This is a genomic window from Streptomyces sp. NBC_01446 (genome assembly GCF_026340095.1).
GTDB classification, from domain to species: Bacteria; Actinomycetota; Actinomycetes; order Streptomycetales; family Streptomycetaceae; genus Streptomyces; species Streptomyces aureus.
The window spans coordinates 3632981-3856964 of record NZ_JAPEPO010000001.1 but is presented as its reverse complement, the minus strand read 5'-3'; the positions used below and the strand labels follow the sequence as shown (position 1 = coordinate 3856964).

Here is a 223984-nt window from a genome sequence, read left to right as displayed (position 1 = left end):
ACGGCGTCGTCCTGCACACCCCCACGTACGACGGGTTCCGCAAGGCGGTCACCGGCCTCGGCCGTGAGATGCGCACCGCCGGTGTCGACGACTGGGCGGGCCTGGAGCGGGAGCTGGCGCGGCCCGACAGCCGGGTCCTGATCCTGTGCTCGCCGCACAACCCGACGGGCAAGGTGTGGACGGACGCCGAGCTGACCCGGATCGCGGACCTCGCCCGGCGCCACGACGTCGCCGTCATCAGCGACGAGATCCACGCCGACCTCACGCACACCGGCCACGTCCACCGCCCGTGGACGCCGTACGGCGACGGCCTGCGCTGGGCGCTCGTCACCTCCGCCACCAAGGCCTTCAACTTCCCTGCCCTGAGCGGGAGTTACGGCTTCGTCGGCGATCCGGACGACCACGCCGAGTTCGTGCGGCGCATGAACACCGGGGAGGGCCTCGCCTCGCCGGCCGTGCTGTCACTGACCGCGCACATCGCCGCGTACCGCGAGGGCGGGGCGTGGCTGGACGGCGTGCGGGAGTACACGCGCGGGAACCTGGCAATGCTCGCGGAGCGGCTCGGCGCCGCGTTCCCCGAGCTCGGGTGGCGGCCGCCGCAGGCCGGCTATCTCGCCTGGATCGATCTGCGTCCCCTCGGCGTGGACGACGACGCGCTCCAGCGGGAACTCGTCGAGCGGGAGCGGGTGGCGATCATGCCGGGCGGAACCTACGGGGCGCCCGGATTCCTCCGCCTGAACGTCGGCTGCCCGCGCTCCAAGGCCGAGGCGGGCGCGGACGCGCTGGTACGGGCGCTGGGCAGGCTCGTGATCACCGGCATGGAACGCACCGCCGGTCATGGCGCAGACTGGAACCCATGAGCCTTCACGAGAACCTTCTCGGGGGACCGCCCCCGACCCAGCTGCCCGACGACCCGGAGCCGCGCGAGCTGCTCGCGAGCGGCACGGCGCCGGCCGATGTCGCCGCGAAGTACCCGACCTCCTCCCTCGCCTGGGCGCGCCTCGCCGACGAGGCGTACGAGCGCGGCAGCGTCGTCGAGTCGTACGCGTACGCCCGCACCGGCTACCACCGCGGCCTGGACTCCCTGCGCCGCGCGGGCTGGAAGGGCCACGGCCCGGTGCCGTGGGAGCACGAGCCGAACCGCGGCTTCCTGCGCGCCCTGCACGCCCTCGCGCGCGCCGCGCAGTCCATCGGCGAGCAGGAGGAGTACGAGCGCTGCGCGCAGTTCCTCAAGGACTCCTCGCCCGCCGCGGCCCAGACCCTCGGCTAGATTCCCGCACCTTCTCCAGGCCCGCCCGTGACGACGTGACCGGGCGGGCCTTGCCGTTTCGGGGGACGATTGCGGAGGATGCCCGTGGGGACCGGGGCCCCCGTGCCGGAATTCGGCAGGGGCGGACCGCTACCCGGAGTACGTTCAAGGAGACAGCGATGTCCCACGAGGCTCACGAGTCGAACGAGCCAGAGACGCCGTATCTCGACTTTGCGGGGACCACCCCTTACGAGGACTACATCCAGGCCGATGTCCTCACCCACCTCCAGCACACCCGCTCCGATGACCCCGGAGAGATGGTCTTCCTGGTCACGACCCAGGTGATGGAGCTGTGGTTCACGGTCATCGTCCACGAGTGGGAGACCGCGTCGCGGGCCCTGCGCGGCGACGACGTGCCGACCGCGGTGGCCGCTCTGAAGCGCTCCGTGCGCGAGCTGGACGCGCTGAACGCGTCGTGGCGCCCGCTCGGCCAGCTGACCCCCGCGCAGTTCAACTCCTACCGGGCCGCTCTCGGCGAGGGCTCCGGCTTCCAGTCGGCGATGTACCGGCGCATGGAGTTCCTGCTCGGCGAGAAGTCCTCCTCCATGCTCGTCCCGCACCGGGGCGCGCCGCGCGTGTACGCGGAGCTGGAGAAGGCGCTGGAGGAACCGAGCCTGTACGACGAGGTGCTGCGGCTGCTCGCCCGCCGGGGCCACGCCGTCCCCGAGGCCGTGCTCAAGCGGGACGTGGCGCAGAAGTACGTGCCGTCCCCCGAGGTCGAGGCCGTGTGGACCGCGTTGTACGCCGGTGACGAGGGCGATGAGCTCGCCCGTCTCGGCGAGGCCCTCACCGACGTCGCCGAGCTGGTGTGGCGATGGCGCAACGACCATCTGGTGGCGACCCGCAGGGCGATGGGCGCCAAGACGGGCACGGGCGGCTCCGCGGGTGTGGCCTGGCTGGAGAAGCGCGCGCAGAAGAACGTGTTCCCCGAGCTGTGGACAGCGAGGTCCCATGTCTGACGTGACCGCCTCCGACGTGACCGCCCTGGCCGGGAAGGCCCTGGAACTGGACACCGCCGACGAGCTGGGCAAGCTGCGCGAGCGGTTCGTCCTGGACGACGCCGGCGACACCGTGTACCTCGACGGCAACTCGCTCGGCGCGCTCCCCGCGCATGTGCCGGGGCGCGTCGAGGACGTCGTGCGCCGGCAGTGGGGCGAGCTGCGCATCCGTTCCTGGACCGAGTCGGGCTGGTGGACGGCACCCGAGCGGATCGGCGACCGGATCGCGCCCCTCGTCGGTGCGGCCGAGGGGCAGATCGTGGTCGGCGACTCGACCAGCGTCAATGTGTTCAAGGCGCTGGTGGGCGCGGTGCGGCTGGCCGGTGAGGGGCGCGACGAGATCCTCGTCGACGCGACGACGTTCCCCACCGACGGGTACATCGCCGAGTCCGCCGCCCGGATGACGGGCTGCACGCTGCGTCCGCTGACCCCCGCGGAGGTTCCGGGCGCGCTCGGCGACCGGACGGCCGCGGTGCTCCTCAACCACGTCGACTACCGCACGGGCCGCCTGCACGATCTGCCCGCGCTGACCGCCGCGGTGCGCCGCGCGGGCGCCGTGTCCGTCTGGGATCTGTGCCACAGCGCGGGCGCGCTGCCGGTCGGACTCGACGAGCACGGGGTCGACCTCGCGGTCGGCTGCACGTACAAGTACCTGAACGGCGGCCCCGGTTCACCCGCGTACCTGTATGTGCGCAGTGATCTCCAGAGCCGCTTCGACTCGCCGCTGCCGGGATGGAACTCGCACGCCGAGCCGTTCGGGATGCGGCCCTCGTACGAGGCCGGGGACGGGGCGGTGCGGGGCAGGGTCGGCACTCCCGACATCCTGTCCATGCTCGCTCTGGAGGCGGCGCTCGACGTCTGGGACGGGGTGCCGGTCGACGCGGTGCGTGCCAAGTCGCTCGCGCTGACGGACTTCTTCCTGGAGTGCGTCGAGGCGTATGTGCCCGCGGGTCGGGTCGAGTCGGTGACGCCGGCCGCGCACGCCGAGCGCGGCAGCCAGGTGGCGCTGCGGTGCTCCCCCGAGCTCTCAACTTCGTTCGAGCAGGGAGGTACCCCCATCGCGGGCGCGGTCATGGAGCGGCTGATCGCGGCGGGTGTCGTCGGTGACTACCGCGCCCCTGACGTGCTGCGGTTCGGCTTCACCCCGCTGTACCTCGGGTTCGCCGAGGTGGAGCGGGCCGCGCGGGTCCTCGCGGATCAGCTGGCGGCCGCGGCGGCGTAGAGACGCCTCAGGCGGTGTAGACGCCCGCTTCCGCCGCCGCGACGGCGGCGTCGGCGGCCTGGTCCGCGTCGGCTTCGGTCGGCGCGGACCCGGCCGTCAGGAGCTGGTAGTAGAGGGGCGCGGACACGGCGCGCACGACGGCGGCCGGGTCCGTGCCGGGGCTCAACTCGCCGCGCCGCACGGCCTGTTCCACGCACGGAGCCCACTCGGCGACTCGCACCTCGTAGAAGCGGCGCAGGGCCGCCGACGTCTTCTCGTCGCAGGTCGCGGCCGCGATGACGGCCCGGAACAGGGCGCCCTGGCGGGGGTCGGCCAGCGTGCGCCGCACCAGGCGGGCGTTGGCCCGCAGGTCGCCGCGCAGGGTGCCGGTGTCAATGCGCGGCAGCGACTGCTCGGCCATGTCGGCGAGGAGATCGGCGACGAGCCCCGTGACCGAGCCCCAGCGCCGGTACACCGTCGTCTTGCCGACCTCCGCGCGCCGCGAGACGTCCGCCAGGTCGAGGTGGGCGAAGCCCTGTTCGGCGAGCACGTCACCGGCGGCGTCGAGGACGGCGGCGCGGACCCGTGCCGTGCGCCCGCCGGGACGGACGGTGCCGGGCTCCGCCGGCACGGCGCCGGGGTCCGAAGGGGCGGCGCCGGGGTCCGAAGGGGCGGTCCCGGGCTCTGCTTGTTCGGGCATACGGCCAGAGTAACGGCACAGGGGAACCGTTTATCCGGTTACGGTGTGTGTCCGCCCACGTCACGGGCCTGGTAGCGTCCGCATACTTTCCAATTCCGCTGTGACGCTGAGAGGTTGGAGCATGCCGGACGACGCTGCCGCCCGCGACGAGGCCGAAGAGGCATCGGCCTTCTCGCACCCCGTGGTCCCGCCCGACGTCACCGCCGCGTACGGGGATCACCCGGACCAGGTCGTCGACTTCTACGCGCCCCGCGACGGTGCGGATTCCGCGCCCCTGGTGGTGGCCCTGCACGGCGGCGCGTGGCGCGCCCCCTACGACCGGCGGCACCTCACGCCGTTCGCCGACTTCCTGGCGCGGCGCGGCTTCGCGGTCGCCAACGTCGAGTATCGGCGCGGGAGTTCACTTCCCCAGCAAGGCGGCACGGGTCCGGTGGCGGGGCGCTGGCCGGAGACGTTCGACGACATCGCCGCCGCCCTCGACGCCCTCCCCCGCCTCGTACGGGACGTGCTGCCGCAGGGTGACCCGCGGCGCACCGTCGTCGTGGGGCACTCGGCCGGCGGGCAGCTCGCGCTGTGGGCCGCCGCGCGGCATCTGCTGCCCGAGGACGCGCCCTGGTACACCGCCGCCCCCGCACCGCTGCGCGGCGTCGTCGCGCTCGCCCCCATCGCCGACTTCGTGACGGCCCGCGACCTCGACGTCTGCTCCGGCGCACCCGCCCAGTTCCTGGGCGGCGAGGCCGTGTTCGAGGAGCGGCTGCCGTACGCCGACCCCGCCGCGCTGCTGCCGACGGGCATCGCGACGACGCTGGTGCAGGGACGGGCGGACACGACGGTGCCGTACGCGGTCGCCGAGGCCTACGCGGACGCGGCGGCGAAGGCGGGCGAGGTCGTGGGGCTCACGCTCCTGGAGGACGTCGGCCACTTCCCGCTGATCGACCCCGCCGCGGACGCGTGCGCCGTGGTGGCGGAGGAGATCGCCCAGCTGGCGTGGTGACGGCGCCCGGCCCCGGCGGGAGCGTGTAGTACCTGCGACGGAGGGCCCAGGACCCTCCTCCCGTGGGACGCCTTCGGGGCGGGCCGCCGCTTACGGTGCCGTACGTGACCGAGACACAGACCCAGACCCAGACCCAGACGATGCCGACGGGGGCCAAGAGCCGCAGCCCCGAGTACCGTCTCGCCGCCGGCGCGCTGAGCGGCCTGCGGCAGGACCTGTTCAAGGATCCCTTCGCCTACCGTCCGCTGCCGCCGTGGTCGCCGGAAGGCCCGCTGCTCGGGCGGCTGCCGGAGCGGGTGCGCCGCTACGCGGTGTGGACGCCGCACGCCGTGGTCCTGGGCGCCGCCCTGTTCACGCTGCTGATCGCATTCGCCGTCGGCGACTCGATGGGCGGCGGCGTGATCCACGCGCTGTCCGGATTCGTCCCGGCGCTCGCCGTGGCGATGACGCTGATCAGGCCCGTCGGGGCGTGGTGGATATCCCTCGTGTCGACGCCGTTCGTCGCGATCATGGGAGGGGACGGATTCGGCGCCCCGTGGGCGCCCGCCGGGTTCTTCGCGCACCTCGTCGTGATGACGGTGGTCGCGGCCAGGACCCGGCCGCGCACGGCGGCCTGGATGTGGGCGGGCACGGCCGCCTTCGGCTTCTTCGCGTCGGTCTTCTGGTACAGCATGGACCCGGACACCGCGCCCATGCTCGTCGTCTCCGCGCTCGCGCTCCTCGTCACCACGTCGGTGCACATCAGGCGCGAGGCGAAGGTGGAGATGACCGCGCAGCGCCAGGTCACGGCAGTGGAGCGGGACAAGCGCACGCTCCTGGAGGAGCGCACGAACATCGCCCGCGAGCTGCACGACGTGGTCGCGCACCACATGTCGGTCGTCGCGATCCAGGCGGAGGCCGCGCCCTACCGCGTGGAGAACCCGCCCCCGGAGCTGGAGCAGGCGTTCGTCACGATCCGCGAGAACGCGGTGGCGGCGCTCACCGAGCTGCGCCGGGTCCTCGGCGTCGTACGGGTCGAGTCCGCTGAGTTCACAGCGGCGCCCGACGCCCCGCAGCCGACGCTCGCCGACCTCGGCCGGCTCCTGGAGAACGTGCGGGAGGCCGGGCTCCGGGTCGGCCAGACGGTCACCGGCGCGGTCCGCGACCTGCCGCAGGGCGTCGAGCTGTCGGCGTACCGCATCGTGCAGGAGGCGCTGAGCAACGCGCTGCGGCACGCGCCCGGCGCCGAGGCATGCGTCGAGGTGTCGTACGTCCTCGGGGGGCTCGGCCTGCGCATCGTGAACGGCCCGCCGACGGGTCTGGTCAAGCCCTCGCCGGGCGCGGGCCACGGGATCACGGGCATGCGGGAGCGCATCGCGATGCTGAGCGGAGAGATGACGGCGGGCCCCACGGCGGACGGCGGCTACGAGGTGGCGGCGTTCGTGCCGGTGGCCGCGCCGGAGCCCAAGCCGGAGCCGGAAGCGGCGACGGCGACGACGGCGACAGAGCGGTCGGGAGACCCGGCATGACCATCCGCGTACTGGAACCGAGACCCGGCATGACCATCCGAGTACTGATCGCCGACGACCAGATGATGGTGCGCGAGGGCTTCTCGGTGCTGCTCAACGCGATGCCCGACATCGAGGTCGTCGGCGAGGCGGTCAACGGCCGCGAGGCGATCGCCCGGGTCCGTGAGCTCTCCCCGGACGTCGTCCTCATGGACATCCGCATGCCGGAGCTGAACGGCATCGAGGCCACCCGCGAGATCGCCGCGATGGACGGCAGCGCGAAGGTGCTCGTCCTGACCACCTTCGACCTCGACGAGTACGTCTACCAGGCCCTGCGCGCCGGCGCCTCCGGCTTCCTCCTCAAGGACGCCTCGGCCCGCCAACTGGCCGACGGCGTAAGGGTGGTGGCCCAGGGCGAGGCACTTCTCGCCCCCTCGGTCACCCGCCGCCTGATCACGGAGTTCTCCAAGCTGTCCGAGATCCCGAAGCTGCGGGCGGTGGCGAACCCGGGGGCGTTCGGTGAGCTGACGGAACGCGAGACGGAGGTGCTGGTCCTGATCGCCCAGGGCCTGTCGAACGCGGAGATCGCCGAACGGCTGGTCGTCGCCGAGTCGACCATCAAGACCCACGTCAGCCGGGTCCTCGTGAAGCTGGGCCTGCGCGACCGCACCCAGGCTGCGGTCTTCGCGTACGAGGCGCGGCTGGTCAGGCCCGCGTAGGGAACGTCAGGTCCGGGGGCCGAGGTCGAGCGTCTCGCGGTGCGCGTGCCACCGCGTCATCAGGCCCTTCAGCTCGCTGTCCAGGAACTGCATGAACGCCGCCGTCTCGGCGATCCGCAGGCCCGCGGGGCTGTCCGGGCCCAGTGATTCCACCCCGTCGCGCAGAACCTTTTCCCAGCGCGCGAGGAGCTGGTCGCGGCGGGTGAACGTCTCGAACCACAGGTCGTTGTGCAGTCGGTAGCGGTCGCGGCGCGAGCCGGGCTCCCGCTCGCGGCCGACCATGCCCGCCTGCGTCAGATAGCGCACCGCCCCGGACACCGCCGCCGGGCTGATCTGCAGTCGCTCGGAGAGCTCGGCGGAGGTCAGCGCGCTCTCGTCGGAGGCGAGCAGCGAGGCGAAGACGCGGGAGGCCATCCGCTGCATCCCGGCCTCGGTCATCTCCGCGGCGAACCGCTCCACGAAGCGTGACACCGCCGCCTCGTCGCCGTCCCGGCCCGCCCCGGTGTCGCTGTCGCCGTCCTTCGTCGCGCTCATGTCCCGATCATCTCCCCTGGGTGACGTGCGGCCTCAAGTTTATACGCTTCCTTAACTTCACAAGTTTGTGAAAGTAGCGTACGTTCTGAAACATGACGAAGGCAATGACCGTCTCCGAACTGCACAAGTCGTTCGGCAGGACGCGCGCTCTGGACGGCCTCGATCTGGACGTCGAGGCCGGCGAGGTGCACGGCTTCCTCGGCCCCAACGGCGCCGGGAAGTCCACCACCATCCGCGTCCTGCTCGGCCTGCTGCGCGCCGACTCCGGCGCGGTGCAGCTGCTCGGCGGCGACCCCTGGGCCGATGCCGTCGCCCTGCACCGCAAGGTCGCGTACGTGCCGGGCGACGTCACGCTGTGGCGCAACCTCAGCGGCGGCGAGGTCATCGACCTCTACGGGAGGCTGCGCGGAGGCCTCGACAAGGCGCGCCGGGCGGACCTGATCGAGCGGTTCGAGCTCGACCCGACCAAGAAGGGCCGCGCCTACTCCAAGGGCAACCGGCAGAAGGTCGCCCTGGTCGCCGCGTTCGCGTCCGACGTGGACGTCCTCATCCTCGACGAGCCGACCTCCGGCCTCGACCCGCTGATGGAGGAGGTCTTCCAGGAGTACGTCAAGGAGGCCGCCCGCGAGCGGGGCCGGACCGTGCTGCTGTCGTCGCACATCCTCAGCGAGGTCGAGTCGCTCTGCGACCGGATCAGCATCATCCGCAAGGGCCGTACCGTCGAGACCGGGTCGCTCAGCGAGCTGCGGCACCTGACCCGCACCAGCGTCACCGCCGAACTCGCCTCCGCGCCCAACGGACTCGCCCAGCTCCCCGGCGTGCACGACCTGGACATTCAGGGCCTGCGCGTCAAGCTCCAGGTCGACAGCGACAAGCTCGACGCGGTGCTCCGCTCGCTCACCGGCTCCGGCGTACGGTCGCTCGCCAGCACCCCGCCCACGCTGGAGGAGCTGTTCCTGCGGCACTACCAGGACGACGGTGCGGGCGGGACCGAGGGCGCCCGTGCCGCGGAAGGGGCGGTGTCGCGATGACCGCCGCCGTGGCCGACACGCGATTCGCCCCCCGCGCCGCCGGAGCTCGCCAACTCGCGGGCACGGGAGCCCTGGTGAGGCTCGCGCTGCGCCGCGACCGCGTCATGATCCCCGTATGGGTGGCCGTCATCCTCATGATGGTCCTGTCGATGCCGGGCTCGCTGAAGAGCGTGTACAGCACCGCCGCCGAGCGCGCCGACATCGCGCAGTCGATGGCCACGAACAGCTCGATGCGCGCGTTGTACGGACCGGTCTTCGCCGACTCGATCGGCGGACTCACCGCGTGGCGCATCGGGGTCTACGGCGGGCTGTTCGCCGCCGTCATGAGCCTGCTCATCGTCGTGCGGCACACCCGTGACGAGGAGGAGAGCGGGCGCCAGGAGCTGGTGTCGTCGGCGATGGTGGGGCGGCGCGCCCCGCTGACCGCCGCGCTGCTCGCGGCGCTCGTCGCCGACGCGGCCACCGCCCTGCTGGTCGCGGGCGGCCTCGCCTCCCAAGGCGGCGGCGGGGCACTGGCGTTGGGGCTCGCGATCGCGGCGACCGGCATGGTGTTCGCCACGATGGCGGCGATCGTCGCGCAGCTCACGGAGAGCGCGCGCCTCGCCAAGGGCCTGACGTCGGCGGTGCTCGGCCTGGCGTTCGTGCTGCGCGCGGCCGGGGACTCGGGGACTTCCGGCTCCGGGGGAGGTTCGTCGGTACTGACCTGGCTGTCGCCGCTCGGCTGGCTGGAGAACACACGGGCGTTCGCGGACGAACGCTGGTGGGTGCTGCTCCTGTTCGTGGCGGGCGTCGCCGCGCAGGGGGCGGCCGCGTACGGGCTCGCAGGGCGGCGCGACATCGGGATGAGCTTCCTGCCGAGCCGCCCCGGACCCGCCTCGGGCCGGCTCGGCACGGCGGGCGCGCTCGCCTGGCGGCTCCAGCGCGGCAGCGTGTTCGGGTGGAGCGCCGGGTTCCTCGTCGCCGGCATCGCGTTCGGCGGGATGACGCAGGGCGCGACGGATCTCGTCGGCGACAACCAGAAGACGCGCGACATCATCGAGCGGATGGGCGGCCAGTCCGGCGTCACGGACGCGTTCCTCGCCACGATGGTCGGCATGCTCGGCATGGTCGCCGCGCTCTACATCGTCTCGTCGGTGCTCCGCCTCAGCGGCGAGGAGACCTCGCAGCGTGCCGAGCCGGTCCTCGCGGCCGCGGTCGGCCGACTGCGGTGGGCGGCGGGCCATCTGGCCATCGCGTTCGGCGGGGCCGCGCTGATCATGGTCCTCGGCGGCCTGGGCCTCGGGATCGGCTACGGCGGGAACTTCGGCCCCGTCCTGGGCGCCTGCCTCACGCAGCTGGCCGCGATCTGGGTCATCGGAGGCCTCGCCGTGCTGCTGTTCGGGGTGTTCCCGAGGGCGGCGGTGGCGGCCTGGGCCGTCGCGGGCATCGCCCTCCTGATCGGCTGGATCGGCCCGGCGTTCGAGCTCCCGCAGCCGGTCATGAACCTCTCCCCGTTCGGCCACCTGCCGAAGCTGCCGGGCGGCGAGATGACGTGGACCCCCGTCCTGATCCTGCTGGCGATCGCGGCGGTCTTCGTCGCGGCGGGCCTGACGGGTCTGCGCCGCCGGGACCTGTCGAACTGACCGGCACGTCACTTCGGCAGTGTCAGCCCCCACGCGCCCGCCCGTACCGTCCACGTGCGGGTGCGGACGGGGCCGCCCACCACCTGGTCCGCGCGGTAGCGGAAGTCCGGACCCGACACCGTCACCGAGTGCGCGAGGACCCGCAGGGGCCCCGCCTCCGCGCCCACCGAGGACGGCCTCACCTCGACGCTGGCCCGGCCCGCCGCGTCCGGGGCCACGCTCACGCCCTCGACCGGCCGGTCCAGATCGACCAGCGTCACCCCGTCCGCCTCGACCCGCAGCCGCTGCGGCCCCGGCGCGGGCGCCGTCATGCGCGGCGGTCGCGCCGCGAGCGTGCGGACGAGGGACTGGCAGGTGCGCAGCCAGTGGTGCGCGGGATCGGAGCCCAGCGCCGCCGGATGCGCCACGGGCGGGATCCGCAGATCCCCGATCACCACCCCGTCGGAGTCGTCGACGAGCAGATCGAGCCGCCGCTCGACCCCCTCCAGGGCCGCCCGCGCCGCCGTCACCGCGTCGGTGGGCACGCCGAGGGAGCGCGCCAGCGAGAGACTCGCCCCCACCGGAACGAACGAGAGGACGGAACCCGCCAGCTCGCGCTCGCGGTGCAGCAGCCCCACCGCGCGCAGCAGCGCCCGGTCGTCCCCGATCACCACCGGTCGCCGGGAACCCCTTCTGACCAGCGCCTTCGCGAATTCCTCCGGCCCGTCCGGCAGGCACACCTTCACCGTCGCACCGGCGCCGAGCACGTCCTTCGCGATGCGTACCGACTCGCCGTCCGCACGCCGGGCGACCGGATCGACGACCACCAGAAGCTGGTCAAAAGCCGCCACCTCGGTCCTGCCTCGCTTCCTCGGGTAGCATCTTGGTGCAAGAGCCCCTTGCGCTATTGCGCCAGGGGCTTGGTCTATTCCGGGGCACACCAAGGCACACCCATACAGGCGGCTACGGCCCCTGACCTTGGTCTTGCCCCGCCCGGAAGGGGTGTACGCCTGTGCCCGCACTTGTGCTGCTCGGTGCTCAGTGGGGTGACGAAGGCAAGGGAAAGGCCACCGACCTGCTCGGTGGATCCGTGGACTATGTGGTGCGCTACCAGGGCGGCAACAACGCCGGTCACACGGTCGTCGTAGGCGACCAGAAGTATGCGCTCCACCTCCTCCCTTCCGGGATCCTCTCGCCGGAGTGCACGCCGGTCATCGGAAACGGTGTCGTCGTCGACCCGTCGGTCCTGCTCTCCGAGCTGAGTGGACTGAACGAGCGCGGCGTCGACACGTCGAAGCTGCTGCTCAGCGGCAACGCGCACATCATCACGCCGTACAACGTGACCGTCGACAAGGTGACGGAACGCTTCCTCGGCAAGCGCAAGATCGGCACCACCGGCCGCGGTATCGGCCCGACGTACGCGGACAAGATCAACCGCGTCGGCATCCGCGTCCAGGACCTCTACGACGAGTCGATCCTCACCCAGAAGGTCGAAGCGGCGCTCGAGGGCAAGAACCAGCTCCTCACCAAGGTCTTCAACCGGCGCGCCATCGAGGCGGAGCAGGTCGTCGAGGAGCTGCTCGGCTACGCGGAGCAGATCAAGGGCTACGTCGCCGACACCACCCTGATCCTGAACAAGGCCCTCGACGACGACAAGGTCGTCCTCTTCGAGGGTGGCCAGGGCACGCTGCTCGACATCGACCACGGCACGTATCCCTTCGTGACGTCGTCGAACCCGACCGCGGGCGGCGCCTGCACGGGTGCGGGCGTCGGCCCGACGAAGATCAGCCGCGTCATCGGCATCCTCAAGGCGTACACGACCCGGGTCGGCGCGGGCCCGTTCCCGACCGAGCTGTTCGACGAGGACGGCGAGGCGCTGCGCCGCATCGGCGGCGAGCGCGGTGTCACCACCGGCCGCGACCGCCGCTGCGGCTGGTTCGACGCGGTCATCGCCCGCTACGCGACCCGCGTGAACGGCCTGACGGACTTCTTCCTCACGAAGCTGGACGTGCTCACGGGCTGGGAGCAGATCCCGGTCTGCGTCGCCTACGAGATCGACGGCAAGCGTGTCGAGGAGCTCCCGTACTCGCAGACCGACTTCCACCACGCGAAGCCGGTGTACGAGTACCTGCCGGGCTGGTCCGAGGACATCACCAAGGCCAAGACCTTCTCCGACCTGCCGAAGAACGCGCAGGCGTACGTGAAGGCCCTGGAGGAGATGTCGGGCGCCCCGATCTCCGCGATCGGTGTCGGCCCCGGCCGCACCGAGACCATCGAGGTCAACTCGTTCCTCTAGGCCCCGCGCCCCGGAACAGCAGGCGCCCCCGCACGGCTCGACGGAGCCTGGCGGGGGCGCCTGCGTCTGTACACGGACCGGTGGCTCAGCCGCGGCAGGCCGCCGAGCCGTCGGGGGAGGTGCAGGACAGGTGCCCGGCGCGGGCGATGACTCGGTTGGCGGCGCCCTGGGTGAGGAAATCGAGGAAGCTGTCGGCCAGGGAGCCGTCCTCGGGGTTGCCGATCGTGTACGCGTACTCCACGGCGTGGAAGGGGTAGCCCTTCCTGATGTTCTCGCCGGAGGGGCCGAGGCCGTTCAGCTTCAGGATGTGGGAGCCCTTGCGCGGGGTGCCCTCGGGCGGGGCCGCGTAGCCGATCGTGCCGTCGACCCGCGCGACCCGGTCGAGGAGGTCGGGCGTGTTGTGCTCCTCGCAGCGCAGGACCTTCGAGGCGGGCAGCAGGTCCTTGGTGCGGCAGTCGCGCGACGACGTCGAGAAGGAGTCGGGGCGGCCGAGGACGCGGGCCTCGAAGGCGCCGCGCGTGCCGGAGCTGCCGGTCCTGCGGACGGTGCGCACGGGCAGGTCGGGCCCGCCCAGGTCCTTCCAGTCGGTGATGTCGCCGAGATAGAGCCGGCGGACCTGGGAGACGGTCAGGTTGGTGAGCGGCTTGCCGTCGACGACCACGGCGTCGTTGACGACCAGGGCGAACGCCATCGCGGCGACCTTCTCGTCGTGCAGCTTGCCCTCGGGGTCGCTCTCGGAGGTCGGGCCGTCGGAGAAGGCCATGACACTGGAGTGGTCGCCCGCCGTGTCCGAGGGGTCGGACTCCAGGAGCTGGCGGACGCCGGTGCCGCTCGAGCTGGTGGCCACGGTGATCTTCGCGTCGTCGCAGTCGCGCGTGTACGCGTCGCGCAGCGCCTCCATCGCGGGCCGGAACGCGGAGGACCCGGTGAGGGTGAGCGAACCCGAGGCGCAGCCGCGGGGCTGGGGGACCGGGTCCGGCAGCGTGGCGAGGACCAGCAGGATCGCCATGCCGGTGCCGAGGATTCCGACGGTCCAGCGGCCCAGCGCGCTGAACAGGGGCGGCTTGTCGTCGGGGTGGGCGCCCTGGTTGGGGTGGACGGTGCCGTCGTTGAGGCGGCCCTCGATGTCGACCTGGGTGCCCGCGCCGCCGCTGCGGAGCATCACGAGGAGCTTGTAGTAGTCGCCGCTGTTGAGGGCGACGGGCGGCAGAAGGAGGCTGTTCTCGCCGGGCGTGTAGACGGGCCGGGAGTCGAGCCGTATCTGCCGGGCGGTGTTCGAGGTGAGGGCGGGCTGCACCGGATACGCGTCGGTGATGCGGCGCCCGGCGAACGTCACGGTCAGGCCCTTGGGATCCGAGATGTAGTCGCCGTCGGTGATCGTGGCCGCGCCGTCGTTCTCGATCCGCAGGAGGACCAGTGTGGTGTCCTCGGTGATGTCGCGGCGCGGGATCAGGCCGTCCGGGCCCGGCAGGTCCTCCGAGATGGCGCGGCTGAGCGGGATGTCCATCTGGATGCGATGGCCGATCCGCTTGCTGTGCTGCTTGCGCCGCTCGACGTACCACAGGGCCAGTGACGCGGCGATGGACAGCACCGTCGTGGCGATGGCGACGAGGTTCTGTGCGTCCTTGAGCCAGCCCACGGTGTACTCCCCCCGGAACCTGATGGTGGAGTCACCGTAGGGGCTCGTGCGGCAGCACGGCGGACGGCGGCCGAGGTGTCGACCGCTGTTCGCCGCGCGTTCACCCCGTGCCTCGCCGGAGCGCTCAACCTGCCTGTCCGCAGGCCGATTTCAGGACCGGAGTGCGCCCGTCACCCCTTGCTGTACGTCAGCTCGTCGCCGTTGTTCATCGTGCGGCGCAGCTCGCCCGACGAGAGCACCTCGACCGTGCTCGGCTTGCCGGGACTGCACGAACCGGCGGGGCCGGAGACGACGTCGGTGGCGCCGATGCGCAGCGTCCCGCCGGAGGCCGACACCAGCGTGCCCTGGAACACGCAGTGGTACGTGCCGCCGCCCTGGAGCGGTCCGTCCGCCGTCATCGACAGGACCGTGTCCCCGGGGCTGCCCTGCTGGATGTCCAGACGGCGGGTGTTGTGGCCCGTGGCGTTGTCGATCGAGGCGGACCAGGTGCCGAGGAACTCGGGGGGCACGTCCCCGCCCGCGGGCGGTTCGGAGGACTCGGGGGGCTGCGAGGTCTCGGGATCCTGCGAACTGGGGCCGCCCGTCGAGGGTCCCTGGCTCGTGGGCGCGCCGGACGTCGGCTGCTTGGAGTCCTCGCTCTGGGAGGCCGGCTTGCCGTCGTCCTTCATCAGCGCGTACACCGATCCGCCCGCGCCGAGCGCCACGACCAGCGCCACCACGATCAGCGCCGCCGTGGAACGCCCGCTGCGCCGTGGCTCCGGCTGCGGTGCGCCGATGGGGACGACGCCAGGGCCGTACGGGGGTGTGGCGGCGGGGCCGTAGGGCGGCGTCCCGCCCCAGCCGCCCTGCTGCGGGTAGCCGTAGACGGGTGCCTGGGGGTGCGGATGCGGGTACCCGTACGCGGCGGAGGCGGGCGGGGCCGCCGGCGGGAGCGCGGGGGTCGACGGGCCGGAGGGGGAGACCATCGTCGGGAGGTGGTTGACGGGGGCGGCGCCGGGCTTGCCGGGCGGGGGAGGGGTTGGCTCGCCGTCGCCGGTCTCCGCGGGCGTGGCGGGTGCGGGCTTCTCCTTGGAGAGGCTGGGCGGCTTCCCGGAGGTCGCGCCGGTCGCGCCGGTCGCGCCTTCGGGGTCTTCCGTGTCCAGCAACTGCACGGCGTGCCGCCCCAGTTGGGCCACGAGGGCACCCGGCAGCCACGGGTCGCGCGTGCGTCCGCCGTCGCCGAGCGTGTCCTCGGCACCGGTCCGCTCCAGAAGCTGGTCCAGGGTCGGGCGGGCCGAGGGCTCCTTGTGCAGACAGTCCCGTACGAGTTCCTGGAGGCCCTCCGGGAGCCCTTCGAGGTCGGGTTCCTCCTGGGCGATACGGAACATCAGGGCGTGCACCCCACTGTTGGCCGTGCCGAACGGCAGCGCGCCCGACGCCGCGTAGGCGAGGACCGAGCCGAGGCAGAACACGTCGCAGGCCGGGGTGATCCGGTCGCCACGCACCTGCTCGGGGGCCATGAAGCCGGGCGAGCCCACGAGGGCGCCCGTTCTCGTGAGGCCGCCGTCCGTCACGGTCTCCAGGGCGCGGGCGATGCCGAAGTCGATGACGCGCGGCCCGTCGATCGTCACCAGGACGTTCGACGGCTTCAGGTCGCGGTGGATGAGGCCCGCGGTGTGGATGTCCTTGAGCGCGTGCGTGAGGCCCGCCGCGAGGATCCGCACGGAGCGCTCGGGCAGCGCGCCGTGGTCGTGCGAGACGACCGTCTGGAGCGAGGGCCCCGCCACGTAACCCGTGGCCACCCAGGGGATGTCCGCCTCGGTGTCCGCGTCGAGGACCGGCGCGGTCCACTCCCCGCCGACCTGCCGCGCGGCCCGCACCTCGAGCCGGAACCGGTTCCTGAACTCCTCCTGTTCGGCGAGCTCCTGGCGCACCAGCTTGACCGCGACCGTGCGCCCGCGGTCCGAGCGCGCCAGATAGACCTGGCCCATCCCGCCCGCCCCGAGCCGCGCCAGCAGCCGGTACGCACCGATGCGCTGCGGATCTCCCGCCCCCAGCTTCTCCATGTCGCGCCACCCTCCCCCATATGTGACCAACATCCCGAGAATAGTGGGAGGTTGTGACACTGGGGTCGCGGCGGCGTCTACGGTTCCGTAACAGGGTGGGTCGTGCGGGGACCCGTCGGGTGATCCCCGGGGTGATCCGTCACCTCGTCCAGGGCCGCCGACAACCGTTCGAGCGTCCGTACCGTCGCGGCGAGTTCGTCCTCGCCGAGCGCCGCCGCGAGCCGGTCCGCGAGGGCCGCGTGGCCGGGGCCGATCCGCGCGATCGCCGCGCGGCCCTCCTCGGTGGGGGCCAGGAGCTTGGCGCGCCGGTGGGCCGGGTTCGGCTCGTACGCGGCGAGGCCCTGGGTGACGAGCAGGTCGGCGACGCGCTGCACGCTCTGGCGGGTGATGCCCATGACGCGCGCGATGCCGGCGACGGGCAGCGGCGCGGTCAGGACCGCGCCGAGCACCTGCCACCGGGCGGCGGTGAGCCCCGCGGGCCGTGACAGCTCCTCGGAGACGGACAGGAACTGGCCGTTGAGCCGGAAGACGCCGAGCGCGGTCCGGCTCAGCAGGTCCTGGCGCGCCCTGCTCACTCCCGCGCTCCCTGGAGGGTCTCGTACGCCGTCACGTCCGAGTCGTGGAACAGGCGGTACCAGGCGTCGAGCAGCTCGCCCTCGAACACCCCTAGCCCGCCCAGGACTTCGCGCGCGAACGCGACCGGCTCGGTCGGCCCGGCGGTGATCAGGCCGCCGTCCGTCACGGCGTCCGCGTCGACGTAGCGCTCGCCGCCCTTGTAGCCGGTGGCGTCGAGGTACATGGGGGCGGCGCTGGTGTGCGCCCGGTCGTCGAGCAGGCCCTCGCGGGCGAGTCCGGCGGTGGCCCCGCAGATCGCGGCGACCGGCACGCCCGCGTCGAGGAAGGCGCGGGCCTTGCGGGCGAAGGGCGCGAGGTCGTCACCGGCGTCCCAGAGGTCGGCGCCGGTGAGGATCAGCAGCGAGCTGTCCTCGGGGCGCAGGTCGCCGAGGGCCAGGTCGGGCTGGATGCGCACACCGCCGATGGTGGTGACGGCCCGCCCGGCGTCGAGCCCGACGGTGCGGATCCCGTAACCGCCGCGGGCCAGGTGGGCGGTGGCGTGCCCCGACTCCCAGTCGGCGAGCGTGTCGTAGACGGCGAGGTGTACGGGCTTCTCGGTGCGGCCGGCGGTCATGGTGTCCTCCAGAACCTCGGGTACCTGTCACTGCCTCATAGTAATGACAGCATGCTGTCATTACGGCAGGGTGCTGTCCATCACTTTCTATACAGCCGGCCATTCCGTGGAATTTTGTTTCCGTCAATCGGAACGATCGTGCGATCCGGTACGTAGTACTTCACGACGAACCGCAACGAACCACGACGACCACGTCACGACGTACCCCTTCACGTCTACGACCTCCCCCGACCGAGGAGACCGTGTGCTGAACAGGACGCCAGTCGCCGTCCGCGCCCTCGCGCGCGCCGCGCTCGCCGCCCGTCCCGTCGGACTCGACGGGACCGACACCGAGGCCCCGCTGCTGCGCCACCACGGCCACAGCTATCTCGTCCCCGTCGAGCTCTTCCAGGACTTCGCCGCCCTGCTCACCGACCCCCGCAGGCCGGGCGGCCCCTACCGCGCCCTGTCCGTCGGCGGCCGCCGCTGGTTCGGATACTGCTCGACGCACTACGACACCCCCACCCTGCGCACGTTCCACGACCACGCGCAGGGACGCGCGCCCCGCTTCGGCATCAGGGAGCGGCTCTACGAGGACAGCGGGAAGCGGCAGTTGGAGCTCAAGGTGCGTTGCGCGGACGGCGGGACGGTCAAGCACCGCACCCTCCTGGGCGAGGGCGACCACCCCCTCGACGACACGCGGCGCGCCTTCGTCGCCGGACTCCTGCGCGGTACGTACGGCATCGGGGCGCCGCAGGAGCTGGCCGCCCGCGTCGTCACCGAGTACCGGCGCGCGACGTTCGTGGCCGACGGGCAGCGGCTCACCTGTGACGCGGGGCTCGTCGTGCGCGACGCGGGTCAGGGGCGCGCCGTGCGGGCGGACGGCGGGTCCGTGCTGGTGGAGACCAAGGCGGGCGCGCCGGGGCGGCCGACGGACGCGGACCGGCTCCTCGCGCGGTTCGGGGTGGCCCCCGTCGCGTTCGGCAAGTACTGCGGGGGACTCGCCGCGCTGCGGCCCGAGCTGGCGGCCGGGCCGTGGGAAGACGCGGTGCGGACGCTGTTTCCCGGGGCGGTGCCGCCGCGCGAGGGCGACAGTGTGTCGCGTTAGCGGCCGTCCCACAGACAGGACGCCGATGGTCCTTCCACCATGCGGACATTTACCCTCGGGCCCATGACCCCTCAGCCGAATCCCCAGGTCGGCGCCGCCGTCAAGGCCGCGGACCGTGCGCACGTGTTCCACTCCTGGTCCGCACAGGAGCTCATCGACCCGCTCGCCGTCGCCGGCGCCGAAGGCTCGTACTTCTGGGACTACGACGGCAACCGCTACCTCGACTTCACCTCCGGCCTCGTCTTCACGAACATCGGGTACCAGCACCCGAAGGTCGTCGCCGCGATCCAGGAGCAGGCCGCCTCCCTCACGACCTTCGCGCCCGCGTTCGCCGTCGAGGCCCGCTCGGAGGCCGCACGCCTCATAGCCGAGCGGACCCCCGGCGACCTGGACAAGATCTTCTTCACCAACGGCGGCGCCGAGGCGGTGGAGAACGCCACCCGCATGGCCCGGCTGCACACGGGCCGCCACAAGGTGCTCTCCGCCTACCGCTCGTACCACGGCGCCACCTCCACCGCGATCAACCTGACCGGCGACCCGCGCCGCTGGCCGAGTGACCAGGGCGCGGCGGGCGTCGTCCACTTCTGGGCGCCGTTCCTGTACCGCTCCCCGTTCTACTCGGAGACCGAGCAGCAGGAGTGCGAGCGCGCGCTCCAGCACCTCGAGGACACCATCGTCTTCGAGGGCCCGGCCACGATCGCCGCGATCATCCTGGAGACCGTGCCCGGCACCGCCGGCATCATGACGCCGCCGCCCGGCTACCTCCAGGGCGTGCGCGAGCTGTGTGACCGGCACGGCATCGTCTTCATCCTCGACGAGGTCATGGCGGGCTTCGGGCGCACCGGCAAGTGGTTCGCCGCGGACCACTACGACGTCGTGCCCGACCTGATGACCTTCGCCAAGGGCGTGAACTCGGGCTACGTCCCGCTCGGCGGCGTCGCCATCTCCGGCGCCATCGCCGACACGTTCGGCAAGCGTCCCTACCCGGGCGGCCTCACCTACTCCGGGCACCCGCTGGCCTGCGCCGCGGCCGTCGCCACCATCAACGTCATGGAGGAGGAGCGTGTCGTCGAGAACGCCGCCCACCTCGGCGAGACGCTGATCGGCCCGGCGCTGCGCGAGCTGGCCGAGCGCCACCCGTCGGTGGGCGAGGTCCGCGGACTCGGCATGTTCTGGGCCCTGGAGCTGGTGAAGGACAAGGCCACCCGCGAGCCGCTGACCCCGTACAACGCGGCGGGTGCGGCGAACGCGCCGATGGCCGCCTTCGGCGCCGCCGCCAAGAAGAACGGCCTGTGGCCCTTCATCAACATGAACCGCACCCACGTGGTCCCGCCGTGCAACGTCACGGAGGCCGAGGCCAAGGAGGGGCTCGCCGCTCTCGACGAGGCGCTGACCGTGGCGGACGGCTACACGGCGTAGGGAAACAGGTACTCCGTGTCGCTCCCCGTAGTGCGTAGGCTGACCAGCTGACCAGGAACAGCCTCACCAGCTGACGACGCACTACGGGGGAGGGACCACGTGCCCGGAACCGACGGCGGAGCTGCCGTCCAGCGCAGCACGCTGCGCCAGCAGATCGCCGACGCCCTGCGCGACGAGATCCTCGCGGGGCGGCTCGAACCGGGCCAGGAGTTCACGGTCAAGGAGATCGCCGAGCAGTACGGCGTCTCCGCGACCCCGGTCCGTGAGGCCCTGGTCGACCTGTCCGGGCAGGGGCTCCTGGACTCCGCCCAGCACCGCGGCTTCACGGTCCACGAGTACTCGCTCGCCGACTACCGCGGCATGATCGAGGCCCGCAGCCTCGTCACGGACGGCATCTTCCGCGGCCTCGCCGCGAACGCCGACGCGCACCACGCCACCCCCGCCGCCCTCGCCGGGGTCCGCCGCCGCGGCGAGGAGGCCGCCCGCGCGGCCGCGGCCGGCGACCTGAACGTGCTGATCGGCTACGACCTCCGGTTCTGGCGCGAGCTCAGCGCCCTGTTCGGGAACCCGTACCTCTCCGACTTCTTCCACCGCCTGCGCGTCCAGTCGTGGATGTGCGCGGTCCCGCACCTGCGCCGTGTGGACGACCTCAGGGGCCACCTCTGGTCCGGGCACTGCGGCCTCGTCGACGCGCTCGCGGCCCGGGACGCCCGCGCCGCGCAGGACATCGTCACCGCGTACAACGCGGACTCCCTCGCCCTCGTCGAGCGGCTGGCGAAGCGGTGAGCACGGAGCGGACCGACCGTCCCGTCGTCGCGCGCGCGGGCGTCGTGGACCTCACCGTCGTCGTCCCCGCGTACAACGAGGAGCGCCGGCTCGGTCCCACGCTGGACGCGGTCTCCGCGTACCTGAACGACGGGGACGGCGGGAACCGGTGGGGTGACTGGGAGATCGTCGTCGTCGACGACGGCTCCACCGACCGTACCCGCGAGATCGCGGAGCGGGCGGCCGCAGCCGCCCCCGAGGGCCCCGGCCGCACCCCCCGCATCCGGCTCGTCGAGAGCCCCCGCAACCGCGGCAAGGGCCACGCCCTGCGCCAGGGCGTCCTCGCCTCCCGGGGCCGCCGTGTCCTGGTCACCGACGCCGACCTCGCGGCGCCCATCGAGGAGCTGGAAGCCCTCGACAAGGCGCTCGGCGAGGGCCACGCGGCGGCGATCGGCTCCCGCGCGAGGCCCGGCGCGACGATCGCCCGCCACCAGCACCGGCTGCGCGAACTCCTCGGCCGCACCGGCAACTTCCTGATACGCGCGACGAGCGTCCCCGGCATCAGGGACACCCAGTGCGGCTTCAAGCTCTTCGACGGTGACCGGGCCCGCGCCGCGTTCGGCGCCGCACGCCTGGACGGCTGGGGCATCGACGTAGAGATCCTGATGTACTTCCGCCGCTCCGGCTGGCCGGTCGCCGAGGTGCCCGTGCGGTGGTCGCACCAGGCGGGATCGAAGGTCCGCCCCTTCGACTACATCCGGGTCCTGGCCGAGCTGGTGACGCTCAGGGCACGGGCGGTGCCGAAGGGCCACCTCCTCGTGGCGGCCCTCTTCCTCGTCCTGTCCGTCGCCCTGTACTCGGGCCGCTGGGCGGCGCCCGCGCACCGCTACCTCCCCGACTCCCTCCAGGACCAGAACCAGTGGGAGTGGTTCTTCGCGGTGACGGCGGACAGCGTCCGCCATCTCCACAACCCGTTGTTCACGACGCTCCAGGGCTTCCCGGACGGCGTGAACCTGATGGCCAACACCGCGATGCTGGGCCTGTCCGTCCCGCTCGCCCCCGTGACCTGGCTCTTCGGCCCCGCCGTCGCCCTGAACGTGGCGATGACGGGCGGCCTCGCCGCCACCGCCTTCGCCTGGTACCGGCTGATCCTGAAACGGCTCGTACGGACCCGGTGGGCCGCCGCGACCGGCGCGCTCCTCGCCGCGTTCGCGCCCCCGATGGTCAGCCACGCACACGCGCACCCGAACTTCGTCGTCCTCTTCATGATCCCGCTGATCATCGAGCGGGCGCTGCGGCTGTGCGAAGGCAGGCGCGTGGTGCGCGACGGCGTCGTCCTCGGCCTCTTCGCGACGTACCAGATCTTCCTCGGCGAGGAACCGCTCCTGCTCGCCGTCATGGGCATGGCGCTGTTCGCGCTCGCCCACGCCGTCGTGCGCAGGGACGTGGCGAAAGCGGCCTGGCGCCCGCTCCTGCGCGGGCTCGGGGTCGCCGCCGCGGTCGCGCTGCCGCTCGTCGCCTTCCCCCTGTACTGGCAGTTCCTCGGCCCGCAGAGCTACAAGAGCGTGCTGCACGGCGACAACGCGGGCAACAGCCCCCTCGCCCTCCTCTCCTTCGCCGAGCGCTCCCTCGCCGGCTCCCGCGAGCGCGCCGCCGCGCTCGCCCTCAACCCGACCGAGCAGAACGCCTTCTACGGCTGGCCGCTCGTCGCGCTCGCCTTCGCGATCGTCGTACGGCTGTGGCGCAGCGCCGCCGTGAAGGCACTCGCGTTCACCGCGGTCGCCGCGGCCCTGCTCTCGCTCGGCCCGAAGTTCCGCCTCCCGCTGACCGACCTCGTGCTGCCGGGCCCCTGGGCGCTGCTCGCCCACCGGCCCCTGTTCGAGTCGGTCATCGAGTCGCGGGTGGCGATGGTGTGCGCGCCTGCGCTCGGGATGCTGCTCGCCCTCGCGCTGGACCGGCTCGCCGCGGCGCGGGTCCCGTACCGGCTCGTCGGCTTCGCGGCGGTCGCCGCGGCGCTCGTGCCGATCGTCCCGGCGCCGCTCAGGGCGGTCGACCGGGCGGACGTCCCGGCGTTCGTCGCCGACGGCACCTGGAAGCGGTACGTCGGACCCGGCGAGAGCCTCGTGCCGGTGCCGCTGCCCGACCCGGGCAACGCGGAGGCCCTGCACTGGCAGACCGAGGCCGGCCTCGGCTTCCGTCTCCCGGGCGGCTACTTCAACGGCCCCTACGGCCCCGACCACGTCGGCATTTACGGCGCCTCGCCCCGCTGGACCTCCAACCTGCTGCGCGACATCCGCTACTCGGGCCGGGCCCCCGAGATCACCGAAGCGTGGCGCGCCCAGGCCCGCCGCGACTTCGCGTACTGGCACGCCGGCGTCCTCGTGCTCGCCCCGCAGCAGAACGACGGGGTGCTGCGGGCGACGGTCGACCAGCTGGTCGGCAGGGCCGGTACGTGGACCGGAGGCGTATGGATCTGGGATCTGAGCAATGTGCAGAGGGGGAGCTGAACCGGCTCCCCGCGCATTACGCTGCCTTTCCGCCGTTCATCACGGCCTTCACCACCGGAGGAGTCGCCTTGGCCTGTGACCTGTGGCTGGTCCCGCTCGTCGATGTGCTGTGCCACAGCCCCGACAACCCCTTCGCCGAGGAACTCGCGCTCTACGACAAGGCGTTGCACGAGGCAGGACTGCCGCCGGTGCCGGTCTACTCGTACATGCCGGGACTCTCCGGTGACGTGGCCCCCGTCGCCGGCTTCGACTACGACGCGCTGCACTTCCTGCGCCGCGCGTACCTCCTCCAGATGTGCGGCCTCGCCGTCACGCCGGTCGACGAACTGGGCGGCGACTACGAGCAGCTACTGGAGATGTTCGAGACGACGGCCCAGCAGTCGCACCTGGTCTGGCACTACGACCACGCGGGCGCGTACGTCCCTGTGGACTTCCCGAGCCCGCTGTCCAACGACGAACTCCTCGCCGGCGGTGGCCCCCTCTGCTCCTCCCACGCGCTCCTGCGGGAACTGGAGTACGTGGCCCGGTCGATCGGCATAGACCCGGCCAACCCGCCGGCGGCCCCGGTCCCGCCGGAGGGGCCCACGGCCCTGGAGGAACCGGCGGCGCCGGCCCCCCTCGACAACAGCCCCTTCGCCCGTGAACGCCATGTCTGGCTCGGCCTGCACGCGGCCGCGACCCGGAGCCTGGCACAAGGTTCCATGATCATCTTCAGCTGACCCGGAGCCCCGTGCCCGAGCCGCGCCCCGTCACAGGCCCGCGCGACCGCACCGCCCCAGGTAGGACGAGGAGCGGTCAGCGCGGCTCGGGCGGGCGCTGGCGGGGCATGTTCGGGCGGGCGCCCGGGGGGAGCGGGAAGCGGCCCGGCGGCGGCTCCGCGGGGCGGGTGCCCGGGGCGACGGAGGACTGCATCACCAGGGGCGCGGGACCCGAGCGGAACTCCACCATCCAGTCCGCCGTCTCCGACCGCACCAGTTCCGTCACGTCGTCCGTGAAGCGCCGCAGCACCGACAGGCACCGCTCGGCGGCCTCACTGGCCGTGCCCTCCGTCGGGCCGAGCACCTCCCGCACGCTCTCCGACGCCCAGTCGAACTGGAGCGCCTGAAGCCGCCGCTGTACCGCCTGGGCCGTGGCCACGTCCCTTATCCAGCCCGACGTGAGCCCGAAGTACCGGTCGCAGGCCACGCACGCCACCGCGAGCAGCAGCGCCAGATACCCCCAGGGCGCGACCCCGCCGAGCGCCCCGGTCAGATCGAGCAGCGGCAGCGCCGCCCCCGCCACGGCACCGGCGACCGCACCGCCCCGCAGCGCCCGCGCCCCGCGCCGCTTCCACACCCGGTCGGCGAGGTACCAGTACGCCGTGTCGAGCGCCCCGCGCTCCACCCACCGGTAGAGCTCGTCGAGCCGCTCGGCGGGCTCGCCCCAGTCACCGACGGGGAACGTCCGCCCGGTCAGGTCGCCCGGCCGCACCGCGTCACCCGTGCCGTCACTGCGCTCGCCCCGGGCGCCCCGCTCCTCCTGAGGCGGTCCCTCGGGCTGCATCTCCGGCTGGCTCACCCGGCACTCCCTACGACTGGTCCTGGTCACGGATGGGGCTCATGTGCAGAGCATCTTCCTACCGCCCAATGGGTGGCCAAGGGCCCGTTTTCGCGGTATTTCCGCCCGGAAGTGGGTCTTGATCAGGTATAGGCAGGGAGTGCGTGTCACTCGAAAGAGTGCAGCGAAAGGTGCCGGGGCGGGCGACACCCCGACCACGTAGGCTCGTTCCAGGGCGGAGAACCCGCCCGTGGTCGCAGGTCGAAACAGGACGCAACAGGAGCTGAATCGTGATTCCCGGTGGTGGCCAGCCCAATATGCAGCAGCTGCTCCAGCAGGCCCAGAAGATGCAGCAGGACCTCGCCAAGGCCCAGGAAGAGCTGGCCCGGACCGAGGTCGAGGGCCAGGCCGGCGGTGGTCTGGTCAAGGCGACGGTGACCGGCTCCGGCGAGCTGCGCGGCCTCGTCATCGACCCGAAGGCCGTCGACCCCGAGGACACCGAGACCCTCGCCGACCTGGTCGTCGCGGCGGTCCAGGCGGCGAACGAGAACGCGCAGACGCTCCAGCAGCAGAAGCTCGGCCCGCTGGCCCAGGGCCTGGGCGGCGGAGGCATCCCGGGGCTTCCCTTCTAAGGAAGCCCCACCACAACTAACGTACGTACTACTCAGCGGCTGGCATGCTCAGCGGCACAGCACCATCAAGCAGAAGTCGGAAGGCACTCCGTGTACGAAGGCGTGGTCCAGGACCTCATCGACGAGCTCGGCAGGCTGCCGGGCGTCGGTCCCAAGAGCGCGCAGCGGATCGCCTTCCACATCCTGCAGGCGGAGCCGACGGACGTACGGCGTCTCGCGCAGGCACTGATGGAGGTCAAGGCGAAGGTCCGCTTCTGCGCGACCTGCGGCAATGTGGCGCAGGAGGAGCTGTGCAACATCTGCCGCGACCCGCGCCGCGACCTGACGGTGATCTGCGTCGTCGAGGAGCCCAAGGACGTCGTCGCGGTCGAGCGGACCCGCGAGTTCCGGGGCAAGTACCACGTGCTCGGCGGGGCGATCAGTCCCATCGAGGGCGTCGGCCCGGACGACCTGCGGATAAGGGAACTCCTCGCCCGCCTCGCCGACGGCACGGTCACCGAGCTGATTCTGGCCACGGACCCGAACCTGGAGGGCGAGGCCACGGCGACGTACCTCGCCCGCATGATCAAGCCGATGGGCCTCAAGGTCACCCGCCTGGCCAGCGGGCTCCCGGTCGGGGGCGACCTGGAATACGCGGACGAGGTCACGCTCGGCCGCGCCTTCGAGGGGAGACGACTCCTAGATGTCTGACGCCACACTGAACGCCGTCAAGGACCATCCGGACGACTTCGCGGTCCAGATCTCGGACCAGATCGAGTCCTTCCTCGTCGCGGTCGCCGAGGTGGCGAAGGGCGACGAGCCGGACTCGGCCGTCCCCTTCCTGCTCCTCGAGGTCTCCCAGCTGCTCCTCGCGGGCGGGCGGCTCGGCGCGCACGAGGACATCGTCCCCGACGAGCGCTACGAGCCCGACCTCGGCCCCGAGCCGGACGTCGACGACCTGCGCCAGAAGCTCGCCACGCTCCTGGAGCCGATCGACGTCTACTCCGAGGTCTTCGACCCGTACGAGCCCCGCAAGGCGCCGGTCGCCTGCCGGATCTCGGACGATCTGGCCGACGTCATGGCCGACCTGCGCCACGGCATGGCCCACTACCGCTCGGGCCGCACCACCGAGGCCCTGTGGTGGTGGCAGTTCTCCTACTTCTCGAACTGGGGCTCCACGGCCTCCGGCGCCCTGCGCGCGCTCCAGTCCCTGGTCGCGCACGTCCGCCTCAACCAGCCGCTGGACGACCTGGACGGCCTCGACACCGACGAGGACCTCGCCGAGGACGCCCTCGCCGAGGCCGCGGGCAGGGTCATGGCGGAGGAGATCGCGGGTCCGCTGGGACTCCGTACGGTGAAATGACCCCCGCCCCGTGGGTGCTCGCCGGTGAAATGAACCGGCCGGTGAAGTGACCCACCCCACTTTTCCGGTTGCCGGGCCCGGGCGGGGGCATGCGCCTGTCCGAGCGGCCGGAGCGAGAAGCCCCCACCGGGTCCCTGTGCCTGGTGATCACCTTCTGAGCGGGACATCTCAGGATGTGGTATTCCCGGGGCTGATTTCGGCCGCTCGTTAGACTGAGCCGACCGAGACAAACTGAGCGAGGAGCGCACGTGGGCCTTGTCGTGCAGAAGTACGGAGGCTCCTCCGTAGCCGATGCCGAAGGCATCAAGCGGGTCGCCAAGCGAATCGTCGACGCCAAGAAGAACGGCAACCAGGTGGTTGTCGTGGTGTCCGCGATGGGCGACACGACGGATGAGTTGATCGATCTCGCCGGGCAGGTATCCCCGATCCCTGCCGGGCGCGAATTCGACATGCTGCTGACCGCCGGAGAGCGGATCTCCATGGCCCTGCTGGCCATGGCGATCAAAAACCTGGGCCACGAGGCCCAGTCGTTCACGGGCAGTCAGGCCGGCGTCATCACCGACTCGGTCCACAACAAAGCCCGGATCATCGATGTGACCCCGGGACGGATCAGGACGGCGCTCGACGAGGGCAACATCGCCATCGTCGCCGGGTTCCAGGGCGTCAGCCAGGACAAGAAGGACATCACCACGCTCGGCCGTGGCGGGTCCGACACGACGGCCGTCGCCCTCGCCGCGGCGCTCGACGCCGAGGTGTGCGAGATCTACACCGACGTCGACGGCGTGTTCACCGCCGACCCGCGCGTCGTGAAGAAGGCGCGGAAGATCGACTGGATCTCCTTCGAGGACATGCTGGAGCTCGCCAGCTCCGGGTCGAAGGTGCTGCTCCACCGCTGTGTGGAGTACGCGCGCCGCTACAACATCCCGATCCACGTACGCTCGTCCTTCTCGGGACTGCAGGGCACCTGGGTCAGCAACGAACCGCACTTTGATCAAGGGGACCAGAAGGTGGAGCAGGCCATCATCTCCGGTGTCGCTCATGACACCTCCGAGGCGAAGATCACCGTCGTCGGTGTCCCGGACAAGCCCGGGGAGGCCGCGAACATCTTCCGCGCCATCGCGGACTCCCAGGTCAACATCGACATGATCGTGCAGAACGTGTCCGCGGCCTCGACCGGCCTGACGGACATCTCCTTCACTCTCCCGAAGACCGAGGGCCGCAAGGCCATCGACGCCCTGGAGAAGACGAAGTCCGCGGTCGGCTTCGAGTCCCTGCGCTACGACGACCAGATCGCCAAGATCTCCCTCGTGGGCGCCGGTATGAAGACGAACCCGGGTGTCACGGCCGGGTTCTTCGAGGCGCTCAGCGACGCGGGCGTCAACATCGAGCTCATCTCGACCTCCGAGATCCGCATCTCGGTCGTCACGCGCGCGGACGATGTGAACGAGGCCGTGCGCGCCGTGCACACCGCCTTCGGCCTCGACTCGGACTCCGATGAGGCCGTGGTCTACGGAGGCACCGGCCGCTGATGGCTCGGACCGACAGGCCGACACTCGCGGTCGTGGGAGCGACCGGGGCCGTCGGCGCGGTCATGCTCCAGATCCTTTCGCAGCACGCGGACATCTGGGGCGAGATCCGTCTGATCGCCTCCCCCCGCTCGGCCGGCCGCAAGCTGGCCGTGCGCGGGGAGGAGGTCGAGGTCATGGCCCTGAGCGAGGAGGCCTTCGACGGCGTCGACGTCGCGATGTTCGACGTACCCGACGAGATCTCCGCGCAGTGGGCGCCCGTCGCCGCCTCCAAGGGGGCGGTCGTCGTCGACAACTCGGCCGCCTTCCGCATGGACCCGGACGTGCCGCTCGTCGTGCCCGAGGTCAATCCGCACGCCGCGCGCGTGCGGCCGCGCGGCATCGTCGCCAACCCCAACTGCACGACCCTGTCGATGATCGTCGCCGTCGGGGCGCTGCACGCCGAGTTCGGGCTGCGCGAGCTGGTCGTCTCCAGCTACCAGGCCGTCAGCGGGGCCGGCCGCGCCGGGATCGACACCCTGCGCCAGCAGATGTCGCTCGTGGCCGGTACGGAACTCGGGACGAACCCCGGCGACGTACGCCGCGCCGTCGGCGACAACACCGGCCCCTTCCTCGAGCCCGTGGCGCTCAACGTCGTGCCGTGGGCCGGGTCCCTGCGCGAGGACGGCTGGTCCTCCGAGGAGATGAAGGTGCGGGACGAGTCCCGCAAGATCCTCGGCCTGCCTCACCTCAAGGTCGCGGTGACGTGCGTACGCGTCCCCGTCGTCACCACGCACTCCCTGACCGTCCACGCCCGCTTCCAGAGCGAGGTCACGGTCGACAAGGCGCGCGAGATCCTCGCGACCGCGCCCGGGGTCGTGCTCTTCGACAACCCGGCGGCCGGTGAGTTCCCCACGCCCGCCGATGTGGTGGGCACCGACCCGACCTGGGTCGGCCGCGTCCGGCGCTCCCTCGACGACCCGGCCGGGCTCGAGTTCTTCGTGTGCGGGGACAACCTGCGCAAGGGCGCGGCCCTCAACACCGCGCAGATCGCCGAGCTGGTGGCCCAGGAGTTCCCGCCCGCCGCGTGAGTTCGGCCTCTTCACCGTCCGGAAACCGGACTTGGTCTTCTTTTATCCGGCGCGCTTTATAGGATCTGTGAAGGACCTGTGGGCGATCGGTGGTCTAACCACTTGAACGCGCCGGTCCGCACGCCCGAAGATTCGTCGAAGATCCCTCCCCGTTCCGTGCAACCGCGCACGGGACGGGGAGCGTCTTTGCGATCGCCTTTCGGGGGCGTAGGGCCTAGGGGCGCCAGGGGAAACTGGGGCATAGGGGAAGAGCGGGTACGCATGAGGGCACTTGACGCAGCGTCATGGATGATGCCTGCCGCAAACAGGACGCCTGTCGCGTACAACCCTGACGGGGGGAAGCGTGTCCAACAGGCGTGGCAGAGGTACTCGATTTCACAGCGGTTCAGGCGAGGGGTGCAGCCCTTCGCCCGCCCCGGCGTCCCCGGATGTCCGGTTCGTCCGGCGGCATGCCGGTGATCGCCCCCATGCCAGCAGCGCGGCCTGCCCGCATACCCGCTCAGCGCGAAGGCGCTGAGGAGACGATGGCAGCAGGCACCACAGTCGACCATCTGACCGAGACCTATCGCGCCCACTACCGGTCGCTCCTCGGTCTCGCGGCCCTGCTCCTGGACGACACGGCCTCCTGCGAGGACGTCGTGCAGGAGGCGTTCATCAGGGTCCACTCCGCGCGCAAGAGAGTGCGCGATCCCGAGAAGACGCTCGCGTATCTGCGGCAGACGGTCGTGAACCTCTCGCGCTCCGCCCTGCGCCGCCGCATCCTCGGCCTGAAGCTTCTGACGAAGCCGATGCCCGACATGGCGAGCGCGGAGGAGGGGGCGTACGACCTGCTCGAGCGCGACGCGCTGAAGCAGGCGCTGCGCGGGCTCCAGCGCCGCCAGCGCGAGGTCCTCGTCCTGCGCTACTTCGCGGACATGACCGAGGCACAGGTGGCGGAGGCCCTGGGCATCTCCCTCGGTTCCGTGAAGGCGTACGGATCCCGGGGCATAGCGGCGCTCCGCGTCGCCATGGAGGCCCCCGCATGAGCAGCGACAAGCACCGCAGTGATCGGGATGAGCAGAACAAGCGTGTGGGATCCGGGGATGGAACTGTGAATCACGGCCCCGGCCAGGACGACGGCCTTTTCGACGGGCCCGAGGATCCCTTCGGCCGCCCGGACTCCGAGGGCGGCCCGGACTCTCCTGACCCCCTGGACTCCCTCGGCGGTGACGAGCTGGCGCTGCGGCGCCTGTTGCACCAGGCCGTGGAGGAGATCGAGCCGAAGAACGGGACGCTCGACCATCTGCGCCGCGCCGTGCCGGCCCGGCGAGCCCGCAAGCGGCAGGCCGTCGTCGGTGTGGCGGCCGCGGCCCTGTTCATCGGCACGGCGATCCCCGCGCTCGTCCATGTGACGGGCCAGAGCGGGTCGAACGACCACCCGTCCATCGCCGGCAACAGCGAGGCGACGCGCGGCGGTACGGGCTCCGGGAAGGGGCCCGACGGCGGCGAGAGCGGCACGGGGAGCCCGTCGGGCAAGTCCAAGTCCAAGGACAAGGACGGCAAGAAGGGCAAGCTCGGCGACAAGGGCAAGGGTGCGGGCGGTGGTGCCACCGGCGGCCCCGATCCCGCGAGCACGGCGGCCGCGAGCTCCCCGGTCTGCGGGCCGGCCGACCTCGGCGGCGCCCCGGCGAGCCTCGGCGCCGCCGACGCGGGCGGCAAGGTCTACGGCTCCTTCCGCGTCACGAACGTCTCCCAGGCGAACTGCTCCGTGGACGCCCCCGGCACCGTCTCCGTCGTTGCCCAGGGCGCGGCCGACCCGACCAAGGTCAACGTCGTCGACCACACGGCGGGTGACGCCGCGACCGGGCTGCCCGACCCGTCGACGGAGCCCAGCCAGCTCATCCTCGAACCGGGCATGTCGTACGAGGTCCGCTTCGCGTGGGTGCCGTCCGCGAGCTGCCCGACCACGGGAGGCGGGGGCGACGCGTCGCCCAGCCCGACCCCGTCCGGCGGCACCACGGGCGACGCGACGGGCTCGAACCCGGACCAGAGCGGCCTGTCCACGCAGCTGGTGGCGGAGGGCCCCACTGCCGACGGAAGCGTCGCGGTCTCCCACACGGCGGAAGCGGGCACGCCCTCGTCCAGCACGACGATCCCCAACGCGTGCGCGGGAACGGTGTACCGCACGGGCGTCTTGCCGGCGTCTTAAGGGCGAGACCCGTTCATGCCGCTGCGGTGAGACGCGGTGGACGCGGGGAGGTGCTGGGCACCTCCCCCTCCCGCCTGGACGGTGATCGGCCGCTGCGGTGATCAGCCGCGGCGGCTCTTCCCGGCGGTTTGGGACTAGCCTCGGGCCGTCTCGGGGCTCGCGGGCTCCGGGGCGCCTGCCGCGTCCGCGGCCGTGCCGGTCGCATCGGATTCCGTGAGCCCCAGCGCAGCGTCCCGCTCGAACTCCGCCTCGCGGCGCAGCAGGCGGAACCACATGAAGATCACAAAGCCCGCGAAGACGAACCACTCCCCGGTGTAGCCCAGGTTCTGGAACGCCTTCAGGTCGAGGCCGCTGCCCTGCGGCGCCGTCGCCGGTACCGCCGTCATCCCGGAGTCCGCCTTGTCGAGCGTGACCCAGGCGTCATAGACGTCGTACGGGACGAGGTTCACCAGGGACGCCGCGCTGATCGCGCCGAGCTGTCCGGCCGGCAGGCCACCCGCGGCGGACGCCCCGCCCGAGCCCGGGCTCTCGGAGGCCTGGAGCGCACCGGTGACGGTGACCTCACCCCGGGGTGCCGCGGGAGCCTTCGCGGCGCTCGCCGCACCGGGCACCCACCCACGTACGACGGGCAGCGCCTTGCCGGCGCGCCCCTCCGTGCGCAGCAGCGTCACCACGTAGAAGCCGGTCCTGCCGTCGAGTTCACGGTCGGGGACCAGAAGCTGCTTGCCGTAGTGCCCGGTCGCGGTGGCCCGCTTGCCGGACGTCTTCTGGTCCACGGGCAGCAGGGAGCCGAGCGGCCGGGGCGCGGCCTTCTCGTTCGCCGTCGACTGCGCCGAGGCGTCCTTGTGGCCCTGCACCCGGTCCTCGAAGCGGCCGAGCTGCCAGGAGCCCATGAAGATGCAGAAGGGGATGGCGAGCACGACGAACACGTTGATCCCCCACCACCGGGGGGTCAGGAGGAACCGGTACACCCTCCCCACGGTACGGCTCCCGCACGAGGACCCGGGCCGCGGGGTGGGCCCGGTCCCGGGCGGGAGCGCCGCCGCGTCCGTCAGCTCAGATGCCGCGCCGCGAAGTCCAGCTCCAGCCGCACCTGCTTGATCCGCTCCTCCACGACGAGCGAACCGTGCCCCGCGTCGTACCGGTACACCTCATGCGTGGCGCCGCGCGCCACGAGCCGGTCCACATAGTTGTCGATCTGGCGGATCGGGCACCGCGGGTCGTTGACCCCCGCCGAGATGTAGACCGGGGCCTTCACCTCGTCCACGTACGTCAGCGGGGACGACGCGGTGAAGCGGTCGGGGACCTCTTCCGGGGTGCCGCCGAACAGCGTGCGGTCCAGCGCCTTGAGGGCCTCCATCTCGTCGTGGTACGCCGTGACGTAGTCCGCGACGGGCACGGCCGCGAGGCCCACCGCCCAGACGTCCGGCTGGGTGCCGACGCCGAGGAGCGTGAGGTACCCGCCCCACGAGCCGCCCGCGAGGACGAGCCGGTCCGGGTCGGCGAGCCCGGACGACACGGCCCACTCGCGGACCGCCGAGACGTCCTCCAGCTCGATGAGGCCGACGCGGTGCTTGAGCGCGTCCGTCCACTCGCGCCCGTATCCGGTCGAGCCCCGGTAGTTGACCCGGACCACCGCGTACCCGTGGTCCACCCAGGCCGCGGGTCCCGCCGCGAACGAGTCGCTGTCGTGCCAGGTCGGCCCCCCGTGCACCTCGAACACGGTGGGCAGGGGCCCCGTGGCCCCCGCCGGCTTCTGGACGAGGGCGTGGATGCGGCCGCCGGGTCCCTCGACCCACACGTCCTCCACCGGCACGGACACCGGCGCCTTGAGCCCGGGCGGATCGAGGACCACGCCGCCCGACGTGGACCGGACGACCGACGGCTCGGCGGCCGACGACCACAGGTACTCCACACTGCCGTCGGGCCGGGCCGTCGCCCCCGACACCGTGCCCGGCGGCGTCTCGACGCGGGTCGGCGCGCCCGAGCCGAACTCGTAGCGCCACAGGTCGCTGCGGGCCTCGAAGCTGTGCGCGACCAGGAGCGCGGAGCCGTCCGGATACCACTCGGCGGAGACGTCACCGGGCAGGCCGAGGGCGAGATCGGTCTCCTCGCCCGACGCCACGTCCCACACCATCGGCTCCCAGCGCCCGCGCCGCTGATGCCCGACGAGGAGACGGGTGTCCCCGTCCACCGGAGCGAAGCCGAGGACTTCCAGGCCCAGCTCCTGCGAGCCGCCCTTGGTGTCGTCGAGCTCGGCGACCGTCGTCCCGTCGGGCCGCACCACACGCAGCGCCGAGTGCATGGCGTCCCCGTGCTCCGTGTGCTCGATGGCGATGAGGGTGCCGTCGTGCGAGAGGTCGCCGACGCCGGCCGACTCGCGGTGCCGGTAGATCTCCTGGGGCGCGCCGCCGGCACGGACGACATGGATCGTCGTGCCGTCCTCGTCCGTGGAGCGGCCCACGACCGCCGTCGAGCCGTCCCTCCCGATGGCCAGGCCCGCCGGGTACGAGGCTTCGAGCCCGTCCACCGCGGGGACGTCTTCGCCCCCGGCGAAGGGCTGGCGCAGCCAGACCCCGAACTCGTCCCCGTCCTTGTCGCTGAACCACCAGATCCACTCGCCGTCGGGGGACAGCACGCCGTCCGTCGTCCCGTTTGGCCGGTCCGTCGCTCTGCGCTGCTCGCCCGTCGCCCGGTCCCACGCGTACAGCTCGTACGTCCCCGTCGCGTTCGACACGAACAGGGAGCGGTCCGGTGCGTCCTCCGCCCAGTCGGGCAGGGACACCCGCGGCGCACGGAAGCGCTTCTCCCAGTCCGGCATGGATCCGTCGCCCGCCCCCCGAGGGGCCCCGTTGCTCTCAGTCATGGCCCCATAGTGCCTCCACGGGCCGACAATCCGCTGGCGAGGTTCCCCAGCCTGTGGATAACTTCCCGGCCATGTACTCCCTCGGAGCGACGAAGGGGACGAAGGTCTGACCCCCTCACACGGGCGGCTCGGCAGGGGCCGGGCCGAGGGTCGTGGTGCCGGGCGCGGCGCGGTGTCCGAGACCCGTGCGGTACGTGTCGAGGGCGGCGTCGATACGGCCTGTGCGGCGGTAGAGGTCGCCGAGCAGGCGGCACAGGTCGGCCAGGTCGCCCGCCGCGCCCGCCCGTTCGAGCAGGCTCAGCGCGGTGACGTAGTGCTCCTCCGCGGCCTCGGCCGCCGCCGTCGCCGGGCCACTCCCCTCGGGGGCGCCCGCGGCCCCCGACTCCTCCGCGATGATGCCGAGCAGCCGGTGCGCGCCCGCCGCGTGGACGGCGCCACGCTCGGGGTTCAGATCGCCGAGCAGGGCCCGCAGCAGCGCGGCCGCCTCGTCGCTGCTGCCCCTGCGGCGCAGCACGTCGGCCAGCTCGACCTCGACCTGCGTCGTGTAGAGCACCGCCCGCTTGGCCGACAGCATGTCGCGCGCGGTCCTCAACTCCCGTTCCGCATCGGCGAGTCGGCCGTTCTGGGCGTGGACGTAACCGCGCATCCAGTGGCAGTGCGCGAGTTCGGTGCGGATCTGGAGCCGCTGGTACAGCTCGGCGGCCTTGCTCAGGGACGCGTCGGCCTCCGCGGCGCGGCCCTCGGCGAGGAGTGTGCGGGCCACCGAGCGGTGCATCTTGGCGACGAGCACGGGGTCCCCGGCCTGCGGGGCCAGCGAGAGCGCGAGCTCGGCGGCCTGCGCGGCGCGCGCGTGGGCGCCCATGTCCATGTACGGGGCGATGGTCGCCGTGTAGAGCAGCAACAGGGCGTCCGGATCGTGCAGGCCGCTGGTGTTCAGCTCGTCGAGGGCGGACTCCAGGAGGTAGCACGCGTACCGCAGCTCTCCGGAGAGGTAGTGCGCGACGGCACGCGCGCGTACGACGGGGGCGCGCTGAGGCAGTGGCGCGCCGGCCGCGACGAGCAGCGCCTCGGCGGTTTCGAAGTGGCGGTGTGCGTCGGGGAGTTCGCCGGTCTCCAGGGCGCACTCGCCGAGACCGAGTTCGGCGGCGGCCTGTTCGGCGGCGAGGCCGTGCCGCTCGGCCTCGGCGCGCAGCTCCTCGTACAGGACGGCTGCCTCCTCGGCGGCGCCCGTGGTGAGGCCGCGCTGGGCCTCGGTGAGGCGCAGGCGCAGCCGGGTGGCGAGGTGGGCGGGCTGCCCCGTCGTGAGCTCCTCGTACGTCACGCCGAGCCGCTCGGCGACGTGCCGCAGAGCGGCCTCGGAGGGGCGTACGCGGCCCGCTTCCAGGGTGGAGATGTAGGCGGGCGTGTAGGCGGGCTCGGCGACCTGACGCTGAGTCAAACCGCGATCCGTACGCAGACGGAGGACGCGGCGGCCTATGGGTTCGTCGGCGGGCCCGGCGGGCTCGGCGGGCTCGGCGGCCTCGGCGGGCTCGGCGGCCTCGGCGGCCTCGGCGGGCTCGGCGGGCTCGGCGGGCTCGGCGTCCGGTGCGAGGCCGGGTTCCTCGTCCGGTACGGGGCCGGGGCCACCCGCCTCCGGGGTGCTGTCATGCGTCATCGTGCGGCGCGCCGCCCTTCCTGTCCCGCTCCGTGGTCCCGCTCCCGCAACTTTCGCTCGCCGCAGGGCACTTGAGTCTCACCCCTTGTCAGCCGCCACGCCACCCCCTAGGTTGATCGATCGATTAAGTCTGATTAACCCAGCACTTATGTCTCCTACTTGAGTACCCGAGGTCCTCGTGCCGATACCCAAGTCCCCGCGCCGTCCCCTGCCCGCCGCGCTCCTCGCCGGTGTACTCGCGGCCGCCGCCCTCGGTGGCGCGGGCCTCGCCGGTCGCGCCGACGCCGCCGAAGCCGCGGGCGGCCCCGACACGGGGACCCGCACGGTCGAGTACTTCGCCGACTCCCACGGAGAGGGCCGTCACGTCCAGGTTCCGGCGGCCGTACCGGCGGAGATCCGCAAGGAGAAGCGCACGCCCGCGACGGCAGCCCCGGACGGCGAGGTCACCGCGCTTCAGAAGACGGGCCCCTCCGAGGGTCGCCTCGACCTCGTGATCATGGGCGACGGCTACACGGCGGACCAGCAGGAGGACTTCAGGCAGGACGCCGAGTCCAAGCTCGATTCGATCTTCGCGATCGAGCCGTACAAGAGCTACAAGGGCCTCTTCAACTTCTGGCTCGTCAACACGGTCTCGAACGAATCGGGTGTCTCCGGAGACCCCACCCAGGACGTCGTCAAGGACACCGCGCTCAGTAGTTACTTCTTCTGTGACGACGTCGAGCGGCTGCTGTGCATCGACGAGAAGAAGGTCGACTCGTACGCGCAGCAGGCCCCGGACTCCGACATCGTCTTCGTCGTCTCGAACGCCACGAAGTACGGCGGCGCCGGTTACGGCGGCCTCCAGTCGACCGCCGGGCACACCGGCATCGCCACGATGTCCTCCGACAACGACCGCTCGTACCTGATCGGCGCCCACGAACTGGGTCACTCCATAGGCCTGCTGGCCGACGAGTATCAGTACGCGGGTTACGGCAGGTACCCCGGCGCGGAGCCCGTCGAGCCCAACACCAGCATCCTGACGGCGGACGGCATGTCCGGCGCCAAGGCCAAGTGGTACCGCTGGCTCGGCGAGAGCGACCCGGCGGGAGGGACCGTGGGCGCGTACGAGGGCGGCGGCTACTACGAGTACGGGATCTACCGCCCGACCCAGAACTCGATCATGCGTTCCCTGGACACCGAGCAGTTCAACCTCGTCGGCCGCGAGGCGATGATCGCCGGCTTCTACCGCGACGCCGACGTGCTCACGGCCCGCACACCGACCACCCGCAGCCTGCGCCCCCAGGACCACATCCGCGTGGACCTCGCACCGCTCGCCAAGGGCCTGTCCGACGTGCGCGTGCACTGGTACGTCGACGGGGTCGAGGTGCGCCGCGCCGCCGCCGAGCGCACCGTCACCGGCAAGGAGCTCGGCGCGCGCAAGGGCACGCACACCATCACCGCGACCGCCGTCGACAACAGCGCGTCACTCCGGGACCCGGCCGCGATCCGGGCCGCGTCCAACAGCGTCAGCTGGACGGTGAAGACGGGCAAGTGACGCCCCCACGCGCGCGTGGGGGCCGGTTCAGCGGCCGGTCTCGCCCTGTGCGACCTCCACGCCCGCGTGCAGGTCGTGGGCCGCGTCGGCGACGGCGCCGGCCGAGAGCACCGCGCACACCAGGAGCGCGCCGGCCAGCGCGCGCCGCAGCGCCCTGCGCGGGCGGGCCGCCGCGGCACTCGTGGTCAGCAGGGCGGTGACGCGCCGCGGCACGGGACCCGCCGCGACGGCGAGCGCCGTACGGGGCCGTGACCCGGCCCCCGGGACGCGGGCCGCGGCGAGGGCGGCCCGGCCGATCGCCCGCGCGGTGAGCGCCCGGTCGCCCGTCGCGGTGGCGGCGGACTCGTCGGCCCAGCGCTCGAGCGCGTAGGCGAGCGGTTCGCGCAGTCCGCGCAGCATCGGGTGCAGGGTGACGGCCAGTTCGGCCGTCGCGAGGAACAGATGGTGGCGGCCCGCGAGGTGCGCGCGCTCGTGCGCGAAGAGCACCTCGCGCTCCCGTGCGTCGAGCGCCCGCAGCATCCCCGTCGTCACGACGATCCGGTCCGGGCGCCCCGGAAGGGCGTAGGCGTACGGGAGCTCGTCCGGCCGTACGGAGAGTTCGTCGGCGGCGGCGGAAGCGGCGCGGGCCGCCCGCATCTCGCGCCGCTGCCGCAGCCCCGTACGGACCAGCGCGAACGCGCCAGCCGTCAGCGCGAGCGCGGCGAGGACCGACGCGGGAACGAGCACCGGGGAGTCGTCGCCGAGGAGCGGTGGCGACAGATGCCCGAGGACGGCCACGGGAGGCAGTCGCAGCGCCCCGGCGGAGGCGAGGAGGCCGAGTGCGGCCGTGCTGGATCCGGCGAGGACTACGGAGAAGCCCGCCAGCGTCCAGGCCGCCGCGCGGGGCGGCAGCAACTCGGCGGCCCGGCGCGCGGCGGGCGCGGCGAGCAGCGGCATGAGCAGCGGGATCCAGACGGCGAAGATCATCGGCCGGTACCTCCGCGGTCGGCGCCCTCGGCGCCGCTGTCGGCTCCGCCGTCGAGCAGCGCGCGCAGCATCTGCTCGTCCTCGGTGCTGAGCTCGGAGACGAATCGGGCCAGGACCGTGCCGCGGTCCTCGTCCTTGTCGAGCTCGGCGTGCATGCGGCGGGCCGTGAGCCCATGCGCGTCCTGCGCGGGCCGGTACGCGTAGCCGCGGCCCGCGCGGTCACGGGTGACCGTCCCCTTGGCGTGGAGCCGGGTCAGGATCGTGGTCACGGTGGTGCGGGCCAGGTCGTCGGCGAGTGCCCGCTGCACCTCGCCGGGGGTGAGCGGTGTCTCGGCGGCCCAGAGCGCGGCGAGGACGCTCGCCTCGAGCTCGCCCGCGGGACGCCGTTCCTGCTCCTCGGCCATGGGAACGATCCTCCGCTCTTCGTCGTCTACAGTTGAGTAGACCGTCTACACGACTGTAGTCGTATGGTCGGCGCGCCGACTCTCGGTCGCCGTTCAGCCCATTATGAGACGACTGAGAGGAGCGGCCCCCATGGCCGTAGACCCCTTCGCCGCCGCCCAAGCGGTGAACGTGCTGGACGCGGGCTCCCTCCTGGCCGCCTTCGGCGCCCTCGGTGTGGCCGCCGTCCTGTTCGCGGAGACCGGGCTGCTCGTCGGGTTCTTCCTGCCGGGCGACTCGCTGCTCTTCACGGCCGGCCTGCTCTGCGCGGGCGGCTCGCACGGGCCTGTCCACCTCTCGCTGCCGCAGGTCCTGGCCGCCGCGGTCGTGGGCGCGCTGGCCGGGGCGCAGGCGGGGTACTGGATCGGGCGGCGCGGCGGCCCCGCGCTCCTCGCCCGCAGCAGAGCCAAGCGGCTGCACGAGGGGGCGGCCCGTGCAGAGGAGCTGCTCGATCGGTACGGCCACGCCAAGGCGATCGTCCTGGCCCGCTTCGTCCCCGTCGTCCGTACGGTGCTCAACCCGCTGGCCGGAGCACTCGGGGTGCCGGCGCGGGTCTTCACGGTGTGGCAGATCGTCGGCGGCCTCGTCTGGACGGTCGGCCTGGTCCTCGCGGGCTACGGACTCGGCTCGTCGGTGCCGAACGTCGACCGGTACCTCCTGCCGATCGTCGCCCTCGTGGTCATCGTCTCCCTGATCCCGCTCGCCCTGGAGGTGTGGCGCTCCCGCGCCAGGTCACGCGAGCGCCGCGCCGCGGAGGAGGGCACATCGTGACCGCACCTCTCGCCTTCGGCGGCGCGTCCGTGGACGGGGGTCTCTACACATGGGTGACCGACCTGGCGCACAGCACCCCGCACGCGGTGGACGCCGTCGTGTCCGGCTGGTCGGACTACGGGCTCGCGCTCTTCGCCGTACTGATGATCGCGGCGTGGTGGCGCGCGAGAGGCGAGGGCGGCGTCCGGATGGCCCGGGTCCTCGCGTCCCCGGTCATCGTCGTCGTCGCCTACGCGGCGAATTCCGTACTCAAGTCGGTCGTCGACGAACAGCGCCCGTGTCGCACGCTCCACACGGTCACCGTGGAGGCGTGCCCGGCACTCGGGGACTGGTCGTTCCCCAGCAACCACGCGGTGATCGCCGCCGCGGCAGCCGTCACGCTGTTGCTCGCGGACCGCCGCATCGGCCTGATCGCGGTCCCGGCGGCGGTCCTCATGGGCGCCTCCCGGGTGTGGATCGGCGTGCACTACCCGCACGACGTGGCGGTGGGCCTGGCCGTAGGCGCCACCCTGGCCCTCCTGCTCACCCCACTCGCGACCCGCGCCGCCCCACAGGTGGACCGCCTGAGATCGACCCGCCTACGGCCCCTGGTGTCGACACAGTGACAGGGAGGGGCACGACGAAACAGGGCGGCGCCCCATACCCGTAGACCTGCCCGTAGACCTGCCCGAGGACCGGAATCCCGAGGGCCCTGGATACGGCGGACGCCGCCCTGCTGATGTCGCGGCCGACGGAGTTACTACCGGCGACCTCGATCCGCCCGTTGTTCTCCGCGGCGGCCGCGGAGCCGGCCGCGGACGCAGGAGCAGGCACCTGCCCCTTGGCCGAAGCCCCCGAACTCGACGCCGACCCCGACCTCGACCCCGACGTGAGCCCCTTCAGGAGCGACGCCAGGTCGACCCCCCGTGGTGGAACTGAGGAGTTCGACGCCCTGCGCGACGTTGTCGGCGACCGTACGCGACAGCTGGCTCGCGCCGTCCGTCGAGATCACCGTCATCTTGTCCACGGCGCTCAGCGGCTCGGACGCCTTCGCGACGACGCTCGGCAGCACCTCGACGACCATCTGGAGCACCGCGGCGTCGCCGCAAGGAGCTGCGCGCCGACCTGGTCCACCACGCGGTGGGCCCCCTGCACGACGACGCGGCGATGCTTCTCCTGCGCCACCGCCACGAAGAGCTGTCCGCCACCGCGCCACCATTCGTGCCCTCCGCCCCGCAATAATTCGCGGCACGAATTACCGATGATTTTCGGCGCAGGCAGCCGTGCACAACAGAACTCGGCCGGCCTATTCCACTGGAATCCCCATAAATCGGGGTCCGTCGGATGGATTCCGTTAAGGCCGTTACCTGGGCGGGGCGAGTCCGTTGAACCCGGTATGCGGACGCGATCATGCGGCCGTATCCGTCCAGCAGAAGGAGAACGTGATGTCTCGCATCGCGAAGGCCGCCGCTGTCGCGCTCGGCACCGGCGCCGTGGTGATCAGCGGTGCCGGCCTGGCCATGGCCGACGCCGGCGCCCGGGGTGGCGCTGCCGACTCGCCCGGCGTCATCTCGGGCGACGCCGTCCAGGTCCCGGTCCACATCCCGGCCAACGTCTGCGGCAACACCGTGGACGTCATCGCTCTGCTGAACCCGACCTTTGGCAACCCCTGCGCCAACGTTGAGGCCCACGACAACGGCGGCGACAACGGCGGCGACGAAGGCGGCTACGGCGGCTGACACCCCGACAAAGGCCCCCGGCGCGGATGCGCGGGGGCCTTTTCTCATGAGCGACGCGGATTAGGCGTACCGATACAAATGCCCGTGCTCGATCATGGAACTCGGCTTCACTTTCCAGGGCGGCATCGGCTCGTCAAGAGTCACGACACGCCCCGCCGCCGTCCCTCCGGCCGGCAAATAGGGGGCCGAGTCGGGGTATTTCCGGTGCCAGCGTGACCAGAGCAGATCGACGAACGCGTGGTTGAACCAGAAGACCGGATCGTTCACCGAGCCCGCCCCGAGCATGTGCCCGCCGACCCACCGGTGCACCTGGTTGTGGTTACGGAACTTGCTGTTCCCCACCCCCGACGTCCAGCCCTCGAGCTTGTTGCGGAAGCCGTGCGATGACGTCGAGTTCCACGGCGCTGAGTCGTACAGCGAATCCCGCATCGCCCAGGCCAGTTCGTCCTTCGTGGGCAGCTCGATCGGATCGTGGGGGCGGCCGAAGTCCCGGGTCAGGAACTCGCCCTCCGTCACGCCCTCCTTGATGGGCCAGTGCCCGCTCCCGTAGGCGAAAGGACCCGTCATCACCCGCCGGTCGGAGCGTCGGCCGTTCCCGCCGAGGAACCCCTCGCCCCACAGCGACGACGTCGGGGAGCGGTCCACCGTCCAGTCCCAGTAAGGGACGGAGACTCCAGGATCCACTCGCTGCAGGGCGCCTTCGAACTCGAGGAGGAACTGCCGGTGCCAGGGCAGAAATGTCGGCGCCATGTGCGCGACCCGCTGTCCGCCGTCCCCGTCACCGACGTAGAACGCCACATGCATGCGCACGAATTCGTCGTACTGCCCCTTGCGTTTGACCGCGAGCAGCGCGGACACGAACCGCTTCTTCTGCGCCGCCGTGAGCGAGCTCTGGTTCTGCCGCGTGTACACCAATGCTGTCCCCCTTCTTCAACTTCGGTTGTGCCGTGGCGCTCAGAGCGCGTGCCGGCGCAGCATCTGGTCGCCGAGCTCGTCCACGGCACCCCTCGCCGCGGCCAGGGGGGTGGGATACGACTGGTAGTGGTCGACCATGCTCAGATAACTGCCGTCGGCGCGGCGCATCAGATGCAACGGCCGGCCGTCCACCGTGACGTCCCAGCGCCCGGACCGCTGCCCGATGTGTGCGCGCATCATCGAGCCCTGCCCTCGTGCCCCGCGGATGTGGCGGCCGCGGTAGGTCTCCTCGAAGTCCCCGCCGACCGCGTCCTTCAGGTCGTCCTGCGGGTGGCGGAAGGCCCGGCCGACGAGAGCGGCGGCCGGCACCACGGCGGCGGCGAGCGCGACCCCGATCAGCCGCCGCACCACGGTCCGGCGCGTCACAAGCCTCCGGCCGGCAGGACCGAGACCGACAGGCGGGTTACCGGCTTCCACTGGCGTCTCCTCTTCCGGACCTCAGCGTGCGGGTCACGCGATGTCGAGCGCCGCTCCCGGCGCCGTCGTCAGAAGCGGCGTGACGAGCCCGGCCTCGGGCAGTGCCACGCCCGGCAGCCCGAACCGGTCGCCGATCGGGCCGGTGAGCGGCGGGTTCACCGACGCCCCGGGGGTGGCCGTCCGCACGTCGGACCCCGCGGTGGTCAGGCCCAGGTGATCGATCTTGTGGTCTCCGGTCACCTGGGAAAGCGGTGCCTCGACCCGCGTGTCGGGCAGCTCGCTGCTGAGCGGAACCGCCGGCAGCAGGGGCTCGGGAAGCATCCGCCCGGCCACGAAGCGCGGGGCATCCGGCCCGCCCGGCACCGGGATCGGCACCCCGGTCGACAGCTCGGGCGCCTTCACGTGCAGCGCGTTCTCCACGCCGGTCAGCGGAACCGCTACGGGTACCTGCTCGCCCGCGGCAGCGGGAGCGGCGCCCGCGCCCGCGGCGGCGAGGCAGCCGGCCAGTACAGCGAGCGTCCCTCTGGCAGTTGACTTCATGTCGGACACGGATCCTTTCGGGCTTCGCGGTACTTGTCACCGCGAAAGGAGTAACGACCGGACGGGTGGTATCAGTGCAAACTTCGCCCGCCCGGTGCAATCGGCCGATGTATGTATCAGCTGGTCCAGAAGTCCCACCAGCGGGTCAGGATCAGCATCCCGATGATCCCGACGTGCAGCACCGGCACGACCCACGTGAACTCACCGAAGAACGAGCGCAGCCAGGACGGCGCGGGCAGGAACCCGTTGCGCACGTTGAACGACGTCACATACCAGAACATGACGATCGTGGCGACCCACGCCAGAGAGCACCACAGGCACAGCGAGTTGATCCGGTACAGCGACTGGAACTGCAGCCACGTGCAGAATCCGACCCCGAACAGCGTGCCCGCGTTGAACGTCAGCCAGTACCAGCGCGGGAACCTCGCCCGCCCCAGCAGGCTCATCCCGACACAGATCACGACGGCGTAGGCCGCGAGCCCCAGCATCGGGTTCGGGAACCCGAACACCGACGCCTGGTCGCTCTTCATGATGTTCCCGCAGGACACCACGGGGTTGAGGCTGCATCCCGGCGTGAAGTTCGGGTCCTCGAGCAGCTTGAACTTGTCGATCGTGATGACCCACGCCGCGAGCAGCCCCGCCGCACCGGTGATCACCAGAAGCAGCGCGAAACCCAGGGAACGGGACTCCGGGGCGGCGCGCGGCGACTCGACCGAGCTGTCACTGTGCCGAGTTGGGCCCGACTGCCGAGGCATCCGGGCCGGGCGTCCCTCGGTGTTCGTGGTTCCCATGGGCCACTTCCTTCTGGTCAGACGCGCAGCTTGCGTACGGGGAGCAGGCAGTGGGCCGCGCCGGTCAGCGTCGCCTCGTCGCCCGCGAACGAGGCGAGATCCTCCTCGGCGACCGGGGTGCCGGGCACCGCCGAGGTCCAGGGGCGCGTGGTGAACACGAAGTACGCGTAACCGCGTTCGGCCGCGGCGGCCAGCCATTCGGGCGGCGCGACGCACTGGGCGTTGAGATACGGCATGTTGACGACGGCCTGGCCGGCCTCGACGAGCAGCGAGACGGGGAAGCTGGGCTTGCCCGCGGCGTCCACGACCTTGCCGACCGGCAGACCGTTGTTCTCCAGCAGAGCCCGTACCGCTTCGGTGGATGCCTCCTGCCCGCCCGCACCGTCTCCCAGGGAGTAGGCCAGCAGGAAGGGCATGTCCCCTGCCTCGTCCGGGTGTTCGCCGCTCCACGCGATGACGGCGAGGGTGCCCAGATCGATGGCGCGGAAAGCGCGGTTCTCAGTCGGCGTTGAAGTCACCACGGCAGCGTAGCCACGCTCGACGGGCGCCCCGGCGACCTTTCACCCGCTTGGGGGAACGGCCCCCACTCGAACGAGAATGGGGCCGCGGCGGACATGCCGAGAGGCCGATCCGGGGCCGCTCGGCGCGGTGGGACCAGCCTCTCGTCGGCCTGTGTGCCGCTTCGCGCCAAGAGTGCGCGAAGGAGTGTGTCAGCCGTTGTGGCCGCTGTTGCCGAAGGCCGGGTTGAGACCGGCGATGCCGTTGACGGTGTTCCCTACGACGTTGTCCGGAACGTCGACGGGCACCTGGGCGACATTGCCCGAACCGACGCCGGGAGAGCCGGCCGCCGCACCCTCTGCGCCGGCGCCGCCGTGGGCGAAGGCGCTGCCCGAAGCGGCGCCCGCAGCGAGACCGGCGGCAGCGATGACCAGGGCGGCCTTCTTGGCGGTGTTCATCACTGAAACCTTCCCGACAGGGGGTTTTTGCAGCCCATGAAGCTGGTTGCGCGGCGGGTGACAGGAACGCACCCGCGCAGATCGCTACTTGCCGAGGGGAAGGCCGCCGAGAAGTCCGGCCGGGGCGCCGGCGTCGTTCACGTTGTCCGCCGTGTTCTGCACCGTGTTGAGGACCGAACCGCCCCGCTCCGTGTCGAGCATGTTGGTGTGCAGCGGCTGGGCGTCGAGCACCGACTGGTGGCTCAGGGTGTCGATCGCGCCGTTGAGGCTCGTCGGCGTGAGGTCGGAGGCGAACGCGGGTGCGGCTGCACCGGCGATGACCATGGATCCGGCGACGACGACGGCGGCCTTCAGGGGCTTCATCATGTTCCTTCCTTGGGGTGACGATTTGTCACCAGCGACGGAATGTCCAACGAGCGTCCCCGGCAACGGAAACTCTGAGGTCAGGGGATTTGCCGAACCCACTCGAAGGAAGGGCCGTGGAGTTCTCATATGAGATTTAGGAAGAGGTGAATTGTCGGCGCAGGGCGTCGATCAGGCACGGCCGGGACATGAAAACCCCGCCGCGCCGGTACGGGACCGGCGCGGCGGGTGGGTGGGGTGCCCGCTTGGCCACGGGCGCGCCCCCGTCAGTTGGGCAGGGCGGCAGTCTGGGGGAGCGCCGGCGTCTTCGGGAGCGTGGCGGTGGACTGCCGGGACGCCGTGGACGGGAGCGGGAGTCCGGTCGACGGGAGTGTGGGGAGCTTGGGCAGGCCGGGCAGCGTCGGCGCGGGCAGACCGCCGCCGAGCGGGGTGGCCGCGAGCAGGTTCACCAGGGCGGTGACGACGTTCGTGGCCGCGGTGGCGACGCCCGCGACGTCACCCGCGGTCGACGCCTTGAGCAGCGCGTCGACGGCGGTCTGGAGCGCGGTCAGGGCGTCGCCCTTCACGTCCATCCGGGCCGCCTTGGCGTCGTCGGGGCTGGCCGACTTCGGTGTTGTGGTGGTCGCGGGGACGGTGGCCTTGGCGGCGTCGATGGCCGCCTTGATCGCGTCCGCGTGCTTCTGTGCCGCCTCGGCGGACAGCTTTCCGTCGTCGGCCTCGAGGACCTCGGTGAGCAGGTCCGTGACCGGGGTCACGACGGAACTCATGCTGCCGAGTGCGCCTACCTGGCCCAGCAGCGCATCCGCTCCGGGAACCGGTGCGCGCAGTGCCTCGACGCTGCTGGAGCTTCCCGGGTCGCTTTCGGCGGCTATCGCGGGAACGGCGGTGCCGAGGAGGATCGTCGCGCAAAGAGCGGTGGTAGCAATGCGCCGTACGGGCTGATGGGGTATGTGTGTTCCCTTTCGGTGATGTGTGTCCGATCTTGTGACCACCGTGGGATGGCTGATCGCACTGCGCAACCGAACGGCGACACGCCGTGCGCGATCGCCCTCGTCTCCCGGCGTGTCGTGCCAGGTGGGGCGCCCGTTCGGGTGTCTCTGAGGCCCTCCCCCATACGGCGCAACGAACGCAAGAACGGCCGCCCCGAACGGGGCGGCCGCGGAAGGGTCCGGGGGAACCGGATCAGTTGGCGCAGTGGCTGCCGAACGTCGGGTTCAGCAGGCCGATCACATCGACCGTGTCGCCGCAGAGGTTCACGGGGACGTGGACGGGGACCTGGACGGTGTTGCCCGAGACCACGCCGGGGGAGTGGGTGGCGGCACCCTGCGCGTCACTGCTGGCGGCGGCGACGCCGGCGGAGCCGGCCAGAGCGGCGGCGGCGACGGTGGAAAAGACAAAAGCCTTCGCGGTACGCGACATGGAGAAGTGCTCCTCGGTCGGTTGATACGTCTCCGGGGCAGGCGCCCGGCTCGTGGATCAACGCGCGCCACCCGTGTGGGGTTGCGCTCCCGATCGGGTGACTGCGCGGCGCAGACTTCACCGCGTTCACCATTCCGACACACATGCCGGGTTTCCCAGATAAATACTCATCTGTCGCTACAGTGACTCACCTCCCAGCCCGGCGAGGCGGGGCGCAGAAGTGCTTCCCGCCCAATGTGACTTTCGCATCCTCATTCCGTGATTCAGAAGCTCTTTGTCCCTGAAAGGGAATCGGTCATGCGCCATCACCTGGGCTCGCTCCTGCGCCGTACGGCGGTGTGCGCCATTTCTCTTGCCGCGGATTCCGCGGCGTGTGGCGCCGCGGCCCGTTCGGGTGGGGCGAACGGGCGGGTCGGCATGGTCGCGCACAAGGGCGGCCGGGGCGTGAAGGGCGACGCGCCGAGTGTCTTCCTGGGGCGCCGGGCCCGGCCCGTCGCGCTGGGGAACGCGGCCGACCCGGCCGACACCGTGCTCAATTCGAGCATCAGTGAACCGGGACGCGCGCAGCCGCGAAGGGTCCCCGCGTACGCCAACACCCTCGGCTACGACTCGGATGTCTTCACGCTCGGCCGGAGCGTCAGGCGGCGGGGGCCGGGGCTCGGCCCCCGGATGACATCGCGGCGGGACACGGCCTGGACCGGCGTGCTCCTCGCAGCGGTCGACGCCAGGCCCTAGCGCGTTTCCCTCCTCCATCACGAAGGGAAACGCGCATGCAACCGACAGCGACACCCCCTCGACCGCGTGTCCTCCATGTCACCCAGCCCGTCGACGGCGGAGTGGCCCGCGTCGTCCGTGATCTGACCGAGGCACAGCTCTCCGCGGGCATGCGGATCAGCGTGGCCTGCCCGCCCGACGGGCCCCTGGCCGGGTCGCTGCGCCGCATCGGCTGTGACGTCCTGCCGTGGCAGGCGACCCGCTCGCCCGGGCCCGGCATCGCCCGCGAAGTCCGAGGCCTGGCGCGGCTCGTGGCGCAGGTGCGGCCGACCCTCGTCCACGCGCACAGCGCCAAGGCCGGACTCGCCGCCCGTCTCGCCGTGCGCGGCCGGGTCCCCACCGTGTTCCAGCCGCACGCCTGGTCCTTCGAGGCGGTCGACGGCCCCACCGCCCGGCTCGCCCTCGAGTGGGAGCGCCGGGGCGCGCGCTGGGCCTCCCGGGTCGTCTGCGTCAGCGAGGCGGAGCGCGCGACGGGCGAGCGCGCCGGGATCACCGCGCGCTGGGACGTCATCCCCAACGGCGTCGACCTCACCCGCTTCGTGCCCGCCCCCGAACCGCGCGAGGCCACCGCCGATCCGCTGGTGGTCTGCGTCGGGCGCATCTGCCGCCAGAAGGGCCAGGACGTCCTGGTGCGTGCCTGGCCCCTCGTGCAGGAGAGGTTCCCGCGGGCGAGGCTCGTGCTGGTCGGGGACGGGCCCGACGCGGCGGCGCTGCGCCGGCAGGCCACCGCCTCCGTGCGGTTCGTGGGGGCCGACGACCCCGTGCCCTGGTACCGGCAGGCCGACCTCGTGGTGCTTCCGTCCCGCTGGGAGGGCATGGCGCTCGCGCCCCTGGAGGCGATGGCCTGCGGACGGCCCGTCGTCGTCACCGACGTGGACGGCGCCCGCGAGAGCCTGCCCGCCGGCCTCGCGTCCCACTGCCTCGTACCGCCGGACGACCCCGCCGCGCTCGCCCGCACGCTGACCGGCCTGCTGCGCGACCCCCACCGGCTCGGCGCGCTCGGCGGCCTCGCCCTGCGGCACGCGCGGGCGCACCACGACGTGCGGCGCACCGCCGACGCGGTCGCCGACGTGTACCGCGAACTACTGGGCGCGGAGCCCACCGAGTGCAGGGAGCCCCTCAACACGTGACCGCGGAACGTACCGTTGCCTCCCCCGCGGGGCGGCCACGCGCCACTGCACCGAGCACCCTCCTCGCCTCGGTCGTCCCGCCACGCGCCGAGGCGGGCGGCCGCCCGTCGCCGGCGGGCAGACGCGCGGCCGCGCGGCGCCCCTCCTGCACGTCCCTCCTCGCGGCGGACGGTACGGCCGCCCTGGTGAGCACCCTCGTGATCGCGCCGGTCCAGCGCCACCCCCTGCTCGTGATCGCGCTGGCCGCCGGTGTCGCTTCGGCGAACGCGCGCGCGGGTCTCTACCGCGGCGACGTGCCCCGTCTCCTGCTCGACGACTGGCCCGCGATCGGCGGCCGCATCGTGGTGATCTGGTGCGTCATGGCGGCCGTCCTCGCCGGGTTCCCGCAGCTCGATCCGCTCCCCGCCGGCACGCTCGCCGCGGGCGCCGCGCTGCACTGCCTCCTCGCGGGCGCGGGCCGCGGCCTCGTCTACTGGCGGCGCCGTGAGGCCGCCGCGCGCCGCCCCTGCCCGACCCTCCTCATCGGCCCCGAGACCCTCGCCCGGCCGGTTGCCGCCGCCCTGCTGCGCCACCCGCGGTCGGGTGTGCGCCCGGTCGGCATCCTTGCGGACAAGGAGCTCGAACACCCGCCCGACCACGACGGGCCCGACCTGCCCGTCCTCGGCACGGCCGACGAACTGCGTCGCGCGATCCTCCAGAACGGGGTGCGGCGGGCGCTCCTTCTGGAGGGGTCGGCACACGACCGGGCGGCCTGGCTGGCGGTGCTCGGCGAATACGGCTGCGGCGTCTGGGAGTTCGCCCCGGCGGCCGCCCCGTACCCGGCGCGCTCCGGTGACGCGGCCCGGCACCTCGCGGGGTTCCGCTACCGCCCGAGGCCGCCCGCCCGCCGCCGCGGCAGCGCCGGCAAGCGCGCGCTCGACCTCGTCGTCTCCGGCACCCTCCTCGTCCTGACCAGCCCGGTCCTGCTGGTGTGCGCCGTCTGGCTGCGCCTGGCCGAGGGGCCCGGCGTCGTCTTCCGGCAGGAGCGCGTCGGGAAGGGCGGGAAGCCCTTCACGCTGCTGAAGTTCCGCACGCACCGCCCGAGCGACGCGATGGAGTCCGCCACCCGGTGGAGCGTCGCGGACGAGAAGCGCATGGCGTGGTTCTGCCGCTTCCTGCGGCGCACCTCCCTGGACGAGCTGCTCCAGCTGTGGAACGTGTTCCGCGGCGACATGAGCCTCGTCGGCCCGCGCCCCGAACGCCCTTACTTCGTCATGCAGTTCAGCCAGACCCACCCCGGATACGCCGAACGGCACCGCATGCCGACCGGCATCACCGGCCTCGCCCAGATCCACGGCCTGCGCGGCGACACCTCCATCGAGGACCGCGCCCGCTTCGACAACGCGTACATCGACAGCTGGTCGCTGTGGCAGGACATCAGCATCCTGGTGCGCACCGCGGCCGCCCTCGTACGCTCCACGGGGAGTTGACCGGGTGACTGCCTCTCCCACGGACGCCGGACTGCGTACGGCTCCAGGTCCGACAGGTGTGCGGCCCTCTCCGGCCGCCGCGCTCGTCGCCGTCCTCGGCCGGTACGCGCCCGTGCTCCCCGTCCTCCTCATGGTCGCCGTGCTCGGCCTGCCGCTGACGCCCGGCTCGGCGGGATCAGGGGGCGGCAGTCTCCCCGACGCGGTCTCCGGCCTGGTCGTGGCCGTCTGCGTGGCCGTCACCCTGCGCCGCGCCGAGCGCCCCCTGACACGTACCGCCGCGATCATCCTCGGGATGCCCGTCGTCGGGATCGCCATCGCCGCAGCGGGCGCCGGCTCGCCGTCGACCGCGCTCGTCGGCATGGTCCGCTACTGCCAGATCTTCGTCCTCGTCCCCGTGTCCGTCCTGGTCCTGGTCCGCGACCGCCGCGACTTCCGGCTGCTCGCCTGGTCGTTCGTGGGGCTCGCCCTGTGGCAGGGCGGCATCGGCATCCACCAGTACTTGACCGGGACCGGCGCCTCGTACATGGGCGAGGACATCCGCGCCGTCGGCACCTTCGGCCCCACGGACGTCATGGGAATGGCGACGGTGGTGTCGTACGGGCTCGTGGCCGCCCTCGGCCTGGCCCTCGGCGCCCGCACCGCCGCCCGGCGCACGCCCGCCCTGCTGTGCGCGCTCGCGCTGCTCCTGCCGCTCGCGCTGTCCTTCAGCCGGGGCGCGTGGATCGCGACCGTCGTGGCCTGCGGCGCACAGGTGCTGCTCGCCGGGGTGCGGCGCGCCGTCCGCCTGTTCGCCGTGACCGCCGCGGCCGCCGTCGTCCTGGTGGGCGGCTTCGGCGTCGGGACGCACATGCTCCAGGAGCGCATGAGCAGCATCACGCAGGTTGCCGACGCCCCGGACCAGTCCGTCACGGACCGGTACACGATGTGGGCCGCGGCGGTCGACATGTGGAGCGAGCACCCGGCGACGGGCGTCGGCCTCAAGGGGTTCGTCGCCCAACGTGACAGCCACGCCTCGCTCGCGCTCTCCTCGGGGAGCGACACTGCGGGCGCGGGCGCCGCGTTCAAGCGCCAGCCGCTGCTGTCCCCGCACAACATGTACCTGCTGATCCTCAGCGAGCAGGGCCTGATCGGCCTGGTCGCCCTCGCGGGCGGCTGGGTCGCGCTGCTGCTGCTCGCCCTGCGCCGCCTCGGCCGCGGCGCGGTCACCCGGCCGGGTCCGGACTGCGGCCTCGTCGCGTGCGGCCTGCTCGGCTGGCAGCTCGTGGACTTCGTGTACGCCGACATCGGCGGTCCGTCGACCGTCCTGACCGCCCTCGTCATCGGCCTCGTCGCCTGGTGGGGCCTGGCGCCGCAGGCGCCCCTGAAGGAGGCGGCGACGCCGTGACCATCCCCACCGCGGACGGTGACACCCGGACGGCCGTGGGCCTGCCCGTCCAGCTCCGGACCGGGCCACCCGCCACCGAGCCCTCCGGAGCGTCGAACCGCCGCCTCGCGCGGGCCGCGCTCCTCACGGCCCTCCTCTCGGCCGCCGGGGCGATCCTCGGCCTCGGCCGCGACCAGTCCCTCGCGCACCTCTTCGGCGCGGGCAGCGAGACCGACGCGTTCCTGGTCGCCTGGACGGTCCCGGAGTTCGCCTCCACACTCCTCATCGAGGACGGTCTGGCGTTCGTGCTCGTGCCCGCTTTCAGTGCGGCCGTCGCCCGCCGCACGCCGGCCGGCGGCACCGATCCCGTACGGTCCCTCGTCTCGTCGTCACTGCCCCGCTTCGGCCTCGCGTTCCTGGCCGCGGCCGCGCTGCTCATCGCCGGTGCCCCCTTCCTCGTGCACGTCCTGGCGCCCGGCCTGCAGGACCCCCGACTGGCCGTCGACTGCACACGGTTGACCGCCACCTGCGCCCTCACGTTCGGCCTGACCGGATACTGCAGCGCGGCACTGCGGGCGCACGGCTGCTATCTGCCACCCGCCGCGATCTACGTCGCGTACAACATCGGCATCATCGCCACGATGCTCGTGTGCGGGACGCGCTTCGGCGTGCGGTCCGCCGCGATGGGTGTGGCCGTCGGCGGCTGTCTGATGGTGGCGATCCAACTGCCCGCGTTCCACCGGAGGTTGATCTCCGCGAAGGCCGCCGAGAGGCTCGCGGGCGAGGCCGGGGGCGAGCCGGCCGCGGCCAAGGGGCGGGCCATGCAGCTCGGGCTCATCGCCGCCGTCCTGACGTTCGCCCTGTGCAAGCAGTCGCAGGTGTTCATCGAGCGCTTCCTCGCCTCCTCGCTCGCCGCGGGCTCCATCTCGCACCTGAACTACGCGCAGAAGGTGTCCCAGTTGCCGATGGTGCTCTCCCTGATGCTGTGCACCGTCACGTTCCCGGTCGTGGCGCAGGCCGTCGCGCGCGGCGACATCGCGGCGGCCCGCGCCCGCGTCGAGCGTGACCTCGGCCTCGCCGCCTGCGTGGTCCTCCTCGGCGCCGCCGCGATCTTCGCCTGCGCCCCGCAGATCATCCATGTCCTGTTCCAGCGGGGCGCGTTCACCGCCGACGACACCGCCGCCACGGCGTCCGTCATGCGCGTCTACGCCCTCGGCCTCCTCGGCCACTCCATGGTGGGCGCCCTGGTCCGCTCCTACTTCTCGGCGGGCCGCCCCACCTGGTACCCGGTGGGCGCGATGGCCGTGGGCATGGGCGCCACCGCCGGCGTGGGCTCCTGGGCGGTCGACCTGTGGGGCGTACGGGGCATCGCCGGCGCCAACGCGTTCGGGATCACCCTCACCGCCGTACTCCTCCTCGCCGCGATGGACCGGCGCAGCGTCCCGGTCGACGTCTCCAGGGTCCTGGCCGAGATGGGCAAGCCGCTGCTCGCCGCCGCGGGCGCGACCGTGGCGGGGCTGATGGCCGCGGCCTCCTTCACGTCGCCGCTCGCGGCGGGCGCCGCCGGGTGTCTCGCCGTGACGGCCGTGTTCGTCCTTCTCCTGTGGGCTCTGAGGGCCGAGTCCCTCGCGCCTCTCGTTCCCGTTGTCCGCTCCGCGACCAGGAGGCTCCGGCATGCACGTTGACACAGGACGCATCGAGACAGGGGACGTTCCGCGCGCCCGGCCGTGGCTCCCGGACCGCACCCGCCGGCTGCTCCCGGACGCGCCGATGTGGGTGGCGATGTACCACTCCGTGGACGACTGCCGCGACGACCCGTACCGCGTCACCGTCTCCCCCGAGCGCCTCCAGGAACAGCTCCGCTGGCTGCGCAGGCGCGGGCTGCGCGGGGTGGGCATGGCGGCGCTCCTGGAGGCCCGCGCGCTCGGCACGGACCGCGGCCTGGTGGGGCTCACCTTCGATGACGGCTACTGCGACTTCGTCGACAACGCCCTGCCGCTGCTGCGTCACTACGGCTGCGGCGCCACCCTGTTCGTCCTGCCCGGACGCCTCGACGGCGTCAACGAGTGGGACCCGCTGGGCCCGCGCAAGCCGCTCCTGTCGGAACGCGGCATCCGGTCCGCCGCGTCCGCGGGCATCGAGATCGGCTCGCACGGCCTGACGCACGTCGACCTCACCCACGTCGACGACCGCGTCCTGCGCGCGGAGACCGAGGACAGCCGAAGACGCCTGGAGGAACTCACCGGACGCGAGGTCCCCGGCTTCTGCTACCCCTACGGCACCGTCGACCGCCGTGTCGCGGACGCCGTACGCCATGCCGGATACCGCTACGCCTGCGCCATCTCGCCGGGCGGCCTCACCGGCGAATTCGCCCTGCCGCGCGTCCACGTCGGCCAGGCGGACGCGGCCTGGCGCCTCGAACTGAAGCTGCGCCTGCACCGCCTGCGCCGCCGCCCGTCCACCGCGCCGGAGGCCCGTACATGAGGACCCTGCACGTCATCACGGGCCTCGGCACCGGGGGAGCCGAACAGCAGCTGCGGCTCCTGCTGCGCCGTCTGCCCGTCCACAGCGACGTGGTGACCCTGACCAACCCGGGCACCGTCGCCCGCGGCCTGACCGCCGACGGCATCCGCGTCGTGCACCTCGGCATGACGGGGAACCGCGACCTGGGCGCGCTGCCCCGGCTCACCAAGTTCGTGCGCGAGGGCCGTTACGACCTCGTGCACACGCACCTGTACCGCGCCTGCGTCTACGGCCGTTTCGCCGCGCGCCTCGCCGGGGTCCGAGCCGTGGTCGCCACCGAGCACTCGCTGGGCGAGAGCCGGATGGAGGGGCGCCCGCTGTCCGCCGGTGTCCGCGCGCTCTATCTGGCGGGCGAGCGGGTGGGCCGGGCCACCCTGGCGGTCTCCCCGTCGGTGGCCGAGCGCCTCGTGCGGTGGGGGGTGCCCCGGCACCGTATCCACGTCGTGCCCAACGGCATCGACGTGGAGCGCTTCGCCCACGACCCGGTGCTGCGCGACGCGACCCGCCACGTGTTCGGCCTGCACCGGGACGACTTCGTCATCGGGGGAGTCGGCCGTCTCGTCCCCGGCAAGCGCTTCGACGTCCTCGTACGGGCCCTGGCCCAACTGCCGGACTACGTGAGGATTCTCCTCGTCGGGGACGGTCCCGAGGAGCAGCGGCTGCGCAGGCTCGCCCAGGAACTGGGCGTCGTGCGCCGTGTCGTGTTCGCCGGCGAGCGCCCCTACGCGTCCCCTTCGGGCCGCGTCGGCGACCCCGATCTGCCGGCCCTCATGAGCGCGATGGACCTGCTCGCCTCCCCGTCGGACGAAGAGGCGTTCGGCCTCGCCGTCGTGGAGGCACTCGCCTCAGGGCTGCCCGCCCTCTACGTCAGCTGCCCCGCGGTCGAGGACCTGCCGCCGCACCTGGAATCCGCGGCCGTCCGCGTCCCCGGCGACCCGGAGTCGTTCGCACGACAGGCGTTGCGGATCGTGGCGGCCCGCCCCTGCGGCCGCACCCCGTCCCCGGCAGCCCACCACTACAGCATCGCCCGAAGCGCCGAACAGCACCTGCGGCTGTACGGGGCGGCCCTGGGCGGTTCGGATTCGAGAGTTCGAGAGTGAGTAAGTGATGACCGATGCTCCTCACCGGCGGGTCTGCCCGCCCGGTCCCCTCGCCCGGACGGCCGCCCGCGTGAAGCGACTCCCCCTGTGGTCGCTGATCGCGGCCGGGATCCTCCTGGGCGGTGTCGCGGGCGGCGCGTACGGCGTCCTGAAGACACCGCAGTACTCCGCCACGAGCTATGTGATCGCGGTGCCGGACGAGAAGTCCGACCCGTCGGCCGCGCTCGGCTTCGCCCAGGCCTACGGCCGTGTCGCCACCCAGGTCGCGGTGCTCGGCGACGCCCAGGCGCGGGCGGGGGTTCCCGTGAAGAAGCTCCAGAGCAGCGTGCAGGCGGAGACGTCGCCGGACGCGCCGATGGTCGCGGTGTCGGCGACGTCCGCGAAGCCGCGCGAGGCCGCCGCCATGGCCAACGCGGTGGCGCGGGCGCTGACCTCCACCGCCAACCGCACGCAGGCCAGCACCAAGGTGAAGCTCCTCCAGTTCTCGCCCGCGATGAAGCCCACCTCGCCGTCCTCGGCGTCCCCCGAGGCGACCGCGCTCGTGGGCGCCAGCGCGGGCGGCCTCCTCGGCGGGCTCGTGATGCTGGTCCGGCCCAGGCGCGAGCGGACGGAGACGAACGCGACCGTCCCCGGGCCCGCCGTGGCCGCGGATCTGCACGGGAGTGTCTGATGCGGCCCGGGGGCGGAGACCTGTCGGTCGAGGTGTGCACCGACAGCGTCCGGTTCGGCGAGCTGGGCCAGGAGTGGGAGGCGCTGTACCGCAGTTCACGCACCGCCACCCCGTTCCAGAGCCACGCCTGGCTGCACTCCTGGTGGCTCTCGTACGGGTCCGGGCGCGGCCTGTGCGTGGTCCTCGTCCGTGACGGCGGACGGCTCGTCGCCGTGGCGCCGCTGATGCGGCGGTGGCGGCCCCTGCCGGTCCTGGTGCCGCTCGGCGGGAGCATCTCCGACTTCTGCGACGTCCTCGTCGACGACGACGGCGGCGGTGGGGGGGAGGGCGCCGGGGCCCGCGTGCTGGGCGACGCGCTGTGGCGGCTCGCCCGCACCCATGTGATCGACTTCCGTGAGGCGCGCCCGGGAAGCGCCGTCGAGCGCCTCTACGAACGGTGGCCGGGGCCGAGGCGCCGCCTCGACGACTCCCTCTGCCTGGAGCTGCCGCCCGTCCCGATGGACGACATCGTGGGCCGGCTGTCGGGATCCCGCGGGCAGCGCGCCCGCGCCAAGATCCGCAAGCTGGACGGCCTCGGGATCGAGCGCCGTGTCGTCCCGCAGCACGAGGTCGACGGCTCGGTGCGGCGTCTGATCGAACTGCACCAACTCCAGTGGGAGGGGCGCAAGGTGACGACGGAACACCTCAGGCCGCGCTTCTCCGAGCACCTCACCCGCTCGGTCTCCCGCATGGCGAGGTCGGGCGACGCGGTCGTGACCGAGTTCCGCATCGACGAGACGGTCCTCGCCGCCGACCTGACCTTCCTGTCGCCGCGCCTGGTCGGCGGCTATCTGTACGGCGCCCATCCGGGGCTGCGCGAACGCAAGGCCGACATCACCACGATGCTGCTGCGCTCGTGCAGCGAGCACGTCCAGGAGCGCGCGTCCGGCTCCCTGAGCCTGCTGCGCGGCGACGAGCCGTACAAGCACCACTGGCGTCCCCACAGCGTCGTCAACCAGCGTTTCGTGCTGGCCCGACCCGGCACGTCGGCGGGGCTCGCCCTCGCCGTCGGTGACGTGAAGGCACGCCGCCTCGCCAAGAGAGCGCTGCACGCGTGGAAGGCCCGGGGTGGCGACACGTCCTGACGACCGCGCCGCCACCGGCCGGGGGCGCGTCAGGAGCGCCGCGACCACCAGTCGAACCGCAGGCACAGCTTCCCGCCGAGCCAGTACTCCACCCAGTCGCCGAGGTCGAGCGGTGCGCAGCTGGGCGGCGTCACGGGCGGCGTGACCGGCGGCGTCTCGGGTGTCGTCGACTGCGTGGGCTTCGGCAGCGACGGCTCCAGGCGGCCGGAGAGCATCGAGCGGTACACCTGCGACGCCTGGGGGTTTTCGTCGCACTGCCAGACACCGTGCGGGCAGTAGTCCGTGATCGTGTTGTAGAGGGGCTTGTGCCGGTCGATCCACCCGATCATGCGCCGCATGTAGTCCGGGTTGTCCCCGTTACGGAACAGGCCCCACTCCGGGTACGAGATGAACTTGTTGTGCGCCTTGGCGAAGTCGACGTGTTCCTGAAGCCCGTACGGCTCCGAGACCTGCTCGGAGAACGACTTGCCCTCGGGCTGGTCGTACGCGTCCATGCCGATCACGTCGACGACGTCGTCGCCCGGATAGCACTTGGTCCAGGGCACGGCGTCGAGGCCCCGGCTGGGCGTGAAGTCGAAACGGAACTTCTGCCCCGGCACCGACCGCATCGTCGTGACGATCCGCTTCCAGTACGTCTTCCAGGCCTCCGGATCGGGCCCGCACCGGTGCGTGTACGTCGTCCCGTTCATCTCCCAGCCGGGCACGAGCACCGTGTCCGGGACCTTCAGGTCGACGAGGCGCTGGGCGAGGCGGCGGAAGTGCTCGTCGAAGTCGCCGGCCGCGCCCTGTCGCAGGAGGGAGCGGACCTCCGCGTCACCGACGTGCTCCTCGTTGCGCTCCAGCATCGGGACGTTGAGCACGAAGAGCCGGTCGTCCCGCTCGCGCCGCCACCTCGCCCAGTCCTCCAGGAACCCGGGGGCGCCCTCGATGTTGCTCCACCGGTCGCCCGGCAGGTAGGTGTGCCCGACGCGCAGTTCGGAGCCGCCGAGCCACTTGCTGAGCCGTCCCATGCGCTGCATGCCGCTCGGCCCGTAGTCGAGGTAGGCACCGAACGCGGGGAACGTCGAGGTGCCCGCCTGAGTATCGATGACGCCGTCTGTGGGGGTGGGCGCCGGAGTGGGTGCCGTGGTGCGGGCGGGCGTGGGTGCCATGGTGGGAGCGGGAGAGTCGACCGGTGCCGGTGCGGGGGTCTCGGCCGGGGCGGCCGGCGGCCGTGCCACCCCGGGGACGGGGGAGGCGGATCCGGCCGGTGGCGTGTCGCCGGGCGCGGCTGCCCCGGCCGTTCCGGCGGAGACCGAACCGGACGCGATCACCGCTGACGCGAAGAACCCGGCCGTCATCAAGGGGATGCGCCGGCTCGTGGTCCTTCGGCGTTGTGGGGACATGCCTACTCCTCGTGCCGCACTTCTTTCATTGCTGACACTCAGTCACACCAAGGGGTAATGCGCCAACCGGGGACCGGCCCGCACGCCACTTTCGTCGCCCGTTCGGGCTATCACCGGGAATCTCCCCGCGTGCTCGACGACAGCGTTCCCGCCGTGCTGCCGCGGATCGACCCCAACCCCTTCCACCACGGAACGCTCGGCGCCGTCCGGTCGCCCGGCCGCACGGGAGCGGAGGTCCATGTGGCGGCCGCCTCGCAGGAAGTCCCGACCGCGGTCCGGATTTGTGAGCGCGGAGCATCCGCCGCCGGGCCAGGCCGCCTCCCTGGAGGAGATCGGCGTCACGCTGCGCCGGGTCTCGGCGAGCGTCGCGGGACCCGCCGTCCTCATTCCCGTGGACGACGCGGGAGCCATTGCGGTGAGCCCGGCGGGAGGAACTCCTCACCCGTCGCGGACCCGCACGCGACGCCTCGCGTCGGGCTTCGAGTCGCGCCGCATCTCGTGGCCGGGGTCGTACGACGACCGCGCGGCGGGCGCCCTTCGGGGGGCCTCACGCTGCCGGGCACCAGGTCGGCGCACGACCCTCCGGCGACGGCCGACCGCTGCACGGTCGGACAGGTGACCGGGACCGCCGGGGCTACGTTCGCGCCCGTGGCGTCCTTTGGAGTGACGGTGCGGGCGAACGGGTGAATCGGTTCCGTGGCGGGGGCCGCCCGGTGGTGGACTGGCCCGGTTGCGAGAGCGGCCCGGCTGCCTCCCCCATCAGCCGTCGGCGATTACGCCGCGGGTTGGCAGCAAGTGGTTGAACGGCCCTCTCCGCCGGCCGGGAAGAGCACGAACGTCGGTTCTTCCCGGCCTGACGTACGGCGATCGCGTCACCGGGCGGCGGCACGTCCCCGCCGGTAGAGGATCCCGCCACCGATCAGCAGCCCCGCACTCGCCGCCGCGGCGGCCAGCAGATCCCGGTCCGATCCGGTCTGCGCCAACTGCGCGCGCCCGCCCGTGACATGAGCGTGCTGCACGGGGGCCGTCGCATGCGGGGGAGTCAGTCTCTGCACCGCCGGCGGCTGGACCGCGGCCGGGGGCTCGACGGTACGGACGGTGGGCGGAGGCACCTCGGAGATCTCCTCGGGGGTGGTCACTCCGGAGGAACAGTGGTTGCCCGTGGCCGGGTTCACCGCACCGACCACGTTCCCGGAGTTCCCGCACACGTTGACGGGAACGTCCACCGGAGCCTGCACGGAGTTGCCCGACAGGATGCCGGGTGACTGCTGCGCGTCACTCCTGGCGAGGGCACCGCCCCCGGACCTGTCGTCACCGTCGCGGTATCCGTCGTCCCCGGTCCCGTGGGCCGCACCGCCGGCGGCCCGGTCGGAGCCGCCTCCGCGAGTGGACGACGGGCGCGAACCCCCGTCGTTCGCGCAGGAGTTGCCGAGAGTCGGGTTGAGTGCGGCGACGACGTCGACCGTGTTGCCGCACGCGTTCACCGGGACGTCCAGGGGGGCCTGGACCGTGTTGCCCGACAGAATGCCGGGGGAGCCCGCCGCCTGCCCGTCTGCGCCCGACGCGGCGAACGCACTGGAGCCCGGCAGGGACAGAATGCTCGTCGCGGCCGCAGCCGCGACCATTCCCAAGTTCAGGGCCTGTCGCATCTCATTGTCTTCCTGCTCGCAGATGAAAGCCGGCCTTGGAGTGCTGGACGCGTCCAAGACCGGCGGAGCCGCGGCCCGACGGCCGTGGCGCTGAATCAGTGATCAGTCGTTGTTGGCGCAGCCGTCGCCGAGCGCCGGGTTGAGCGCGCCGATCACGTCGACGGTGTTGCCGCACAGGTTGACCGGGACGTTGACCGGGACCTGCACCACGTTGCCGGAGATGACACCCGGCGAAGTGAGGGCGGCGCCCTCGGCACCGGTATCGGCGAACGCCGGAGCGGCCATGCCCAGGGCCAGCACAGCGCCGGCGAGGATCGTCGCGCTCTTCTTGAGATTCACTCTCGTACCCTTCTCACGTCGTTCATGACTGAGGTCATTACCTCGGTGTGAAAACGAGCCGTGAGGCGGAAGGGAACTGAGCCGTCCGCGTTAAAGAAGGGCTCTCAAGGCAAAGAAAACCGGGCCGCCGCGCCGGAGAAGGCGGGCGGCCCGGGTTCCCGGGCTGGTGGATCAGCCGTTGTCGCGCCCGTCCGCGGACAGGACCGGGACGCCGTCCACGATGTGCGAGAGCGGCTCGTCGCCCTTGGCCTGCGTGGAGTTCTCCGCGCACTGCTGGTTCTGCGGTGCGGACAGGACCGGGACGTCCTGAACGGCGACCGGCACCAGCAGACCGAACAGCGGGCCCACGTTGCCCTTGACCGGAAGACCGATGCAGGGCTTGTTCAGCGAGCCCTGGACCGCGCCGAACTGCGGGCTCTGGGTGCCGTACGTGGCGGAGTTGCCATATGCCTGCTTGGCGCCGGTGCCGCTCGTGGACGTCGTGCTGCCGTCGTCACCTAGGGCCAGCGCCTGAGGGGCGGCCGCGGCCGAGACGCCTACGACCGAAACGGCGACCGCAGCCGCTGCCATTGCCTTCTTAAGCATTTCCAGTTCCTTTTCGCACAGACGCCAGTTAACGCTGCCCGGACAACAGGGCCTCAGCCGAAATGGTTGCGGCACTTCACTCGGTCGGGCTGCACGCGCAGAGAACGATCGGCCGATAGTCATTTATTCGGCAATGCCCGGACGAACCCGTCAGAGTGAACCCGGACAACCATGTGCGTAAATCGGAGTTGGGCAGGGGGCTCCCGGGTCGGGGGCAACGAGAAGGGAATTCATCGTGATGAAGAAGGTCATGGCGGCTGCCGCAGTCGCCGCCTCGGTCGCCGGTATCTCGGCGATCGCAGCCCCCCAGGCCATGGCGATCGACAACGACGGTGGCACCACGTCCACGAGCGGCGTCGGCGCCATGCAGGCGTACGGCAACTCCGCCACGTACGGCAGCATGAGCCCGCAGATGGCGCTCATCCAGGGCTCGCTCAACAAGCCCTGCATCGGCCTGCCGGCCAAGGCCAACGTCGGTTCGCTGGTCGGCGCCGTGCCGATCTCCGTGCAGGACATCCCGGTTCTGTCGGCCCCGCAGAACCAGCAGTGTGTCGAGAACTCCACCCAGGCCAAGGGTGACGAGCCGCTCTCGCACATCCTGGAGGACATCCCGGTCCTGTCGGCCAACGGCACGAACAACGACTGAGCCGCAGCGTCATTCCGTTGGGTCGTCCGCCTGTCCGGCGGCCCAACGGCCTCGGCCGTCGCGGGGCCAGATGTCCCGGGCGACGATCTCGTCCCACTCCCGGTCGGGCAGCCCGGGAAGCGTTCTCCCCCGCTGTCTCCAGTTGTCGAGCAGCGACCCGTAAAGGGGTTCGTCGATTTGGCATTCGGGCGACTCCCGGCTCTGCGGAATAAAGCCCTTGAACGGTCGGCGGTTCTTGTTCTCCGACACAGCACTTCGCCTTCCTCGTGGCGATCTCTGGCTTCTGTTCCATCTTTTCCGGAAGTCGAAACAGTTCCCTTTGGGGCGAAAGGGTTACTTCCCGGCGGCGCGCGGGGCGGTCACCGTTCAAGCTATTCGGTTGGCATACGGTGCCGTCAGATCTGTCCCTCTGCTGTGGAGCGAATCCGGTGACGAACCGCCCTTCACGAACCAGCCGCCGGAGAAATGTCCGCCTCGGTGCGGCAACCCTGGGTGTACTTATCGCGACGGCGGTTTCCGTGGCGGGTAATTCCGTATCCGCGCTGCCGTACAGCATTCAGCGGGTCGATGCGTTCAGCGGCGCCGTGAACCGCCCTGCCGCGGGCCCCGGCACAAATATTCTGCTCATGGGGACGGATGGCCGGGACACCATCTCGAGCCGGGAGAAGAAGAAGTTCCACACCGGTGGCGTCGCCTGCGACTGCACCGATTCGCTGATGCTGATCCATGTCTCGCAGCGGCGTGACATGGTCAGCGTGGTCAGCCTCCCCAGGGACTCGTTGGCGAAGATCCCCGCGCACCGCGACCCGGGCACCGGGGAGCAGTTCCCCGCCCACCCCGCGAAGATCAACGCGGCCTTCGCAGAGGGCGGTCCCGCGCTCACGGTCCGCACGGTGGAGGCCATGACGAACGTCAGGGTCGACCACTATCTGCAGATCGACTTCAGACGGTTCATGGACAGCGTGAACACGGTCGAGGGGGTGGACGTCTGCACTTCCAGGCGGCTGTCCGACTCGGCCACCAAGCTCGACCTCCGGCCCGGCCGGCACCGCCTCGGGGGCGGTCAGGCCTTGCAGTACGTCCGCTCGCGCCATGTGGACGCAAGCGCCGACCTGGGGCGGATCCAGCGCCAGCACCGTTTCCTGATCAGCGTCATGCACAGACTCGCCACCGGCGGGATCCTCGCCGATCCGGCCAGGGCGATCGACCTGGCGCGGACGGTGCTCGGTGCCACGAAGGTCGACCAGGGCTTCACGCCGAAGGAGCTCATCTCCCTCAGCACCGCTCTGAGCCGGCTGTCCCCCTCGCGGGCCGAGTTCACCACCGTGCCCATCGCCGGATTCAACCCGGTCATCGAAGGCCTCGGAGAGACGCTGAAGTGGGACGAGGCGGCGGCGAAGAAGATGTTCGCCACGCTCAACAAGGACCGGACCCTCACCCCGCGCAACTCGACCGTGAAGCCCTCCGACCCCCCGCGCATCGGGGTCGAGACGGCGGTGCGGGGGAACACGCTGGCCTGTTCCTGACCGCAAGTGCGCTGGGCCAATCGGGTTGCACCGCGAAACCGCATCAGCCCGGCCCAGTTGATGACCATGCGGCTCCGTGACCGGAGCCCGCCAATTGAAGGGATTCACCATGAAGAAGCTGTGGGCAACCGCGGCCATCGCTGCCTCCGTCGCTGGTATGTCGGCAGTCGCCGCCCCCCAGGCCCTCGCTCTCGGGGACGACACGGGCACCACGTCGAACAGCGGCAACAACGCCGAGCAGGCGTTCGGCAACTCCGCCACGTACGGCAGCATGAGCCCGCAGCTCGGGCTCGTCCAGGGCTCGCTGAACAAGCCCTGCGTCGGCCTGCCGGCCAAGGCCAACGTCGGTTCGCTGGTCGGCCTCGTGCCGATCGCCGTCCAGGACATCCCGGTTCTGTCGGCCCCGCAGAACCAGCAGTGTGTCGAGAACTCCACGCAGGCCAAGGGCGACGAGCCGCTCTCGCACATCCTGAACGACATCCCGGTTCTCGCCGCCAACGGCACCAGCAACAACTAGTAGCCGCGAAAGCGGGGGCAACCGGTGTCCGGTTGCCCCCGCTTTTCCGTGCCCGTTCTTCGCTGTCCGACTGCCGTCCGGTAGCCGTCCGGCAGCCGTCCGGTCCCTAGCTGACTGAGGGGAGGATTCCCGTCACCGGGGCCACCAGGTCGGTGACCTGATGCAGTTCGTTCAGCCGGTTCAGGCCGCCGAGCTGCTCGTTCACCGTGGGGATCTCGGCCTTGTGCTCGGCCGGAACGGCGCTGGTGGCGATGTCGTCGAGGCTGATCGGCTTCATGCCGCCGAGGGGACCGACCGGAGCGGCCTCGGCCGCGGGCATGGCGAGAGCGGAGGCACCGGCGGCCAGAGCGACCGCGGCGAGAACACGTCGTGTGGAGATCATGCCTTCAGCAACGGCCGACGGGCGCCGGGGGAAACGGGCGCGACGGCCCGCCCACCCGAGAGGCGTACCGAAGTCGTACGGAATCGCCCGTCCTGGGGCGGGCGCGGGGCCGCGGGGCGAGTGGCCGACGCCGTTCGGCCTGAGGACGCCGATCACCTTCCCGGCGAGCACCTCCAGGTCGACCCCGTCGAGGGCGACCATGTCCCCGTACCGCTTGACGAGCCCTTCGGCCCGGATGGCGTATGACCTCACCTCCCCCTTTCCCGTCCGTCTTGCTGCCGGTTCCGCTGTGGTTCCGCATCGTCGTTCTCGGTAACTACGGCGATGCCGAGAGCCGCTGACAGACGGCGGACGGAAGGCTGACAGGGCCTGACAGCACCTGACAGGGGCTGATCGGGAAGGACTTCAGGGGATGGGCGAGTGCCGGTCGTACTCGGTCACAGCTGAGTACCAGCGCTCTGGCCGGTCATGGAGTGAGCCGGAACCCTGGGCCCATGGACAGGAATGAGCGACTCCCGAAGCGAACGTTCCACCTGCTGGCGACCATCGCGCTGGCCGGGGTGGCACTGGCGGCGTGGGCAGGCTGGCTGGGCTGGGACCAGCAGCGTGATGTGCACCCCGACGGCTCGACGACCGGCCCGTACGAGGCGTGGCAGGTAATCGGACTCGTACTGACCCTGCTGCCACCGGTGTACTGGGCGGCATCCCGGCGCTACGCCGCAGCCGCGGTGCTCGGCCCGACGGCCGGTCTCACGGTGGCCGCCTACGTGGACTGGTCGGACGACGCGAGCGGCCTTTTCATGATCGGCGTGGGCCTCGTCATGGTGGGGAGCCTGGTCGTGACCTCGGCGCTCTACGCGGTGATCGCCGCGTTGACGGGACATGGCCCGGGGCGGCCGGGCGGGCGCCGATGGTCAGCGTGCTGAAGGTCGAGGGGGGAGCGCTGGGGCCCCGGCTGATCTCCGACCGGCGCTGGCCCGGCATCGCGGTGAGCAGCTCCCGCATCCCGTCCCGGCCCGCGCCGTAGCCGACGGCATGCACGCAGCGATGGTCCAAGCCGCCAAGCCCACCCCCGTACGCTGCCCGAACGGCACCGCTTCAGCTGCCAACGGGGAGGCCCCGAGTGAGTGACCACGCAAACCAGCCGGCCCAGCAGCCCAAGAACCCTTTTCTGTACGTCGTTGTCTGCGCGTCCGGCATAGCGGGCGAGGTCGGCAAGCTGATCACGGCGGCCCAGGAGGCGAACTGGGACGTGGGCGTCGTCGCCACCCCGCAGGGCCTCGGCTTCATAGACGCCGAGGCGATGGAGGCCCAGACCGGCTACCCCATACGTTCGGCCTGGCGCGCACCCGGTGACCCGCGCCCACTGCCGCCCGCCGACGCGATCGCGGTCGCACCGGCCACCTTCAACACGATCAACAAGTGGGCGGCCGGCATCTCCGACACCCTGGCGCTGGGCATCCTGTGCGAGGCATACGGCTTCGGCATCCCCACCGCCGCCCTGCCGTACCTCAACGCCGCCCAGGCCGCCCACCCCGCGTACCGCCAGAGCCTGGACCGGTTGCGCGACATGGGCATCCTGATCGGCACGCACGAACCTCACCGGCCGAAAGCCGACGGAGAGGCCGCCCTCTTCCGCTGGGAGGAGGCGCTGGAACTGCTCACCCCCGGACGACCCGCCGGGCAGTGACCGGCGCAGCCGTGCAACGGAGGGGCCGGGACCACGAACCTCACCCGGGGGCGCCGAGCTCGGCCCGTAGACGAGCACACACCTCTTCGACGGCAGCCTCGCCCGGCATCCGATCGGCCTCGAACATGGCCAACTGCAGTACCGGTCCATAGGCGTTGTGCCTGGTCATGTCCGATCGGCACGCGGGCTGCACCACGAAGTGAAGGTGGCCGGGAACAGCGTCGGCGTGTGACCACAGGCAGACATAGACCTGTTCAGGGTTCATGGCGGCGGTCACCGCTGCGCTCGTTCGCTGGAGCAGAGGGCCCAGCTCCGCGGATTCACTGCCGGTCAGGTCGGACACATGCAGGACGTGCCTGATCGGCATGACCGCCAGCTTGCCCAGACCCAGAGGGCCCTTCGAATGCTGCACGACCCAGTTCGCTGTCCTGAGAAGCGTCCCACCCGGAAGCGGTTCGTCCCCGTGGACGCACCTGCATGCCATGCACGCGATACCTGCCATCTGCCAGTCTCCCCGGTTGCCGTGTTTCCCCTTGTGTCTTCGGCCTGCACGCCCCTGTCTCGGCCCGAGCAGCGGTCCGCCGCGCTCGCCGTGCCGCGAGCAGCGCCCCGATCACCATGCCGACGAAGACGCAGACCGCCGTAATCATGCGCGAAGCAAAACAGGCGGCCAACAGATCGCCTAGGGGTTGGGCGAGCCTCTGACTTGGTGCTTCAGCTGTCGGGGCGGCGGGATTCAAACCCACGACCTCTTCGTCCCGAACGCGATGAGCCCCTTACGTGACCTCGGTCGGCAGGCTGTGCTCCGCTTGTTCACTCCGCGGAATTCGATTGGCGTCCGGGATGCTCCCTGCCTGGCTTCACTGTGTGGCCCCCGTTCGGCCCTCATGGCGAAGGTTGGTGGGTCTACCTGAGTCTGCCGGGTTGAGTGCCCGCCCCAAGATGACGTGGAGCGGATACGGAGTAGCGTTTACTACTGAGACCGCAACCCGGGACGCGCCACATCGGCGAAGTCTTCTCGCGGTGGGCAGCGCGACTGCTGCTGCGGGGTTCGCGCGTGGAGCCGTACTTGGCCCGCAGGGCCGGTGGATGGCCACGGCGCGTTTCTCAATCTCCAGAGCGGTGACATTTCGACCGCACACCCTGTCCTTCTTGCGTGCGCGGCCATCCATCTCGCGTTCGGGTACGCGAGACGATGGAAGGGAGAAACAGCTCATGCGAGCACTTCGCGTGAAGCGCATCGTCGCGGTGACCGCCACCGGAATTCTGATGGCAGGTGGCGCCGCGATCGGCTCGGCCGGGACAGCCTCGGCCTCGAGCTCGAACCACTACAACTCCGGCTACCGGGACTGCTACAACCGCGGCTGGAACTGGCACTGGAACTGGAACGACGACAACTGCTGGTACAGCGGTCACAGGTACAACGGCTACGGTCGCGGCTACTACAACTACAACTACAACAACTACGGTCGCGGCTACTTCAACAACAACTACGGTCGCGGCTACTTCAACAACAACTACGGTCGCGGCTACTTCAACAACGACTACGGTCGCGGTGGCTACGGCGGCGGTGACTACGGTCGCGGTGGCTACGGCGGTGGCTACGGCGGCGGTGACTACGGTGGCGGCGGCTACGGCGGTGGCGGTGGCGGTGGCTACGGCGGTGGCGGTGGCGGCGGCTACGGCGGCGGTGGGGGCGACGGCGGTGGCGGCGGCTACGGCGGCGGTGGGGGCGACGGCGGTGGCGGCGGCTACGGCGGCGGTGGGGGCGACGGCGGTGGCGGCGGTGGCGGTGGTGGCGGTGGCGGCGGCTACTGACTGTCTGCCTGCTGAGAGCGCGGTGTGCGGCCCCGGTCAAGTGCCGGGGCCGCACACCGCGTAACTCCCAAGCCCGCACCCTCATCTGCTCCCGCGGACTCACCGATCGAGACGAGCCGCTTCCTTCATCTCGTGGAGCGCGTGGAGCCCACTGGCCCGCGTCCGATCAGAGACGCTCGCCCGGCTCAGTCGAGCAGGCTCTCCCCGAGCCGTGATCCGCTCGCGAGGCCGAAGTCGGTGGAGCTGAGGGACTTGGAACCGGCACCGGTGAGGCCAGACGAAGTGCCCGGCAGGGTCCACAGGCCTCCGCTGCGGTTGTTCTCGAAGGAGGCGGTCACCGCCAGGTCGGCCTTGCCGTTGTTGTTGTAATCGGCGATCCGGACCTGGGCGCCGAAGAGGTCGTCGGTCTCGGCGGCGCCCGGAACGCCGGTGGTGTCCTGGGAAAAGCGCACGACTCCGGACTGCGAGACGCCGGAGGCGGAGCCGCGGAACACGGTCACGTCGCCGGCGTTCTTGAGGTTGCCGAGCCATTCGCCGTTGGCTCCGACCACCAGTTCGGCCTTGCCGTCGCCGGTGATGTCACCGATCGCCACCGAGCATCCCCAGTTGTCGCCGTCCTCGTCGGCACCGGGCACACCGGTGCTGTTCTGATGCAGCGTCGTCGGGTCGCCGAAGCCCGTCCGGCTGCCGTACCGGACGGTCACGTAGCCGGAGCCGTCGCTCGGGTCAGCGACGGAGTAGGAGCCGGGCCAGGTGAGGGAGGTGGCCATGTCGTCGAAGCCGTCTCCGTCGATGTCGCCGAGGGCGACCGCGGTGCTGCCGTCGTCCACGCGCTGTATCCGGTTCGGACGGCCTTCCTGGCCCGTGTAGATGTCGGTGCCCGGGCGTCCGGTGCCGGGGTCGCCGGTCACGGCCAGGTCATCCTTGCCGTCTCCGTTGACATCGCCCACGGCGGCCTCCCAATTGAGGAGCTGGGCACCCGGGACCGTCATGGTGTAGGCGGGGGTTGTCTGGCTCTCCCGGGAGTTGCCGCCCTTGTATATGACGACCGCGTCCGGCTCGATCACGGCGAGGTCCGCGCCGCTGTCACCGGTGAAGTCCCCCACCGCCACGTCCAAGCCATGACTCTGCCACTGGTGTGGGTTGTCCACCGTGGTCGTGGTGCTGGTGGTGAACGGCTTGGCGCCGCCCCAGAGGATGGTCACGCTGCCTTGGCCTTCGTAGCTGCCCACATCCTCACCGTCGGCGCCCACGACCAGGTCCGCGTATCCGTCCGAGTCCAGGTCGCCGCCGGCGATGGACATGCCGAAGTGGTCACCCTCTTCGGGTGTGCCCGGCACCCCCGCGGAACTCTGGGTGAGTACGACCTTCTTGGTGGTCAGGCCGGTGGCTGACCCGAGAGCCACGACCACACCGCCCGCAGCCGACGCCCCGTTGATGGACTTGTACGGCGCGCCCATCGCGATATCCCGGTGTCCGTCGCCATTGAAGTCATCGGCGTATTTGGCAGGGGCGGCGGACGCCGGTGTCGCGGTGACAGCGGTGAACAGGCCACCGGCCAGCGCGGTTACGGTCGCGGCGGCGACAGCCGTGCGGAATGGCAGGGGCATGGCGATCTTCTCCTTGGAGCTGTGCCGGACGGTGCCGTAGACGACTCAAGGGGTTGAAGGGTTGTACGAGACTGGCCGTTCGCCTGCGCAACCTGACCGATGATTCCTATGCCGCCGACGGCCCGCCTCGAAGAGCGCGACGCCCGCCTGCGAGGTTCACTCGCGCCGCGTGACGGGATCCGCCGCAGGGGGCGTCCGTAGAGCCCGTTCGGGAGAGAAATTCCAAGATCTTCTCCCGGCTTTTTCCCAGGACTGCCCGCACAAACAGGAAGACCCCCTGCACTCAAACGAGTGCAGGGGGTCTGACCTGGTGTTTCAGCTGTCGGGGTGGCGGGATTTGAACCCACGACCTCTTCGTCCCGAACGAAGCGCGCTGCCAAGCTGCGCTACACCCCGATGTCGTTGCTCCACTGTCCTGCGGTTCTGCAGGTCGTGGCGACATCGATTACTTTAGCGGACCGGCGGCCGTAGACGAAATCCGGTTTTCTCCGGGCCTGGGGGTCAGGGTCAGGAGGGTCGCCTCCGGGGGGCAGGCGAAGCGGACCGGGGTGTACCGGTTGGCGCCGCAGCCCGCTGAGACGTGCAGGTAGGAGCGGTGGCCTTCGGCCTCGTGGGTCGACAGGCCCTTCACGCGGTCCGTGTCCAGGTCGCAGTTGGTGATCAGCGCCCCGTAGAAGGGGATGCAGAGCTGGCCGCCGTGGGTGTGCCCCGCCAGTACCAGCGGGTAGCCGTCCGCGGTGAACGCGTCGAGGGACCGCAGGTACGGCGCGTGCACGATGCCCATCGAGAAGTCGGCGCCCGAGTCCGGGCCGCCCGCCACGTGCGCGTACCGGTCGCGCTTGATGTGCGGGTCGTCCAGGCCCGTGAAGCCGATCTCCATGCCCTCGATCTTGAGGGCGCCCCGCGTATTGGTGAGGTTCAGCCAGCCCGCCGCGTCGAAGCCGTCGCGCAGGTCCTCCCACGGGTTGTGGACGACGCCGACCGCGGGGGGATTGCCGTTGAGGCCGTGGGCGCCGCGGGCCTTCTCGAAGAGGTAGCGGACCGGGTTGCGGAGCTTGGGGCCGTAGTAGTCGTTCGAGCCGAAGACGTACGCCCCCGGGAACTCCATCAGCGGGCCCAGCGCGTCCAGGACCTCCGGCACGCCCTCCGGGTCGGACAGGTTGTCGCCCGTGTTGATCACGAAGTCGGGGCGCAGGCCGGCCAGGGAGCGCAGCCAGCGCTGCTTCTTGCGCTGGCCGCCGACCATGTGGATGTCGGACACCTGGAGGACGCGCAGCGGGCGCATCCCGGCGGGAAGCACCGGGACCGTGACCCGTCGGAGGCGGAACGAACGGGGTTCGATCCCCGCCGCGTAGACCAGTCCGGCGGCGCCCGCCGCCGTGATGCCTGCTGTCACTTTCAGGGGGATCCCGTATCGCGCGCGCATACACCCATCGTGTCAGACCCGGCAGGTCCCGGAAATCAAGGGGCGTAGGGCATTGCGCACCTGCGACAATCGCTGCATGACCACGCTCAAGTCGAAGCTGCAGGAAGACCTCACCGCCGCGATCCGGGGGCGTGACGAGCTGCGCTCCTCGACGCTCCGGCTCACCCTCTCCGCCATCACGAAGGAGGAGGTCGCGGGCAAGACGGCGCGCGAGCTCTCCGACGACGAGGTGCAGAAGGTGATCACCCGCGAGGCGAAGAAGCGCCGCGAAGCCGCCGAGGCGTTCGCGCAGGGCGGCCGCGCCGAGCAGGCCGAGCGGGAGAAGGCGGAGGGTGTGGTGCTCGCCGAGTACCTGCCCAAGCAGCTCTCCGACGACGAGCTGCACCAGATCGTCGCCCAGGCGGTCGAGGAGGCGAAGTCGGCAGGCGCCGAGGGGCCGCGCGCCATGGGCCAGGTCATGAAGATCGTGAACCCGAAGGTCGCGGGCCTGGCGGAGGGCGGCCGCGTGGCCGCCGTCGTGAAGCAGCTGCTCGCCGGCTGAGCGGGCCGGCCCTGCGGGACGGGCGGGAGAAGTCGGGGCTGAGCCACGCGTCTCGCCCCCGTCCCCGCCCTCACCACACATACGCCGATGGGGCGCCCCCAATAAAGGGGGCGCCCCATCCGCGTACCGTCACCGTCCAAGGCGCATCCGCCTCAGCCGCGTTCGACTCAGTGGCGTCCGCCCCCGTGCCCGTTGCCGCCGCCGATGACGCCCGGCGGGAGGGAGATTCCCGGCCAGGGGCTCTTGCCGCTCCTGCCCGGGCTTCCGTCGCCCCGGTCCGGGTCCTCGTCCGGGTCCCCGTCCCTCTTGTCCTTCTCGGGGTCGGGGATGTCGATCAGGTTGAAGCCGGGGGACGGCTTGCCGGAGAGGGCGCCGACCATGGCATCCCTCCAGATCGGTCCGGGGACCTGGCCGCCGAAGACCTTCGGCTGGTACTGGCCGCCGATGGTGATGTTCTCCATCTCGACGTTCTGCAGGGCGCTGCCGACCCAGACCGCGCCGGACAGGTTCGGCGTGTACCCCACGAACCAGGCGTTCTTACGGCTGTCGGTCGTACCGGTCTTGCCCGCGTTGTCCCGGTCGGTCAGACCGGCCTCCTTGCCCGTACCGGAGTCGATCACGCCACTCAGCAGGGTGTTGATGCTGTCGGCGGTCTTCGTGGTCATCGCGCGCGAGCACGACGACTTCGGCACCGGCAGCGACTTGTCGCCGGGGGCCGTGATCGACTCGATGGCGACCGGCGTGCAGTACGTGCCGCGGTTGGCGAAGGTGGCGTACGCGCTGGCCATGGTCAACGGCGAGATGCCCTTGGAGCCGAGGACGATGGCCGGGACCTCGGGGAGCTTTTCGCCGTTGCCCTGGACGACGCCCAGCTTGTCGGCCATGTCCATCACCGGGCACATCCCGGTGTCGCCGATCATCTGCACGAAGTAGGTGTTGATGGACTTGGCCATCGCCTCCTCCAGTGCGTACGGACCGCGCTCGGACTCGTTCTCGTTCTCCACGGTGGCGCCGCCGCTGTTCACCCACGGCTTGCCGCTGCACGTCTGGACCGAGCTCGGATAGGGCATCCGGTACGGCGCCGGATACGACTGCGTCACCGGGGTGCCCTGCTCCAAGGCGGCGGCGGCGAGGAACGGCTTGAACGTCGAACCCGTCGGGAAGCCGTAGTTCGACCCGCTCATCTTGCGGTCGACCGAGTAGTTGATCTGCGTCTCGTTCTTGCCGAAGCCGTACGGCTTCGACTGGCCCATGCCGAGGATCTTGCCGGTGCCCGGCTCGACGAACGTGGCCGCCGTGGCGACCTTGTCCGTCTGGTAGACGTGATCCTTGATCGACGCCTGCACCGATTCCTGCGTCTGCGGGTCGAGGGTGGTCTGCACCCTCAGACCGCCGCGGTTCCAGAGCTTCGCCCGTGCTTCCTTCGTCTTGCCGAAGACGGGGTCGGTGAGGAACACCTCGCGCACGTAGTCGCAGAAGAAGCCCGCGCCCTTGACCGCTGTGATGCAGCCGTTCTGCGGCCTGCTGATCTTCAGGCCGAGCGGCTTCTCCTTGGCGCGGTCCGCCTCGTCCTGGGAGATGTCGTGCGTCTCGGCCATCCGCTGGAGCACGACGTTCCGTCGCTTGACGGCTTCCGCCTCGTCGTTGACGGGGTCGTAGCGGCTCGGGGACTGGACGATGCCGGCCAGCATCGCCGACTCCTCCATCGTCAGGTTCTTCGCCGACTTGGAGAAGTACCGCTGCGAGGCCGCCTCGACGCCGTACGCCTGCTCACCGAAGTACGTGATGTTCAGGTAGTTGGCGAGGATGCGCTTCTTGCCGAGCTTGTCCTCGAGCTGGATCGCGTACTTCAGTTCGCGGATCTTGCGGCCGATCGTCTGCTGGGTGGCCTGGGCGAGCTTCGTCGGGTCGTCGCCGGCCTCCTCCATGAAGACGTTCTTCACGTACTGCTGGGTGAGCGTGGACGCGCCCTGCGCGACACCGCCGCTCTGCGCGTTCTGGTTGATCGCGCGCAGGATGCCCTTCATGTCGATGGCGCCGTGCTCGTAGAACCGCGAGTCCTCGATTGCGACGAGCGCCTTCTGCATGTACGGCGAGATGTCCTTGAGGGGCACCACTGTGCGGTCGCGCGAGTAGACCGTCGCGATCGCGCCGCCCTGGTTGTCCAGGATCGTGGTGCGCTGACTGAGCGGCGGCTGCTTGAGGTTGGCCGGGATTTCGTCGAATCCCTCGACCGAGCCTTTCGCCGCGAGGCCGAGCGCGCCCGCTGCGGGCAGCGCGATTCCGGCGAGGACGGCTCCCGCGAGGACACTGACACCAAGGAACTTGGCGGCCTGCTGAGTCGGTGACAGTCCACCGCCCGAGCGCTTCTTTCCCATGAGGGCAGCCTACGTTCTGATTCTCCGGACAGGCGTATATGCCTTGGCCTAAGCTGTACTCAACTGTCACAGCAGTGCGGTCACGTATCAAGACGTCCGGCGAACCCGAATCGTTCCGGTAGTCATCTCACCACTCCACCGGGGTCCTTGCGTGGTCGGGTGTGGGCGTGTCCGAAACCGCCTTGAGTGTCACCCGGTGTCCGCTGTGACTCAACTGAAACACCCCGGTTTGCCGGGTTTGTCGCGCATGCCCTCGGCTCACTCCGTCGGGTGATCTGCCGCTTACGCATAGTCCGTTCGGGCCATTCAAGATTGGGCCCGAAGGGGGTGTTGCGCTGTGCCCACCTTCCGTAACGTCCTCAACTGGCGGCGGTGAATATGCCGCTGCCGCCGTGGGGGAGCCTCGATTCGGGAGAGGACGGCGCCGGTATGGGCTGGGTTACCGACTGGAGTGCGCAGGCGGCCTGCCGCACTACCGATCCAGATGAACTGTTCGTTCAAGGAGCAGCGCAGAACCGGGCGAAGGCGGTGTGCACCGGATGCCCGGTGCGGACCGAGTGCCTGGCCGACGCGCTGGACAACCGCGTCGAGTTCGGCGTGTGGGGTGGCATGACTGAGCGGGAACGCCGCGCACTTCTGCGCAGGCGTCCCACCGTCACCTCGTGGCACCGGCTGCTCGAGACGGCTCGTACGGAGTACGAGCGCGGTGCGGGCCTGCTGCCCGTGGACATCGATGACGACGAGACGTACGAGAGGTACGCCGCCGTGGGGTGAGAGGGCCGAGCTCCCTCAAGGGCGCCCGAGGGGTGCGAGCCGTGTGGCGGCCCGCGCCTCGGGAGGCGTCCGTGCAGCTCACGCAGCTCCGGCCGGGTCCGCACCGGCCGCGAGCCGGTCCCCGATGCTCCTGAGGCCTGCTAGGTCGTGCACATCGCCGGGCAGGGCGCCGACTTCGGTGACCGCCACCTCCGGGTGGAGCGCCGCGAAGCGGTCGCGTGTGCGTTGTTCGCGTGCCAGCAGCTGCATGCGTTCCGCGTGCAATCGCAGTAGCCCTGCCGTGAGTTGGTCTGTGGCCGTGCGATCCGTGGTTGCGTCGTCTGTGGTCGCGCCGGCAGGCGTGCTTGTGGCCGGTGAGTTGGGCGCTGGGGTCGTTGCGGGTGCACGGTGTGGGGTTTTGTCCGGCGTCTGGGCGTGCCCGTCGGGCGTGTCCCTTGCTGGGGCGGGGGAGCCTGCTTCGGGAGAGGTACGCAGCTCTACATTCCCGCCCCCCTGATCCACAATGCCGCGCTCGTCAAGATTTTCTGCGGCGGCGAGCGCACGCTCGGCCGACAGCTGCGCGGCACCGCTGCCGTGCACCCGGTTCAGTACGAGCCCGGCCAGCGGCATGTCCTCCGCGGCGAGGCGCTCCACGAAGTACGCCGCCTCGCGCAGCGCGTCCCGCTCCGGTGCCGCCACCACCAGGAACGCCGTACCGGGGGCCTGGAGCAGCTTGAACGTCGCGTCGGCGCGCGTGCGGAAGCCGCCGAACATCGTGTCCATCGCCGCCACGAATGTCTGTACGTCGCGCAGGAGTTGGCCACCCAGCAGCTTTCCGAGCGCGCCCGTCATCATCGACATACCGACGTTCAGGAACTTCATGCCGGCCCGGCCGCCGACCTTCGCCGGCGCCATCAGGACCCGGATCAGCTTGCCGTCCAGGAACGAGCCGAGACGTTTCGGCGCGTCCAGGAAGTCGAGCGCCGAGCGGGACGGAGGTGTGTCGACGACGATCAGGTCCCACTGGTCCTGGGCCCGCAGCTGGCCCAGCTTCTCCATCGCCATGTACTCCTGCGTGCCCGCGAAGCCCGCCGAGAGCGACTGGTAGAAGGGGTTGCCCAGAATCGCCTCGGCCCGCTGGCCGTCCGCGTGCGCCTCGACGATCTCGTCGAAGGTCCGCTTCATGTCGAGCATCATCGCGTGCAGTTCGCCGCCCGCCGTGTCGTCGATGCCCTTCACTCGGCGCGGTGTGTTGTCCAGCGAGTCGATGCCCATCGACTGGGCCAGCCTGCGGGCCGGGTCGATCGTCAGCACGACCACCTTGCGGCCGCGCTCGGCGGCGCGCAGCCCGAGCGCCGCCGCCGTCGTCGTCTTGCCGACGCCGCCGGAGCCGCAGCACACCACGATGCGCGTCCTGAGGTCGTCGATGAGTGGGTCCACGTCGAGTACGTGGGTGTCTGTCGCGTTCAGACTCAGGGACGACGCCATGTGTCTCTAGATCCCTTGCTTCCGCAGTTCCGTGGCCAGCCGGTACAGGCCCGCCAGGTCCATCCCCTCGGTCAGCAGCGGCAGTTCGTGCAGGGGCAGGCCCGAATCGGCCAGCACCGCGCGCTGGCTGTGCTCCAGCTCGTGCCGTTCCGCGTACTCCGCCGCCTGGTCGAGGAGCGGGGTCACCAGGCGTTCGGCGCCGCCGCCTCTGCGGGCGCCGCCCAGGCCCGCCGCGGACAGGGACTTGGCGATGGCTGTCCGGGGCACGCCGCCCTGCGCCAGCGCCAGTTCCGCCTCGTCGAGGACTGCCGGGCGCACCATGTTCACGATGAGCCGGCCCACGGGGAGGTTCGCGGCCTGTAGCTCCGCGATGCCGTCCGACGTCTCCTGGACCGGCATCTCCTCCAGCAGTGTCACCAAGTGCACTGCCGTCTCCGGCGACTTGAGGACCCGCATGACCGCCTGCGCCTGGTTGTGTATCGGGCCGATCTTGGCCAGGCCCGCGACCTCGTCGTTCACGTTCAGGAAACGCGTGATGCGGCCCGTCGGCGGGGCGTCCATCACCACGTAGTCGTAGGTGTATTTGTTCTGTTTCGTCTTGCGGCGCACCGCCTCGCAGGCCTTGCCCGTCAGGAGTACGTCCCTCAGGCCCGGCGCCACCGTTGTCGCGAAGTCGATCGCGCCCAGCTTTTTGAGCGCCCTGCCCGCGCCGCCCAGCTTGTAGAACATCTGGAGGTAGTCCAGCAGCGCCAGCTCCGGGTCGATGGCGAGTGCGAACACCTCGCCGCCCCCCGGGGCTACCGCGATCTTCCGTTCCTCGTACGGCAGCGCTTCCGTCTCGAAGAGCTGTGCGATGCCCTGGCGTCCTTCCACCTCCACCAGGAGAGTGCGCTTGCCCTCGGTCGCGAGGGCGAGCGCCAGTGCGGCGGCGACCGTGGTCTTTCCGGTACCGCCCTTGCCGCTGACGACCTGGAGCCTGCTCACGTCTTCGAGCCTAACCAGTCCGCGCGCGGGCTACGCAGGAGGCTGTCGGTCATCGCCGGTCCAGCGGCTACAGTCGGCCGTATGACCAAGTGGGAATACGCGACCGTGCCCCTTCTCGTGCACGCGACCAAGCAGATTCTGGACACCTGGGGCGAGGACGGCTGGGAGCTCGTCCAGGTCGTGCCCGGGCCGAACAACCCCGAGCAGCTCGTGGCCTACCTGAAGCGGGAGAAGGCATGAGCGGGGTCGTCGACGCGCGCCTCGCCGAGCTCGGGCTGACCCTGCCCGAGGTCGTGCCGCCGCTCGCCTCTTACCAGCCGGCCGTGCAGTCCGGTGTGTACGTGTACACGGCCGGTCAGCTGCCGATGGTGGACGGGAAGCTTCCGCTCACCGGGAAGGTGGGGGCCGAGGTCACCGCCGAGCAGGCCAAGGAGCTGGCCCGTACGTGTGCGCTGAACGCGCTCGCCGCGGTGAAGTCCGTTGCCGGCGATCTCGATCGGGTCGCCCGTGTGGTGAAGGTCGTCGGGTTCGTCGCCTCCGCGCCCGACTTCACCGGGCAGCCGGGTGTGGTGAACGGGGCCAGTGAGCTCTTCGCCGAGGTTCTCGGCGAGAAGGGTGTGCACGCCCGGTCCGCCGTGGGTGTGGCCGTTCTGCCGCTGGACGCGCCTGTTGAGGTCGAGGTTCAGGTCGAGCTCGTTTCCGCCTGATGGTTCGCTTCGGCTGAGGGTTTTGGTTGGGCTGAAGGTTCTGGTTCGGCTGAGAGTTTCGGTTCGGCCGAGGCTTCTGGTTCAGCCGAGGCTTCTGGTTGGGCTGAGGGTTCGGGGTGGCTGAGGGTTCGGGTCGGCTCGCGGCTGGTGCGCTCCGTCCGGTAAGGGCGGGGCCGCGCCGGGATGTACGTGCTCGCTGTTCTATGGGGCCTCGTCACCGGCCCAATTGCCCGCATGTGGTGCTGGTGGCTCCGCGCGCACATCCCGACACGGCCCCTCACGTCTCGAACGCGGCTGCCGGCCGGTGGGTGATTCGTCGGCCCCTCACGTCTCGTGTGCGGCTGTGGGGCGGTGGGTGATTCGTCCGTCCGGTTCTCTCGGGTATGGCCGCGGGGCGGTGGGGTTCTTCGGGTCGCTGGCGTACTTGATCGTCTGTGGCTCTCGAACATCCGCTTGGTAGCGGATAGCCTCCGGCCATGGCGAATGGGCAGTGGTATCCCCCGGAGTGGCCCGAGCGGATTCGTGCGCTCGCGGCGGGTGAGCTGGCGGCCGCCGTGCCGCGGCGGGCCGCGACGGTCATGCTTCTGCGGGACGCGGTCGCCGGTCCCGAAGTGCATATGCTGCGTCGACGCGCCTCCATGGCTTTCGCCGGGGGCGCGTACGCGTATCCGGGCGGGGGTGTGGATCCCCGTGACGACGAGTCGGTCGTGCGGTGGGGCGGGCCCTCGCGTGCGGCGTGGGCGGCGCGGCTCGGCGTGGACGAGAAGTCGGCGCAGGCGATCGTGTGTGCCGCCGTAAGGGAGACGTACGAGGAGGCGGGCGTGCTGCTCGCCGGGCCCGATGCGGCGTCCGTGGTGGGTGATACGACCGGGGAGTCCTGGGAGGCCGACCGGGAGGCGCTCGTCCGGCGGGAGTTGTCGTTCGGGGAGTTCCTCGGGCGGCGCGGGCTGGTTCTGCGGTCCGATCTGCTGGGCGCCTGGGCGCGGTGGATCACGCCCGAGTTCGAGCCCCGGCGGTACGACACCTGGTTCTTCGTCGCCGCCCTGCCTGAGGGGCAGCGCACCCGTAACGCCTCCACCGAAGCTGACCGGACCGTGTGGATCCGGCCCGATCAGGCTGCCGAGGGGTACGACAAGGGCGAGCTCATGATGATGCCGCCCACGATCGCCACGCTGCGGGCGCTGGCCGGCTTCGACAGTGCCGAGGGTGCTCTTGCGGGGGCCGCGGCGCAGGATCTCTCCCCCGTGCTCGCTCAGGCCCGGCTGGAGGGTGGGGAGATTGTTCTGTCCTGGCCCGGTCATGATGAGTTCACCAAGCACATTCCGACCACGTCCGGGGGAGCCTCCGCATGACCGAAGCCGCAGCCCTTCCCGGACAGCCCCGCGGCGGGGTGCTGTCGGGGCCCGCCACCGCGCGCGCGGTCAACGTGCTGGCTCCGAACGCCTCCGCGATGACCCTGGACGGGACCAATACGTGGATTGTTTCCGAGCCTGATTCCGAGCTTGCCGTTGTGATCGATCCCGGGCCGCTCGACGACGCGCATCTGGAGCATGTGGTCGCGGTCGCCGAGGCTGCCGGCAAGCGCGTCGCCCTGACACTTCTCACTCATGGGCATCCCGATCACGCGGACGGGGCCGGCCGGTTCGCCGAGCTGACCCGGACCGACGTACGCGCTCTCGATCCTGATCTGCGGCTTGGGGACGAGGGGTTGGCGGGTGGGGATGTGGTGACGGTCGGCGGGCTTGAGCTGCGTGTCGTCGCAGCTCCTGGGCATACCGCTGATTCGCTCTGTTTCCATCTGCCTGCCGATCGGGCCGTGCTGACCGGTGACACCGTGATCGGGCGCGGGACCACCGTCGTCGCCCATCCCGACGGGCGACTCGGTGACTATCTCGACTCGCTGCGGCGGCTGCGGTCCCTCACCGTCGACGACGGGGTCGACACCGTGCTGCCAGGGCACGGGCCCGTACTCGAAGACGCCCAGGGCGCCGTCGAGTACTACCTCGCCCACCGCGCCAACCGGCTCGCCCAGGTCGAGACCGCCGTCGAGAGCGGATATGCCACGGCGTCAGAGATCGTCGCCCATGTGTACGCGGCTGTGGACCGGTCTCTGTGGCCGGCCGCCGAGTTGTCCGTTCTGGCTCAGCTCGATTATTTGAAGGAGCACGGGCTGATCTAGAGAGCCGCCCGGGTCAGGGTTTTCAGGCGGTCCTCGTCCGAGAGGACGTTCAGTTCTGTGATTTTGGCGCCCGTGATCGTGAACGACATCAGCGCTGCCGGGCGGCCCTCCGGCAGGGCGAGCAGGCCGATCGCGCCGTTCACCAGCACGACGCGTACGTGCGGTGCCATGCGCTGGAACGTGATCGCCCCGGACGCCACCGTGTGAGCGCCTCGGACCAGGCGCGAGAGGCCCGTCGCGCCGGCGTCCGCCCGTAGCAGCACGTCCGGGTCCAGGACCGCGACCAGGCGTTCGAAGTCGCCTTCGCGGGCCGCCGAGAGGAACGCCTCCACGATCTCGCGCTGCCGTACGGGATCCGTCTCCGGCGGCGGCGCTCCCTGGACGCGGCGGCGCGCGCGGCTCGCCAGCTGCCGGGTCGCCGCCGGCGTGCGCTCCACGATCGGCGCGATGTCGTCGAACGGCACGGCGAACAGGTCGTGCAGCACGAACGCCAGCCGCTCCACCGGCGCCAGCGAGTCCAGGACCACGAGCAGCGCCAGGCCCACCGAATCGGCCTGGAGCGCCTGTTGTTCGGGATCCGGGGTGTCCAGGCTCGTGACCAAGGGGTCGGGTACGTGCGTCTCCAGGGGCTCTTCGCCCCTCGCCTTGCGCGAGCGCAGCAGGTCAAGGCAGATCCGGCCGGTGACGGTGGTGAGCCAGCCGCCCAGGTTCTCGACGGCCGAGATGTCGGACCGCTGGAGCCGCAGCCACGTCTCCTGCACGGCGTCCTCCGCCTCGCTGAGCGAACCGAGCATCCGGTAGGCCACGGCACGCAGGTGACCCCGTGACTCCTCGAACCGCTCGGCCAGGGTGTCCGTCGACGCTGAGCTCATCGGTGTCCTGCTTCCAGGGTCATGGGCGGGGGGCCTTCACTCCGTGCACGGCTTCGTATTCTGCCGCCAGCCACGGGCCCAGGTCTTCGGTGTACGCCCTGAGGGTGTGCGGTGCGCCCACCGGTTCGTACGCCGCCCGCGCGGCCTGTCGCATCGCCTCCGCCCGCTGCGGGTAGTACGTGCCGAACACCTCGACCATCTGCGTCAGATCGCTGGTCCAGCCGTTCCAACGGGGCATCACGAGCGTGAAGCCGGTGCGGACGAGGTGACGGGAGATCAGGCGGTCCAGGGTGCGCGGGTCGTCGCCTCGCGCGATGCGTTCGCGCCAGCGCGGCAGGAACAGGCGCAGGTCGCCGTTGGTCTCCCGGGCCAGGAGGGAGTCGGGGCGGTAGCGCGGCAGGTACTCGGCCAGGTCCTCGCCCAGGAGCGGCGTGCAGAGACAGGCCACGAACCAGCCGAGGTCGTGGCGTTCGAGGTCACTGAGGACCTGGGTCCGGCTGAGGATGATCAGGCCTACGCCGTCGATCTGGACGAAGTCCTTGTCCAGCACGTCGGCCAGGGCTTTGGCTTCCGCCCTGTCCTCGTCCGTTGGCTCGTCGCGCAGTGCGAGGAGGAGGTCGAGGTCGCTGCGGCCGGGGCGTGCCGTGCCGCGCGGCACGGAGCCGTAGAGATACGCGCTGGTCATCCGCGGCCCGAAGGCGGCGAGCAGACTGTCGCGCGCCGCGGACACCACGGGGCGGAAGTCCGGCTGGATCCGGCTCAGAGAGCCCTCGCGCTCGATGAATCCGCGGTCGTCGAGGCCGCGGGCGGTGGTCGCCATGGGTCCACTGTGCCGGGTCGGGCGGGCGCGGTCCCGGTATTTTCCGCGGCGGTGAACGGGTGATCCCGCCTCCCCGGAGGGAGACGGGACCCGGTGTACGAAGGTGTCAGCGCGAGCGCTTCGCGAGGCGCTCGACGTCGAGCAGGATCACGGCGCGAGCCTCCAGGCGGAGCCAGCCGCGGCCCGCGAAGTCCGCGAGCGCCTTGTTCACCGTCTCGCGGGAGGCGCCGACCAGCTGGGCCAGCTCCTCCTGCGTCAGGTCGTGCACGACGTGGATGCCCTCTTCCGACTGCACGCCGAAGCGGCGGGAGAGGTCCAGGAGCGCGCGGGCCACGCGGCCCGGCACGTCCGAGAAGACCAGGTCGGACATCTGGTCGTTGGTCTTGCGCAGGCGCCGGGCGACGGCGCGCAGCAGGGCGGAGGCCACCTCGGGGCGCGCGTTCAGCCAGGGCAGGAGGTCGCCATGGCCGAGGCCGAGGAGCTTGACCTCGGTGAGCGCGGAGGCGGTCGCCGTGCGCGGGCCCGGGTCGAACAGCGAGAGCTCGCCGATCAGCTCGCCGGGGCCGAGCACCGCGAGCATGTTCTCGCGGCCGTCGGGGGAGGTGCGGTGGAGCTTCACCTTGCCCTCGGTGACCACGTACAGGCGGTCTCCGGGGTCGCCCTCGTGGAAGAGGGCGTCGCCGCGCGCGAGGGTCACCTCACTCATGGAGGCGCGGAGCTCCGCGGCCTGCTCATCATCGAGCGCCGCGAAAAGCGGGGCGCGCCGCAGAACGTCGTCCACGAGTTTCTCTCCTATGTCGACCTGCATCCGGGGACCGTGTTCCCGCTCCCCATTTTGCCGGACGGTCCAAACGGTGTGATCAGTCACTCAGGCACAAGTCTGCCGCACCGGGGTCGCAAGCTGTGGGGGAGGGGGCCAATCGAGGACTGATCCGCGGGGTCCACGGCGGATGTCAGCGGCTGCCTTTAGGCTGGCCGAGTGTCCAAAACGCCGGTGAGAGCACAGGCCAAGGGGGCTGGGACGGTGACCGCAGGACGTAATTCCGCTGTGGGCGAACAGGCCTCGACCGCGCCCGAGAAAGCGGCAAAAGGGGTAAAAGGGACTCGGGGTGCCGGCGGTGCTGCGGTCTCCGGGGGGAAGGGTGCTGGTGGTGCCGGGGGTGCCGGGAGTTCGGGTGGGGCCGCAACATCCGGAGGGAAGCGTGCTGCTGCGAAGAAGGCCGGCGCCGCGAAGCCGGTCAAGAAAGCCGTCGCCGCCGAGCCCGCGAAGAAAGCCGTCGCCGCCAAGCCGGCCAAGTCCGTGAAGAAGGCCGCTGCCGCGAAACCGGCCAAGTCCGTGACGAAGGCCGCCGCCAAGCCCGAGTCCCGTACCGCCCTCGTCCGGCGTGCCCGGCGCATCAACCGTGAGCTCGCCGAGGTGTATCCGTACGCCCACCCCGAGCTGGACTTCGAGAACCCCTTCCAGCTGCTCGTCGCCACAGTGCTGTCCGCCCAGACCACCGACCTGCGGGTCAATCAGACGACGCCGGCCCTCTTCGCCAAGCACCCGACCCCGGAGGACCTCGCGGCCGCGAACCCCGAGGACGTCGAGGAGCTGATCAGGCCCACCGGGTTCTTCCGCGCCAAGACGAAGTCGATCATGGGGCTCGCGGCGGCCCTGCGGGACGAGTTCGGGGGCGAGGTCCCGGGGCGTGTCGAAGACCTCGTCAAGCTGCCCGGCGTCGGCCGCAAGACCGCCTTCGTCGTGATGGGCAACGCCTTCGGGCGGCCGGGGATCACCGTGGACACGCACTTCGGGCGGCTCGTGCGGCGCTGGAAGTGGACGGAGGATACCGACCCGGACAAGGTCGAGAAGGCCGTCGGCGAGCTCTTCCCGAAGAGCGACTGGACGATGCTCTCGCACCGCGTGATCTTCCACGGCCGCCGGATCTGCCACGCCCGCAAGCCCGCCTGCGGCGCCTGCCCGATCGCCCCGCTCTGCCCGGCGTACGGGGAGGGCGAGACCGACCCGGAGAAGGCGAAGAAGCTCCTGAAGTACGAGAAGGGCGGCTTCCCCGGCCAGCGCCTGAAGCCCCCGCAGTCGTACCTGGACGCCGGCGGTATCCCGGCGCCCCCGCTCGGCGCCACCGCGCCGCCCGCCACGGGGGAGTGACGCATCACGGAACGAACGGCGGGGAGGCAGGCGTTGTGTTCAGTTGGACGGGGGTGCCTATGACACATGCACACAGTGAGGCGCACGAGGAGCGGGTCACGAAGGACGAGCCGGTGCGGCTGAGCCGGGAGGGGCTGCCCGAGTGGCTCGACCCGGTCGTGAAGGCCGCGGACACGGTAGAGCCGCTCCAGATGAGCCGCTTCCTGCCGCCCGAGAGCGGCGCCGGGCGGCAGTCCGCCGTCCTGATCCTCTTCGGGGAGGGCGAGCGCGGCCCGGAACTGCTGCTCATGGAGCGGGCCACATCGCTGCGTTCGCACGCGGGCCAGCCGTCCTTCCCGGGCGGCGCCCTCGACCCGGAGGACGGCGATCCGCGTACGGACGGGCCGCTGCGCGCCGCCCTGCGCGAGGCGGAGGAGGAGACCGGGCTCGATCCGCGCGGCGTCCAGCTCTTCGGCGTCCTGCCGAAGCTGTACATCCCGGTGAGCAGCTTCGTGGTGACGCCGGTCCTCGGCTGGTGGCGCACACCGACACCGGTGCAGGCGGTCGACCCGGCGGAGACGGCCCGCGTCTTCACGGTGCCCGTGGCGGATCTCACGGATCCGCGCCACCGCGCGACGGCGGTCCACCCGAGAGGCCACCAGGGCCCGGCGTTCCTCGTCGAATCGGCTCTGGTCTGGGGCTTTACGGCCGGAGTGATCGACCGGATCCTGCACTACGCGGGATGGGAGCGCCCCTGGGACCGCAGTAAGCAGGTCCCACTCGACTGGCGCTCATGACAGGGTGGCCCACGTGAATGTGCTGGACATCCTGCTGCTCGTAGCCGCCGTGTGGTTCGCGATCGTGGGCTACCGCCAGGGCTTCGTCGTCGGCATCCTGTCGGTGATCGGCTTCCTGGGAGGCGGCCTCGTCGCGGTCTACGTCCTGCCCGCCATCTGGAGCGCGGTGACGGACGGGGCCAAGGTGAGTACGACGGCGGCCGTCGTCGCCGTGATCGTGGTCATCGTCTGCGCCTCCGTGGGACAGGCGTTCACCACGCACCTGGGGAACAAGCTGCGCCGGTACATCACCTGGTCCCCGGCCCGAGCCCTGGACGCCACGGGCGGCGCTGTGGTGAACGTGGTGGCGATGCTCCTGGTCGCCTGGCTCATCGGCTCGGCCCTGGCCGGCACGACGCTGCCCACGCTCGGCAAGGAAGTGCGCAACTCCAAGGTCCTGCTCGGCGTGTCCAGAGCCCTGCCCACGCAGGCGAACTCCTGGTTCGCGGACTTCTCCTCGGCGCTCGCGCAGAACGGCTTCCCGCAGGTCTTCAGCCCGTTCTCGAACGAGCCGATCACCGAGGTCCAGCCCCCCGACCCGAAGCTGGCGACCAGTGCGGTCGTGCAGACGGCCAAGCGCTCCATCGTCAAGGTGACCGGCCAGGCCCCCAGTTGCGGCAAGGTCCTTGAAGGCTCCGGCTTCGTCTTCGCCGACCGCCGCGTCATGACGAACGCGCACGTGGTCGGCGGCGTGGACGAGCCGAACGTGCAGATCGGCGGCGAGGGCCGGATGTACGCGGCGAAGGTCGTCCTCTACGACTGGAAGCGCGACATCGCCGTACTCGACGTGCCGACGCTGAAGGCGCCCCCGCTCCAGTTCACGTCCACGGACGCCGAGCGCGGCGACAGCGCGATCGTCGCCGGCTTCCCGGAGAACGGCGCCTACGACGTCCGCCCCGCGCGCGTGCGCGGCCGCATCACGGCCGACGGCCCGGACATCTACCACCGCGGCACCGTGCGACGCGATGTGTACTCGCTCTACGCGACCGTCCGCCAGGGCAACTCCGGCGGCCCGCTGCTCACGCCCGAAGGCAAGGTGTACGGCGTGGTCTTCGCGAAGTCACTCGACAGCGCCCAGACCGGGTACGCGCTCACCCGCGACGAGATCAGCCCGGACATCGCCCGCGGCCGCTCGGCCAACCAGCAGGTGGGCAGCGACAGCTGCGCCCTGTGAGGTTCTGGAGGCGGTGCAGGCCCGGCCGGTGACGTGTCAGTCGCGCGTGTGCCGCAGCCGGGCCGAGACCCAGCGGGCCCGGCGGCGCAGAATGCGGGGAATGTTGATCCCCGGAGGGGTTTGGTCATGGCCCGATTCCTGCGGGCCACCCCCCGGGTGACGGCTCAGCACCGTGGCTGAGCGGCGGTTGCGTGCTGCGTCACTGTAGTCGTGCGTCCAGCCCATACCCCGACGTGTGCCCGTGCCCCAAGGTCGGTAATCGCGCGCACGCCCCCCAATTGGCCTATGCGCCAGGCAATTGGCAGTTCGAAGGACAGTTGTTCCCGGACATGGCTCGAACGCGTCACCCGATCGTGCGAGGGTGGCCGCGCGGCCGTCACCGGTCGGGCTCGGGGTCCTTCAGCCAGCTGACCAGTTCGTTGGAGAACGCGACCGGATCCTCCTCGTGCGGGAAGTGCCCCAGACCGTCGAACAGCCGCCAGCGGTACGGCGCTTCGACGTACTCGCCGGAGCCCGCCGCGCTGCGCGTACGCATCACGGGGTCGAGCGAACCGTGCAGATGCAGCGTCGGCACCCGCACCGGACGCTTCATGCGCCGGTTGAACTGGATGCCGTCCGGGCGGGCCATCGACCGCACCATCCACCGGTACGGCTCGACCGAGCAGTGCGCCGTGGACGGGATGCACATGGCGCGCCGGTACACGTCCACGACCTCGTCGTCGGGGAGGCGCGGCCCGGACCAGTCCCGGATCAGCCGACCGACCAAGGCGCCGTCGTCCGCGACGAGTTGACGCTCCGGCACCCACGGCCGCTGGAAGCCCCATACGTACGAGCCCGCGGCGGTCTGCTTGACGTCGGACAGCATCGCCGAGCGCCAGCGCCGGGGGTGCGGCATCGAGGAGACCACGAGCCGGCGCACCAGCTTGGGCCGCATGACGGCCGCGGTCCACGCGAGATAGCCGCCCAGGTCGTGCCCCACGAGTGCCGCGTCGGGCTCGCCGAGGGACCGTACGACGCCCGTGATGTCGAGGGCGAGGTTCGCCGGGTCGTAACCGCGGGGGGTGCGGTCGCTGCCGCCGACGCCGCGCAGATCCATGGCCACGGCCCGGAACCCGGCGCCGGCGAGCGCCACCATCTGGTGCCGCCACGTCCACCAGAACTGGGGGAAGCCGTGCAGGAGCAGGACCAGTGGACCGTCGCCCATCTCGGCGATGTGGAAGCGCGCGCCGTTGGCGGCGACGTCCCGGTGGGTCAGCTCGCCGCCGCCCGGGACGCCGATGCGTACGACTGAGGCGGGCTGGGCCGAAGGGGTGGCGGGGTCCGTCATGAAGACGAGCGTGCCACAGCCTCGACCGTGTCACCGACTCGGTTCGCCGGGGCCACCGGCCGGGGGTGCGGTTTGGCGTTCCCCAGTACGCCTGCCGTCTCCTTGACCGAGGCGGCGACCTTCTGCGGGCCCTTGCCCTTCTTGGCCTTCTTCGCGAAGACGACGCCGATCAGGGCGAGCAGCGCGGCCACCAGCACGTTCGCCGCGAAGGAGAGCAGGAAGCACCAGCCGAGGTTCCAGCCGCCCTCACCGTTGTGCCCGCCGGTCCAGGCCTGGATCCCGTAGGCGAGCGCGAAGCTCAGCATGGGCAGCGAGAAGAGCAGGACCACGCCGGCCGCCGAGAGGGCGCCGCCGCTGACCGCACCCCGCTTCACGTCCTGCTTGAGCTGGGCCTTCGCCAGGGCGATCTCGTCGTGCACCAGCGCGGACATCTCGGTCGTGGCCGTGGCGACCAGCTGGCCGATGCTGCGCTCGGCGCCGACCGGTGTGCCGTCGGGTGCGCTCATCGCGTACTCCCTCTTCTCTTTACGGGCATCTTTAGCAGACCTGCTGTCAGATCATGCCGGACGACTGCTCTCGTCGCTTGCCCCGCCCGTCACTTCGGCAAGCCTGCGGTGTTCGGCGGCCTTCTTCTCGTAGATCTCCGCCATCCGCAAGTGGTACTCCGGCTTGTCCTCCTCGTAGATGTCCGGGATGCCGTCGAGGTCGTCGTCCCGCTCCTCCTCGGCGCACATCGCGCGGTACTTGGCGTTACGGATCTTGAGCAGGACGCTCGACAGGACCGCCGCGATGAGGGAGCCCATCAGGACGGCGGCCTTGATCTCGTCGGTCAGCAGGGGGCTCTCGGTGAAGGCGAGTTCGCCGATGAGGAGCGAGACGGTGAAGCCGATCCCGGCGAGGGACGCGACCGCGAACACGTCGGGCCAGGCCAGTTCGTCGGTGAGCGAGGCCCTGGTGAAGCGAGCCGTGAGCCAGGTACCGCCGAAGATGCCGACGGCCTTGCCGACGACGAGCCCGAGCACCACACCGAGCGTCTCGGGCTTGGTGAACACGTCGGTCAGGGCGCTGCCCGACACGGCAACGCCCGCGCTGAACAGGGCGAACAGCGGCACGGCGAGCCCGGCCGAGAAGGGGCGCACCAGATGCTCGATGTGCTCGCCGGGAGAGTGCTCCTCGCCGTCCTGCCGGGTACAGCGCAGCATCAGGCCCATGGCGACACCGGCGATGGTGGCGTGGATGCCGCTGTTGTACATCAGGCCCCAGATCGCGAGCGCGAGCGGCACGTAGATGTACCAGCCGCGTACGCCCTTCCGCAGGAGCAGCCAGAAGACGGCGAGGCCGACGAGGGCGCCGGTGAGCGCCGCGAAGTTGATGTCGTTGGTGAAGAAGATTGCGATGATGAGGATCGCGCAGAGGTCGTCGACGACGGCGAGCGTGAGCAGGAACGCGCGCAGCGAGGACGGCAGTGAGGTGCCGATGACGGCGAGGACGGCGAGCGCGAAGGCGATGTCGGTGGCGGTCGGCACGGCCCAGCCGTCGAGCGAGCCGCCCCCCGTGATGTTGACGAGGAAGTAGACGAGCGCGGGGACCGCCATGCCGCAGAGCGCGGCGGCGACCGGCAGCATGGCCGCCTTCGGGTCGCGCAGGTCACCGGCGACGAGTTCGCGCTTGAGCTCGATACCGGCGACGAAGAAGAACACGGCGAGCAGTCCGTCGGCGGCCCAGTGCTCGAGGGACAGGTTGAGGCCGAGCGCCGCGGGGCCGATGTGGAAGTCGCTCACGGACTCGTAGCTGCCGCGGAGCGGTGTGTTCGCCCAGATGAGGGCGGCGATCGCGGCGACGAGGAGGAGAACTCCGCCGACGGTCTCGGCACGCAGGGCGTCCGCCACGAACGTGCGCTCGGGAAGCGTGAGTCGGCCGAGTGCCTTACGGCTGTTCTTGTGTGGGGCGGGCGCGGCCACGGGTGAAGACCTCCGGTCGGGTTCGGCTTCGCGAACGCGCCGGCGAGGGGTCGCCGACGGCGTTGCCGACCAGACTTCCCGGCACACCATTTGAGGTATTCACCCTACCGGGCGTACGCGGTCCGTACCTGGTGATCGTCACCTTACGCACGAAATGGGCACCCGGCGCGTTCGGCGCCGGGTGCCCATTTCGTGGTGTGCGGTGCGGTCAGTCCTCGCTCGACGCGGCCGGGAGCTTGGTCTGGATGAGGTCCATGACGGACGAGTCCGTCAGGGTTGTGACGTCTCCCAGCTCCCTGTTCTCCGCGACGTCACGCAGCAGGCGCCGCATGATCTTCCCGGATCGGGTCTTGGGCAGCTCGGCCACGGGCAGGACCCGCTTCGGCTTGGCGATCGGGCCGAGTGTCGCGCCCACGTGGTTGCGCAGGTCGGCGACGAGACCCTCGTCGTCGGCGGACGCCGTGCCGCGCAGGATCACGAAGGCCACGATGGCCTGACCCGTCGTCTCGTCGGCCGCGCCCACGACCGCCGCCTCGGCGACCGAGGGGTGCGAGACGAGCGCCGACTCGACCTCGGTGGTCGAAATGTTGTGGCCGGAGACCAGCATCACGTCGTCCACCCGGCCGAGCAGCCAGATGTCGCCGTCGTCGTCCTTCTTGGCACCGTCACCGGCGAAGTACTTGCCCTCGAAGCGGGACCAGTACGTGTCGATGAACCGCTGGTCGTCGCCCCAGATGGTGCGCAGCATCGACGGCCACGGCTCGGTCAGGACGAGGTAACCGCCGCCCCCGTCGGGGACTTCCTGCGCCTCGTCGTCCAGGACCGTCGCCGAGATGCCGGGCAGGGCGCGCTGGGCGGAGCCCGGCTTGGTCTCGGTGACACCGGGCAGCGGCGAGATCATCATCGCGCCGGTCTCGGTCTGCCACCAGGTGTCCACGATGGGGCACTTGTCGGCGCCGATGTTCTTCCGGTACCACATCCAGGCCTCGGGGTTGATCGGCTCACCGACCGAACCGAGGACCCGCAGACTGCTCAGGTCGAACTTGGCGGGGATGTCGTCCCCCCACTTCATGAACGTGCGGATCGCCGTCGGCGCCGTGTACAGGATCGTCACCCCGTACTTCTGCACGATCTCCCAGAAGCGGCCCTGGTGCGGGGTGTCCGGGGTGCCCTCGTAGATGACCTGCGTCGCACCGTTCGAGAGCGGGCCGTAGGTGATGTACGAGTGCCCGGTGACCCAGCCGATGTCGGCCGTGCACCAGTAGACGTCGGTCTCCGGCTTGAGGTCGAACACCGCGTGGTGGGTGTACGAGGCCTGCGTGAGGTAGCCGCCGGAGGTGTGCAGGATGCCCTTGGGCTTACCCGTCGTGCCGGACGTGTAGAGGATGAACAGCGGCTGCTCGGCGTCGAACGCCTCGGGCGTGTGCTCCGCCGACTGCTTCTGCGTGATCTCGTGCCACCACACGTCGCGGCCCTCGGTCCAGGCGACGTCCTGCTTGGTGCGCTGGACGACGAGGACCTTCTCGACCCCGTCGACGCGGCTGACCGCGTCGTCGACGGCGGGCTTGAGCGCGGACGGCTTGCCGCGCCGGTAGCCGCCGTCGGCCGTGATGACGACCTTGGCGTCGGCGTCCTGGATACGGGCCGCGATGGCGTCGGCCGAGAATCCGCCGAAGACGACCGAGTGCGCGGCGCCGATGCGCGCGCACGCCAGCATCGCGACGACGGCCTCGGGGATCATCGGCAGGTAGACGGCTACCCGGTCGCCCTTCTGCACGCCCAGCTCGGTCAGCGCGTTGGCCGCGCGGCTGACCTCGTCCTTGAGCTCCGCGTAGGTGATGGCCCGGCTGTCGCCCGGCTCGCCCTCGAAGTGGATGGCGACCCGGTCGCCGTTCCCGGCCTCGACGTGGCGGTCGACGCAGTTGTACGCGACGTTCAGCTTCCCGTCCGCGAACCACTTGGCGAACGGCGGGTTCGACCAGTCGAGGGTCTCGGTCGGTTCGGTGGCCCAGGTCAGCCGACGGGCCTGCTCGGCCCAGAAGCCGAGCCTGTCAGCCTTGGCCTGTTCGTACGCCTCCGCGGTGACGTTGGCGGCGGCCGCCAGGTCGGCCGGCGGCGCAAACCTTCGCTCTTCCTTCAGAAGGTTGGCCAGGCTTTCGTTGCTCACGACATCTCCCTTTCCCAGGGTGTCCGTTGTGTCCCAGACCACAGCTCATCAGACGGCCCCCCTCGGTGACAAGGGGGGTCCGAATAATGGTTTAGACCTGTTGGGCTGTATGCGTGCGTGCCGATGGCGTCACTCCACGGCACGCACGCTCTGACGGACGGGTTCACGCCGGGCGCAGTTCGCCCTCCGGCTCCACCTGGTCGAACACCTCGTCGGGCTGCTCGGTGAGCAGGTAGGCCTGTGCCTCACCTACATGGAAGTACATCCCGTGGAGCTCGAGCGAGCCCTCCTGGAGGCGGCGGGCCACCGACTCGTGGGCCCGCAGATGCTCCAACTGCTGGACGACATTGGTCAGGCAGAGCTGCTCGACCGCGTCGGCGGGGGCGCGCCCGGCGAACCGCGCCCATGGCTGGTTCGCGACCGCCATGCGGGCAAGGCTCGGCAGGCCGTGCCGCAGCCACCGCTTCAGGGGTGTCTGCGCGCCGCCCTCGGGCGGACTGTTGAGCAGCGCCTGCATCGCGCCGCAGCCGGAGTGTCCGCACACGGTGATCGACTGCACCTTCAGTACGTCGACGGCGTACTCGATGGCCGCGGCGACCGAGTCGTCACCGCTCTCGGCGCCCGGCAGCGGCACCAGATTCCCCACGTTCCTGACGACGAAGAGGTCGCCGGGGCCGCTTGAAGTGATCATCGACGTCACGAGCCGGGAGTCGGCGCAGGTCAGGAACAGCTGGGTGGGACGCTGCCCCTCACGGGCGAGCCGGGCCAGTTCGTCCCTGACATGCGGCGCCGTGTTCCGCTGGAACGCGCTGATTCCGCTGGCCAGTTGATACCCGCCGCCACCTGCCCTGGGCTCGGAGGTCTCGGTCTGCGGGCGGTCGCAGTGGTGGTTGCGCCAGGGGGTCCAGGGCCGGCAGCAGGAGTTCGACGTCGGCGCGGGCTCGGCGATACGGGTACCCGCCCGCCCGGTCACCTCGACCTTGCCGCCCTGCGCGACATGCGACTTCTGCCAGTCCTGCAGGGACTCGAACGCGGCATGGTCCATGAAGGACCCGTCCAACTCCACGACGCAGCAAACCCCATGGGGTACTTGGTGCAGTACGCGACTGAGGCGGGGCACGGCGAGGAAGGTCAGTTGCCCGCGCACCCGTAGGTGATGCGTCCCGCCTTGGCCTGCGCTGCCCGTCTCGTCCACGGTGTGGGTGATCCGGGTGCGGGCGAGCCGGTGCAGGGCGACGGCGACGGCGACGGCGATGCCGAGGGCCACGCCCTCGAGTACGCCGAGGACGACCACGCCGAGCGTCGTCACGGCGTAGACGAGGACCTCGCGGTGGCGCGTGACCGTACGGATGTGGTGCAGGGACACCATCTGGATGCCGACGGCCATCACCAGGGCGGCGAGTGAGGCGAGGGGGATCTGCTCAAGCACCGGGACCATCAGGAGCGCGGCGACCACTACCCAAACGCCGTGCAGCATCGTGGAGTTCCTGCTCTCGCTGCCCGCGTTCACATTCGCGGCGCTGCGGACGGCGACCCCGGCGACGGGGAGCCCGCCGAGGGTGCCGGAGACGATGTTGGCCGCTCCCTGACCGAGCAGTTCCCGGTCGAGGTCGGAGCGGCGTGCCTCCGGGCGCAGGGCGGGCTTCGAGGACGCGAGCTTGTCCACGGCGACGGCGCCGAGCAGCGACTGCACGCTGCACACGAGCGTCACGGTCAGGACGGCCGCCGCGAGGCCCATTGCGGGTCCTTCGGGCAGGCCTGCCAGGGCGTGGCTGCTCCAGGACGGCAGGTCGACCCTGGTCACGGTGATTCCGGCGAACGCGGCGGTCGCGGTGGCACAGGCGACGGCGATGAGCGCGGCGGGCACTCTTCGCAGGGCACGCCCGGCGCGTCCGGGGATGCGGGGCCAGGCGAACAGGACCGCGAGCGTCAGCATGCTCAGGAGCAGCGCGGCCAGGTCCACGTGGGTCAACTCGGCGGGCAGCGCGCGGAGATTGTCGAGAACGGCGCTCTGGGGGGTGCCGCCGAGCACGATGTGCACCTGTGCGACCGCGATCATGACGCCGATTCCGGCGAGCATGCCGTGGACGACGGCGGGGGACACGGCGAGCGCGGTGCGGGCCACGCGCAGGCAGCCGAGTCCGAGTTGGGCGACTCCGGCGATGACGGTGATCGCGCAGGTCGTCCGCCAGCCGTAACGGTGGATGAGGTCGGCGGTGACGACGGTCAGGCCGGCGGCGGGGCCGCTGACCTGGAGGGGGGAGCCGCCGAGGCGGCCGGCCACGAGTCCGCCGACGGCGGCGGCGACGAGTCCCGCCTGGAGCGGGGCCCCGGTGGCCAGGGCGATTCCGAGGGACAGCGGCAGGGCGATCAGGAAGACCGCACCGGACGCGGACAGGTCGGCGCCCGAGATGCGGAAGCGGCGGGGCGGCTTCGGTGGCGGGCTGTGGGGTGGATGGGTGTGGCTGGTTTCGTCGGTCCGTGTCGGATCGGCGGGGCGTGTGGGGACGCAGGCTGACATGTTTCCCGTCTCCTCCGGGGCAGCGCGGTCGCGGAATGAGGGGCCCCGTCTGTGGCGGGGCAGGGTCGCGGCCGTGGATCACGGCGTGCAGCGGCGGGATGAATCAACGCTCGGTAAATGGATCGTAATGCAGAGTAAAGGTTGTGGACGTATTTTCGGGGCAAATGGGGCAACTGTTCACCTCGATGGGTGAATGGGCTCTTTCTTCGGCTTGTCGTATTAATTCTTCCTCGGGCCTCGTGTGACGTTGGCGGCACCGTCGTCACATGCGGCATTTCATCCCATTGCACCCGCCCTGGCGCGAAGAGATCCAAGCCGAAGAGACCAAGGAAGAAGGTGGGCGGACATGGCCGCCACCAAGAAGCTCGCCGCGAGCTTCACCGCCGTCGCGGCGTGTGCCGCAGCCCTGTCCGGTTGTGCGACCGGTGATCACCAGGCGACCGGACCCCAGAAGGGCGCTCCCGGCCCGAAGGAGGCGGCCCTCGCCCCTGCTCCGGGACACGTGATGCGGCTGATCGGGGACGGCTCGACCGCGTTCACCGGAAGCCAGCCGCATCTGCCGAGGCCCGAGCGCCTGAAGGCCGGCCAGAAGCCGCCGCAGTTCGTGGTGTTCTCCTGGGACGGTGCGGGGGAGGACAGCAAGAAGCTGTTCTCGCACTTCCGCAAGGTCGCCAAGCAGAACAACGCGACGATGACGTACTTCCTCAGCGGCTTGTACCTGCTCCCGGAGGAGAAGCGCGACCTCTACCGGCCGCCGCAGCACTCACCGGGCAGTTCGGACATCGGCTTCAATGACGAGCAGGGAATCAAGGACACCGTGGACCAGCTCCGCGGTGCCTGGCTCGAGGGCAACGAGATCGGCACGCACTTCAACGGCCACTTCTGCGGCAAGGGCGGCGGCGTCGGCGAGTGGTCGGTGGCCGAGTGGAAGAGCGAGATCGGCCAGGCCAAGTCCTTCGTAAAGTCCTGGAAGACGAACACGGGCATGAAGAACGCCGCCCCGCTCCCTTTCGACTACGAGAAGGAGCTCATCGGCGCCCGCACCCCGTGCCTGGAGGGTCAGAAGAAATTCCGGCGAGCGGCCCACGACCTCGGTTTCCGCTACGACACCAGCGGTGTCAACGACCAGATCTGGCCCAACAAGAACGACGGCCTGTGGGATCTGTCGATGCAGCTCGTGCCCTTCCCCGGGCACAAGGACGAGCAGCTCACCATGGACTACAACTTCATGGTCGCCCAGTCGGGCACCGCGACCCAGGGCGACCCCGTCAAGCAGGAGCTCTGGGGTGACGAGATGCGCGACAGCCTCCTCCAGGGCTTCGACCGCGCCTACAACGGCAACCGCGCGCCGCTGGTCATCGGCAACCACTTCGAGTCCTGGAACGGCGGCACCTACATGCGCGCCGTCGACGAGACCGTCCACGCCGTGTGCAACAAGCCCGAGGTGCGCTGCGTCTCCTTCCGTCAGCTCGCCGACTGGCTGGACGCCCAGGACCCGCGGACCCTGAAACGGCTCACCACACTGGGCGTAGGAGAGGCCCCCGCGCAGGGCTGGACATCCTTCATGTCGACCAGCCCCGCCCCGGCACCCAAGGGGGTACCGGGAGCGCCGGCGGTCAGGCAGTAGCCGAGCCGGTCGGGCGTGTCCGAGCCGGTCAGGCGGTGGCGGCCACACTCTCCTGGAGGACGAAGGAGGGGTCGACCTGGGCCGCCAGGTCGGCGCCCGTCTTCGCGTTGCCCCAACTCTGCGCGTTCTTCAGGTGGAAGTGGACCATCTGGCGTGTGTAGCGCTCCCAGTCGCGGCCCGCGTAGGCGGCGTCCGCGGCGGACCTGAGCGTGCGCAGGGCGGCCGTGTTGGGCTCCTCCAGGAGATCGAACCGGGGCGGGCGGCCCTTCTCCATGGCGCGTACCCAGTCGGAGTGCCCGACGGTGACGAGCAGGTCGTCTCCCACCTGTGCGCGGAGGAAGTCGAGGTCGTCCTGGCCCTGCACCTTGTTCCCCACGACCTTCAGCGTGATGCCGAAGTCCCGTGCGTACTCCTTGTACTGGCGGTAGACCGAGACCCCCTTACGCGTCGGCTCGGCGACGAGGAACGTCATGTCGAAGCGGGTGAACATGCCGGAGGCGAAGGAGTCCGAACCGGCGGTCATGTCGACGACCACGTACTCGTCGCGGCCGTCGACGAGATGGTTCAGACACAGCTCCACCGCTCCGGTCTTGGAGTGGTAGCAGGAGACACCGAGGTCGGCTTCAGTGAAGGGGCCCGTGACCATCAAACGCACGGCCCCGCCGTCGAGTTCCACGGGCCGGGCACATGCGTCGTACACCGGGTTGTTCTCGCGTACCCGAAGAAGGCGCGAGCCCTCGCCGGGTGGGGTCGTCTTGATCATCGTGTCCGCGGAGGCGATCCGTGGATTCGAGCCGCGCAGGTAGTTCTTGATGAGGGGGAGGCGTGCGCCCATGGCGGGCAGTTCGGCCGCCTGGTCGTCGTCGAGACCGAGCGCGGGGCCCAGGTGCTGGTTGATGTCGGCGTCCACCGCGATGACAGGGGCGCCGATGGTGGCGAGGTGACGGATGAAGAGCGAGGACAGCGTGGTCTTCCCGCTGCCGCCCTTCCCCACGAAAGCGATCTTCATGTTCACCAAGAGTAGTGGGATAGTCGCCGTTCGTGTCCGGACAGCGTGAAGAAGACCACTCCTTCGTGGGGTGGGGCCCTGAACTGCGTAGGGTCGTACCCATGAGTACGACAGCCGACCCCCTTGCCGCCCTCGGGGCCCTTCCGGGCGTGGCCGACTCCGTGGACTCCGTGCGCAAGGCCGTGGACCGGGTCTACGGCCACCGGGTCATGCGGCGTCGCAGCACTGCGGTCACCTCCGAGGCCGCGCTGCGCGGCGCGCGGGGCAGCGCGGCGCTGTCCGGCGCCGACTGGCCGCTCGAAGAGGTGCGCAGGCGCTCCGACTTCAGCGGCGCGGGCGGGGACGAGGAGGCGCGCACCGTCGGCGCTGCCCTGCGACTGACGGCGGAGGCGGGCCAGCTCCTGTCGATCTGGCGGCAGTCCCCGCTGCGGGTGCTCGCGCGCCTGCACCTCGTGGCGGCGGCCGACAACGGCGACACGGTGGGTCGCCCCCGTCAGGAAGGCGAGCCGGTCGACGAGCCGCTGGTCGAGCTGCCGCTGCCGGACGCTCAGGAAGTGGCGGGCCGGCTCGAAGGGCTCTCCGGCCTGATCATTGCGGGCGGCTCGGCTCCGGCCCTGGTCACCGCGGCTGTCGTGCACGGCGAACTGCTTGCGCTGCGGCCCTTCGGGTCGCACAACGGCCTGGTCGCGCGCACGGCCGAGCGCATCGTCCTGGTGGGCAGCGGGCTCGACCCCAAGTCGATCTGCCCGGCCGAGGTGGGACACGCGGAGCAGGGGCGCGCGGAGTATCTGGCCGCGCTCGAAGGCTATGTGTCGGGCACTCCGGAAGGGGTTGCCGCATGGATCGCGCACTGCGGGCGGTCCGTGGAATTCGGTGCCAGGGAGTCGACAGCTGTGTGCGAGGCGCTTCAGCGCGGAGCGGCGTAGGCGCCGTAACGGGTTCCTGGGAAGTCCCTGAAAAGGGTTGCGGCGGTACGAGTCCTCGTACCGCCGCTGGCATGTTCACCTGGTTACCAAGCGTCCTCGAAAATTGCCCATCAGGTCGGGAACTTAGCCCGTGGCCTGGTGCGGCTGGCCCGTAATCGACGGGTCGACGTCGCGTGGGTGCCTGGCGTTCATGCTCGGTCCGTGGGGCCTTGGTTGCGTTTAAAGGTGATCCTCTCGGATGTCCCTTGGTCTCGCGGGCCGTTGCCTTATTTGTACTCCAGGTGCGGAGGAAGCGAAACCCCTGGCCGTACTTCTTTACTTTTAGGTTCAATTAGGGGCGAAACGGGCGGGCGAAGGGTGGGTCTGTTCGGCGGCCGTGTGGCGGGCCTGCTCAAAGGGTCCAGTCAGCCGGCCGTGGTGCGCCGGCGGCTGGCGTACCAGACCAGGCCCGCGGTGGCCGCCGCGGCGCCGACGGCGGCAGCCGCGACGAGAGCGGGCCGCGACGGCGCGGACAGAGTGGGCAGCCGCTGCTTGAGCCGGACGGGCCGGTTGAAGTCGAGAATCGGCCACTCGCGCGCGAGCGCCTCGCGGCGGAGCGTCCGGTCCGGATTGACCGCGAAGGGGTGGCCGACCGCCTTCAGCATCGGCACATCGGTCGCCGAGTCGCTGTACGCGTAGCAGCGCGAGAGGTCGTACCCCTCGGACCGGGCGAGCTCCTCGATCGCCTCCGCCTTCGTCGGCCCGTACGCGTAGTACTCCACCTCGCCCGTGAAGCAGCCGTCGTCGCCCACCACCATGCGCGTGGCCACCACGCGGTCCGCGCCGAGGAGTTCGCCGATCGGCTCGACGACCTCCGCGCCCGACGTGGAGACGATCACCACGTCGCGCCCGGCGGTGTGGTGCTCCTCGATGAGCGACGCGGCCTCGTCGTAGATGATCGGGTCGATCAGGCTGTGGAGTGTCTCGGCGACGATCTCTTTCACCTGCTGCACGTTCCATCCGCGGCACAGCGCCGAGAGGTACGCGCGCATCCGCTCCATCTGGTCGTGGTCGGCGCCGCCGGCGAGGAACACGAACTGCGCGTACGCGGTCCGCAGTACCGCCCTGCGGTTGATCAGCCCGCCTTGGTAGAACGACTTGCTGAAGGTGAGCGTGCTCGACTTCGCAATGACCGTCTTGTCCAGGTCAAAGAACGCGGCAGTGCGAGGCGTCGAGTGGGTCAAGGAGTGGTTTTCCACGAGCCCGAGCATAGGCGCCCACCATTCGGCGTAAGCTCTAGCGCGTGGGTTTGCCTGAGAAGGCTCTCGGGTACACCATGGAAGTCACGGATCGTTCGCGACCGTGCTAACCCGGTCTGGCTCCTCCCCCCCCGAGTCGGACCGTGGGGACGACCCCCGCTCTCCCCCCCGGCGGGGGTCGTCGCATGTCCGGACCCACTTGTGGGTCCGGACTTTTGCGTTCTCCACCATCGTGTCGCCTCACGCCGCGCTCCCGGGGGATCCGTCTCGAGCTAGATCGGCGTCACCGTGTGTAGTCGAGAGGCTGCTCTCTGGAAGATGTGGAGAGGGTAGTTGAGGGGCCGCCCTAGATGACACAAGTGATGTCACCGGGATGGGTGATGGGGATATTCACAAGCACCCTCTTGTCCACAGTAATTGACCAAGATCCACACGATTTCCGGGATCGCTCCACGGTGATTCCACCCGCGAAGTCGAGACCGGTGTTCATTACCGATTCCGTTCGCCAGTCGGGCAGTCGGTAGGGCTGTCGGCCGGGTCGGGCTGCGCGAGGGGAGCTGGCTCGCAGGTGCGAGCGGGACAGCGAGCGAGGGGGCGGGAACCGTGGCGGGAGCCATCACATGCGACCGGGCACCGGTCGCGGACGGGTGGCGGCGCACACTGCTGATCGTGACCGAGGACGTGGAACTGCCGGACGACCTGCTGCGGCTGTGCGGGCACGAGGGCGTATAGCTACGCCTCCGGCTCCTCCGCTCCGGCGCCCAGGATGAACGTCCCCTTCGCGGGCAGCGTCGCCACCACGCCCCGCTCCCGGAGTAGCGCGACAGCCCGCCGTACCGTCCCAATGCTGGCCCCGTACAGCTCCGTCATGCGTCGCTCAGCGGGGAGGGCGGCGCCCTTCGCCAGCTTCCCCGACCGGACCTCCGCCTGAATCTGGTCGGCTAGCTCCTCGTACCGGTAACGCGGCATCTCGCTCATAATCCGAGAGTGACGCGCCCCAAATCGTCCTGCAGCGTGGGGACGCGTCCGGACGCTTTGGGTATCAGGGGGACGCAGAGGGACGCGGTCGCGTAGTCTGGACACGAAGGTCCCCGGCGACGGCGGTAACCGTCCCGGGGCGTGGCCCTCGCTACGAAGGAGCGAAGACATGACACACCTTAGGCGTCTCCCCTGGAGCGACGAAGGCAGAGATGCGTACACACCCCAGGGCGAAGGAGTCGTTAACGCCATCGCCAACGCGATGGAGGCGAGCATGATTGAGACGGCGAAGGAGGACTCCCGTCGCGCCCAGACTCTGGCCGCAGACGCTGCAGTGTCACGCGCTGAACTCCGCCTGGCCGTCGGCTACTTGGCCAGCGCCGTGGAGGACGCAGCACACGTCGCGGAACTGCGCCTGGAGCGACTGGACGCCATGGCCGGAGACCCTCCAGCCGGGGCGGTCCTCTGGGCCGGGAAGGCGCGCCAGATCGGGGAGGCCCTGCGAGAGGCGGTGAAGCGCAATGAGCAGCACTGAGACGGCGGCGGACCACGGGGCGGAGCGCGCCTTCCACACTGTGGAGATCCTGGAACTCCAGACGGCATCAAAGCGTTTGTGGGCGCGGCTCCTCGGAGGGGAAGACGACCCCCGGATCCGGGCCAGGATCGACCGCGTGGACGCGCTCCTACTCGCCCTCTCCAGGGACCTGTCAGCGATGACCGGCCAACCCTCGGTCCTGGCCGGACAAGCGGACACCGCTAACCACTGACGCGGACGGACGCGCGGACAACGCAGAAGCCCCAGGGGCCAGCCTGCGGACAGGCGGTCACTGGGGCTTCTCTGCGTCCGGGCAGGCGGACAATGCGCAGGTCAGGCGGCGGCCAGGTGCTCATCGGCAGGCATTGTGCTGTCCGCTGGATTGCGGAACATCAGGTGCTTTTGCGCACCGGTGCGGGGTTCGGGTGCCTGCTGGTGGGTGGGGTGTTGGAGGGAGCGGGGCTGTGGTGGGTGCTGCGGGTAGCGCGGAGGAGCGATGAATCGTTGTCCACAGGCTGGGGCTCGTGCTGTGCGTCGTGGCGGCGCTGGGGTGGGTCGTGCACGAGGTGGTGGTACGTCTCAGGGAACGGGCGCTGCTGCGGAGGTTGAACGCCCTGCTGGAGGCCGTGGCTGAGAAGCCCGCAGAGCGGGGTGTGGATGTGCGGGGCGTCGTCGGCCGGTGGGGCCGTCAACGGGGGCGGTGTGTGCCGGATGCGTGCTGGTGGGCCGGCCGGGGAGGTTCTTTCCGGAGAGCGGGCGGCCTGACCTGGATGGTTACGCGCTGTCGTACACCCAGGACCGGCCGGTCTGCCGGTACTCCTCCACCGGGATGGGGTCGACGCCGGGTCGCATCCGGGCCGTGTAAACCAGGCCGTCCAGGTGGTCGATCTCGTGGTGGACCAGGCGGGCCAGGCCCCGGGCGTAGGCCGTGGTAACGGTGTCGCCGTTCAGGGCCGCGGTCTCGACGGTGATCCGCAGCGGGCGGGGTACCAGGCCGCGGACGTCGAAGAACGACAGGCAGCCTTCGTACTGTTCGTCGGCTTCGTCCGACCGTGCGGTGATCTTCGGGTTCAACAGGATGATGGCCGGGGCTTCGGCGGCCGGCTGGACCACGGCGGCGGCCCGTGCGATGCCGATCTGCGGGGCGGCGATGCCCATTCCCTTGGCGAAGGGGTGGGCCTGGCCGATCCGTTCCATGGCGGCGAACAGCTCGTCCACGATGCGTTCAGCCTCGTCGTGTTCGGCGGGCAGGTCGAAGGCACGAGTCAGCTCCGTGAGGATGTCGGCGCCGTGCTGGACGACCCCGAGGTCTCGCATTCGCTGGCTGGGCCGCACGTCGATCACCTGAACTCCCCTTGATCTGTGTTGAGTTCGGGCCGTGCCCTGAACCGCCATTCCAGACGGTACCGGGCGTGCAGCGCGGGTGTGGCCGTGATCCACGTGAATTGCCGTAGTTCACCGTTGTCACTTCGTACGGGCGGTGTTCTCAGCGGGGATGCCTCGGCGGTCATGGACGTCTCGGTTCCCCACACCACCGGGTCCAGGGCGGTGGGGAAGACCAACTGGACTTCCAGTTGCTCGGTGGGCAGGCGGACGGCCCGCTGGAACCAGTGGCCCCACTTGTCGGCGCCCACGGTGTACGCGTATTCGATCCACACGGACTCGCCGGGATACAGCGGGAAGCGGCCGTGTTCGTTGTCGAACAAAAGCCAGACTTCTTTGAAGGCGTCGCGGTCGTGCTTGGCCTCCCATCGCATCGCCTCACCCCGGCACGTCGCGGTCAGATCCAGTTCGTCCCAGGTCAGCGGGTGTGCCCGGTAGTAGGCGTTCGACCTCTCTGGGGCGCCTGGGTAGCGGTCGACGGAGATCCGGATCAGGTAGCGGGTCACCGGATCGTCGCCGGTGTTGCGCAGTAACCGCCGCATGGTTAGTCGGTAGGCGCCGCCGTCGTACTGAAGCCGTGCCGCGTCGTGCTCGACGACCAGCGCCGAACCGCTCGCGTACGGCTGCTCGGGTCTGCGCGGTCCTGGCGGGGCTGCGGTGCGCCTGCCGCGTGCCTTGGCGTGTTCGTACTCGCACCAGCGCCGCCAGATGGACTTCGCGGCGTTCAATACCTCATCAGCCAGCCGCGCGAATTCCCCGCTGGGCTTGTGGCGGCCGGACTCCATGTGACTGACGTACGACGGGTCGAAGCCCATGGCCTGGGCCAGGGCCCGTTTCGACATGCCCCGTACTTCCCTCCACCTGGCCACCTCGGCCGCGAAGTCCTCGGCCGCCTGTTCGACGGTGATTTCTTCGCCCTGCGTGTCCATCGAAGCCCCGCCCCGCGTCCTCGTCGGTGAGCATGAGTGAACCGTGAGTGATCCAAGTTCATCATCCCGTCACGGCCCGCGTTGCCGTTTTCCTTCCTCTACCGACCCGGATCGACCCCGTCTGGGCACAGGAGGAGGCGATGCATCATGCGCGTTCTGTACCTGATCAACATTTTCAACCCCGACCACTTGTCGGCGGATTCGAGATGGATCTTCGCGGATCTGCTCGCCCCGGCCCTGGTAGGCGCCGGTGCGGAAGTGACCGTGGCCGAGCCCGCACCGGTCCGCGCTGTGGCTTCCACCAGACCAGGACACCGGGAACGAAGTACCGGGCCCGTTTCGGTGCCGACGTCGACGAACTGGTGGCGCTGATCCGGGCGGAGAAGCCCGACGCTGTGGTGGCAACAAGATCGAGGAGGCCCTCGCCATCCGTACGGCACTGCTGGAAACTGGACCGGACGCGGTATTGGCCGGGTGCTGCCACTACCTGGCGTTTTCCTTCAACAATGGGGGCAGCTCCAGCTCGACCCGTCCGATGCAGGCCTGGGGCGCCCTGTTCTGCTGGCGCTCGCCGCGGGCCTGACCGCCTGCGGCCGAGTGATGGTCCATTCGTCCACGGCGGCGTCCTGGTGTCCGCCGCCGCTTCGTGCCTGGCGGTGGGCCTTGGGGAGACTCTGCGGATCGTGCCCGCGCCGCGGGACAATCTCCTGGTCCGCCCGACTCCGACCGCCGGGACGGCGCCGCGATCGGTATCTACAACCACTGGCTCTACGCCCATTACGGCACCGGACAGTTCGTCGATCTGGCCCACGAACTCAGAGCTTCAGACACCATGCGGCTTCGGGGCACGGATCTGTTCGGCCGCCGCCGCAACGCCCGCACGAGTCTGGACGACAGCCTGGAACGGACGCGTGACCAACTCGCCGCCCTGCCTTACGTCCAGGTCATGTCCGACCGCGGCGACCGCATCCGCTACAAAAGCCTGATCGCCGGGGCCGCTTCGGCATCGCCCCGTTCCGCCCCGGCTGCCCCTGGTCCATGTCGGTGATCGACTGCCAGGGCATGGGCCTTCCGGTGATCGCCCGCGCCTGGGCTGGCTTGCTGAACACGTCGATCCGGAACTGTGTTTCACCACCCAGGCCGAAGTCATGGCCCTGGCCGAACGGTTCGCCACGGACGACGAGTTCGACGCCGTGCACGCCAAACGCACCCACGCTTCCACCACCGACTTCACCCCCGCCACCTGGCCGCCGCCCGATACCTGGAGGCCCTGACATGAGCGAGCCCTTTGACGCGGTCCTCCTGTCCTATGACGAGCCACTGGCCAATTCCCCCCGGCTTCAGCGCACCCCAGGCGGCACGGTCAAGCGTCTGCACGGCGTCCACGGGATGCGCCGCGCCCACCGGCTGTGTGCCGAAGTCGTCGACCGTGAACAGTTCTTCCTCGCGAACGGTCTCATTGGGCTTCTTCCCGCCTGACCGGATGAGCAACGAGCCCGAGCTGCATGCGCAAGCACCTGCGGATCGGCTCGCAGTTCGGCGCACGGATGCTCGCTTACGCCCAACACCACCAGCCCTCCACCGAGGAGCCCGCCCCGTGACCATCACCATCCTTCCCCCGGCCAAGGACTGGCGCCCGCGCCGGGCCCCGGCCGCACCCTCGCCGCCGATACCCGGCTCCGGCCGGGACGAGCGGACCGTACGCCGCACCCTGCTGCGCCTCCTGGCCAAGCCTGGCGCCTGGACCCGATCCACCGGAAGGGACTGACCGTGACCGACACCTACGACCACGACGAGCGGGGTCGCTGGTTCGAGGAAGGCGCTGGCCGGGCCTTCGCCAATAGTGCCGCGTGCGCCTGCGCCGCCTGGTTCCTGCCGTTCTCCTCCTGGGGCACCCTCACCACCTCGTGGACGCACCTGATCGTCGCCCTCGGCATCCTCAGCCCCGACCGGGGGGCCCAGACCACCGCCGGGGTCGTCGCCGTTGCCGGGATCGTCGCTGCCTGGCACATCGACCCCGGCGCCCTCCAGACCGCCACCCCTACCAGCAAGCTCGTCTTCGCGATCCGCCGTGTCCTGTCCCGCGTCCTGCGCTGGGCCACCCTCACCGGCACCGCCCTCTGCCTGCCCATCACCCTCCGCATCGTCCACATCGGCTCAGGAGTATGAACATGACCCACTCCGTCTCCCTCGGCATGTTCCTCGCAGGAGCCGCCTACCTGGCGTGGCGGCTCGGCCGCTGGTGGGCCGGCACCGCCCCCGGCAGGCGGAACTGGAAGCAACTGGTGCCGCTCGCCCTGGGGCTGTCCCTGTCGGTGATCGCGTCCGCCTGCACCGGCGGGCTCATCGGCTGGATATGGCACCGGGCCGCGCAGGGACAGGAACAGATCGGCAATGCGGCCCTGGCCGGCGGGACCGGCGCCCACACCGTCAACGCCATCACCAGCCCGCAGTTCGGGGCGCTCGACCAGTGGGGTGCAGCGCTGCTCATCCTGCTCATCGCCGCCATCGCCGGGGGCTGGAAGAAGATCAAGAAGCCGACCCTGACCGACATCAAGGGCGGCATATGGGGCGGGGTCGGCGTAGGCCCGCTCATCGGCGGATACACCCTCATCCCGATGATCAACAGCCTCGGCCTGAAGACGATCGGGGCCCTCTTCCATGTCGGCTGACATCGAGACCGGGCACGAGGAGACGGAGGAGGCCGCGCTGCGCGGCCCCTCCGCCTTCGCCGAGATCCGCATCCTGTTCGACGGCACACCGCAGGCCATCGCCGACGCCCTCACGCGGGCCGGTACGGGCGCCGCCCGGATCGTCGCCCTGATCCTGGGCCGCACGATCCGCGGGGGCATCGAGCTGGGCCGCCGCGCCGGGCAGTGGCTGGCCGTCGAGCCCGCCGTGCGCCTGATGTCGGTCACCGCCGGGGCAGGACTCGGCTACGTGTACCCGCCGGTGCTGGCCGTCGCCGGGGGAGGACTCCTGCTCGCGGCGCTCGCCAACGGCGGCACACCGGCCGAGGCAGCCGCAGACGATCACGACGAATCAGTCGGGGAGAAGCCCACCTTCGACCTGGTCCAGGAGACCGAATGGGCGGTGGCCGAGGCTTTCGCAGCCGGACGCAAAGGCGTTCACCTCACCGTCCTGTATACCCGGCTCCACCCCGAGGTGACCAAGCCCAGCAAACACCAGCTGTCCGGCCTCCACGTCGATCTCCTCGCCGCGAAGATCCCAGTCACTGAGCAGCTCGGCATGATCATCGACGGCGTGAAAGTCAACCAGCGCGGCGTGCGCTCAGACGAGCTGACTAAGACGCTCGGGCACGCTCCCCGCCTGCCCGCCCCTCTTGTCCAGGACTACACGCTCGATAATCACATGATCCGTCTCGACGCCACTCTCGACCCGTCTTCCGGGCCCCTCCCCTCCTCTGCCGAAGGGGAGTAGCCGAGCGTCAGTAGGCGGTAGGTTCGCAGGTCGGCGGCCTACCGCCCAGCCTACCAAGCCCCTTTTGGCCCCAGCTGCCGGAAGGGGACCCGTGCGTCTGGCCGGGGTGGCAGGCTCGCCTCAATAACCCGTTGAGGAGGCCGCGTTGGAAGACCCGCTGTCGCCCGAGCCAGCGTGCTCAGCCGGCGTCCTGACCGGGTTTCTGATCCTGCGATGCCGGCCGTTCCTCGGGCGAGGCCTGCGCGGCAGGTGCCGCCGTAGGTGACGGCGCCCCCGCCGCTGGCGCGTCCCTGAGCAGAACCTTCAGCAGCCGTACCGCGCCCCGCTTGTGGAGAGGGTCGTTGCCGTTGCCGCACTTGGGGGACTGGATGCAGGACGGGCAGCCCGCCTCGCACTCGCAGGAGGCGATCGCTTCGAGGGTGGCCGTCAGCCACTCACGGGCCGTGTGGAACGCACGCTCCGCGAACCCTGCCCCGCCCGGGTGGCCGTCGTACACGAAGACCGTGGGCAGCAGGGTGTCCGGGTGGAGCGGGATGGAGACGCCGCCGATGTCCCAGCGGTCGCAGGTCGCGAACAGGGGCAGCATGCCGATGGAGGCGTGTTCGGCGGCGTGGAGCGCGCCGCCGAGGATCTCCGGGTTCACGCGGGCCGCGTCGAGTTGGTCCTCCGTCACCGTCCACCACACGGCGCGGGTGCGGAGGGTGCGGGGAGGCAGGTCGAGTTTGGTCTCGCCGAGGACTTCGCCGGTGATGAGGCGACGGCGCAGGAAGGAGACGACCTGGTTGGTGACTTCGACGGAGCCGTAGCACAACCGGCCGTCGCCCCATGGGACTTCGATGTCCGTCTCCAGGACGGAGATGGCGGTGGTGTCGCGGGCGGTGGTCGAGTAGGTCGGGTTGGCCTCCTCGACGAGGGCGACCGAGTCCTCCAGGTCCAGGTGCTTCACGAGGTATGTCCGGCCCTGGTGGAGGTGGACCGCGCCGTCGTGGACGGTCGTGTGCGCCGAGCCGGCGTCCACGGTGCCCAGGAGGCGTCCCGTGCCCGCCTCGACGATCTGTACGGGGCTGCCGCCGTCGCCTCGGATGTCTGTCAGATCGGCGGCGCGCTCGCGGCGGGTCCAGTGCCAGGCCTTGGTGCGGCGGCGCAACAGCTTCGCCTCCTCCAGCTGGGGGAGCAGCTCGGCGGTCGTCGGGCCGAAGAGGGGCAAGTCTTCGTCTGTGAGGGGGAGTTCAGCGGCGGCCGCGCACAGATGGGGGGCGAGGACGTATGGGTTGTCGGGGTCCAGGACCGTGGACTCCACCGGCTGGTCGAAGAGGGCTTCGGGGTGGTGAACGAGGTAGGTGTCCAGTGGGTCGTCGCGGGCGACGAGAACGGCGAGCGCACCCTGCCCCGACCGTCCCGCGCGGCCTGCCTGCTGCCACAGCGATGCCCTGGTGCCCGGATAGCCGGCGATGACGACAGCGCCCAACCCCGAGACGTCGATGCCGAGTTCGAGGGCGGTGGTGGCGGCGAGGCCGAGGAGTTCGCCCGAGTGCAGGGCGCGTTCGAGGGCGCGGCGTTCCTCGGGCAGGTACCCGCCGCGGTAGGCGGCGACGCGGCGGGCGAGGGAGCGGTCGATCTCGGCGAGGCGTTCCTGGGCGATCACCGAGATCAGCTCGGCGCCGCGCCGGGAGCGTACGAAGGCCACGGAGTGGACGCCCTGCACGGTCAGGTCGGTCAGCAGGTCCGCCGTCTCGGCGGTGGCGGTGCGGCGGACGGGGGCGCCCTTCTCGCCGTGGAGATCGGTGAGAGGGGGCTCCCAGAGGGCGAAGACGAGCTCTCCGCGGGGCGAGGCGTCGTCGGCGACCTCGAGGACCGGGAGACCCGTCAGGCGCTCCGCAGCGACGGCCGGGTCGGCGGCGGTGGCGGACGCCAGCAGGAACACGGGTTCCGAGCCGTAGCGGGCGCACAGGCGGCGCAGACGGCGCAGGACCTGGGCGACGTGGGACCCGAAGACGCCGCGATAGGTGTGGCACTCGTCGATGACGACGTACTTGAGCGACTTGAGGAAGGAGGACCAGCGGGGGTGTGAGGGCAATATCCCGCGGTGCAGCATGTCGGGGTTGGTCAGGACGTAGTTGGCGTACTGCCGCACCCACTCGCGTTCCTCGACGGGGGTGTCGCCGTCGTAGACCGCGGGGCGGATCGCCGTGCCGAGCGGTTGTGAAAGTTCCTTCACCGATCGGCACTGGTCCGCGGCGAGGGCTTTCGTCGGCGCGAGGTAGAGCGCGGTCGCGCCACGCCCGTTCGGTGCCTCGGAGCCGTCGAGGAGCCGGGAGAGCACCGGGACGAGGTACGCCAGGGACTTTCCGGAGGCCGTTCCGGTGGAGACGACGACCGACGCGCCGTCCATCGCGTGCTCGGCGGCGAGTGCCTGGTGGGCCCAGGGGTGCTCGATTCCGGCCGCCTGGACGGCGGCGATGACCTCGGATCGGATGCGATCGGGCCATACGGCATGACGACCCGGTCGCGGGGGCAAGTGCTCCGTATGAGTGATGCGCGAAGCCCGGCTCGGACCCGAGGCGAGTCGGTCGAGAATCTCCCCTGGAGAGGGGCTGGAAGCGGTGTCCGCCGCGGGTTGTCCGCGACGGTGATTCTTGGCCATCGGCACCGAGTGTGTCACTGGCGTGACGGACAATGCTCCTAAGGCGTCGTGCACGCCTGCCGGTAAGTGATTGAATGCCATCGCGGCTGGCGATCCGTCCCGGGGGCTCTGCCGAGGTGTCCCGAGGGACGACCGCTCGATAGCAAGGTGCTGGAGGATCCGTGGACCTGTCCCTGTCGACCCGTACCGTCGGCGATCGTACGGTCGTCGAGGTCGGTGGCGAAATCGATGTATATACCGCGCCCAAGCTGCGAGAGCAGCTGGTCGAGCTGGTGAACGACGGCAGCTTCCACCTTGTCGTCGACATGGAGGGAGTCGATTTCCTCGACTCCACCGGGCTCGGCGTGCTGGTGGGCGGACTGAAGCGAGTGCGGGCCCATGAGGGCTCGCTGCGACTGGTCTGCAACCAGGAGCGCATTCTCAAGATCTTCCGTATCACCGGCCTGACCAAGGTGTTCCCCATCCACACCTCGGTCGAGGAAGCCGTAGCGGCTACCGACTGATCGGTCACCGGCCCACAGGCCGGTGGCTGAGCGGAAGTGGGGGCCGGGCCGATGGCCCGGTCCCTTCAGAGCACGCCCGTACATCCGAGGGGGATGCATGGCCACCGTCGAACTCCGATTCAGCGCGCAGCCCGAGCACGTCCGAACCGCCCGCCTGGTGGCGGCCGCGGTGGCGCGCAGGGCCGGAGTGGACGAGGCCGTGCTCGACGAGGTCAGGCTCGCTGTCGGCGAGGCCTGCAGCCGCGCCGTCGGTCTTCACCGGAGCAGCGGTATCGCTGCACCCGTTCGGGTAATTCTCACCGAGGAGGAGAAGCAGTTCTCCATCGAGGTCGGGGACGAGGCTCCGCGGAGTGTTCCCGGCGATCAGTCGTCCGACGCGCCCGGCGGGTCGGACGATCTGGAAGCGGAGGGTGAGGACGACATGGGCCTCGCCGTCATCAGTGGCCTCGTCGACGACGTGGAGGTCACCACGGACGAGTCCGGTGGACTCATTCGGATGACTTGGCCGACCACGCCGGCGACGCTTCCGTCCTGACGCGGTCCCCCCGGCGTCCACGCAACGCCCCCTGATCCGCCCGCCCGTGGCTCCGCCCGGCGGTGTCCCCATGTGATCGTTTCTGGCTCGAGGCCCTGCAGTCACCCCGGTGAGCAGGGTCCTTTTGCGTTTCCTAGATCGTCGATCATAATTGGATCAAGCCTCAATGCTTTCAGGGCATTACTGCTTCTTGTGCGCCCATCGTGTTGGACGATCATTTGCCGGGTAGTAACGGATGACAAATTCCGTTTCTCGCGCACTGTTTTGATCAGGCGCCGCTCCCTACAATCCGTCCACATCTTGAGCTCAGCCCAAGCGTCAAGGAGGACGAATGGCGGGGCTTTCTACCCCTCAAGCGTTTGACCACCCCTCAACCTTCGCGGCCGCGGTCCTGACCGACGACAACCGGCTCATCGTCATGGTGATCGGGATCGTCGCGCTCGCCGCCCTCGTGGTGGCCGCAGTGCTCGTACGCCAGGTACTGGCGGCAGGCGAGGGCACCGACAGCATGAAGAAGATCGCGGCAGCGGTCCAGGAAGGCGCGAATGCCTATCTCGGGCGGCAGCTGCGGACCCTCGCGGTATTCGCCGTCGTGGTGTTCTTCCTGCTCATGCTGCTGCCCGCGGACGATTGGAATCAGCGAGCCGGGCGTTCGATCTTCTTCCTGATCGGCGCGGTGTTCTCGGCGACCACCGGATACATCGGAATGTGGCTCGCGGTGCGCAGCAATGTGCGCGTCGCCGCCGCGGCCAGGGAAGCAACCCCGGCGGAAGGCGAGCCGGAAAAGGATCTCACCGCCGTCTCGCACAAGGCCATGAAGATCGCTTTTCGCACGGGTGGCGTAGTCGGCATGTTCACGGTGGGGCTGGGTCTGCTCGGCGCCTCCTGTGTCGTGCTGGTCTACGCGGCCGACGCGCCCAAGGTCCTCGAAGGATTTGGCCTCGGCGCGGCGCTCATCGCGATGTTCATGCGTGTCGGAGGCGGCATCTTCACCAAGGCCGCCGACGTCGGCGCCGACCTGGTCGGCAAGGTCGAAAAGGGCATTCCGGAGGATGATCCGCGTAATGCCGCGACCATCGCCGACAACGTGGGCGACAACGTCGGCGACTGTGCCGGTATGGCCGCCGACCTCTTCGAGTCGTACGCCGTCACGCTGGTCGCCGCGCTGATCCTCGGCAAGGCGGCCTTCGGCGACTCCGGGCTCGCCTTCCCGCTGATCGTTCCCGCGATCGGCGTAGTGACGGCGATGATCGGAATCTTCGCCGTGGCGCCGCGGCGGTCCGACCGCAGCGGGATGAGCGCGATCAACCGCGGGTTCTTCATCTCCGCGGTCATCTCGCTCGCCCTGGTGGCCGCAGCGGTCTACACGTATCTGCCGGCGACGTATGCCGAGCTCAACGGCATCACCGACGCGGCGATCAAGGTGAAGGACGGCGATCCGCGGATCCTGGCCCTCGTCGCCGTGGCCATCGGTATCGTGCTCGCCGCGCTGATTCAGCAGCTCACGGGCTACTTCACCGAGACCAGTCGGCGCCCGGTCCGCGACATCGGCAAGTCGTCGCTCACCGGACCCGCCACCGTGGTGCTCGCCGGAATCTCCATCGGCCTCGAATCGGCCGTCTACACCGGCCTGTTGATCGGTCTCGGCGTGTACGGGGCGTTCCTGCTCGGCGGCACGTCGATCATGCTGGCGCTGTTCGCGGTCGCCCTCGCGGGCACGGGCCTGCTCACCACGGTCGGCGTCATCGTCGCCATGGACACCTTTGGACCCGTCTCCGACAACGCGCAGGGCATCGCCGAGATGTCCGGTGACGTGACGGGTTCGGGCGCGCAGGTCCTCACCGACCTGGACGCCGTGGGCAACACGACCAAGGCCATCACCAAGGGAATCGCCATCGCCACGGCCGTACTTGCGGCCTCGGCGCTCTTCGGGTCCTACCGTGACGCGATCGTCTCCGCCGCCATGGACGTCGGCGAGAAGGTCGGCGACGGCGGCCCGATGAACCTCGTGATGGACATCTCGCAGCCCAACAACCTGGTGGGCCTGATCGCCGGCGCCGCGGTCGTCTTCCTCTTCTCCGGACTCGCGATCAGCGCGGTGTCGCGGTCCGCGGGTGCCGTGGTCTACGAGGTGCGGCGGCAGTTCCGCGAACACCCCGGGATCATGGACTACACGGAGAAGCCGGAGTACGGGCGCGTCGTCGACATCTGTACGAAGGACGCTTTGCGGGAGTTGGCCACGCCGGGTCTGCTCGCCGTTCTCGCGCCCATCGCGATCGGTTTCACGCTCGGCGTCGGTGCCCTCGGTTCGTTCCTCGCCGGCGCGATCGGCACGGGAACGCTGATGGCGGTCTTCCTCGCCAACTCCGGTGGCGCGTGGGACAACGCGAAGAAACTCGTCGAGGACGGGCACTACGGCGGCAAGGGCAGCGAGGCCCACGCCGCGACCGTCATCGGCGACACGGTCGGCGACCCGTTCAAGGACACGGCCGGGCCCGCGATCAACCCGCTGCTGAAGGTGATGAACCTGGTGGCGCTCCTCATCGCGCCCGCGGTCGTCAAGTTCAGCTACGGGGCGGACGCGAGCGTGGGCGTACGGATCGTCGTCGCCGTGCTGTCGATCGGCGTGATCGTCGGTTCCGTCTACGTCTCCAAGAGGCGCGGCATCACGGTCGGCGACGACGACAACTCCGACCACGTATCGAAGCGGGAGGCGGATCCGGCGGTGGTTTCCTGACCCCGGGTTTCACCTGGTCAGGTACGGCCGCGAGCTCAACGGGCGGGCGGGCAGCGCGTATTGATGCGCTGCCCGCCCGCCCGCGTCAGGTGACGGTTTTTCAGTGAGGCTTATCTCTCTTGGTGCAAATGGCTGCAAATACCCGATAAAGCACTCATAACGGACGTTCAGCATGCGATTGTCGCCCACTTGGCGTGTATGTTCCGGGGCCGAGAGCCATGGAAGGGACCAATCCGGTGAACAAGAAGCTTGCAGCCGCACTGTCCGGCGGTGCGGTACTGGTGCTTGCGCTGTCGGGATGCAGCAGCGACGACGGCAACGAGAAGCTGGACTCCTGGGCCAAGACGGTCTGTGACTCGGTCCAGCCGCAGGCCAAGAAGATCGAGGACGCCAACGCCGCGATCCAGAAGGAGACCTCGGACAACAGCAAGCCCGCGGACGTCCAGAGCACCGATGCGCAGGCCTTCCAGGACATGTCCGACGCCTACAAGGCGATCGGTTCGGCCGTGGACAAGGCGGGGGCCCCGCCGGTCGACGGCGGCGAAAAGAAGCAGAAGGACGCGGTCAAGGAGCTCAACGCGATCTCGGCCTCGTACGCGGACCTGAAGAAGCAGGTCGACAAGCTCGACACGAAGGACCAGGCGAAGTTCGCCGACGGCCTCAAGGGCATCGCGGGCGAGCTCGACAAGCTGAGCCAGAGCGGGAGCGACGCGCTCAAGAAGCTGGAGGAGGGCGACGTCGGCAAGGCGATGGCGAAGCAGGACAGCTGCAAGAGCGCGTCCGCTTCCCCGGCTCCCTCCAAGAGCTGACGCCGGTGCGCCGATCCCGGGAGTCGGCCCAGTCGAGCCGACTCCCGGGGCCGGCTCTGGGTGGCGGGCTCAGGCGAGCCGGCTCCAGGCGCTGGGTTCGGGCGAGCCGACTCCGGGAGTCGGTTCTGCGATGAGCTGGCTCCAAGGCGAGTCGGCTCTGCGGTGAGCGGACTCCGTGAGCTGGCTCCAAGGCGAGCCGGTTCTGCGGTGAGCGGACTCCGTGTGCTGGCTCTGGGGCGAGCTGACTCAGAGCGCTGACGTTTCCCCCGTGTCCCCGGTGCCGTTTTCACGCGGCGCCGGGGACACGTCGTATGTGGGTGGCCATCGGGGGTCCGGGGTGACAATGGGGGCGTGAGTAGCTCCAGTCTGTCCCAGTTGCCGTCCATTGACCGTGACGATGTCGCCGCCCGGCTGCGTGAGTCCCTGTTGGGGGCCGAGTTCACCGCCGACGGCCTGCTCGAGTTGCTCGGGGCGCCCGCCTACGCGGCGCTCGCGCGGAGCGAGACCGTCCCCGCCCTGCGGGCGACCCGCGGGGACAGCCCGCTGGAGACGCTCGTACGGCTGTTCCTGTTGCAGCAGCCCGCGGAGTACGCGCGCGTGGCTGCCGTTCTGCCGGTCGAGGAGTGCCTGGAGAGCGGGTGGCTGACGGGCGCCGGTGACGACGAGGTCGCCGCGTCCGTCGACGTACGGCCGTACGGCGGGCCCGACGGCGAGGACTGGTACATCGTGTCCGACCTCGGGTGCGCCGTCGGTGGTGCCGGAGGCATCGGCAGCCGCGCCGAGGGAGTCGTCCTGGGTGTTGGTGGTGCGTCCACGACGCTGTCCGGGATCACCGTACGGACGCCCGTGGCGAGCGCGCTCGACCTCGGTACGGGTTCCGGGATCCAGGCCCTGCACGCCACCCGGCACGCCACGCGCGTCGTCGCCACCGACCTCAACCCGCGCGCCCTCCACATGACGGCGCTGACCCTCGCCCTCTCCGGCACCGGCCCCGCCGACCTGCACGAGGGCTCACTGTTCGAGCCCGTGGGCGACGAGACGTACGACCTGATCGTGTCGAATCCGCCGTTCGTCATCTCGCCGGGTGCGCGGCTGACGTACCGCGACGGCGGGATGGCCGGGGACGATCTGTGCCGCACGCTCGTTCAGGAGGCGGGGGCACGACTGAACGAGGGCGGGTACGCGCAGTTTCTCGCCAACTGGCAGCACATCGACGGGGAGGAGTGGACCGACCGGCTCCGGTCCTGGGTGCCGCGCGGGTGCGACGCGTGGGTCGTGCAGCGCGAGGTGCAGGACATCACGCAGTACGCCGAGTTGTGGCTGCGGGACGCCGGGGATCACCGCACGGACCCGGCGGAGTACGCGGCGCTGTACGACGCGTGGCTCGACGAGTTCGAGGCGCGCAAAGTTCGAGGCGTCGGGTTCGGCTGGATCACCCTGCGCAAGGCACCGGAGGGCATCGAGCCGTCCGTCACGGTGGAGGAGTGGCCGCACTCTGTCGAACAACCCCTCGGGGACACGGTGCGGGCGCACTTCGAGCGCCTCGACTATCTGCGCTCGCACGACGACGCCGCCCTGCTCGGCGCCCACTTCAGGCTCGCGGGCGAGGTCGTGCAGGAGCAGGTCGGGCTGCCGGGGGCCGAGGACCCGGAGCACGTGGTGCTGCGCCAGCACCGCGGTATGCGCCGGGCCACGAAGGTGGACACGATCGGCGCCGGGTTCGCGGGAGTCTGCGACGGCACCCTCAGCGCCGGCCGGATCCTCGACGCCATCGCACAACTCGTGGGGGAAGACCCGGTCTTGCTGCGGGACCGCACGCCCGCGCAGATCAGGATGCTCGTCGAGCAGGGGTTCCTGGAGCCTGCTCAGGTCTGACGCGAGGGCTGATGCGATTCCGCTTTTCTTTCGGAAGATCTCGGGAGATCTTCCGAAAGACCTCAAAGGATCTCCGGCGGCGCCCCGTGACATCGTTGCCACAGGCACCCCACGGTGGTCGTTCACCCGAGGTTCGCCCTGTCGCCTCCCGCGCGTGTCAGCCTCACCGGCCTGGGACCCCAGCGCCGGGAGGAAAAGCCATGGAGAGCGGACCAGCGATCTTCGCCGGGACCGTGTTCACGCTGTTCGGGGCGGGGCTGCTGCTGTGGACCGGGGCGCGTGTCATGCACCGCGCACCCGTCGCCGACGGTGTGAACCCTGTCGCATCGGCGACGCTCGCCACGCTGGTCGCAGTGGCCTGTCTGGTGCTCGGGGTGTGGTGCTTCGGCCGGTTCTGAGCGGCGGCCCACAGGGGGCGTCCCGGGTGAGGGCCCGGTGGACGTCCCGGACACCCTGTGGGCACTCCGGGCGGCAGGATCGTCGGTAGTCGGGTTACCGTTCGAGTGGCCGTTGCGGGCTTTTCCCGTTTGACACGGGGGCGGGAGGTACCGTCACACTCCGCAGCGACACCGCACGTACCGCAGTGCCGACCCCCACGTCCTGAGGGCGCGGGGGATCCCCAGCGCCGACCGGAGAGAAGAGCGAAGTTGTCCCCGACCAGCGAGACCGCACACGGCGGCCGCCGACTCGTCATCGTCGAGTCGCCTGCCAAGGCGAAGACGATCAAGGGCTATCTCGGCCCTGGATACGTCGTCGAAGCGAGCGTCGGGCACATCCGCGACCTCCCGAGCGGCGCCGCCGAGGTGCCCGAGAAGTACACCGGCGAGGTGCGCCGGCTCGGTGTGGACGTCGAACACGACTTCCAGCCGATCTATGTGGTCAACGCGGACAAGAAGGCCCAGGTCAAGAAGCTCAAGGACCTGCTGAAGGACTCCGACGAACTCTTCCTCGCCACCGATGAGGACCGCGAGGGCGAAGCCATCGCGTGGCACCTCCTCGAGGTCCTGAAACCCAAGGTCCCCGTCCACCGAATGGTCTTCCACGAGATCACCAAGGACGCGATCCGCAGCGCAGTCGCCAACCCGCGCGAGCTCAACAAGCGCATGGTCGACGCCCAGGAGACCCGCCGCATCCTCGACCGTCTCTACGGCTACGAGGTCTCGCCGGTCCTGTGGAAGAAGGTCATGCCGAAGCTGTCGGCGGGCCGCGTCCAGTCCGTGGCCACCCGCCTCGTCGTCGAGCGGGAGCGCGAGCGCATCGCCTTCCGCTCCGCCGAGTACTGGGACCTGACGGGCACCTTCGCGACCGGCCGCTCCGGCGACGCCAGCGACCCGTCGAACCTTGTGGCCCGCCTGAGCGCGCTCGACGGCAAGCGCATCGCGCAGGGCCGCGACTTCGACTCGCTCGGTCGGCTGAAGTCCACGAATGTGCTGGCTCTGGACGAGACGAACGCCCGGGCGCTCGCCGCCGCCCTGGAGAACACGAGCTTCGCCGTACGGTCCGTCGAATCGAAGCCGTACCGTCGCTCGCCGTACGCCCCGTTCCGTACGACGACGATGCAGCAGGAGGCGAGCCGCAAGCTCGGCTTCGGCGCGAAGGCCACGATGCAGGTGGCCCAGAAGCTGTACGAGAACGGCTTCATCACCTATATGCGTACGGACTCCACGACCCTGTCCGACACGGCGGTCTCGGCCGCCCGTGCGCAGGTCACGCAGCTGTACGGGGCCGACTACCTGCCGGACAAGCCGCGCACGTACGCCGGCAAGGTCAAGAACGCTCAGGAGGCGCACGAGGCGATCCGCCCTTCGGGTGATCGTTTCCGCACGCCCGCCGAGACCGGCCTGACCGGCGACCAGTTCCGACTCTACGAGCTGATCTGGAAGCGGACCGTCGCCTCCCAGATGAAGGACGCGGTCGGAAACTCCGTCACGGTCAAGATCGGCGGCACCTCCGCCGACGGCCGCAACGCCGAGTTCTCCGCCTCCGGCAAGACGATCACCTTCCACGGCTTCCTCAAGGCCTACGTCGAGGGCGCGGACGACCCGAACGCCGAGCTCGACGACCGTGAGCGCCGGCTGCCGCAGGTCTCCGAGGGCGACGCACTGTCCGCCGAGGAGATCACCGTCGACGGCCACGCGACCAAGCCGCCGGCCCGCTACACCGAGGCCAGCCTGGTCAAGGAGCTGGAAGAGCGCGAGATCGGCCGCCCGTCGACGTACGCGTCGATCATCGGGACCATCCTCGACCGCGGCTATGTGTTCAAGAAGGGGACGGCCCTCGTGCCCTCCTTCCTGTCCTTCGCCGTGGTCAACCTCCTGGAGAAGCACTTCGGGCGGCTCGTCGACTACGACTTCACCGCCAGGATGGAGGACGACCTCGACCGCATCGCCCGCGGTGAGGCGCAGGCCGTGCCGTGGCTGCGGCGCTTCTACTTCGGCGAGGGCGAGGGCTCCGGGGGAGCCGCCGACGCGGGCAACGGCGACGGCGACCACCTCGGCGGCCTCAAGGAGCTCGTCACCGACCTGGGCGCGATCGACGCCCGCGAGGTGTCGTCCTTCCCCGTCGGCGAAGGCATCGTCCTGCGGGTCGGCCGCTACGGCCCCTACGTCGAGCGCGGCGAGCGCGACTCCGAGAACCACCAGCGCGCGGACGTGCCGGAGGAACTCGCTCCGGACGAGCTCACCGTCGAGTACGCGGAGGAGCTCCTCGCCAAGCCGAGCGGCGACTTCGAGCTGGGCGCCGACCCCGTCTCCGGGAACCAGATCATCGCGAAGGACGGCCGCTACGGGCCGTACGTGACCGAGGTGCTCCCCGAGGGCACCCCGAAGACCGGCAAGAACGCGGTCAAGCCGCGTACGGCGTCGCTCTTCAAGTCGATGTCCGTCGACACGGTCACCCTGGACGACGCCCTCAAGCTGATGTCCCTCCCGCGCGTGGTCGGTGCCGACGCCGAGGGCGTCGAGATCACCGCGCAGAACGGGCGGTACGGGCCGTACCTGAAGAAGGGCACCGACTCGCGCTCCCTGGAGACCGAGGAGCAGCTCTTCGCCATCACGCTGGAGGAGGCCCTCGCGATCTACGCGCAGCCCAAGCAGCGCGGGCGCGCGGCCGCCAAGCCGCCGCTGAAGGAGCTCGGCGAGGACCCGGTCAGCGGGAAGCCCGTCGTCGTCAAGGACGGCCGCTTCGGCGCGTATGTCACGGACGGCGAGACGAACGCGACACTCAGGTCGTCCGACTCCGTCGAGGAGATCACGCCCGAGCGCGGCTACGAACTGCTCGCCGAGAAGCGGGCGAAGGGCCCCGCCAAGAAGACGGCCAAGAAGGCCGCGAAGAAGGCTCCGGCGAAGAAGGCGCCCGCCAAGAAGACGGCTGCCAAGAAGACCGCCGCTTCGAAGACGACGGCTGCGAAGAAGACGACGGCTGCGAAGAAGACGACGGCCAAGAAGGCGACGGCTTCGAAATCGACCTCTACGGAGGAGTAGTCCTCCTGTAGCCGTCCTCCCGGAGTCGTCCTCTACGGAGATCCTTCTACGGGGTCCTTCTACGGGACGGGGGCCTTACGACGGGGGCCTTCTACGGAGGAGTAGGCACACGGGAGTGCGCACGCGCGCGTGAATGTCGTACGGCCGCCGGGGCGAGTGCCCCGGCGGCCGTATGTTCGGGTGGACCTTCGGGGAGTCAGTGGGTCCGGATAGGCTGGACGAATGACGCGAGCCGAGCAGCCAACGGCCAAGAATCCGGCCCCCGACGACGCCCTGGTCGCAGATTCCCGGGAGCGCGCCGTCCGCGCCCTGCTGCGGGTGCCGCAGCTGAAACGACTGTGGAGCGCCCAACTGGTGGGCGGCATCGGTGACGCGCTCGGGCTTCTTGTGCTCGTGGTGCTGGCCCTTCAGGTAGCCGTCTCCGAGGGCTCGTTCGGGGGCGGGTACCGGGGCGTGGCCTTCGCCGTCTCCGCCGTGTTCGGCGCACGCGTCCTGTCGACGCTGCTCTTCGGAGCCGTACTCCTCGGCCCGCTCACGTCGTTGACCTCCAAGGACGGCCCCCTCGACCGGCGCTGGACGATGGTCGGCGCGGACGGCGTGCGAGCCGCGCTCCTCATCGTCGCGCCCCTGTGGATCGACTGGACCCCGGACAACGCGCTTGCGGTCCTGCTCGTCACCGCCTTCGTGGCAGGCGTCGCCGAGCGCTTCTGGACCGTGTCGCGCGAGAGCGCGGCGCCCGCGCTGCTGCCCGCGCCGCCCCTCGAAGGCGCGGCCGTACGCCCGCTGCCCGACCACATGGACGCGCTGCGACGCCTCTCCCTGCGCACCGGTTTCGTGGCGCTGCCCCTCGCGGCCGCCGCGCTCGTCGTCGTCACTCTCGTGGGGAACCTGATCGGGGCCGGGGTCGACTGGTTCGGCCTGCACCAGGCCGCACTGGCCTCCTACGTAGCGGCCGGTCTGTTCGCCGCCTCGCTCTCCGTCGTCTTCTTCCTCGAACTGCCCGACACGCAGACCCCCCGCGCGCGGTCGCCGCTCGAGGGTTTGCGCCGGCCCAAGACCGGTAGCGGTGTCGACAAGGGACGCACGGGAGCCATTCCGCTCCTCGTCCTCGCCTGCGCCGCCGTCGCCGGGGCGATCTCGGCGGCCGTCGCCGTCTCCGTACTGCACGCCAAGGACCTGTCCGGCGGCCCGGTGATGTTCGGGCTGCTCGTGCTCGGGCTCACGGGCGGCACGGTCGTCGGCATCCGCTCGGCGCCCTCCGTGCTGCCGTCGCTGTCGCGCCGCAGGCTCCTCGCGCTGGCGATCGCCCTGACCGGCATCGCCCTGCTCGCCGCCGGCCTGGTCCCCGACGTCACCAGCGTCCTGCTGATCGTCACCCTCGCCGGCGTCACCGCGGGCATCGCAGCGAACACCGGGCACACCCTCCTCGACCAGGAGTCCGAGGACTACCGGCGCGCCCGCACGACCGAGCACCTCCAGGCCGTCGTCCGCGTCTCCGTCGCGGTCGCCGCCGTCGCCGCGCCCCTGCTGGCGGCCGCGATCGGCCCGCACCGGCTGGTCTACGGCAAGTTCGTGTTCGCGCACGGCGGCGCCGCCTTCACGCTGATGCTCGTCGGCGCCCTGCTGCTGCCCGTGGCCGCCCTCGTACTCGCCAAGGCCGACGACCGCAGCGGAGTGCCCCTGCGGCACGACCTGCGCGACGCGCTGCTCGGTGGGAACGACCCGGCGCAGGCCCCCGCTGCCACCGGCTTCTTCATCGCCCTGGAAGGCGGCGACGGCGCCGGTAAGTCGACCCAGGCCGAGGCGCTCGCCGAGTGGATCCGCGGCAAGGGCCACGAGGTCGTCGTCACGCGCGAGCCCGGCGCGACCCCGGTCGGCAAGCGGCTGCGCTCGATCCTTCTCGACGTGTCGTCGGCAGGCCTCTCGCACCGCGCCGAGGCCCTCCTGTACGCCGCCGACCGCGCGGAGCACGTGGACACCGTCGTACGGCCCGCCCTCGAGCGCGGCGCCGTCGTCGTCTCCGACCGCTACATCGACTCGTCCGTCGCCTACCAGGGCGCCGGCCGCGACCTGTCGCCGACCGAGGTCGCCCGCATCAACCGCTGGGCGACCGGCGGACTCGTACCGCATCTGACCGTCCTGCTCGACGTCGACCCGCAGGCGGCCCGCGAGCGGTTCACGGAGGCGCCCGACCGGCTCGAATCGGAGCCGGCCGAGTTCCACGCGCGCGTGCGCTCCGGTTTCCTCACGCTCGCCGCCGCCGACCCCGGCCGCTACCTCGTCGTCGACGCGGCCCAGGAGCCGGAAGCCGTCACGACCGTGGTCCGGCACCGGCTCGACATGGTGCTGCCGCTCTCCGACGCCGAGGTGAAGGCCCAGGAAGAGGCCCGTAAGGCCGCCGAGGAGGAGGCCCGCAGGAAGGCCGAGGCCGAGGCCGCCCGCAAGGCCGAGGAGGAGCGCGTCGAACGCGAGCGGCTGGCACAGCTCGCCAGGCTGCGCGCCGAGGAGGAGGAGCGCAAGCAGCGCGAACTGGAGGAGGCGCAGCGGCGCGAGGCCGAGCGCCAGGCCGAAGAGGCCCGCCAGCGCGCCGAGGAGTCGCGTCGCCGTGCCGAGGAGGAGCGCGCAAGGCTCCTCGCCGAGGAACAGACCCGGGCCGCCGAGGAGGAGCGCCGCCGCCGTCAGGCGGAGGAAGAGGCGCGCCTGCGCGCGGAGGCCGAGGAAAGACGCCTGGAGAAGCAGCGCAAGGCGGAGGAGGCGCTGCTGCGGGCGGAGGAGGCCCGTCGGCTGGCGGCGGCGTCCGCGGCGGCTGCCTCTGCGGCGGCTGCTTCGTCCGCGTCCGAGTCAGCGGCGGCTTCTGCGGCTGGGGCCGGGTCCGACGGTGCCGATCGGCCCTCGAGGGCCGACAACGAGACCACCGTTCCCACGCCCGTGGTGAATCCCACGGGCGGCGCGGCCGACGAAACGGCCGTGCTGCCGCCGGTCAGGGACGCAGGTACGGGTTCCGGGGCTGGGACTGCCCCTGGGACTGCCCCTGGTGCTGGTGCTGGGCGTGGTGCTTGGCAGGGTGGGGACAACGACGAGACCACTCAGCTGCCGATGCCGCCGAATCCCGCACAGCAGGCCGGGGCCGCCGACGAGACGGCGGTGCTGCCGCCGGTGCGTGATGACTCCGTCGGTAGCGGTGCTGGTGCTGGTGCTGGTGTTGGCGATGGCGGGCCGGTGGACCGGGTTCCGTCGGGGTACTTCCGTGATGAGCGCCAGACTTCGGCGCCGTCGACCAGGGGTGCGGGTGCCGGTCATGGTTCGAATGACCGGACGCGTGAGCTGCCCCAGGTCGACGAGGAGGGCCGGCCCCGTCAGCGGCCGAGGCCCGACTGGGCGGAGGAGACCCCGCTGGACGACCTGCCGACGCTGGCGGACGAACTGCTCGGCGGGCACGACGACGACGGGGACGAGGGCGCGGGCAGCAAGCGCCGGGGGCGGCGCTGAGCCGACCGGGGCCGGCGCCGAGCCGGCCCGGGACCTGTCGCCGACCGGAGACCGATTGCCGGCCCGTTCGCTGAGCGGGGCGCCGGCTCGGTCGCCGGACGGCGTTGTCAGTCCCGTCCCGCACAATGAATCCGGTAGAGCGAAGTGCCGGAGTTCGACGGTGAGGCGGTAGTCCATGCCCGTATGGGACGACCTGGTGGGTCAGGAGCGCGTGGCCGCGCAGCTCGACGCCGCCGCGCGGGACGCCGACGCGCTCGTCACGGCCACGGCGACGAAGGCGCCGCTGCCCGAGGCCTCCAAGATGACGCACGCCTGGCTCTTCACCGGTCCGCCCGGCGCGGGGCGGGCGACGGCGGCGCGCGCGTTCGCCGCGGCGCTCCAGTGCGTCAGCCCGGACCGAGCGCTGGGCGGGGGCCCCGGCTGCGGATTCTGCGACGGTTGTCACACGAGCCTCGTCGGCACGCACGCCGACGTGGAGATCGTCCGTACGGATCTGCTCTCCATCGGCGTGAAGGAGACCCGCGAGCTCGTCCGCAGAGCACAGCTGTCGCCCGCCGTGGGCCGCTGGCAGGTCATCGTCCTCGAAGACGCGGACCGCCTCACCGAGGGCGCGGGCAACGTACTTCTCAAGGCCGTAGAGGAGCCCGCCCCGCGGACCGTCTGGCTGCTCTGCGCGCCCTCCCTCGAAGACGTACTGCCCACAATCCGCTCCCGCTGCCGCCACCTGACGCTGCGTACACCCGCGGTCGATGCGGTGGCCGACATGCTCGTACGACGCGACGGCATCGAGCCGGCCGTCGCCGCCGAAGCGGCCCGCGCCACGCAGGGCCACATCGACCGCGCGCGACGCCTCGCCACGGACCCGCGCGCGCGGGCGCGCAGAGCGGCGGTGCTGAAGCTGCCCCTGCGGGTCGACGACATCGGCGGGTGCCTCAAGGCCGCGCAGGAGCTGATCGACACCGCCGCGGAGGACACCAAGCAGCTCGCCGAGGAGGTCGACACCAAAGAGACCGAGGAGCTGAAGGCGGCGCTCGGCGGACAGAGCGGCAGCCGGATGCCGCGCGGCACGGCGGGCGCCATGAAGGACCTGGAGGACCGCCAGAAGCGCCGCAGAACGCGTACGCAGCGAGACAGCCTCGACCTGGCCCTCACGGACCTCACGGGCTTCTACCGCGATGTGCTCGCCCTGCAGCTCGGCTCCCGCGTCGCCCTCGCGAACACCGACGCGCAGGACACCCTGGAGCGCCTCGCCCGCGCAGCCTCGCCCGAGGCCACGCTCCGCCGCATCGAGGCGATCGCCGAATGCCGTGACGCGCTCGACCGCAATGTGGCGCCGCTGCTCGCGGTGGAGGCGATGACGATGGCGCTGCGGGCGGGCTGACACGCCCTTCGGGTAACTCGTACGGGGCGTGGTCGCCACACATCGCGACTGGCCGAACGCGGACAGTTACGCTCGGCTGATGTACTTCAGGCGTCACCATCCCCCTGTCCGAGGCCTCCGGGCCTGTGGAACCCTGCTCGCCGCCGCCGGGCTCCTCATGTCCGCCTGCTCACCAGGGAGTTCGGGAAGCACGCGGACGACGGACGTTTCGCTGGGCGCGCTGCCCAGGGAGACTCCCGCCAACCTGGCCGCCTACTACGGGCAGTCGCTGAGCTGGCGTGAGTGCGGCGTCCCCGGCTTCGAATGCACCACGATGAAGGCGCCGCTGGACTACGCGAAGGCGGACGCCGGTGACATCAAGCTGGCCGTCGCTCGCAAGAAGGCCGCCGGCCCGGGCAAGCGCCTCGGCTCGCTCCTGGTCAACCCCGGCGGACCCGGCGGCTCGGCGATCGGCTACCTCCAGTCGTACGCCGCCGTCAGCTACCCGGCGGCGGTCCGAGCCCGCTACGACATGGTCGCGGTCGACCCGCGCGGCGTCGCCCGCAGTGAACCGGTCGAGTGCCTCAACGGCAGGCAGATGGACGCGTACACGCAGACCGACGTCACGCCCGACGACCAGGCGGAGACCAACGAACTGTCGGCGGCCTTCAAGAAGTTCGCGGCCGGCTGCGAGGCGAGGTCCGGCGATGTGCTGCCGCACGTGTCCACAATCGAGGCGGCCCGCGACATGGACATCCTGCGCGCGGCGCTCGGCGACGACAAGCTGAACTATGTCGGGGCGTCGTACGGCACGTTCCTCGGGGCGACCTATGCGGGGCTCTATCCGGAGCGGGTCGGCCGCATGGTCCTGGACGGCGCGATGGACCCGTCCCTGTCGGCGAAGGAGTTGAACCGCGACCAGACGGCCGGCTTCGAGACGGCGATCCAGTCCTTCGCGAAGGACTGCGTACGGCGCTCCGACTGCCCCCTGGGCACCGGGAGCGCCGCCGACGCGGGCAAGCGCCTCAAGTCCTTGTTCACCGAACTGGACCGCACCCCCATCCCCACCGGTGACCCCGCAGGCCGCAAGCTCGGCGAAGCCCTCGCCACGACCGGCGTGATCGCGGCGATGTACGACCAGGGGGAGTGGGCGCAGCTGCGCTCCGCGCTCAGCTCGGCGATCAAGAACAAGGACGGCGCGGGCCTGCTCGCCCTCTCCGACAGCTACTACGAGCGCGACGGCGACGGCTCGTACGCGAACCTGATGGCAGCCAACGCGGCTGTGAACTGCCTCGACCTGCCCCCGTCCTTCAAGAGCCCCGACGACGTGAAGGCGGCCCTGCCGTCCTTCGAGAAAGCATCCCCGGTCTTCGGCGACGGCCTCGCGTGGGCGGCGCTGAACTGCACGTACTGGCCGGTGAAGGCGACCGGCGAGGCCCATCGCATCGAGGCGAAGGGTGCCGCCCCGATCGTCGTCGTCGGCACGACCCGCGACCCGGCCACCCCGTACCGCTGGGCGCAGGCCCTCGCCGGCCAGCTCGACTCCGGCACGCTCCTCACCTACGTGGGCGACGGCCACACCGCGTACGGCCGCGGCAGCGCCTGCATCGACTCCGCGATCAACACGTACCTCTTGGACGGCACGCCGCCCAAGGACGGAAAGCGCTGCTCATAAGGGGTGCAGAGGAACTTTTCGGCACCCTGGGACGCGTGTCCCAGGGCCTCCGCAGGGGGTGTGCGGAGCACCCCCGAAAACTGTGTAGACTTGGCGACGTTGCTGACCGCACCATGGTGCAGACGGCGCGCCGCCTTAGCTCAGATGGCCAGAGCAACGCACTCGTAATGCGTAGGTCTCGGGTTCGAATCCCGAAGGCGGCTCTGTAGAAGCCCCAGAACTCACTCGCCGTGATCTGGGGCTTTTGCTTTTAACGGACGCGGCAGCGACGGCGAGCGCGGGCCGCGCGAGTGTCGGCGGTCTCAGTTGTGGTCTCAGTGGGGCTCTCGACGGGGGGCGGGACCGGGGGAGCGAAGAACTCGCCCATGCGCCGCATCGCATCCTTCGACAGGTGTGACCTCCCCTTCACGTACCGCCTTGTCTGGCTGATCTGGGTGTGCCGAAGGACCTCCATGATGGTGGGCATGTCGACGCCCAACTCGTTCAGGATCGTGCCGGCCGTGTGGCGGCTTCCGTCGTACAGCCGACGGTCGTCGATCCCGGCCTCCGCGAGCAACTCCTTGAACTCCTCGTAGTCGGCGCGCGGGTCGAGGGGGCGCCCGTCAGGCCGCGAGAACGCCACGTCGTACTCCTCCCAGAGCTCCCCGGCCGCGATCCGCATCTCGTCGCTCCTGCCTTCGGCCCGCTCCGCCCCGGCTGCGCCGACGCCCGCCCACAGTGGATAGGCCCGGAGGTCATGAGTCGAGCACCCACACGTTCGCGGCCCACGGTCACAGACGATGCCTCCGGCGGGGGATCGGCCGGCGCACCGGGTGGGAGGGGGCGCCGTTCCCGACTGCGGGCACATCGTGGCAAGCGTGGAGGGCTCCCATCCCGTCCGCCATCGACCCAGGCAGAGCCGAGCAGACGCGGCCCATGGCGTCCAGGTCATTCGTCCAGTTGGGCGCTCCACCTGGACGCCATGAACCACGCCCGCTCCACGGTGTGTGGGTCGACGGCGGACGGGATGGGAGCTGGGGAGAGTGGTGAGTTGGGAGGCGGGCCAACTGCGCTCAGATCAACCGGAGACCGGCTCTCGTACTGGCATGACCACGATCTGATGCCCGTCCTCGTAGATGACCCGGCCAGGGTTCGAGGACTCCAGCCGATGACACTCCACCCCGTGCGCGGCAAGGAGCTCCAGGTACCCATCCACTCGCCTGACGAGGTCAACAGCAGACCTCTTGAACCAGGCGACAGCACCAGGATTCACCGCAGGGTCGTACACCTGTGGATCGACATGGGCCGGGTTGGGATAGTTGGCGTCGTACCAATCGTTGTTTGATCTCCAGAACTGGTACTGCTCATCCGTCAACTTGCCCTGCGCTGCGAGCTCATTCGCGAGCACGAAGACCCCGGGGAAGTGCCCCCGCTTGTGCCGTTCAGTGCCCTGGAAGCGGACGTACAACGCTTCATTCATGAAGTGCTCCCAGTCACACCGTGATCTTCTCTCCTGACGGATCCTAGGCCCTCTTCGCGTACCCGTCACGTGCCCGAACGACCGGGGAATCACGGGGAACTGCGGTGTGCCACGGCGATCGCCAAATGCGAGAGCCCCTGACCGAATCGCCTGGTCAGAGGCTCTCACGCTGCGCGGTGGGTGTGGGACTTGAACCCACGGTGACTCTCGCCACGACGGTTTTCAAGACCACCGCTCACGGCAAGAGCCACTGGCTCTACGATCCCGCGATGAGCTACGACATCTACTTCCTGACCCGAGACGCGGGGCAGTCCTGGGACGCCGTCCTGGAAGCCGCGGAGGCCGCGGCCGAGGACAGCGGGCCGATACCCACCGAGCTCCTTGAAGCGTGGCAGCGAATAGTGCCGCAAGCTCGGGTGCTGCTCGGCGATGTGGACATCACGGAGTACGAGCAGGAATCGCGCGACCTCAGCCACTCTGACACCGGTATTGACCTGTCCGTATTCGGCGACGAGGTCAGCATCACGGTGCCCTACTGGCACACCGGTGACGGTGCTGCAACCGTGCTCGGCAAGCTCTTCGCCCTCGCCACGCTCGTGGAGAAGGAGACCGGCCTGACGGCCTATGACCCCCAGGTTGAGATGTCGTTGGCAGAGACCTCTCCACACCAGGCTACGAGCATCATGTCGAGCGTCACGACTGACCTGCGGAACCGATACGGAGGTTGAGGGCACCGGCATCACTGCCTCAGCAGTGAGGCTTTTCCAACTTGACCGCAGTGACAGGCGATTGGCGGGCACAGCTTGCCCAGAACGACGAAGCTCCTGGCAGACGGGGTGTCGACCAAGATCAACCGATCTCCATCAGGAGCTCCGCGTGCTTCTGGACCGTACTCGACCTGATCGGCCGCTGATCTCGCCTGTCTTCGTCCCGGCGCCCTTGCCCAGGAACTCCACGGTGACCCCGCCGAGTGGTCGGTGACCGTCCTTCTGCTCGCCTGCGCCGTCGCCCAACTCGCTGAAGCCAACTGAATGTTCACTGCGGTCAACCGCGACGAGGACGCGGGTCCCCTGGACCAGCCTCGGTCGGCGGGTGCGCGATCAAAGGTTCACGGCGACCACGACAAGGGGCACAGCGGGGATCAGCCCGTACACCACCAGGCCTGCTTCCGCCCAGTCCAGTGGATACAGCCGCGCTCTTTTGGGTCTCCGCCGGTCGTAGACGACGCGGATTTCGCCGCTGTCCGGCAAGGGGGAGACCTTGCCCTTCCTCCCCGCTTTCCCTGCCCTGCGGAACAGGTCCGAGGTGCGGATCAGATGGTGATCGCCGTGGTGATCAGCGTAGAAGAGCAGATAGCCATGGCGCCCACCGGTCCAGTCCTCGCTACTTCCGGTAATCACCACCGTTTCGCCCCTGCGCCTCAGCATCCAAAGCGCCCACGGCCAGTAGAGACCGAACGCCACGCCCGGCAGCCATGAAGGTCAGAATCGACTGAACGACGAGAGTCCCCACGGCACCGAGCGTACCGCCGCAGCCGCAACCTGAGAACTCCGAAAGATGGCCGGGAGATCGAGCTGGGCAGGAGGCTCCACGGGCACCCGCACGCCATGCCCGTTCCGGATTTCGATCCCAAGTGCACATGGTTCGTCATGCCGTACGGCCCGTTGCCCCAGTTCCACAGCCTCGGCGTGAGTCTTTCCCGACCTGCCGTAGCAGCTTGGCAGTTGGCATGGCCACGTGGTGAAGCCTCTGGTAGATGGGTTTTCGACCAAGAAAAACCGCCGTACAGCAGGTCGAGCAGATCGACCGGTGGATCGCCACCGAAGAACGCCGCGAGATCGAGCGGCGCCACGGCGAGCAGGCCCGGCCGCCAGCCCCGGACTGGCCGTACACGTCGGCGGTTGCCACATGGCGGGTAAGCGCTCCCGTGACGTCGACCGAGATCAGGCACTGAGGGCCGTGACCGAGGGCGTCCCCGCTTGCACGCACTGCCGACCCGACACCGAACTCGGCCTGCTCGACTGGCGGAGCCCGCCCGGCTGGAAGAGGGGGGAGAACTCCGGACGGGGCTCTCTGTAATCCTGGCGCGACCGAGCTTGCTGCCGCATGCGTGGCCCGGCCATTCGGGTGACCATGGAGCTATGGGGATGGCGCCGATAGTCGTGCACCCGCCGCTCGGCACGGGCGGCCGGCGGGTAACCGCGCGCGGACAGATCCTCGGCCTCGCCTACTCGGATGGGGACGTCATCGAGTTCCTGCGCCGCGCCGGCCTGCCTGACGGGGAGGACCTGCTCGAGGATCCGTCGTGGGTGAAGTGGCACGGCGGCCGGGCGCACCACTACGAAGCGGCCTGAGAAGGGGCGGAGCGGCCGGATTCGAACCGGCGTCCTCGCGATTTTGAGACCGCGCGCGTCGACCTCTGCGCTACGCGCCGCCTTGATGGTGAGCTTAGCGGCCAGACTGGGCACCACGGTCGCCCCGTGGTGCGGGAGGTGCCGCAGGGTTTCTCCTCGCCGCAGATGCTGCAAGTCACGATGGGGACCGGGGGTCATGCGGATGAGGTCCACAAGTCTCTGACCTGGCAGAACAGGATCCGGTGTGACCGCCTGGCAGCACCCGTCACGATCTTGCAGGCCCTCGCCGTGCGCGGCTCCGGAGATCGTGTGACTGGGATGCGGAGGTTTGAGCTCCTTGCCCGCTGCCGTCCCTGGGACGTCTGCCGCCGCAGACCAGGGACCCGGTGGTTGGAGGCGCATCGTTCTCGGTTGCTCGGAGATCCTCTTGAGGGGGACCAGAGAGGCCATGGCCAAGGTTGCTACATCAGCCAGAGGGAGCTGCCGGTCGCGTCCGCCAGTTCGCGCAAGGCGCGTTCGCCCGGCCGTGCGGCGGCGAGCCGGAGCATCGAGTCGTTCGCTCGCGCTTCGTCGAACTTCTTCATCGTGATGGTGAGCAGGGCGAGTTGGAGGCCGAGGTCGAAGGGGATGTGTTCGCCCGAGGCGAGGTGGGTGATGCCCCGGTCGACGACCGTGCGGATCTCGTCGTGGCACGCTTCGACGAGCTCGCGGGTCAGTAGCGAGGAGATGTGCCGGTCGAACTGGAACCGGTCCGCGAGGGAGATCAGGGCTCGGGCTGCTTCGATGCGCCGGTCCGCGGTGTCGCGCTCCTCGACCATGTCGCTGCTGGAGCCGACCGCGTCGGCGAGCAGACCGAAGGTGTCGTCCTGGCTGAAGAAGCGGTCGGCGGACTGGCCGCGCCAGACCACGTCGTCGGGGTCGGCCGCGGCGCGGATGACCGTGTCGTAGCCGAGCGGGTCGGCCCAGCTGGTCAGCGCGCAGCAGGCGAGAAGGCGGCCGGCGGGGTCGGCGTCCTCGTCCTGGAGGATCTCGGTCAGGCCGGGGGCGCGTTCGAGGTAGCCGTCGCCGTCCAGGGCGTCGGCGATCACGTCGTCCGGGTCGGCGGGGTTGCCGTCGAAGTCGGTGTAGAGCAGGGCCCGCAGCCTGGGGCTCGGCTGCCAGCGATCCGTGGTGTCGGCCATGGGGTGAGCTGCGCTTTCCTATGATCCGGAGGTGGGGAACGGTCCGGTGACGTACTCCTTGGGAACGGTCCCGCTGATCAGCCACTCGCCGTCGCGGCGCGTGTTGAGCAGGGCCATGACCCTGTCGACGACCTTACGGGACTTGCCCTTGCTCAGCTCGAGGCTGTCGACGAAGTCCTGCGCGGGGTCCTTCTCGCCAGCTTTGAGCGTGGTGGGTACGTCGATCTCGCGTCCGGCGACCTTGTTGATCTCGTCGTTGATCGACTGCTGGATCTGCTCCGGGGGCAGGATCTCGACGCCCTGCACCTTGCCTGCGTCGATGTCCTTCTGGAGGCGCTGGTAGTCGACGCGGATCTCCTCGTTGCCGTAGACCTTCCCGGTGCCGTCCTGCGGGGCGAAGGAGGTGTACTGGCTGGACTCCTTGGCGGCTTTGTTCTTGCCGCCGAGGACGTGCTGGAGCGGGCTGATGTCGCCGTCGGGGTCTGCGGGAACGACGCCGATGTCCGGGTCGAAGCGGGACTTCTTCAGACCGAACGGGTTGTGTGTGGCGCCGAAGTCGTCGTCCTGGCGGATGAGCTTCGGTGACTCGACGATGCCGTCGAGGTCGAGTTCGGAGGGCAGCGCGGCACGTGGGCCGGGCATGGTCAGACCGTCGAACAGGTTGCTGAAACCGCCTGCCTCGGTCGCCGCCCTCACGGTTCCGGCGCCCGCGCCGAACATGCCGCCGTACAGCATTCCATCCGTAATCGCGTGACCGGCTTCGTCGAGGCTGAGGCCCTTGCTCTCGCCCGTGGCCATCGAGACGGGCTGGGTGACGGCCAGGTCCACGGTGACGGATTCGATGCCGCCGAGTGCTGCGGTAGCCAGGGTGGTGCCGGCGATGGTGGCGACCTCGGTGGAGACGGTGACGCCCATGGTGCCGGCCATTTCCACGATGCTCGCGGTGGCCGCTGCCGCGGCGCCTTCGGAGATGCCCGCGGTGAAGATAGCGAGTGCGGTTCCCGCGATGATCGTGGCGCCGACGATCTCCAGTTCGTGTTCGAGGTGTGTGACGGCCTTGTGGACGGCGTCGGCATACTTGTCGAGGGCCTTGGCCATGTCGCGGGAGCCGTCGATCATGTCCTGGAGCCAGCCGTGCTTCTGGTAGTAGTAGCGGCGCCAGTACGGGTCGTCGAAGGCGGATATCGCCTCGCCTTTGTTGTGCTCGATGATCGTGCGGGCCGACTTGTTCGCGGCGGCGGTGACGTCCTCGAGGTCGTCGGCGAAGTCCCGCCATGCTTTGGCGGCGTCGCGCAGGCCGTCCTCGTCGGCGTCCGGCCACCACATGCCGGTGAGGTCCTGGACGATCTTCTTGGCCTTGTCAGCGACGCTCACTTGCCGTCGCCCTTGCCGCCCTTGACGGCGATCCGGCTGAACATGGCACGCACCAGGTCGTCGTTGTCGATGTGACCGTCCGCCATGTCCGTCATCGCGTCATGGATGCTGGCCAGCCCGTCGGCGAGGATCTGCGCGGACTGCTCCATCTGTTTGACGTGCGGACCGTATGCCTTGTGGAAGGCGGTGCCCTGATCGTCGTCACCCCAAGGGGACCCAGCCGCGGACAACGCCGTCTTGAGCTTGGTCAGCGCCTTGGACAAGTCCATGCTGTGGGTGTGGAAGTGCGGGGCCGTCGCCTTCAGATCGGCGATCTTGATGTCGAGTATCTCACCCTTGTCACCCGTACCGCTGCTCATGAACGCGCGCTCTCCCCCGTGGTCGCTTCGTCAGCCGTACGACCCTAACCAGGCCGGGTAATTGGCAACTGTGAGGGCAGCAAAGGCAAGGCAAAGATCCATTCGAGGAGGGGCAGATCGTTGCCTGACGTCACAAGTGCGCCCACCAGTAGGCTCCGCCGGTGACGACACTGAACCGGTTCCAGATGACGCTGGACGATCACGAGTGCACGGTCGTTGTGGACGGGAACAACGCGAGTGGCTCTGTGACGTCCGTCCACGTACACCGCCGATCCCGGCGCGCCCCCGCTCGTCCTGCTGGAACTGGCACCGAGTGAGACCTGTCGGGCCGCGCTCGATCTTCTTGCCCGCGTGGAGGTTGGGCTGTCCGGCGGTCCCGGCCCTGCCGTCGCCGCGTTCCTCGAGGCCATGGACCCGGTCGAGGTCGAACGGACCGCGCTCGCTCGCGTGGATCTGGAGAACGTGCCGGGTGGTTGGACGGCTGCGGTGCTACGGCAGTTGGCGGAATGGGCTCGTGGGGCTTGACCTGTCCGGGATTCGGCGGGTGGTGGAGCGGATGCTCGATGACCGGGTTCGGATCTGGCGTGACGTGGGGGGCGCGGCGACGACGTCTTGGACGAGACGACCGGCGTCCTGCGGCCAGCGGACGGAGTGCTGGTGTGGGAGGGCGCTGGGGCCGTCGTCCTCCGAGGCCAGCCTGCGGCCGTGGCGCCCCTCGACGGATCCGTGGCCACACAGCGGGTGATGACGACGTACGAGGCGCTGCTGCCTGTTGAGGCACCGGAGGTTCGCGCCGGGGATCTGTTGACGGTTCTGGACTCGGGCAGAGATGCGTTGCTGGTGGGCTTGCACGGCCCGGTCCGGTTCGCTCGCCTCGGATTGAGGTGGGTGGGCGGACCGGGCCCGCGTCGTGTCTTGCGGCGATCGTAGAGTGCGCGCCGCAGGCTCTCGGGGGATCGCGGCGTCGCTGAAACATCCCGTCCGCCTCACCGCATCTAAAAGGTGTGGGGCGATGAGGGGGAGGGCGCCTGATGAGGCGCTCCAAGGAGAGCGGGTTCCGGGAGTTCGCGGAGGCCCGGACAGGACACCTGTTCCGTTCGGCATGCCTGTTGACCAGTGGCGACACGCACTTCGCCGAGGATCTGGTGCAGGAGACGCTGGGGCGGATGTACGTGGTGTGGGGGCGGTCGTCACGGGTCGGGAACCCGGCGGCGTACGCCCAGACCGTGCTCATACGCGCCTTTCTCGCGCACCAGCGGCGGCGTTCCGCGCAGGAGCATCCCAGCGACGAGATTCCGGAGACCTCGGACATTCCGCCGGGCGACGCCTCGCTGCGGATCACTCTTCTCGACGCGCTGCGGCAGCTGCCGCCGAAGGACCGGGCGGTGATCGTGCTGCGGTACTGGGAGGACCGATCCGTGATGGAGACCGCGGAGATTCTGAACGTCAGCTCGGCGGCGGTGCGTATGCGGAGCACGCGGGCGCTGGCCCGGCTGCGGGAACAACTGGGCGGCAGCGTGGCCGAGTTCGCCGCGTAATGAGCTTGACCCGATTCGGTGTGAGGAGTGGTGGTCGGTATGCCAGGGACAGACGAAGACCGTGACCAGGAAGCCTTCGTGGGTGGCCTCGGGGAGGCCCTGCGGATAACGGGTGAGACGTTCAACGCCACGGGTGGGCCGCTGGTCGACGGCGGCATGGCGCGCGGCCGGCGCAGGCTGCGGCGCCGGCGGGCCGCGACGGTCACAGGGAGCTTCGCCGCGCTCGCCGCGGTCGGATTCGGTGCGTCATACGCAGCCGGGGCCTTCGGGGCCGAGGCCGGGCACGGCAGCCCGGTGGCCGCGCAGCCCGAGCCGGGGAGTACGACGCAGGGAACGACGAGCACGCCGGGCGAGGGGCCGCAGTACTCCGCCAGCCATCTGATCAAGACCCTCGAAGGGCTGCTGCCCGACGGCAAGTTCAGCAGCGCGTCGGGCCGCGGTACGGAGGACGGGCGCGGGCCGCTCGCCTCGGTCGTCTTCGACGACGGCAAGGGCAAGGCGGCGATCGGCCTGAGTCTGGGCCGGGTCGACCCTGAGGGCGCGGGGGTCGCGGAGCAGCTCGCCTGTCCCGAGAAGGTCTACACGCCGTACGACTCCTGCTCGAGCAAGACGCTGGCCGACGGCTCCCGGCTGCTGCTCCTGCAGGGCTACGAGTACCCGGACAAGCGCGCGGACACCAAGTGGTGGCACGCGTACGTGGTGACGCCGGAGGGCTACACCGTCGACGCCAGTGAATGGAACGCACCGGCGGAGAAGGGTGAACCCGTCTCCCGGGACGAACCGCCGCTCAGCACCGCACAGTTGAGGGCCCTGGTGACCTCGAAGGAGTGGCGTCCGATACTGCGGGCCCTGCCGAAGCCGCAGGACGAGCCCGTGCAGCAGCCGGTCCCGCAGGCTGCCGGCGGCGACACCATCCTCAAGAACCTCACCTCGCTGCTGCCGAAGAGTGCCAAGGTGACGACCCGCCAGGGCGAGGACGGCTTCGCGTACGTCGTGGTGAACGACGGGAAGGGTGCGAGCCTCGTCCAGATCAATGTGCAGGCGAACATGTCGGATGTGGAGGGTGAGCTCTTCGGCTCCGGTGCGCAGACCCTGCCTGACGGCACGAAGGTTGTCACGCATCAGGGGCCCGGCGAGAAGGGGGGCCGGGGCGTGGTGATGTGGACTGTGGACAGGATCCGCAAGAACGGGTTCCGCGTGGTGATATCGGCGTTCAACTCGGGCGCGCAGAACACCGCGGCCACGAGGACCACGCCCGCGCTGACCATGACCCAGCTCAAGGCGATAGCCACGAGCGGGAAGTGGCGGGGGTAGGGCGCCGGGGGACACTCTTTGGCTCGGGGCTCGGGGCTCGGGGCTCGGGGCTCGGGGCTCGGGGCTCGGGCTGGCGCCCGGCGACCGGCGAGCCGCATGTGCTGACCAAAGACCGGTGACCAGTGACCCCGGTGATCAGCGTTCGTCGGCTGTGGGGTCAGGTGGGTCGTGAGTGGCTCTACGGACGGATGTCACTTCGCGTCGGCGTAGCACTTCACCGCTGCGGTGGTGAAAGGGAAGTGGACCGGGGTGTCGCCGAACGTGAGGTGGCCGGCCAGCTCTGCGGCCTCGCGGATCGCCGCGGTCACGGCTTCCGCTTCCTCTTCCGGGCAGTGCACGATCACCTCGTCGTGCTGGAAGAAGACCAGTTCCGCCGCCATCCCGGTGCAGGACTGGCGCAGGGCGGCGAGCATCAGGTCGGCCCAGTCGGCGGCGCTGCCCTGGACGACGAAGTTGCGGGCGAAGCGGCCGCGGGCGCGGGAGTTCGAGGAGGCGTAACCGGGGGTGAACTCGGTGCCTCCTGAGGTCTGTTCGGGTGTCGGATCGTCCTGGGGGATGCCTGCCTCCTCCTGGTCGCCGGCACCGGCGACCGGTGGGCAGGTGCGGCCGAGCCAGGTGCGTACCAGGCGGCCTTCCTCGCCCGCGCGGGCCGCGTCGTCGACGTAGGCGACGGCTTGCGGGAAGCGGCGGCGAAGGGCGGCGAGGTTCTTGAGGCCGTCACCTGACGTCTGGCCGTACACCGCGCCGAGCACCGCCAGCTTTGCCCTGTCGCGGTCGCCGGAGAAGGCCCGGTCGGAGACGGACTGGTAGAGGTCGGTCTCCCGCCCGGCCACCTCCATCAGGCCGGGGTCGCGGGAGATGGCGGCGAGGACGCGGGGTTCCATCTGGTCCGCGTCGGCGACGATGAGCCGCCAGCCCGGGTCGGCGACGACGGCACGGCGGATGACCTTGGGGATCTGGAGTGCGCCGCCGCCATTGGTGACCCAGCGGCCCGTGACGGTGCCGCCGGGCAGGTACTCGGGGCGGAAACGGCCGTCGCGGACCCAGTCCTGGAGCCAGGACCAGCCGTGTGCGGTGTAGATCCGGTACAGCTTCTTGTACTCGATCAGGGGCCGCACCGCCGGATGGTCGATCGACTCGATCTCCCAGCGGCGAGTGGACGTGATCTTCACGCCGGCCTGGGTGAACGCCTTCACCACGTCGGCGGGCAGATCGGGGCGTACGCGGCGGCCGAAGGCCTCGGACACCTCGTCGGCCAGTTCGGCGAGGCGGCGCGGTTCGCCGCCGCCCGCGTAGCGCTCGCCGAGCAGTTCGTGCAGAACGGAGCGGTGCACGTCGGCGCTCCAGGGGAGGCCGGCCGCGTTCATCTCGGCCGCTACGAGCATGGCGGCGGACTCGGTGGCGGTGAGCAGCCGCATCCGGCCCGGGTGGGCGGTGGCGTCATGGCGGCGCTGCTGATCGGCGTACACCTCTATGAGGTCTGCGAGGGGGACATGAACGGGTTGTGGTTCGAAGAGGGAGGACTGGGAGCCGGGGGTCGCGGCGCGTTGCGGGGGGTCCGGGGGGACGGCCGTCCCGCGGATTCTGGCCAGGGCTGCGGCCGCGGAGCGGGGTTCCCCGAAGCGGCCGGCGTGACCGAGGAGGAGGGTCTCGGCGTCCTCGATGTCGTAGCAGCGCGGTACCCGGACGCCCGCGGTGAGCAGGCGGGGGTAGACGGCCGCTGTCGATCGCCAGATCCAGCGCGTGACGTCAGGACGGGAGCGGACCGCTTCCGCGAGGCTGGGTTCCTGGCGGACCGGGGCGGTGGGTGTGCCGTTGGCACCGAGCGGCGCGAGCTGGGCTCCGCCGTCCTCGGTGGCCGCGATGGCCCACTTCTCGGTCATGTCGGTGAGTCTTGCACCCGGCACTGACAGCGCCGGTCGCGTCGGGAGCCTGTCCCGGCGGGGTACCGGGTCTGGCTGTGGGTCCGGCCCTGGTGTGGGTCAGGTGTCGCCGCCCTCGTCGATCAGGCGGCGGACCTCCCGGTCGATCAGGCCGAGACGGGCCTCCGCGACCAGAGGGACGGCTCTGCGTTGCCGGCGGGCCTCGTGGAGTTCGATGTCGATTGTCACCAGGGCCGGTTCCCACTTGGGGGCCTGGGCCACGACCGTCCCGCGTGGGTCGACCACTCGGGAGCCTCCCCAGAAGGAGGCGCCGTGTTCGTTGCCGACGCGGTTCACGAAGATGACCCAGCACTGGAGCATCTTCGCGGTGTAGGCGAGGAGCGTGTCCCAGTACAGACCCGTGTCCATGGCCTCCGGGTCGAGTGTCGCCGCGCTGTTCGCGGGGACGATGACGACCTCCGCGCCGTCCTGCACGGCGAGCCACGGCAGGGCCGGCTGCCAGGCGTCGTTGCAGACGAGGGTCGCGGCGCGGCCGTGTCCGTGCGGCAGGTCGTACGCGCGCAGATGCTGGCCGGGGCTGACGTGCTTGCGTTCCTCCCAGGCCAGATAGTTCGGCAGGTACAACTTGCGGTGGGAGTGGAGGAGTTGGCCATTCGCGTAGTAGGCGGAGGTGTTGTAGGCGCGCAGGCTGGTGTGTTCGTGCAGGCCGATCACGACGTCCGCACCGAGCGTCGAGAGCGCGGCAAGTCGCGGGTCCGTCACGGGGAGGGAGGCGTCCTGGTGCAGGGCGCCGAGGTGATAGCCGTGCAGGCTCAGTTCGGGGAACACCACGAGGTCGGCGCCCTGGGCCGCCGCCTGCTCGGTCTGCTCCCGGGCGACGGCCAGATTCGTGTCCACGTCGCCGAGCACACAGTCGGTCTGCGCAAGCGCCACTCTCATTCCTCGAGCGTCGCAGCGTCCGGCGGAGTCGGCATCCGCAGAGGCGCGCGGCGGCCCGGTCGGCGGAGGCGGAGTCCCCGTGGGCGGCTGGGGCGGGTGCGGCGGCCTGCCCCGGGGCAGCCCGGAGGCCTCACGCCATCAGAGGCATCAGAGACATCAGGGCCATGCGTGTCGCCGGGACCACCAGTGTCACTGGGGTCGCCAGGACCGCTAGAGCCGCCAGGACCACCGGGACCGCTAGGACCGTCGGGACCACCAGGACTACCTGGACCACCGGGATCGCCAGTTGCGTCACCCCACCAGAAGCACCAGCTTGCCCCGCACGTGGCCCGACTCGCTCAGGGCCTGCGCCTTGGCCGCGTCGCGGAGGGGGAACGTGTCGGCGATCGAGATGTGGATCTTGCCGTTCGCGGCGAGTGCGGCCTGGCGGGTGAGGCCCTCGCGGGCCTTGGCGCGGTCGCTGCCGCCGGACGCGAAGGGCACGTTATATCTGGCCGCGTCGGGGTCGGCGATGGTGACGACCCGGTCCGGCGTGCCGCCGCGCAGTTCGACCGAGGCCGCCAGCGCGCCCTTGCCCGCCGCGTCGAACACCGCGTCCACCCCCTGTGGGGCCGCCGCGCGCACCCGCTCCACGAGCCCGTCCCCGTACGCGACGGGGATGGCGCCGACGGAGCGCAGGTACTCGTGATTGGCGGGGGAGGCCGTGCCGATCACCGTCGCACCGAGCGCCACGGCCAGCTGTACGCCCATGGAGCCGACCGCGCCCGCAGCGCCGTGGATCAGCAGCGTCTCACCGCTGCGTACTCCGAGCAGGTCGAGTACGCGCTGGGCAGTCTCGCCGGCGATGGGGAGGGTCGCAGCCTCGGCGGGTTCGAGTCCGGTGGGCCTTGGGGCGACGGCGGAGGCCTGGGCCAGGGCATGGGCCGCGTAGGCGCCGGTCTCGGTCCAGCCGAGGACTTCGTCGCCGACGGAGAGGCCGGTGACGCCCTCGCCGACCTCGTCGATGGTCCCGGCGAACTCGTTGCCGGGCACGGCAGGCAAGGCGGTCGGGAAGACCTGCTCCATCCAACCGTTTCTGATCTTGTACTCGATGGGGTTGACCCCGACGGCAGCGACCTTCACCCGGACCTGGCCGGGACCCGCGTGCGGCTCCGCGACGTCGTCCTTGAAGCGCAGTACCTCGGGTCCGCCGAACTCCTCGAAAACGATGGCTTCCATGCCGGTGCCTGCCTCTCACTGTTTGGTCGAACCAGACGGGGGCTGGTCCTGCTGGTGGCCACTGGTGTTCTCTGGAGTTCCTGGCGATCTTGTACGTTCTCCTGCGCTCGCCAGAGTTACGTTCTCCGGAGTCGATCGTCGCCGGGGGCGGGCCGCCCCGCCCTTCCAACAGTTCGGCCTTCCCGCGACCCGCAGTCCCACCGACGCCCTCTCTCCCACCCACGCCCTCTCTCCCACCCCGCTCTCTCACCCACTCACGCCATTCCGGTGCCCCCGTCCCGCGCCCAGCACGCCCGCCGCCACAGCGACCACCGCGCACACGCCCACGGCCGAACTGACGACACCCCACGGCACCACTACCCCAGCCTCAAGCCCCGCCCCCGCCCCCGCACCGGACTCCGGCGAGAGGAGGTCGAGCGCGGCCGCGAGTCCGCCCAGGTTGAGCCCGGTGACGGCCAGTCCGAGGGCCGTGCCGGCCGCGACCGCGACCAGTGCCTCGCCGGCGAGCATCAACCTGACCTGCGCCGGGGCGGCCCCCGCCCGGCGCAGGGCGCGCAGTTCCCCGTCCCGTACGGACGCGGCCATCAACTGTGTTCCGGCGAGCGAGATCGCCGTATAGGTCAGGGCGATGCCCAGGAGCAGCAACATCCCTTGCCGGGTCTGGGGTTTGACCCTGGGGTGGGTGGCGTCGAGCCAGGCGGCTGCTGTGCGTACGCGCACGTCGTGCCCGGACGTGGCCGCTCGCAGTGCGTCCGTCACCGCCGCGGGTGAGGCGCCCGGCGTCAGGCGTACGTCGATCCGGTCGACCGGTGCCGCGCCCGCGTTGGCCATGGTGACGTACGCGCCGTTGTCGCCGGTGCCGTGCGCCAGGACGGCGGCGATCCGGAGTGTGGTGCGGCGGCCGTCGCCGAGCCAGACGGTCAGGCGGTCGCCGACGCGGTGGTGTTCCCACTCCTCGTTGACGACGATGGAGCGGTCGTCGAGGTGGCGTATGTCGCCGGAGACGACGGGGAGCCGGCTGGTCGCGGCGAGGGCCGTGGGGTCGCTCACGGCGCGCGCCTCGGAGCGGACGAGGGCGGTGCCCTCCTCCCGTACGAAGGCCGCGGTGGAGGCGGACGGAGACAGGGCCGCCACGCCCGGCACCGGCCGCCGCGTAAGGCTCAAGTCATCACCTGTGGTGATGAGTTGGGAGTTCGTCTGCTCGTTCGCCTCCTGTGCCTTCGCCGCGCTCACCGACTCCGCCGAGCCCATCAGGGAACCCGCGAGTGCCACTGTCACCAGTACGGGTGCGGCGACCGCGGCGGTGCGGCGGACGGAGGTGGCGGCGTTCTCGCGGACGAGGAGACCGACGGCTCCAGGCAGCCGGATCATCCGCAGCACCGGGCGGACAAGGAGCGGGGCGAGTGCGGCGGCCGCGGTGATGAGGATCATCGGCTGGGTGGTGTACGTCTTGCGCTTCAGGAGCGCCGACGGGTCGGTCCAGAGGGTGTGGACCGTCAGGCCGAGTCCCAGGGTGAGGAGCGCCGCGCCGACGATACGGCGGCTCCACGGCATGACGTCCGTGTCCACGTCGGCGTCCCGCAGCGCTTCCACCGGGCCGATGCGTCCGGCACGCCGCGACGCGGCCCATGCTCCCGCGATCGCCACGAACAGGCCCGTCCAGAAAGCGAGTTGAAACGGCCATGAGGTCCAGTAGGTCCAAGAGGTCCAGTAGGTCGACTGCGGTGCACCGGTGCCGTTCGCCGTGAACCACGGGGGTGCAATGCCGTTGTCGATCAGCGCGCGGGCGAGCAGTGGCGCGCCCCAGGAGCCGAGGGCGCAGCCCGTGGCGCTCGCCGCGACCCCCACCGCGAGGGCCTCGGTGAAGAGCTGACGCCGTACGCGACCCGGAGTGGCGCCCGCGAGCCGCAGCAGCCCGAACTCCCGCCTGCGCAGGGCGACCACGAACGCGAACGTCGACGCCGTGACGAAGACGGCGACGAACGCGGATACTCCGCCGGCCGTGCCCAGCATCGCCCGCACCGCGACGACCGCCTGGGCGTCGCGCTCCGCGCCCGGGTCGGCCAGGCGTCGTGCCGCGCCGGTCAGGACCTGTGCCCGGTCGCCGACCACCTCGCGTACGGCGGTGACCGAGGCGTCGACGCCGACCGCGTCCGGCGCGAGATGATCACGGTGGACGGTGCCCAGCTCGGCGAGCTCGCGCAGCAGTTCTTTATCCACAGGCTGTGGATGGGGAATCTTCTTCGAATCGTGGGCGCGGCGCGGGCCACGGTCGACCTCAACGGTCAAGGTGTCGTGTGGCATGACCACGACGGGTTGTGCGGCGAAGCGCTGAGGCTTGCCCGCAGGCGGATCGGCGGCCGCCGCGAGCCCCAGCCCCATGCTCGCGACCAGGGCCACCCCGAGCGCGACGGCGACGAACGCTCCCGCGAAGAGGTGCCGGCGTGTCCGCAGGTTCGCCCAGGCGGAGGTGAGTGTGGTCAGCATGCGCCGACCTCCTCGCCGGGCGTGTTGCCGCCGGACAGGGAGCGAGCAGCGGCGGACATGTCACCCGTGCCCGAACCCGCACCCGCACCCGTGCCCGAACCCGCGGTCGTGCCCGAACCCGCGGTCGTGCCCGAACCCGCACCCGTGCCCGAACCCGCGGTCGTGCCCGAACCCGCGGTCGTGCCCGAACCCGCACCCGTGCCCGAACCCGCGGTCGTGCCCGAACCCGCGGTCGTGCCCGAACCCGCGGTCGTGCCCGAACCCGCGGTCGTGCCCGAACCCGCGGTCGTGCCCGAACCCGCACCCGCGCTCGTACCCGCACCCGTTTCCGCACCCCTGGAGCCCCCCGAGCCCCCCTCAAGCGCCGTCATCCGCGCCGCGACCCTCTCCGCGTCCGGTGTCAGGAGCTCGTCCACGACCCTCCCGTCGACCAGGAACACCACCCGGTCCGCACGGGCCGCGGCTACCGGGTCGTGCGTCACCATCACGGTCGTCTGGCCCTCCCGGTCGACCAACTCCCTTAGCAGAGTGAGGACGTGGCGGCCGGTCGTCGTATCGAGGGCGCCCGTCGGCTCGTCGCCGAAGAGGACGGCCGGCCGGGTGATCAGGGCGCGAGCCAGGGCCACCCGCTGCTGCTGGCCGCCGGAGAGCTGTGAAGGGCGATGCCCCGCGCGCTCGGCGAGACCCACGCGGCCCAGCGCCTCGCGTACCTCCGCGCGCGAGGGTCGCCGACCGGCGAGCCGCAGGGGGAGTGCCACGTTCTGCGCGGCAGTGAGCGACGGCAGCAGGTTGAAGGACTGGAACACGAAACCGATCCGGTCCCGGCGCAGGAGTGTGAGTGCCCGTTCGCCGAGTCCGGTGAGGTCGGTCCCGGCGACGGTGACGGTGCCCGACGTCGGACGGTCCAGGCCCGCGGCGCACTGGAGCAGCGTCGACTTCCCGGACCCCGAGGGCCCCATCACGGCGGTGAAGGTCCCGGCGAGGAAGTCGAGGTCGACCCCGTCGAGGGCGGTGACGCCGCGGTACTCGCGACGTACGGCGGTGAGGCGCACAGCAGGTGTGGTCATGCCTCAACCCAACCGCCGCGGCGCCCCGCGAACACGACCACTGGGGGGCGTCCCGGGGGTATGGCCAGCCCTACCCCCCGTATCCGCCTGAGACCATGGAAGAGAAGACGCGGCAGATCGCACGGCAGATCGCACGGCACACCGCACGGTGGACTGCACGGCACACCGCACGGCGGACTTGCACGACGGACTGCATGGCGGACTGCATGGCGGGTCGCGCGACGGACCGCGTTGCGGACCGCACGGCACACCAGACAGGCAAGGAGGCGGGGCCCCGCATGACGGAACGTACGACGCGGACCACGGTCGAGCAGGCCTTCGGCGCCGCCCTGTACGGGGAGGGTGCGGAGGCCGGGCTCGACACGGGTGCGTCCCTGCTCGCCGCCGACCCGTCCGCCGACACTCAACTCGCCCTGCGTGGGCAGGAGTTCGTACGCCGGGCCTGGGGGCGCGGCTGGCAGCCGGCCGACGTCATGCGCATCGTCGTACGCGACCTCGAAGAGGCCCCGCACGGACACATCGCGGCCCGCTTGATCCGAGCCGAGACCGCGCGTTACGAGTACCTGCCCCCGCGCTGGGACGCACAGCTCGCCGACCTGCCGCAGGACACGAGTGCTGGCGGGGTTCCGCGTCTGGACCGCTTCTCGTACGCCACCGCCGTCCTGGAGCTGTACCGCCTGCTCCTGCGGCTCCCGCCGATCGAGGCCGTGGGGCCCGTGCCGGGCGAGTCCGTGGCGCGGCCCGTCGCGGGGGAGCCGCGCGAGCTCGCCCGGATCCGCGCGCTGCTCGCCAAGGCCGAGGCGACCGCCTACCCGCCGGAGGCCGAGGCGCTGGCGGCGAAGGCGCAGGAGCTGATGACCAGGCACAGTGTCGACGCGGCGCTTCTCGCGGCCCGTACGCACGCGAAGGACACGCCCGTCGCGTGCCGGATCGGCGTGGACGCCCCGTACGAGACGGCGAAGGCGGCCCTCCTGGACGCGGTCGCGTCGGCGAACCGCTGCCGCGCGGTGTGGAACAGCGGTTTCGGTTTTTCCACGGTCGTCGGCTTCGAGTCCGACCTGGAGGCGGTGGAGCTGCTCCATACGTCGCTGCTGGTGCAGGGCACGGCGGCGATGACGCGCGCCGAGGCCGAGCAGCGGGCCGGGGGACGTAAGCGGACCAAGACGTTCAGGCAGGCGTTCCTCGCCGCGTACGCGCACCGCATAGGCGACCGGCTCGCGGCGGTGGCGGAGGAGGTGACCGGCCGGAGCCAGGAGGGCGGGCTGCTGCCGGTCCTGGCGGCGCGCGATGTCGCGGTGTCCGGCCGGACCGACGACATGTTCCCGCAGACCGTGACGACCCGGGTCCGGGGCGTCAGCGACGGCGCGGGCTGGGCGGAGGGCGTGGCGGCCGCCGACCGCGCCCGCGTCTCGGACCGCGCCCGAGCCTCCGGTCGTGCCGAAGTGTGCGGCGGCGGCACGCCCCGGTGAACCGAACGCGCCCGCGTCACGGAACGCGCCCGCGTCACGGAACGCGCCCGCGTCACGGAACGCGCCCGCGTCACCGAACGCGCCCGCGTCTCGGACTGCGCTCGCGCCTCCGGCCGTGCCGAGATGCGCGGCGGCACACCCGGGTGAACCGAACCATCCCGACCCATATGTTCGACTCGCCCGTATTCTGACGGAGTGAGCTGGTTCCGGGCGCTGAAGGACACCACCCGCTCGGGCCTGAGTGTCGAGCGGAAACGCCTGGAACCCCTGGTCGCCCTGCGTGGCGCCGCCGGCCTGGCCATCGTGATCACGGTCAGCCTCACGTTCTTCGGCCCGGCGGTCGCGGCGAGCTCCGCGTTCGGAGCGTTCCAGGCGGCGATCGCCACGTTCCAGCGCAGCTGGCGCCCCCGCCCCGAGCTGGCCGTGGCATCCGGCGCGAGCCTCGGCGTCTCGACGTTCCTCGGCTATCTCACCGGCGGCCACCTCGTCCTGTTCCTCGCGCTCCTCGTCCTGTGGACGTTCCTGGCGGGCCTCGCCTGGGCGGCGGGTCCGACGATCGGCATCATCGCGTCGTCGAACGTCGCGATGATGCTGGTCACGATCACCCTGCCGACGTCGGTCGCGGCCGCCGCCGGGCACGCCGCGATGATGGTCTTCGGTGGCCTCGTCCAGGCCGCCCTCGTGATCCTCTTCCCGGTACGCAGATGGGGCGCGCACCGCGACGCCCTGGCCGACGCGCTCGCCGCGGAGGCCGACTACGCGCGCCGGCTGCGCCACGACCCGGTCGCCCCGTTCGACGGGGAACCGCTGATGCTGGCGCGCAACGCCGCCGCGCTCACCCCGCGCCAGGCCCGCACCCGCCCGGCCCAGCTGCGCGGCGCCCGCGGCATCGCCGAACGCATCCGCCCGGTCCTCGCCTCGCTCGCGGACCCGGCGGTCGGCGTCCCGGACGAGGGGCCCGAACGCGAGCGCGTCCTGGAACTCCTGGGCGCGGCGGGCTCGATCCTGGACGCGGCGGCGCGAGCGATCCGCCACGGCGCGCCGGTCAAGGTGCCCCCGGCGGCGGTCGCCACGTTCAAGACCCCCGACACGGGGGCGATCCTCTCCGGCCCGGCGAAGCGAGCGGCGGCGCGCCTCGGCTCGCTTCTGAGCGACGTACTGGAGACCGCCGGCGCCCGGACGGACACCCAGCATCCCGAGCCCCGCACCGAGAACGCCCGGCTCACCCGCCCCACCCTCGTCCGGCTGCTGCCCATCGCGGCGGGAGCGATGCGCAGGGAGCTGTACCGCGGGTCGCCGATTCTCAGGCACGCCATCCGGGTGTCGGCCGTCGCGGCGGTCGGCTACCTCATCGGCACCGCCCTCCCCTTCGGCCACGGCTACTGGGCGCCGATGGCCGCCGTCATGGTCATGCGCCCCGACTTCTCGCAGACGTACTCGCGCGCGGTGGCCCGTTTCGGCGGCACGCTCATCGGAGTCGCCCTCGCCACCGGGCTCGTCCAGATCGCCCACCCGGACACCGGGCTCTCCGCGACGCTCGCCGTGATCTGCGCGGGCCTGATGTACCTCGTGATGCGTACGGGCCAGCTCGCCGCGCAGGCCTGCATCGCCGCGTACGTCGTGTTCCTGCTCGGCATGGGCGGCGAGGCGTGGGACCAGACGGTCCCCGAGCGGGTCATGCTCACGCTCGTCGGCGGCCTCCTCGCGATGCTGGCGTACGCGGTGTACCCGGCCTGGGAGACGCCCCGCCTGCGCACGCGGCTCGCGGACTGGCTGCTCGCCCTCGGCCGGTACGGCGCCGCGGTGATCGGCCGCTACGCGGAGCCCGGCGGCGGGAACCTGCCCGATGTGCGCGAGGCCCTGCTCGCCGCCCGCACGGCCGAACTCGCCTGGCAGGAGGCCGCGTCCAGGGCGCGGACCGAACCGGTGCGCCACCGCGGCCTCTCCCGCGCCGCGGGCGACGACGCCGAACACGCCCTGCGGCACATCGGCCGGGTCGAGATGCTGATGGAGGCGCATCTCCCCGAACGGGACGCGACCCCGGTTCCGGCGGCCGCCCGGCTCGCGAAGGCACTGCGCACCGCCACGGAGGACGGCGCGCGTGCGGTGCGCGAACGCCGGGTGCCGCGCTGGCAGGCGGTACGGGACGCTCTCGCGGACTGGGACGGCGAGGGCGTACCGGACCGGGTCGTACGCCGAGGCGCGGGCCTGCTCCTGGAGGCCCTGGAGGATCTCTCGGACGCACTCGACACCGATGTACCCCCGATCACCCTGAAACCCGACGACCCGCACACGCCCGACGACCCGCACACGCCCGACGACCCGCACACGCCCGACAACCCGCACACGCCCGACAACCCGAAGCCGGACGACCGGAAACCCGGCGCCCCGAAACCCGGCGCACAGAAACCCGAAGGGCCGCCCGGTCCGGAGGATCGAGCGGCCCAATAACGGGGGAGCAGCGACGAAGAAACCGGCACTGTCGCCCGATTCGCCCGAGCCGTCCGAGTCGGCCGCGTCAGCCCCGCGTCAGGACTTGGGCAGCCCCATCGTCGGGAACCCCGACGGCAGCTTCCCGTCGTCCGTCTTGCGGAACGTGTCGTCCCCGAGGCCTTCCCACGACACCTTCAGGGTCGTGGCGTCGACGGACTTGACCTGCCCCATGTTCCGGTCGGTGTTCCCGTCGGCACACTTCAGGGTGAGCATCTGCATGCCCATCTCGTCGCCGGCGGTCCCGCTGCACACGTGCTCGCCGACCAGGGCCACCTTCTTGCCGCTGATGAGCAGGGCGATGCTCTTGCCCTGGGAGGTGGTGACCCAACTCCCCTGAAGACTCCCGGACTTCCCGCCGGAACCGGAACCGGACCCACCTGTGTCGGCCCCCGTGGACGCCGAGGCCTGCGGCGTCTCCTTGGATTTGCCGCCGTCGCCCCCGTCGCCGCTGTCGCTGCTGCATCCGGTGATCACGAGCGCCGCGGCAACTCCCGCCGCGGCGGCAACGATCCGTACGCGCTTGAGCACAAGATCCCCCTACGTTGCGGATGTGACTGCCGGTACGTGGCCCGGCCCGCAGCAAGCTACCAGCCGCCCCTCACGTCACCAGGAAGGCTTCCGCACTCCGGTCAGGAAGCCCTGCGTGTGCCTGCTTGCGCAGGTTCACCCGGGAGAGACCGAAGGTGCGCAGGTATCCGCGCGGCCGGCCGTCGGCATTGTCGCGGTCGCGTACGCGGGTGGTGCTCGCGTCCCTCGGCTGACGTGCCAACTCCCTTTGTGCGGCGACCCGTTCCGCCCGGGTGGACGACAGTCGGCGGACGATCTCGTTGAGCTCGACCCGGCGCACGGCGCGGCGGGCGACGACCTTCCGGCGTTTCTCATCCCTCGCGATCTTGCTCTTCCTCGCCATCAGATCCTCACTCCACGGGCACGAATCCTGGCGACGGCGGCCCCGACGCCGCTCGCGTCGACGGTCCAGATCGCCCTGGCGCTCAGCCGCAGCCGTACGTGCCGGCCCCGGTCGGCGTGCGGTGCGCGGACATGGCGACGCACCTCTCGCCGTGACTGTGGCCCGTGGCCCGGAGCTGTGAACCGGAGCTGTGACCCAGATCATATTGAAAACGAGATTCATTTTCATATACTAGCCACATGGCACGCAACGAACTCCGCCCAGTGATCAAGCTCAGATCCACCGCGGGTACGGGCTACACCTACGTCACCCGCAAGAACCGCCGTAACGACCCCGACCGCGTGACCCTGCGCAAGTACGACCCGGTCGCAGGCCACCACGTCGACTTCCGAGAGGAGCGCTGAGCCCGTGCGAAAGGACATCCACCCTTCCTACGGCCCGGTCGTCTTCCGTGACCGTGCCGCGAACCACGCCTTCCTGACCCGCTCGACCGCCACCAGCGACAAGACCGTCGAGTGGGAGGACGGCCACACCTACCCCGTCATCGACGTCGAGATCTCGAACGTGAGCCACCCCTTCTACACGGGCAACGCGCGCGTACTCGACACCGCCGGACGCGTGGAGCGCTTCGAGCGGCGCTTCGGGAAGCAGGGCGGCCGGTGACCCGGCTGTCTGTGGTGATCGACGGCGGCCCGCACGCGTAAGCGCGCCGGGCCGCCGACGAGGAGCTGCTCGTCACGGTCCCGGGCGGCGTCACGGTCCTGGGCCGCGCCGCGCTCCACCACGACCTCCTGACTGCCGTGCAGGGCACGGTCGTACGGACCCTGTGCGACGCCACCGAGGGCCTCGCCATCGGCGAGGCGGTCCTGGAGGGCCGGCCCCGCGCGTTCGACCCGCCCCTGGAGGTCCGAACGCGAGCGGGGGCGTCAGAACGGGAACTGGCTCCGGCCGTGCTGCACGGAGATCCACTTCTGTGTGGTGAACGCCTCGACGGTGGCCTCGCCGTTCAGCCGGCCGAGCCCGGACCGCTTCTCGCCGCCGAACGCGACGAGCGGCTCGTCGTGCACCGTCCCGTCGTTGACGTGGATCATCCCGGTGTCGATGCGCCGCGCGAACGCGACGCCCCGCTCCACGTCCCGCGTGTGCACGGCCCCGCTCAGCCCGTACGGGGTGTCGTTCGCGACCTCCACCGCCTCCTCGTCCCCGTCGAAGGGGATGAGGAGCGCGACAGGGCCGAAGATCTCCTGCCGCAGCACCGGGGAGTCGGCCGGCAGGCCCGTCAGGACACTCGGCTCGACCAGGTTACCGACGGCCTTGCCGTGCAGCAGTGCGGTCGCGCCTTCCGCGAGCGCCTGGTCGACGACGCCCGAAACAGCTTCCGCCTGCGTGGAGTTGATGACCGGACCGATGACGGTCGACGGGTCGCGCGGGTCGCCCACCTTGAGGGACCTGACCTTGGCGACGAACTTCTCGGTGAACTCCTTCTCCACCTTGCGGTCCACCAGGATCCGGTTGGCGGCCATGCAGACCTGGCCCTGGTGCACGTACCGGCTGAAGACCGCCGCGTCGACGGCGTAGTCGACGTCCGCGTCGTCGAGCACGGTCAGCGCGCTGTTGCCGCCCAGCTCCAGGACGGCGTGCTTGAACTGTGAGGCGCACACCGTTGCGACGTGCTGGCCCACCGCGTCCGAGCCGGTGAACGAGATGACCTTCGGCACCGGGTGGGTGAGGAGCGCGTCGCCTATCTCCGCGATGTCGGTGATGACGACATTGAGCAGACCGGCCGGCAGGCCCGCGTCCTCGAAGATCTTCGCGACCAGGGAGCCACCGCAGATCGGAGTGTTCTGGTGCGGCTTGAGAACCACGCCGTTGCCGAGGGCCAGCGCGGGCGCGACCGACTTCAGCGACAGCAGGAACGGGAAGTTGAAGGGGCTGATGACGCCCACGACGCCGACGGGAATGCGGTAGACCCGGTTCTCCTTGCCGTCGACGGGCGACGGGATGACCCGCCCCTGCGGGCGCAGCGCCAGCTGGATCGACTCGCGCAGGAACTCCTTGGCGAGATGCAGCTCGAACCCGGCCTTCAGCCGCGTACCGCCGAGTTCGTCGACGATCGCGTCGGATATCTCGTTCTCGCGTTCCTCGACCAGGCGCAGTGCCCGCTCGAAGACCAGGCGTCGCGTGTACGCGTTGGTGTCAGCCCAGCTCTTCTGCGCCCGCTCGGCCGCGCGGTAGGCCTCGTCGACCTCGTCGGCCGACGCCACGGTGATGGAGGCCAGCTTCTCGCCGTTGTACGGGTTGAAGTCGATGATGTCCCACGCCCCACGGCCGGGACGCCATGAACCGTCGATGTATTGCTGGGCCAGTTCGGTGAAGTAGGACATGAGATCCCTTGCTGCTGCCGGCAGACACCTAATGGCTCGTCATCTTACGTCTGTACCAGTCGAGTTGTGGTGTGGTTAGGGCGCCCGACCGATCGCCGACGATCGGAAATCGGGCCGGAAGGAGCGGTTCTCGGCCAGCCTTCGTCAGCGGGTACGGGGCAGCGGGTATGGGGAAGCGGGTATGGGGAAGCGGGTATGCGCCGGCAGGTATTGGTCAGGCGGCCTTCGCCAGCAGGCCGCGGATGATGTCCACGCTCTCCGCGGGCGTCGGGCATTCCGCCTGAAGGTGCTTCATCGCCCGTGCGTACTGCGTGACGTCCTCGCGCTTGTCGAGGTACAGGGCGCTGGTGAGCTGCTCCATGTAGACGATGTCCGAGAGGTCGGACTCCGGGAAGCTGAGCATCGCGAAGGCACCGGTCTCACCCGAGTGGCCACCGAATCCGAACGGCATGACCTGAAGCGTGACGTTGGACCGCTCGGAGATGTCGATCAGATGCTGAAGCTGACCCTGCATCACCTCCGGTCCGCCGTAAGGGCGTTGCAGAGCCGCCTCGTCGAGTACCACGTGGAACTCGGGGGCGTGTTCGGAGACGAGGAGCTTCTGCCGCTCGAGGCGCAGCGCCACACGCCGGTCGATGTCCGCCTTCGGCGCGTCCTTCATGCCCCGGGCGACGACCGCGTGCGCGTACCCCTCGGTCTGAAGCAGCCCGTGCACGAACTGCACCTCGTAGGCGCGGATGAGCGACGCGGCGCCCTCCAGGCCGACATAGGTGGGGAACCAGCCGGGCAGGACGTCCGAGTACGTATGCCACCAGCCCGCGACGTTGGCCTCCTTGACGAGGGAGAGAAGCGCGCCGCGCTCCGCCTCGTCGGCGACTCCGTACAGGGTCAGCAGGTCCTCGACGTCCCTGGCCTTGAAGCTCACCCGTCCCAACTCCATGCGGCTGATCTTCGATTCGGATGCGCGGATCGAGTAGCCGGCCGCTTCCCGGGTGATGCCACGCGATTCACGCAGGCGCCTCAGTTGCGAGCCCAGCAGGATGCGTCGCACCACCGAGCCGCTCGACTCTCCCGCACTCACGTCGCTCCACCCTCCCGATCGCTCCAGCAGCCGAAGTCTGCCATTAAAACGCTCCGGCCCGTACTCGTTCGGTTACAGAAACGGAAAGGTTGCGAAAGGTCTCCACAAGAAGTCGTGGGAAGAAATGAGCAACAAGTGGTACGCGGGGGGACAGGACGGGCGCGTGCACGTGCATCTGCCCTTGCATCTGCTGTACGCATTCGGAACGATGGCCCACGCACCACCGCTCCACTCGCTATGTACCGCGAATCCCGGGAGTGCCTCGCATGGGGACGAATGGACCGGCCATGCTCGAGCCGTTAAGGCAGGGGCTTCCGCCACTCGACCCTTCAGCCGTTTCCAGCTCCGCCTCCTGCGCACTTCCCGCACGGTACGAAGCGGTGGGCAGCGCCCGTAAGTTCACGCGCGGGACGCTCGACGGCTGGGACGTGGCGGAGAGATTCGACGACGTCTGTCTCGTCGTCTCCGAACTCGTCACCAACGCCCTGCGGCACGCACTGCCCTCGGACACCCCGCGCTCGCAGGACCCGCCGGTGCGGCTGCACCTGATGCGCTGGACCTCACGCCTGGTGTGCGCCGTGCGCGACCCCAGCGACGAGAGCCCCGTCGCCCGCGAGGCGGAGGACGACTTCAACGCCGAATCGGGCCGCGGCCTGTTCCTGGTCGACTCGTTCAGCGACGGCTGGGGCTGGCATCCGCTGGCCGGCACGCTGAACGGGAAAGTGGTGTGGGCACTGTTCCGGCTGTGAGGGCTGACAACTGGGCATCGCCAGTTGAGAGTTGGCGACTCATGGGTGATGGCTGACGACTTACGGCTGTCACCTGTCACCTGTCGTCTGACGGTGATCAGATGACAGTTATCGTCATCTGTCATCTGTCATCTGTCATCTGTCATCTGCCAGTTGTCATCCGTCAGTTGTTGCCCGGCAACCGTCGCCCGGCAACGGTCACCCGTCAGCTATCAGGTGATCGAACTCCCCGTCCTTGACGCCCAGCAGCATCGCCTCGATTTCGGCGGGCGTGTAGACGAGGGCCGGGCCCTCCGGGAAGTTCGAGTTGCGCATCGCCACCCGTCCCCCCGGCAGTTTCGCGAACTCCACGCAGGAGCCCTGCGAGTTGCTGTGCCTGCTCTTCTGCCAGACCACACCGTGAAGTTCCGTGGCCGCCATGCCGTTGTACACGTGGTGCACAGGTCACTCCCCGGTCTTGCTGTGGCCTATGAGGCTCATGTGGCCAGTGAGTCAGGTGTAGTGGTCAACTGTCCTGGATCATAGCTGCGTTCACATGCCGATGCATGGGCAGATGCACGTGCACGGGGGGTGTTCCCACGGTTACAGCTCTTCGAGCGTCTGCCCCAGCGCCCGCATGACATGCGAGCGCCAGCCCCCGTCCATGATCTTCCGCGCCATCATCTGTGCCGGATCGTCCGGATCGAATCCGTCGTGCACTAGGAAGAGACGCGTGCCACGGCCTTCTGGCTCCAGGTTCCACGTAATGGTCCAGTCCGCAGAATTGGCCGGATCCCGGTCCTGCCACCGGACGCTGAGCATCCGCTCCTCCGCGTACGCGAGGACCTCGACGTCGACGGTGCCGGAGAAGCCGGTGTTGGGTCGCGGCACGGTCGTCATCACGTACCGGTGGCCCACCTCCAGGCGGAAGTCCTCACTGCCCGGCATCAGCCACTGGGTGATCAGCTCGGGTTCGGTGAGGGCGCGCCAGACCTTGGCGGGCGGGTGAGGGAGGAACTGGTCGACGGTGATGCTCGTGAGACTCATGACCCGTCATCGTCGGGCATGCGGTCGAGGAGTTCGGCGAGCCCCTTCAGGCGGCCGCGCCAGAACCGCTCGTACGGATGGAGCCAGTCCTGCACCTCGGCCAGGGGGGCGGCCTCGAGCCGGTAGATGCGCTGCCGTCCCGCGCGTTCCTCCGATACGAGGCCGGCCTCGCGCAGCACCTTGAGGTGCTCCGAGAGGCTGGGCCGGCGCATCGCGAAGTGGTCGGCGAGGGCCTGGACGGGCTGGGGGCCCTCGTCCCTGAGGAGGCGGAGCACCTCGCGTCGTGTTCCGTTGGCGAGCGCGGCGAACAGCCGGTCCTGGCCGGCGGTGTCGGTCGCGCTCACGGTAGCCATCGGCGTCAGAAGCCTTCCTTCTCCGTGATGAGCATCAGTGCGTTGCCGTCCGGGTCGCTGAAGGAGGCCATGCGCCCCCACGGCACGTCGTCGGGGCCGGTGACCTCGGCCCCGGCGGCGGTGAGCCGCGCGCAGTCGGCGTCGACGTCGGTCGTCACCAACATGATCCCCCGCGCCGAACCCGGGGTGAAATCCCCCATGCCCGGGCCGGCCAGCGTGAAGACGGTTTGCGCGCCCGCGGGTGCGACCTGGAGCCAGCGGCCCGGCGGCATCTCACGGTCGGCCATGACGTCGAAGCCGAGCACGTCGACGTAGAAGCGCAGGGCGCGGTCCTGGTCGGCGACAGGGAGGGTGATGAAGGAGGCGTGCGTGATGTTCGTGTGGCTGCTCATGCCCGGACTATAAGTAGGAATTTCCCTACGCGTCAAAGGTAGGAAAATTCCTACGCGATACTTTCCCGGGGTGGTGCCGCTTGGGGCCGAAGCCGACCGCGATTCCCTCTACCTTCGTCCGTACAGGCGTCGGAACCGATGGAAGGCGGCCCATGATGGCGACTCGAGGGAACGCGGAGATCCGTGGCGACGAGCGCGGCACGCTCCTGATCTTTCTCGCCGGGCAGCGCGGCGCCGTCCGGCGGGCCGTGCTCGGGCTGACCGACGAGCAGGCCGCGGCGACGCCGAGCGCCAGCGCCCTGTCGCTGTCCGGGCTGGTCAAGCATGTCGCGGAGACCGAGCAGGGGTGGGTGGCGCGGGCCCGGCAGGTCGCGCCCGACATGCAGCGCACCGAGGAGAACTGGGCCGACAGCTTCCGGCTCGTGGGCGACGAGTCCGTAGAGTCGGCCCTCGCCTACTGGGACAAGGTGGCGCTGGCCACCGAGGAGTTCGTCCGGTCGGTGCCGAGCCTCGACGACACGTTCCCGCTGCCCCGCCATCACTGGTCGCCGGGCGAGGAGGAGGTGTCCGTGCGGTGGCTGCTGCTCCATCTGATCCGGGAGGCGGCCCGGCACGCGGGGCACGCGGACATCATCCGCGAGTCCCTGGACGGGAAGACGGCGTACGAGCTGGTGGAGATGGCGCGGGAGTGACGTCCTACGCTGGGGCCCATGTCAGCGATCCGCCTCCTGGTCCTCGGGGCCGTACGCCAGCACGGCCGCGCGCACGGGTACCAGGTGCGCAACGACCTCGAATACTGGGGCGCGCACGAGTGGTCGAACGCCAAGCCCGGGTCGATCTATCACGCGCTCAAGCAGATGGCGAAGCAGGGATTCCTCGTCGCGCACGAGATCGCGCCCTCCACGGCCGGCGGCCCGCCGCGCACCGAGTACGAGATCACGGACAAGGGCACCGAGGAGTTCCTCACGCTGCTGCGGGAGGCGCTCGTGACGTACGACCAGAAGCCGGACATCCTCTCGGCGGCGCTCGGCTTCATCGTCGATCTGCCGCGGCGGGAAGCGGTGGAGCTGCTGCGCCGGCGCGTGGAAGGCATCGAGGAGTGGCGGCGCGCGGTCACTGAGTACTACACGCCCGAGGACGGGCCCGAACGGCTCGGCCACATCGGCGAGATCATGAATTTCTGGGTGCACTCGGCCGACGCCGGCGCGGAGTGGACGCGGGGGCTGATCGGCCGGATCGAGGGCGGCGCGTACACATTCGCGGGGGAGGGTGAGCCCTTTGTCGGGGTGCTCGCCGAGGGGCAGGAGAACCCCTACGCCACGGGTGAGCCGGATCCCGGGGATCCGCGTTAATCAAGTTTGACTAACGATGGAGGCGGGGATACCTTTCCAGCCTAGTCAAATTTGATTAGTGAGGTTCTCGGTGGGAGGAGCCGGATGACCGACGCGATCATCGTCGAGGGCACACGGAAGAGGTACGGGGACAAGTGGGCGCTGGACGGGCTCGACCTCACGGTCGCCCGCGGCACCGTCCACGGCCTGCTCGGTCCGAACGGCGCGGGCAAGACGACGGCCGTCCGCGCCATGACGACGCTGTTGCGGGTCGACGAGGGCCGGGTCGAGGTGGCGGGGTACGACGTGCGGCGGCAGGCGGACGAGGTGCGGCGCCGCATCGGGCTCCTCGGCCAGCACGCGGCGGTGGACGAGGAGCTCGGCGGGTGGCAGAACCTGGAGATGTTCGGCCGCCTCCACCACCTGGGTGCCCGGCGCGCGCGGGTGCGGGCCGGCGAACTCCTTGAGCGCTTCGGCCTCGCCGGGACCGGGCGCAAGGCGGTCAGGCAGTACAGCGGCGGCATGCGGCGACGGCTCGACCTGGCCGCCTCCCTCATCACGGACCCCGAGGTGCTCTTCCTGGACGAGCCGACGACGGGCCTCGATCCGCGTGGGCGGGCCGAGGTGTGGGGCGCGGTGCGCTCGCTGGTCGGGGGCGGTACGACGGTGCTGCTCACGACGCAGTATCTGGAGGAGGCCGACCAGCTCGCCGACCGCATCTCGGTCGTGGACCGGGGCCGGGTCGTCGCCGAGGGGACGGCCGACGAGCTGAAGGCGCGGCTCGGCGGCGACCGGATCGACGTCGTCGTGCGGGACGGGGCACAACTGGGCGTGGCGGCACGGCTGTTGCCGGACGGTGCCACGGTCGACAAGGACCGCCGGCTGGTCAGTGCGCCCGTCGCCGACCGGATGGCCGCGCTCACCGAGGCCGTGCGGGCGCTTCAGGAGGCGGGTGTGGAGGCGGAGGACATCGCGGTGCGCAGACCGACCCTGGACGAGGTGTTCCTGCATCTGACGGGACCGGGACAGAAGGACACGGCGGAACGTGGGCACATGGCGGACCGGTCGGAGGTGACCGCATGAGTACGCCGATGAGCTGGGCCGTCGCCGACTCGTGGACCATGACGCGGCGCGAGCTTGCGCATTGGGCGCGGCAGCCGACGCAGATCGTGGTGGGTCTGGTCTTCCCGGTGATGCTGCTGCTGATGTTCGGCTTCCTGATCGGCGGCGGCAAGGGCGTCGAGGGCGAGTACGTCGACTATCTGGTGCCGGGCATGCTCGCGCTCACCATGGCGTTCGGGCTCGAGGCGACGATGCTGGCGGTGACGCAGGATCTCAATAAGGGCGTGATCGACCGGTTCAGGTCGATGCCGATGGTCAACGGAGCGGTGCTGGTGGGCCGTTCGGCCGCCGACATGCTCCAGTCGGCCGCCGCGCTTGTCGTGATGACCGGCGTCGGTTACGTGATCGGCTGGCGTCCGCACGGCTCGACCGGGGCCCTCCTCGGCGCGCTCGGCCTGCTGCTCCTCTTCCGGTTCGCGATGCTGTGGATCGGCATCCACCTGGCGATGGTGGCGGGGAAGCCGGAGCTGGTGCAGGCCGTGCAGATCCTGGTCTGGCCGGTCGGATTCCTGTCGAACGCGCTCGCCGAGCCCGGCTCGATGCCGGGCTGGCTGGGCACGGTCGTCGAGTGGAACCCGATGTCGCACACGGCGACGGCCGTACGGGACCTGTTCGGCGGCCCCGGTGGGGAGCCGGGGCATCTGTGGGCGGCGGTGCTCTGGCCGCTCGCGCTGCTCGCGGTGTTCTTCCCGCCGGCGGTACGGAAGTTCGCGGCGCTCAGCAGATAGGGCTCTGCGTGTGCGGCGCTCAGTGAGCAGGGCTCGGCGGATGGGGCCCGTGAACGGTGTCAGTGGTGGAAGGCGGTCGCCGCCTCTTTGTCGCGGGTCAGCGGGTGCGCCTGTCGGCGCAGTTCGGGCAGCAGGCGGTTGAGGTCGGAGAGGAAGAGCGCCGCCAGGTCCGCCGAGAAGCCGTTGCGGCACACCAGCCGCAGCACCGCCAGGTCCTGGCGGTGCGCGGGGAAGGTGTACGCGGGCACGAGCCAGCCGAATTCGCGCAGGCGGCGCGAGACGTCGAAGACGTCGTACGCCTTCACCTCGGGTGCTGTCGTGAAGGTGACGACGGGCAGTTGGTCGCCGCGCGTGATGAGCTGGAAGTCGCCGAGGGACTCGATGCGTTCGGCGAGGCCTCGGGCGACGTCCCGGGTCGACTGCTGGACCGCGCGGTAGCCCTCGCGGCCCAGGCGCAGGAACGTGTAGTACTGCGCGACGACCTGCGCGCCGGGCCGGGAGAAGTTGAGGGCGAAGGTCGGCATGTCGCCGCCCAGGTAGTTGACCCGGAAGACCAGATCCTCCGGCAGGTCGTCCGCCGTACGCCACAGGGCCCAGCCGACGCCGGGGTAGACGAGGCCGTACTTGTGGCCCGACGTGTTGATGGACGACACCCGCGGCAGGCGGAAGTCCCAGACCAGCTCGGGGTCGATGAAGGGCGCGATCATGCCGCCGGAGGCGCCGTCGACGTGGACGGGGATGTCGAGGCCGGTCTTCTCATGGAGGGTGTCGAGGGCGGCGCACAGCTCCGCGATCGGCTCGTACGAACCGTCGAACGTCGAGCCGAGGATGCCGACGACGCCGATGGTGTTCTCGTCGCACAGATCGGCGGCGGCCTGCGGATCGAGGTGGAAGCGGTCGCCGTCCATGGGGACCTGGCGCGCCTCGACCTCCCAGAAGTTGCAGAACTTGTCCCAGCAGACCTGGACGTTGATGCCCATGACGAGGTTCGGGCGGGCGTGCTTGGACGGGTAGCGGTCGGTGTTCCGCTTCATCCAGCGGCGCTTGAGGGCCATCCCGGCGAGCATGCACGCCTCGCTCGAACCGGTGGTCGAGCAGCCGACGGCGCCGTCCGGGTCGGGGGCGTTCCACAGGTGGGCGAGCATCGACACACAGCGCCGCTCCAGCTCCGCGGTGCGCGGGTACTCGTCCTTGTCGATCATGTTCTTGTCTCTGCACTCGCCCATCAGGACGCCGGCCTGCGGTTCCATCCATGTGGTGACGAACGTGGCGAGGTTGAGCCGTGCGTTGCCGTCGAGCATCAGCTCGTCGTGGACCAGCTGGTACGCCGTGGAGGGCGGCATGGGGTCGTCGGGCAGCCGGTGCTTGGGCGGGGCGTCGGTCATGCCGCCGACCGGATTGGCCTCGCCGTAGAAGGGGTTGACGGCCATCGGGCGCTCGTCGTGCTGGTCGGGACCGTGGTGCAGCGGCATCGTCGCGGGCTCCCTCGATACGGGTCGTGGCCTCATCGCGAGGATACGGAGAGGTGGGGTGTCCCGCCCGGCGAGACCGCGCGGCCGCGCCGTTCGGCGGTACCGCTCAGCGCACGGACGTGCCGTCGTCGCGCAGCTGCATCTGGGGGCGTCCGGTGACCAGGATCCAGCCCGGCAGCGAGGCGATGCACAGCAGGGCGATGATCGCCGGGGACGCGACGAGGACGGCCGCGGTGAACAGGCTGATCCAGCCCTGCCGGGTGATGGCGAGCAGGATGCCGAGGACGCCCGCCGAGACGCCGACGGCGGGGTGCACGCCCGGCACGAGCGCGTGGGCGAGGAGGCCGAAGGCCGACCCGACGAAGACCGCGGGGAAGATCCGGCCGCCGCGGAAGCCGCAGGAGGCGGCGACCAGCAGGGCCGCCAGCTTCACCACCGTCATCAGGGCGAACTCGCCGGCCGACCAGCCGTCGGGGTGCCGGGCCAGCTCGGCGACCTCGTCGAGGCCCTTGAAGAGCGTGAGATGTCCGCCGAGCGCGCCGAGCAGACCGAGCACGAGCCCGCCCGCGGGCAGCATCAGCATGGGGTGCTTGAGGCGTCCGAACGCGGCGTGCGTGTGAGGGAAGGCGTAGACGGCCGCCATGCCGAGGACCGCGGCCACGGAGGTGATCACCAGGGAGGCGAGGAGGTCACCCCAGCCCGGCCGGGGGACGGCGGGCAGACCGAGGTCGAAGGTGGGGTGTGCGACGAGGGTCGTGGTCATCGCGCCTGTCGCGGCCGCGAGGAGCGGCGCGAACAGGGCGTCCCACAGCGAGCCCCTGATCTGCCTGCCGGCGAGGGCCTCGGAGATGACGAGGGCGGCGGCGACGGGTGTGCCGAACAGTGCGCCGAGCGTCGCCGCCTCGGCCAGCGAGACCCAGAGCGCGGGGGGCACGACGGGCATGGCCTTCGCGCCGAGCCAGAACACGAGGGCGATGTTGGCGGCGATGATCGGGTTCTCGGGGCCGAGGCTGGGCCCGCCGGCCAGCATCAGCGCGGTCGCGACGAGCAGCCCGGGCAGCAGGAACGGCGGCAGCGGCGCGCTCGCGAGCCCGATGGTGGCCGGGTCGGGTCCCGCGTGACCGGGCGCCTTCCAGACGACGAGGCCTACGAGGATGCCGGTCGTGGTCAGCATGACGATCATCCAGAGCGAGGAGTACCCGCCGATGCCGAGCGCGTCGGGCAGGTCCGTCCACAGCACGTGCTGGAGCTTCTCGGCGAGCTCGCTCACGCCGAGGAACAGCAGGCTGCACGCGACGCCTACGACGAGCGCGGGGACGACCAGCGGCAGCAACGCCCGTGCCGGGGTGGTCTCCTGGGGCGCGGCCTGCTCGTCGGTGCTCACCGGCACACCATAAGCGGACGAAAGCCGCATAACACCCGGAGGAATTGCCGCTTGCACCTCACGTGACGTGAGGCTGCACGCTGGGACCCGTGCCGACGAAGGCGCCGACACAGGCGCCGACAAAGACACGGACGCAGGCACCGACAAAGACAGCGACAAAGACAGCGACAAAGACAGCGACAAAGACAGCGACAGGGAGAGGGGAGGAGCCGTGAGCTACTCCGTGGGGCAGGTCGCCGGGTTCGCCGGCGTCACGGTGCGCACGTTGCACCACTACGACGAGATCGGCCTGCTGGCGCCGGTCGGGCGTAGCCACGCGGGTCATCGGCGCTACAGCGACGCCGACCTGGACCGGCTCCAGCAGATCCTGTTCTACCGGGAGCTCGGCTTCCCTCTCGACGAGGTCGCGGCCCTTCTCGACGACCCGGAAGCGGACCCGCGCGCGCATCTGCGCCGCCAGTACGAGCTGCTGACCGCCCGGATCGGCAAGCTCCAGAAGATGGCCGCCGCCGTCCAAATCGCCATGGAGGCACGCAAGATGGGCATCGATCTCGCGCCCGAGGAGAAGTTCGAGGTCTTCGGCGACCACGACCCCGAGCAGTACGCCGACGAGGTCCAGGAGCGCTGGGGCCACACCGAGGCCTACGCCGAGTCGCAGCGCAAGGCCGCCTCGTACACGAAGGAGGACTGGCTGCGGATCAAGGAGGCGAACGACGACTGGATGCGCCGCCTCATCGCCGTCATGGACTCGGGCGAGGAGCCCGGGTCCGGGGCCGCGATGGATCTCGCGGAGGAGCACCGGCAGCAGATCTGCCGGTTCCACTACGAGTGCACCTACGAGATCCAGACCGCTCTCGGTGAGATGTTCGTCGCGGACGAGCGCTACCGGCGCAACCTCGACAAGGACCGGGAGGGCGTGGCCGCCTTCCTGCGGGAGGCGATCCTCGCCAACGCCGTGCGCAACGTGTAGCCGCCCTACCGCGGTGCGATCACCACGGCCGTGCCGTACGCGCACACCTCGGTGCCCACGTCCGCCGCCTCGGTGACGTCGAAGCGGAACATCAGCACCCCGTTGGCGCCGCGGGAGCGGGCCTGCTCGACGAGCCGTTCCATCGCCTGGTTGCGGGTCTCCACCAGCGTCTTGGTGAGGCCCTTCAGCTCGCCGCCGATCATCGATTTGAGTCCGGCGCCGATCTGGCTGCCCAGGTGCCTGGAGCGGACGGTGAGGCCGAAGACCTCGCCGATCACCTTCTCCACCCGGTAGCCCGGCACGTCGTTCGTGGTGACGACGAGCACATCCGTCTGCGGATTCTGGCCGCCGCCGTAGTCTTCGATACCCATACACACAGGTTTGCCACAGTTGACGCACCGTGCATCCTGGGAGGGCCGCTGGAACCTGGCGCCGTCATCCGGCGTTGATAACTTTGCATCGCCATTGCCCTCGCTTCACCACCCCTCAGGAGTCCGGAACCGTGACGACGCTTGCTCTCGGACCAAGCTGGCTGGACCCGGACCACCTGCTCAACACGTTCGGCATCTGGGGCCTGCTCCTGATCGTGTTCGCGGAGTCCGGCCTGCTCATCGGCTTCTTCCTGCCGGGCGACTCCCTGCTCTTCACCTGCGGACTGCTGATCACCGCCGGCACGCTGGACTTCCCCCTGTGGGGCGCCGTCGGCCTGATCTGCGTCGCCGCGATCCTCGGTGACCAGGCGGGTTACCTCTTCGGCAAGAAGGTCGGCCCCTCGCTGTTCAACCGCCCGGACTCCCGCCTCTTCAAGCAGGAGAACGTGGTCAAGGCCCACGAGTTCTTCGAGAAGTACGGCCCGAAGTCCCTGGTCCTGGCCCGCTTCGTGCCCATCGTCCGCACGTTCACGCCGATCATCGCGGGCGTCAGCGGCATGAAGTACCGCTCGTTCATCACGTTCAACATCATCGGCGGCGTGCTCTGGGGCGCGGGTGTCACACTCCTCGGCTCCTGGCTCGGCAACATCGAGTTCGTCCACAAGAACATCGAGGCGATCCTGATCCTGATCGTCCTCGTCTCGGTGGTCCCCATCGCGATCGAGTTCCTGAGGGCGCGCAGCAAGTCGAAGAAGGCCCAGGCGGCGATGCCCCAGCCGCAGACGCCGCCGCAGGGTCAGCGCGGCCGCCACGCGAAGCGCTAGACCGCCAGGGCGCCTCCGCGGCGTCCTAGAACCCTCGGGTCCGCTTCGCCGCCCGGCGCCCCGCCGCGCCGGGCGAGCGCAGGAACAGCCGCGCGATCTCGGACCCGAGGTTCACCCCGATCGCGATGGCCATGGCGAGAGCCGCCGCCTTCGTCAGCGACACCAGGCCCGCGTCCACATCGTTCTGCGCGATGGCCAGCAGCCCGAAGTACGTCGCGGAACCCGGCAGCAGCGGCCCGATCGCCGCCGTCACGTACGGCAGCGCGGACGCGAACCGGTAGCGCGAGAAGAGCTGCCCGAACAGGCCGACGAGCCCGGCCGCCGCCGCGGTGGAGGCGACCGGCGAGATCCCGCCGACGACGTGCATGGCCCCGTACACGACCCACGCCACACCGCCGTTCAGCGTCACCGCGAGCACGGTGGAGCGTTCCTGCTGGAGCAGGATGGCGAAGGCGAGCGAGAGCGCCATCGAGGCCGCGATCTGCCAGTAGGGGCGGTCGAGGACCTGGAGGGCCGCCTCCGGGTTCAGCTGCGCGTGCAGCTGGACGCCGAGATAGAGCACGATCAGGACGCCGATGACGATGCCGACGAAGAAGTACATGACTTCGAGCAGGCGCGCGGCCGCGGTGATGTAGTAGCCGGTCAGTCCGTCCTGCACGCCCGCCACGAGGGCCCGCCCCGGCAGCAGCGCGAACAGCCCACCGGTGATCACCGCGGAGGCTCGTACGTCCACGAGGTTGTGCGCGAGGGTCAGCAGGATCCCTATGGCGGCGGGCGGCATCGCGGCGACGGTGAACTGGTAGAACTCCGGCAGCCCGCGGCCCGCGCACAGCCAGGCCAGCCGGTCGCCGAGGATCGCGCCGAGCGCCGCCGCGACGAAGACGATGAGGTCACCGCCGACGAGGATCGAGGCGCCGCCCGCCAGGAGCCCGGTGGCCGCGGAGAGCACCCAGCCGGGGTAGGGGTGGCGGTTGCGGCGGATCTCGGCGAGACGCCGGTAGGCCTCCTCCAGGGAGACGTCGACCTCTTCGTCGCTGATGTCGTACACCAGCTGGAACACGGCCGCGAGGCGCGTGTAGTCGGTGCCGCGCCGCCGCACGGTCCGTGACGCGGTCACCGGGTCGTCGACCAGCGACGGCTGGTACGAGATCGAGAGCAGCGTGAACGTCACCGTCGGCTCGCACCGGTCGAGGCCGTAGGAGCGGCACACGGCGAACATCGCCGCCTCCACGTCCTCGGCGCCCTCACCGCCCGCGAGGAGCAGCTCGCCGATGCGCAGGGTCAGGTCGAGGACGCGCGGAACGGCCGGGCCCTCGTCGTCGTGCTTCTGCACGGGCTCGGCCGCGGGGCGTTCGGCGACCGGCATGCGCAGCATCGTGCGCATCCGGTCCTGCCAGGGCGCCTCCTTGGTCAGCTTGACCATGGGGATGCCGTGCGCGGGTGTGAACGCGGGCGGTGGGTACCGAGAGCTGTAGGTCTGCGGGGGAGTGAAGGCCGAACCGCTGGAGTCGGCGGGTGCGGCGGCCGGGGTGCTGAGCCCGTCCGGGATCGCGAACTCGGACGTCGTCTGTGACTCGTCCTGCTCGGGCGCCGGGGCCTGCGGTACCACCCCTTGCGGTGGGGTGAAGGCGCTGCGTGCCTCGTCCGACTGCGGTTTGCGGTCTTCGGCCGCCTCCGGCTCCCGCTCCGTCACCAACTCGCCCTTCGTATGACGCCTGCGCACCTCCCGGTACGCCTCAGTATGAGCACAGATACGCGAACGGGCCGCCCCACCCCCGGAGGAGTCGGACGGCCCGTGCGTGGCGGGGGAGGTCAGTGACCGCCCTCGTCCTTGAAGCGCTTGTAGGACCGCTCGATCTCGGCCTCGGCCTCGGTGCGGCCGACCCAGTCGGCACCCTCGACGGACTTGCCGGGCTCCAGGTCCTTGTAGACCTCGAAGAAGTGCTGGATCTCCAGGCGGTCGAACTCGGACACGTGGTGAATGTCGCGCAGGTGCTCCACGCGGGGGTCCGAGGCGGGGACGCACAGCAGCTTGTCGTCACCGCCGGCCTCGTCCGTCATCCGGAACATGCCGATGGCGCGGCACTTGATGAGGCAGCCGGGGAAGGTCGGCTCCTCCAGGATGACCAGCGCGTCCAGCGGGTCCCCGTCCTCACCGAGCGTGTTCTCGACGAATCCGTAGTCGGCCGGGTAGCTGGTCGAGGTGAAGAGTCGACGGTCCAGGCGGATCCGACCGGTCTCGTGGTCCACCTCGTACTTGTTCCGCGAACCCTTCGGAATCTCGATCGTGACGTCGAACTCCACCGGTGGCTCCTCCATGATCAACACATACGACTGGTGGTTAAGTGTCCCTCACGCAGGTGTGTGATCGCGAAAGGGGCTGGTCCGTGGTGCCCGAGCTCAAGGCTTCGCAGGCAGTTTCACAGGCAGTGAAGATGCTTACGAAGGTCAAGACCTGGCAGCTCACAGCGGGCGCTGCCACCCTGGGCCTGGCGCTCTCGGCCGTGGCGGTGGCCTCGGCCGGTCCGTGGGACTCCAGCGGTCAGCGTACGGCGGAGGCGCGCCGGGCTGTGTCCCAGGAGGCCGGGGGTGGCACAGATCACGGCCGCGACGGGCGCTCCGACGAGCCGGACGCCGCCCCGAGCGCCCGTGCCGTCCTCGCGGCGCCGGGCGGCTCGGTCCCCGGCCCCACCAAGCGCGCGCTCGCCCACGTGCTCGACCCTCTCCTGAACGACCCGGCCCTCGGCAAGCGGCGCACCGCGGCCGTCGTCGACGCGGCCACCGGCGAGCGGCTGTACGGCAAGAGCTCCGGCGACGCCCTGACGCCCGCGTCGACCACCAAGCTCGCCACGGCGGTCGCCGCCCTGTCGATGCCGGGATCCGACCACCGCATCGACACGAAGACCGTCATCGAGCCCGACTCGTCGGCGCACGAGGTCGTCCTCGTCGGCGGCGGCGACCCCACGCTCACCGCCCGCAAGGACGCCGGACCGAACGCGAGCCTGCGCGCCCTCGCCGACGCCACCGCCAAGGAACTGAAGGACCGGGACACGGACGAGATCACGCTCTCGTACGACACCTCGCTCTACTCGGGGCCGCTCCTGCACCCCATCGGGCCCAACGAGAACATCGCGCCGGTCAGCGCCCTCATGGCCGACGAGGCGCGCATGGACGACTCGTCGAGCGGCCCGGCGCCCCGCGAGTCCGACCCGGCGGCCGCCGCCGCGCGGAAGTTCGCGGATCTGCTGCACGACCGCGGCATCAAGACGAAGGGCGAGCCGGGCCCGGCCAAGGCGTCGGGCGACGCCGAGAAACTGGCCAAGGTGTCGTCGCCGCCCGTGTCGGCCCTGGTCGAACGCATGCTGACGCACAGTGACAACGACATCGCGGAGGCCCTGGCCCGCCAGGTGGCGCTCGCCAAGGACGAGGCCGCGAGCTTCGACGGCGGGGGCGCGGCGATCCGCAAGGAGCTGGACAAGCTCCGACTCCCGCTCTCCGGAAGCCACTTCGCGGACGGCAGCGGCCTCGACCGCGCCGACAAGGTCTCCGCCGACCTGCTCACCCAGGTCCTCGCGCGCGCCGTCGAACGCGAGCGCCCCGGGCTGCGTCCGGTCCTCACCGGACTGCCCGTCGCCGGCTTCACGGGCACGCTGAGCAAGCGGTACACCGACGCGGCCGACGCGGCGGGCATCGGCCTCGTACGGGCCAAGACCGGCACGCTGACCGGGGTGAACACGCTGGCCGGAACGGTCGTCGACGCGGACGGTCGGCTTCTGGTCTTCGCGTTCATGACGGACGGCACCGTGAACCCGGGACAGGCTCAGGCGGCCCTGGACCGGCTTGCGTCGACGGTCGCGAACTGCGGCTGCCGCTGACCCGCCCCGCACCCCGGCCCCGCCCGTCACGGCCGTGTCCCCTAAGGGGCACAACCGGGGCGCTGTCCGGGGCCAAGCCCCTGTGCACCAGGACCCGAGCACGTACGGTTGACGCATGACGAGCATCGGTGGTGCTTCTGGGATGGTCGACTGGAATCTCGCGGTGGCGACCGCGACCCGACTCGTGCGGCCGGGTCCGGAGGTGACCCGGGACGAGGCGCGGGCGATCGTCGCGGAACTGCGCCGGCACGCCAAGGCCTCCGAGGAACACGTCCGCGGCTTCACGCGGATGTCCACCGAGGAGGCGCACGACACGCCTGTCCTCGTCGTCGACCGCCCCGGCTGGGTCCGGGCGAACGTGGCGGGGTTCAGGGAGCTTCTCAAGCCCCTCCTGGACAAGATGGAGGAGCGGCGCGGCTCGGGCCCCGGCGGAGCGGTCCTCGGCGCCGTCGGCGGCAAGGTCACGGGCGTCGAGCTCGGCATGCTGCTGTCGTTCCTGTCCTCCCGCGTCCTCGGACAGTACGAGACCTTCGCCCCCGCCACCCGGGACCTGCCGGCCGCGCCGAACGGCGGCGGAAGACTGCTCCTCGTCGCGCCGAACATCGTGCACGTGGAGCGCGAACTCGACGTGAATCCGCACGACTTCAGGCTCTGGGTGTGCCTGCACGAGGAGACGCACCGCACGCAGTTCACGGCCGTGCCCTGGCTGCGCGACCACCTCGAGGGCGAGATCCAGTCATTCCTCGCCGAGACCGACGTCGACCCGATGACGTTCCTGGAGCGCATCAGGGAGGCAGCTCAGTCCCTGGCGGGCGCACGCCCCGAGGGCGAGCAGGGTGAGGGCGACGACGGGGGCCGCTCCCTGGTCGAGCTCGTGCAGTCCCCGGCCCAGCGCGAGATCCTCGCCCGGCTCACCGCCGTGATGTCGCTGCTCGAAGGGCACGCGGACTTCGTGATGGACGGGGTCGGGCCCGCGGTGGTGCCGTCGGTGACCGAGATCAGGGAGAAGTTCAAGGAGCGCCGTCAGAAGGGTGCGTCCCGCCTGGACCTGGCGCTGCGCAAGCTCCTGGGCCTCGACGCGAAGCTGCGCCAGTACCGCGACGGCGAGCGGTTCGTCAGGGCCGTGGTGAACGAGGTGGGTATGGACGGATTCAATCGCGTATGGACATCGCCGAACACGCTCCCCACCAAGGCGGAGATCGCCAAACCGGCGGACTGGGTCGCGCGGGTGCACCGCAAGTCTGAGGGTGCACCGTAAGGCAGGGTCGTGAAACAAATACGGCCAACGGCAGGAGAACGCCCCCGTAATCACCCATCCGAGGGACCGTGGGCCGTGGGTAGGCGTGCAATGCTCGGGGAATGGCTCGGCTCTGTCACGATCGACACACTCTGGGTGACTGAAATCACCGAGTCACTGTTGAGTGACTAGTCCGAGCCACACCCCCACCGAAAACTTCATGAAGGGAACCGGACATGGGTCCCCATCCTGCGGTCGCGGCGATACGCCTGGCGGTCCGCCGCGTACTCCACGACGTACTCAACGACCTCAGCGTCCCCCACACGGTGCCAGAAGGCCCGCGCACCCCGCCCCTGGTGCTTGTCGCCTGCTCCGGCGGCGCCGACTCCATGGCACTCGCCTCCGCCCTCGCCTTCGAGGCCCCCAAGCTCGGCATCCGCGCCGGTGGCGTGACGGTGGACCACGGTCTGCAGCCCGGCTCCGATCTCCGCGCCGCCGAAGTCGTCGCGCGGCTCACCGCCCTGCGCCTCGATCCCGTCGAGTCCGCGGCCGTGCACGTCGGCCGCGACGGCGGGCCCGAAGCCGCCGCCAGGGACGCCAGATACGCCGCGCTCGACGCCGCCGCGGACCAGCACGGCGCCGCCGCGATCCTGCTCGGCCACACCCGCGACGATCAGGCGGAGACGGTCCTGCTCGGCCTCGCCCGCGGCTCCGGCATCCGCTCCCTGTCGGGCATGGCCGCGACCTCGGGGGTCGACGGCCGTTACCGCAGGCCCTTCCTGCACGTCGACCGCCAGACCGCCCGCAAGGCGTGCATGGCCCAGTCGCTGCCCGTCTGGGACGACCCCCACAACACCGATCCGGCGTACACGCGCTCCCGGCTGCGCCACGAGGGGCTGCCCGCCCTGGAGAAGGCGCTCGGCAAGGGCGTCGTCGAGGCGCTCGCCCGTACGGCCCAGTTGTCCCGTGACGACGCCGACGCCCTGGACACGTGGGCCGCGCAGGCCGAGGCCATGGTGCGGGACCCCGCGGGCCTCCTGGAGTGCGCCAAGCTCTTCGCGCTGCCCCCCGCCGTACGCCGCCGTGTACTGCGCCGCGCGGCCATCGAGGCCGGCGCCCCGGCGGGTGCTCTGTTCGCCCGGCACATCGAAGAGGTCGACCGTTTGATCACCGGTTGGCGCGGTCAGGGGGAGATCAACCTCCCCGGCAAGGTCGTGGCTCAGCGGCAGGGTGGCAGACTGGTCATCCGGCAAGGCTGACGAGGGGCGCGAGTCCTTCAGCGGCCGGTGGGACGACCGAAAGTGATGCGGGTGGACGCGAAAGACATGGGCACCGACCTTCAGTCGGTGCTCATCACCAAGGAAGAGATCGACGCGAAGCTGGCCGAGCTGGCCGCGAAGATCGATGCGGAATACGCGGGCAAGGACCTGCTGATCGTCGGTGTCCTCAAGGGCGCCGTGATGGTCATGGCGGACCTGGCGCGTGCGCTGTCCACCCCCGTCACGATGGACTGGATGGCGGTGTCCTCGTACGGCGCGGGCACCCAGTCGTCCGGCGTCGTGCGGATCCTCAAGGACCTCGACACCGACATCAAGGGCAAGCACGTCCTGATCGTCGAGGACATCATCGACTCCGGCCTCACGCTGTCGTGGCTGCTCACCAACCTCGGCACCCGCGAGCCCGCGAGCCTCGAGGTCTGCACGCTGCTGCGCAAGCCGGAGGCGGCGAAGGTGGCCATCGACGTGAAGTGGACCGGGTTCGAGATCCCGAACGAGTTCGTCGTCGGGTACGGCCTGGACTACGCGGAGAAGTACCGGAACCTGCCGTTCGTCGGCACTCTGGCTCCCCACGTCTACGGCGGCTGAACGGTCGCGGAAGCCATGTGAGACGGTCGGGAACCCTTGCGGGTTCCCCGCCGTTGGAGCATGCGTGGGCGAGATTCCCAGCCGTCCCATGCGGCTTCGGGTGACAATGCTGGGGTACCGTCCGAAGAACAGTCTTCAAAACAGCCTTTATCAAACTCACTATGGCAGGAGGGACGGGGCGGCATCGCTCCGTATGGATGGACGTGAAGCGATACTTCCGTGGGCCGGTCATGTGGATCGTGCTGGCCGTCCTTGCCGTGGTCGTGTTGATGCAGGTCGTCGGTTCGTCCGGTGGCTACAAGACAGTGGACACCGGCCAGGTCATTCAGGCCATCAACGACAACAAGGTGCAGTCGGCCAAGCTGACCACCGGCGACGAAAACAACATCAAGGTCGAGCTCAAGGACGGCCAGAAGGTCCAGGGCAGCAGCAAGATCCAGGCGAGCTACATCGGCGACCAGGGCGTCGATGTGGCCAAGGATCTGCAGGCCAAGTTCGAGGACAAGAAGATCCCCGACGGGTACACCGTCGCTCCGACGAAGCAGAACGCCTTCGTGGGGATCCTGCTCTCCCTGCTCCCCTTCGTCCTGATCGTCGTCGTCTTCCTGTTCCTGATGAATCAGATGCAGGGCGGCGGCTCCCGAGTCATGCAGTTCGGGAAGTCCAAGGCGAAGCTCATCACCAAGGACACCCCGAAGACGACGTTCGCCGATGTGGCGGGCTCGGACGAGGCTGTCGAGGAGCTCCACGAGATCAAGGAGTTCCTCCAGGAGCCGGCGAAGTTCCAGGCCGTCGGCGCCAAGATCCCCAAGGGTGTGCTGCTCTACGGCCCGCCCGGAACCGGTAAGACGCTGCTCGCGCGCGCCGTTGCCGGTGAGGCGGGGGTTCCCTTCTACTCGATCTCGGGTTCCGACTTCGTCGAGATGTTCGTCGGTGTCGGTGCCTCCCGAGTCCGTGACCTGTTCGAGCAGGCCAAGGCGAACGCCCCGGCGATCGTCTTCGTCGACGAGATCGACGCTGTCGGCCGGCACCGCGGTGCGGGTCTCGGCGGCGGTCACGACGAGCGCGAGCAGACGCTCAACCAGCTGCTCGTCGAGATGGACGGCTTCGACGTGAAGGGCGGCGTCATCCTGATCGCCGCCACGAACCGGCCCGACATCCTCGACCCGGCACTGCTGCGCCCGGGACGTTTCGACCGGCAGATCGCGGTCGACCGCCCGGACATGCAGGGCCGTCTGGAGATCCTCAAGGTTCACCAGAAGGGCAAGCCGGTCGCACCCGATGTCGACCTCTCCGCCGTCGCCCGGCGTACCCCGGGCTTCACCGGCGCCGATCTGGCGAACGTGCTGAACGAAGCGGCGCTCCTCACGGCGCGCAGCGACCTCAAGCTCGTCGACAACTCGATGCTGGACGAGGCGATCGACCGCGTAGTGGCGGGCCCGCAGAAGCGGACCCGGATCATGTCCGACAAGGAGAAGAAGATCACCGCGTACCACGAGGGCGGACACGCCCTGGTCGCGGCGGCTTCGCCCAACTCCGACCCGGTGCACAAGATCACGATCCTGTCCCGTGGACGGGCCCTCGGTTACACGATGGTCCTGCCCGACGAGGACAAGTACTCGACCACGCGCAACGAGATGCTCGACCAGCTCGCCTACATGCTGGGCGGGCGCGCGGCCGAGGAGCTGGTCTTCCACGACCCGACCACGGGCGCGGCGAACGACATCGAGAAGGCGACCACGACCGCGCGGGCCATGGTCACGCAGTACGGCATGACCGAGCGGCTCGGCGCGATCAAGTTCGGCGGCGACAACACCGAGCCGTTCCTCGGCCGGGAGATGGCGCACCAGCGCGACTACTCGGAAGAGGTCGCTGCGCTCGTCGACGAAGAGGTCAAGAAGCTCATCGAGACCGCGCACAACGAGGCCTGGGAGATCCTCGTCGAGAACCGAGACGTTCTCGACAACCTGGTCCTCGCGCTCCTGGAGAAGGAAACGCTGAACAAGGAGCAGATCGCCGAGATCTTCGCTCCGATCGTGAAGCGCCCGGCCCGCCCCGCGTGGACCGGCTCCTCCCGCCGCACCCCCTCGACCCGCCCGCCGGTGCTCTCCCCCAGGGAGCTGTCACTGACGAACGGTTCGAACGGCGCGGCAACGGGCGTCGAGTCCGGGCTGGACATCGCTCCTACGGACAGCCCCGAGGCCTGATCACCCCGGAATGGATAACCGCGTCCCCCACGCCTTACGGTGTGGGGGACGCGGTTCTTTGTTCAAGGAAGAGGCACAGATGACCGACCCGGTGACGCTGGACGGCGAGGGGCCGATCGGCGAGTTCGACGAGAAGCGGGCCGAGAACGCTGTGCGTGAGCTGCTCATCGCGGTCGGAGAGGACCCGGACCGCGAGGGCCTCAAGGAGACGCCGGCGCGGGTGGCTCGGGCGTACAGGGAGATATTCGCGGGCCTGTGGCAGAAGCCCGAGGACGTCCTGACGACGACGTTCGACCTCGGGCACGACGAGATGGTCCTGGTGAAGGACATCGAGGTCCAGAGCAGCTGTGAGCACCATCTGGTGCCGTTCGTCGGCGTCGCCCACGTCGGCTACATCCCGTCGAGCGACGGCAAGATCACGGGCCTGTCGAAGCTGGCCCGCCTCGTGGACGTCTACGCCCGGCGCCCGCAGGTCCAGGAGCGCCTGACCACGCAGATCGCCGACTCCCTGATGGAGATCCTGGAGCCGCGCGGGGTGATCGTGGTCGTCGAGTGCGAGCACATGTGCATGACGATGCGCGGGGTGCGCAAGCAGGGCGCGAAGACCATCACGTCCGCGGTGCGCGGCCAGTTGCGCGACCCGGCGACGCGCAACGAGGCGATGAGCCTGATCATCGCGCGCTGAGCCCGCGCGGGCACGCGGCAGGCACATGGGCGGGCCCCGGTGGCTCCCTGGACCCCCGGTGGCTCCCGGGCAGCCCGCGGTGGTGGGCCCTCGGCGGGTCAGGCCGCCGGTGCGGCCCCGCCGTGGTCCTCGTCGTCGTCCTCAGGGAGCTTGCACACGCGCTCCAGGAAGAGGGCGGCCGCTATCACGGCGATGCCGGTGAGGACCGAGAAACCGGCGTAGATCGCCTGGTCGCGGCGGGCCGGGACGTCGAGGTGCTCCAGCAGGAAGGCGCCTGTGCCGCCGTACAACCCGGCGACCAGGGCGGCGACCAGGGCGCTGGCCTGGCCGAAGACGAGGGCGCGGGCCGCCATCAGCGGGTCGACGCCCTTGGCGCCCGGGCGCCGCTCGCGCTGGGCGCGCAGCCGGGCCCGGATGGAGAGCGCGGTCGCCAGCAGGATGACGGCGATCACGGCGAGAACGATCGGCGCCGCCAGCGGGACCCTCGGCAGCGTGCCGATCGAGTCCCACAGGCGGGCGCCCGCCCAGCTCAGTACACCGGCGACCAGGAAGAGGCCGGCCAGCGTCCTGATGCGCAGTTGCTTCATTCCGGTGGTCGCCCCTCAGTCCCCGCGCTGTCTACGTGTGCCCGCATGACCCTAACGACTATTCGGGCAGCTGGAGTTCCAGGTCGGCGCGCGGCGCGACGCCTTCGCGGGTGACCGCGGCGAGCAGCTCGGCGACCGGTCCGTGGCCCGGCAGCTGCGCCTCCGGCTCCACGTCGTACCAGGGCGCGAGGACGAAGGCCCGCTGGTGCGCGCGCGGGTGGGGGAGCGTGAGGACCGGGTCGTCGGAGACGACGTCGGCGTACGTGACGATGTCGACGTCGATCGTGCGGGCGCCCCAGCGCTCGTCACGGGCGCGGTGGAAGGCTTCCTCGACGGCGTGTGCCCGCTCCAGGAGGGAGGACGGGGGAAGGGTCGTACGGAGCACGATCACCGCGTTGAAGTACGCGGGCTGGCTGCCGGGCTCGACGCCCCACGGCTCGGTCTCGTAGACGGGCGAGACGGCCTTCACGCGGACGCCGGGGGTGTCCTCCAGCGCGTCGATGGCGCCCTGGATGGTCTCGAGACGGTTCCCCAGATTCGAGCCGAGGGCGATCACCGCGCGTTTGGGGTTGGAGAGCGTGGTGTCGGCCGCGTCCACCTGTTCCACCACGGAGGCGGGCACCGGCTGTACGGTCGGGTCGCTGGGGCCCTCGGTGAAAGATGCAGTCATACTCGGCTCCGGGTGATGGTGACGGTCACATCGTCGAAGGGGACGGTGATCGGGGCGTCCGGCTTGTGGACGCAGACCTCGACCTCCAGGACGCCTTCGTGCTTCAGGCACGTCCCGGCGATGCGCTCGGCGAGCGTCTCGATGAGATCGACCGGATCGCCTTCGACGACGGCCACGACCTCCTCCGCCACGATGCCGTAGTGCACGGTCTTCGCCAGGTCGTCGTCGGCCGCGGCCGCGCGTGTGTCCAGTCCGAGCACCAGGTCCACGATGAAGGTCTGGCCTTCCTCGCGCTCCTTGGGGAAGACGCCATGGTGCCCGCGGGCCTTGAGGCCGCGCAGCGCGACACGATCCACGCGAATCACTCCTGCAATCGTCGGTAGCGGCGGGTTCGTACCGAGTGCGGTCGGCACACCAGCCTCGATCGAATCTACCTGCGAGCACCGACAGCGCTCGCCCGCGGGGGCTATGGACAGGGCGGCTCACCGCTGGTAGCCGCGCCCCTACCCAGCAGCGCGCTAGGGCAACCACGTGGGGGCCACGTGGACCCGCCTACCCCGTCAGGAGCCGCTCAGGAGGGCGTCTCGTCGCTTTCCTCGCCGGCGTCGCCCTCGGTCTCGGACGCGGCGAGTACGGGCGAAGCGTGGTGCGACCACAGTTTCCAGCCGTCACGTGTGCGACGGAACACATTCGTGGCGACGACGCGCTGGCCGACGAGCGGGCCGAGTTCGTCGCCCTCCTCGGGGGCCGGGCCGCCGCTGAGGATGTTCTCGGTGCAAGTGATCAGAGCCGTGTCGGCGACGATGCTGATGTGCACATCCGTGAGGAAGAACTGGATGTACTCGGTGTTCGCCATGATCAGCGCGTACGAGCGCAGGACCTCGCCGCGGCCGGTGAGCACGGGCCAGCCGGGGTGCACGCAGCTGATGGACGTGTCCTCGGCCTCGTCGGAGTCCTCGCTGTACGAGACGTCCTCCGGGGCGATCCAGAGCGCCGTCAGCAGTTCGAAGTCGCCCCGCTCCAGTGCCTCGTAGAAGGCGCGGTTGGCGCGGTCCACGGCCTCCGCGTCGGTGCGCCTGGCTGCCGCACCGCGCGGCTCGTCGGGCTCCCTCGGTGGGGTCACTGGGCTCCCTCTACGGCGCGGGCGACACGGACCGCGTCCGCCGTGGCGCGGACCTCGTGGACGCGGACCGCCCAGGCGCCCTGATGGGCCGCGATCGCGGAGACGGCGGCCGTGGCGGCGTCGCGCTCGCGGGCCGGGGGCGGGGCGCCCTGGTCGCCGGCCAGCACATGGCCGAGGAACCGCTTGCGGGAGGCGGCGACCAGCAGGGGGTGGCCGAGCGCGCGCAGCTCCTCCAGGTGGGCCAGGAGCTTCAGGTCGTGGGCGGCCTCCTTGGAGAAGCCGAGGCCCGGGTCGACGACGATGCGCTCGGGGGCGATGCCGCCCTCGATGACGGCCTCCACGCGCGCGTGGAGCTCGGCGACGACTTCGGAGACCACGTCCTCGTATGTGCCCTTGACGTTGCCGCCCTCCAGGAAGCCGCGCCAGTGCATGACGACGAAGGGGGCGCCCGCCGCGGCGACGACGGGGATCATCGCCGGGTCGGCGAGGCCGCCGCTGACGTCGTTGACGAGGGAGGCGCCGGTCGCCAGGGAGCGCTCGGCCACGGAAGCACGCATCGTGTCGACGGACACGGCGACGCCCTCGGAGGACAGGCCCTGCACGACGGGGATGACGCGCTTGAGCTCCTCGTCCTCGTCGACGCGGGTGGCGCCGGGGCGGGTCGACTCGCCGCCGACGTCGATGAGGTCGGCGCCCTGGGCGACCAGGTCGAGGCCGTGCTTCACGGCGGCCGTCGTGTCGAACCAGCGGCCCCCGTCGGAAAAGGAATCGGGCGTCACATTGACGACTCCCATGACCGCGCAGCGGTCCCATTCGGGAAGGCCTGTGACGTGGCCGCGACGGCCCGGCGACGTGCTCATGCCTTCAAGCCTAGGCCCGGCGGCCCGGTGGCCGTGCCACGGCCGGACACCGGACCGGCCTCAGGCGGCCCGCACGCCGCGCTCACCGCCGTCGGGCGCGCCGTCGTGGGCGCAGGGCCGGGGCGCGGCCGTACGCCGCCGCAGGACGCGCGGCATGCCGAGGTTCACGAAGCCCTCCGCCTGCATGGCGGCGAAGCCGATCCGGGGCAGGTCGCGCGGGGAGCGGTAGACCAGGAAGCGGGGCTCCCAGCGCGGCCGGAACTTCGCGTTGAACCGGTACAGCGACTCGATCTGGAACCAGCGGGACAGAAAGACGAGCAGCCCGCGCCAGGCCCGCAGGACCGGGCCCGCGCCGATCTTCTCGCCGCGCGCGAGGGCGGCGCGGAACATCGCGAAGTTCAGCGAGATCCGCGTGATGCCGAGCTTCGGAGCGGCCTGGAGGGCGGCCACGATGAGGAGTTCGTTCATGCCGGGGTCGGCGGCGCGGTCGCGGCGCATCAGGTCGAGGGAGACGCCGTCGGTGCCCCAGGGGACGAAGTGGAGTACAGCCTTCAGGTCGCCGTGGGGGCCGGCCGGGTCGTCGGCCTTGTGGGCCGTGGCGACCAGGCAGTCGCCGTCCGCGGTGTCGCCGATGCGGCCGAGCGCCATGGAGAAGCCGCGTTCGGTGTCGGTGCCGCGCCAGTCGTCGGCGGCGCGCCTGATCCGCTCCAACTCCTGGTCGCCGAGGTCACGGATGCGCCGCACCCGGGTCTCGTAGCCATTGCGCTCGATCCTCTTGACCATCTGGCGTACGTTGCGCATCGCACGCCCGGCCAGGGAGAAATCCGCGGTGTCCACCACCGCCTCGTCGCCCAGTTCGAGTGCGTCGAGGCCGGTCTCGCGGGTCCAGACCTCGCCGCCCGTCTCGGAGCAGCCCATGACGGCCGGGGTCCATGAGTGGGCCTTGGCCTCGTCCATGAACCGCTCGATGGCTCCGGGCCACGCCTCCACGTCCCCGACGGGGTCGCCGCTCGCGAGCATCACGCCCGACACGACGCGGTAGCAGACGGCCGCCTTGCCGCTGGGCGAGAAGACGACCCCCTTGTCGCGGCGGAGCGCGAAGTGGCCGAGGGAGTCCCGGGCGCCGTGCTTGTCCAGGAGGGAGCGCAGCCGCGCCTCGTCGTCCTCGGTGAGGCGTGCGGCCGGGTGTTCGGGGCGGAACGCCAGATAGATCGTCGTCAGCGCGGTGAGCAGGCCGAGCGCGCCGAGCGAGCAGGCCACGGTCCAGGAGGTGCGGCCCGCGTAGTCGACGGGTCCGTCCATGCCGAACAGGCCGTACAGGACGTGTTCCAGACGGTCGGACAGGCTCGGGTCGCCCACCAGCTTCTTGGGGTGGGCGCTCACGATGGCGAGGCCGATGACGATCGAACCGGCGCCCATGAGCACGAAGTTCGCGAGCGCCCGCCAGCGGCTGCGCGGGTCCGGCAGCGCCGCGAACTCACTCCGGTGGTGCAGCAGCATCGTGAGCAGTACGAGCGGGATCAGCACGCCGAACAGGGAGTGCCGGTACGCGAACTGCGCGAGCGCGCCCAGGGGCAGGAGCACCACGGCCGCGCGCCAGGCCCGCCGCTTTCGGCGGCGCAGCCCGTGTGCGAGGAGGAGGAGCAGGACGCCCGTACTGATGGCGAGTGCGGCCGCGAACGGGCCGAGGGCGCCGGGCAGGACCTCGGCCAGCGCGTGCATGCGGCTGTGCCGGAACCGCGGGAAGACGCCCGCCGCGATGTCGAGGAGTCCGACGAGGATGCAGGCCCGGGCGATCAGGGTGGGGACGGCCTCGGGCCGGGGGCCCCGCAGTATCCGGCGCAGATGCTGGGTTCTGCCGGGAACCCCGCCTGGCATATCGGCATCTATCCTGACAGACATCGCATCCCGTAGTTCCGCGAGAGAGTTCGAAGCCGGTGCCATTTCCGGCATCCGGCCACATTGCGCCCTCTAGGACGGGACTTGTGGGAGGCGGGTTCACTCGGCCAGGTAAACCGGTGGAAAAGGTTCAGAAGCCAGAAAGCGCAGGCGGTTACAGCACGATGGGTCTCACGAGCAGCAAGGTCCTTGCGCTTTCGGTCGTACTGGCCGTGCTCCTCTTCGCCGGCACGGTCTGGCTGTGGCCACGCCTGGCGAGCCGCACCTGGGGATCCGTCGGCGGGCGGGTGGGCCTGCTGCTCGCGACGCAGCTAGCGCTGTTCCTCTCGGTCGGACTCGGCACCAATCAGGCGTTCGGGTTCTACGCCACGTGGGACGACCTCCTCGGGCGGGAGCAGGGCCAGGGCGTGGTCACCGACCTCGGCGCAGTAAGCACCCGGGGTCCCCTTCAGGTGCTCGGCACGCGGTACGTGAACGTGCCGGGCGGCTCACGGCCCGAGGTCGGCGGCCAGATCCAGAAGGTCGACATCGTCGGGAAGCACTCGCACATCGCCACGTCCGCGTACGTCTATCTGCCGCCCGAGTACTTCAAGGGCCGCTACAGGGACCACACTTTCCCCGCCTCGGTCGTCCTCACCGGCTACCCCGGCACCGCCGAGGCGCTCATCAAGGGACTGCGCTACCCGACCACCGCCCACGAGCAGGCCAGGGCGGGCGCGATGCGGCCGATGATCCTGGTGATGATGCGCCCGACCGTGGCGCCGCCGCGGGACACGGAGTGCGTGGACGTGCCGGGCGGCCCGCAGACGGAGACGTTCTTCGCCCGGGACCTGCCCCAGGTCATCTCGGCGCACTACAGGGTCAACAGGAAGTCCGGCGGCTGGGGCATCGTGGGCGACTCCACGGGCGGCTACTGCGCCCTGAAAATCGCCATGCACCACCCCCGGGTCTACGGCGCGGGGGCGGGCCTGTCCGCGTACTACAAGGCGCCCGTCGACCCCACCACGGGCGACCTCTTCCACGGCGACGAGGCACTGGAGCGGCACGCCGACCTGATGTGGACCCTGAAACACGGGAGGCCGCCCGCCACGTCGCTGCTGGTCACCACGAGCAGGCGGGGCGAGAGCAACTACGGGAACACGATGAGGTTCATCCGCGAGGTGAAGCCGCCCACCGGTATCTCGTCGATCGTCCTGGACAGCGGCGGCCACAACTTCAACACCTGGCGCCGCGAGATCCCGGCCACGCTGGCGTGGGTGAGCGCGCGCATCACGGAGTAGGGGATCCGGGGGCATCGGGGTCTTCAGGGGCTCACGCTTCGGGGTTCACACGCCCTCAGGCCCCCGTCACCGTCTCCAGTTCGACCTCCGCGCGCGGGATGTCCCGGGCGTCCGCCGCCGTCGAGCGGCGCAGCGCCTCGTGCAGTCGCGCGGGGGTGAGGACGCCGAGGAAGCGGCCCTCGCTGTGCTCGTCGATGACGGCGATCCAGCCCGCGTCGTGCTGGAGCATCGTGGCGAACGCCTGCTTGAGGGAGGCGCCGACCGGCAGCCACGCCTCCATGCGGCGGGCATGCTCGCGGACCGTACCGCTGTGCACGCGTGCGTGCTCCGCGGAGATCCAGCCGTGCAGGTTGTTGTCGCCGTCGAGGACCACCGCCCAGGGGGCGTCGAGCTTCGCCGGCAGCGGGTCGTCGAGATGCACGACGGGCGGCTGCTCCAGGTCGCTCTCCTCGATGGGCGTGACGGACAGGCGCTTGAGGCCGCGGTCCGCGCCGACGAAGTCGGCCACGTACTCGGTCGCGGGGGCGCCGAGGACGGTCGAAGGGGTGTCGAACTGCTCGATCCGGCCCTGCCCGTACACGGCGATCCGGTCGCCGAGCCGGACGGCCTCCTCGATGTCGTGGGTGACGAACAGGACCGTCTTGCGCACGGCCTGCTGGAGGCGCAGGAACTCGTTCTGCAGGTGTTCGCGCACGACCGGGTCGACCGCGCCGAACGGCTCGTCCATCAGGAGTACGGGAGGATCCGCCGCCAACGCCCTTGCCACACCGACGCGTTGGCGCTGTCCGCCGGAGAGCTGGTCGGGGTAGCGGTCGCCGAAGGTGCGCGGGTCGAGCCCGACGAGGTCGAGGAGTTCGGCGGCGCGCTCGCGGGCCTTGGCGCGCTTGACGCCGAGGAGATGCGGGACGGTCGCCGTGTTGTCGAGGACCGTCTTGTGCGGGAAGAGGCCGACCTGCTGGATCACATAGCCGATGCGGCGCCGGAGTTGGACCGGGTCGATGCCGGATATGTCGTCGCCGTCGAGGAGTATCCGGCCCTCGCTCGGTTCGATGAGCCGGTTGACCATCTTCATCGTGGTGGTCTTGCCACAGCCCGACGGGCCGACGAGCGTGACGAGTTCCCCCTCGTTCACCTCGAAGGACAGGTCGTCGACGGCCGTTGTCCCGTCGGCGTAGCGCTTGGTGACGTGCTCGAACCGGATCATGGGTCCCCATTGTGCCGGGCAGTCGCCGCCTGTGGGCGGCCGCTGTGTGAAGGCCATGTTGCGTCGTGACGAGGGGTCTCGGCGATTGTCAGTGGTGGGGGCTAGGGTCGTCCGCAGTCGGAATCAGGCGCTCGCGCGAGCGGTTTCGAGACATATGTACGGGGATTCGGGGGAGGTGGGGCGGGTGAGCAGTCCCAATTGCATGGTGACCAATGAGTGGGTGTGCGGGGAATACCTGCGCACCCGCAGGCCGGAGTTGGTCGACGCGGTCGTCCAGCACATCGGCATCACGGCCGCTTCCGTCGTGATCGGCGTGCTGATCGCCTTCCCGCTGGCCCTCCTGGCCCGGCACCGGCGCGCCTTCGCGGGCCCGGTGCTCGGCCTGACGACGGTGCTCTACACGATCCCGTCGCTGGCCATGTTCTCGCTGCTGCTCCCGCTGTTCGGGCTCTCCGCCTCGCTCGTGATCACCGGACTCGTCCTCTACACCCTGACGATCCTGGTGCGGAATTTCCTGGCCGGCCTCCAGGCCGTGCCGGACGAGGCGAGAGAAGCGGCCCGCGGCATGGGGTACGGGCCGGTCCGGCTGTTGTGGGAGGTCGAACTGCCGCTGGCGCTGCCCGCCATGCTCGCGGGCGTGCGCATCGCCACGGTCTCCACGGTCGCGCTGACGACGGTCGGCGCGATCGTCGACTACGGCGGCCTGGGCACGCTGATCATGGACGGGCTCGACAGCGACTTCAAGGCCCAGGTGCTCACGGCGTCCGTACTGTGCGTGCTCCTCGCCGTGGGCGCCGATCTGCTGCTGCTCGGCCTCCAGCGCCGGCTGACCCCCTGGACCCGCGTAGCGTCCGGGACGTCCCGGATACGCAGACGCACGGACCGCTCCGGCAGTCCGGACCGCCCGGATGGCGGCTCCGGCGACACGGAGCGACGTAAGGAGAAGGCGGCGCAGGCGGCATGAGCGCGATATCGGGGGCCTACGACTGGCTGACGACAGAGGCCAACTGGCAGGGCGACAAGGGGGTGTGGCACCGCCTGGCCGAGCATCTGTACTTCAGCGGCGTCACCCTCGCCGTGTCCTGCCTGATCGCCCTGCCGCTGGCGCTGTGGCTCGGGCACATCGGCAAGGGCGGCGGCCTCGCGGTCAACATCTCGAACGCGGGCCGCGCGGTGCCCACGCTCGCGGTGCTCGTCCTGCTCACGCTGACACCGCTGGGCCGGCACGGGGACCTGCCGACGTTCATCGCGCTCGTGCTGTTCGCGGTGCCGCCGCTGCTGACCAACGCCTACATCGGGATGCGCGAGGTCGACCGGGCCGTCGTGGAGGCGGCGCGGGGGATGGGGATGAGCGGGGGGCAGGTGTTCCGGCGGGTCGAACTCCCGCTGGCGTACCCGATGGTCATGACCGGGGTCAGGCTGGCGGCGGTGCAGGTGATCGCCACGGCGACGCTCGCCGCGATGGCCGGCAAGGGCGGGCTCGGGCGGATCATCACGGCCGGGTTCAACCTCCAGGACACCCCTCAGGTGGTCGCCGGCGCGGTCCTGGTGGCGTTGCTCGCGCTGCTCGTGGAGGGCGTCCTGGCGGGCGCGGGGCGGGTTCTGAATCCGATGAAGGGCCGCTCCGGCGTGGCGCGCTGAAATCCGCTCGGGCGGCGAGGCGGGCTGAACCCCCGACGGGCGCCGCGGCGGGCGGGACGCCAACTTGATATCTCGTTACGGCATTTCGATCATTCCGGCTTTCGATTGGGTGGACAACGATGAACAGCAGAACGCGACGGATCGCCGTGGCGGCGGTCGCCGTCGGAGCGCTCACGACCGGACTCACCGCGTGCGGCGGGGACAGCCTGGAGGGCGGCAAGAGCGACAAGGCCGGCTCCGGCTCGGAGGGGAGCGGCAAGAAGGGCACGGTCGTCGTCGGCGCCGCCGGGTTCACCGAGTCGAAGGTGATGGCGGAGCTCTACAAGCAGGTTCTGGCCGACGCCGGATACTCCGCCTCGGTCAAGACCGTCGAGAACCGCGAGATCTACGAGCCCCAGCTCGCCAAGGGCGCCATCGACGTCGTTCCCGAATACGCGGCGACGCTCGCGGAATTCCTCAATCTCAAGAAGAACGGCGCGGACGCCAAGCCCGTCGCCTCAAGTGATCTTGATGCGACTGTCACCGCGCTGCGCGGACTCGCCGGGCCCGAGGGACTGACCGTGCTCGACGCCGGAGAGGCCGTCGACCAGAACGCCTTCGCGGTGAGTGCGGATTACGCGAAGCAGCACCATGTGAAGACCCTTTCGGACCTCGGCAAGTCCGGCCAGAAGGTCAAGATCGCGGCCGGTGACGAATGCGAGAAGCGGCCCTTCTGCGCCCCGGGTCTCGAGAAGACGTACGGCATCAAGGTCAGCGGGATCGACCCCAAGGGTGTCGGCACCACGCAGGCCAAGCAGGCCGTCAAGAACGGTGAGGACCAGCTGGTTCTGACGACCACCACGGACGCCACGCTGAAGAACTTCGGCCTGGTGCTCCTGGAGGACGACAAGAAGCTCCAGAACGCGGACAACATCGTTCCGGTCGTGAACACCAAGGACGCGGGCGACAAGGCGATAGCCGTCGTACTCGGGAAGCTGACCAAGACGCTGACGACCGACGATCTCGTCGAGCTCAACCGGAAGGTCGACGCGGAGCGCCAGAAGGAGGCCGATGTGGCCAAGGAGTATCTCCAGTCGAAGGGGCTTCTGAAGAACTGAACGGTCCGCGCGGGAGCTGATCGGCAAAGGCGTCGAGTTCAGGGGTGAAGGGGAGTGGCGGGACAGAAGACCACGGGATTTTGGCTGCCGGGGCACCACGATTCGCCTACGCGCGGTAAGTTTCTGGCCATGCCACGTGGACGTCACCGCCATTCCCCACCCCTGCACAGGCTGCTTCCCCCCTCGGCGATCGCAGGCGTCCCGCTCGTCTGCGCAGCCGGCGCCTGGCTGACCGCGGAGCCGCTCGTGCTGCGCGGCCTGGTCGGTGCCGCCGCTTGCGCCGCCGTGGTGGGCGCGGTCGTCATGCGCCGCTGGGACCGGCTGGCGGGCAAGCGCGTCGCCGAGCTGAACCGGTCGCGGGTGAGCGACGAATGGCGCCACGACGAGCGGGTCGCCGAACTCGAGACGGACCTCGAGGAGTCGCGTGAGCTGCGCTTCAAGATGGAGGCGAAGCTGCGCGGCAAGCGCACGGAGCTGGCGGCCCTGCGTAACGAGCACGCGGCCCTGCTGCGACGCTACGCGACCGCGGAGACGGAGCGGGCCAGCGCCCTGGAGGGCCGCAGGCAGCTCGCGATAGAGGCCTCGGCCCCGGCGCGTGCGTTGCCCGCGGCCGCCTCCCCGGCACCCGGCGCCGAGCTCGTCCCGGCGCAGCGCGCCACGTCCACCGGCGCGCCGGTGACTTCTCCGGTGCTCTATCTGCGGGCGAACGCCGCGCTCGACCGTATGGCGCGCGCCGCGACCCCCCCGCGGGGCGGCGGCCCGAAGGCCGAGGCTCCCGAGGGCGGTGAGCCGCAGGGGAAGCCCGAGGCGGCCCGGGCACAGGAGCACGAGCACGTGGCCGCCCTGCCGTCCGGCGTCCCCGGCCACTTCACCGTCCCGGCCGCGGCGGCGGTCGTGCCGCCCGCGGCGGTGCGGCGGCCCCTGGTCGAGGGCGGATTCGACTTCTTCGGTACGAAGGGCGTGGCGCCCGCGGCCCTGGAGGCCGTGCAGAACACCGACCTCGCGGACGTCGTCGGCGAGGAGGCGCTCGCGCTCCACAAGGCGGACGCCGAGGCCGAGTTCAAGCAGGCCGACGCCACGACCTCGGGCGAGGGCGTCAGTCAGGTCATCGACCTGACCGTTCACGACGAGACGGAGCAGATCGACGTGGCGGAGCTGCGGTCAGCGATGCGGGCGTAGGTTCCAGCGATGCGGGCGTAGGTTCCGGCGGGCGCACGTACGGCGGAGGCGTAAGCACGGACGACGTAAAGGGGGCGGGGCCTCGGTGTGACACACACCGAGGCCCCGCCCCATCGCCATGCCGCCGCCCTCACGGGGCCATCCAGCGGTCGGGCCGTGCCACCTTCCGTCCCGTCCGTGAGCGGTCCGCCTGGGCGCGCAGGAGTTCCGCCGCCTCCCCGGCGTCCCGCAGCCGGGCCGTCACTGTCTTGTCGGCGCCCGTGTCCACATGGACGTCGGCCACGCCCCGGAACCGCTCCCAGGGCCCCTGCGTGAGCCGCACACTCTGCACCTTCGCGTGCGGCACCAGCGCGAGCCGCCGCCGCATCAGACCGTGCCGGGACACGAACACCGCGTCGGTCGTCACGAGCCCGTAGCCCCGCCACCACACCGGCACGCACCACGCCGCGCGCTTCGGCGGCCGGGTCAGCGCCTCCGCGCCCGGCACCGTCACCCCGGGAAGCACCCGTTCCACCACGCCCTCCGCGATCTCGCGGGGCGCGACCGGCACAAGGACGGAGTTCGACGAGCCGGCCACGGCCAGTTCCACGCGCACCCAGCCGCGCCGCCGCCACAGCAGCGGTTCCACGATCCGTACGGTCTGCACCCGTCCCGGCGGCACCGTCTCGTGGTCGCGGTCGAGGAGGCCGTGGTCGATGCGCAGGCCGTCCGGCGACTCGCCCACCGTCCAGTCGTACTCCTTGATGAAGCGGCCCACGCTGTTCGTGCCGGCGCCGCCCGCGAGCGGGACGGCCACGGCGAGCACCGTCCACAGGTTGTGGGTGGCGAACCACAGCAGCGCCGGCACGACGACCGCGGCGAGCAGCATCGCCCAGGGCCCGCCGGTGAGCAGAAGTGAGACGGCGAGCATGCGGGGCGGCACGTGCAGGATCTGCTCGGCCGGTGCCTCGCCGACGTCGCGCACGGTCTCGGGCGCGAACCCGGCCGCGCGGGCGAGCAGTTCGGCGCGCAGTTCGCGGGCCTCGCGCTCGCCGAGATAGGCGAGTTCGTCCTTCTTGTCCGCGCCTATGACGTCCAGTTTGAGCTTGGCGACGCCCACGAAGCGGGCGAGCAGCGGCTGGGTGACGTCCACGGCCTGGATCCGGTCGAGCCGGATGTGGGCGGTGCGGCGGAACAGCAGGCCCGTACGGATGCGCAGTTCGGCGTCGGTGACGGAGAAGTGCGTGAACCACCAGGTCAGGAACCCGTAGAGGGCGGCGGCCGGGATCAGTACGGCTATGCCGATGAGGAGGGTGGTCGCGGTGAGCTGGGCGAGCCTGCGCTGCGCCTCGTTCAGGTCGTGGACCGCCCAGCCGAGGACGATCGCGACGGGCGCCCAGGCCCGGCGCAGCGGCGTGACGGGGTGCAGGCGCCGCTCGCGCGCCTCGGCGGACAGATCCTGGTCCCGTACGTCCTCGTGGACGTCCGGGGCGGTCACAGCCCCGCCGATCGGGCCTCGCCGAGTTCGGTGAGCCGGTCGCGCAGGCGCTCGGCCTCGGCGGGCGTCAGGCCGGGGATCGTGGCGTCGGTCGCCGCGGCCGCCGTGTGCAGCTGGAGGCTCGCGAGCCCGAACTTCCGCTCGAGCGGCCCGGACGTGACCTCGACGAGCTGCATGCGCCCGTACGGCACGATCGTTTCCTCACGCCACAGGACGCCCCGGCTGATCAGCAGGTCGTCGGCGCGCTCGGCGTAGCGCCACGAGCGCCAGTTGCGCCCGAGCATCGGCCATCCCCACAGCAGCCCGGCGAGCGGCAGCAGCGCGAACGCCGCCCACACGCCGCCGGCGAACACCCCGAGCAGCACCCCGACCGCCGCCGTCAGCGGCACCAGCCACAGCACGAGCAGCAGCCTGCGCACCTTCAGCAGCCCCCTGGGGAGCCCGGTCCACACCGGTTCCGCCCCGGCTCCCGCCCTCGGAGCCGCCGTCCCCTCAGTCCCCGTTTCCATGCACCCACCCTACGTACGAGACACTGTTCCCATGACGCCCACGACGGAGACGACGGTCGGCATCGGCGGCGCCGCCGAGACCACCGACATGGTGCTCAACATCGGCCCGCAGCACCCGTCCACGCACGGGGTGCTGCGCCTGCGCCTCGTCCTCGACGGCGAGCGCATCCAGCAGGCCGAGCCGGTCATCGGCTATATGCACCGCGGCGCGGAGAAGCTCTTCGAGGCCCGCGACTACCGGCAGATCGTGATGCTGGCCAACCGCCACGACTGGCTCTCCGCCTTCTCGAGCGAACTCGGGGTCGTCCTCGCCGTCGAGCGGATGCTCGGCATGGAGGTCCCTGAGCGCGCGGTGTGGCTGCGCACCCTGCTCGCGGAGCTGAACCGGGTCCTCAACCACCTGATGTTCCTTGGTTCGTACCCGCTCGAACTGGGTGGAATCACCCCGGTGTTCTATGCCTTCCGGGAGCGCGAGGAACTCCAGAACGTCATGGAGGAGATGTCCGGCGGCCGCATGCACTACATGTTCAACCGGGTCGGCGGCCTCAAGGAGGACGTGCCGGCCGGCTGGACCACCCGCGCGCGTGGGGCGGTCGCCTCGGTGCGCTCGCGCATGGACGTGTACGACGACCTGGTCCTCGGCAACGAGATCTTCCGCGGCCGCACGCGCAACGTGGGCGCGCTGTCCCCGGAGGCGGTGCACTCCTACGGAGTGAGCGGTCCGATCGCCCGGGCCTCCGGCGTCGACTTCGACCTGCGCCGCGACGAGCCGTACCTCGCGTACGGGGAGCTCCAGGACACCCTGAAGGTCGTCACGCGGCGCGAGGGCGACTGCCTGGCCCGCTTCGAGGTCCTCCTGGAGCAGACCCACAACGCCCTGGACCTCGCCGACGCCTGCCTGGACCGGCTCGCCGAGCTGCCGCCCGGCCCCGTCAACCAGCGCCTCCCGAAGGTCCTCAAGGCGCCCGAGGGCCACACGTACGCGTGGACCGAGAACCCGCTTGGGATCAACGGCTACTACCTGGTCAGCAAGGGCGAGAAGACGCCCTACCGGCTCAAGCTGCGGTCCGCCTCGTACAACAACATCCAGGCACTCGCCGAGCTGCTGCCCGGCACGCTCGTCTCGGACATGGTGGCGATCCTCGGGTCACTGTTCTTCGTCGTCGGCGACATCGACAAGTAGCAGGTCCCGCACGCCTACGCCCACGGGCTGCACCAGCCAGCCGAAGTCGCCGAGCCCGCCCGCCGCGGTCAGCTCGGCGGCCTCGCCCGCCCCGGACAGGGCCCGCACGTAGGCCGCCGGATCGCTGGAGGCGAGCGACAGCGGCGGACGGCCGCCGCTCACCCCGAGGGCGTGCAGGGCCGCGCGCTGCGTGAGGAGCAGGGCGCCCGGGAGCGCGCACGCGTCGAGTGCCACATGGGCCGTGATGTCGCACGAGCCGTCCGGCACGGGCGGGGTCTCACGGCCCTCGCGGAAGCCCGTGAGCGTCCCGAAGGGGGGCCGGGCATCCCGGGAGTGCGCGTAGTCGACGGCGACCGCCGCACCGCGCTCCAGCGTCCCAGTGGCCGCGGCCCAGGCGGCGTCCCTGGGGAGGCCGATCTCCGCGCGAAGCCCCGGTTCACCGGCGAGCGGCCACCACCGGGCGAGCCATTCCGCCTCCGGCCCGTCCACCACGGGCTCCCCGAGCTCCTCGGTCCCGTCCTGCTGCACGAGGACGTGGCGCGGCACTCCGGAGGTGTCGGCCTCGACGACGTCCAGGGGGACGTTGTCGAGCCACTCGTTCGCGAAGAGGAGTCCGGTGACCCCCTTCGGGGGGTGTGCGCACCACTCGATGCGGTGGTCGAGACCGGCGGGACGCTCCGCCCGTTCCACCGCGTACGCGCGCGTGCGGGCCGCCACCTCGGCGGGCAACGCCCCCAGGACGCCTGTCACCAGCTCGCCGCGGCCCGCGCCCATGTCCACGAAGGCGAGTTCCGACGTGCCCCCGAGTGCCTCGTCCACCCGGCACAGAAGCCGCGCGACGGCCCCGGCGAACAGCGGCGACGCATGCACCGACGTGCGGAAATGCCCCGCGGGTCCCTCGGGCCTGCGATAGAAGCCGCGCGGCCCGTACAGCGCCTCCTCCGTCGCCTCGCGCCACCCACGCCCCGCACCCCACTGCTCGTTCGTCACAGGGAGAGGCTAGGGCCGGAGAAGGGGTCGGCCTCCACCTTGGGGAGTACGCGGGCGGTACTCGGATCGATCCTCCGGTTGACCTCTGCACACTGCACGCTTCTTTACGCTGGGTTACGTGCAGCGCCTCTACGACTTCTTCCGCCGACACCCGACGTGGGTCGACAGCTTCTGGGCCGTCGTCCTCCTCGGGGTCTCCGGCATGAGTCTGATCGCGGGGCAGGAGAACATGCAGGGCGACGCCCGCCTCCTGGGCATCCCCGTCGTCCTGGCGCTGAGCCTGGCCGTCGCCCTGCGCAGGCGCGCTCCCGAGCGGATGCTGATGCTCATCGCCGTCGTGGGCGTCTTCCAGCTCGTCGCGGACGTCCGCGTGCAGCCGGCCGACTTCGCCATGCTGGTGATCATCTACACCGTGGCGGCGGACAGCCCGCGCTGGGCGTCGAGATTCGCGCTCATCGGCGGCCTGTGCGCGGCGCCTCTCTCGCAGCTGCGCTGGCCGATGCACGAGACGAGCAGCGCGGGCAACGTGCTGATCACGGTCTTCCAGATGGTGCCGTTCGCCCTGGCCTGGGTGCTCGGTGACTCCGTCCGCACGCGCCGCGCCTACCTGGCGCAGCTTGAGGAGCGCGCCGCGCGTCTGGAGAAGGAGCGCGAGGCCCAGTCGAAGGTCGCCGTCGCCGCCGAGCGGGCCCGGATCGCGCGCGAGCTGCACGACGTCGTCGCCCACAACGTGTCGGTGATGGTGGTGCAGGCGGACGGCGCCGCGTACGTCATGGACACGGCTCCCGAGCAGGCGAGGAAGGCCCTGGAGACGATCTCCGGGACCGGCCGGCAGGCGCTCGCCGAGATGCGGCGCCTGCTCGGAGTGCTGCGCACCGGTGAGCACGAGGAGAGCGGCGAGTACGTGCCGCAGCCCGACGTCGAGCAGCTCGACGAGCTGATCGAGCAGGTGCGCACCGCGGGCCTGCCCGTCGACTTCAAGGTCGAGGGCACCCCGCGCCCGCTGCCCAGCGGCGTCGAGCTGACCGCGTACCGCATCGTGCAGGAGGCGCTCACCAACACCCGTAAGCACGGCGGCGCGAACGCCGGCGCGAGCGTGCGGCTCGTCTACTTCGACGACGGCCTCGGCCTGCTCGTCGAGGACGACGGCAAGGGCGCCCCGCACGAGCTGTACGAGGACGGGGGCGCCGACGGCCGCGGGCACGGACTCATCGGCATGCGGGAGCGCGTCGGTATGGTCGGCGGGACGCTCGACGCGGGACCGCGCCCCGGCGGCGGATTCCGGATCAGCGCGCTGCTGCCGCTCAAGCCCGCCCACTGACGCCGGACACGTACTGAACCCGACCCCGTACACGTACCGAAAGGGACCCCCTTCATGGCGATCCGCGTGATGCTCGTCGACGACCAGGTGCTGCTGCGCACCGGATTCCGGATGGTGCTCGACGCCCAGCCGGACATGGAGGTCGTCGCCGAGGCGGGCGACGGGGTCGAGGCGCTGGAGGTGCTGCGCGGCACGGCGGTCGACGTGGTCCTGATGGACGTCCGCATGCCGAAGCTGGACGGCGTGGAGACGACCCGGCGGATCTGCATGGAGGAGAACCCGCCGAAGGTGCTCATCCTGACGACGTTCGACCTCGACGAGTACGCCTTCTCGGGGCTGAAGGCCGGGGCGTCGGGGTTCATGCTCAAGGACGTGCCGCCCGGCGAGCTGCTCGGCGCGATCCGGGCCGTGCACAGCGGCGACGCGGTGGTCGCGCCGTCGACGACGAGGCGACTGCTCGACCGCTTCGCGCCGATGCTGCCCAGCTCCGGGAAGGAGCCGCAGCTCGCCGAGCTCGGCCGGCTCACGGAGCGTGAGCGCGAGGTCATGATCCTCGTCGCACAGGGACTGTCGAACGGCGAGATCGCCGCACGGCTCGTCCTGTCGGAGGCGACCGTGAAGACGCACGTGGGCCGCATCCTCACCAAGCTGAACCTGCGCGACCGCGTCCAGGTCGTCGTACTCGCCTACGAGACGGGGCTCGTACGGGCCGGCGGCGGAGCTGCCTGACCTTCCCGAGCGGTCAGCGCAGTACGCCCTCGATGAAGTCGCTGCCCAGGCGGGCGACGGCCGTCAGATCCAGCTGGTGCTGGACGTAGCGGCCCCGGCGGCGCGTGGTGATCAGGCCCGCCTTCTTGAGCACGGTCAGGTGGCGGGATATCTCCGGTGCCGTCATCCCGTGCGCGTCGGAGAGCTCGCTCGTCGTGTACGCGCCGCGTGCGAGGTGGCGGCACAGGCGCATGCGTACGGGGTGCGCGAGGGCCGTCATCCGGCGCGTGAGCTGCTCGACGGTCGCCGGTGTGGTGAGGCCGGGCGAGCCGACGGGATACGTGATCGCCGGCTGCCACCCGAAGCGGTGCAGCACCATGAGGTGTGGCCAGCCGAGGCTCGTCGGCACGAGGACGAGGCCGCCGTCCTCCGTGGTCGTGCGGCCCACGGTGATCTTGTCGACGGTGATCAGGTTCGCCGTCTCGTCGAGCGTGACGACCGACGACACCGCCGTCAGCGCCTCGGCCAGGCCCTTGCGCCTCAGGAGCTCGGTCTTGTGCCGGGCGTCGGCCGCGAGCTGGTGGTGGACGCGGGCCCAGATGTCCGCGAAGAACGCCTCCTCGCAGTCCTCCACGAGCCGCCGGAACCAGGCGCGCACGGCGGGCGGGTCGTCCAGGAGCCGCTGGGTGAACTGGACTTGGGGCAGCCCGCGCGTGGCCGCCAGGTCCAGGGCGCGACGGTGCATGTCCGGGTCGTCCAGCGGGTTGGCCTCGCGCAGCGCGTAGCTGTTCTGGCAGGTGAACTCCAGTGCCGCGTCCACGAACTGACGGTCGGTCAGCTTGTCGAGCAGGTCGAGCTCCTCGGCGAGGGTGGCACCGGGCAGGGTGGCCCGGCCCGGGATCCCGGCGAACGGCGCGAACACGTCCGAGAACGTCGTCCGCCACAGGAAGTCCGCCTCGCAGAGCCGGTCCGCGAGGCACGGGTCGAGGCGCGCGGACACCGCGGTCGTCCAGCCCTGGAGCCCCGGGTGGTGCGCGGGCTCGGCCAGCGCGTGCAGCGCCATGCCCAGCTCGGCCAGGGGCGAGGGCACGACACTGATCCGCTCCGGGGCCAGCCCGCTGATGTCGATGCTCACGCTCATGACTCCATGGTGCACGCAGGGCCGGACAACCGAGTTCTCGATTGACGGCTCCCGTCAATCCACGTGACCGGGCGTGGGCGCCGGGCGGAGTCTCCTTTAGGTCGGACCGAAGCGGCAAAGAGTGATGAATGCCAAGCAGTGCCAATAAAGCTCTGCAAAGCGAATAAAGCTCTCCGAATAGCCGTATTCCGGGTCATGACGTGACAATGAGAAGACCAGTGAGGGGTACGTCATGAGCATCAATCAGCAGTACGCACTGGATGTCTACCGCGCCTCCCTGCACGGGGAGCCCGCCCCGCCGGCGCCGGGCGTCCACGACTGGGGAGCCATCCGCGAGCTGCGCGACTACCGCCGCTTCCGCGCTGTCATCGACGGCCGCCCGGCGCACGGCCGTATCCGGGCCGCCCTGGCCCGCCTGATCCACCCGCACCGCCGCGCGGCGGGCTGCTGACCCGCCGGCCCCTGACGGACGCCGGTCAGGTCAGGCTGCGCCGGTCAGGCGTTCTGGGCGGCGGTCTCCGGGGGGATCAGCGCCACGAAGTCCGCGACGGCCGCGCGGACGTCGTCGGCGGTCCATTCGAGCCCGCGCGCGGAGACCGTGACCTCGGTGACCGAAAGCCCCGGAGGGCCCTGCTCCCACCAGCGCCGGAACAGCGACGTCCGGGTCCGCTCGGCCTGCAGCACCGACGCCTCGTCGAGCCGTTTCGAGGCGTACGGCAGCCAGACCTGGAACTCGTGCGTGTGCGGCACTTCGGGGTGCACCCGCACCCACGGCACCCCGGCCTCGGCGAACCCTTCGCGCAGCGCCTCGGCGACCACGCGCGCGTGGGCCACGTACTCGGGCACGCGCGGCAGTTCCCGCTCCAGGCCGACCAGGGCCGAGAGCACCGCGGGGAACTGCTGGAAGAGCTGGCCGCCGTAGCGGTGGCGCCAGGTCTTCGCCTCCTCGATGAACGACCGGGGCCCGGCGAGCGCCGCTCCGCTGAGGCCGCCGAGGGTCTTGTAGAACGACACGTACACGCTGTCGGCGAGGTCGGCGATCTCGGCCAGGGAGCGCCCGAAGTGGGTGGTGCACTCCCACAGGCGCGCCCCGTCGAAGTGCACGACGGCGTCCCGTTCCCTGGCCGCCTCGGTGACGGCGACCAGCTCGTCCCAGGTGGGCAGGACATAACCGGCGTCCCGGAGCGGCAGTTCGAGCATCAGCGCGCCGAAGGGCTCGGCGAAGTCGCGTACCTCGTCGGCGTCGGGCAGCCGCGGCTCGGTCGTCGGGTGGACGGTGCGCAGGCCGCTCAGCGCGCTGAAGGCGCCGCGCTCGTGCCGCTCCGGGTGTGCCATCGGGTGCAGGGCGACCGTCGGGTTCCCCGTACGGCCCGCCCAGCAGCGCAGCGCGACCTGCTGCGCCATCGTGCCGGTGGGGAAGTAAGCCGCCGCCTCCGTGCCGAGGAGCCCCGCGACGCGCTCCTCCAGGTCGGCGACGATGCCGTCGCCGTACAGATCGCTGCTCCGGCCCGGGTCGGCGACCGACCACGCGGCCTCCGTGAGGGCCGTCAGACGCTCACCGATGGTGGCATCGAGGCCGTGCGCGCCCAGGATCCGCTCGGCGCCCCGCACGGCCGCGGCACGGCGCTCCCGCGCCTTCGTCGCGTCGTCCGCCGCGAGGTTCTCCCGCTCTTCGCTTTCCGTCATCCGCCGATGATGTCGTACGCGCGTGCGGTTGCCCACAGCCTGTGGACGGGCCGGAGCCCGTGGAGCAGATCGCGTTAACATGACGAGAAATCGTCCGGTACCCCGAGCGGACTGGAACGGAAGGCCGTCGTCCTGTGAACGCACCTCCTCGACCCGAACCCACCGACCCAAGGGACCGCCCCGCCCGGCTCACCGTCGGAGTGGTCGGCGCGGGCCGTGTCGGTCCCGCCCTCGCGGCCTCCCTGGCTCTCGCGGGGCACCGCCCGGTCGCCGTCTCCGCGGTCTCCGACGCATCCGTGCGCCGGGCCGCCCGCATGCTGCCCGACGTCCCCGTCGTCACGCCCGCCGAGGTCCTCGCGCGCGCCGAACTCGTGCTCCTCACGGTGCCCGACGACGCGCTGCCCGGCCTCGTGGAAGGGCTCGTCGAGACCGGTTCCGTACGCCCGGGACAGCTGATCGTGCACACCTCGGGGCGCTACGGCACGAAGGTGCTCGACCCCGCGCTGCGGGCCGGCGCCCTGCCGCTCGCGCTGCACCCCGCCATGACGTTCACCGGCACCCCCGTAGACGTACAGCGGCTGGCCGGCTGCGCCTTCGGCGTGACCGCCCCCGAGGAACTGCGGCTCGCCGCGGAGGCGCTCGTCATCGAGATGGGCGGCGAGCCCGAGTGGATCCGCGAGGAGTCCCGCCCGCTGTACCACGCGGCGCTCGCCCTCGGCGCGAACCACCTGGTCACGCTGGTCGCCGAGTCCATGGAACTGCTCCGGACCGCGGGCGTCGAAGCCCCCGACCGGATGCTCGGCCCGCTGCTCGGCGCGGCCCTCGACAACGCCCTCAGGTCCGGCGACGCGGCGCTCACCGGGCCCGTCGCGCGCGGGGACGCGGGCACGGTCGCCGCCCATGTCTCCGAGCTGCGCAAGCACGCGCCCGAGACCGTCGCCGGGTATCTGGCGATGGCCCGCGCCACCGCCGACCGTGCCCTCGCGCACGGCCTGCTCAAGCCCGAACTCGCCGAGGACCTGCTGGGGGTCCTGGCCGACGGCGCCGAGGGAGACAAGCGATGACCACAGTGCTGCACACCGCCGATGAACTGCGCTCGCGCACACGTGCGGGCCGGCGCGCCGTCGTCATGACGATGGGCGCCCTGCACGACGGCCACGCCGAACTGATCCGCACGGCCCGCTCGATCGCCGGTGCCGACGGCGAAGTGGTGACGACCGTCTTCGTGAACCCGCTCCAGTTCGGCGCGGGCGAGGACCTCGACCGCTATCCGCGCACCCTCGACTCCGACGTCAAGATCGCCGAGCAGGCGGGCGCCGACGTCGTGTTCGCGCCCTCCGCGGACGAGGTCTACCCCGGCGGCGAGCCCCAGGTCCGCGTCGTCGCCGGCCCCATGGGCGAGCGCCTCGAAGGGGCCTCGCGGCCCGGCCACTTCGACGGCATGCTCACCGTCGTCGCCAAGCTGCTGCACCTGACCGCGGCCGACATCGCGCTGTTCGGGCAGAAGGACGCCCAGCAGCTCGCGCTGGTCCGCCGCATGGTGCGCGACCTGAACTTCCCCGTGGAGATCGTCGGCGTACCCACCGTGCGCGAGGACGACGGCCTGGCCCTCTCCAGCCGCAACCGCTACCTCTCCGCCGAAGAGCGGCGCACCGCGCTCGCCCTGTCCCAGGCGCTCTTCGCCGGCCGCGACCGGCACGCCGCCCAGGAAGCCCTGCGCGCGCGGGCGCACGAGGCGCCCTCCACGCACGCGCGTGCCGATGCCCTGAACGCGATCGGCGAGGCCCGTGCCGCGGCCGACGCGCACGCCGTCGCGAAGGCGTCGCCCGGCGGCCCCGAAGCCGTCCGCGCCGCGGCCCGCCAGGTCCTCGACGAGGCCGCCCGCGTCCGGCCGCCGCTCACGCTGGACTACCTCGCCCTCGTGGACCCGGCCGACTTCACCGACGTGAAGCGCGGCCACACCGGAGAAGCCGTGCTCGCCGTCGCCGCCAGGGTCGGTGCGACGCGGCTGATCGACAACATCCCCCTGACCTTCGGAGCTCCCGTATGAGTGCCACAGGGACCACAGCCACCGGTACAGCGACCGGCATACGCCTGCACGCGCCCGCGCCCGGCTGGTCCGTCACCGCCGACGTCGTGATCGTCGGCTCCGGTGTCGCCGGACTCACCGCGGCCCTGCGCTGCCAGGCGGCCGGACTGCGGACCGTCGTCGTCACCAAGGCCCGCCTCGACGACGGCTCCACGCGCTGGGCACAGGGCGGCGTCGCCGCGGCGCTCGGCGAGGGCGACACCCCCGAGCAGCATCTCGACGACACGCTCGTCGCGGGCGCGGGCCTGTGCGACGAGGAAGCGGTCCGCACCCTCGTCACGGAGGGACCCGACGCCGTACGGCGGCTCATCGCGACCGGCGCCCACTTCGACGAGTCGGCCGACGGCGCCCTCGCGCTCACCCGGGAGGGCGGCCACCACCGCCGCCGCATCGCGCACGCGGGCGGCGACGCCACCGGCGCCGAGATCTCCCGCGCCCTCGTCGACGCGGTACGCGCGCGTGGCATCAGGACCGTCGAGAACGCCCTGGTGCTCGATCTCCTCACGGACGCCGACGGGCGCACGGCGGGCGTCTCCCTGCACGTCATGGGGGAGGGCCAGCACGACGGCGTCGGCGCCGTACTCGCGCCCGCCGTGGTCCTCGCGACCGGCGGCATGGGCCAGGTCTTCTCCGCCACCACCAATCCGCACGTCTCCACCGGCGACGGTGTCGCGCTCGCCCTGCGCGCGGGCGCGGAGGTCTCCGACCTGGAGTTCGTCCAGTTCCACCCGACGGTGCTCTTCCTCGGCGCGGACGCGGAGGGCCAGCAGCCGCTGGTCTCCGAGGCCGTACGCGGCGAGGGCGCCCACCTCGTCGACGCCGACGGGGTCCGCTTCATGGTCGGCCAGCACGAACTGGCCGAGCTCGCGCCGCGCGATATCGTCGCCAAGGGCATCATGCGGCGCATGCAGGAGCTGGGCGCCGAGCACATGTACCTGGACGCCCGGCACTTCGGCGCCGAGATGTGGGAGACCCGGTTCCCCACGATCCTCGCCGCCTGCCGCGCCCACGGCATCGACCCGGTCACCGAGCCCATCCCCGTGGCGCCCGCCGCGCACTACGCCTCCGGAGGCGTCCGCACGGACCTCCAGGGCCGCACGACGGTCCCCGGCCTGTACGCGTGCGGAGAGGTCGCCTGCACCGGCGTCCACGGCGCGAACCGCCTCGCCTCCAACTCCCTCCTGGAGGGCCTGGTCTACGCCGAGCGCATCGCGGACGACATCGCCGCGAGCCACCGGGAGAACGGTCTCGACGCGCGCGTCCCCGCGCCCGTCCCGCACCCGGAGACCCCGACCCACGCCCTGATGCCGCCCGAGGCGCGGTTCGCCATCCAGCGCGTCATGACGCGGGGCGCCGGCGTGCTGCGCTCCGCGGACTCCCTCGCCGAGGCCGCCGCGGGACTCGGCCGCATACACGCCGAAGCGGCGGGCGCCCTCGCGGAGAACGGCAAGACCTCGGAGCCCGGCGTCGACACCTGGGAGGCCACCAACCTCCTGTGCGTCGCCCGCGTCCTCGTCGCCGCGGCCCGCCGCCGTGAGGAGACCCGCGGCTGCCACTGGCGCGAGGACCACGCCGACCGCGACGACGCGGCATGGCGCCGCCACATCGTCGTACGGCTGAAGCCCGACCGGACGCTGGCCGTGCACACCACGCCCACCGCAGAATTCCCCCCGACCCGCCCCGAGTGCCGTACAAACCAGCAGGAGCAGTGAGAGACGTGAGCACCCCCGACCTCCCCCTCGCCGAGAACGGCGGCTGCGGCGACGGCTGCGGCTGCGGCGGAGCCGACGCCGACATGATGGAGTGCGGCCTCGACCCCGCCCTCTCCCAGCTCCTGGCCGACGCGGGGCTCGACCCCGTGGAGGTCGAGGACATCGCGCACATGGCCATCGCCGAGGACCTGGACGGCGGCGTGGACGTCACCACGGTCGCCACCATCCCCGAGGACGCCGTCGCCACCGCCGACTTCACCGCCCGCGAGGACGGCGTCGTGGCGGGCCTGCGCGTCGCCGAGGCCGTGCTCTCCGTGGTCTGCACGGACGAGTTCGAGGTCGAGCGGCACGCTGAGGACGGCGACCGGATCACCGCCGGGCAGAAGCTCCTCAGCGTCACCACCCGCACCCGCGACCTGCTGACCGCCGAGCGCAGCGCCCTCAACATCCTGTGCCGCCTGTCCGGCATCGCGACCGCCACGCGCGCGTGGGCGGACGCGCTGGAGGGGACCACGGCGAAGGTCCGCGACACCCGCAAGACGACGCCCGGCCTGCGCTCCCTGGAGAAGTTCGCCGTCCGCATGGGCGGCGGCGTCAACCACCGCATGTCGCTCTCCGACGCGGCCCTGGTCAAGGACAACCACGTGGTCGCCGCCGGTGGCGTCGCGCAGGCCTTCAAGGCCGTACGGGAGTCCTTCCCCGACCTCGCCGTCGAGGTCGAGGTCGACACCCTGGACCAGCTGCGCGAGGTCGTCGAGGCGGGCGCCGACCTGATCCTCCTGGACAACTTCACGCCCGCCCGGACCGAGGAGGCCGTCGCGATCGTGGGCGGCCGCGCCCTCCTGGAGTCCTCGGGCCGGCTGACCCTGGCGAACGCGCGCGAGTACGCCGCGACGGGCGTCGACTTCCTCGCGGTGGGCGCGCTGACCCACTCGTCGCCGATCCTGGACATCGGCCTCGACCTGCGCGCGGCGGAGTAGTCGCCATGCTGCTCACCATCGACGTAGGCAACACGCACACCGTCCTCGGCCTGTTCGACGGGGAAGAGATCGTCGAGCACTGGCGCATCTCCACCGACGCCCGCCGCACCGCCGACGAACTCGCGGTGCTCCTCCAGGGCCTGATGGGCATGCACCCGCTGCTCGGCGACGAGCTCGGCGACGGCATCGACGGCATCGCGATCTGCTCCACCGTCCCCTCGGTCCTGCACGAGCTGCGCGAGGTCACCCGGCGCTACTACGGAGACGTGCCCGCCGTCCTCGTGGAGCCCGGCATCAAGACCGGCGTCCCGATCCTCATGGACAACCCCAAGGAGGTCGGCGCCGACCGCATCATCAACGCGGTGGCGGCGGTCGAGCTCTACGGAGGGCCCGCCATCGTCGTCGACTTCGGCACGGCGACCACCTTCGACGCGGTCTCCGCGCGCGGGGAGTACGCCGGCGGCGTCATCGCCCCCGGCATCGAGATCTCCGTGGAGGCCCTGGGCGTCAGGGGCGCCCAGCTCCGCAAGATCGAGATCGCCCGCCCGCGCAGCGTCATCGGCAAGAACACCGTCGAGGCCATGCAGTCCGGCATCCTGTACGGCTTCGCGGGCCAGGTCGACGGCGTCGTGACCCGTATGGCGCGCGAACTCGCCGACGACCCGGACGACGTGACCGTCATCGCCACGGGAGGCCTGGCGCCCATGGTGCTCGGCGAGGCCGCGGTGATCGACGAGCATGAGCCGTGGCTGACGCTGATCGGCCTGCGCCTGGTCTATGAGCGGAACGTCTCCCGCTCATAGACGCCGCTCGGCAGCACGCCGTTTCGGCGGCCGGCATTTCCGGCGGCCGGCCTTTTCGGCAGCGTGCCTTTTCTTGGTGGCGCCTCAACTGCCCCTTCGCGCACGGACTTTCGACAAGGCGTGCGCGAAGGGCGCAACCGTTCGTACGCTTCGCTCGTCTCCGCAGAGACGGGGCACGAGTCGGCATGCGAGGGACGTGGGGCGAAATGTGGCGTAAGGGCAGACAGTTGGCGGCTGCGACGGCGGCGATCGCGCTGACCGGGGTCGGTCTCACGAGCGCCACGGCCCGGGCCGCGGACGGCCCCCCGCCCCCCACGCAGCCCTACGCGGTCATCACGGCGCCCGCGCAGATAGCCGTCCCGGCGTCGGGCACAGCCATCGCTCCAGAGGTGGGCTACGGCTTCTCCGACGACGGCGTGGACGGGCTCCCGCTGCCGGAGAACGCCAAGTTGGTGATCGACGCGAGCGGCCTCAAGGGCATCGCCACGATCAAGGCCAAGAACGCCCAGTGCACGACAGACGGCGCCGTCGTCACGTGCCTGGACAACGGCAATCTGCACGGCCCGTTCGAGCCCTTCACGCTCAGCGCGGTCGCCGGCACGAAGCCCGGTGACACCGGAACGCTGCGCTACGAGGTCACGGCCGACAAGGCGACCCCCGACACCGAGACCTCCAAGGTCGTCATCGGCTCTCCGAAGATCCAGGTCGCCGCACTGCCCGCCAGGTCCGGCCTGACGCCCGGCCAGTCCGTCGACTACCCCGTGGTCCTGCGCAACACCGGCGACCTGCCCACCGAACAGATCACCGTCCGCCTCACCGGCAGCCCGGGAGTCACGTTCGCCGGGAAGCACAGCAACTGTCTCTACCTGCCGGGCGACTTCGGCAGGGACGACGCCGACGTGACCTGCGTCTTCAAGACGGCGATCGCCCCGGGTGACACGGTTGGATTCTCCGACCCGCTCGAAGGGTCCCTCGGCAAGGACGCCTTCCACACCTGGACCGACATCACCGCCGAGGCCCTCCCGGCCTCCTCCGGTACGGACACCGGCGGCACCCCCGGCGAGGGCACAGCGCTCACCCTGACCCCCGCCACGGGCAAGGACTTCGCCGACAGCCACCGGGTGACGTACGACGCCGACAACGCCGCCGACCTCCTCGCGGTCGGCGCCGTCCTCGCGCCCGGCGAGAAGGGCTCCACCCACCCGCTCGCCTTCGGCCTGCGCAACGCGGGCCCCGCCGTGGTCGCCCACCCCGACGGCAAGCCCGTGGCCTACGCCGAGGTGACGCTCCCCGAGGGCGTCGTCGCCAAGAGCGTGCGCGTCGACGAGGAGCCCGACGACCAGGCGAGCGGCAACTGCTACACGTACACCGGCGGCAAGACCTCGCCCTTCGAGCCGGGCCACCGCCGCTACCTCTGCCCTGACACCGTCTCCGAGGAGAGCGGCGACGGCCAGATGTACCGCTTCCAGGTCGGCTACGAGAAGGACCTCGCCGCCGGCGCCGCCCGCGGCACGGTCACCGTGCGCCCCGGCGACGGGATCGTCCTGAACGACCCGGACCAGTCGAACGACGAGGCGGCGATCACTGTCGGCGCGTCCTCCTCCCCGTCCCCCTCGCCGTCCCCGTCGGCCTCGGGCGGCTCCGCGACCCCCTCGCCCTCCGCTTCCGCCACGGCCTCCGTGACGTCGGGCGGCTCGGGGACGTCGGGCACGTCCGGGTCCATGGCGGCGACCGGTGCGGGGTTCCTGCCGTGGCTGGCCGCGGCGGCCGCGGCGGCGCTCGGCGTGGGCGCGATCGTGTTCGCCATGTCGCGCCGCCGGGCGGAGTGACCTGGGCGGAGTGCCCCGGGGGCGGGTGACCCGGGGCGAGTGACTCCGGGCTGAGTGGCCTGGGTGGCTGGCCCGGCGGTGAGCCACGCCGCAAATTGGCGGTTAAGCGGATTTTGTCCGTCGTGCTGCGTATCGTCGGCCCATGCCCACGCCCTACGGAAACCGCGGCGGCATGGCGTTCGGCGCTGAAGAGCTGCGTGTGCTCCGACGCGCCCTCGCCATTGCCCTTCACCCCAGTCCCGTCTCCGCCGAGGACATCCAGGACTGCCTCCGGCTCGCCGAATCGGTCGACGCGGCAGCCGACGAAGGCGCCCGCATCCGCGCCTTCCTGCTGGCCGACCTCGCCCGCTACCGGGCCGCCCTGCCCGGCGCCACCACCGGCTATCTGGAACTGCTCGACGAGGCGCTCGCGGCGGGCTACCAGCCCGGCGCCGACGACCTCGCCGCCCTGCGCGCCCTGCGTGCCAACCCCTCCGCCGCCATCCTCCTCGAACGCTGCCGCACGCTCGCCGAGCGCGACGTGCGGGCCAGACTCGAGGGCTGGGCACCGGCGCGCGCGGAAAAACGCGTCGTACAGCCCCGCGTCCCGGCCTCCCGTACCCGGCTGCTCGCCCTGCCCGGAGGCCTCGCCGCCACCGGGAAGCCGGCATCTGCACCCCGGCCCCCGGCGAACCCCCCGGCCCCGCCGCGCCCCATGCCCACCCCGGCCGAGGTCTTCCCGCCCAAGCGCCGCCCCGCGCCCCCAGCGGCCCCGCCGCAGGAGCTCGCCGTCGGATAGCTACTCTGGGGGCATGGACTACGTCTCCGCGCTCGTGCCCCCCGTAGTGATGGCCGTCTTCTTCATCGGTCTCATCGTGACGATCGTGAAGTCCCAGGGCGGCGACAAGAAGGCCAAGGAGGACGCGGCCGTCGACGCGGCGATCGCCCGCGCCGAGGCGGCCCGCCAGACCGGCCCGCAGCTGAGCGACATCTGAGAAGGGCGCCCCACCGGGCGCCCTTTTTGTCGTTATTAGGCGCCGTTCGCCACGTCCGGCGCCCTATTGCCGACTTCTGCCACTAGTGTGCTGCTCGTGCCGCGCCCATTGGGAGAACTCGAAGACGCAGTGATGACACGGGTGTGGAAGTGGAACCGCCCCGCGACGGTTCGCGAAGTCCTGGAAGACCTCCAGCAGGAACGGTCCATCGCCTACACCACGGTCATGACCGTTTTGGACAATCTCCACCAGAAGGGCTGGGTGCGCCGCGAAGCGGAAGGCCGGGCCTATCGATATGAGGCCGTCTCCACTCGCGCCGCCTACTCCGCCGCGCTGATGAACGACGCATGGTCCCAGAGTGACAACCCGGCGGCGGCTCTCGTCGCCTTCTTCGGCATGATGTCGCCGGAACAACGCGAAGCACTGAGCGATGCCGTGCGCATGGTGCAGGGGCCTCAGGCGCAGACCCTCACGACTCGAGAGCCGGAAGGATCTGACGCCGGCCAGGGGCGTGAAGAGCCACAGGACTCCGAACAGCCTGAAGCGCCTGAAGCGTCGGAAGAGCCCGAAGGACCCGGGGAACCGGCCTCGGACGCCGGGCGATAGCGTCCGCTCATGCCAGCACCGCTCCCCGAAGTCACCGCAAAAGCAGTCACCGTGCGCAGGGCGAGGACGGCCGATGTGCCGTCCGTGCGCCGACTCCTCGACGCGTACAGCCGCGAGGGGATCCTCCTCGACAAAGCCACCGTGACGCTTTACGAGGACATCCAGGAGTTCTGGGTCGCGGAACGCGACGACAACGCGGAGGTCGTCGGCTGCGGTGCCCTGCATGTGATGTGGGAAGACCTCGCGGAAGTCCGCACCCTCGCCGTGAATCCGGTGGTCAGGGGCGCGGGCGTCGGTCACCAACTGCTCCAGAAGTTGCTGCAGACCGCGCGCTGGATCGGTGTTCGCCGGGTTTTCTGTCTCACCTTCGAAGTGGAGTTCTTCGCGAACCACGGCTTCGTGGAGATCGGAGAGGCGCCCGTCGATACCATCGACACCGATGTCTACAGCGAGCTCTTGCGTTCCTATGACGAGGGCGTCGCGGAGTTCCTCGGTCTCGAACGAGTGAAACCGAACACCTTGGGCAACAGCCGGATGCTTCTGCATCTGTGATCGCCCCCCGATATTCCTGAGCAGCTCCCTGCCCAGGTGCCCTATGTCCGAAACGCGCATCTTTCCGGGCTTCTCGGGGTCCTTGGTCTCTCCCGGATCTCTCCCAGGGGTTTGTGTTTTTCCAGCAAAAGCGGTTTGCTTTCCGACGTACTGCGTACTGCATATAACAAGGGGACGGCGAATCAACGACTGAGGTCGTGGGGTCCGGCCCTACAGATATCGATGAAAGGAAATCCGGTGGCACAGAAGGTTCAGGTCCTTCTTGTCGACGACCTCGACGGTGGCGAGGCGGACGAGACCGTGACGTTCGCGTTGGACGGCAAGACTTACGAGATCGACCTCACCACCGCCAACGCGGACAAGCTCCGCGGACTTCTTGAGCCGTACCTCAAGGGTGGTCGTCGTACCGGAGGCCGTTCCGCCGGCGGACGCGGCAAGGCGCGCGCCGCGGTGGCCGGCGGCAGCCAGGACACGGCGCAGATCCGTGCCTGGGCCAAGGAGAACGGTTACGAGGTCAACGACCGCGGCCGTGTCCCCGCGTCCATCCGTGAGGCCTATGAGAAGGCCAACGGCTGAGCGCAGGCACGTCGCAACCGGATCCGGTGGCACTGAGTCGCCGCCGTTTCCACCAGCCGTACGAGACCGGGGGCGCCCCCACCGCCCCCTACGGCCGACAGCGCCGTCAGAGCCGGAAGCGTCGGCTCGACGTCGCATCCGGGCTCGGGGGGCCGCACCCAGACAGCGGCCTCCTGCGGGTCCGGCGCTCCCGTGGGCGCGGGCGCGTCGATCCGCCCTCCCGCACCGACCACGGAGAGATCGAGGGGCAGCGCCCCCCACTCCAGCCAGTCGAGCAGCCCCGGCAGCTCCTCCGCGCTGCCTGCGGCCACCAGCAGGCGCATCGTCTCCCCTTGCAGGGCCACCGGACATCCGGGGTCCAGCCGCCGCACTACGGCACGGCCCGCCTCCGCGGGCAGCTCCAGTACGTCGAAGCGCAGCCCCGTCAGCAGCTGAAGGCCCTCGGGGCCCGGCGCGGTGGCCCAACCGAGCGCGTTCTCGTACCACTCCCGCACCGGGTCGCCCGCGTCGAGCGGTCGACGGGGCAGGGGCACGGTGGGCACGATGGAGGCCATGTCCGGAGCAACCGCCGGGAACCCTCATGAGTTACGCAGCGTTGCCAGGCGAGTGCCTAGAGTTTCTCGAATGGGGGCGTGCGGAGGCATTGGGCGGCGCAAGGGTGTTCGCCCGTAGCGGAGGGAACCGGGGCGCGCCGCATGGACTGTCACTCCTGGCGGGTAAGACATCCCTAGTGAGGAGGGGCGACACGTGGGTTCTGGCCCTCTTGCGTTCGCCATCGGCGTACTGATGGTGGGGGTAACTGCCTGGCCTGCGGGAACATCGTCTCGCACCATCGGTGTTGGAGCAGTTGTCGGCCTTCGGGTCAGGAGAACCTCCGAGATGGGGTCCGGGTGTCGGCAGTTGGAATGAGCGGTCCCCGCTTGCGGGACTAAGCTGCGGAAGGACAGGGAGGGGAGCGTCCCCTTACTGCCTGACCGCTCTGAGGAGCGATTAACGATGTTCGAGAGGTTCACCGACCGCGCGCGGCGGGTTGTCGTCCTGGCTCAGGAAGAAGCCCGGATGCTCAACCACAACTACATCGGCACCGAGCACATCCTCCTGGGCCTGATCCACGAGGGTGAGGGTGTCGCCGCTAAGGCCCTGGAGAGCCTCGGGATTTCGCTCGAGGCGGTCCGCCAGCAGGTGGAGGAGATCATCGGTCAGGGCCAGCAGGCTCCGTCCGGGCACATCCCCTTCACCCCCCGTGCCAAGAAGGTCCTGGAGCTGTCGCTCCGCGAGGCGCTTCAGCTGGGTCACAACTACATCGGCACGGAGCACATCCTGCTCGGCCTGATCCGTGAGGGCGAGGGCGTCGCCGCCCAGGTCCTGGTCAAGCTGGGCGCCGATCTCAACCGGGTGCGGCAGCAGGTCATCCAGCTGCTCTCCGGCTACCAGGGCAAGGAGACCGCCGCCGCCGGCGGTCCTGCCGAGGGCACGCCCTCCACGTCCCTGGTCCTCGACCAGTTCGGCCGGAACCTCACGCAGGCCGCCCGCGAATCCAAGCTCGACCCGGTCATCGGGCGCGAGAAGGAGATCGAGCGGGTCATGCAGGTGCTGTCCCGCCGCACTAAGAACAACCCGGTCCTCATCGGCGAGCCCGGCGTCGGCAAGACCGCCGTCGTCGAGGGCCTCGCGCAGGCCATCGTCAAGGGCGAGGTGCCCGAGACCCTCAAGGACAAGCACCTCTACACCCTCGACCTGGGCGCGCTGGTCGCCGGTTCCCGCTACCGCGGTGACTTCGAGGAGCGCCTGAAGAAGGTCCTCAAGGAGATCCGCACCCGCGGCGACATCATCCTGTTCATCGACGAGCTGCACACGCTGGTCGGTGCGGGTGCCGCCGAGGGCGCCATCGACGCCGCTTCGATCCTGAAGCCGATGCTGGCCCGCGGTGAGCTCCAGACCATCGGTGCGACCACGCTCGACGAGTACCGCAAGCACCTGGAGAAGGACGCCGCTCTCGAGCGCCGCTTCCAGCCGATCCAGGTCGCGGAGCCGTCGCTGCCGCACACGATCGAGATCCTCAAGGGTCTGCGCGACCGCTACGAGGCCCACCACCGCGTCTCGATCACGGACGAGGCCCTCGTGCAGGCGGCGACGCTGGCCGACCGGTACATCTCGGACCGCTTCCTGCCGGACAAGGCGATCGACCTGATCGACGAGGCCGGTTCCCGGATGCGCATCCGCCGGATGACCGCGCCGCCGGACCTCCGCGAGTTCGACGAGAAGATCGCGGGCGTGCGCCGCGACAAGGAGTCGGCCATCGACTCCCAGGACTTCGAGAAGGCAGCTTCGCTCCGCGACAAGGAGAAGCAGCTGCTGGCGGCGAAGGCCAAGCGCGAGAAGGAGTGGAAGGCCGGCGACATGGACGTCGTCGCCGAGGTCGACGGCGAGCTGATCGCCGAGGTCCTCGCGACCGCGACCGGCATTCCCGTCTTCAAGCTGACCGAGGAGGAGTCCTCGCGTCTGCTGCGCATGGAGGACGAGCTCCACAAGCGCGTCATCGGTCAGAAGGACGCCGTCAAGGCGCTCTCGAAGGCGATCCGCCGTACGCGTGCCGGTCTGAAGGACCCGAAGCGCCCCGGTGGCTCGTTCATCTTCGCGGGCCCGTCCGGTGTCGGTAAGACCGAGCTGTCCAAGGCGCTCGCCGAGTTTCTCTTCGGTGACGAGGACGCGCTGATCTCCCTCGACATGTCGGAGTTCAGTGAGAAGCACACGGTCTCGCGTCTCTTCGGTTCGCCCCCCGGTTACGTGGGCTACGAAGAGGGCGGCCAGCTGACGGAGAAGGTGCGGCGCAAGCCGTTCTCGGTGGTTCTCTTCGACGAGGTCGAGAAGGCCCACCCGGACATCTTCAACTCGTTGCTGCAGATCCTGGAGGACGGTCGCCTGACCGACTCCCAGGGCCGGGTCGTGGACTTCAAGAACACGGTCATCATCATGACGACCAACCTCGGCACGAGGGACATCTCGAAGGGCTTCAACCTCGGCTTCGCGGCCCAGGGCGACACGAAGTCCAACTACGAGCGCATGAAGAACAAGGTCTCGGACGAGCTCAAGCAGCACTTCCGCCCCGAGTTCCTGAACCGCGTGGACGACGTCGTCGTCTTCCCGCAGCTGACCCAGGACGACATCCTCCAGATCGTCGACCTGATGATCGGCAAGGTCGACGAGCGCCTCAAGGACCGGGACATGGGCATCGAGCTCAGCCAGTCCGCGAAGGAGCTCCTCGCCAAGAAGGGTTACGACCCCGTGCTCGGCGCGCGTCCGCTGCGACGCACGATCCAGCGCGAGATCGAGGACTCGCTCTCCGAGAAGATCCTCTTCGGTGAGCTGCGTCCGGGCCACATCGTGGTCGTCGACACGGAGGGTGAGGGTGACGCCAAGACGTTCACCTTCCGCGGCGAGGAGAAGTCCCCGCTGCCGGACGTCCCGCCGATCGAGCAGGCGGCCGGCGGAGCCGGTCCGAATCTGAGCAAGGAGGCGTAACCCTTCGGGGATGCGCTGAGTCAAAGGGGCTGCCCCAGGACTTCGGTCCTGGGGCAGCCCCTTTGCCGTGCTCCTGTGATTCACCGACCCCAGCGGTGGACGGTGACCTCGGCTTGCGGGAAGAGGGCGGCGTAGACGTCGTCGGCAGCAGGTGCGGCGTCCTCGGCGAAGTAGAGGCCCACGGTGTCTGCGTGCGGGACGGCGGGGGCGAAGCGGGAGACGTGCTCCTTGGTTCCCGCCTCCAGGTGGAGGGTGAGGGCGCGGATTCCTGGCAGCTCGCTGGACGGGCCGTGCGGGGGCAGGAGCCGGCCGCCGAGGGAGAGGTGGGTGAGCGCGGGGTGCCGGGCGAGCTGCTCCCAGTCGCGTGGGCCGAGTGCGGCCGTATCGCTGGACAGGTTCAGCCAGGTCAGCTCAGGGAACGCCGCCAGGCCGTTGAGTCCGGTGGTCTCCGTGGCGCCTCGGCCGAGGATGAGCTGGTCGAGCGGGGCCCCGACCGGCAGGAACGCGGCGAGCGAGTCGCCGGGGACCGGCTGGATGACGCTGAGCGAGGAAAGGCTGGTCACCCGGGACAGGCCGGTGAGGGCCGGCAGCGCGGGCAGGTCGATCACCGACAGATGCCGTAGCCGCATCTCGGCGAGGGGTGCCAGGTCGCGGACCTCGGGGCAGTACATCAGCGACAGGAACTCCAGCGACGGCAGGGCGTGCAGCTCTCGCAGATCCGTCACGTACGGGTTGCTGCGCAGCGTCAGATTCCGTGCGCCCTCAGGGTCCAGGCAGTCCATGACCGTGTCGAGCGGGTGCTCCCCATCGAGGTCGACCCGCGGCCACGGCGGCATCGTCCGCGTCGCCCGCACCTGTTCCTCGCTCCGCACGGTCAGGTCGAGCCCCTCCCGCCCCACATGCGTGAGCACCTCGTCCGCGTACTCCTGGGCGTCGAACCTCCGCCAGGTGCCGACGAGTTGGCGTCGTACGTCGAGCGATGTGTGGGCGCGGAAGCGCTTCAGGACCGGCAGGGAGCCCTCGTGGCCCAGGCGGGAGGCCGTGGTCACCACCGCGTGGGCCTCCTCGTCCGTCAGGTCCTGTGGACCGGGAAGGAGTTCGAGGACGAACGGGCCCGCCTGCGCGAGCTCTTCGGCCTCCTGGGGTGTCCGGGGCGGGATGAGGGCGGCGGCCCGTTCCCGTACCTCTTCGAGGACCTCCTGTTCGACCGCCGAGGCGTCCTGAAGGCTCGCCAGCGCGAGGAGGGTCACGCGCGGGCTGTCGACAGCCAGCAGGCCCCGTAGCAGCGTCGTCCGCTCGCGGGTACGGGCGTGGGCCACGGCCATCCGTATGACGTCCTCCCACTGGGTGTCGCCGGCGTGGCCGAGCAGGACGTCGAGGTGGCCCTCCTCGACCGCGTAGCGCGCGCCCAGGTGGTCGAGGAACGTCCGGTGCGCGAAGTCGACCACCTGCGGGGCGGGGCTGCGCAGGACGCCGCTGCGCAGCAGGAGGTGGCGCAGGATCGTGGGCGCGTCGCCCTGGCGCGCGGCGTCGGGGACGGAGGGCAGGGCGCGTTCTAGGAGGGTGAGCGCGGTGGCCTCGTCCATCTCGGTGCGGCCCGCGAGCACCAGGGCGTAGGCGAGGCGCTGGAGGAGTTCGGTCTGGTCCTCGGTGTCGAGTTCGATGCCGTCGAGGCCCCCCATGCCGCGCCGGCGGTCGCGGTCGGTGAGGAGCATCTGGAGCGCGGCGTCGTACAGGGCCTTGCGGCGCGGCGGGAGATAGCCGCGGCGCGCGCGGTGGAGGGCGCAGATCATCCCGCACATGAGGGGGTTGGTCGCCAGGAGCGACAGGTCCGGCTTGGCGCGCAGGGCGTCCAGAAGCTGTTCCTCGTGCTCGGCCGCGTCGGCGGCCGCGTGCCAGCGCCGCACGAACGCGCCGACCGTCCGACGGCCCATGGGGGCGAGGGACAGCTCGGCGAACCCGCCCCCGGCCAGCCAGTCGGAGCGTACGGCGGTGGGGCGGGCGGTGAGCAGCCAGCGGTTGCCGGGGAAGGCGCGGACGAGGCCGAGCAGCCAGTCGCGCACGCGGTGCCGGTCGGCCGAGGGGACCTCGTCCAGGCCGTCGACCATCACGAGGCCGCGCCCCGCCGTCAGGACGCGCTCGGCCCAGCCGTCGGGCGGGGTGTGCGGGCAGTCGGCGGAGGCGAGGAACGCGGCGGGGGTGGGGAGTCCCGCGGCGCGGATCAGGGTGCGCAGCGGCAGCACGTAGGGGATACGGCCCGTGGTGGTGATCGCCAGCCATTGGATGAGGGTCGTCTTGCCGGAGCCCGCCTCGCCGCGCAGCAGGACCCGGTCGTGGCCGTCGAACGCGTCCTCGGCCCTGACCTGGACCGTCGTGGCTCCCTGGGGCTCGCCGTGCGTGTCCTCGGGGCCGGCCTCGCGAGTGGCTTCAAGGCTCAGGTAGGCGACGTCGAGGGGCCAGACGTCGGGGGAGTCGCGCAGGTCGAGGCCGAAGATGGTGACGCGGTTGTGGCGCTCCGCGAGGTGGGCGCGGTAGCGGGCCTCGAAGGCGGTGTCCTGCCCGTCGCGCGGCGGAGTGCGCGTGATCAGCGCGTCCACCTTGGCGATCAGTTCGGACTGGGCGCGGCTCTGCTCGACCAGGGTGCGGGCAACGAACGTGGAGCGCTGGGTGAAGAAGTGCAGGATGTGCAGGCAGGCCCACTCGGTGACCGAGTCGAGGAAGTAGGCGGCGTCGGTGGTGAGGCCGGGCGCGGGGGCTGCCTCGCGCAGGGTGCGGGCCAGCTGCCGGTGGCCGAGGCGGACCGCCTGGACGTCGTCCATGTCCAGGTCACCGAGGGCGAGGAGCCTGCGGGCGAGGGCGGCCGTGACCGCCTCCTGCTCGTCCGCGGGGAACGGGGGCTCGCCCGGGGACTGCACGGCCTCCCGCACCAGACGGGCGGCGAGGTGCCCGACCTCCTTCTCCCCGAGGGTCCGCTTCTCGCCGCGGAAGGTGACGAGGCCCGAGAGGCGTACGGGCTTGTCCACCAGGCCCGCGCCGGGGCCGTCGCGGGTGAGGAGCTGCTTCACCAGAGGAGAGAGCACGCTCGACGCCAGGCGTGTGCCGAGGACTGCGGGATCCATCTGCGCTTCCCCCCGAAAGGCCGCGAAACCAGGCGCTTCACAGTAGCCCGCGTCACATTCTCGGGTCTCTGGATCTTGCCTCCCGGTGACATGGCGCACAGGCGTTTTGTCCGGTACTAGCCGCAATAGTGGATGCGCTGCGGGGATGGGGGGTTGTTACGGCATCGGCAGGTTCTACCGAAATGTCCGTTTCTTGGATCGGTAGGGCGTGCGGCCGGTGGGGCGCCGGAACGCAGGGGTTCGAAGTGGTCCTAAACCTGGAATCGGGTCATAAAACCGACAGATCGCAGGGGGTCTTCGGGGGCTGTCAAGAGGTTGAAGTCCCGACCTTTCGGTACGGCTTTGGGTAGTAGATGGGGCCTTTGAGTCGAGATGGGTTCCCGGGTTACCAATGAACAGCCAGCCCGGCACGTCACCAGCGAGTGCCGGTCTGTTCCTGTCGTCAACGCGGAGGTAATCCCCGAATGTCGAAGCGCACCATGACTCTTTCTTCCGGCTCGTCCCTGCTCCGTACTCGGGCGGCCGTCGTGACCGCCGCCATGGGAGCCACGGCGCTGCTGGGGGCCGGGGCCGCGGTCGCCGCCGAAAGCACTCAGGGAAGCGTCGCGCTGCCCAGCGTCGCCGCCGCTTCGGTCCAGGCGCAGGCCAAGGCCCAGGCCAAGGCCGCCGAGCGGGCCAAGGTGCACGCCGAGCAGGCCAAGGTGCACGCCGAGCAGGCCAAGGTGCACGCCGCCCAGGTCAAGAAGGCCGCGGCGAAGAAGGCCGCCGGCTGGATAGACCCGGTCAAGAACTACAAGCTGTCCGCGGGCTTCGGCCTCGGCGGCAACATGTGGTCGCACAAGCACTCCGGCCAGGACTTCGCCGTGCCGATCGGCACGAACGTCATGGCCGCCCACGGTGGCACCGTCGTCAAGGCCGGCCCCAACGGCGGCGGCGACGGCCCGGCGTACGGCAACGCCATCGTGATCAAGCACGGCAACGGCACGTACTCGCAGTACGCGCACCTGTCCCGCATCGACGTGCACATCGGCCAGACGGTCTCCACCGGTCAGCACATCGCGCTCTCCGGCAACACGGGTAACTCCAGCGGCCCGCACCTGCACTTCGAGGTCCGCACGACCCCGAACTACGGCTCCGCGGTCAACCCGGTCAACTTCCTGAAGTCGATGGGCGTCGCCGTCTGACCTGCGTGAGCGAGCCCACCTGTGTGGATGGGCTCACCCGCACAGGAAGCTCAGCAGCATGACGGAACTCAGGCGCCTCGCTGTGCCTGGGTGACGAGATCGGTGGCGACCTCGAGGATGGCCTTGCGCTTTTCCTCGGGGTCGCCTTCGACGTCCTTGAGGACGAACAGGCCCGCGTGCATCGAGAAGATCGCGCTGAAGCAGCGGACCCGCTCGGTCAAGGTGGCGTCCTCCGGCAGGAGCTGGTCGAGGAGCGCCTTCATGCGGTCCTTGAAGAGCTCGCCGATGCTCAGCTCGCGCATGGTCGCCTGGTTCTCCTGCATGAAGCGGAACAGCGGCCCCGCCCCGTGCAGTGCCAGGCTGTAGCGCTCCATGAGCTCCTGCTTGGTCTCCAGGGTGTCGGGCTGCTCCCGGCCCCACTCGATCAGCTCGTCGATGGGCCGCGTCAGGTCCTCGAAGAGGCTGACGACGATGTCTTCCTTGGTCTTGAAGTGGTAGTAGAGCGCCGCCTTGGTGACGTCGAGGTGCTCGGCGATCTCGCGCAGCGAGGTCTTCTCGTAGCCCTGCTCGGCGAACAGTTCCAGCGCCACGTCCTGGATGCGCTGCCGCGTGTTTCCGCGGCGCTGCTTGCTGCTGCCCATCTGTGGCTGCTCCTTCGTGCTGGTGGCGGGCCTTGGGCGAAAACTTACTTGACGCCCGGCTAGTTAGCGCTCTATCTTCCCTCAGTGTAGTCAACTTGCCGGGCGGCAAGTAAGTGGTGGCAAGTGAGCAACTGGGGAGTGGGGATCATGGCGGAGACCGGAACAGTGGCGGTGTACACCGGCGGGGGCGGCGCGGCGGCCACCAAGGAGCGGCAGCCGCGCAGCGTGCGCGTAGTCCTGATGGCGTTGATGATCGCGATGCTGCTCGCGATGCTCGACAACATGATCGTCGGCACCGCGATGCCCACGATCGTCGGCGACCTGGGCGGCCTCGAACACCTCTCGTGGGTCGTGACCGCGTACACGCTCGCGACCGCCGCCTCGACCCCCATCTGGGGCAAGGTCGGCGACATGTACGGCAGGAAGGGCGCCTTCCTGACCTCGATCGTGATCTTCCTGATCGGCTCCGCGCTCAGCGGCATGGCCCAGGACATGAACCAGCTCATCGCGTTCCGCGCGATCCAGGGTCTCGGCGCCGGTGGCCTGATGGTCGGTGTCATGGCCATCATCGGTGACCTGATTCCGCCGCGGGAGCGCGGCAAGTACCAGGGCATGATGGCCGGCGTCATGGCGCTCGCCATGATCGGCGGACCGCTCGTCGGCGGCGCCATCACCGACAACTGGGGCTGGCGCTGGTCCTTCTACATCAACCTGCCGCTCGGCCTTGTCGCCCTCGCCATGGTCACCGCGGTCCTGCACCTGCCGAAGAAGCGCTCCAAGGGGAAGATCGACTACCTGGGCGCCGCACTGCTCACCGTCGGCATCACGTCGATCGTGCTCGTGACGACCTGGGGCGGATCGCAGTACGCCTGGGGCTCCGCCGTGATCATGGAGCTCGCCGCGATCGGTGTCGCCGCGCTCGTCGGCTTCCTCTTCGTCCAGTCGAAGGCGGCCGAGCCGATCCTGCCGCTGCACATCTTCCGCAGCCGCAACTTCACGGTGATGTCCCTCATCGGCTTCATCACCGGCTTCGTGATGTTCGGCGCCGTGCTCTTCCTGCCGCTCTACCAGCAGACGGTGCAGGGAGCGAACGCGACCAACTCCGGTCTGCTGCTCCTGCCGATGCTGCTCTCGATGATGGTCGTCTCGCTGGTCGCGGGCCGCGTCACCACCAACACCGGCAAGTACAAGGTGTTCCCGCTGGTCGGCAGCGTGCTGATGGTGGCCGGACTCTTCCTGCTCGCGCAGATGGACACCGAGACCACGCGCCTCACCTCCGGCCTGTACATGGCCGTGCTCGGCGCGGGCATGGGCTGCCTGATGCAGATCACGATGCTGGTCGCGCAGAACAGCGTCGAGATGAAGGACATGGGCGTCGCCTCGTCCTCCACGACCCTGTTCCGTACGCTCGGCTCCTCCTTCGGCGTCGCGATCATGGGCGCGCTCTTCAACAACCGCGTCCAGGACGTGATGGCCGAGCGGGCCGGGGCGATGGGCGGCAAGGTCGCGGAGCATTCCACACAGCTGACGGCCGAGGGCCTGGCCAAGCTGCCGGACGCGGTGCGCGACGCCTACCTGCACGCGGTGTCGGCCGGTACGCACTCGGCGTTCCTGCTCGGTTCGATCATCGCGATTCTGGCGCTGATCGCGGCGGTCTTCGTGAAGGAGGTGCCGCTGCGTGGCGCGGGCCCCGACAAGGAGGCGTCGAGCTCTCCCGAGGCCGCGGGTCCGGCGGACGCGCAGCCGGCCGACATGGCCAAGGCCGGTACGGCCACGGCCGACGCGGCAGCGAACGGTACGGCGACGGCCGACGCGAGGCCGGTCGAGGAGGTCGCGGCCGGGGACGCCGCGGCGGACGGCAGGACGGTCTCCGAGACCGTCTGAGCGGGTCGTCCCGATCCTCCTCGGCTTGTGTGAAGGCCCCCGGTGCGCTGATGTGCACCGGGGGCCTTCGCCGTGCCGAGGCCGTTGTCAGTGGGGCGTGCCAGCATCGGTGACGTGGAGAAATTGCGGCAGCTGCGGCTCGCCAAGGACGCGATGGACCGCGACTGGGCCGAGGCCGAGCTCGACCTGGACGCGGTGGCGGCCCATGCCGGTTATTCGCGGTACCACTTCGTGCGGTGCTTCAAGGAGGCGTACGGGGAGACACCGGGGCAGTATCTGACGCGCCGTCGGATCGAGCGGGCCGAGGAGATGCTGAGATCGGCGGACCTGTCGGTCACGGAGATCTGCGGCCTCGTGGGATTCAGCAGCCTGGGCACGTTCTCGTCCCGGTTCAAGAGACAGACGGGCCTGACACCGAGCGAGTACCGGGCGAAGCACGTGGGGCGCGGGGCGGCGCTCATCCCCGGGTGTTACGCGATGTTGTGGGCCGGCGGCTTCCCCGGCAGAGGGCCGTCCGGGAGTGCGGGGCAGGGGGCCGGCGAGGGGCGCAATTCTGGAGAAGCGGAGGCGGGGGGTGACTGCCTACGGTGACAGGGCACGGCCGGATTCGCCGGCGCGTGGCCCGACCACTGCGGAGCGCATCATGATCAAGGGACTCGCCATTTCCACCGTCTGGGTTCTCGACCAGGACCGGGCCAAGGAGTTCTACACCGCGAAGCTGGGGCTCGAGGTGCGTACGGACATGACCATGGGCGAGGGCGGTATGCGCTGGCTGACCGTGGGCGCCAAGGACCAGCCCGACGTCGAGCTGACGCTGATGGTGCCCGGGGTGCCCGCGATGGACCCCGAGTCGGCCGAGGCGGTGAAGAAGCTGGTCTCCAAGGGCATTCTCGGGGCCGGAGTCCTGGTCACGGACGACATCCACGGGGACTACGAGCGGCTCAAGGGGCGCGGGGTGCAGTTCCTCCAGGAGCCGCAGGAGCGCCCGTACGGGACCGAGGCGATCTTCCGCGACGACTCCGGGAACTGGTTCTCGTTCACGCAGCGCAACGAGGGGCTCGACCTCGACAAGGAGTGGGCCACCAGCTGAGGGCTCCCGTTCCTTGAGGCCTCTCGTTCGGAGCCGCCCTCAGTCCGGCAGGCGCAGCATCGGGAAGCTTCCCGTGTTCGTCGGTGCGTGCTCCGGCAGCCACAGCACCGCGACCGCCCCCTCGGACGGAGTCGTTGAAGGAGCCCCCGGCGGGCGCACGTTGCGGAACGTGAGGCGGGCGCCGAGCACGCGCGCCTGACCCGCAGCGATCGTGAGGCCGAGACCGTGCCCGTGGCCCGCGCGGTCCGCCGCGCCCGTACGGAAGCGGCTCGGCCCCTCGTCGAGCAGCTCCTCCGGGAACCCGGGCCCGTGATCGCGCACGCGCACCACCCGGCCCTCGACGCTGACCTCGACCGGCGGCTTGCCGTGCTTCGCGGCGTTGGCGAGGAGGTTGAAGAGGATGCGTTCGAGGCGGCGCGGGTCGGTGGTGACCTCCGACTCGTGCACCACGCTCACCCGTACGTCCGCGTGGCGCGCGCCGACCCGCCGCGTCACGAACTCGCCCAGCAGCAGGTCCTGGAGCTCGGCGCGCTCGGCCGCGCTGTCCAGACGCGCCACTTCGAGCACGTCCTCGACGAGGGTGCGCATCGCCTGGGCCCGGTCCTTGACCAGCTCGCTCGGGCGTCCGGGCGGCAGCAGCTCGGCCGCGGTGAGCAGTCCGGTCACCGGCGTACGCAGCTCGTGCGCGATGTCCGCGGTGACCCGGCGCTCGGCCTCGAGGCGCTGCTTCAGGGCGTCGGCCATCGCGTCGACGGCCTGCGCGAGATCGTCGGTCTCGTCGCGTACGACGCCGCCGATGGCGTCCCCGACCCGTACGTCGGTCCGCCCCTGCGCGACCTCCCTGGCCGCGGACGCCGCCTTGCGCAGGCGCCGTGACACCTGGCCACCGATGAGCACGCCGAGGGCGCACCCGCCGAAGACCACCGAGATCGAGCCGATGATCAGGGCCTGGTCGAGGTCCTTCATGACGGTGGCGCTGCGGTCGGTGAAGCGGGTGTGCACGGACAGCAGGCGCCCGTCGCCGAGCGGGACCGCGGCCCAGATGTCGGGTACGCCGCCGACCTGCTCGGAGACGAAAGTGGCGCGCCGCCCGGCCATCGCCTTCTTGCGCAGGTCAGGGGGTATGCCCGGGTCGTCGACCTTGAAGCCGACAGGGAGGCCGCGCCCGGTGGCCTCGTACTGGCGCGCCACGAACTGGATGCGTTCGTCCTGCACGTCGCGCGCGTTGTCCAGCATCGAGACGCGCGCCGCGTTGTGCACGACCAGGCTCAGGGCGACAGCGACGAGCGCCCCCACCAGGGCGATGGCGACGCTGATTTTCCAGCGGACCCCGGTGTGCAGCGCCGGGCGCAGCCGTCTCAGCGGCAGCCGCAGCGGCTGCCCGAGCCGGGCGCGCACGGTCGCGGCGGCCCCCCTCATATCCCGATCCCGTTCCTCGTCAGACAGCGAATGACCCGGCCGGCACACATACCGACCGGGTAAACGGCTCTCCGGACACCCGGCCCGGACAAGCCACCCGGTCCCGACAAGCCACTCGGCCCCGACACGACACCCCGCCCCGGCACGGCCCGTCAGGCCTTGAGCTTGTAGCCGAAGCCGCGGACCGTTTCGATCCGGTCCTGGCCGATCTTCGTGCGCAGCCGCTGCACATGGACGTCGACGACGCGGGTGTCCCCGCCCCAGCCGTAGTCCCACACGCGTTCGAGGAGCTTGTCGCGGGAGAGGACCGTGCCGGGCGCGGACGAGAACTCCAGGAGCAGCCGCATCTCGGTCGGCGTCAGCGCGACCGTGGCCCCGTCCTTGCGGACCTCCATGCCCTCGGTGTCGATCTCCAGATCGCCGAAGTGCAGGACACTGCCGGTCGCGCCGGAGTTGCCGGCGACGGCCGGCGCCGCGCCGGACGCCGATCCGCTCGCGTGCCCGAAGCGCCGCAGGACGGCCCGGATCCGCGCCACGAGGACGGCCCCGTCGAACGGCTTGGTCACGTAGTCGTCCGCGCCGGCCTCCAGGCCGAGCACCACGTCGATCGAGTCGGCCCGCGCCGACAGCATGATCACGGGGACGGTGGACTCGTCACGGATGCGGCGGCACAGGCTCACGCCGTCCAGGCCGGGCACCATCACGTCGAGCAGCGCGATGTCGGGCCGGTTCGCGCGGAACGCCTCCAGGCCCGCGAGCCCGTCCGGCATGGCTGTGACCACGAAGCCGTCCCGCTCGAGGGCGAGCTGGGTGGCCTCGCGGATGACGTCGTCGTCCTCGACGAAGAGGACGTGGGTGTGCTCTGCCATCCGAATCCGCTGCTCCTGATACGTCGTCCGAAAAGTGGTCTGGTCCGTCATCTGCATGGTCGGGGCTGTCCGGCCCGCCGCTCAGTTGTCGGACGGCTCGGGCGTGTCCCCGTTCACCGCGTTGCTGTAGTCGTTGTGCGTCCTGGCCTGCTCGACGAACCGGCCGGTGGTCCAGCGGTACGTCAGGACGTCCTCACCCGAGGGATACGCCACCGAGTCGCCCTTCTCGTACACCTGCTTGGTGACGACGAGGTCGCCCCGGTCTATCTCCGCGTACACCGGAGGCTCCTCGGCCTTGAAGACGTTCTCGTACTTCCCGCCGGTGTCGCGGTACACGTAGCTGCCGATGCTGACGGCGTCTCCGCAGGTCATGACGTTGACCACGACGTCGCTCGACGTGTTCCCCGTCAGGTTCCCGTAGGACACGTCGACCGGGTACTCGTGCCCCACGCAGGGCTTGAGGTCGCGCTTGACCTCCGTGCTCACCGCCGGGTCGTCCTTGACGAGCCGGACCGCGTTCACCGTCTTGGGCGCGGGGGAGGACGGGGAGGACGACACGGCCTTCGGGGCGGCCGAGGGCCCCGGGTCGGAGCGGGCGGGCCCTTCGTCGCGGGCGCCCGTGCCGCCGGCCGAGCAGGCCGTGAGGGCGCCGAGGAAAAGGCCGATGGCGGCGAGCGCGGCCACCGCCGTACTCCCCGCCTTCAGGACCCGACCGGCACGTATGCCTAGGCCGCGCAACGCTCCGTCTCCTCCCGTTCGAGCACGCGGTGGCCGGACTCGTGGCGGTCCCGGCTCTCCAGCTCCTCGCGGAGCCGGGCCAGCGCCCGGTGCAGCGTGCTCTTCACGGTTCCGGCCGACATGCCGAGGGCGGCGGCCGTCTCCTCTGTGGACATCTGCTCCCAGTGTCGCAGCACCACCACGCTGCGCTGCTTGGGAGCCAGCACCTTCATGATGTCCGTGAGGAGCGCGCGGTCGGCGTGCTGCTCGGTCGAGTCGTCGATGCTCGCGTCGGGCAGCTGCTCGGTGGGCACCTCTTCGAGCTTGCGGGCGCGCCACCACTCCGTACGCGTATTGATCATGACGCGGCGCAGATAGGCGTCCGCGAGGCGCTTGTCGGCTATGCCGTCCCAGCGGCCGAACGTCCGCACCAGCGCCGTCTGGAGCAGGTCCTGGGCGTCGACAGGGTCCGGCACGAGGCGCCGGGCGCTGCGCAGCAGGGCGTCCTGCCGAGTGCGGACGTACTCCTCGAACTCGAGCACCTCGCCGTGCGCCATGCCAACCGCCTCCCGTTCGCGAACCGTTCGCGCTTTCCCTGTCCGTCACCTGTAGGTGATCGGTACACGGGAGAAGCTACGGAGGCGTTGTCACGGGGTTGTCCGCTTCAGCCTGCGGAGGGCGCACGGCTGGCCGTCGGTTGTGTAACAGACGTAAGTCGTGGGTAAACCCGTACGCCCGTCAACTCAGCGGCAGCCGGTAGAAACCGTCCGGCAGCGGCTCCACGAGCCCGTCCGCCACGAGCCCGTCGAGGGCGCGCGCCCGCTGCACCGGCTCGTCCCACACGCGGTCCAACGCCGCCTGGGGAACCGGCGACACGGCTTCCCGCAGCACGGCCAGCAGCTTCCCGCGCACCTGCCGGTCCGTGCCCGCGTACGCCTGCCCGCGGCGCGGCGGACCCACGTGGTCGGGCTTGCCGGCGAGCCGCCACGCGCACTGGGCGGCGATGGGGCAGCGGTGGCAACTCTCGTTCTTCGCCGTGCAGATGAGGGCGCCGAGCTCCATGGAGGCGGCGGCCCACCGCGAGGCCGTCGACTCCTGCTCGGGCAACAGGGAGCGGGCGAGCTTGCGTTCGGCCGCGGTCGTGGCGTTCGGCGGGTACTGCACACCGCTCACGGCCCGCGCGAACACGCGCCGTACGTTCGTGTCGAGGACGGCGTGCCGCTGCCCGTACGCGAAGGAGGCCACGGCGGCGGCCGTGTACTCGCCGATGCCGGGCAGCGCGAGCAGTTGCGAGTGAGCGGAGGGTACGTCGCCGCTGTGCCGCTCCGTTATGGCGACGGCGGCGCCGTGCAGCCGCAGCGCGCGGCGGGGATAGCCGAGCCTGCCCCAGGCGCGCACGGCCTCGCCGGGCGCCTCCTTGGCCAGATCGGCGGGGCGCGGCCACCGCGCGAGCCACTGCTCGTACACGGGGAGGACGCGGCTCACCGGCGTCTGCTGGAGCATGAACTCGCTGACCATCACGCCCCAGGGACCCGCGTCGGGGCGGCGCCACGGCAGGTCGCGGGCATTCTCCGCGAACCAGTCGATGACGGGAGCGTGCAGGGACTCGGTGCTGGTGTTCGTGGGCGCAGTCATGGCAGGACGATCCTGCCATGGGGAGCGGGGACGGCGTGGCGGCGCTGTGACGCAAACGGGTTGGCTCGGCCTCGTTCGCTTGACGCGCACCCTGACGATCGGCAGGGGCGGCGACCCGGCCGGCGCTTGTACCTTCGGCAGATGTGAGACCTCCAGCCCGCAGTACGGGCCCCTGCTCTGGGCGGCCCTGGCCGTCCCCGGCCCCGTCGCCGCCGCTGAGCGCCTCGGCCTGGAGCGAAGCCCGCTGTGGGCGCAGTTCACCGGCCTCGCGGCGCTCGCCGCCGCGACAGCCCTGCACCGCACCAGCAGGCACGACAGACCAGGTGCAGGCACAGAAGCGGGAGGGGGCGAGATGTCCGAGTCCTGCTGGCGGACGACGAGGCGATGATCCGGGCGGGCGTGAGCGCGATCCTCGCGGCGGGCGGCGACTTCGAGGTGGTGGCGGAGGCGGCGGACGGCCGCGAGGCGGTGAGCCTGGCGCAGGCCCACCCCCCCCGACGTGGCGCTCCTGGACATCCGTATGCCGCGCCTGGACGGCCTGGCGGCGGCGGAGGAGATGGTACGAGGCCTGCCGGGCGCGGCGGTGGCGATGCCGACGACGTTCTCGGAGGACGCGTACGTGGCGTGCCCTGGCCGGCGGGGCCACCGGATTCCTCCTCAAGCCCGGTGACCCGCATGAACTGATGGCGGGGGTCAGAGCGGTGGCGGACGGCGCCGCGTTCCTGTCACCGAAGGTGGCGCGTCACGTCATCGACGGCTTCGGGGCACAGCGCCTGGGCCGAGAGACAGCGGTCAGGGCCCGCGTGGCCGCGCTCACCCCACGCGAACGGCAGGTGCTGGGCCTGGTGGGCGCGGGCCTCTCGAACCCGGAGATCGCGTGCCGCCTGCACCTGGTGGAGGGCACGGTGAAGGCCTACGTGCGCGCGGTCCCGGACCGTCTGGAGGTCAGGAACAGAGTGCAGGCGGCCATCGTGGCGTACGAGGCGGGCCTGGTCTGATCACCGTCGATGACCGCCGACGGCCGCATACCCGCTCACCGCCCCCGCCCCGGCGAACCAGCGGACAACCCCGCTCCCGGACCCCCGCATGGCCACGACGACCCGAGCCCCACTCCCCGCACAGAGCCGCACCACGACGAACGAGACAAGGGCCCCGACCGCCAGCCCCACCGCCACGTCGTGCGGGTAGTGGACGCCGACGAAGACGCGGGAGAAGGCCATGAGGAGGGCGAGAGGGATGGTGAGCCGGCCGATGGCGGGCCAGGCGAGGATGAGGCCGACGGCGGCGGCGGCCGCGATGGTGGCGTGGTTGCTGGGGAACGACCAGTCGCCATGAGGCGGACACGCGACAAGAGAGGTCAGGGCGCCGGAAACGGCCCGGCAGGGACGCTCTTCGTCGACACCGGACTTGACCAGCTCGCTGCACGCATAGGCGACGCCGGTGGCCAGAGGGGCGAGCACCGCGACGGCCAGGGCCTGTGGATCACCGCGCCGGGCCCGCCACCAGGCGGCGACGAAGAGCACGGCGAAGACCAACAGCCCCAGCTCGGTGAACACCTCCATGAGGTGCTGGAACCACGACGGGGTGTCGTGGGCGAAGCCGGTGATGTCGCGATAGAGGCCGGAGTCGAAGATTCCCATGACACGGACCGTACGTAATGCCCCAGCACCATCACATCCCGCGATGGTCTCGTCCCGTACCTGACGAAAGACAGGGGGTTGTCCCCGCGCCGAAACCGCCGCCCGGGACTATGATCCGCAAAACTCAGGGGCCGTGGCGGCGGGTGGGGGCGGGAGAACGGACGGATCTCTCGTACAGTTTGCGCCGTGGGATCTCTGCGCAATCCGATCGGGCCGCTTCCCTCCACCATTTACTGGCGACGGAGGGCCGTTCTGCTGTCCATGGTGGCGCTGCTCGCGCTGCTGATCGTATGGGCCGTCAACTCCGGTGGCGGAGGGAGCAAGACCGGCGCCGGTGGCTCGAACGGCAAGGACACCGCGCCCTCCTCCATCACGCCCGGCCCCTCCGGGTCCGGACCGGCGATCAGCCAACACCCGGGCGGCCGCGACGAGTCGGGCGCCGGTGGTGACGACGGCTCCTCCGACGGCGCCAACGGCGACGCTTCGGGCTCGGGCTCCGGCTCGGCCGGCTCAGGGGCGGGATCCGACGACGGCGCGAAGGGCGGCACCGGCGCGGGCGACCGGCTCCCCGCGGGCTCAAGCCTCCCCGACTGCACGACAGGCGGCGTGACGCTGACGCTGCGCAGCGTCCACAACTCGTACGCGCCGGGCGAGAAGCCGAAGTTCGAGCTGGCCGCCAAGAACACGACGGCGAAGGACTGCAAGGTCGATCTGGGCCCGAAGAGCGCGGTCCTGACGATCACTCAAGCGTCCAGCGACACCGAGATCTGGTCCTCCGCGGACTGCCCCAAGGGCGCCGGCAGCGTCCTGCTGCGCGTACCGGCAGGCGCCCACATCACGCAGACCATCGAGTGGGACCGCAAGGCCAGCGCCCCCGAGTGTGCAACCCCGAAGACGGGCCCGGCAACGCCAGGCACCTACCTGGTAGAGGCAAAGGCACCCCAACTCCCCAAGGCTCAGGCATCCTTCGTACTGGCCAAGGACTGACACCACCAGCCCTCTGACGAAACGATCAGCGGGAACCCACGCGCCCAGAGGCACGGGCCAACGAGCGCCCCACTGGCGATCGGCCGCGTACGAGACGGACGGTCCAGCGAGCGCCCCACCGGATCAGCCGCGTGCGAAACGGGACGGGCCAACACGCGCTTCACCGGCCGGCGGCCGCGTACGAAACGGGAGGGGCCGTGGCGGGATGTGCGCGCGGAGCCACCAGCACCACGTACAGGTAATCAGCTGGGTGACGAGGCCCCGTAGAACAGCGAGCACGTACATCCCGGCGCGGTCCCGCGCCCGAAGACGGCGGGGCGAGCCCACCGGGCCGCACTCGGGACCCAGCCCCAGGCCCTGCAAGCAGCCACGAGAGACGCCCCGCGTCCCGCGCCCGAAGACGGCGGGGCGAGCCCACCAGGCCGCACTCGGGACCCCGCCCCAGGCCCTGCAAGCAACCCCAAGAGACGCCCCGCGGCGCGCGCCCTAAGACGGCGGGGCGAGCCCACCGGGCTGCAGTGTCGGGACCCCGCCCCAGCCCCAGGCCCCGCAAGCAGCCCCGAGAGACGCCCCCAGGTACCCCTGGAAGAACCCCTAGACGTACCGCTCCAGGATCGACGACTCGGCCAACCGCGAGAGCCCTTCCCGCACGCTCCGGGCACGGGCCTCCCCGACGCCGTCCACGGCCTGCAGATCATCGACGCTGGCGGCGAGCAGCTTCTGCAGCCCCCCGAAGTGCTCGACAAGCCGGTCAATGATGGCCCCGGGCAGCCGAGGCACCTTCGCCAACAGCCGGAACCCGCGAGGCGAAACGGCCGAGTCCAGAGTCTCCGGAGACCCGGTGTACCCCAACGCGCGTGCCACAGTGGGCAGTTCGAGAAGCTCGGCATGCGTCAGGGCGTCGAGCTCGAACAGCGCCTCGTCGACAGTGCGGGACCGCTTGGCTGTAGGTTCGGGCACATAGTCCCGAACGACGAGCTCCCGCTCGGGCTCCACCCCGGCGATCAACTCGTCGAGCTGAAGGGCGAGCAGCCGACCATCCGTCCCGAGCTCCACCACGTACTCGGCGATCTCGGTGGCGATGCGCCTCACCATCTCCAGCCGCTGCGCGACCGCGGTCACATCACGCACGGTCACGAGATCCTCGATCTCGAGCGCGGAGAGCGTCCCGGCCACCTCGTCCAAGCGGAGCTTGTACCGCTCAAGAGTGGCGAGCGCCTGATTCGCACGCGAGAGAATCGCGGCCGAGTCCTCGAGGACGCGCCGCTGCCCGTCCACGTAAAGGGCGATGAGCCGCATCGACTGCGACACCGAGACCACGGGGAAGCTGACCTGCTTGCTCACCCGGTCCGCGGTGCGGTGCCGCGTGCCCGTCTCCTCCGTGGGGATCGTGGGGTCGGGCACCAACTGGACGCCCGCCCGAAGGATCTTGGTGATGTCCTTGTCGATGACGATGCCGCCGTCGAGCTTGCACAGCTCGCGCAGACGCGTCGCGGTGAACTCGACGTCCAGGATGAAACCGCCGGTACACATCGACTCGACGGTCTTGTCCCAGCCGAGAACGATGAGTCCGCCGGTGTTGCCGCGGAGGATTCGCTCGAGGCCGTCACGCAGCGCCGTACCGGGCGCGACCGCGCTCAGTGAGGCGCGCATCAGCCCATCGGCACCGGAGCTCCCGCCGGACTTGCCGGGAGCTGCTGCCCGGTCGTTGGCTGCCACTGCACTCCTCCGGTCGCAGATGTCGCAGATATCGCAGAAGTCCCAGATCTTGCGGAACGCGCAGATCTTGAATGCCCAGGGTTCGTACGCACGGGCGAGACCAGGGCAAAGTCTACCGGCGCTCCTCCGTCTCCCGTGGGGCCTCTCGGTGACGGCTCCTGGGCAGCACGCGCAGAGCGTCCCCCATGTCGGCGACTTCGGTGACCTTCATGCCGGCCGGCACCTTGCCCGGATCGCTCGGCACGAGGGCGTGGGTGAAGCCGAGCCGGTGCGCCTCGGCGAGCCGGCGCTGCACGCCGGTCACCCGTCTGACCTCGCCCGCGAGGCCGACTTCACCGATCGCCACGAGGTTCTTGGGGAGCGGGGTGTCGCTGGCGGCGCTGGCGAGGGCGAGGGCGATGGCGAGGTCCGCGGCGGGCTCGGAGAGCTTCACGCCGCCGACGGTCGCGGAGTAGATGTCCCGCTTTCCCAGGGCGCTGATCCGCCCGCGCTGCTCGAGGACGGCGAGCATCATCGAGACGCGGGACGTCTCCAGGCCGGATGTGGTGCGCCGAGGGGACGGGATCTGGGAGTCGACGGTGAGGGCCTGAACCTCGGCGACGAGAGGCCGCCGCCCCTCCAGGGTGACGGTGAGGCAAGTGCCCGGGACGGGTTCGTCGCGGCGGGTGAGGAACAGCCCGCTGGGGTCGGCGAGTCCGGTGATGCCTTCGTCGTGCAGCTCGAAGCAGCCGACCTCGTCGGTCGTCCCGTACCGGTTCTTCACGCCGCGTACGAGGCGAAGGCGCGCGTGCCGGTCGCCTTCGAAGGAGAGGACGACGTCCACGAGGTGCTCGAGGAGGCGGGGTCCGGCGATGGCGCCGTCCTTGGTGACGTGACCCACGAGGAGGGTGGCCATGCCGCGCTCCTTGGAGGCGCGGATCAGGGCGCCGGCGACCTCGCGGACCTGGGCCATGCCACCGGGGGCGCCGTCGATCTCGGGGGAGGCGACGGTCTGCACGGAGTCCATGATCAGGAGGCTGGGCTTGACGGCGTCCAAGTGGCCGAGGACCGCGGACAGATCTGTCTCGGCGGCGAGATACAGATGGTCGTCGATCGCCTTGATGCGGTCGGCGCGCATCCGGACCTGGCTGGCCGACTCCTCGCCCGTGACGTACAGGGTGCGGTGCTCGTCGCTGGCGGCCTTGGCGGCGACGTCGAGCAGGAGGGTGGACTTGCCGACACCGGGCTCGCCCGCGACCAGGACGACGGCGCCGGGGACGAGGCCCCCGCCGAGGACCCGGTCGAGCTCGGGCACGCCGGTGGAGCGGGCGGTGGCCTGCCGGGCGTCGACCTGGCCGATCGGGACGGCGGACGTCGTGACCCGGCCGGGCGCGGTCGTCCGCACGGCGGGCGCGCCGTACTCCTCGACCGTCCCCCACGCCTGGCACTCGCCGCAGCGACCCAGCCATTTCGCCGTCTGCCAGCCACACTCGGTGCAGCGGTAGGACGGCCGGTCCTTGCCGGATTTCGTACGGGCAGCCATGCACGGAACCGTAACCGAGACCACTGACATTGATGGTGGTACTCAGGTTCCGATGGTCGTGACTCTGCCACTGACTGACGTCCTGCTGGACTGTCCTCAAGTTGTTCTGTCCGGCCATCGGGACCTGTTCTCATGGCTCCGGCCGGGTGGAACATGACCTCATAGGAGCTTGGTCAGAAGCCCCCTCAATGTCTTGTCTGCGCCACCCGGCCGGCGCCCACCTTCGGCTGGGAAGGCACCATCAGCATGACATCAGCGGGCACGCAGGACGCGGCGGTCCAGGAGGTCTTCGG

At 70.7% G+C, this 223984-nt stretch carries 215 protein-coding genes, 4 tRNA genes and 9 pseudogenes (2 of these 228 cut by a window edge); 126 read left to right on the top strand and 102 right to left on the bottom strand.

The genetic code is table 11. The annotated features are described in order from the left end of the window. The 4 genes from OG456_RS17305 to kynU all read left to right on the top strand — a co-directional run. On the top strand, window positions 1-860 hold the 3' portion of the coding sequence (locus OG456_RS17305) for a MalY/PatB family protein (RefSeq protein ID WP_266561960.1). The gene continues 343 nt to the left of window position 1, outside the view; 860 of the gene's 1203 nt are visible here — the last part of the coding sequence; the start codon falls outside the window, past its left edge; the stop codon is at window positions 858-860. Next, window positions 857-1270 carry a DUF3151 domain-containing protein gene (locus tag OG456_RS17300; protein ID WP_266561958.1) on the top strand — a complete coding sequence of 138 codons (414 nt, stop codon included), beginning with the start codon at window positions 857-859 and terminating at the stop codon, window positions 1268-1270. Before OG456_RS17305 ends, OG456_RS17300 begins: the two co-directional genes overlap by 4 nt. A gap of 158 nt (window positions 1271-1428) precedes the next feature. Continuing rightward, entirely contained in the window at window positions 1429-2268 is an 840-nt protein-coding gene (locus tag OG456_RS17295) for a tryptophan 2,3-dioxygenase family protein (protein WP_266561956.1), read from the top strand. Beyond that, a complete protein-coding gene (kynU, locus tag OG456_RS17290; protein ID WP_266561954.1) occupies window positions 2261-3529 on the top strand; it encodes a kynureninase in 1269 nt (422 codons plus the stop codon). Before OG456_RS17295 ends, kynU begins: the two co-directional genes overlap by 8 nt. A gap of 7 nt (window positions 3530-3536) precedes the next feature. Here the strand turns inward: kynU and OG456_RS17285 are convergent, their stop codons facing one another. After that, window positions 3537-4139, bottom strand: coding sequence for a TetR/AcrR family transcriptional regulator (locus tag OG456_RS17285; protein ID WP_266569312.1), 603 nt, complete (start codon window positions 4137-4139; stop codon window positions 3537-3539). A gap of 190 nt (window positions 4140-4329) precedes the next feature. Here OG456_RS17285 and OG456_RS17280 point away from each other — a divergent pair, with 190 nt between their 5' ends. The 3 genes from OG456_RS17280 to OG456_RS17270 all read left to right on the top strand — a co-directional run bounded on the left by OG456_RS17280 (window position 4330) and on the right by OG456_RS17270 (window position 7408). Further along, window positions 4330-5202 (top strand): S9 family peptidase, encoded by an 873-nt coding sequence (locus OG456_RS17280; protein WP_266561952.1) that lies wholly within the window; start codon window positions 4330-4332, stop codon window positions 5200-5202. Between the two features lie 140 nt (window positions 5203-5342). Then, window positions 5343-6710, top strand: a complete 1368-nt coding sequence (locus OG456_RS17275; RefSeq protein ID WP_266569310.1) for a sensor histidine kinase — start codon at window positions 5343-5345, stop codon at window positions 6708-6710. Window positions 6711-6739: 29 nt separating this feature from the next. Then, window positions 6740-7408 carry a response regulator transcription factor gene (locus OG456_RS17270; protein ID WP_266569308.1) on the top strand — a complete coding sequence of 223 codons (669 nt, stop codon included), beginning with the start codon at window positions 6740-6742 and terminating at the stop codon, window positions 7406-7408. A gap of 6 nt (window positions 7409-7414) precedes the next feature. Here the strand turns inward: OG456_RS17270 and OG456_RS17265 are convergent, their stop codons facing one another. Beyond that, window positions 7415-7942: a GbsR/MarR family transcriptional regulator gene (locus tag OG456_RS17265; protein WP_266561950.1), complete on the bottom strand. Its 528-nt coding sequence runs from the start codon at window positions 7940-7942 to the stop codon at window positions 7415-7417. Window positions 7943-8034: 92 nt separating this feature from the next. Here OG456_RS17265 and OG456_RS17260 point away from each other — a divergent pair, with 92 nt between their 5' ends. Both OG456_RS17260 and OG456_RS17255 read left to right on the top strand, forming a co-directional pair. Beyond that, window positions 8035-8973 carry an ABC transporter ATP-binding protein gene (locus OG456_RS17260; RefSeq protein WP_266561948.1) on the top strand — a complete coding sequence of 313 codons (939 nt, stop codon included), beginning with the start codon at window positions 8035-8037 and terminating at the stop codon, window positions 8971-8973. Next, window positions 8970-10595 (top strand): ABC transporter permease, encoded by a 1626-nt coding sequence (locus OG456_RS17255; RefSeq protein ID WP_266561946.1) that lies wholly within the window; start codon window positions 8970-8972, stop codon window positions 10593-10595. The genes OG456_RS17260 and OG456_RS17255 overlap by 4 nt, the downstream gene beginning before the upstream one ends. Before the next feature lie 8 nt (window positions 10596-10603). Here the strand turns inward: OG456_RS17255 and OG456_RS17250 are convergent, their stop codons facing one another. Beyond that, complete coding sequence (locus OG456_RS17250; protein ID WP_266561944.1) at window positions 10604-11425, bottom strand: diacylglycerol kinase; 822 nt, start codon at window positions 11423-11425, stop codon at window positions 10604-10606. A gap of 161 nt (window positions 11426-11586) precedes the next feature. Between OG456_RS17250 and OG456_RS17245 the strand changes: the two genes are divergently transcribed. After that, complete coding sequence (locus OG456_RS17245; protein WP_116511784.1) at window positions 11587-12870, top strand: adenylosuccinate synthase; 1284 nt, start codon at window positions 11587-11589, stop codon at window positions 12868-12870. Between the two features lie 85 nt (window positions 12871-12955). On the opposite strand, the gene OG456_RS17240 is transcribed toward OG456_RS17245, so the two are convergent. The 4 genes from OG456_RS17240 to OG456_RS17225 all read right to left on the bottom strand — a co-directional run bounded on the left by OG456_RS17240 (window position 12956) and on the right by OG456_RS17225 (window position 17743). Beyond that, window positions 12956-14509, bottom strand: a complete 1554-nt coding sequence (locus tag OG456_RS17240; RefSeq protein WP_266561942.1) for a substrate-binding domain-containing protein — start codon at window positions 14507-14509, stop codon at window positions 12956-12958. A 170-nt stretch (window positions 14510-14679) separates the two neighbouring features. Then, window positions 14680-16554: a serine/threonine-protein kinase gene (locus tag OG456_RS17235; RefSeq protein ID WP_266561940.1), complete on the bottom strand. Its 1875-nt coding sequence runs from the start codon at window positions 16552-16554 to the stop codon at window positions 14680-14682. 77 nt (window positions 16555-16631) lie between these two features. After that, on the bottom strand, window positions 16632-17129 hold the full coding sequence (locus OG456_RS17230; RefSeq protein WP_266561938.1) for a MarR family winged helix-turn-helix transcriptional regulator: 498 nt from the start codon (window positions 17127-17129) through the stop codon (window positions 16632-16634). After that, window positions 17126-17743, bottom strand: coding sequence for a DJ-1/PfpI family protein (locus tag OG456_RS17225; protein ID WP_266561936.1), 618 nt, complete (start codon window positions 17741-17743; stop codon window positions 17126-17128). The genes OG456_RS17230 and OG456_RS17225 overlap by 4 nt, the downstream gene beginning before the upstream one ends. A gap of 244 nt (window positions 17744-17987) precedes the next feature. Between OG456_RS17225 and OG456_RS17220 the strand changes: the two genes are divergently transcribed. The 5 genes from OG456_RS17220 (at window position 17988) to OG456_RS17200 (ending at window position 24240) form a co-directional block, all read left to right on the top strand. Continuing rightward, entirely contained in the window at window positions 17988-18830 is an 843-nt protein-coding gene (locus tag OG456_RS17220) for a VTC domain-containing protein (protein ID WP_266561934.1), read from the top strand. Between the two features lie 63 nt (window positions 18831-18893). Beyond that, window positions 18894-20249: an aspartate aminotransferase family protein gene (locus OG456_RS17215; RefSeq protein WP_266561933.1), complete on the top strand. Its 1356-nt coding sequence runs from the start codon at window positions 18894-18896 to the stop codon at window positions 20247-20249. A 99-nt stretch (window positions 20250-20348) separates the two neighbouring features. Next, window positions 20349-21035, top strand: coding sequence for a GntR family transcriptional regulator (locus tag OG456_RS17210; RefSeq protein ID WP_266561932.1), 687 nt, complete (start codon window positions 20349-20351; stop codon window positions 21033-21035). Continuing rightward, window positions 21032-23521: a dolichyl-phosphate beta-glucosyltransferase gene (locus OG456_RS17205; RefSeq protein WP_266561930.1), complete on the top strand. Its 2490-nt coding sequence runs from the start codon at window positions 21032-21034 to the stop codon at window positions 23519-23521. Before OG456_RS17210 ends, OG456_RS17205 begins: the two co-directional genes overlap by 4 nt. A gap of 68 nt (window positions 23522-23589) precedes the next feature. After that, window positions 23590-24240, top strand: a complete 651-nt coding sequence (locus tag OG456_RS17200) for a hypothetical protein (RefSeq protein ID WP_266561928.1) — start codon at window positions 23590-23592, stop codon at window positions 24238-24240. Between the two features lie 76 nt (window positions 24241-24316). On the opposite strand, the gene OG456_RS17195 is transcribed toward OG456_RS17200, so the two are convergent. After that, window positions 24317-25078: an SLATT domain-containing protein gene (locus OG456_RS17195; protein WP_266561926.1), complete on the bottom strand. Its 762-nt coding sequence runs from the start codon at window positions 25076-25078 to the stop codon at window positions 24317-24319. Window positions 25079-25347: 269 nt separating this feature from the next. On the opposite strand from OG456_RS17195, the gene OG456_RS17190 reads away from it, so the two are divergent. The 7 genes from OG456_RS17190 to OG456_RS17160 all read left to right on the top strand — a co-directional run bounded on the left by OG456_RS17190 (window position 25348) and on the right by OG456_RS17160 (window position 31815). Continuing rightward, on the top strand, window positions 25348-25689 hold the full coding sequence (locus OG456_RS17190) for a YbaB/EbfC family nucleoid-associated protein (protein WP_116511762.1): 342 nt from the start codon (window positions 25348-25350) through the stop codon (window positions 25687-25689). A 90-nt stretch (window positions 25690-25779) separates the two neighbouring features. Then, window positions 25780-26379 (top strand): recombination mediator RecR, encoded by a 600-nt coding sequence (gene recR / locus OG456_RS17185; protein WP_100596382.1) that lies wholly within the window; start codon window positions 25780-25782, stop codon window positions 26377-26379. Next, a complete protein-coding gene (locus OG456_RS17180) occupies window positions 26372-27031 on the top strand; it encodes a DUF5063 domain-containing protein (protein ID WP_266561919.1) in 660 nt (219 codons plus the stop codon). The genes recR and OG456_RS17180 overlap by 8 nt, the downstream gene beginning before the upstream one ends. A gap of 248 nt (window positions 27032-27279) precedes the next feature. Next, window positions 27280-28560, top strand: a complete 1281-nt coding sequence (locus OG456_RS17175; RefSeq protein ID WP_266561917.1) for an aspartate kinase — start codon at window positions 27280-27282, stop codon at window positions 28558-28560. Further along, a complete protein-coding gene (locus OG456_RS17170) occupies window positions 28560-29627 on the top strand; it encodes an aspartate-semialdehyde dehydrogenase (RefSeq protein ID WP_266561915.1) in 1068 nt (355 codons plus the stop codon). Before OG456_RS17175 ends, OG456_RS17170 begins: the two co-directional genes overlap by 1 nt. A gap of 356 nt (window positions 29628-29983) precedes the next feature. Beyond that, window positions 29984-30652, top strand: a complete 669-nt coding sequence (locus OG456_RS17165) for a SigE family RNA polymerase sigma factor (protein ID WP_323136338.1) — start codon at window positions 29984-29986, stop codon at window positions 30650-30652. Beyond that, window positions 30649-31815 carry a hypothetical protein gene (locus OG456_RS17160; protein ID WP_266561911.1) on the top strand — a complete coding sequence of 389 codons (1167 nt, stop codon included), beginning with the start codon at window positions 30649-30651 and terminating at the stop codon, window positions 31813-31815. Before OG456_RS17165 ends, OG456_RS17160 begins: the two co-directional genes overlap by 4 nt. A 134-nt stretch (window positions 31816-31949) precedes the next feature. Here OG456_RS17160 and OG456_RS17155 read toward each other — a convergent pair whose 3' ends face one another. The 3 genes from OG456_RS17155 to OG456_RS17145 form a co-directional block, all read right to left on the bottom strand. After that, entirely contained in the window at window positions 31950-32786 is an 837-nt protein-coding gene (locus OG456_RS17155; RefSeq protein WP_266561909.1) for an SURF1 family protein, read from the bottom strand. An 80-nt stretch (window positions 32787-32866) separates the two neighbouring features. After that, a complete protein-coding gene (locus tag OG456_RS17150; RefSeq protein ID WP_266561907.1) occupies window positions 32867-34681 on the bottom strand; it encodes a prolyl oligopeptidase family serine peptidase in 1815 nt (604 codons plus the stop codon). Between the two features lie 115 nt (window positions 34682-34796). Then, complete coding sequence (locus OG456_RS17145) at window positions 34797-36335, bottom strand: helix-turn-helix transcriptional regulator (RefSeq protein ID WP_266561905.1); 1539 nt, start codon at window positions 36333-36335, stop codon at window positions 34797-34799. 178 nt (window positions 36336-36513) lie between these two features. On the opposite strand from OG456_RS17145, the gene OG456_RS17140 reads away from it, so the two are divergent. After that, window positions 36514-37869, top strand: a complete 1356-nt coding sequence (locus OG456_RS17140) for a M64 family metallopeptidase (RefSeq protein WP_266561903.1) — start codon at window positions 36514-36516, stop codon at window positions 37867-37869. A 27-nt stretch (window positions 37870-37896) separates the two neighbouring features. Here OG456_RS17140 and OG456_RS17135 read toward each other — a convergent pair whose 3' ends face one another. Then, window positions 37897-38835, bottom strand: coding sequence for a M56 family metallopeptidase (locus OG456_RS17135; protein WP_266561901.1), 939 nt, complete (start codon window positions 38833-38835; stop codon window positions 37897-37899). Continuing rightward, a complete protein-coding gene (locus OG456_RS17130) occupies window positions 38832-39239 on the bottom strand; it encodes a BlaI/MecI/CopY family transcriptional regulator (RefSeq protein WP_266561899.1) in 408 nt (135 codons plus the stop codon). Before OG456_RS17130 ends, OG456_RS17135 begins: the two co-directional genes overlap by 4 nt. A 130-nt stretch (window positions 39240-39369) precedes the next feature. Here OG456_RS17130 and OG456_RS17125 point away from each other — a divergent pair, with 130 nt between their 5' ends. Then, complete coding sequence (locus OG456_RS17125; protein ID WP_266561897.1) at window positions 39370-40047, top strand: DedA family protein; 678 nt, start codon at window positions 39370-39372, stop codon at window positions 40045-40047. Then, a complete protein-coding gene (locus tag OG456_RS17120) occupies window positions 40044-40652 on the top strand; it encodes a phosphatase PAP2 family protein (RefSeq protein ID WP_266561895.1) in 609 nt (202 codons plus the stop codon). Before OG456_RS17125 ends, OG456_RS17120 begins: the two co-directional genes overlap by 4 nt. A gap of 271 nt (window positions 40653-40923) precedes the next feature. Here the strand turns inward: OG456_RS17120 and OG456_RS17115 are convergent. Next, a pseudogene (locus OG456_RS17115) lies at window positions 40924-41131 on the bottom strand (flotillin domain-containing protein); the annotation flags it as partial. A gap of 340 nt (window positions 41132-41471) precedes the next feature. Between OG456_RS17115 and OG456_RS17110 the strand changes: the two are divergent. Further along, window positions 41472-41765 carry a chaplin gene (locus tag OG456_RS17110; RefSeq protein ID WP_266561893.1) on the top strand — a complete coding sequence of 98 codons (294 nt, stop codon included), beginning with the start codon at window positions 41472-41474 and terminating at the stop codon, window positions 41763-41765. 60 nt (window positions 41766-41825) lie between these two features. Here the strand turns inward: OG456_RS17110 and OG456_RS17105 are convergent, their stop codons facing one another. From OG456_RS17105 to OG456_RS17065, 9 genes are all read right to left on the bottom strand, one after another. After that, complete coding sequence (locus tag OG456_RS17105) at window positions 41826-42680, bottom strand: tyrosinase family protein (RefSeq protein ID WP_266561891.1); 855 nt, start codon at window positions 42678-42680, stop codon at window positions 41826-41828. A 39-nt stretch (window positions 42681-42719) separates the two neighbouring features. Beyond that, a complete protein-coding gene (locus OG456_RS17100; protein ID WP_323136337.1) occupies window positions 42720-43106 on the bottom strand; it encodes a tyrosinase family oxidase copper chaperone in 387 nt (128 codons plus the stop codon). Between the two features lie 84 nt (window positions 43107-43190). Then, complete coding sequence (locus OG456_RS17095; RefSeq protein WP_266561888.1) at window positions 43191-43697, bottom strand: hypothetical protein; 507 nt, start codon at window positions 43695-43697, stop codon at window positions 43191-43193. A 116-nt stretch (window positions 43698-43813) separates the two neighbouring features. After that, the gene (locus tag OG456_RS17090; RefSeq protein ID WP_266569306.1) at window positions 43814-44452 is read right to left on the bottom strand and encodes a vitamin K epoxide reductase family protein; all 639 of its coding nucleotides are present in this window, start codon (window positions 44450-44452) and stop codon (window positions 43814-43816) included. Between the two features lie 53 nt (window positions 44453-44505). Beyond that, window positions 44506-45006 carry a DUF5949 family protein gene (locus tag OG456_RS17085; protein WP_266561886.1) on the bottom strand — a complete coding sequence of 167 codons (501 nt, stop codon included), beginning with the start codon at window positions 45004-45006 and terminating at the stop codon, window positions 44506-44508. 192 nt (window positions 45007-45198) lie between these two features. Further along, window positions 45199-45444, bottom strand: coding sequence for a chaplin family protein (locus OG456_RS17080; RefSeq protein ID WP_266561884.1), 246 nt, complete (start codon window positions 45442-45444; stop codon window positions 45199-45201). An 84-nt stretch (window positions 45445-45528) separates the two neighbouring features. Next, window positions 45529-45807, bottom strand: coding sequence for a hypothetical protein (locus OG456_RS17075; RefSeq protein WP_266569304.1), 279 nt, complete (start codon window positions 45805-45807; stop codon window positions 45529-45531). A 266-nt stretch (window positions 45808-46073) separates the two neighbouring features. Beyond that, the gene (locus OG456_RS17070) at window positions 46074-46574 is read right to left on the bottom strand and encodes a hypothetical protein (protein ID WP_266561882.1); all 501 of its coding nucleotides are present in this window, start codon (window positions 46572-46574) and stop codon (window positions 46074-46076) included. A gap of 415 nt (window positions 46575-46989) precedes the next feature. Then, entirely contained in the window at window positions 46990-47226 is a 237-nt protein-coding gene (locus OG456_RS17065) for a chaplin (RefSeq protein ID WP_266561880.1), read from the bottom strand. Between the two features lie 297 nt (window positions 47227-47523). Between OG456_RS17065 and OG456_RS17060 the strand changes: the two genes are divergently transcribed. From OG456_RS17060 to OG456_RS17020, 9 genes are all read left to right on the top strand, one after another. Then, complete coding sequence (locus OG456_RS17060) at window positions 47524-47961, top strand: hypothetical protein (RefSeq protein ID WP_266561878.1); 438 nt, start codon at window positions 47524-47526, stop codon at window positions 47959-47961. A gap of 35 nt (window positions 47962-47996) precedes the next feature. Then, window positions 47997-49130 (top strand): glycosyltransferase family 4 protein, encoded by a 1134-nt coding sequence (locus OG456_RS17055; protein ID WP_266561873.1) that lies wholly within the window; start codon window positions 47997-47999, stop codon window positions 49128-49130. Beyond that, window positions 49127-50599: a sugar transferase gene (locus OG456_RS17050; RefSeq protein WP_266561871.1), complete on the top strand. Its 1473-nt coding sequence runs from the start codon at window positions 49127-49129 to the stop codon at window positions 50597-50599. The genes OG456_RS17055 and OG456_RS17050 overlap by 4 nt, the downstream gene beginning before the upstream one ends. Before the next feature lie 130 nt (window positions 50600-50729). Further along, the gene (locus OG456_RS17045) at window positions 50730-51983 is read left to right on the top strand and encodes an O-antigen ligase (RefSeq protein ID WP_266569302.1); all 1254 of its coding nucleotides are present in this window, start codon (window positions 50730-50732) and stop codon (window positions 51981-51983) included. Continuing rightward, entirely contained in the window at window positions 51980-53647 is a 1668-nt protein-coding gene (murJ, locus tag OG456_RS17040; RefSeq protein WP_323136336.1) for a lipid II flippase MurJ, read from the top strand. Before OG456_RS17045 ends, murJ begins: the two co-directional genes overlap by 4 nt. Window positions 53648-53732: 85 nt before the next feature. After that, window positions 53733-54446 (top strand): polysaccharide deacetylase family protein, encoded by a 714-nt coding sequence (locus tag OG456_RS17035; protein ID WP_266569298.1) that lies wholly within the window; start codon window positions 53733-53735, stop codon window positions 54444-54446. Continuing rightward, window positions 54443-55585, top strand: a complete 1143-nt coding sequence (locus OG456_RS17030; RefSeq protein WP_266561869.1) for a glycosyltransferase — start codon at window positions 54443-54445, stop codon at window positions 55583-55585. Before OG456_RS17035 ends, OG456_RS17030 begins: the two co-directional genes overlap by 4 nt. Before the next feature lie 7 nt (window positions 55586-55592). Further along, window positions 55593-56255: a lipopolysaccharide biosynthesis protein gene (locus OG456_RS17025; RefSeq protein ID WP_266561867.1), complete on the top strand. Its 663-nt coding sequence runs from the start codon at window positions 55593-55595 to the stop codon at window positions 56253-56255. After that, window positions 56255-57379: a GNAT family N-acetyltransferase gene (locus OG456_RS17020; protein WP_266561865.1), complete on the top strand. Its 1125-nt coding sequence runs from the start codon at window positions 56255-56257 to the stop codon at window positions 57377-57379. Before OG456_RS17025 ends, OG456_RS17020 begins: the two co-directional genes overlap by 1 nt. Before the next feature lie 29 nt (window positions 57380-57408). On the opposite strand, the gene OG456_RS17015 is transcribed toward OG456_RS17020, so the two are convergent. Beyond that, window positions 57409-58764: a glycoside hydrolase family 26 protein gene (locus OG456_RS17015; RefSeq protein WP_266561863.1), complete on the bottom strand. Its 1356-nt coding sequence runs from the start codon at window positions 58762-58764 to the stop codon at window positions 57409-57411. 129 nt (window positions 58765-58893) lie between these two features. Here OG456_RS17015 and OG456_RS17010 point away from each other — a divergent pair. Beyond that, window positions 58894-59182: pseudogene (locus OG456_RS17010) on the top strand (ATP-grasp domain-containing protein); the annotation flags it as partial. A gap of 454 nt (window positions 59183-59636) precedes the next feature. Here OG456_RS17010 and OG456_RS50505 read toward each other — a convergent pair. The 3 genes from OG456_RS50505 to OG456_RS16990 form a co-directional block, all read right to left on the bottom strand. Next, window positions 59637-60413, bottom strand: coding sequence for a chaplin (locus OG456_RS50505; RefSeq protein ID WP_323136335.1), 777 nt, complete (start codon window positions 60411-60413; stop codon window positions 59637-59639). Between the two features lie 102 nt (window positions 60414-60515). Beyond that, on the bottom strand, window positions 60516-60698 hold the full coding sequence (locus OG456_RS16995) for a chaplin (protein WP_116513511.1): 183 nt from the start codon (window positions 60696-60698) through the stop codon (window positions 60516-60518). 225 nt (window positions 60699-60923) lie between these two features. Continuing rightward, window positions 60924-61337 (bottom strand): rodlin, encoded by a 414-nt coding sequence (locus OG456_RS16990; protein ID WP_266561861.1) that lies wholly within the window; start codon window positions 61335-61337, stop codon window positions 60924-60926. A 235-nt stretch (window positions 61338-61572) separates the two neighbouring features. On the opposite strand from OG456_RS16990, the gene OG456_RS16985 reads away from it, so the two are divergent. Then, entirely contained in the window at window positions 61573-61983 is a 411-nt protein-coding gene (locus OG456_RS16985; RefSeq protein ID WP_266561859.1) for a rodlin, read from the top strand. A 9-nt stretch (window positions 61984-61992) separates the two neighbouring features. Here OG456_RS16985 and OG456_RS16980 read toward each other — a convergent pair whose 3' ends face one another. Next, on the bottom strand, window positions 61993-62232 hold the full coding sequence (locus OG456_RS16980) for a hypothetical protein (protein WP_266561857.1): 240 nt from the start codon (window positions 62230-62232) through the stop codon (window positions 61993-61995). Window positions 62233-62609: 377 nt separating this feature from the next. On the opposite strand from OG456_RS16980, the gene OG456_RS16975 reads away from it, so the two are divergent. Next, window positions 62610-63509, top strand: coding sequence for an LCP family protein (locus tag OG456_RS16975; RefSeq protein ID WP_266561855.1), 900 nt, complete (start codon window positions 62610-62612; stop codon window positions 63507-63509). 109 nt (window positions 63510-63618) lie between these two features. Then, entirely contained in the window at window positions 63619-64026 is a 408-nt protein-coding gene (locus tag OG456_RS16970; protein ID WP_266561853.1) for a rodlin, read from the top strand. 106 nt (window positions 64027-64132) lie between these two features. Here OG456_RS16970 and OG456_RS50500 read toward each other — a convergent pair whose 3' ends face one another. Next, window positions 64133-64660, bottom strand: a complete 528-nt coding sequence (locus OG456_RS50500) for a hypothetical protein (protein ID WP_323136334.1) — start codon at window positions 64658-64660, stop codon at window positions 64133-64135. A 242-nt stretch (window positions 64661-64902) separates the two neighbouring features. Here OG456_RS50500 and OG456_RS16960 point away from each other — a divergent pair, with 242 nt between their 5' ends. Further along, entirely contained in the window at window positions 64903-65334 is a 432-nt protein-coding gene (locus tag OG456_RS16960; protein WP_266561851.1) for a hypothetical protein, read from the top strand. Between the two features lie 197 nt (window positions 65335-65531). Then, window positions 65532-66098, top strand: coding sequence for a flavoprotein (locus OG456_RS16955; RefSeq protein WP_266561849.1), 567 nt, complete (start codon window positions 65532-65534; stop codon window positions 66096-66098). A gap of 40 nt (window positions 66099-66138) precedes the next feature. Here the strand turns inward: OG456_RS16955 and OG456_RS16950 are convergent, their stop codons facing one another. Beyond that, window positions 66139-66465, bottom strand: coding sequence for a hypothetical protein (locus OG456_RS16950; RefSeq protein WP_266561847.1), 327 nt, complete (start codon window positions 66463-66465; stop codon window positions 66139-66141). 848 nt (window positions 66466-67313) lie between these two features. Here OG456_RS16950 and OG456_RS16945 point away from each other — a divergent pair. Continuing rightward, a complete protein-coding gene (locus OG456_RS16945; RefSeq protein WP_266561845.1) occupies window positions 67314-67916 on the top strand; it encodes a hypothetical protein in 603 nt (200 codons plus the stop codon). 185 nt (window positions 67917-68101) lie between these two features. On the opposite strand, the gene OG456_RS16940 is transcribed toward OG456_RS16945, so the two are convergent. From OG456_RS16940 to OG456_RS16930, 3 genes are all read right to left on the bottom strand, one after another. Continuing rightward, a complete protein-coding gene (locus OG456_RS16940; RefSeq protein ID WP_266561844.1) occupies window positions 68102-69526 on the bottom strand; it encodes an FG-GAP-like repeat-containing protein in 1425 nt (474 codons plus the stop codon). Window positions 69527-69848: 322 nt separating this feature from the next. Beyond that, window positions 69849-69922 (bottom strand) — tRNA-Pro (locus OG456_RS16935). Window positions 69923-69971: 49 nt separating this feature from the next. After that, on the bottom strand, window positions 69972-70952 hold the full coding sequence (locus tag OG456_RS16930; RefSeq protein WP_266561843.1) for a metallophosphoesterase: 981 nt from the start codon (window positions 70950-70952) through the stop codon (window positions 69972-69974). A 76-nt stretch (window positions 70953-71028) separates the two neighbouring features. Here OG456_RS16930 and OG456_RS16925 point away from each other — a divergent pair, with 76 nt between their 5' ends. Continuing rightward, complete coding sequence (locus tag OG456_RS16925; protein ID WP_266561841.1) at window positions 71029-71493, top strand: GatB/YqeY domain-containing protein; 465 nt, start codon at window positions 71029-71031, stop codon at window positions 71491-71493. Window positions 71494-71660: 167 nt separating this feature from the next. On the opposite strand, the gene OG456_RS16920 is transcribed toward OG456_RS16925, so the two are convergent. After that, entirely contained in the window at window positions 71661-73871 is a 2211-nt protein-coding gene (locus OG456_RS16920) for a transglycosylase domain-containing protein (protein WP_266561839.1), read from the bottom strand. A 429-nt stretch (window positions 73872-74300) separates the two neighbouring features. On the opposite strand from OG456_RS16920, the gene OG456_RS16915 reads away from it, so the two are divergent. Further along, the gene (locus OG456_RS16915) at window positions 74301-74645 is read left to right on the top strand and encodes a WhiB family transcriptional regulator (protein WP_266561837.1); all 345 of its coding nucleotides are present in this window, start codon (window positions 74301-74303) and stop codon (window positions 74643-74645) included. A gap of 78 nt (window positions 74646-74723) precedes the next feature. Here OG456_RS16915 and OG456_RS16910 read toward each other — a convergent pair whose 3' ends face one another. Then, on the bottom strand, window positions 74724-76112 hold the full coding sequence (locus OG456_RS16910; RefSeq protein WP_266561835.1) for an ArsA family ATPase: 1389 nt from the start codon (window positions 76110-76112) through the stop codon (window positions 74724-74726). 6 nt (window positions 76113-76118) lie between these two features. After that, window positions 76119-77096: an ArsA-related P-loop ATPase gene (locus tag OG456_RS16905; protein ID WP_227296510.1), complete on the bottom strand. Its 978-nt coding sequence runs from the start codon at window positions 77094-77096 to the stop codon at window positions 76119-76121. An 81-nt stretch (window positions 77097-77177) separates the two neighbouring features. On the opposite strand from OG456_RS16905, the gene OG456_RS16900 reads away from it, so the two are divergent. From OG456_RS16900 to OG456_RS16885, 4 genes are all read left to right on the top strand, one after another. Further along, window positions 77178-77336: a DUF4177 domain-containing protein gene (locus tag OG456_RS16900; RefSeq protein WP_003967454.1), complete on the top strand. Its 159-nt coding sequence runs from the start codon at window positions 77178-77180 to the stop codon at window positions 77334-77336. Beyond that, entirely contained in the window at window positions 77333-77803 is a 471-nt protein-coding gene (locus OG456_RS16895) for a RidA family protein (RefSeq protein WP_266561831.1), read from the top strand. Before OG456_RS16900 ends, OG456_RS16895 begins: the two co-directional genes overlap by 4 nt. A 476-nt stretch (window positions 77804-78279) precedes the next feature. Then, window positions 78280-79155 (top strand): NUDIX hydrolase, encoded by an 876-nt coding sequence (locus tag OG456_RS16890; RefSeq protein WP_266561829.1) that lies wholly within the window; start codon window positions 78280-78282, stop codon window positions 79153-79155. Further along, window positions 79152-79982 (top strand): MBL fold metallo-hydrolase, encoded by an 831-nt coding sequence (locus tag OG456_RS16885; protein ID WP_266561827.1) that lies wholly within the window; start codon window positions 79152-79154, stop codon window positions 79980-79982. The genes OG456_RS16890 and OG456_RS16885 overlap by 4 nt, the downstream gene beginning before the upstream one ends. On the opposite strand, the gene OG456_RS16880 is transcribed toward OG456_RS16885, so the two are convergent. The 3 genes from OG456_RS16880 to OG456_RS16870 form a co-directional block, all read right to left on the bottom strand. Continuing rightward, complete coding sequence (locus tag OG456_RS16880; RefSeq protein ID WP_266561825.1) at window positions 79979-80854, bottom strand: sigma-70 family RNA polymerase sigma factor; 876 nt, start codon at window positions 80852-80854, stop codon at window positions 79979-79981. The two genes, OG456_RS16885 and OG456_RS16880, sit on opposite strands and share 4 nt — an antisense overlap. Before the next feature lie 19 nt (window positions 80855-80873). Next, on the bottom strand, window positions 80874-81674 hold the full coding sequence (locus tag OG456_RS16875; RefSeq protein WP_266561823.1) for a nucleotidyltransferase domain-containing protein: 801 nt from the start codon (window positions 81672-81674) through the stop codon (window positions 80874-80876). Between the two features lie 106 nt (window positions 81675-81780). Continuing rightward, window positions 81781-82455, bottom strand: coding sequence for a Crp/Fnr family transcriptional regulator (locus OG456_RS16870; RefSeq protein WP_100596519.1), 675 nt, complete (start codon window positions 82453-82455; stop codon window positions 81781-81783). 243 nt (window positions 82456-82698) lie between these two features. Here OG456_RS16870 and nth point away from each other — a divergent pair, with 243 nt between their 5' ends. Genes nth through OG456_RS16855 form a run of 3 tightly spaced genes read left to right on the top strand, consistent with a single transcriptional unit; the run spans window position 82699 to window position 85815 of the window. Beyond that, on the top strand, window positions 82699-83826 hold the full coding sequence (gene nth / locus OG456_RS16865) for an endonuclease III (RefSeq protein WP_266561819.1): 1128 nt from the start codon (window positions 82699-82701) through the stop codon (window positions 83824-83826). 59 nt (window positions 83827-83885) lie between these two features. After that, on the top strand, window positions 83886-84602 hold the full coding sequence (locus OG456_RS16860) for a CoA pyrophosphatase (protein WP_266561817.1): 717 nt from the start codon (window positions 83886-83888) through the stop codon (window positions 84600-84602). A gap of 13 nt (window positions 84603-84615) precedes the next feature. Further along, window positions 84616-85815: a MarP family serine protease gene (locus tag OG456_RS16855; RefSeq protein WP_266561815.1), complete on the top strand. Its 1200-nt coding sequence runs from the start codon at window positions 84616-84618 to the stop codon at window positions 85813-85815. A 36-nt stretch (window positions 85816-85851) separates the two neighbouring features. Here OG456_RS16855 and OG456_RS16850 read toward each other — a convergent pair whose 3' ends face one another. The 6 genes from OG456_RS16850 to OG456_RS16825 form a co-directional block, all read right to left on the bottom strand. Beyond that, entirely contained in the window at window positions 85852-86040 is a 189-nt protein-coding gene (locus tag OG456_RS16850) for a hypothetical protein (protein WP_116511639.1), read from the bottom strand. Between the two features lie 151 nt (window positions 86041-86191). After that, entirely contained in the window at window positions 86192-87142 is a 951-nt protein-coding gene (locus OG456_RS16845; RefSeq protein ID WP_266561811.1) for an alpha/beta fold hydrolase, read from the bottom strand. Next, window positions 87139-87648 (bottom strand): phage holin family protein, encoded by a 510-nt coding sequence (locus OG456_RS16840; protein ID WP_266561809.1) that lies wholly within the window; start codon window positions 87646-87648, stop codon window positions 87139-87141. The genes OG456_RS16845 and OG456_RS16840 overlap by 4 nt, the downstream gene beginning before the upstream one ends. Before the next feature lie 51 nt (window positions 87649-87699). Further along, window positions 87700-89103, bottom strand: a complete 1404-nt coding sequence (nhaA, locus tag OG456_RS16835; protein ID WP_266561807.1) for a Na+/H+ antiporter NhaA — start codon at window positions 89101-89103, stop codon at window positions 87700-87702. A gap of 208 nt (window positions 89104-89311) precedes the next feature. Continuing rightward, entirely contained in the window at window positions 89312-91312 is a 2001-nt protein-coding gene (gene acs, locus OG456_RS16830; RefSeq protein WP_266561805.1) for an acetate--CoA ligase, read from the bottom strand. Between the two features lie 121 nt (window positions 91313-91433). Next, window positions 91434-93791 carry a bifunctional SulP family inorganic anion transporter/carbonic anhydrase gene (locus OG456_RS16825; RefSeq protein WP_266561803.1) on the bottom strand — a complete coding sequence of 786 codons (2358 nt, stop codon included), beginning with the start codon at window positions 93789-93791 and terminating at the stop codon, window positions 91434-91436. A 346-nt stretch (window positions 93792-94137) separates the two neighbouring features. Between OG456_RS16825 and OG456_RS16820 the strand changes: the two genes are divergently transcribed. After that, complete coding sequence (locus tag OG456_RS16820; RefSeq protein ID WP_266561801.1) at window positions 94138-95418, top strand: hypothetical protein; 1281 nt, start codon at window positions 94138-94140, stop codon at window positions 95416-95418. A gap of 28 nt (window positions 95419-95446) precedes the next feature. On the opposite strand, the gene OG456_RS16815 is transcribed toward OG456_RS16820, so the two are convergent. Continuing rightward, a complete protein-coding gene (locus OG456_RS16815) occupies window positions 95447-96427 on the bottom strand; it encodes an ATP-binding protein (protein WP_266561799.1) in 981 nt (326 codons plus the stop codon). 101 nt (window positions 96428-96528) lie between these two features. Between OG456_RS16815 and OG456_RS16810 the strand changes: the two genes are divergently transcribed. After that, window positions 96529-97353 (top strand): oxidoreductase, encoded by an 825-nt coding sequence (locus tag OG456_RS16810; protein ID WP_266561797.1) that lies wholly within the window; start codon window positions 96529-96531, stop codon window positions 97351-97353. 404 nt (window positions 97354-97757) lie between these two features. Here OG456_RS16810 and OG456_RS16805 read toward each other — a convergent pair whose 3' ends face one another. Further along, the gene (locus tag OG456_RS16805; protein WP_266561795.1) at window positions 97758-98603 is read right to left on the bottom strand and encodes an HAD family phosphatase; all 846 of its coding nucleotides are present in this window, start codon (window positions 98601-98603) and stop codon (window positions 97758-97760) included. A gap of 591 nt (window positions 98604-99194) precedes the next feature. Between OG456_RS16805 and OG456_RS16800 the strand changes: the two are divergent. Then, window positions 99195-99305: pseudogene (locus tag OG456_RS16800) on the top strand (septum formation initiator); the annotation flags it as partial. 18 nt (window positions 99306-99323) lie between these two features. Here the strand turns inward: OG456_RS16800 and OG456_RS16795 are convergent. Beyond that, window positions 99324-99560, bottom strand: a complete 237-nt coding sequence (locus tag OG456_RS16795; RefSeq protein ID WP_323136333.1) for a winged helix-turn-helix domain-containing protein — start codon at window positions 99558-99560, stop codon at window positions 99324-99326. Window positions 99561-99843: 283 nt separating this feature from the next. Between OG456_RS16795 and OG456_RS16790 the strand changes: the two genes are divergently transcribed. Continuing rightward, window positions 99844-100104 carry a hypothetical protein gene (locus OG456_RS16790; protein WP_266561791.1) on the top strand — a complete coding sequence of 87 codons (261 nt, stop codon included), beginning with the start codon at window positions 99844-99846 and terminating at the stop codon, window positions 100102-100104. Then, entirely contained in the window at window positions 100091-100336 is a 246-nt protein-coding gene (locus tag OG456_RS16785) for a hypothetical protein (protein WP_266561789.1), read from the top strand. Before OG456_RS16790 ends, OG456_RS16785 begins: the two co-directional genes overlap by 14 nt. Before the next feature lie 160 nt (window positions 100337-100496). On the opposite strand, the gene OG456_RS16780 is transcribed toward OG456_RS16785, so the two are convergent. The 3 genes from OG456_RS16780 to OG456_RS16770 all read right to left on the bottom strand — a co-directional run bounded on the left by OG456_RS16780 (window position 100497) and on the right by OG456_RS16770 (window position 102416). After that, complete coding sequence (locus OG456_RS16780) at window positions 100497-100796, bottom strand: hypothetical protein (RefSeq protein ID WP_266561787.1); 300 nt, start codon at window positions 100794-100796, stop codon at window positions 100497-100499. 82 nt (window positions 100797-100878) lie between these two features. Beyond that, the gene (locus OG456_RS16775; RefSeq protein WP_266561785.1) at window positions 100879-101448 is read right to left on the bottom strand and encodes a peptide deformylase; all 570 of its coding nucleotides are present in this window, start codon (window positions 101446-101448) and stop codon (window positions 100879-100881) included. Continuing rightward, complete coding sequence (locus OG456_RS16770) at window positions 101445-102416, bottom strand: helix-turn-helix transcriptional regulator (protein WP_266561783.1); 972 nt, start codon at window positions 102414-102416, stop codon at window positions 101445-101447. Before OG456_RS16770 ends, OG456_RS16775 begins: the two co-directional genes overlap by 4 nt. 147 nt (window positions 102417-102563) lie before the next feature. Between OG456_RS16770 and OG456_RS16765 the strand changes: the two genes are divergently transcribed. The 7 genes from OG456_RS16765 (at window position 102564) to OG456_RS16735 (ending at window position 105857) form a co-directional block, all read left to right on the top strand. Continuing rightward, the gene (locus OG456_RS16765; protein ID WP_266561781.1) at window positions 102564-102788 is read left to right on the top strand and encodes a hypothetical protein; all 225 of its coding nucleotides are present in this window, start codon (window positions 102564-102566) and stop codon (window positions 102786-102788) included. A 776-nt stretch (window positions 102789-103564) separates the two neighbouring features. After that, complete coding sequence (locus OG456_RS16760) at window positions 103565-103690, top strand: hypothetical protein (protein WP_266561779.1); 126 nt, start codon at window positions 103565-103567, stop codon at window positions 103688-103690. Between the two features lies 1 nt (window position 103691). Continuing rightward, window positions 103692-103895 carry a hypothetical protein gene (locus tag OG456_RS16755; protein WP_266561777.1) on the top strand — a complete coding sequence of 68 codons (204 nt, stop codon included), beginning with the start codon at window positions 103692-103694 and terminating at the stop codon, window positions 103893-103895. A 118-nt stretch (window positions 103896-104013) separates the two neighbouring features. Next, a complete protein-coding gene (locus OG456_RS16750) occupies window positions 104014-104184 on the top strand; it encodes a hypothetical protein (protein ID WP_266561775.1) in 171 nt (56 codons plus the stop codon). A 2-nt stretch (window positions 104185-104186) separates the two neighbouring features. Further along, window positions 104187-104585, top strand: coding sequence for a hypothetical protein (locus OG456_RS16745; protein WP_266561773.1), 399 nt, complete (start codon window positions 104187-104189; stop codon window positions 104583-104585). 2 nt (window positions 104586-104587) lie between these two features. Then, the gene (locus tag OG456_RS16740; RefSeq protein ID WP_266561771.1) at window positions 104588-105088 is read left to right on the top strand and encodes a hypothetical protein; all 501 of its coding nucleotides are present in this window, start codon (window positions 104588-104590) and stop codon (window positions 105086-105088) included. Further along, on the top strand, window positions 105078-105857 hold the full coding sequence (locus OG456_RS16735; protein ID WP_266561769.1) for a hypothetical protein: 780 nt from the start codon (window positions 105078-105080) through the stop codon (window positions 105855-105857). The genes OG456_RS16740 and OG456_RS16735 overlap by 11 nt, the downstream gene beginning before the upstream one ends. A gap of 178 nt (window positions 105858-106035) precedes the next feature. Here the strand turns inward: OG456_RS16735 and OG456_RS16730 are convergent, their stop codons facing one another. After that, complete coding sequence (locus OG456_RS16730; protein WP_266561767.1) at window positions 106036-108582, bottom strand: DEAD/DEAH box helicase; 2547 nt, start codon at window positions 108580-108582, stop codon at window positions 106036-106038. Between the two features lie 80 nt (window positions 108583-108662). Between OG456_RS16730 and bldG the strand changes: the two genes are divergently transcribed. The 11 genes from bldG to OG456_RS16675 all read left to right on the top strand — a co-directional run bounded on the left by bldG (window position 108663) and on the right by OG456_RS16675 (window position 125169). Then, window positions 108663-109004 (top strand): anti-sigma factor antagonist BldG, encoded by a 342-nt coding sequence (gene bldG / locus OG456_RS16725; RefSeq protein ID WP_003975386.1) that lies wholly within the window; start codon window positions 108663-108665, stop codon window positions 109002-109004. 97 nt (window positions 109005-109101) lie between these two features. Further along, on the top strand, window positions 109102-109539 hold the full coding sequence (locus OG456_RS16720; protein WP_266561765.1) for an ATP-binding protein: 438 nt from the start codon (window positions 109102-109104) through the stop codon (window positions 109537-109539). Between the two features lie 331 nt (window positions 109540-109870). Continuing rightward, complete coding sequence (locus OG456_RS16715) at window positions 109871-112276, top strand: sodium-translocating pyrophosphatase (protein ID WP_266561763.1); 2406 nt, start codon at window positions 109871-109873, stop codon at window positions 112274-112276. Between the two features lie 218 nt (window positions 112277-112494). After that, window positions 112495-113085 carry a small secreted protein gene (locus tag OG456_RS16710; protein WP_266561761.1) on the top strand — a complete coding sequence of 197 codons (591 nt, stop codon included), beginning with the start codon at window positions 112495-112497 and terminating at the stop codon, window positions 113083-113085. Window positions 113086-113436: 351 nt separating this feature from the next. Continuing rightward, window positions 113437-114960 (top strand): methyltransferase, encoded by a 1524-nt coding sequence (locus OG456_RS16705; RefSeq protein WP_266561759.1) that lies wholly within the window; start codon window positions 113437-113439, stop codon window positions 114958-114960. 200 nt (window positions 114961-115160) lie between these two features. After that, complete coding sequence (locus OG456_RS16700) at window positions 115161-115358, top strand: hypothetical protein (RefSeq protein ID WP_266561757.1); 198 nt, start codon at window positions 115161-115163, stop codon at window positions 115356-115358. 249 nt (window positions 115359-115607) lie between these two features. Beyond that, window positions 115608-118442, top strand: a complete 2835-nt coding sequence (gene topA, locus OG456_RS16695) for a type I DNA topoisomerase (protein WP_266561755.1) — start codon at window positions 115608-115610, stop codon at window positions 118440-118442. A gap of 222 nt (window positions 118443-118664) precedes the next feature. After that, window positions 118665-121931, top strand: a complete 3267-nt coding sequence (gene tmk, locus OG456_RS16690) for a dTMP kinase (protein WP_266561753.1) — start codon at window positions 118665-118667, stop codon at window positions 121929-121931. Between the two features lie 175 nt (window positions 121932-122106). Further along, window positions 122107-123312 carry a DNA polymerase III subunit delta' gene (locus OG456_RS16685; RefSeq protein ID WP_266561751.1) on the top strand — a complete coding sequence of 402 codons (1206 nt, stop codon included), beginning with the start codon at window positions 122107-122109 and terminating at the stop codon, window positions 123310-123312. A gap of 79 nt (window positions 123313-123391) precedes the next feature. Continuing rightward, window positions 123392-124966, top strand: coding sequence for an alpha/beta hydrolase (locus OG456_RS16680; RefSeq protein ID WP_266561749.1), 1575 nt, complete (start codon window positions 123392-123394; stop codon window positions 124964-124966). Between the two features lie 129 nt (window positions 124967-125095). Further along, window positions 125096-125169: transfer RNA gene (locus tag OG456_RS16675), tRNA-Thr, on the top strand. 47 nt (window positions 125170-125216) lie between these two features. Here OG456_RS16675 and OG456_RS16670 read toward each other — a convergent pair. The 3 genes and pseudogenes from OG456_RS16670 to OG456_RS16660 form a co-directional block, all read right to left on the bottom strand. Further along, a pseudogene (locus tag OG456_RS16670) lies at window positions 125217-125624 on the bottom strand (tyrosine-type recombinase/integrase); the annotation flags it as partial. A 399-nt stretch (window positions 125625-126023) separates the two neighbouring features. Further along, window positions 126024-126425, bottom strand: a complete 402-nt coding sequence (locus tag OG456_RS16665; protein ID WP_266561747.1) for a hypothetical protein — start codon at window positions 126423-126425, stop codon at window positions 126024-126026. Window positions 126426-126602: 177 nt separating this feature from the next. Further along, window positions 126603-126681: transfer RNA gene (locus OG456_RS16660), tRNA-Ser, on the bottom strand. A gap of 13 nt (window positions 126682-126694) precedes the next feature. Between OG456_RS16660 and OG456_RS16655 the strand changes: the two genes are divergently transcribed. After that, window positions 126695-127153 (top strand): hypothetical protein, encoded by a 459-nt coding sequence (locus tag OG456_RS16655; RefSeq protein WP_266561745.1) that lies wholly within the window; start codon window positions 126695-126697, stop codon window positions 127151-127153. A gap of 372 nt (window positions 127154-127525) precedes the next feature. On the opposite strand, the gene OG456_RS16650 is transcribed toward OG456_RS16655, so the two are convergent. Further along, entirely contained in the window at window positions 127526-127888 is a 363-nt protein-coding gene (locus tag OG456_RS16650; protein ID WP_266561743.1) for a hypothetical protein, read from the bottom strand. A gap of 293 nt (window positions 127889-128181) precedes the next feature. Between OG456_RS16650 and OG456_RS16645 the strand changes: the two genes are divergently transcribed. The 3 genes from OG456_RS16645 (at window position 128182) to OG456_RS16635 (ending at window position 128779) form a co-directional block, all read left to right on the top strand. After that, window positions 128182-128379: a hypothetical protein gene (locus OG456_RS16645; protein ID WP_266569569.1), complete on the top strand. Its 198-nt coding sequence runs from the start codon at window positions 128182-128184 to the stop codon at window positions 128377-128379. Next, a complete protein-coding gene (locus tag OG456_RS16640; protein ID WP_266561741.1) occupies window positions 128334-128504 on the top strand; it encodes a DUF6233 domain-containing protein in 171 nt (56 codons plus the stop codon). The genes OG456_RS16645 and OG456_RS16640 overlap by 46 nt, the downstream gene beginning before the upstream one ends. A 62-nt stretch (window positions 128505-128566) precedes the next feature. Continuing rightward, entirely contained in the window at window positions 128567-128779 is a 213-nt protein-coding gene (locus OG456_RS16635) for a hypothetical protein (RefSeq protein WP_266561739.1), read from the top strand. 5 nt (window positions 128780-128784) lie between these two features. Here the strand turns inward: OG456_RS16635 and OG456_RS16630 are convergent. The 4 genes from OG456_RS16630 to OG456_RS16615 all read right to left on the bottom strand — a co-directional run bounded on the left by OG456_RS16630 (window position 128785) and on the right by OG456_RS16615 (window position 131693). Next, window positions 128785-128860 (bottom strand) — tRNA-OTHER (locus tag OG456_RS16630). A 380-nt stretch (window positions 128861-129240) separates the two neighbouring features. After that, window positions 129241-129960 (bottom strand): hypothetical protein, encoded by a 720-nt coding sequence (locus OG456_RS16625; RefSeq protein WP_266561737.1) that lies wholly within the window; start codon window positions 129958-129960, stop codon window positions 129241-129243. A gap of 18 nt (window positions 129961-129978) precedes the next feature. Further along, window positions 129979-131334, bottom strand: coding sequence for a hypothetical protein (locus tag OG456_RS16620; protein WP_266561735.1), 1356 nt, complete (start codon window positions 131332-131334; stop codon window positions 129979-129981). Beyond that, complete coding sequence (locus OG456_RS16615; protein ID WP_266561733.1) at window positions 131331-131693, bottom strand: hypothetical protein; 363 nt, start codon at window positions 131691-131693, stop codon at window positions 131331-131333. Before OG456_RS16615 ends, OG456_RS16620 begins: the two co-directional genes overlap by 4 nt. Before the next feature lie 612 nt (window positions 131694-132305). Here OG456_RS16615 and OG456_RS50815 point away from each other — a divergent pair. From OG456_RS50815 to OG456_RS16605, 3 genes are all read left to right on the top strand, one after another. Next, window positions 132306-132623: a DUF6093 family protein gene (locus OG456_RS50815; protein ID WP_353963608.1), complete on the top strand. Its 318-nt coding sequence runs from the start codon at window positions 132306-132308 to the stop codon at window positions 132621-132623. A 101-nt stretch (window positions 132624-132724) separates the two neighbouring features. Next, the gene (locus OG456_RS16610; RefSeq protein ID WP_266561731.1) at window positions 132725-133231 is read left to right on the top strand and encodes a SigE family RNA polymerase sigma factor; all 507 of its coding nucleotides are present in this window, start codon (window positions 132725-132727) and stop codon (window positions 133229-133231) included. Between the two features lie 39 nt (window positions 133232-133270). Continuing rightward, on the top strand, window positions 133271-134545 hold the full coding sequence (locus tag OG456_RS16605) for a hypothetical protein (protein ID WP_266561729.1): 1275 nt from the start codon (window positions 133271-133273) through the stop codon (window positions 134543-134545). A 191-nt stretch (window positions 134546-134736) separates the two neighbouring features. Here the strand turns inward: OG456_RS16605 and OG456_RS16600 are convergent, their stop codons facing one another. The 5 genes and pseudogenes from OG456_RS16600 to OG456_RS16580 form a co-directional block, all read right to left on the bottom strand. Next, window positions 134737-136428: a bifunctional 3'-5' exonuclease/DNA polymerase gene (locus OG456_RS16600; RefSeq protein WP_266561727.1), complete on the bottom strand. Its 1692-nt coding sequence runs from the start codon at window positions 136426-136428 to the stop codon at window positions 134737-134739. Window positions 136429-136527: 99 nt separating this feature from the next. Then, window positions 136528-137367 carry a nitrilase-related carbon-nitrogen hydrolase gene (locus tag OG456_RS16595; RefSeq protein ID WP_266561725.1) on the bottom strand — a complete coding sequence of 280 codons (840 nt, stop codon included), beginning with the start codon at window positions 137365-137367 and terminating at the stop codon, window positions 136528-136530. A gap of 291 nt (window positions 137368-137658) precedes the next feature. After that, window positions 137659-138585 carry an NADP-dependent oxidoreductase gene (locus OG456_RS16590; protein ID WP_266561723.1) on the bottom strand — a complete coding sequence of 309 codons (927 nt, stop codon included), beginning with the start codon at window positions 138583-138585 and terminating at the stop codon, window positions 137659-137661. A gap of 246 nt (window positions 138586-138831) precedes the next feature. Beyond that, window positions 138832-141072: an ABC transporter permease gene (locus OG456_RS16585; RefSeq protein ID WP_266561721.1), complete on the bottom strand. Its 2241-nt coding sequence runs from the start codon at window positions 141070-141072 to the stop codon at window positions 138832-138834. 356 nt (window positions 141073-141428) lie between these two features. Further along, window positions 141429-142139 (bottom strand): annotated as a pseudogene (locus OG456_RS16580) (ABC transporter ATP-binding protein); the annotation flags it as partial. 278 nt (window positions 142140-142417) lie between these two features. Between OG456_RS16580 and OG456_RS16575 the strand changes: the two are divergent. Continuing rightward, window positions 142418-143608: a DUF2786 domain-containing protein gene (locus tag OG456_RS16575; protein WP_266561719.1), complete on the top strand. Its 1191-nt coding sequence runs from the start codon at window positions 142418-142420 to the stop codon at window positions 143606-143608. Between the two features lie 195 nt (window positions 143609-143803). Further along, on the top strand, window positions 143804-146059 hold the full coding sequence (locus OG456_RS16570) for an FUSC family protein (protein ID WP_266561717.1): 2256 nt from the start codon (window positions 143804-143806) through the stop codon (window positions 146057-146059). 78 nt (window positions 146060-146137) lie between these two features. Here OG456_RS16570 and OG456_RS16565 read toward each other — a convergent pair whose 3' ends face one another. From OG456_RS16565 to OG456_RS16555, 3 genes and pseudogenes are all read right to left on the bottom strand, one after another. Next, window positions 146138-146629, bottom strand: coding sequence for a hypothetical protein (locus tag OG456_RS16565; protein WP_266561715.1), 492 nt, complete (start codon window positions 146627-146629; stop codon window positions 146138-146140). 75 nt (window positions 146630-146704) lie between these two features. Beyond that, window positions 146705-147011 (bottom strand): annotated as a pseudogene (gene rpsN / locus OG456_RS16560) (30S ribosomal protein S14). Continuing rightward, window positions 147011-147118: pseudogene (locus tag OG456_RS16555) on the bottom strand (50S ribosomal protein L28); the annotation flags it as partial. The pseudogenes OG456_RS16555 and rpsN, both read right to left, overlap by 1 nt. Before the next feature lie 132 nt (window positions 147119-147250). Between OG456_RS16555 and rpmG the strand changes: the two are divergent. Both rpmG and OG456_RS16545 read left to right on the top strand, forming a co-directional pair. Continuing rightward, the gene (gene rpmG, locus OG456_RS16550; protein WP_227296576.1) at window positions 147251-147415 is read left to right on the top strand and encodes a 50S ribosomal protein L33; all 165 of its coding nucleotides are present in this window, start codon (window positions 147251-147253) and stop codon (window positions 147413-147415) included. A 4-nt stretch (window positions 147416-147419) separates the two neighbouring features. Continuing rightward, window positions 147420-147674 (top strand): type B 50S ribosomal protein L31, encoded by a 255-nt coding sequence (locus OG456_RS16545; protein WP_266561709.1) that lies wholly within the window; start codon window positions 147420-147422, stop codon window positions 147672-147674. A 263-nt stretch (window positions 147675-147937) separates the two neighbouring features. On the opposite strand, the gene OG456_RS16540 is transcribed toward OG456_RS16545, so the two are convergent. Then, window positions 147938-149395: an aldehyde dehydrogenase family protein gene (locus tag OG456_RS16540; protein WP_266561707.1), complete on the bottom strand. Its 1458-nt coding sequence runs from the start codon at window positions 149393-149395 to the stop codon at window positions 147938-147940. Between the two features lie 214 nt (window positions 149396-149609). Continuing rightward, on the bottom strand, window positions 149610-150476 hold the full coding sequence (locus tag OG456_RS16535; RefSeq protein ID WP_266561705.1) for a helix-turn-helix transcriptional regulator: 867 nt from the start codon (window positions 150474-150476) through the stop codon (window positions 149610-149612). A gap of 266 nt (window positions 150477-150742) precedes the next feature. Between OG456_RS16535 and OG456_RS16530 the strand changes: the two genes are divergently transcribed. Next, window positions 150743-151225, top strand: a complete 483-nt coding sequence (locus tag OG456_RS16530; protein WP_266561703.1) for an ATP-binding protein — start codon at window positions 150743-150745, stop codon at window positions 151223-151225. Between the two features lie 198 nt (window positions 151226-151423). Here OG456_RS16530 and OG456_RS16525 read toward each other — a convergent pair whose 3' ends face one another. From OG456_RS16525 to OG456_RS16510, 4 genes are all read right to left on the bottom strand, one after another. Next, window positions 151424-151666 carry a DUF397 domain-containing protein gene (locus tag OG456_RS16525; protein WP_100597687.1) on the bottom strand — a complete coding sequence of 81 codons (243 nt, stop codon included), beginning with the start codon at window positions 151664-151666 and terminating at the stop codon, window positions 151424-151426. 141 nt (window positions 151667-151807) lie between these two features. Next, entirely contained in the window at window positions 151808-152251 is a 444-nt protein-coding gene (locus tag OG456_RS16520; protein WP_266561701.1) for an SRPBCC domain-containing protein, read from the bottom strand. Then, entirely contained in the window at window positions 152248-152604 is a 357-nt protein-coding gene (locus OG456_RS16515; RefSeq protein WP_266561699.1) for a helix-turn-helix transcriptional regulator, read from the bottom strand. Before OG456_RS16515 ends, OG456_RS16520 begins: the two co-directional genes overlap by 4 nt. A 5-nt stretch (window positions 152605-152609) precedes the next feature. Further along, on the bottom strand, window positions 152610-152996 hold the full coding sequence (locus tag OG456_RS16510) for a VOC family protein (protein ID WP_266561697.1): 387 nt from the start codon (window positions 152994-152996) through the stop codon (window positions 152610-152612). A gap of 155 nt (window positions 152997-153151) precedes the next feature. On the opposite strand from OG456_RS16510, the gene OG456_RS16505 reads away from it, so the two are divergent. The 4 genes from OG456_RS16505 (at window position 153152) to OG456_RS16490 (ending at window position 156177) form a co-directional block, all read left to right on the top strand. After that, window positions 153152-153688 carry a DinB family protein gene (locus tag OG456_RS16505; protein ID WP_266569284.1) on the top strand — a complete coding sequence of 179 codons (537 nt, stop codon included), beginning with the start codon at window positions 153152-153154 and terminating at the stop codon, window positions 153686-153688. Between the two features lie 18 nt (window positions 153689-153706). Further along, window positions 153707-154348: a PadR family transcriptional regulator gene (locus OG456_RS16500; RefSeq protein WP_266561695.1), complete on the top strand. Its 642-nt coding sequence runs from the start codon at window positions 153707-153709 to the stop codon at window positions 154346-154348. Between the two features lie 84 nt (window positions 154349-154432). Further along, on the top strand, window positions 154433-155410 hold the full coding sequence (locus OG456_RS16495; RefSeq protein WP_266561693.1) for an ATP-binding cassette domain-containing protein: 978 nt from the start codon (window positions 154433-154435) through the stop codon (window positions 155408-155410). Further along, window positions 155407-156177: an ABC transporter permease gene (locus tag OG456_RS16490; protein ID WP_266561691.1), complete on the top strand. Its 771-nt coding sequence runs from the start codon at window positions 155407-155409 to the stop codon at window positions 156175-156177. Before OG456_RS16495 ends, OG456_RS16490 begins: the two co-directional genes overlap by 4 nt. A gap of 59 nt (window positions 156178-156236) precedes the next feature. On the opposite strand, the gene OG456_RS16485 is transcribed toward OG456_RS16490, so the two are convergent. Both OG456_RS16485 and OG456_RS16480 read right to left on the bottom strand, forming a co-directional pair. Then, a complete protein-coding gene (locus OG456_RS16485; RefSeq protein WP_266561689.1) occupies window positions 156237-157649 on the bottom strand; it encodes a glutamate decarboxylase in 1413 nt (470 codons plus the stop codon). 106 nt (window positions 157650-157755) lie between these two features. Next, the gene (locus OG456_RS16480) at window positions 157756-159039 is read right to left on the bottom strand and encodes an ion channel protein (RefSeq protein WP_266561687.1); all 1284 of its coding nucleotides are present in this window, start codon (window positions 159037-159039) and stop codon (window positions 157756-157758) included. A gap of 205 nt (window positions 159040-159244) precedes the next feature. On the opposite strand from OG456_RS16480, the gene OG456_RS16475 reads away from it, so the two are divergent. Beyond that, window positions 159245-160003, top strand: a complete 759-nt coding sequence (locus OG456_RS16475) for a MerR family transcriptional regulator (protein ID WP_266561685.1) — start codon at window positions 159245-159247, stop codon at window positions 160001-160003. A 5-nt stretch (window positions 160004-160008) separates the two neighbouring features. Here the strand turns inward: OG456_RS16475 and OG456_RS16470 are convergent, their stop codons facing one another. Then, complete coding sequence (locus OG456_RS16470; RefSeq protein WP_100597698.1) at window positions 160009-160374, bottom strand: YbjQ family protein; 366 nt, start codon at window positions 160372-160374, stop codon at window positions 160009-160011. A gap of 131 nt (window positions 160375-160505) precedes the next feature. Between OG456_RS16470 and OG456_RS16465 the strand changes: the two are divergent. After that, window positions 160506-161129, top strand: a pseudogene (locus OG456_RS16465) (DedA family protein); the annotation flags it as partial. A 94-nt stretch (window positions 161130-161223) separates the two neighbouring features. On the opposite strand, the gene OG456_RS16460 reads toward OG456_RS16465, so the two are convergent. Together OG456_RS16460 and OG456_RS16455 are read right to left on the bottom strand one after the other, a co-directional pair. Beyond that, window positions 161224-162921: a threonine/serine exporter ThrE family protein gene (locus OG456_RS16460; protein ID WP_266561682.1), complete on the bottom strand. Its 1698-nt coding sequence runs from the start codon at window positions 162919-162921 to the stop codon at window positions 161224-161226. Window positions 162922-163010: 89 nt separating this feature from the next. Further along, complete coding sequence (locus tag OG456_RS16455) at window positions 163011-163502, bottom strand: inorganic diphosphatase (protein WP_100597700.1); 492 nt, start codon at window positions 163500-163502, stop codon at window positions 163011-163013. A 131-nt stretch (window positions 163503-163633) separates the two neighbouring features. Here OG456_RS16455 and dacB point away from each other — a divergent pair, with 131 nt between their 5' ends. The 6 genes from dacB (at window position 163634) to folE (ending at window position 171067) form a co-directional block, all read left to right on the top strand. After that, window positions 163634-165073, top strand: a complete 1440-nt coding sequence (gene dacB, locus OG456_RS16450; RefSeq protein ID WP_266561679.1) for a D-alanyl-D-alanine carboxypeptidase/D-alanyl-D-alanine-endopeptidase — start codon at window positions 163634-163636, stop codon at window positions 165071-165073. Window positions 165074-165188: 115 nt separating this feature from the next. Beyond that, the gene (locus tag OG456_RS16445; protein ID WP_266561677.1) at window positions 165189-166331 is read left to right on the top strand and encodes a zinc-dependent metalloprotease; all 1143 of its coding nucleotides are present in this window, start codon (window positions 165189-165191) and stop codon (window positions 166329-166331) included. 215 nt (window positions 166332-166546) lie between these two features. Beyond that, window positions 166547-167569, top strand: a complete 1023-nt coding sequence (gene tilS / locus OG456_RS16440; protein ID WP_266561675.1) for a tRNA lysidine(34) synthetase TilS — start codon at window positions 166547-166549, stop codon at window positions 167567-167569. Between the two features lie 45 nt (window positions 167570-167614). Beyond that, complete coding sequence (gene hpt, locus OG456_RS16435; protein ID WP_116511523.1) at window positions 167615-168175, top strand: hypoxanthine phosphoribosyltransferase; 561 nt, start codon at window positions 167615-167617, stop codon at window positions 168173-168175. Between the two features lie 197 nt (window positions 168176-168372). Next, window positions 168373-170382 (top strand): ATP-dependent zinc metalloprotease FtsH, encoded by a 2010-nt coding sequence (ftsH, locus tag OG456_RS16430; RefSeq protein WP_266561673.1) that lies wholly within the window; start codon window positions 168373-168375, stop codon window positions 170380-170382. A gap of 79 nt (window positions 170383-170461) precedes the next feature. Then, the gene (gene folE, locus OG456_RS16425) at window positions 170462-171067 is read left to right on the top strand and encodes a GTP cyclohydrolase I FolE (RefSeq protein ID WP_266561671.1); all 606 of its coding nucleotides are present in this window, start codon (window positions 170462-170464) and stop codon (window positions 171065-171067) included. Window positions 171068-171165: 98 nt separating this feature from the next. Here the strand turns inward: folE and OG456_RS16420 are convergent, their stop codons facing one another. The 6 genes from OG456_RS16420 to OG456_RS16395 form a co-directional block, all read right to left on the bottom strand. After that, the gene (locus OG456_RS16420; RefSeq protein WP_266561669.1) at window positions 171166-171654 is read right to left on the bottom strand and encodes a DUF3180 domain-containing protein; all 489 of its coding nucleotides are present in this window, start codon (window positions 171652-171654) and stop codon (window positions 171166-171168) included. 58 nt (window positions 171655-171712) lie between these two features. Beyond that, complete coding sequence (gene folK, locus OG456_RS16415) at window positions 171713-172324, bottom strand: 2-amino-4-hydroxy-6-hydroxymethyldihydropteridine diphosphokinase (protein ID WP_266561667.1); 612 nt, start codon at window positions 172322-172324, stop codon at window positions 171713-171715. Continuing rightward, a complete protein-coding gene (gene folB, locus OG456_RS16410; RefSeq protein ID WP_116511517.1) occupies window positions 172321-172680 on the bottom strand; it encodes a dihydroneopterin aldolase in 360 nt (119 codons plus the stop codon). Before folB ends, folK begins: the two co-directional genes overlap by 4 nt. Window positions 172681-172895: 215 nt before the next feature. Further along, a complete protein-coding gene (locus OG456_RS16405; protein ID WP_266561663.1) occupies window positions 172896-173447 on the bottom strand; it encodes a nuclear transport factor 2 family protein in 552 nt (183 codons plus the stop codon). Beyond that, the gene (folP, locus tag OG456_RS16400) at window positions 173444-174307 is read right to left on the bottom strand and encodes a dihydropteroate synthase (protein ID WP_266561661.1); all 864 of its coding nucleotides are present in this window, start codon (window positions 174305-174307) and stop codon (window positions 173444-173446) included. Before folP ends, OG456_RS16405 begins: the two co-directional genes overlap by 4 nt. Before the next feature lie 60 nt (window positions 174308-174367). Further along, window positions 174368-176185 (bottom strand): phosphatidylglycerol lysyltransferase domain-containing protein, encoded by a 1818-nt coding sequence (locus OG456_RS16395; RefSeq protein WP_266561659.1) that lies wholly within the window; start codon window positions 176183-176185, stop codon window positions 174368-174370. A 185-nt stretch (window positions 176186-176370) separates the two neighbouring features. Here OG456_RS16395 and OG456_RS16390 point away from each other — a divergent pair, with 185 nt between their 5' ends. After that, the gene (locus OG456_RS16390; RefSeq protein ID WP_266561657.1) at window positions 176371-177486 is read left to right on the top strand and encodes an esterase family protein; all 1116 of its coding nucleotides are present in this window, start codon (window positions 176371-176373) and stop codon (window positions 177484-177486) included. A 55-nt stretch (window positions 177487-177541) separates the two neighbouring features. Here OG456_RS16390 and OG456_RS16385 read toward each other — a convergent pair whose 3' ends face one another. Then, complete coding sequence (locus OG456_RS16385) at window positions 177542-178690, bottom strand: ABC transporter ATP-binding protein (RefSeq protein ID WP_266561655.1); 1149 nt, start codon at window positions 178688-178690, stop codon at window positions 177542-177544. 184 nt (window positions 178691-178874) lie between these two features. On the opposite strand from OG456_RS16385, the gene OG456_RS16380 reads away from it, so the two are divergent. The 4 genes from OG456_RS16380 (at window position 178875) to OG456_RS16365 (ending at window position 182607) form a co-directional block, all read left to right on the top strand. Continuing rightward, on the top strand, window positions 178875-179654 hold the full coding sequence (locus tag OG456_RS16380; protein WP_266561653.1) for an ABC transporter permease: 780 nt from the start codon (window positions 178875-178877) through the stop codon (window positions 179652-179654). Continuing rightward, window positions 179651-180331, top strand: coding sequence for an ABC transporter permease (locus OG456_RS16375; RefSeq protein ID WP_266561651.1), 681 nt, complete (start codon window positions 179651-179653; stop codon window positions 180329-180331). The genes OG456_RS16380 and OG456_RS16375 overlap by 4 nt, the downstream gene beginning before the upstream one ends. A gap of 119 nt (window positions 180332-180450) precedes the next feature. Beyond that, window positions 180451-181428 carry an ABC transporter substrate-binding protein gene (locus tag OG456_RS16370; protein WP_266561649.1) on the top strand — a complete coding sequence of 326 codons (978 nt, stop codon included), beginning with the start codon at window positions 180451-180453 and terminating at the stop codon, window positions 181426-181428. A 129-nt stretch (window positions 181429-181557) separates the two neighbouring features. After that, complete coding sequence (locus OG456_RS16365) at window positions 181558-182607, top strand: hypothetical protein (protein ID WP_266561647.1); 1050 nt, start codon at window positions 181558-181560, stop codon at window positions 182605-182607. Between the two features lie 130 nt (window positions 182608-182737). Here the strand turns inward: OG456_RS16365 and OG456_RS16360 are convergent, their stop codons facing one another. Both OG456_RS16360 and OG456_RS16355 read right to left on the bottom strand, forming a co-directional pair. Further along, the gene (locus tag OG456_RS16360; protein ID WP_266561645.1) at window positions 182738-184084 is read right to left on the bottom strand and encodes a PH domain-containing protein; all 1347 of its coding nucleotides are present in this window, start codon (window positions 184082-184084) and stop codon (window positions 182738-182740) included. Continuing rightward, window positions 184081-184593, bottom strand: coding sequence for a PH domain-containing protein (locus OG456_RS16355; protein WP_266561643.1), 513 nt, complete (start codon window positions 184591-184593; stop codon window positions 184081-184083). The genes OG456_RS16360 and OG456_RS16355 overlap by 4 nt, the downstream gene beginning before the upstream one ends. Window positions 184594-184624: 31 nt before the next feature. On the opposite strand from OG456_RS16355, the gene OG456_RS16350 reads away from it, so the two are divergent. Beyond that, the gene (locus OG456_RS16350) at window positions 184625-185776 is read left to right on the top strand and encodes an NADH-quinone oxidoreductase subunit D (protein WP_266561641.1); all 1152 of its coding nucleotides are present in this window, start codon (window positions 184625-184627) and stop codon (window positions 185774-185776) included. Here OG456_RS16350 and OG456_RS16345 read toward each other — a convergent pair. After that, window positions 185741-186766, bottom strand: a complete 1026-nt coding sequence (locus tag OG456_RS16345) for an SAM-dependent methyltransferase (protein ID WP_266561639.1) — start codon at window positions 186764-186766, stop codon at window positions 185741-185743. The genes OG456_RS16350 and OG456_RS16345 overlap by 36 nt on opposite strands. A gap of 118 nt (window positions 186767-186884) precedes the next feature. On the opposite strand from OG456_RS16345, the gene OG456_RS16340 reads away from it, so the two are divergent. Both OG456_RS16340 and OG456_RS16335 read left to right on the top strand, forming a co-directional pair. Further along, window positions 186885-188087, top strand: a complete 1203-nt coding sequence (locus OG456_RS16340) for a sensor histidine kinase (protein ID WP_266561637.1) — start codon at window positions 186885-186887, stop codon at window positions 188085-188087. 54 nt (window positions 188088-188141) lie between these two features. Further along, window positions 188142-188816: a response regulator transcription factor gene (locus tag OG456_RS16335; RefSeq protein ID WP_116511490.1), complete on the top strand. Its 675-nt coding sequence runs from the start codon at window positions 188142-188144 to the stop codon at window positions 188814-188816. A gap of 13 nt (window positions 188817-188829) precedes the next feature. On the opposite strand, the gene OG456_RS16330 is transcribed toward OG456_RS16335, so the two are convergent. Continuing rightward, on the bottom strand, window positions 188830-189936 hold the full coding sequence (locus OG456_RS16330) for a DUF5937 family protein (protein WP_266561629.1): 1107 nt from the start codon (window positions 189934-189936) through the stop codon (window positions 188830-188832). A 232-nt stretch (window positions 189937-190168) separates the two neighbouring features. Here OG456_RS16330 and OG456_RS16325 point away from each other — a divergent pair, with 232 nt between their 5' ends. Next, the gene (locus OG456_RS16325) at window positions 190169-190387 is read left to right on the top strand and encodes a hypothetical protein (RefSeq protein WP_266561627.1); all 219 of its coding nucleotides are present in this window, start codon (window positions 190169-190171) and stop codon (window positions 190385-190387) included. Between the two features lie 44 nt (window positions 190388-190431). On the opposite strand, the gene OG456_RS16320 is transcribed toward OG456_RS16325, so the two are convergent. Then, window positions 190432-191622, bottom strand: a complete 1191-nt coding sequence (locus OG456_RS16320) for a low specificity L-threonine aldolase (protein ID WP_266561625.1) — start codon at window positions 191620-191622, stop codon at window positions 190432-190434. Window positions 191623-191756: 134 nt separating this feature from the next. Between OG456_RS16320 and OG456_RS16315 the strand changes: the two genes are divergently transcribed. The 11 genes from OG456_RS16315 (at window position 191757) to OG456_RS16265 (ending at window position 201743) form a co-directional block, all read left to right on the top strand. Further along, window positions 191757-192686 carry a Rossmann-like and DUF2520 domain-containing protein gene (locus tag OG456_RS16315; RefSeq protein ID WP_266561623.1) on the top strand — a complete coding sequence of 310 codons (930 nt, stop codon included), beginning with the start codon at window positions 191757-191759 and terminating at the stop codon, window positions 192684-192686. Then, entirely contained in the window at window positions 192683-193672 is a 990-nt protein-coding gene (panC, locus tag OG456_RS16310) for a pantoate--beta-alanine ligase (protein WP_266561621.1), read from the top strand. The genes OG456_RS16315 and panC overlap by 4 nt, the downstream gene beginning before the upstream one ends. Continuing rightward, entirely contained in the window at window positions 193669-195423 is a 1755-nt protein-coding gene (locus OG456_RS16305) for an L-aspartate oxidase (protein ID WP_266561619.1), read from the top strand. The genes panC and OG456_RS16305 overlap by 4 nt, the downstream gene beginning before the upstream one ends. Window positions 195424-195428: 5 nt before the next feature. After that, the gene (nadC, locus tag OG456_RS16300) at window positions 195429-196403 is read left to right on the top strand and encodes a carboxylating nicotinate-nucleotide diphosphorylase (RefSeq protein ID WP_266561617.1); all 975 of its coding nucleotides are present in this window, start codon (window positions 195429-195431) and stop codon (window positions 196401-196403) included. A 5-nt stretch (window positions 196404-196408) separates the two neighbouring features. Further along, window positions 196409-197206, top strand: coding sequence for a type III pantothenate kinase (locus OG456_RS16295; protein WP_100597731.1), 798 nt, complete (start codon window positions 196409-196411; stop codon window positions 197204-197206). A gap of 227 nt (window positions 197207-197433) precedes the next feature. Further along, window positions 197434-199035, top strand: a complete 1602-nt coding sequence (locus OG456_RS16290; RefSeq protein ID WP_266561612.1) for a hypothetical protein — start codon at window positions 197434-197436, stop codon at window positions 199033-199035. Window positions 199036-199177: 142 nt separating this feature from the next. Then, window positions 199178-199813 carry a hypothetical protein gene (locus OG456_RS16285; RefSeq protein WP_266561610.1) on the top strand — a complete coding sequence of 212 codons (636 nt, stop codon included), beginning with the start codon at window positions 199178-199180 and terminating at the stop codon, window positions 199811-199813. Window positions 199814-199826: 13 nt separating this feature from the next. Then, the gene (locus OG456_RS16280; RefSeq protein WP_266561608.1) at window positions 199827-200009 is read left to right on the top strand and encodes a hypothetical protein; all 183 of its coding nucleotides are present in this window, start codon (window positions 199827-199829) and stop codon (window positions 200007-200009) included. Between the two features lie 96 nt (window positions 200010-200105). Further along, complete coding sequence (locus OG456_RS16275) at window positions 200106-200615, top strand: BlaI/MecI/CopY family transcriptional regulator (RefSeq protein WP_266569281.1); 510 nt, start codon at window positions 200106-200108, stop codon at window positions 200613-200615. Window positions 200616-200624: 9 nt separating this feature from the next. Continuing rightward, window positions 200625-201167, top strand: a complete 543-nt coding sequence (locus OG456_RS16270; RefSeq protein ID WP_266561606.1) for an amino-acid N-acetyltransferase — start codon at window positions 200625-200627, stop codon at window positions 201165-201167. A 237-nt stretch (window positions 201168-201404) separates the two neighbouring features. Further along, a complete protein-coding gene (locus OG456_RS16265; protein ID WP_100597736.1) occupies window positions 201405-201743 on the top strand; it encodes an Lsr2 family protein in 339 nt (112 codons plus the stop codon). Here OG456_RS16265 and OG456_RS16260 read toward each other — a convergent pair. After that, window positions 201722-202297, bottom strand: a complete 576-nt coding sequence (locus tag OG456_RS16260) for an SCO3374 family protein (RefSeq protein ID WP_266561603.1) — start codon at window positions 202295-202297, stop codon at window positions 201722-201724. The two genes, OG456_RS16265 and OG456_RS16260, sit on opposite strands and share 22 nt — an antisense overlap. 442 nt (window positions 202298-202739) lie before the next feature. On the opposite strand from OG456_RS16260, the gene OG456_RS16255 reads away from it, so the two are divergent. Then, on the top strand, window positions 202740-205265 hold the full coding sequence (locus OG456_RS16255; RefSeq protein ID WP_116511469.1) for an ATP-dependent Clp protease ATP-binding subunit: 2526 nt from the start codon (window positions 202740-202742) through the stop codon (window positions 205263-205265). 80 nt (window positions 205266-205345) lie between these two features. Here the strand turns inward: OG456_RS16255 and OG456_RS16250 are convergent, their stop codons facing one another. Continuing rightward, window positions 205346-208384: an NACHT domain-containing NTPase gene (locus OG456_RS16250; RefSeq protein ID WP_266561567.1), complete on the bottom strand. Its 3039-nt coding sequence runs from the start codon at window positions 208382-208384 to the stop codon at window positions 205346-205348. 464 nt (window positions 208385-208848) lie between these two features. On the opposite strand from OG456_RS16250, the gene OG456_RS16245 reads away from it, so the two are divergent. Continuing rightward, window positions 208849-209568, top strand: coding sequence for a M23 family metallopeptidase (locus OG456_RS16245; RefSeq protein ID WP_266561565.1), 720 nt, complete (start codon window positions 208849-208851; stop codon window positions 209566-209568). A 68-nt stretch (window positions 209569-209636) separates the two neighbouring features. Here OG456_RS16245 and OG456_RS16240 read toward each other — a convergent pair whose 3' ends face one another. After that, window positions 209637-210209 carry a TetR/AcrR family transcriptional regulator gene (locus OG456_RS16240; RefSeq protein ID WP_266561563.1) on the bottom strand — a complete coding sequence of 191 codons (573 nt, stop codon included), beginning with the start codon at window positions 210207-210209 and terminating at the stop codon, window positions 209637-209639. Window positions 210210-210356: 147 nt separating this feature from the next. Here OG456_RS16240 and OG456_RS16235 point away from each other — a divergent pair, with 147 nt between their 5' ends. From OG456_RS16235 to OG456_RS16225, 3 genes are all read left to right on the top strand, one after another. Further along, entirely contained in the window at window positions 210357-212093 is a 1737-nt protein-coding gene (locus OG456_RS16235) for an MDR family MFS transporter (RefSeq protein WP_266561561.1), read from the top strand. Between the two features lie 90 nt (window positions 212094-212183). Further along, window positions 212184-212684 carry a helix-turn-helix transcriptional regulator gene (locus OG456_RS16230; protein WP_266561559.1) on the top strand — a complete coding sequence of 167 codons (501 nt, stop codon included), beginning with the start codon at window positions 212184-212186 and terminating at the stop codon, window positions 212682-212684. A 52-nt stretch (window positions 212685-212736) separates the two neighbouring features. Further along, the gene (locus OG456_RS16225) at window positions 212737-213183 is read left to right on the top strand and encodes a VOC family protein (protein ID WP_266561557.1); all 447 of its coding nucleotides are present in this window, start codon (window positions 212737-212739) and stop codon (window positions 213181-213183) included. Window positions 213184-213222: 39 nt separating this feature from the next. Here the strand turns inward: OG456_RS16225 and cseC are convergent, their stop codons facing one another. The 5 genes from cseC to OG456_RS16200 form a co-directional block, all read right to left on the bottom strand. Continuing rightward, the gene (cseC, locus tag OG456_RS16220; protein WP_266561555.1) at window positions 213223-214602 is read right to left on the bottom strand and encodes a two-component system sensor histidine kinase CseC; all 1380 of its coding nucleotides are present in this window, start codon (window positions 214600-214602) and stop codon (window positions 213223-213225) included. A gap of 152 nt (window positions 214603-214754) precedes the next feature. Next, entirely contained in the window at window positions 214755-215471 is a 717-nt protein-coding gene (gene cseB, locus OG456_RS16215; protein WP_266561553.1) for a two-component system response regulator CseB, read from the bottom strand. Between the two features lie 81 nt (window positions 215472-215552). Next, a complete protein-coding gene (locus OG456_RS16210; protein WP_266561551.1) occupies window positions 215553-216209 on the bottom strand; it encodes a hypothetical protein in 657 nt (218 codons plus the stop codon). Then, window positions 216197-216745, bottom strand: coding sequence for a SigE family RNA polymerase sigma factor (locus OG456_RS16205; RefSeq protein ID WP_266561549.1), 549 nt, complete (start codon window positions 216743-216745; stop codon window positions 216197-216199). Before OG456_RS16205 ends, OG456_RS16210 begins: the two co-directional genes overlap by 13 nt. Window positions 216746-216926: 181 nt before the next feature. Further along, the gene (locus OG456_RS16200) at window positions 216927-217823 is read right to left on the bottom strand and encodes an A/G-specific adenine glycosylase (RefSeq protein ID WP_266561547.1); all 897 of its coding nucleotides are present in this window, start codon (window positions 217821-217823) and stop codon (window positions 216927-216929) included. Between the two features lie 384 nt (window positions 217824-218207). Between OG456_RS16200 and OG456_RS16195 the strand changes: the two are divergent. After that, window positions 218208-218821, top strand: a pseudogene (locus OG456_RS16195) (response regulator). On the opposite strand, the gene OG456_RS16190 reads toward OG456_RS16195, so the two are convergent. Further along, a complete protein-coding gene (locus tag OG456_RS16190) occupies window positions 218822-219463 on the bottom strand; it encodes a phosphatase PAP2 family protein (RefSeq protein WP_266561545.1) in 642 nt (213 codons plus the stop codon). A gap of 186 nt (window positions 219464-219649) precedes the next feature. On the opposite strand from OG456_RS16190, the gene OG456_RS16185 reads away from it, so the two are divergent. Then, a complete protein-coding gene (locus OG456_RS16185; protein WP_266561543.1) occupies window positions 219650-220450 on the top strand; it encodes a hypothetical protein in 801 nt (266 codons plus the stop codon). A gap of 594 nt (window positions 220451-221044) precedes the next feature. Here OG456_RS16185 and disA read toward each other — a convergent pair. Together disA and radA are read right to left on the bottom strand one after the other, a co-directional pair. Beyond that, on the bottom strand, window positions 221045-222169 hold the full coding sequence (gene disA / locus OG456_RS16180; RefSeq protein ID WP_116511422.1) for a DNA integrity scanning diadenylate cyclase DisA: 1125 nt from the start codon (window positions 222167-222169) through the stop codon (window positions 221045-221047). A gap of 112 nt (window positions 222170-222281) precedes the next feature. Further along, window positions 222282-223691, bottom strand: coding sequence for a DNA repair protein RadA (gene radA, locus OG456_RS16175; RefSeq protein WP_266561540.1), 1410 nt, complete (start codon window positions 223689-223691; stop codon window positions 222282-222284). Window positions 223692-223937: 246 nt separating this feature from the next. Between radA and OG456_RS16170 the strand changes: the two genes are divergently transcribed. After that, window positions 223938-223984: the 5' end (the start) of an IS110 family transposase gene (locus OG456_RS16170; protein WP_266560762.1), read on the top strand. The gene runs 1168 nt beyond the window's last position; 47 of the gene's 1215 nt are visible here — the first part of the coding sequence; its start codon is at window positions 223938-223940; the stop codon falls past the right edge of the window.

Excerpts from the sequence above, each read along its gene's own strand:
- OG456_RS17300 (WP_266561958.1), top strand. The coding sequence starts at position 857 with ATGAGCCTTCACGAGAACCTTCTCGGGGGACCGCCCCCGACCCAGCTG.
- OG456_RS17295 (WP_266561956.1), top strand. The coding sequence starts at position 1,429 with ATGTCCCACGAGGCTCACGAGTCGAACGAGCCAGAGACGCCGTATCTC.
- kynU (WP_266561954.1), top strand. The coding sequence starts at position 2,261 with ATGTCTGACGTGACCGCCTCCGACGTGACCGCCCTGGCCGGGAAGGCC.
- OG456_RS17280 (WP_266561952.1), top strand. The coding sequence starts at position 4,330 with ATGCCGGACGACGCTGCCGCCCGCGACGAGGCCGAAGAGGCATCGGCC.
- OG456_RS17275 (WP_266569310.1), top strand. The coding sequence starts at position 5,343 with ATGCCGACGGGGGCCAAGAGCCGCAGCCCCGAGTACCGTCTCGCCGCC.
- OG456_RS17270 (WP_266569308.1), top strand. The coding sequence starts at position 6,740 with ATGACCATCCGAGTACTGATCGCCGACGACCAGATGATGGTGCGCGAG.
- OG456_RS17265 (WP_266561950.1), bottom strand. The coding sequence starts at position 7,942 with ATGAGCGCGACGAAGGACGGCGACAGCGACACCGGGGCGGGCCGGGAC.
- OG456_RS17260 (WP_266561948.1), top strand. The coding sequence starts at position 8,035 with ATGACGAAGGCAATGACCGTCTCCGAACTGCACAAGTCGTTCGGCAGG.
- OG456_RS17255 (WP_266561946.1), top strand. The coding sequence starts at position 8,970 with ATGACCGCCGCCGTGGCCGACACGCGATTCGCCCCCCGCGCCGCCGGA.
- OG456_RS17235 (WP_266561940.1), bottom strand. The coding sequence starts at position 16,554 with ATGGAGAAGCTGGGGGCGGGAGATCCGCAGCGCATCGGTGCGTACCGG.
- OG456_RS17225 (WP_266561936.1), bottom strand. The coding sequence starts at position 17,743 with ATGACCGCCGGCCGCACCGAGAAGCCCGTACACCTCGCCGTCTACGAC.
- OG456_RS17215 (WP_266561933.1), top strand. The coding sequence starts at position 18,894 with ATGACCCCTCAGCCGAATCCCCAGGTCGGCGCCGCCGTCAAGGCCGCG.
- OG456_RS17180 (WP_266561919.1), top strand. The coding sequence starts at position 26,372 with ATGTCTGACGCCACACTGAACGCCGTCAAGGACCATCCGGACGACTTC.
- OG456_RS17170 (WP_266561915.1), top strand. The coding sequence starts at position 28,560 with ATGGCTCGGACCGACAGGCCGACACTCGCGGTCGTGGGAGCGACCGGG.
- OG456_RS17160 (WP_266561911.1), top strand. The coding sequence starts at position 30,649 with ATGAGCAGCGACAAGCACCGCAGTGATCGGGATGAGCAGAACAAGCGT.
- OG456_RS17150 (WP_266561907.1), bottom strand. The coding sequence starts at position 34,681 with ATGACTGAGAGCAACGGGGCCCCTCGGGGGGCGGGCGACGGATCCATG.
- OG456_RS17145 (WP_266561905.1), bottom strand. The coding sequence starts at position 36,335 with ATGACGCATGACAGCACCCCGGAGGCGGGTGGCCCCGGCCCCGTACCG.
- OG456_RS17135 (WP_266561901.1), bottom strand. The coding sequence starts at position 38,835 with ATGATCTTCGCCGTCTGGATCCCGCTGCTCATGCCGCTGCTCGCCGCG.
- OG456_RS17130 (WP_266561899.1), bottom strand. The coding sequence starts at position 39,239 with ATGGCCGAGGAGCAGGAACGGCGTCCCGCGGGCGAGCTCGAGGCGAGC.
- OG456_RS17125 (WP_266561897.1), top strand. The coding sequence starts at position 39,370 with ATGGCCGTAGACCCCTTCGCCGCCGCCCAAGCGGTGAACGTGCTGGAC.
- OG456_RS17110 (WP_266561893.1), top strand. The coding sequence starts at position 41,472 with ATGTCTCGCATCGCGAAGGCCGCCGCTGTCGCGCTCGGCACCGGCGCC.
- OG456_RS17095 (WP_266561888.1), bottom strand. The coding sequence starts at position 43,697 with ATGAAGTCAACTGCCAGAGGGACGCTCGCTGTACTGGCCGGCTGCCTC.
- OG456_RS17090 (WP_266569306.1), bottom strand. The coding sequence starts at position 44,452 with ATGCCTCGGCAGTCGGGCCCAACTCGGCACAGTGACAGCTCGGTCGAG.
- OG456_RS17080 (WP_266561884.1), bottom strand. The coding sequence starts at position 45,444 with ATGAACACCGCCAAGAAGGCCGCCCTGGTCATCGCTGCCGCCGGTCTC.
- OG456_RS17075 (WP_266569304.1), bottom strand. The coding sequence starts at position 45,807 with ATGAAGCCCCTGAAGGCCGCCGTCGTCGTCGCCGGATCCATGGTCATC.
- OG456_RS17070 (WP_266561882.1), bottom strand. The coding sequence starts at position 46,574 with ATGAGTTCCGTCGTGACCCCGGTCACGGACCTGCTCACCGAGGTCCTC.
- OG456_RS17065 (WP_266561880.1), bottom strand. The coding sequence starts at position 47,226 with ATGTCGCGTACCGCGAAGGCTTTTGTCTTTTCCACCGTCGCCGCCGCC.
- OG456_RS17060 (WP_266561878.1), top strand. The coding sequence starts at position 47,524 with ATGCGCCATCACCTGGGCTCGCTCCTGCGCCGTACGGCGGTGTGCGCC.
- OG456_RS17055 (WP_266561873.1), top strand. The coding sequence starts at position 47,997 with ATGCAACCGACAGCGACACCCCCTCGACCGCGTGTCCTCCATGTCACC.
- OG456_RS17045 (WP_266569302.1), top strand. The coding sequence starts at position 50,730 with ATGGTCGCCGTGCTCGGCCTGCCGCTGACGCCCGGCTCGGCGGGATCA.
- OG456_RS17035 (WP_266569298.1), top strand. The coding sequence starts at position 53,733 with ATGTGGGTGGCGATGTACCACTCCGTGGACGACTGCCGCGACGACCCG.
- OG456_RS17030 (WP_266561869.1), top strand. The coding sequence starts at position 54,443 with ATGAGGACCCTGCACGTCATCACGGGCCTCGGCACCGGGGGAGCCGAA.
- OG456_RS17025 (WP_266561867.1), top strand. The coding sequence starts at position 55,593 with ATGACCGATGCTCCTCACCGGCGGGTCTGCCCGCCCGGTCCCCTCGCC.
- OG456_RS17020 (WP_266561865.1), top strand. The coding sequence starts at position 56,255 with ATGCGGCCCGGGGGCGGAGACCTGTCGGTCGAGGTGTGCACCGACAGC.
- OG456_RS17015 (WP_266561863.1), bottom strand. The coding sequence starts at position 58,764 with ATGTCCCCACAACGCCGAAGGACCACGAGCCGGCGCATCCCCTTGATG.
- OG456_RS50505 (WP_323136335.1), bottom strand. The coding sequence starts at position 60,413 with ATGCGACAGGCCCTGAACTTGGGAATGGTCGCGGCTGCGGCCGCGACG.
- OG456_RS16995 (WP_116513511.1), bottom strand. The coding sequence starts at position 60,698 with ATGGCCGCTCCGGCGTTCGCCGATACCGGTGCCGAGGGCGCCGCCCTC.
- OG456_RS16990 (WP_266561861.1), bottom strand. The coding sequence starts at position 61,337 with ATGCTTAAGAAGGCAATGGCAGCGGCTGCGGTCGCCGTTTCGGTCGTA.
- OG456_RS16975 (WP_266561855.1), top strand. The coding sequence starts at position 62,610 with ATGGGGACGGATGGCCGGGACACCATCTCGAGCCGGGAGAAGAAGAAG.
- OG456_RS16970 (WP_266561853.1), top strand. The coding sequence starts at position 63,619 with ATGAAGAAGCTGTGGGCAACCGCGGCCATCGCTGCCTCCGTCGCTGGT.
- OG456_RS16960 (WP_266561851.1), top strand. The coding sequence starts at position 64,903 with ATGGACAGGAATGAGCGACTCCCGAAGCGAACGTTCCACCTGCTGGCG.
- OG456_RS16950 (WP_266561847.1), bottom strand. The coding sequence starts at position 66,465 with ATGCCGATCAGGCACGTCCTGCATGTGTCCGACCTGACCGGCAGTGAA.
- OG456_RS16945 (WP_266561845.1), top strand. The coding sequence starts at position 67,314 with ATGCGAGCACTTCGCGTGAAGCGCATCGTCGCGGTGACCGCCACCGGA.
- OG456_RS16940 (WP_266561844.1), bottom strand. The coding sequence starts at position 69,526 with ATGCCCCTGCCATTCCGCACGGCTGTCGCCGCCGCGACCGTAACCGCG.
- OG456_RS16930 (WP_266561843.1), bottom strand. The coding sequence starts at position 70,952 with ATGCGCGCGCGATACGGGATCCCCCTGAAAGTGACAGCAGGCATCACG.
- OG456_RS16925 (WP_266561841.1), top strand. The coding sequence starts at position 71,029 with ATGACCACGCTCAAGTCGAAGCTGCAGGAAGACCTCACCGCCGCGATC.
- OG456_RS16920 (WP_266561839.1), bottom strand. The coding sequence starts at position 73,871 with ATGGGAAAGAAGCGCTCGGGCGGTGGACTGTCACCGACTCAGCAGGCC.
- OG456_RS16915 (WP_266561837.1), top strand. The coding sequence starts at position 74,301 with ATGGGCTGGGTTACCGACTGGAGTGCGCAGGCGGCCTGCCGCACTACC.
- OG456_RS16910 (WP_266561835.1), bottom strand. The coding sequence starts at position 76,112 with ATGGCGTCGTCCCTGAGTCTGAACGCGACAGACACCCACGTACTCGAC.
- OG456_RS16900 (WP_003967454.1), top strand. The coding sequence starts at position 77,178 with ATGACCAAGTGGGAATACGCGACCGTGCCCCTTCTCGTGCACGCGACC.
- OG456_RS16895 (WP_266561831.1), top strand. The coding sequence starts at position 77,333 with ATGAGCGGGGTCGTCGACGCGCGCCTCGCCGAGCTCGGGCTGACCCTG.
- OG456_RS16890 (WP_266561829.1), top strand. The coding sequence starts at position 78,280 with ATGGCGAATGGGCAGTGGTATCCCCCGGAGTGGCCCGAGCGGATTCGT.
- OG456_RS16885 (WP_266561827.1), top strand. The coding sequence starts at position 79,152 with ATGACCGAAGCCGCAGCCCTTCCCGGACAGCCCCGCGGCGGGGTGCTG.
- OG456_RS16880 (WP_266561825.1), bottom strand. The coding sequence starts at position 80,854 with ATGAGCTCAGCGTCGACGGACACCCTGGCCGAGCGGTTCGAGGAGTCA.
- OG456_RS16875 (WP_266561823.1), bottom strand. The coding sequence starts at position 81,674 with ATGGCGACCACCGCCCGCGGCCTCGACGACCGCGGATTCATCGAGCGC.
- OG456_RS16860 (WP_266561817.1), top strand. The coding sequence starts at position 83,886 with ATGACACATGCACACAGTGAGGCGCACGAGGAGCGGGTCACGAAGGAC.
- OG456_RS16850 (WP_116511639.1), bottom strand. The coding sequence starts at position 86,040 with ATGGGCTGGACGCACGACTACAGTGACGCAGCACGCAACCGCCGCTCA.
- OG456_RS16845 (WP_266561811.1), bottom strand. The coding sequence starts at position 87,142 with ATGACGGACCCCGCCACCCCTTCGGCCCAGCCCGCCTCAGTCGTACGC.
- OG456_RS16840 (WP_266561809.1), bottom strand. The coding sequence starts at position 87,648 with ATGAGCGCACCCGACGGCACACCGGTCGGCGCCGAGCGCAGCATCGGC.
- OG456_RS16825 (WP_266561803.1), bottom strand. The coding sequence starts at position 93,791 with ATGTCAGCCTGCGTCCCCACACGCCCCGCCGATCCGACACGGACCGAC.
- OG456_RS16820 (WP_266561801.1), top strand. The coding sequence starts at position 94,138 with ATGGCCGCCACCAAGAAGCTCGCCGCGAGCTTCACCGCCGTCGCGGCG.
- OG456_RS16815 (WP_266561799.1), bottom strand. The coding sequence starts at position 96,427 with ATGAAGATCGCTTTCGTGGGGAAGGGCGGCAGCGGGAAGACCACGCTG.
- OG456_RS16810 (WP_266561797.1), top strand. The coding sequence starts at position 96,529 with ATGAGTACGACAGCCGACCCCCTTGCCGCCCTCGGGGCCCTTCCGGGC.
- OG456_RS16805 (WP_266561795.1), bottom strand. The coding sequence starts at position 98,603 with ATGCTCGGGCTCGTGGAAAACCACTCCTTGACCCACTCGACGCCTCGC.
- OG456_RS16795 (WP_323136333.1), bottom strand. The coding sequence starts at position 99,560 with ATGCCGCGTTACCGGTACGAGGAGCTAGCCGACCAGATTCAGGCGGAG.
- OG456_RS16790 (WP_266561791.1), top strand. The coding sequence starts at position 99,844 with ATGATTGAGACGGCGAAGGAGGACTCCCGTCGCGCCCAGACTCTGGCC.
- OG456_RS16785 (WP_266561789.1), top strand. The coding sequence starts at position 100,091 with ATGAGCAGCACTGAGACGGCGGCGGACCACGGGGCGGAGCGCGCCTTC.
- OG456_RS16770 (WP_266561783.1), bottom strand. The coding sequence starts at position 102,416 with ATGGACACGCAGGGCGAAGAAATCACCGTCGAACAGGCGGCCGAGGAC.
- OG456_RS16765 (WP_266561781.1), top strand. The coding sequence starts at position 102,564 with ATGCGCGTTCTGTACCTGATCAACATTTTCAACCCCGACCACTTGTCG.
- OG456_RS16760 (WP_266561779.1), top strand. The coding sequence starts at position 103,565 with ATGGCCCTGGCCGAACGGTTCGCCACGGACGACGAGTTCGACGCCGTG.
- OG456_RS16755 (WP_266561777.1), top strand. The coding sequence starts at position 103,692 with ATGAGCGAGCCCTTTGACGCGGTCCTCCTGTCCTATGACGAGCCACTG.
- OG456_RS16740 (WP_266561771.1), top strand. The coding sequence starts at position 104,588 with ATGACCCACTCCGTCTCCCTCGGCATGTTCCTCGCAGGAGCCGCCTAC.
- OG456_RS16735 (WP_266561769.1), top strand. The coding sequence starts at position 105,078 with ATGTCGGCTGACATCGAGACCGGGCACGAGGAGACGGAGGAGGCCGCG.
- OG456_RS16730 (WP_266561767.1), bottom strand. The coding sequence starts at position 108,582 with ATGGCATTCAATCACTTACCGGCAGGCGTGCACGACGCCTTAGGAGCA.
- OG456_RS16720 (WP_266561765.1), top strand. The coding sequence starts at position 109,102 with ATGGCCACCGTCGAACTCCGATTCAGCGCGCAGCCCGAGCACGTCCGA.
- OG456_RS16715 (WP_266561763.1), top strand. The coding sequence starts at position 109,871 with ATGGCGGGGCTTTCTACCCCTCAAGCGTTTGACCACCCCTCAACCTTC.
- OG456_RS16710 (WP_266561761.1), top strand. The coding sequence starts at position 112,495 with ATGGAAGGGACCAATCCGGTGAACAAGAAGCTTGCAGCCGCACTGTCC.
- OG456_RS16700 (WP_266561757.1), top strand. The coding sequence starts at position 115,161 with ATGGAGAGCGGACCAGCGATCTTCGCCGGGACCGTGTTCACGCTGTTC.
- tmk (WP_266561753.1), top strand. The coding sequence starts at position 118,665 with ATGACGCGAGCCGAGCAGCCAACGGCCAAGAATCCGGCCCCCGACGAC.
- OG456_RS16685 (WP_266561751.1), top strand. The coding sequence starts at position 122,107 with ATGCCCGTATGGGACGACCTGGTGGGTCAGGAGCGCGTGGCCGCGCAG.
- OG456_RS16680 (WP_266561749.1), top strand. The coding sequence starts at position 123,392 with ATGTACTTCAGGCGTCACCATCCCCCTGTCCGAGGCCTCCGGGCCTGT.
- OG456_RS16665 (WP_266561747.1), bottom strand. The coding sequence starts at position 126,425 with ATGAATGAAGCGTTGTACGTCCGCTTCCAGGGCACTGAACGGCACAAG.
- OG456_RS16655 (WP_266561745.1), top strand. The coding sequence starts at position 126,695 with ATGAGCTACGACATCTACTTCCTGACCCGAGACGCGGGGCAGTCCTGG.
- OG456_RS16645 (WP_266569569.1), top strand. The coding sequence starts at position 128,182 with ATGGGTTTTCGACCAAGAAAAACCGCCGTACAGCAGGTCGAGCAGATC.
- OG456_RS16640 (WP_266561741.1), top strand. The coding sequence starts at position 128,334 with ATGGCGGGTAAGCGCTCCCGTGACGTCGACCGAGATCAGGCACTGAGG.
- OG456_RS16635 (WP_266561739.1), top strand. The coding sequence starts at position 128,567 with ATGGGGATGGCGCCGATAGTCGTGCACCCGCCGCTCGGCACGGGCGGC.
- OG456_RS16625 (WP_266561737.1), bottom strand. The coding sequence starts at position 129,960 with ATGGCCGACACCACGGATCGCTGGCAGCCGAGCCCCAGGCTGCGGGCC.
- OG456_RS16615 (WP_266561733.1), bottom strand. The coding sequence starts at position 131,693 with ATGAGCAGCGGTACGGGTGACAAGGGTGAGATACTCGACATCAAGATC.
- OG456_RS16610 (WP_266561731.1), top strand. The coding sequence starts at position 132,725 with ATGAGGCGCTCCAAGGAGAGCGGGTTCCGGGAGTTCGCGGAGGCCCGG.
- OG456_RS16605 (WP_266561729.1), top strand. The coding sequence starts at position 133,271 with ATGCCAGGGACAGACGAAGACCGTGACCAGGAAGCCTTCGTGGGTGGC.
- OG456_RS16600 (WP_266561727.1), bottom strand. The coding sequence starts at position 136,428 with ATGACCGAGAAGTGGGCCATCGCGGCCACCGAGGACGGCGGAGCCCAG.
- OG456_RS16595 (WP_266561725.1), bottom strand. The coding sequence starts at position 137,367 with ATGAGAGTGGCGCTTGCGCAGACCGACTGTGTGCTCGGCGACGTGGAC.
- OG456_RS16590 (WP_266561723.1), bottom strand. The coding sequence starts at position 138,585 with ATGGAAGCCATCGTTTTCGAGGAGTTCGGCGGACCCGAGGTACTGCGC.
- OG456_RS16585 (WP_266561721.1), bottom strand. The coding sequence starts at position 141,072 with ATGCTGACCACACTCACCTCCGCCTGGGCGAACCTGCGGACACGCCGG.
- OG456_RS16575 (WP_266561719.1), top strand. The coding sequence starts at position 142,418 with ATGACGGAACGTACGACGCGGACCACGGTCGAGCAGGCCTTCGGCGCC.
- rpmG (WP_227296576.1), top strand. The coding sequence starts at position 147,251 with ATGGCACGCAACGAACTCCGCCCAGTGATCAAGCTCAGATCCACCGCG.
- OG456_RS16540 (WP_266561707.1), bottom strand. The coding sequence starts at position 149,395 with ATGTCCTACTTCACCGAACTGGCCCAGCAATACATCGACGGTTCATGG.
- OG456_RS16530 (WP_266561703.1), top strand. The coding sequence starts at position 150,743 with ATGGGGACGAATGGACCGGCCATGCTCGAGCCGTTAAGGCAGGGGCTT.
- OG456_RS16520 (WP_266561701.1), bottom strand. The coding sequence starts at position 152,251 with ATGAGTCTCACGAGCATCACCGTCGACCAGTTCCTCCCTCACCCGCCC.
- OG456_RS16515 (WP_266561699.1), bottom strand. The coding sequence starts at position 152,604 with ATGGCTACCGTGAGCGCGACCGACACCGCCGGCCAGGACCGGCTGTTC.
- OG456_RS16510 (WP_266561697.1), bottom strand. The coding sequence starts at position 152,996 with ATGAGCAGCCACACGAACATCACGCACGCCTCCTTCATCACCCTCCCT.
- OG456_RS16505 (WP_266569284.1), top strand. The coding sequence starts at position 153,152 with ATGGCGACTCGAGGGAACGCGGAGATCCGTGGCGACGAGCGCGGCACG.
- OG456_RS16500 (WP_266561695.1), top strand. The coding sequence starts at position 153,707 with ATGTCAGCGATCCGCCTCCTGGTCCTCGGGGCCGTACGCCAGCACGGC.
- OG456_RS16495 (WP_266561693.1), top strand. The coding sequence starts at position 154,433 with ATGACCGACGCGATCATCGTCGAGGGCACACGGAAGAGGTACGGGGAC.
- OG456_RS16490 (WP_266561691.1), top strand. The coding sequence starts at position 155,407 with ATGAGTACGCCGATGAGCTGGGCCGTCGCCGACTCGTGGACCATGACG.
- OG456_RS16485 (WP_266561689.1), bottom strand. The coding sequence starts at position 157,649 with ATGCCGCTGCACCACGGTCCCGACCAGCACGACGAGCGCCCGATGGCC.
- OG456_RS16470 (WP_100597698.1), bottom strand. The coding sequence starts at position 160,374 with ATGGGTATCGAAGACTACGGCGGCGGCCAGAATCCGCAGACGGATGTG.
- dacB (WP_266561679.1), top strand. The coding sequence starts at position 163,634 with ATGCTTACGAAGGTCAAGACCTGGCAGCTCACAGCGGGCGCTGCCACC.
- OG456_RS16445 (WP_266561677.1), top strand. The coding sequence starts at position 165,189 with ATGACGAGCATCGGTGGTGCTTCTGGGATGGTCGACTGGAATCTCGCG.
- tilS (WP_266561675.1), top strand. The coding sequence starts at position 166,547 with ATGGGTCCCCATCCTGCGGTCGCGGCGATACGCCTGGCGGTCCGCCGC.
- hpt (WP_116511523.1), top strand. The coding sequence starts at position 167,615 with ATGCGGGTGGACGCGAAAGACATGGGCACCGACCTTCAGTCGGTGCTC.
- ftsH (WP_266561673.1), top strand. The coding sequence starts at position 168,373 with ATGGACGTGAAGCGATACTTCCGTGGGCCGGTCATGTGGATCGTGCTG.
- folE (WP_266561671.1), top strand. The coding sequence starts at position 170,462 with ATGACCGACCCGGTGACGCTGGACGGCGAGGGGCCGATCGGCGAGTTC.
- OG456_RS16420 (WP_266561669.1), bottom strand. The coding sequence starts at position 171,654 with ATGAAGCAACTGCGCATCAGGACGCTGGCCGGCCTCTTCCTGGTCGCC.
- folK (WP_266561667.1), bottom strand. The coding sequence starts at position 172,324 with ATGACTGCATCTTTCACCGAGGGCCCCAGCGACCCGACCGTACAGCCG.
- folP (WP_266561661.1), bottom strand. The coding sequence starts at position 174,307 with ATGAGCACGTCGCCGGGCCGTCGCGGCCACGTCACAGGCCTTCCCGAA.
- OG456_RS16395 (WP_266561659.1), bottom strand. The coding sequence starts at position 176,185 with ATGCCAGGCGGGGTTCCCGGCAGAACCCAGCATCTGCGCCGGATACTG.
- OG456_RS16390 (WP_266561657.1), top strand. The coding sequence starts at position 176,371 with ATGGGTCTCACGAGCAGCAAGGTCCTTGCGCTTTCGGTCGTACTGGCC.
- OG456_RS16385 (WP_266561655.1), bottom strand. The coding sequence starts at position 178,690 with ATGATCCGGTTCGAGCACGTCACCAAGCGCTACGCCGACGGGACAACG.
- OG456_RS16375 (WP_266561651.1), top strand. The coding sequence starts at position 179,651 with ATGAGCGCGATATCGGGGGCCTACGACTGGCTGACGACAGAGGCCAAC.
- OG456_RS16370 (WP_266561649.1), top strand. The coding sequence starts at position 180,451 with ATGAACAGCAGAACGCGACGGATCGCCGTGGCGGCGGTCGCCGTCGGA.
- OG456_RS16365 (WP_266561647.1), top strand. The coding sequence starts at position 181,558 with ATGCCACGTGGACGTCACCGCCATTCCCCACCCCTGCACAGGCTGCTT.
- OG456_RS16355 (WP_266561643.1), bottom strand. The coding sequence starts at position 184,593 with ATGGAAACGGGGACTGAGGGGACGGCGGCTCCGAGGGCGGGAGCCGGG.
- OG456_RS16350 (WP_266561641.1), top strand. The coding sequence starts at position 184,625 with ATGACGCCCACGACGGAGACGACGGTCGGCATCGGCGGCGCCGCCGAG.
- OG456_RS16335 (WP_116511490.1), top strand. The coding sequence starts at position 188,142 with ATGGCGATCCGCGTGATGCTCGTCGACGACCAGGTGCTGCTGCGCACC.
- OG456_RS16330 (WP_266561629.1), bottom strand. The coding sequence starts at position 189,936 with ATGAGCGTGAGCATCGACATCAGCGGGCTGGCCCCGGAGCGGATCAGT.
- OG456_RS16325 (WP_266561627.1), top strand. The coding sequence starts at position 190,169 with ATGAGCATCAATCAGCAGTACGCACTGGATGTCTACCGCGCCTCCCTG.
- OG456_RS16320 (WP_266561625.1), bottom strand. The coding sequence starts at position 191,622 with ATGACGGAAAGCGAAGAGCGGGAGAACCTCGCGGCGGACGACGCGACG.
- panC (WP_266561621.1), top strand. The coding sequence starts at position 192,683 with ATGACCACAGTGCTGCACACCGCCGATGAACTGCGCTCGCGCACACGT.
- OG456_RS16305 (WP_266561619.1), top strand. The coding sequence starts at position 193,669 with ATGAGTGCCACAGGGACCACAGCCACCGGTACAGCGACCGGCATACGC.
- OG456_RS16295 (WP_100597731.1), top strand. The coding sequence starts at position 196,409 with ATGCTGCTCACCATCGACGTAGGCAACACGCACACCGTCCTCGGCCTG.
- OG456_RS16285 (WP_266561610.1), top strand. The coding sequence starts at position 199,178 with ATGCCCACGCCCTACGGAAACCGCGGCGGCATGGCGTTCGGCGCTGAA.
- OG456_RS16280 (WP_266561608.1), top strand. The coding sequence starts at position 199,827 with ATGGACTACGTCTCCGCGCTCGTGCCCCCCGTAGTGATGGCCGTCTTC.
- OG456_RS16270 (WP_266561606.1), top strand. The coding sequence starts at position 200,625 with ATGCCAGCACCGCTCCCCGAAGTCACCGCAAAAGCAGTCACCGTGCGC.
- OG456_RS16260 (WP_266561603.1), bottom strand. The coding sequence starts at position 202,297 with ATGGCCTCCATCGTGCCCACCGTGCCCCTGCCCCGTCGACCGCTCGAC.
- OG456_RS16255 (WP_116511469.1), top strand. The coding sequence starts at position 202,740 with ATGTTCGAGAGGTTCACCGACCGCGCGCGGCGGGTTGTCGTCCTGGCT.
- OG456_RS16250 (WP_266561567.1), bottom strand. The coding sequence starts at position 208,384 with ATGGATCCCGCAGTCCTCGGCACACGCCTGGCGTCGAGCGTGCTCTCT.
- OG456_RS16245 (WP_266561565.1), top strand. The coding sequence starts at position 208,849 with ATGTCGAAGCGCACCATGACTCTTTCTTCCGGCTCGTCCCTGCTCCGT.
- OG456_RS16240 (WP_266561563.1), bottom strand. The coding sequence starts at position 210,209 with ATGGGCAGCAGCAAGCAGCGCCGCGGAAACACGCGGCAGCGCATCCAG.
- OG456_RS16235 (WP_266561561.1), top strand. The coding sequence starts at position 210,357 with ATGGCGGAGACCGGAACAGTGGCGGTGTACACCGGCGGGGGCGGCGCG.
- OG456_RS16225 (WP_266561557.1), top strand. The coding sequence starts at position 212,737 with ATGATCAAGGGACTCGCCATTTCCACCGTCTGGGTTCTCGACCAGGAC.
- cseC (WP_266561555.1), bottom strand. The coding sequence starts at position 214,602 with ATGAGGGGGGCCGCCGCGACCGTGCGCGCCCGGCTCGGGCAGCCGCTG.
- cseB (WP_266561553.1), bottom strand. The coding sequence starts at position 215,471 with ATGGCAGAGCACACCCACGTCCTCTTCGTCGAGGACGACGACGTCATC.
- OG456_RS16205 (WP_266561549.1), bottom strand. The coding sequence starts at position 216,745 with ATGGCGCACGGCGAGGTGCTCGAGTTCGAGGAGTACGTCCGCACTCGG.
- OG456_RS16200 (WP_266561547.1), bottom strand. The coding sequence starts at position 217,823 with ATGACTGCGCCCACGAACACCAGCACCGAGTCCCTGCACGCTCCCGTC.
- OG456_RS16190 (WP_266561545.1), bottom strand. The coding sequence starts at position 219,463 with ATGGGAATCTTCGACTCCGGCCTCTATCGCGACATCACCGGCTTCGCC.
- radA (WP_266561540.1), bottom strand. The coding sequence starts at position 223,691 with ATGGCTGCCCGTACGAAATCCGGCAAGGACCGGCCGTCCTACCGCTGC.